The sequence below is a fragment of the Streptomyces sp. NPDC091292 genome (assembly GCF_044757265.1).
GTDB lineage: Bacteria > Actinomycetota > Actinomycetes > Streptomycetales > Streptomycetaceae > Streptomyces.
In genome coordinates this window covers 601,319-825,240 of the sequence record NZ_JBIVUQ010000001.1, presented here as the reverse complement: position 1 = coordinate 825,240, position 223,922 = coordinate 601,319, and the positions used below count along the sequence as shown (strand labels likewise).

Annotated in this window: 219 protein-coding genes, 3 tRNA genes and 2 pseudogenes; 145 read left to right on the top strand and 79 right to left on the bottom strand. The window is 70.8% G+C overall.

Annotated elements, in window-relative coordinates:
• Positions 1-23 precede the first annotated feature (23 nt).
• From ACIQNU_RS03835 to ACIQNU_RS03810, 6 genes are all read right to left on the bottom strand, one after another.
• The gene (locus ACIQNU_RS03835; RefSeq protein WP_401360549.1) at positions 24-761 is read right to left on the bottom strand and encodes a Tellurium resistance; all 738 of its coding nucleotides are present in this window, start codon (positions 759-761) and stop codon (positions 24-26) included.
• A gap of 229 nt (positions 762-990) precedes the next feature.
• Positions 991-2,139, bottom strand: a complete 1,149-nt coding sequence (locus tag ACIQNU_RS03830; RefSeq protein ID WP_401360547.1) for a DUF475 domain-containing protein — start codon at positions 2,137-2,139, stop codon at positions 991-993.
• 163 nt (positions 2,140-2,302) lie between these two features.
• Positions 2,303-2,878, bottom strand: coding sequence for a TerD family protein (locus ACIQNU_RS03825; RefSeq protein WP_401360545.1), 576 nt, complete (start codon positions 2,876-2,878; stop codon positions 2,303-2,305).
• 155 nt (positions 2,879-3,033) lie between these two features.
• Positions 3,034-3,609 carry a TerD family protein gene (locus ACIQNU_RS03820; protein WP_401360543.1) on the bottom strand — a complete coding sequence of 192 codons (576 nt, stop codon included), beginning with the start codon at positions 3,607-3,609 and terminating at the stop codon, positions 3,034-3,036.
• A gap of 114 nt (positions 3,610-3,723) precedes the next feature.
• Positions 3,724-4,182, bottom strand: a complete 459-nt coding sequence (locus ACIQNU_RS03815; protein WP_401360542.1) for a peroxiredoxin — start codon at positions 4,180-4,182, stop codon at positions 3,724-3,726.
• A 273-nt stretch (positions 4,183-4,455) separates the two neighbouring features.
• Complete coding sequence (locus tag ACIQNU_RS03810; protein WP_401360540.1) at positions 4,456-4,893, bottom strand: DUF3052 domain-containing protein; 438 nt, start codon at positions 4,891-4,893, stop codon at positions 4,456-4,458.
• A 745-nt stretch (positions 4,894-5,638) separates the two neighbouring features.
• Here ACIQNU_RS03810 and aceE point away from each other — a divergent pair.
• Positions 5,639-8,371 carry a pyruvate dehydrogenase (acetyl-transferring), homodimeric type gene (aceE, locus tag ACIQNU_RS03805; protein ID WP_401360538.1) on the top strand — a complete coding sequence of 911 codons (2,733 nt, stop codon included), beginning with the start codon at positions 5,639-5,641 and terminating at the stop codon, positions 8,369-8,371.
• A gap of 183 nt (positions 8,372-8,554) precedes the next feature.
• Here the strand turns inward: aceE and ACIQNU_RS03800 are convergent, their stop codons facing one another.
• Both ACIQNU_RS03800 and ACIQNU_RS03795 read right to left on the bottom strand, forming a co-directional pair.
• A complete protein-coding gene (locus tag ACIQNU_RS03800) occupies positions 8,555-8,950 on the bottom strand; it encodes a peptidase inhibitor family I36 protein (protein WP_401360536.1) in 396 nt (131 codons plus the stop codon).
• Positions 8,951-9,197: 247 nt separating this feature from the next.
• Positions 9,198-10,814 (bottom strand): MFS transporter, encoded by a 1,617-nt coding sequence (locus ACIQNU_RS03795; RefSeq protein ID WP_401360534.1) that lies wholly within the window; start codon positions 10,812-10,814, stop codon positions 9,198-9,200.
• A 114-nt stretch (positions 10,815-10,928) separates the two neighbouring features.
• On the opposite strand from ACIQNU_RS03795, the gene ACIQNU_RS03790 reads away from it, so the two are divergent.
• The 7 genes from ACIQNU_RS03790 to ACIQNU_RS03760 all read left to right on the top strand — a co-directional run bounded on the left by ACIQNU_RS03790 (position 10,929) and on the right by ACIQNU_RS03760 (position 18,953).
• Positions 10,929-11,657: a TetR family transcriptional regulator gene (locus tag ACIQNU_RS03790; protein ID WP_401360532.1), complete on the top strand. Its 729-nt coding sequence runs from the start codon at positions 10,929-10,931 to the stop codon at positions 11,655-11,657.
• Positions 11,658-11,874: 217 nt separating this feature from the next.
• Positions 11,875-13,086, top strand: coding sequence for an alpha/beta hydrolase (locus ACIQNU_RS03785; RefSeq protein WP_401360530.1), 1,212 nt, complete (start codon positions 11,875-11,877; stop codon positions 13,084-13,086).
• 75 nt (positions 13,087-13,161) lie between these two features.
• Complete coding sequence (locus ACIQNU_RS03780; protein ID WP_401360528.1) at positions 13,162-14,055, top strand: DUF4429 domain-containing protein; 894 nt, start codon at positions 13,162-13,164, stop codon at positions 14,053-14,055.
• Between the two features lie 134 nt (positions 14,056-14,189).
• Positions 14,190-15,623 carry a sensor histidine kinase gene (locus tag ACIQNU_RS03775; protein WP_401360526.1) on the top strand — a complete coding sequence of 478 codons (1,434 nt, stop codon included), beginning with the start codon at positions 14,190-14,192 and terminating at the stop codon, positions 15,621-15,623.
• 47 nt (positions 15,624-15,670) lie between these two features.
• On the top strand, positions 15,671-16,348 hold the full coding sequence (locus tag ACIQNU_RS03770; RefSeq protein ID WP_401360524.1) for a response regulator: 678 nt from the start codon (positions 15,671-15,673) through the stop codon (positions 16,346-16,348).
• A 206-nt stretch (positions 16,349-16,554) separates the two neighbouring features.
• Complete coding sequence (locus ACIQNU_RS03765; protein WP_401362429.1) at positions 16,555-17,715, top strand: alpha/beta hydrolase; 1,161 nt, start codon at positions 16,555-16,557, stop codon at positions 17,713-17,715.
• Positions 17,712-18,953, top strand: a complete 1,242-nt coding sequence (locus ACIQNU_RS03760; protein WP_401360522.1) for an acyltransferase — start codon at positions 17,712-17,714, stop codon at positions 18,951-18,953. Before ACIQNU_RS03765 ends, ACIQNU_RS03760 begins: the two co-directional genes overlap by 4 nt.
• Before the next feature lie 24 nt (positions 18,954-18,977).
• Here ACIQNU_RS03760 and ACIQNU_RS03755 read toward each other — a convergent pair whose 3' ends face one another.
• On the bottom strand, positions 18,978-19,988 hold the full coding sequence (locus tag ACIQNU_RS03755) for an aldo/keto reductase (protein WP_401360520.1): 1,011 nt from the start codon (positions 19,986-19,988) through the stop codon (positions 18,978-18,980).
• Positions 19,985-20,551, bottom strand: a complete 567-nt coding sequence (locus ACIQNU_RS03750) for a MerR family transcriptional regulator (RefSeq protein WP_401360518.1) — start codon at positions 20,549-20,551, stop codon at positions 19,985-19,987. The genes ACIQNU_RS03755 and ACIQNU_RS03750 overlap by 4 nt, the downstream gene beginning before the upstream one ends.
• 97 nt (positions 20,552-20,648) lie before the next feature.
• Between ACIQNU_RS03750 and ACIQNU_RS03745 the strand changes: the two genes are divergently transcribed.
• The gene (locus tag ACIQNU_RS03745) at positions 20,649-21,140 is read left to right on the top strand and encodes a GNAT family N-acetyltransferase (protein ID WP_401360516.1); all 492 of its coding nucleotides are present in this window, start codon (positions 20,649-20,651) and stop codon (positions 21,138-21,140) included.
• Positions 21,141-21,303: 163 nt separating this feature from the next.
• Entirely contained in the window at positions 21,304-22,143 is an 840-nt protein-coding gene (locus ACIQNU_RS03740) for a serine hydrolase domain-containing protein (protein ID WP_401360514.1), read from the top strand.
• Positions 22,144-22,175: 32 nt separating this feature from the next.
• Here ACIQNU_RS03740 and ACIQNU_RS03735 read toward each other — a convergent pair whose 3' ends face one another.
• Complete coding sequence (locus ACIQNU_RS03735; RefSeq protein WP_401362427.1) at positions 22,176-22,892, bottom strand: pirin family protein; 717 nt, start codon at positions 22,890-22,892, stop codon at positions 22,176-22,178.
• A gap of 95 nt (positions 22,893-22,987) precedes the next feature.
• Here ACIQNU_RS03735 and ACIQNU_RS03730 point away from each other — a divergent pair, with 95 nt between their 5' ends.
• From ACIQNU_RS03730 to fabF, 5 genes are all read left to right on the top strand, one after another.
• Positions 22,988-24,193, top strand: a complete 1,206-nt coding sequence (locus tag ACIQNU_RS03730) for a PucR family transcriptional regulator (RefSeq protein WP_401360512.1) — start codon at positions 22,988-22,990, stop codon at positions 24,191-24,193.
• An 89-nt stretch (positions 24,194-24,282) separates the two neighbouring features.
• Positions 24,283-25,272 carry an ACP S-malonyltransferase gene (locus ACIQNU_RS03725; protein WP_401362424.1) on the top strand — a complete coding sequence of 330 codons (990 nt, stop codon included), beginning with the start codon at positions 24,283-24,285 and terminating at the stop codon, positions 25,270-25,272.
• Positions 25,273-25,288: 16 nt separating this feature from the next.
• Positions 25,289-26,290 carry a ketoacyl-ACP synthase III gene (locus tag ACIQNU_RS03720; protein ID WP_401360510.1) on the top strand — a complete coding sequence of 334 codons (1,002 nt, stop codon included), beginning with the start codon at positions 25,289-25,291 and terminating at the stop codon, positions 26,288-26,290.
• Between the two features lie 72 nt (positions 26,291-26,362).
• Positions 26,363-26,611, top strand: coding sequence for an acyl carrier protein (locus tag ACIQNU_RS03715; RefSeq protein WP_401360508.1), 249 nt, complete (start codon positions 26,363-26,365; stop codon positions 26,609-26,611).
• 75 nt (positions 26,612-26,686) lie between these two features.
• Complete coding sequence (fabF, locus tag ACIQNU_RS03710; protein WP_401360506.1) at positions 26,687-27,949, top strand: beta-ketoacyl-ACP synthase II; 1,263 nt, start codon at positions 26,687-26,689, stop codon at positions 27,947-27,949.
• Positions 27,950-28,132: 183 nt separating this feature from the next.
• On the opposite strand, the gene ACIQNU_RS03705 is transcribed toward fabF, so the two are convergent.
• On the bottom strand, positions 28,133-28,630 hold the full coding sequence (locus ACIQNU_RS03705; protein ID WP_401360504.1) for a DUF3145 domain-containing protein: 498 nt from the start codon (positions 28,628-28,630) through the stop codon (positions 28,133-28,135).
• A gap of 420 nt (positions 28,631-29,050) precedes the next feature.
• Between ACIQNU_RS03705 and ACIQNU_RS03700 the strand changes: the two genes are divergently transcribed.
• On the top strand, positions 29,051-29,962 hold the full coding sequence (locus ACIQNU_RS03700; RefSeq protein WP_401360503.1) for an SGNH/GDSL hydrolase family protein: 912 nt from the start codon (positions 29,051-29,053) through the stop codon (positions 29,960-29,962).
• 34 nt (positions 29,963-29,996) lie between these two features.
• Positions 29,997-30,980, top strand: coding sequence for an aldose epimerase family protein (locus tag ACIQNU_RS03695; RefSeq protein ID WP_401360502.1), 984 nt, complete (start codon positions 29,997-29,999; stop codon positions 30,978-30,980).
• Between the two features lie 33 nt (positions 30,981-31,013).
• On the opposite strand, the gene ACIQNU_RS03690 is transcribed toward ACIQNU_RS03695, so the two are convergent.
• Complete coding sequence (locus tag ACIQNU_RS03690) at positions 31,014-33,590, bottom strand: glycoside hydrolase family 3 protein (protein WP_401360501.1); 2,577 nt, start codon at positions 33,588-33,590, stop codon at positions 31,014-31,016.
• Positions 33,591-33,754: 164 nt separating this feature from the next.
• On the opposite strand from ACIQNU_RS03690, the gene ACIQNU_RS03685 reads away from it, so the two are divergent.
• Positions 33,755-34,351, top strand: coding sequence for a TetR/AcrR family transcriptional regulator (locus ACIQNU_RS03685; protein WP_401360500.1), 597 nt, complete (start codon positions 33,755-33,757; stop codon positions 34,349-34,351).
• Positions 34,352-34,467: 116 nt separating this feature from the next.
• Positions 34,468-35,769, top strand: coding sequence for a pyroglutamyl peptidase (locus ACIQNU_RS03680; protein WP_401360498.1), 1,302 nt, complete (start codon positions 34,468-34,470; stop codon positions 35,767-35,769).
• Here the strand turns inward: ACIQNU_RS03680 and ACIQNU_RS03675 are convergent.
• The 3 genes from ACIQNU_RS03675 to ACIQNU_RS03665 form a co-directional block, all read right to left on the bottom strand.
• On the bottom strand, positions 35,723-36,601 hold the full coding sequence (locus ACIQNU_RS03675; RefSeq protein ID WP_401360497.1) for an EI24 domain-containing protein: 879 nt from the start codon (positions 36,599-36,601) through the stop codon (positions 35,723-35,725). The two genes, ACIQNU_RS03680 and ACIQNU_RS03675, sit on opposite strands and share 47 nt — an antisense overlap.
• Before the next feature lie 61 nt (positions 36,602-36,662).
• Positions 36,663-37,088, bottom strand: coding sequence for an organic hydroperoxide resistance protein (locus ACIQNU_RS03670; protein ID WP_401360495.1), 426 nt, complete (start codon positions 37,086-37,088; stop codon positions 36,663-36,665).
• Between the two features lie 146 nt (positions 37,089-37,234).
• Positions 37,235-38,293: an NADP-dependent oxidoreductase gene (locus tag ACIQNU_RS03665; RefSeq protein WP_401360493.1), complete on the bottom strand. Its 1,059-nt coding sequence runs from the start codon at positions 38,291-38,293 to the stop codon at positions 37,235-37,237.
• Positions 38,294-38,399: 106 nt separating this feature from the next.
• On the opposite strand from ACIQNU_RS03665, the gene ACIQNU_RS03660 reads away from it, so the two are divergent.
• Positions 38,400-38,849, top strand: coding sequence for a MarR family winged helix-turn-helix transcriptional regulator (locus ACIQNU_RS03660; protein ID WP_401360491.1), 450 nt, complete (start codon positions 38,400-38,402; stop codon positions 38,847-38,849).
• 43 nt (positions 38,850-38,892) lie between these two features.
• Here the strand turns inward: ACIQNU_RS03660 and ACIQNU_RS03655 are convergent, their stop codons facing one another.
• Positions 38,893-39,666 carry a hypothetical protein gene (locus tag ACIQNU_RS03655; RefSeq protein ID WP_401360489.1) on the bottom strand — a complete coding sequence of 258 codons (774 nt, stop codon included), beginning with the start codon at positions 39,664-39,666 and terminating at the stop codon, positions 38,893-38,895.
• 146 nt (positions 39,667-39,812) lie between these two features.
• Complete coding sequence (locus tag ACIQNU_RS03650) at positions 39,813-41,201, bottom strand: pyridoxal phosphate-dependent aminotransferase (protein ID WP_401360487.1); 1,389 nt, start codon at positions 41,199-41,201, stop codon at positions 39,813-39,815.
• A gap of 225 nt (positions 41,202-41,426) precedes the next feature.
• On the opposite strand from ACIQNU_RS03650, the gene ACIQNU_RS03645 reads away from it, so the two are divergent.
• The 3 genes from ACIQNU_RS03645 (at position 41,427) to ACIQNU_RS03635 (ending at position 43,205) form a co-directional block, all read left to right on the top strand.
• Complete coding sequence (locus ACIQNU_RS03645; protein ID WP_401360485.1) at positions 41,427-42,257, top strand: hypothetical protein; 831 nt, start codon at positions 41,427-41,429, stop codon at positions 42,255-42,257.
• A gap of 67 nt (positions 42,258-42,324) precedes the next feature.
• On the top strand, positions 42,325-42,555 hold the full coding sequence (locus ACIQNU_RS03640) for a Trm112 family protein (RefSeq protein WP_401360483.1): 231 nt from the start codon (positions 42,325-42,327) through the stop codon (positions 42,553-42,555).
• A 47-nt stretch (positions 42,556-42,602) separates the two neighbouring features.
• A complete protein-coding gene (locus ACIQNU_RS03635; protein WP_401360481.1) occupies positions 42,603-43,205 on the top strand; it encodes a hypothetical protein in 603 nt (200 codons plus the stop codon).
• Here the strand turns inward: ACIQNU_RS03635 and ACIQNU_RS03630 are convergent.
• Complete coding sequence (locus ACIQNU_RS03630) at positions 43,202-44,107, bottom strand: RimK family alpha-L-glutamate ligase (RefSeq protein WP_401362421.1); 906 nt, start codon at positions 44,105-44,107, stop codon at positions 43,202-43,204. The genes ACIQNU_RS03635 and ACIQNU_RS03630 overlap by 4 nt on opposite strands.
• Before the next feature lie 180 nt (positions 44,108-44,287).
• Here ACIQNU_RS03630 and ACIQNU_RS03625 point away from each other — a divergent pair, with 180 nt between their 5' ends.
• The 7 genes from ACIQNU_RS03625 to ACIQNU_RS03595 all read left to right on the top strand — a co-directional run bounded on the left by ACIQNU_RS03625 (position 44,288) and on the right by ACIQNU_RS03595 (position 57,482).
• Positions 44,288-45,442: a MerR family transcriptional regulator gene (locus tag ACIQNU_RS03625; RefSeq protein WP_401360479.1), complete on the top strand. Its 1,155-nt coding sequence runs from the start codon at positions 44,288-44,290 to the stop codon at positions 45,440-45,442.
• Positions 45,443-45,536: 94 nt separating this feature from the next.
• On the top strand, positions 45,537-47,051 hold the full coding sequence (locus tag ACIQNU_RS03620) for an acyl-CoA synthetase (RefSeq protein ID WP_401360477.1): 1,515 nt from the start codon (positions 45,537-45,539) through the stop codon (positions 47,049-47,051).
• Positions 47,044-48,459, top strand: a complete 1,416-nt coding sequence (locus ACIQNU_RS03615; RefSeq protein ID WP_401360475.1) for a carboxyl transferase domain-containing protein — start codon at positions 47,044-47,046, stop codon at positions 48,457-48,459. Before ACIQNU_RS03620 ends, ACIQNU_RS03615 begins: the two co-directional genes overlap by 8 nt.
• Positions 48,460-48,918: 459 nt before the next feature.
• Complete coding sequence (locus ACIQNU_RS03610) at positions 48,919-49,248, top strand: CU044_2847 family protein (RefSeq protein WP_401360473.1); 330 nt, start codon at positions 48,919-48,921, stop codon at positions 49,246-49,248.
• Complete coding sequence (locus tag ACIQNU_RS03605) at positions 49,245-51,527, top strand: trypsin-like peptidase domain-containing protein (protein WP_401360471.1); 2,283 nt, start codon at positions 49,245-49,247, stop codon at positions 51,525-51,527. Before ACIQNU_RS03610 ends, ACIQNU_RS03605 begins: the two co-directional genes overlap by 4 nt.
• Before the next feature lie 77 nt (positions 51,528-51,604).
• Complete coding sequence (locus ACIQNU_RS03600) at positions 51,605-52,657, top strand: AAA family ATPase (RefSeq protein WP_401360469.1); 1,053 nt, start codon at positions 51,605-51,607, stop codon at positions 52,655-52,657.
• Complete coding sequence (locus tag ACIQNU_RS03595; RefSeq protein WP_401360467.1) at positions 52,647-57,482, top strand: SAV_2336 N-terminal domain-related protein; 4,836 nt, start codon at positions 52,647-52,649, stop codon at positions 57,480-57,482. Before ACIQNU_RS03600 ends, ACIQNU_RS03595 begins: the two co-directional genes overlap by 11 nt.
• A gap of 16 nt (positions 57,483-57,498) precedes the next feature.
• Here the strand turns inward: ACIQNU_RS03595 and ACIQNU_RS03590 are convergent, their stop codons facing one another.
• Positions 57,499-58,701 carry an MFS transporter gene (locus ACIQNU_RS03590; RefSeq protein WP_401362418.1) on the bottom strand — a complete coding sequence of 401 codons (1,203 nt, stop codon included), beginning with the start codon at positions 58,699-58,701 and terminating at the stop codon, positions 57,499-57,501.
• A 496-nt stretch (positions 58,702-59,197) separates the two neighbouring features.
• On the opposite strand from ACIQNU_RS03590, the gene ACIQNU_RS03585 reads away from it, so the two are divergent.
• The 3 genes from ACIQNU_RS03585 to ACIQNU_RS03575 all read left to right on the top strand — a co-directional run bounded on the left by ACIQNU_RS03585 (position 59,198) and on the right by ACIQNU_RS03575 (position 63,555).
• Positions 59,198-60,241, top strand: a complete 1,044-nt coding sequence (locus tag ACIQNU_RS03585) for a rod shape-determining protein (RefSeq protein ID WP_401360465.1) — start codon at positions 59,198-59,200, stop codon at positions 60,239-60,241.
• 52 nt (positions 60,242-60,293) lie between these two features.
• On the top strand, positions 60,294-61,766 hold the full coding sequence (locus ACIQNU_RS03580) for a GAF domain-containing protein (protein WP_401360463.1): 1,473 nt from the start codon (positions 60,294-60,296) through the stop codon (positions 61,764-61,766).
• Between the two features lie 148 nt (positions 61,767-61,914).
• Entirely contained in the window at positions 61,915-63,555 is a 1,641-nt protein-coding gene (locus tag ACIQNU_RS03575; RefSeq protein ID WP_401360461.1) for a GMC oxidoreductase, read from the top strand.
• Between the two features lie 97 nt (positions 63,556-63,652).
• Here the strand turns inward: ACIQNU_RS03575 and ACIQNU_RS03570 are convergent, their stop codons facing one another.
• From ACIQNU_RS03570 to ACIQNU_RS03550, 5 genes are all read right to left on the bottom strand, one after another.
• The gene (locus tag ACIQNU_RS03570) at positions 63,653-64,132 is read right to left on the bottom strand and encodes a carboxymuconolactone decarboxylase family protein (protein WP_401360459.1); all 480 of its coding nucleotides are present in this window, start codon (positions 64,130-64,132) and stop codon (positions 63,653-63,655) included.
• The gene (locus ACIQNU_RS03565; RefSeq protein ID WP_401360457.1) at positions 64,129-65,208 is read right to left on the bottom strand and encodes a dihydrodipicolinate reductase; all 1,080 of its coding nucleotides are present in this window, start codon (positions 65,206-65,208) and stop codon (positions 64,129-64,131) included. Before ACIQNU_RS03565 ends, ACIQNU_RS03570 begins: the two co-directional genes overlap by 4 nt.
• Positions 65,209-65,323: 115 nt before the next feature.
• Complete coding sequence (locus ACIQNU_RS03560; RefSeq protein ID WP_401360455.1) at positions 65,324-65,860, bottom strand: ML domain-containing protein; 537 nt, start codon at positions 65,858-65,860, stop codon at positions 65,324-65,326.
• Between the two features lie 163 nt (positions 65,861-66,023).
• Positions 66,024-67,712 (bottom strand): SWIM zinc finger domain-containing protein, encoded by a 1,689-nt coding sequence (locus tag ACIQNU_RS03555; RefSeq protein ID WP_401360453.1) that lies wholly within the window; start codon positions 67,710-67,712, stop codon positions 66,024-66,026.
• Positions 67,713-67,756: 44 nt separating this feature from the next.
• Complete coding sequence (locus ACIQNU_RS03550; RefSeq protein WP_401360451.1) at positions 67,757-68,362, bottom strand: hypothetical protein; 606 nt, start codon at positions 68,360-68,362, stop codon at positions 67,757-67,759.
• A gap of 301 nt (positions 68,363-68,663) precedes the next feature.
• Between ACIQNU_RS03550 and ACIQNU_RS03545 the strand changes: the two genes are divergently transcribed.
• From ACIQNU_RS03545 to ACIQNU_RS03520, 6 genes are all read left to right on the top strand, one after another.
• Entirely contained in the window at positions 68,664-68,918 is a 255-nt protein-coding gene (locus ACIQNU_RS03545; protein WP_401360449.1) for a hypothetical protein, read from the top strand.
• Positions 68,878-69,414, top strand: a complete 537-nt coding sequence (locus ACIQNU_RS03540) for a DUF6879 family protein (RefSeq protein ID WP_401360447.1) — start codon at positions 68,878-68,880, stop codon at positions 69,412-69,414. Before ACIQNU_RS03545 ends, ACIQNU_RS03540 begins: the two co-directional genes overlap by 41 nt.
• A 22-nt stretch (positions 69,415-69,436) precedes the next feature.
• On the top strand, positions 69,437-70,291 hold the full coding sequence (locus ACIQNU_RS03535) for a helix-turn-helix domain-containing protein (RefSeq protein ID WP_401362415.1): 855 nt from the start codon (positions 69,437-69,439) through the stop codon (positions 70,289-70,291).
• A 183-nt stretch (positions 70,292-70,474) separates the two neighbouring features.
• The gene (locus ACIQNU_RS03530) at positions 70,475-70,840 is read left to right on the top strand and encodes a hypothetical protein (protein WP_401360445.1); all 366 of its coding nucleotides are present in this window, start codon (positions 70,475-70,477) and stop codon (positions 70,838-70,840) included.
• Entirely contained in the window at positions 70,837-71,016 is a 180-nt protein-coding gene (locus tag ACIQNU_RS03525; RefSeq protein WP_401360443.1) for a hypothetical protein, read from the top strand. Before ACIQNU_RS03530 ends, ACIQNU_RS03525 begins: the two co-directional genes overlap by 4 nt.
• Positions 71,013-71,516 carry a hypothetical protein gene (locus tag ACIQNU_RS03520; protein ID WP_401360441.1) on the top strand — a complete coding sequence of 168 codons (504 nt, stop codon included), beginning with the start codon at positions 71,013-71,015 and terminating at the stop codon, positions 71,514-71,516. The genes ACIQNU_RS03525 and ACIQNU_RS03520 overlap by 4 nt, the downstream gene beginning before the upstream one ends.
• Before the next feature lie 475 nt (positions 71,517-71,991).
• On the opposite strand, the gene xerC is transcribed toward ACIQNU_RS03520, so the two are convergent.
• The gene (gene xerC, locus ACIQNU_RS03515) at positions 71,992-73,581 is read right to left on the bottom strand and encodes a tyrosine recombinase XerC (protein ID WP_401360439.1); all 1,590 of its coding nucleotides are present in this window, start codon (positions 73,579-73,581) and stop codon (positions 71,992-71,994) included.
• Positions 73,581-74,453 (bottom strand): helix-turn-helix domain-containing protein, encoded by an 873-nt coding sequence (locus ACIQNU_RS03510; protein ID WP_401360437.1) that lies wholly within the window; start codon positions 74,451-74,453, stop codon positions 73,581-73,583. Before ACIQNU_RS03510 ends, xerC begins: the two co-directional genes overlap by 1 nt.
• A 119-nt stretch (positions 74,454-74,572) precedes the next feature.
• On the opposite strand from ACIQNU_RS03510, the gene ACIQNU_RS03505 reads away from it, so the two are divergent.
• The 44 genes from ACIQNU_RS03505 to ACIQNU_RS03290 all read left to right on the top strand — a co-directional run bounded on the left by ACIQNU_RS03505 (position 74,573) and on the right by ACIQNU_RS03290 (position 106,526).
• A complete protein-coding gene (locus ACIQNU_RS03505) occupies positions 74,573-74,836 on the top strand; it encodes a hypothetical protein (protein ID WP_401360436.1) in 264 nt (87 codons plus the stop codon).
• A 151-nt stretch (positions 74,837-74,987) separates the two neighbouring features.
• The gene (locus tag ACIQNU_RS03500) at positions 74,988-75,551 is read left to right on the top strand and encodes a DUF6907 domain-containing protein (RefSeq protein WP_401362412.1); all 564 of its coding nucleotides are present in this window, start codon (positions 74,988-74,990) and stop codon (positions 75,549-75,551) included.
• The gene (locus tag ACIQNU_RS03495) at positions 75,548-76,258 is read left to right on the top strand and encodes a hypothetical protein (protein WP_401360434.1); all 711 of its coding nucleotides are present in this window, start codon (positions 75,548-75,550) and stop codon (positions 76,256-76,258) included. Before ACIQNU_RS03500 ends, ACIQNU_RS03495 begins: the two co-directional genes overlap by 4 nt.
• Positions 76,255-76,833 (top strand): hypothetical protein, encoded by a 579-nt coding sequence (locus ACIQNU_RS03490; protein WP_401360432.1) that lies wholly within the window; start codon positions 76,255-76,257, stop codon positions 76,831-76,833. Before ACIQNU_RS03495 ends, ACIQNU_RS03490 begins: the two co-directional genes overlap by 4 nt.
• Entirely contained in the window at positions 76,830-77,129 is a 300-nt protein-coding gene (locus ACIQNU_RS03485; RefSeq protein ID WP_401360430.1) for a hypothetical protein, read from the top strand. Before ACIQNU_RS03490 ends, ACIQNU_RS03485 begins: the two co-directional genes overlap by 4 nt.
• Positions 77,126-79,810, top strand: a complete 2,685-nt coding sequence (locus tag ACIQNU_RS03480; RefSeq protein WP_401360428.1) for a bifunctional DNA primase/polymerase — start codon at positions 77,126-77,128, stop codon at positions 79,808-79,810. Before ACIQNU_RS03485 ends, ACIQNU_RS03480 begins: the two co-directional genes overlap by 4 nt.
• A gap of 367 nt (positions 79,811-80,177) precedes the next feature.
• A complete protein-coding gene (locus ACIQNU_RS03475) occupies positions 80,178-81,800 on the top strand; it encodes a DEAD/DEAH box helicase (RefSeq protein ID WP_401360426.1) in 1,623 nt (540 codons plus the stop codon).
• A 55-nt stretch (positions 81,801-81,855) separates the two neighbouring features.
• Complete coding sequence (locus ACIQNU_RS03470) at positions 81,856-82,140, top strand: hypothetical protein (protein WP_401360424.1); 285 nt, start codon at positions 81,856-81,858, stop codon at positions 82,138-82,140.
• A gap of 73 nt (positions 82,141-82,213) precedes the next feature.
• Positions 82,214-82,438 (top strand): hypothetical protein, encoded by a 225-nt coding sequence (locus ACIQNU_RS03465; RefSeq protein WP_401360422.1) that lies wholly within the window; start codon positions 82,214-82,216, stop codon positions 82,436-82,438.
• The gene (locus ACIQNU_RS03460) at positions 82,435-82,950 is read left to right on the top strand and encodes a hypothetical protein (protein ID WP_401360420.1); all 516 of its coding nucleotides are present in this window, start codon (positions 82,435-82,437) and stop codon (positions 82,948-82,950) included. The genes ACIQNU_RS03465 and ACIQNU_RS03460 overlap by 4 nt, the downstream gene beginning before the upstream one ends.
• The gene (locus ACIQNU_RS03455) at positions 82,947-83,573 is read left to right on the top strand and encodes a hypothetical protein (RefSeq protein WP_401360418.1); all 627 of its coding nucleotides are present in this window, start codon (positions 82,947-82,949) and stop codon (positions 83,571-83,573) included. Before ACIQNU_RS03460 ends, ACIQNU_RS03455 begins: the two co-directional genes overlap by 4 nt.
• Positions 83,574-83,614: 41 nt before the next feature.
• Positions 83,615-83,854: a hypothetical protein gene (locus ACIQNU_RS03450; RefSeq protein WP_401360416.1), complete on the top strand. Its 240-nt coding sequence runs from the start codon at positions 83,615-83,617 to the stop codon at positions 83,852-83,854.
• Between the two features lie 98 nt (positions 83,855-83,952).
• Positions 83,953-84,369 (top strand): hypothetical protein, encoded by a 417-nt coding sequence (locus ACIQNU_RS03445; RefSeq protein WP_401360414.1) that lies wholly within the window; start codon positions 83,953-83,955, stop codon positions 84,367-84,369.
• Positions 84,366-84,641 carry a hypothetical protein gene (locus ACIQNU_RS03440; RefSeq protein WP_401360412.1) on the top strand — a complete coding sequence of 92 codons (276 nt, stop codon included), beginning with the start codon at positions 84,366-84,368 and terminating at the stop codon, positions 84,639-84,641. The genes ACIQNU_RS03445 and ACIQNU_RS03440 overlap by 4 nt, the downstream gene beginning before the upstream one ends.
• Complete coding sequence (locus ACIQNU_RS03435) at positions 84,638-84,991, top strand: hypothetical protein (RefSeq protein WP_401360410.1); 354 nt, start codon at positions 84,638-84,640, stop codon at positions 84,989-84,991. Before ACIQNU_RS03440 ends, ACIQNU_RS03435 begins: the two co-directional genes overlap by 4 nt.
• Before the next feature lie 6 nt (positions 84,992-84,997).
• On the top strand, positions 84,998-85,153 hold the full coding sequence (locus tag ACIQNU_RS03430; RefSeq protein WP_401360408.1) for a hypothetical protein: 156 nt from the start codon (positions 84,998-85,000) through the stop codon (positions 85,151-85,153).
• A 9-nt stretch (positions 85,154-85,162) separates the two neighbouring features.
• Positions 85,163-85,672 carry a hypothetical protein gene (locus ACIQNU_RS03425; protein ID WP_401360406.1) on the top strand — a complete coding sequence of 170 codons (510 nt, stop codon included), beginning with the start codon at positions 85,163-85,165 and terminating at the stop codon, positions 85,670-85,672.
• The gene (locus ACIQNU_RS03420) at positions 85,669-85,950 is read left to right on the top strand and encodes a hypothetical protein (protein WP_401360404.1); all 282 of its coding nucleotides are present in this window, start codon (positions 85,669-85,671) and stop codon (positions 85,948-85,950) included. The genes ACIQNU_RS03425 and ACIQNU_RS03420 overlap by 4 nt, the downstream gene beginning before the upstream one ends.
• 133 nt (positions 85,951-86,083) lie before the next feature.
• Entirely contained in the window at positions 86,084-86,464 is a 381-nt protein-coding gene (locus ACIQNU_RS03415) for a hypothetical protein (RefSeq protein ID WP_401360402.1), read from the top strand.
• A 21-nt stretch (positions 86,465-86,485) separates the two neighbouring features.
• Entirely contained in the window at positions 86,486-86,686 is a 201-nt protein-coding gene (locus ACIQNU_RS03410) for a hypothetical protein (RefSeq protein WP_401360400.1), read from the top strand.
• Between the two features lie 265 nt (positions 86,687-86,951).
• Positions 86,952-87,533 carry a hypothetical protein gene (locus ACIQNU_RS03405; protein WP_401360398.1) on the top strand — a complete coding sequence of 194 codons (582 nt, stop codon included), beginning with the start codon at positions 86,952-86,954 and terminating at the stop codon, positions 87,531-87,533.
• 14 nt (positions 87,534-87,547) lie between these two features.
• The gene (locus tag ACIQNU_RS03400) at positions 87,548-87,826 is read left to right on the top strand and encodes an HNH endonuclease (protein ID WP_401360396.1); all 279 of its coding nucleotides are present in this window, start codon (positions 87,548-87,550) and stop codon (positions 87,824-87,826) included.
• 670 nt (positions 87,827-88,496) lie between these two features.
• Positions 88,497-88,934: an AAA family ATPase gene (locus ACIQNU_RS03395; protein ID WP_401360394.1), complete on the top strand. Its 438-nt coding sequence runs from the start codon at positions 88,497-88,499 to the stop codon at positions 88,932-88,934.
• A gap of 251 nt (positions 88,935-89,185) precedes the next feature.
• Positions 89,186-89,461 carry a hypothetical protein gene (locus ACIQNU_RS03390; RefSeq protein WP_401360392.1) on the top strand — a complete coding sequence of 92 codons (276 nt, stop codon included), beginning with the start codon at positions 89,186-89,188 and terminating at the stop codon, positions 89,459-89,461.
• Positions 89,397-90,923: a terminase gene (locus ACIQNU_RS03385; protein WP_401360390.1), complete on the top strand. Its 1,527-nt coding sequence runs from the start codon at positions 89,397-89,399 to the stop codon at positions 90,921-90,923. Before ACIQNU_RS03390 ends, ACIQNU_RS03385 begins: the two co-directional genes overlap by 65 nt.
• Positions 90,920-91,099 (top strand): hypothetical protein, encoded by a 180-nt coding sequence (locus ACIQNU_RS03380; RefSeq protein WP_401360388.1) that lies wholly within the window; start codon positions 90,920-90,922, stop codon positions 91,097-91,099. Before ACIQNU_RS03385 ends, ACIQNU_RS03380 begins: the two co-directional genes overlap by 4 nt.
• Entirely contained in the window at positions 91,096-92,418 is a 1,323-nt protein-coding gene (locus tag ACIQNU_RS03375) for a phage portal protein (protein ID WP_401360386.1), read from the top strand. The genes ACIQNU_RS03380 and ACIQNU_RS03375 overlap by 4 nt, the downstream gene beginning before the upstream one ends.
• A complete protein-coding gene (locus ACIQNU_RS03370) occupies positions 92,405-93,169 on the top strand; it encodes an HK97 family phage prohead protease (protein ID WP_401360384.1) in 765 nt (254 codons plus the stop codon). The genes ACIQNU_RS03375 and ACIQNU_RS03370 overlap by 14 nt, the downstream gene beginning before the upstream one ends.
• Before the next feature lie 70 nt (positions 93,170-93,239).
• On the top strand, positions 93,240-94,487 hold the full coding sequence (locus ACIQNU_RS03365) for a phage major capsid protein (protein ID WP_401360382.1): 1,248 nt from the start codon (positions 93,240-93,242) through the stop codon (positions 94,485-94,487).
• A gap of 60 nt (positions 94,488-94,547) precedes the next feature.
• Complete coding sequence (locus ACIQNU_RS03360) at positions 94,548-95,012, top strand: hypothetical protein (protein ID WP_401360380.1); 465 nt, start codon at positions 94,548-94,550, stop codon at positions 95,010-95,012.
• A gap of 10 nt (positions 95,013-95,022) precedes the next feature.
• The gene (locus tag ACIQNU_RS03355) at positions 95,023-95,583 is read left to right on the top strand and encodes a head-tail connector protein (protein ID WP_401360378.1); all 561 of its coding nucleotides are present in this window, start codon (positions 95,023-95,025) and stop codon (positions 95,581-95,583) included.
• Positions 95,583-96,047, top strand: a complete 465-nt coding sequence (locus ACIQNU_RS03350) for a hypothetical protein (RefSeq protein ID WP_401360376.1) — start codon at positions 95,583-95,585, stop codon at positions 96,045-96,047. Before ACIQNU_RS03355 ends, ACIQNU_RS03350 begins: the two co-directional genes overlap by 1 nt.
• 26 nt (positions 96,048-96,073) lie before the next feature.
• Complete coding sequence (locus ACIQNU_RS03345; protein ID WP_401360374.1) at positions 96,074-96,286, top strand: hypothetical protein; 213 nt, start codon at positions 96,074-96,076, stop codon at positions 96,284-96,286.
• A 2-nt stretch (positions 96,287-96,288) separates the two neighbouring features.
• Positions 96,289-97,275, top strand: a complete 987-nt coding sequence (locus ACIQNU_RS03340; RefSeq protein WP_401360372.1) for a phage tail tube protein — start codon at positions 96,289-96,291, stop codon at positions 97,273-97,275.
• A gap of 9 nt (positions 97,276-97,284) precedes the next feature.
• The gene (locus ACIQNU_RS03335) at positions 97,285-97,800 is read left to right on the top strand and encodes a hypothetical protein (protein WP_401360370.1); all 516 of its coding nucleotides are present in this window, start codon (positions 97,285-97,287) and stop codon (positions 97,798-97,800) included.
• A 16-nt stretch (positions 97,801-97,816) separates the two neighbouring features.
• On the top strand, positions 97,817-98,305 hold the full coding sequence (locus ACIQNU_RS03330) for a hypothetical protein (RefSeq protein ID WP_401360368.1): 489 nt from the start codon (positions 97,817-97,819) through the stop codon (positions 98,303-98,305).
• Positions 98,302-98,451, top strand: coding sequence for a hypothetical protein (locus ACIQNU_RS03325; protein ID WP_401360366.1), 150 nt, complete (start codon positions 98,302-98,304; stop codon positions 98,449-98,451). Before ACIQNU_RS03330 ends, ACIQNU_RS03325 begins: the two co-directional genes overlap by 4 nt.
• An 18-nt stretch (positions 98,452-98,469) precedes the next feature.
• Positions 98,470-101,769 carry a hypothetical protein gene (locus ACIQNU_RS03320; protein ID WP_401360364.1) on the top strand — a complete coding sequence of 1,100 codons (3,300 nt, stop codon included), beginning with the start codon at positions 98,470-98,472 and terminating at the stop codon, positions 101,767-101,769.
• Positions 101,769-104,249, top strand: coding sequence for a hypothetical protein (locus tag ACIQNU_RS03315; protein WP_401360362.1), 2,481 nt, complete (start codon positions 101,769-101,771; stop codon positions 104,247-104,249). The genes ACIQNU_RS03320 and ACIQNU_RS03315 overlap by 1 nt, the downstream gene beginning before the upstream one ends.
• Before the next feature lie 13 nt (positions 104,250-104,262).
• Entirely contained in the window at positions 104,263-104,712 is a 450-nt protein-coding gene (locus ACIQNU_RS03310) for a hypothetical protein (RefSeq protein WP_401360360.1), read from the top strand.
• Entirely contained in the window at positions 104,709-105,206 is a 498-nt protein-coding gene (locus ACIQNU_RS03305; RefSeq protein ID WP_401360358.1) for a hypothetical protein, read from the top strand. The genes ACIQNU_RS03310 and ACIQNU_RS03305 overlap by 4 nt, the downstream gene beginning before the upstream one ends.
• A 59-nt stretch (positions 105,207-105,265) precedes the next feature.
• Entirely contained in the window at positions 105,266-106,018 is a 753-nt protein-coding gene (locus tag ACIQNU_RS03300; RefSeq protein ID WP_401360356.1) for an N-acetylmuramoyl-L-alanine amidase, read from the top strand.
• Between the two features lies 1 nt (position 106,019).
• On the top strand, positions 106,020-106,232 hold the full coding sequence (locus ACIQNU_RS03295) for a holin (protein WP_401360354.1): 213 nt from the start codon (positions 106,020-106,022) through the stop codon (positions 106,230-106,232).
• Positions 106,233-106,526 carry a hypothetical protein gene (locus tag ACIQNU_RS03290; RefSeq protein WP_401360352.1) on the top strand — a complete coding sequence of 98 codons (294 nt, stop codon included), beginning with the start codon at positions 106,233-106,235 and terminating at the stop codon, positions 106,524-106,526.
• A gap of 34 nt (positions 106,527-106,560) precedes the next feature.
• Here the strand turns inward: ACIQNU_RS03290 and ACIQNU_RS03285 are convergent, their stop codons facing one another.
• Positions 106,561-106,839 (bottom strand): RNA polymerase subunit sigma-70, encoded by a 279-nt coding sequence (locus ACIQNU_RS03285; RefSeq protein ID WP_401360350.1) that lies wholly within the window; start codon positions 106,837-106,839, stop codon positions 106,561-106,563.
• 305 nt (positions 106,840-107,144) lie between these two features.
• On the opposite strand from ACIQNU_RS03285, the gene ACIQNU_RS03280 reads away from it, so the two are divergent.
• Complete coding sequence (locus tag ACIQNU_RS03280) at positions 107,145-107,306, top strand: hypothetical protein (protein ID WP_401360348.1); 162 nt, start codon at positions 107,145-107,147, stop codon at positions 107,304-107,306.
• 76 nt (positions 107,307-107,382) lie between these two features.
• Positions 107,383-107,712 carry a divalent-cation tolerance protein CutA gene (gene cutA / locus ACIQNU_RS03275; RefSeq protein ID WP_401360346.1) on the top strand — a complete coding sequence of 110 codons (330 nt, stop codon included), beginning with the start codon at positions 107,383-107,385 and terminating at the stop codon, positions 107,710-107,712.
• Between the two features lie 3 nt (positions 107,713-107,715).
• Here the strand turns inward: cutA and ACIQNU_RS03270 are convergent, their stop codons facing one another.
• The gene (locus ACIQNU_RS03270; RefSeq protein ID WP_401360344.1) at positions 107,716-109,038 is read right to left on the bottom strand and encodes an XRE family transcriptional regulator; all 1,323 of its coding nucleotides are present in this window, start codon (positions 109,036-109,038) and stop codon (positions 107,716-107,718) included.
• 161 nt (positions 109,039-109,199) lie between these two features.
• Here ACIQNU_RS03270 and ACIQNU_RS03265 point away from each other — a divergent pair, with 161 nt between their 5' ends.
• The 5 genes from ACIQNU_RS03265 (at position 109,200) to ACIQNU_RS03245 (ending at position 111,070) form a co-directional block, all read left to right on the top strand.
• Positions 109,200-109,625, top strand: a complete 426-nt coding sequence (locus tag ACIQNU_RS03265; RefSeq protein WP_401360342.1) for a hypothetical protein — start codon at positions 109,200-109,202, stop codon at positions 109,623-109,625.
• Entirely contained in the window at positions 109,622-109,801 is a 180-nt protein-coding gene (locus tag ACIQNU_RS03260; protein WP_401360340.1) for a hypothetical protein, read from the top strand. Before ACIQNU_RS03265 ends, ACIQNU_RS03260 begins: the two co-directional genes overlap by 4 nt.
• On the top strand, positions 109,798-110,295 hold the full coding sequence (locus ACIQNU_RS03255) for a hypothetical protein (protein WP_401360338.1): 498 nt from the start codon (positions 109,798-109,800) through the stop codon (positions 110,293-110,295). The genes ACIQNU_RS03260 and ACIQNU_RS03255 overlap by 4 nt, the downstream gene beginning before the upstream one ends.
• A gap of 173 nt (positions 110,296-110,468) precedes the next feature.
• The gene (locus ACIQNU_RS03250) at positions 110,469-110,918 is read left to right on the top strand and encodes a glycine-rich domain-containing protein (RefSeq protein WP_401362409.1); all 450 of its coding nucleotides are present in this window, start codon (positions 110,469-110,471) and stop codon (positions 110,916-110,918) included.
• Between the two features lie 23 nt (positions 110,919-110,941).
• Positions 110,942-111,070, top strand: a complete 129-nt coding sequence (locus ACIQNU_RS03245) for a hypothetical protein (RefSeq protein WP_401360336.1) — start codon at positions 110,942-110,944, stop codon at positions 111,068-111,070.
• A 438-nt stretch (positions 111,071-111,508) separates the two neighbouring features.
• On the opposite strand, the gene ACIQNU_RS03240 is transcribed toward ACIQNU_RS03245, so the two are convergent.
• The 3 genes from ACIQNU_RS03240 to ACIQNU_RS03230 form a co-directional block, all read right to left on the bottom strand.
• Positions 111,509-111,582, bottom strand: a tRNA-Ile gene (locus ACIQNU_RS03240).
• Between the two features lie 167 nt (positions 111,583-111,749).
• A tRNA-Asn gene (locus tag ACIQNU_RS03235) sits at positions 111,750-111,822 on the bottom strand.
• A 5-nt stretch (positions 111,823-111,827) separates the two neighbouring features.
• Positions 111,828-111,900, bottom strand: a tRNA-Asn gene (locus ACIQNU_RS03230).
• A gap of 147 nt (positions 111,901-112,047) precedes the next feature.
• Between ACIQNU_RS03230 and ACIQNU_RS03225 the strand changes: the two genes are divergently transcribed.
• From ACIQNU_RS03225 to ACIQNU_RS03210, 4 genes are all read left to right on the top strand, one after another.
• On the top strand, positions 112,048-112,350 hold the full coding sequence (locus ACIQNU_RS03225; protein WP_401360334.1) for a YtxH domain-containing protein: 303 nt from the start codon (positions 112,048-112,050) through the stop codon (positions 112,348-112,350).
• Between the two features lie 73 nt (positions 112,351-112,423).
• Positions 112,424-113,884, top strand: a complete 1,461-nt coding sequence (locus tag ACIQNU_RS03220; RefSeq protein WP_401360332.1) for an FGGY family carbohydrate kinase — start codon at positions 112,424-112,426, stop codon at positions 113,882-113,884.
• A 191-nt stretch (positions 113,885-114,075) separates the two neighbouring features.
• Positions 114,076-115,812, top strand: coding sequence for an ABC transporter ATP-binding protein (locus ACIQNU_RS03215; protein ID WP_401360330.1), 1,737 nt, complete (start codon positions 114,076-114,078; stop codon positions 115,810-115,812).
• On the top strand, positions 115,812-117,740 hold the full coding sequence (locus ACIQNU_RS03210) for an ABC transporter ATP-binding protein (protein ID WP_401360328.1): 1,929 nt from the start codon (positions 115,812-115,814) through the stop codon (positions 117,738-117,740). The genes ACIQNU_RS03215 and ACIQNU_RS03210 overlap by 1 nt, the downstream gene beginning before the upstream one ends.
• A 76-nt stretch (positions 117,741-117,816) precedes the next feature.
• On the opposite strand, the gene ACIQNU_RS03205 is transcribed toward ACIQNU_RS03210, so the two are convergent.
• A complete protein-coding gene (locus tag ACIQNU_RS03205; RefSeq protein WP_401360326.1) occupies positions 117,817-119,112 on the bottom strand; it encodes an RNA polymerase sigma factor in 1,296 nt (431 codons plus the stop codon).
• Between the two features lie 171 nt (positions 119,113-119,283).
• Between ACIQNU_RS03205 and ACIQNU_RS03200 the strand changes: the two genes are divergently transcribed.
• On the top strand, positions 119,284-119,946 hold the full coding sequence (locus tag ACIQNU_RS03200) for a hypothetical protein (RefSeq protein WP_401360324.1): 663 nt from the start codon (positions 119,284-119,286) through the stop codon (positions 119,944-119,946).
• The gene (locus tag ACIQNU_RS03195) at positions 119,910-120,935 is read left to right on the top strand and encodes a nucleotidyl transferase AbiEii/AbiGii toxin family protein (RefSeq protein ID WP_401360322.1); all 1,026 of its coding nucleotides are present in this window, start codon (positions 119,910-119,912) and stop codon (positions 120,933-120,935) included. Before ACIQNU_RS03200 ends, ACIQNU_RS03195 begins: the two co-directional genes overlap by 37 nt.
• A gap of 32 nt (positions 120,936-120,967) precedes the next feature.
• On the opposite strand, the gene dnaG is transcribed toward ACIQNU_RS03195, so the two are convergent.
• The 4 genes from dnaG to ACIQNU_RS03175 form a co-directional block, all read right to left on the bottom strand.
• The gene (gene dnaG, locus ACIQNU_RS03190) at positions 120,968-122,872 is read right to left on the bottom strand and encodes a DNA primase (RefSeq protein WP_401360320.1); all 1,905 of its coding nucleotides are present in this window, start codon (positions 122,870-122,872) and stop codon (positions 120,968-120,970) included.
• A 101-nt stretch (positions 122,873-122,973) separates the two neighbouring features.
• Entirely contained in the window at positions 122,974-124,236 is a 1,263-nt protein-coding gene (locus ACIQNU_RS03185; RefSeq protein WP_401360319.1) for an NAD(P)/FAD-dependent oxidoreductase, read from the bottom strand.
• Between the two features lie 135 nt (positions 124,237-124,371).
• Positions 124,372-125,706, bottom strand: a complete 1,335-nt coding sequence (locus ACIQNU_RS03180) for a deoxyguanosinetriphosphate triphosphohydrolase (protein WP_401360317.1) — start codon at positions 125,704-125,706, stop codon at positions 124,372-124,374.
• Between the two features lie 202 nt (positions 125,707-125,908).
• Positions 125,909-126,784 carry a sirohydrochlorin chelatase gene (locus ACIQNU_RS03175; RefSeq protein ID WP_401360315.1) on the bottom strand — a complete coding sequence of 292 codons (876 nt, stop codon included), beginning with the start codon at positions 126,782-126,784 and terminating at the stop codon, positions 125,909-125,911.
• Between the two features lie 223 nt (positions 126,785-127,007).
• On the opposite strand from ACIQNU_RS03175, the gene ACIQNU_RS03170 reads away from it, so the two are divergent.
• Together ACIQNU_RS03170 and ACIQNU_RS03165 are read left to right on the top strand one after the other, a co-directional pair.
• A complete protein-coding gene (locus tag ACIQNU_RS03170; protein ID WP_401360313.1) occupies positions 127,008-127,763 on the top strand; it encodes a vancomycin high temperature exclusion protein in 756 nt (251 codons plus the stop codon).
• Between the two features lie 120 nt (positions 127,764-127,883).
• The gene (locus ACIQNU_RS03165; protein WP_401360312.1) at positions 127,884-130,034 is read left to right on the top strand and encodes a molybdopterin oxidoreductase family protein; all 2,151 of its coding nucleotides are present in this window, start codon (positions 127,884-127,886) and stop codon (positions 130,032-130,034) included.
• Here the strand turns inward: ACIQNU_RS03165 and ACIQNU_RS03160 are convergent.
• Positions 129,973-130,515 carry a gamma-glutamylcyclotransferase family protein gene (locus ACIQNU_RS03160; protein WP_401360310.1) on the bottom strand — a complete coding sequence of 181 codons (543 nt, stop codon included), beginning with the start codon at positions 130,513-130,515 and terminating at the stop codon, positions 129,973-129,975. The genes ACIQNU_RS03165 and ACIQNU_RS03160 overlap by 62 nt on opposite strands.
• A 205-nt stretch (positions 130,516-130,720) precedes the next feature.
• Here ACIQNU_RS03160 and ACIQNU_RS03155 point away from each other — a divergent pair, with 205 nt between their 5' ends.
• Positions 130,721-132,415: a M4 family metallopeptidase gene (locus tag ACIQNU_RS03155; RefSeq protein WP_401360308.1), complete on the top strand. Its 1,695-nt coding sequence runs from the start codon at positions 130,721-130,723 to the stop codon at positions 132,413-132,415.
• Positions 132,416-132,502: 87 nt separating this feature from the next.
• On the opposite strand, the gene ACIQNU_RS03150 is transcribed toward ACIQNU_RS03155, so the two are convergent.
• The gene (locus tag ACIQNU_RS03150) at positions 132,503-133,180 is read right to left on the bottom strand and encodes an NADPH-dependent FMN reductase (RefSeq protein ID WP_401360307.1); all 678 of its coding nucleotides are present in this window, start codon (positions 133,178-133,180) and stop codon (positions 132,503-132,505) included.
• A gap of 339 nt (positions 133,181-133,519) precedes the next feature.
• Between ACIQNU_RS03150 and ACIQNU_RS03145 the strand changes: the two genes are divergently transcribed.
• Both ACIQNU_RS03145 and ACIQNU_RS03140 read left to right on the top strand, forming a co-directional pair.
• Positions 133,520-134,035 (top strand): hypothetical protein, encoded by a 516-nt coding sequence (locus ACIQNU_RS03145; RefSeq protein ID WP_401360305.1) that lies wholly within the window; start codon positions 133,520-133,522, stop codon positions 134,033-134,035.
• A gap of 167 nt (positions 134,036-134,202) precedes the next feature.
• On the top strand, positions 134,203-134,889 hold the full coding sequence (locus ACIQNU_RS03140; RefSeq protein WP_401360303.1) for a class F sortase: 687 nt from the start codon (positions 134,203-134,205) through the stop codon (positions 134,887-134,889).
• A 16-nt stretch (positions 134,890-134,905) separates the two neighbouring features.
• Here ACIQNU_RS03140 and ACIQNU_RS03135 read toward each other — a convergent pair whose 3' ends face one another.
• Positions 134,906-135,535 (bottom strand): TetR/AcrR family transcriptional regulator, encoded by a 630-nt coding sequence (locus ACIQNU_RS03135; RefSeq protein WP_401360301.1) that lies wholly within the window; start codon positions 135,533-135,535, stop codon positions 134,906-134,908.
• A 69-nt stretch (positions 135,536-135,604) separates the two neighbouring features.
• Here ACIQNU_RS03135 and ACIQNU_RS03130 point away from each other — a divergent pair, with 69 nt between their 5' ends.
• On the top strand, positions 135,605-136,477 hold the full coding sequence (locus tag ACIQNU_RS03130; RefSeq protein ID WP_401360299.1) for a ketopantoate reductase family protein: 873 nt from the start codon (positions 135,605-135,607) through the stop codon (positions 136,475-136,477).
• Between the two features lie 142 nt (positions 136,478-136,619).
• Here the strand turns inward: ACIQNU_RS03130 and ACIQNU_RS03125 are convergent.
• Positions 136,620-136,886, bottom strand: a pseudogene (locus tag ACIQNU_RS03125) (Tn3 family transposase); the annotation flags it as partial.
• Positions 136,887-136,958: 72 nt separating this feature from the next.
• Entirely contained in the window at positions 136,959-137,741 is a 783-nt protein-coding gene (locus ACIQNU_RS03120; protein WP_401360297.1) for a sulfite exporter TauE/SafE family protein, read from the bottom strand.
• Positions 137,742-138,349: 608 nt separating this feature from the next.
• Here ACIQNU_RS03120 and ACIQNU_RS03115 point away from each other — a divergent pair.
• Genes ACIQNU_RS03115 through nirD form a run of 3 tightly spaced genes read left to right on the top strand, consistent with a single transcriptional unit; the run spans position 138,350 to position 142,484 of the window.
• Positions 138,350-139,540, top strand: a complete 1,191-nt coding sequence (locus tag ACIQNU_RS03115; RefSeq protein ID WP_401360296.1) for an NAD(P)/FAD-dependent oxidoreductase — start codon at positions 138,350-138,352, stop codon at positions 139,538-139,540.
• Positions 139,541-139,548: 8 nt separating this feature from the next.
• Positions 139,549-142,149: a nitrite reductase large subunit NirB gene (nirB, locus tag ACIQNU_RS03110; RefSeq protein WP_401360295.1), complete on the top strand. Its 2,601-nt coding sequence runs from the start codon at positions 139,549-139,551 to the stop codon at positions 142,147-142,149.
• Entirely contained in the window at positions 142,146-142,484 is a 339-nt protein-coding gene (nirD, locus tag ACIQNU_RS03105; RefSeq protein WP_401360293.1) for a nitrite reductase small subunit NirD, read from the top strand. The genes nirB and nirD overlap by 4 nt, the downstream gene beginning before the upstream one ends.
• On the opposite strand, the gene ACIQNU_RS03100 is transcribed toward nirD, so the two are convergent.
• A complete protein-coding gene (locus ACIQNU_RS03100) occupies positions 142,481-142,915 on the bottom strand; it encodes a hypothetical protein (RefSeq protein WP_401360292.1) in 435 nt (144 codons plus the stop codon). The two genes, nirD and ACIQNU_RS03100, sit on opposite strands and share 4 nt — an antisense overlap.
• 132 nt (positions 142,916-143,047) lie before the next feature.
• Between ACIQNU_RS03100 and ACIQNU_RS03095 the strand changes: the two genes are divergently transcribed.
• Positions 143,048-143,626 carry a hypothetical protein gene (locus tag ACIQNU_RS03095; protein ID WP_401360291.1) on the top strand — a complete coding sequence of 193 codons (579 nt, stop codon included), beginning with the start codon at positions 143,048-143,050 and terminating at the stop codon, positions 143,624-143,626.
• A 309-nt stretch (positions 143,627-143,935) separates the two neighbouring features.
• Here the strand turns inward: ACIQNU_RS03095 and ACIQNU_RS03090 are convergent, their stop codons facing one another.
• From ACIQNU_RS03090 to ACIQNU_RS03080, 3 genes are all read right to left on the bottom strand, one after another.
• On the bottom strand, positions 143,936-144,868 hold the full coding sequence (locus ACIQNU_RS03090) for an oxidoreductase (protein ID WP_401360289.1): 933 nt from the start codon (positions 144,866-144,868) through the stop codon (positions 143,936-143,938).
• A 217-nt stretch (positions 144,869-145,085) separates the two neighbouring features.
• A complete protein-coding gene (gene ppdK / locus ACIQNU_RS03085; protein WP_401360287.1) occupies positions 145,086-147,821 on the bottom strand; it encodes a pyruvate, phosphate dikinase in 2,736 nt (911 codons plus the stop codon).
• Positions 147,822-148,257: 436 nt separating this feature from the next.
• Positions 148,258-149,496 (bottom strand): ROK family protein, encoded by a 1,239-nt coding sequence (locus tag ACIQNU_RS03080; RefSeq protein WP_401360285.1) that lies wholly within the window; start codon positions 149,494-149,496, stop codon positions 148,258-148,260.
• Between the two features lie 170 nt (positions 149,497-149,666).
• Between ACIQNU_RS03080 and ACIQNU_RS03075 the strand changes: the two genes are divergently transcribed.
• Genes ACIQNU_RS03075 through ACIQNU_RS03065 form a run of 3 tightly spaced genes read left to right on the top strand, consistent with a single transcriptional unit; the run spans position 149,667 to position 153,608 of the window.
• The gene (locus ACIQNU_RS03075; RefSeq protein ID WP_401362406.1) at positions 149,667-151,175 is read left to right on the top strand and encodes an MGH1-like glycoside hydrolase domain-containing protein; all 1,509 of its coding nucleotides are present in this window, start codon (positions 149,667-149,669) and stop codon (positions 151,173-151,175) included.
• Positions 151,172-153,154 (top strand): glycogen debranching N-terminal domain-containing protein, encoded by a 1,983-nt coding sequence (locus ACIQNU_RS03070; protein WP_401360283.1) that lies wholly within the window; start codon positions 151,172-151,174, stop codon positions 153,152-153,154. Before ACIQNU_RS03075 ends, ACIQNU_RS03070 begins: the two co-directional genes overlap by 4 nt.
• A gap of 7 nt (positions 153,155-153,161) precedes the next feature.
• Positions 153,162-153,608 (top strand): VOC family protein, encoded by a 447-nt coding sequence (locus ACIQNU_RS03065; RefSeq protein WP_401360281.1) that lies wholly within the window; start codon positions 153,162-153,164, stop codon positions 153,606-153,608.
• Here ACIQNU_RS03065 and ACIQNU_RS03060 read toward each other — a convergent pair.
• Complete coding sequence (locus ACIQNU_RS03060) at positions 153,592-155,055, bottom strand: MFS transporter (RefSeq protein ID WP_401360279.1); 1,464 nt, start codon at positions 155,053-155,055, stop codon at positions 153,592-153,594. The genes ACIQNU_RS03065 and ACIQNU_RS03060 overlap by 17 nt on opposite strands.
• A 63-nt stretch (positions 155,056-155,118) precedes the next feature.
• Here ACIQNU_RS03060 and dusB point away from each other — a divergent pair, with 63 nt between their 5' ends.
• Both dusB and ACIQNU_RS03050 read left to right on the top strand, forming a co-directional pair.
• Positions 155,119-156,291, top strand: coding sequence for a tRNA dihydrouridine synthase DusB (gene dusB, locus ACIQNU_RS03055; RefSeq protein ID WP_401360277.1), 1,173 nt, complete (start codon positions 155,119-155,121; stop codon positions 156,289-156,291).
• A gap of 50 nt (positions 156,292-156,341) precedes the next feature.
• The gene (locus ACIQNU_RS03050; RefSeq protein WP_401360275.1) at positions 156,342-156,869 is read left to right on the top strand and encodes a hypothetical protein; all 528 of its coding nucleotides are present in this window, start codon (positions 156,342-156,344) and stop codon (positions 156,867-156,869) included.
• A 14-nt stretch (positions 156,870-156,883) separates the two neighbouring features.
• Here the strand turns inward: ACIQNU_RS03050 and ACIQNU_RS03045 are convergent, their stop codons facing one another.
• The 3 genes from ACIQNU_RS03045 to ACIQNU_RS03035 all read right to left on the bottom strand — a co-directional run bounded on the left by ACIQNU_RS03045 (position 156,884) and on the right by ACIQNU_RS03035 (position 159,183).
• Positions 156,884-157,249, bottom strand: coding sequence for a hypothetical protein (locus tag ACIQNU_RS03045; protein WP_401360273.1), 366 nt, complete (start codon positions 157,247-157,249; stop codon positions 156,884-156,886).
• Positions 157,250-157,290: 41 nt separating this feature from the next.
• Positions 157,291-158,307: a transcriptional regulator gene (locus ACIQNU_RS03040; RefSeq protein ID WP_401360271.1), complete on the bottom strand. Its 1,017-nt coding sequence runs from the start codon at positions 158,305-158,307 to the stop codon at positions 157,291-157,293.
• A 630-nt stretch (positions 158,308-158,937) separates the two neighbouring features.
• Positions 158,938-159,183, bottom strand: coding sequence for a hypothetical protein (locus tag ACIQNU_RS03035; RefSeq protein WP_401360269.1), 246 nt, complete (start codon positions 159,181-159,183; stop codon positions 158,938-158,940).
• A gap of 204 nt (positions 159,184-159,387) precedes the next feature.
• Here ACIQNU_RS03035 and ACIQNU_RS03030 point away from each other — a divergent pair, with 204 nt between their 5' ends.
• Positions 159,388-160,218, top strand: a complete 831-nt coding sequence (locus ACIQNU_RS03030) for an alpha/beta hydrolase (RefSeq protein WP_401360267.1) — start codon at positions 159,388-159,390, stop codon at positions 160,216-160,218.
• Here ACIQNU_RS03030 and ACIQNU_RS03025 read toward each other — a convergent pair.
• Complete coding sequence (locus ACIQNU_RS03025) at positions 160,215-160,886, bottom strand: TetR/AcrR family transcriptional regulator C-terminal domain-containing protein (protein WP_401360265.1); 672 nt, start codon at positions 160,884-160,886, stop codon at positions 160,215-160,217. The two genes, ACIQNU_RS03030 and ACIQNU_RS03025, sit on opposite strands and share 4 nt — an antisense overlap.
• A 72-nt stretch (positions 160,887-160,958) precedes the next feature.
• On the opposite strand from ACIQNU_RS03025, the gene ACIQNU_RS03020 reads away from it, so the two are divergent.
• Complete coding sequence (locus tag ACIQNU_RS03020) at positions 160,959-162,374, top strand: FAD-dependent oxidoreductase (protein ID WP_401360263.1); 1,416 nt, start codon at positions 160,959-160,961, stop codon at positions 162,372-162,374.
• Here the strand turns inward: ACIQNU_RS03020 and ACIQNU_RS03015 are convergent.
• Positions 162,359-163,279, bottom strand: coding sequence for a helix-turn-helix transcriptional regulator (locus tag ACIQNU_RS03015; protein ID WP_401360261.1), 921 nt, complete (start codon positions 163,277-163,279; stop codon positions 162,359-162,361). The genes ACIQNU_RS03020 and ACIQNU_RS03015 overlap by 16 nt on opposite strands.
• Before the next feature lie 218 nt (positions 163,280-163,497).
• On the opposite strand from ACIQNU_RS03015, the gene ACIQNU_RS03010 reads away from it, so the two are divergent.
• From ACIQNU_RS03010 to ACIQNU_RS03000, 3 genes are all read left to right on the top strand, one after another.
• Positions 163,498-164,856 (top strand): MFS transporter, encoded by a 1,359-nt coding sequence (locus ACIQNU_RS03010; protein ID WP_401362403.1) that lies wholly within the window; start codon positions 163,498-163,500, stop codon positions 164,854-164,856.
• Between the two features lie 110 nt (positions 164,857-164,966).
• On the top strand, positions 164,967-166,088 hold the full coding sequence (locus ACIQNU_RS03005; RefSeq protein WP_401360259.1) for a serine hydrolase domain-containing protein: 1,122 nt from the start codon (positions 164,967-164,969) through the stop codon (positions 166,086-166,088).
• Between the two features lie 72 nt (positions 166,089-166,160).
• Complete coding sequence (locus ACIQNU_RS03000; protein WP_401360256.1) at positions 166,161-166,367, top strand: hypothetical protein; 207 nt, start codon at positions 166,161-166,163, stop codon at positions 166,365-166,367.
• 42 nt (positions 166,368-166,409) lie between these two features.
• On the opposite strand, the gene ACIQNU_RS02995 is transcribed toward ACIQNU_RS03000, so the two are convergent.
• Together ACIQNU_RS02995 and ACIQNU_RS02990 are read right to left on the bottom strand one after the other, a co-directional pair.
• A complete protein-coding gene (locus ACIQNU_RS02995) occupies positions 166,410-167,453 on the bottom strand; it encodes a hypothetical protein (protein WP_401360254.1) in 1,044 nt (347 codons plus the stop codon).
• A complete protein-coding gene (locus ACIQNU_RS02990; protein WP_401360251.1) occupies positions 167,450-167,887 on the bottom strand; it encodes a GntR family transcriptional regulator in 438 nt (145 codons plus the stop codon). Before ACIQNU_RS02990 ends, ACIQNU_RS02995 begins: the two co-directional genes overlap by 4 nt.
• A 77-nt stretch (positions 167,888-167,964) precedes the next feature.
• On the opposite strand from ACIQNU_RS02990, the gene ACIQNU_RS02985 reads away from it, so the two are divergent.
• The 3 genes from ACIQNU_RS02985 to ACIQNU_RS02975 are packed head-to-tail and all read left to right on the top strand — an operon-like array spanning position 167,965 to position 169,933.
• Positions 167,965-168,714 carry an ABC transporter ATP-binding protein gene (locus tag ACIQNU_RS02985; protein WP_401360248.1) on the top strand — a complete coding sequence of 250 codons (750 nt, stop codon included), beginning with the start codon at positions 167,965-167,967 and terminating at the stop codon, positions 168,712-168,714.
• Complete coding sequence (locus tag ACIQNU_RS02980; RefSeq protein WP_401360246.1) at positions 168,711-169,514, top strand: ABC transporter permease; 804 nt, start codon at positions 168,711-168,713, stop codon at positions 169,512-169,514. Before ACIQNU_RS02985 ends, ACIQNU_RS02980 begins: the two co-directional genes overlap by 4 nt.
• Before the next feature lie 44 nt (positions 169,515-169,558).
• A complete protein-coding gene (locus ACIQNU_RS02975; RefSeq protein WP_401360243.1) occupies positions 169,559-169,933 on the top strand; it encodes a hypothetical protein in 375 nt (124 codons plus the stop codon).
• A 100-nt stretch (positions 169,934-170,033) separates the two neighbouring features.
• Here the strand turns inward: ACIQNU_RS02975 and ACIQNU_RS02970 are convergent, their stop codons facing one another.
• Entirely contained in the window at positions 170,034-171,416 is a 1,383-nt protein-coding gene (locus tag ACIQNU_RS02970; protein WP_401360240.1) for a glycine--tRNA ligase, read from the bottom strand.
• Between the two features lie 213 nt (positions 171,417-171,629).
• Here ACIQNU_RS02970 and ACIQNU_RS02965 point away from each other — a divergent pair, with 213 nt between their 5' ends.
• From ACIQNU_RS02965 to ACIQNU_RS02950, 4 genes are all read left to right on the top strand, one after another.
• Entirely contained in the window at positions 171,630-172,604 is a 975-nt protein-coding gene (locus tag ACIQNU_RS02965; RefSeq protein WP_401360238.1) for a metal ABC transporter substrate-binding protein, read from the top strand.
• Between the two features lie 79 nt (positions 172,605-172,683).
• Complete coding sequence (locus tag ACIQNU_RS02960) at positions 172,684-173,484, top strand: metal ABC transporter ATP-binding protein (protein WP_401360236.1); 801 nt, start codon at positions 172,684-172,686, stop codon at positions 173,482-173,484.
• A gap of 9 nt (positions 173,485-173,493) precedes the next feature.
• Complete coding sequence (locus tag ACIQNU_RS02955; protein ID WP_401360233.1) at positions 173,494-174,465, top strand: metal ABC transporter permease; 972 nt, start codon at positions 173,494-173,496, stop codon at positions 174,463-174,465.
• Between the two features lie 76 nt (positions 174,466-174,541).
• Complete coding sequence (locus tag ACIQNU_RS02950) at positions 174,542-174,967, top strand: transcriptional repressor (protein WP_401362400.1); 426 nt, start codon at positions 174,542-174,544, stop codon at positions 174,965-174,967.
• A gap of 94 nt (positions 174,968-175,061) precedes the next feature.
• Here the strand turns inward: ACIQNU_RS02950 and ACIQNU_RS02945 are convergent, their stop codons facing one another.
• From ACIQNU_RS02945 to ACIQNU_RS02930, 4 genes are all read right to left on the bottom strand, one after another.
• Positions 175,062-175,895 (bottom strand): isoprenyl transferase, encoded by an 834-nt coding sequence (locus ACIQNU_RS02945; RefSeq protein WP_401360231.1) that lies wholly within the window; start codon positions 175,893-175,895, stop codon positions 175,062-175,064.
• 53 nt (positions 175,896-175,948) lie between these two features.
• Positions 175,949-176,698: a DNA repair protein RecO gene (gene recO / locus ACIQNU_RS02940; RefSeq protein WP_401360228.1), complete on the bottom strand. Its 750-nt coding sequence runs from the start codon at positions 176,696-176,698 to the stop codon at positions 175,949-175,951.
• A gap of 96 nt (positions 176,699-176,794) precedes the next feature.
• The gene (locus ACIQNU_RS02935) at positions 176,795-177,229 is read right to left on the bottom strand and encodes an SUKH-4 family immunity protein (RefSeq protein ID WP_401360226.1); all 435 of its coding nucleotides are present in this window, start codon (positions 177,227-177,229) and stop codon (positions 176,795-176,797) included.
• Between the two features lie 67 nt (positions 177,230-177,296).
• On the bottom strand, positions 177,297-178,787 hold the full coding sequence (locus ACIQNU_RS02930) for an RHS repeat-associated core domain-containing protein (protein ID WP_401360224.1): 1,491 nt from the start codon (positions 178,785-178,787) through the stop codon (positions 177,297-177,299).
• Between the two features lie 121 nt (positions 178,788-178,908).
• Between ACIQNU_RS02930 and ACIQNU_RS02925 the strand changes: the two genes are divergently transcribed.
• Genes ACIQNU_RS02925 through ACIQNU_RS02915 form a run of 3 tightly spaced genes read left to right on the top strand, consistent with a single transcriptional unit; the run spans position 178,909 to position 180,179 of the window.
• On the top strand, positions 178,909-179,361 hold the full coding sequence (locus tag ACIQNU_RS02925; protein ID WP_401362397.1) for an SRPBCC domain-containing protein: 453 nt from the start codon (positions 178,909-178,911) through the stop codon (positions 179,359-179,361).
• Positions 179,358-179,708 carry an ArsR/SmtB family transcription factor gene (locus ACIQNU_RS02920; RefSeq protein WP_401360221.1) on the top strand — a complete coding sequence of 117 codons (351 nt, stop codon included), beginning with the start codon at positions 179,358-179,360 and terminating at the stop codon, positions 179,706-179,708. The genes ACIQNU_RS02925 and ACIQNU_RS02920 overlap by 4 nt, the downstream gene beginning before the upstream one ends.
• 27 nt (positions 179,709-179,735) lie before the next feature.
• Entirely contained in the window at positions 179,736-180,179 is a 444-nt protein-coding gene (locus tag ACIQNU_RS02915; RefSeq protein ID WP_401360218.1) for an SRPBCC domain-containing protein, read from the top strand.
• Here ACIQNU_RS02915 and ACIQNU_RS02910 read toward each other — a convergent pair.
• From ACIQNU_RS02910 to ACIQNU_RS02900, 3 genes are read right to left on the bottom strand one after another with little or no spacing between them, the layout of a single operon-like run.
• Complete coding sequence (locus ACIQNU_RS02910) at positions 180,176-180,661, bottom strand: hypothetical protein (RefSeq protein ID WP_401360215.1); 486 nt, start codon at positions 180,659-180,661, stop codon at positions 180,176-180,178. The genes ACIQNU_RS02915 and ACIQNU_RS02910 overlap by 4 nt on opposite strands.
• A gap of 20 nt (positions 180,662-180,681) precedes the next feature.
• On the bottom strand, positions 180,682-182,604 hold the full coding sequence (locus tag ACIQNU_RS02905) for a beta-galactosidase (protein WP_401360212.1): 1,923 nt from the start codon (positions 182,602-182,604) through the stop codon (positions 180,682-180,684).
• Positions 182,601-183,350, bottom strand: a complete 750-nt coding sequence (locus ACIQNU_RS02900; RefSeq protein WP_401362394.1) for a FadR/GntR family transcriptional regulator — start codon at positions 183,348-183,350, stop codon at positions 182,601-182,603. Before ACIQNU_RS02900 ends, ACIQNU_RS02905 begins: the two co-directional genes overlap by 4 nt.
• Positions 183,351-183,609: 259 nt before the next feature.
• Between ACIQNU_RS02900 and ACIQNU_RS02895 the strand changes: the two genes are divergently transcribed.
• Genes ACIQNU_RS02895 through ACIQNU_RS02875 form a run of 5 tightly spaced genes read left to right on the top strand, consistent with a single transcriptional unit; the run spans position 183,610 to position 190,220 of the window.
• Positions 183,610-185,244 (top strand): ABC transporter substrate-binding protein, encoded by a 1,635-nt coding sequence (locus tag ACIQNU_RS02895; protein ID WP_401360209.1) that lies wholly within the window; start codon positions 183,610-183,612, stop codon positions 185,242-185,244.
• Between the two features lie 5 nt (positions 185,245-185,249).
• Positions 185,250-186,212 (top strand): ABC transporter permease, encoded by a 963-nt coding sequence (locus ACIQNU_RS02890; RefSeq protein WP_401360206.1) that lies wholly within the window; start codon positions 185,250-185,252, stop codon positions 186,210-186,212.
• Positions 186,209-188,212 (top strand): dipeptide/oligopeptide/nickel ABC transporter permease/ATP-binding protein, encoded by a 2,004-nt coding sequence (locus ACIQNU_RS02885; RefSeq protein ID WP_401360203.1) that lies wholly within the window; start codon positions 186,209-186,211, stop codon positions 188,210-188,212. The genes ACIQNU_RS02890 and ACIQNU_RS02885 overlap by 4 nt, the downstream gene beginning before the upstream one ends.
• On the top strand, positions 188,209-189,288 hold the full coding sequence (locus tag ACIQNU_RS02880; RefSeq protein ID WP_401360201.1) for an oligopeptide/dipeptide ABC transporter ATP-binding protein: 1,080 nt from the start codon (positions 188,209-188,211) through the stop codon (positions 189,286-189,288). The genes ACIQNU_RS02885 and ACIQNU_RS02880 overlap by 4 nt, the downstream gene beginning before the upstream one ends.
• Positions 189,285-190,220 (top strand): dihydrodipicolinate synthase family protein, encoded by a 936-nt coding sequence (locus ACIQNU_RS02875; protein ID WP_401360198.1) that lies wholly within the window; start codon positions 189,285-189,287, stop codon positions 190,218-190,220. Before ACIQNU_RS02880 ends, ACIQNU_RS02875 begins: the two co-directional genes overlap by 4 nt.
• Before the next feature lie 48 nt (positions 190,221-190,268).
• Here the strand turns inward: ACIQNU_RS02875 and ACIQNU_RS02870 are convergent, their stop codons facing one another.
• From ACIQNU_RS02870 to ACIQNU_RS02850, 5 genes are all read right to left on the bottom strand, one after another.
• Positions 190,269-191,426: an exo-alpha-sialidase gene (locus ACIQNU_RS02870; RefSeq protein WP_401362392.1), complete on the bottom strand. Its 1,158-nt coding sequence runs from the start codon at positions 191,424-191,426 to the stop codon at positions 190,269-190,271.
• A gap of 225 nt (positions 191,427-191,651) precedes the next feature.
• On the bottom strand, positions 191,652-192,323 hold the full coding sequence (locus tag ACIQNU_RS02865) for a response regulator (protein WP_401360195.1): 672 nt from the start codon (positions 192,321-192,323) through the stop codon (positions 191,652-191,654).
• Positions 192,320-193,558: a sensor histidine kinase gene (locus tag ACIQNU_RS02860; RefSeq protein WP_401360192.1), complete on the bottom strand. Its 1,239-nt coding sequence runs from the start codon at positions 193,556-193,558 to the stop codon at positions 192,320-192,322. Before ACIQNU_RS02860 ends, ACIQNU_RS02865 begins: the two co-directional genes overlap by 4 nt.
• Before the next feature lie 2 nt (positions 193,559-193,560).
• The gene (locus tag ACIQNU_RS02855) at positions 193,561-195,639 is read right to left on the bottom strand and encodes an MMPL family transporter (RefSeq protein WP_401360189.1); all 2,079 of its coding nucleotides are present in this window, start codon (positions 195,637-195,639) and stop codon (positions 193,561-193,563) included.
• Between the two features lie 391 nt (positions 195,640-196,030).
• Positions 196,031-196,675: a TerB family tellurite resistance protein gene (locus tag ACIQNU_RS02850; protein WP_401360186.1), complete on the bottom strand. Its 645-nt coding sequence runs from the start codon at positions 196,673-196,675 to the stop codon at positions 196,031-196,033.
• 391 nt (positions 196,676-197,066) lie between these two features.
• Between ACIQNU_RS02850 and ACIQNU_RS02845 the strand changes: the two genes are divergently transcribed.
• The 6 genes and pseudogenes from ACIQNU_RS02845 to ACIQNU_RS02820 form a co-directional block, all read left to right on the top strand.
• The gene (locus ACIQNU_RS02845) at positions 197,067-197,999 is read left to right on the top strand and encodes an AraC family transcriptional regulator (RefSeq protein ID WP_401360183.1); all 933 of its coding nucleotides are present in this window, start codon (positions 197,067-197,069) and stop codon (positions 197,997-197,999) included.
• An 87-nt stretch (positions 198,000-198,086) separates the two neighbouring features.
• Positions 198,087-198,308, top strand: a complete 222-nt coding sequence (locus ACIQNU_RS02840) for a hypothetical protein (protein ID WP_401360180.1) — start codon at positions 198,087-198,089, stop codon at positions 198,306-198,308.
• 109 nt (positions 198,309-198,417) lie between these two features.
• On the top strand, positions 198,418-198,972 hold the full coding sequence (locus ACIQNU_RS02835; RefSeq protein WP_401360177.1) for a MauE/DoxX family redox-associated membrane protein: 555 nt from the start codon (positions 198,418-198,420) through the stop codon (positions 198,970-198,972).
• Between the two features lie 56 nt (positions 198,973-199,028).
• Positions 199,029-199,631 (top strand): hypothetical protein, encoded by a 603-nt coding sequence (locus tag ACIQNU_RS02830; protein WP_401360175.1) that lies wholly within the window; start codon positions 199,029-199,031, stop codon positions 199,629-199,631.
• A gap of 5 nt (positions 199,632-199,636) precedes the next feature.
• Positions 199,637-201,448, top strand: coding sequence for an ABC transporter ATP-binding protein (locus ACIQNU_RS02825; RefSeq protein WP_401360172.1), 1,812 nt, complete (start codon positions 199,637-199,639; stop codon positions 201,446-201,448).
• 8 nt (positions 201,449-201,456) lie between these two features.
• Positions 201,457-201,849: pseudogene (locus ACIQNU_RS02820) on the top strand (S26 family signal peptidase); the annotation flags it as partial.
• Between the two features lie 760 nt (positions 201,850-202,609).
• Here ACIQNU_RS02820 and leuA read toward each other — a convergent pair.
• A complete protein-coding gene (gene leuA, locus ACIQNU_RS02815; protein WP_401360170.1) occupies positions 202,610-204,388 on the bottom strand; it encodes a 2-isopropylmalate synthase in 1,779 nt (592 codons plus the stop codon).
• Positions 204,389-204,683: 295 nt separating this feature from the next.
• On the opposite strand from leuA, the gene ACIQNU_RS02810 reads away from it, so the two are divergent.
• The 4 genes from ACIQNU_RS02810 to ACIQNU_RS02795 all read left to right on the top strand — a co-directional run bounded on the left by ACIQNU_RS02810 (position 204,684) and on the right by ACIQNU_RS02795 (position 208,848).
• Positions 204,684-205,760, top strand: a complete 1,077-nt coding sequence (locus ACIQNU_RS02810; protein ID WP_401360168.1) for a M4 family metallopeptidase — start codon at positions 204,684-204,686, stop codon at positions 205,758-205,760.
• Between the two features lie 35 nt (positions 205,761-205,795).
• Complete coding sequence (locus ACIQNU_RS02805) at positions 205,796-206,062, top strand: protealysin inhibitor emfourin (protein ID WP_401360165.1); 267 nt, start codon at positions 205,796-205,798, stop codon at positions 206,060-206,062.
• A 171-nt stretch (positions 206,063-206,233) separates the two neighbouring features.
• Positions 206,234-207,583 carry a GH1 family beta-glucosidase gene (locus ACIQNU_RS02800; RefSeq protein ID WP_401360162.1) on the top strand — a complete coding sequence of 450 codons (1,350 nt, stop codon included), beginning with the start codon at positions 206,234-206,236 and terminating at the stop codon, positions 207,581-207,583.
• Positions 207,580-208,848: an MFS transporter gene (locus ACIQNU_RS02795; protein ID WP_401360160.1), complete on the top strand. Its 1,269-nt coding sequence runs from the start codon at positions 207,580-207,582 to the stop codon at positions 208,846-208,848. The genes ACIQNU_RS02800 and ACIQNU_RS02795 overlap by 4 nt, the downstream gene beginning before the upstream one ends.
• 17 nt (positions 208,849-208,865) lie before the next feature.
• Here the strand turns inward: ACIQNU_RS02795 and ACIQNU_RS02790 are convergent, their stop codons facing one another.
• Positions 208,866-209,624, bottom strand: a complete 759-nt coding sequence (locus ACIQNU_RS02790) for an SGNH/GDSL hydrolase family protein (protein ID WP_401360158.1) — start codon at positions 209,622-209,624, stop codon at positions 208,866-208,868.
• Between the two features lie 64 nt (positions 209,625-209,688).
• Here ACIQNU_RS02790 and ACIQNU_RS02785 point away from each other — a divergent pair, with 64 nt between their 5' ends.
• Positions 209,689-210,375: a TetR/AcrR family transcriptional regulator gene (locus ACIQNU_RS02785; RefSeq protein WP_401360156.1), complete on the top strand. Its 687-nt coding sequence runs from the start codon at positions 209,689-209,691 to the stop codon at positions 210,373-210,375.
• Here ACIQNU_RS02785 and ACIQNU_RS02780 read toward each other — a convergent pair.
• A complete protein-coding gene (locus ACIQNU_RS02780; RefSeq protein WP_401360154.1) occupies positions 210,326-211,195 on the bottom strand; it encodes a helix-turn-helix transcriptional regulator in 870 nt (289 codons plus the stop codon). The two genes, ACIQNU_RS02785 and ACIQNU_RS02780, sit on opposite strands and share 50 nt — an antisense overlap.
• 181 nt (positions 211,196-211,376) lie before the next feature.
• Between ACIQNU_RS02780 and ACIQNU_RS02775 the strand changes: the two genes are divergently transcribed.
• A complete protein-coding gene (locus tag ACIQNU_RS02775) occupies positions 211,377-212,234 on the top strand; it encodes an NAD-dependent epimerase/dehydratase family protein (RefSeq protein ID WP_401360152.1) in 858 nt (285 codons plus the stop codon).
• 1,256 nt (positions 212,235-213,490) lie between these two features.
• Here ACIQNU_RS02775 and era read toward each other — a convergent pair.
• Complete coding sequence (gene era / locus ACIQNU_RS02770) at positions 213,491-214,450, bottom strand: GTPase Era (protein WP_401360150.1); 960 nt, start codon at positions 214,448-214,450, stop codon at positions 213,491-213,493.
• A 163-nt stretch (positions 214,451-214,613) separates the two neighbouring features.
• On the opposite strand from era, the gene ACIQNU_RS02765 reads away from it, so the two are divergent.
• Positions 214,614-215,954 carry an ammonium transporter gene (locus ACIQNU_RS02765; protein WP_401360147.1) on the top strand — a complete coding sequence of 447 codons (1,341 nt, stop codon included), beginning with the start codon at positions 214,614-214,616 and terminating at the stop codon, positions 215,952-215,954.
• Positions 215,951-216,289: a P-II family nitrogen regulator gene (locus ACIQNU_RS02760; RefSeq protein ID WP_401360145.1), complete on the top strand. Its 339-nt coding sequence runs from the start codon at positions 215,951-215,953 to the stop codon at positions 216,287-216,289. The genes ACIQNU_RS02765 and ACIQNU_RS02760 overlap by 4 nt, the downstream gene beginning before the upstream one ends.
• On the opposite strand, the gene ACIQNU_RS02755 is transcribed toward ACIQNU_RS02760, so the two are convergent.
• The 8 genes from ACIQNU_RS02755 to ACIQNU_RS02720 form a co-directional block, all read right to left on the bottom strand.
• The gene (locus ACIQNU_RS02755) at positions 216,255-217,256 is read right to left on the bottom strand and encodes a WxL protein peptidoglycan domain-containing protein (RefSeq protein WP_401362389.1); all 1,002 of its coding nucleotides are present in this window, start codon (positions 217,254-217,256) and stop codon (positions 216,255-216,257) included. The two genes, ACIQNU_RS02760 and ACIQNU_RS02755, sit on opposite strands and share 35 nt — an antisense overlap.
• A 118-nt stretch (positions 217,257-217,374) precedes the next feature.
• Positions 217,375-218,706, bottom strand: a complete 1,332-nt coding sequence (locus ACIQNU_RS02750) for a beta-xylosidase (RefSeq protein ID WP_401360142.1) — start codon at positions 218,704-218,706, stop codon at positions 217,375-217,377.
• A gap of 205 nt (positions 218,707-218,911) precedes the next feature.
• Positions 218,912-219,388: a hypothetical protein gene (locus ACIQNU_RS02745; RefSeq protein ID WP_401360140.1), complete on the bottom strand. Its 477-nt coding sequence runs from the start codon at positions 219,386-219,388 to the stop codon at positions 218,912-218,914.
• A 557-nt stretch (positions 219,389-219,945) separates the two neighbouring features.
• Positions 219,946-220,296: a cytidine deaminase gene (locus tag ACIQNU_RS02740; protein WP_401360138.1), complete on the bottom strand. Its 351-nt coding sequence runs from the start codon at positions 220,294-220,296 to the stop codon at positions 219,946-219,948.
• A gap of 17 nt (positions 220,297-220,313) precedes the next feature.
• Complete coding sequence (locus tag ACIQNU_RS02735; protein WP_401362386.1) at positions 220,314-220,670, bottom strand: MmcQ/YjbR family DNA-binding protein; 357 nt, start codon at positions 220,668-220,670, stop codon at positions 220,314-220,316.
• 32 nt (positions 220,671-220,702) lie between these two features.
• Entirely contained in the window at positions 220,703-221,983 is a 1,281-nt protein-coding gene (locus ACIQNU_RS02730; protein WP_401360136.1) for a hemolysin family protein, read from the bottom strand.
• Between the two features lie 4 nt (positions 221,984-221,987).
• Positions 221,988-222,485 carry an rRNA maturation RNase YbeY gene (gene ybeY / locus ACIQNU_RS02725; protein WP_401360133.1) on the bottom strand — a complete coding sequence of 166 codons (498 nt, stop codon included), beginning with the start codon at positions 222,483-222,485 and terminating at the stop codon, positions 221,988-221,990.
• 12 nt (positions 222,486-222,497) lie between these two features.
• Positions 222,498-223,553: a PhoH family protein gene (locus tag ACIQNU_RS02720; RefSeq protein WP_401360130.1), complete on the bottom strand. Its 1,056-nt coding sequence runs from the start codon at positions 223,551-223,553 to the stop codon at positions 222,498-222,500.
• Between the last annotated feature and the right edge of the window lie 369 nt (positions 223,554-223,922).

The following is a 223,922-nucleotide window of genomic DNA, read 5'->3' as shown; positions in this document are numbered from 1 at the left end:
GCTGAAGGGTGCGCCGGCAGCGGTCAGCGGCCGGTCTTGGACTTGTAGCCGCGGCCCCACTGGAGGCCCCAGCCGTAGAGACGGTCGAGTTCGGACTGGAAGCCGTACACGAACTTCACTTCGCGGTGGACGATGAACTCGTCCTTGACGTTCTCGATGGTGATCACCGCGCAGGAGCGGGCCTGCGGGGCGCGTTCGTCGAGGCCGATCTCGATCCTCGGCCCGTTGCTCGGGTAGAGGGTCACATTCGCGTGGGTGCGGTCGAAGGCCGGCGTCTGGTCGTAGATGTAGACGAAGACGAGCAGGCGCTTGATCGACTCGCGGTGATCGAGGTTGACGTAGATCGTCTCGCCCGAGCCGGAGCCGAAGCGGTCGTCGCCACTGAGCTTGACGTACGGCGGGGCGTTGAGTTCGCCGAAGAAGCTGCCGAGCGGCTGCACCACGCCCTTGGTGCCGTCCGTCAGCTCATACATGCACCCCAGGTCGAGGTCCACATTGACCATGCTCTGGGTGTGTGCCTGCACCACATCGGGCTTGAACATCTTGAACGGGTTCTGCAGGAAGCTGCCGCGTTCGCCCCCGCCTATGTCGGTGGTACGCATCCGCCAGGACAGGTTGATGCGGAGATTGCCGGTGGCCGCGCCCTGTTTGGTGAGCGAGACCGTCGGATGCCGTTTGGTGAGTTCGATGGAGTTGGACGCCGCACTCCCCGATTCGAAGTCCGCCGACCGTCCGCGAAACAGACCGTCCCAGAAGGACATGCCGCCCCCCAATACCCAGGTGTTTCCTCATGAATGCCGCGGGGCGGCCATGAGGCCCGGTGCCTCCTGGCCGCCCCGCTCAGAGCGTTCCTCACTCCGGCCCCGGTCACACTCCGGAACCGGTCACGGTCGACCACGGACGCCGCCCCCGTATCAAGCGTCGTGATCAGGCGCCGTGATCAAGCGCCGTCATCAAGCCCAGTGATCGACCCCGGGCCGGGCCTCGGGATCAGACTCCGGACGAGACTTCCGCCTTCTCGCCCGAGGATTCAGCTTTTCCCTCGGCCGCCGCGAGCGCCTTGTTGCGTCGCACCGACGACCAGAACGACCAGGCGATGAGGACGACGCCGACAAGACCGGTGATGACCTCATGGATCTCGTACTGGATGGTCACCAGGAGGATCACGGCGAGGGCGCCGATCGCGTAGTGCGCGCCGTGCTCCAGGTAGACGTAGTCGTCGAGGGTGCCCTGGCGGACCAGATAGACCGTGAGCGACCGCACGTACATGGCGCCGATACCGAGGCCGAGCGCCATGAGCACGATGTCGTTGGTGACGGCGAAGGCGCCGATGACACCGTCGAAGGAGAAGGACGCGTCGAGGACTTCGAGGTAGAGGAACATGAAGAACGCGGCCTTGCCGGCGAGGACGACCGCGGATTGCTTCTTGCCCGTCCGCTTGGCCTCCTCCTCGGCCTCGTGTTCTCGCTCCTCGTCCTCTTCGAGTTTGCCTTCGAAGTATCCGGAGAGCCCGCCGACGATCAGATAGGTGATGAGACCCGCGATACCCGCGATGAGGACCGTCTCGGCCTTGTCGACATGTGTCCCGCCGTGCTGGTGCGCGTTGGCCGCGAACGTCATCGCGGAGATCATGAGCACGATCAGGGCGATGCAGACCGACAGCATGTCGACCTTGCCGAGCTTGGCCAGGGGCCGCTCGATCCAGCGCAGCCACTGGATGTCCCGGTCCTCGAAGATGAAGTCGAGGAAGATCATGAGCAGGAACATGCCACCGAAGGCGGCGATCGCCGGGTGGGCGTCGGTCACCAGCTCCTGATACCGGTCCTTGTCGGTCAGGGCGAGATTGACCGCGTCGATCGGGTTCAGTTTGGCGGTGACGGCGACGATGACGACGGGGAAGACCAGCCGCATACCGAAGACGGCGATCAAGATACCGATCGTGAGGAAGATCTTCTGCCAGAAGGCACTCATCTTCTTCAGGATTCCGGCGTTGACCACCGCGTTGTCGAAGGACAGCGAGATCTCAAGGATGGACAGGATCGCCACAATCCCGAACGCCGTCCACCCCCCGTAGAACACCGCTGCGACCAGGCCGAGCGCGGTGACCGCGAACGACCAGCCGAAGGTTTTCAGAATCACTGGCTACCCCATTGTTGTGTACGGGTCTCCCCCGCGCCGTACCCGGCCTTACTCTGCGTCTTCCCGGGGCCGACGACTCCTGCGGCGGTGACCGCGGGCCCCGGAACCCCCGGCCGACCTGATCAGGACCAGGTAGCCGTTTGGGGAACCCGGGGAGAGTCCTTTAGGAAACATTGACCCCGAAGTCTAGAGCGATGCCGCGGAGCCCCGAAGCGTACCCCTGCCCCACCGCACGGAACTTCCACTCACCCCCGTACCGATACAGCTCGCCGAAGATCATCGCGGTCTCCGTCGACGCGTCCTCGGAAAGGTCGTAGCGGGCGAGTTCCTGACCGTCGGCCTGGTTGACGACGCGAATGAACGCATTGCTGACCTGGCCGAACGTCTGTCCGCGGTTGTCCGCCTCATGAATGGAGACCGGGAACACGATCTTGTCGCAGCCGACGGGCACCTTCGAGAGGTCGACCAGGATCGACTCGTCGTCGCCGTCGCCCTCGCCGGTCAGATTGTCGCCGGTGTGCTCGACGGAGCCGTCGGGGCTCTTGAGGTTGTTGTAGAAGACGAACCATTCGTCGCCCATGACCCGGCCGGAGTTGCACAGCAGGGCACTGGCGTCCAGGTCGAAGTCGGCTCCGGTGGTGGAGCGCGCGTCCCAGCCGAGCCCGACCAACACCTGAGTGAGGTTCGGTGCGGCCTTGGAGAGGGAGACATTGCCTCCCTTGGCAAGCGTGACGCCCATGATCGTGTCCTCCCCGAGGTGATACTGCGTCGTCCCGGGGGCTACGAAACCAGCGGCACTGCCGCAGCCTCCGGACCCCCGGCCGGGGGCGGTGGTCCAGCGCGTCCGGCGCCGCACTCGGTGGGTGCGGCGCCGGACGGGGTCGTACGACCGGATCAGACGTTGACCCCGAAGTCCTGCGCGATACCGCGCAGACCCGAGGCATACCCCTGGCCGATGGCGCGGAACTTCCACTCCGCGCCATTGCGGTACAGCTCGCCGAAGACCATGGCGGTCTCCGTCGACGCGTCCTCGGAGAGGTCGTACCGCGCGATCTCCTGCTCGTTGGCCTGGTTCACGACGCGGATGAACGCGTTGCGCACCTGGCCGAAGGACTGCTGGCGGTTCTCGGCGTCGTAGATCGAGACCGGGAAGACGATCTTGTCGACCTCGGCGGGGACACCGACGAGACTGACCTTGATCTGCTCGTCGTCGCCCTCGCCCTCACCGGTGATGTTGTCGCCGGTGTGCTCGACCGAGCCGTCCGGGCTCTTCAGGTTGTTGAAGAAGACGAAGTTCTGGTCACTGGTGACCTTGCCCTCCGTGTTCGTCAGGATGGCGCTGGCGTCAAGGTCGAAGTCGGTACCGGTGGTGGTACGGACGTCCCACCCGAGACCGATCGTGACCGCGGTCAGGCCAGGTGCCTCCTTGGTCAGCGATACGTTGCCGCCCTTGCTGAGGCTGACTCCCACGAGTCCTCCCAATGGTGTCTAGGGGCGGGGAGCCCCCGTCGTGCGTTGGCATCGGATCAACGTCTGGATCCTAGTGACGGGTTCCCGGGGTCCGCAGTGGTTGACCCCGAAGAATCACAGGGAGTCGAGCGCCTTGACGTAGTCGTTCAGGTCACGCGCGTCCGGCAGACCGTTCACGACGGTCCAGCGGACGACGCCCTCCTTGTCGATGACGAAGGTGCCGCGGACCGCGCAGCCCTTGTCCTCGTCGAACACGCCGTACGCGCGCGAGGCGTCGCCGTGCGGCCAGAAGTCGGACAGCAGGGGGTACTCGAAGCCCTCCTGCTCGGCGAAGACCCGCAGCGTGAACGGGGAGTCGTTGGAGACGGCGAGCAGTTGCACGTCGTCGTTCACGAACTTCGGCAGCTCGTCGCGCAGGGCGCACAGCTCGCCCGTGCAGACACCCGTGAACGCGAACGGGTAGAAGAGCAGCACGACACTCTTCTCGCCTCGGAAGTCGGAGAGCCGCACGGTCTCGCCGTGCTGGTTCTTCAGCTCGAAGTCCGGGGCCTTGGTGCCGACCTCGATCGCCATGGTCACGCTTCCCTTCCAGGGGTCTGTTCAGGTGATGACCACCCTACGCAGCCCCACCGACATGCCCCGCGTGAGGGCCCACGCGCGCGGGAGCACTCCCGGGGCCGGCCCGTGCGCCGCCGGGACGCGGAATGCCCCTCCACGCGCGCGGGAGCACGCGGGAGACGCGCGTGGCAGCACGGACAGGCGCGCGGGAGGGGCACGAGCACGAGGCCCCCGCCGACAGGGAGTCGGCGGGGGCCTCGGGATTCTGCTCGGGCGGTGGGCTGCTGCTCAGCGCTTCTTGGCCGCCGCTTTCGGCGTGACCAGGCGGCTGCCGCTCCAGTCCTTGCCCGCACTGATGCTCTTGGTCTGGGACAGGCCCGCTGTCTGCGCGGCCTCATTGATGTCGCTCGGTTCGACGTAGCCGTCGCGGCCGGTCTTGGGCGTCATCAGCCAGACCGGGGACCCTTCGTCGATCAGCGCGATGGCGTCGACCAGCGCGTCCGTCAGATCGCCGTCGTCCTCGCGGAACCACAGCATCACCGCGTCTGCGACATCGTCGTAGTCCTCGTCGACGAGTTCGCTGCCGATGATCTCTTCAATGGCCTCGCGGAGTTCCTGATCGACGTCGTCGTCGTAGCCGATCTCCTGGACCACCTGCCTGGGCTGGAACCCCAGCCTCGCGGCAGGGTTCGTCCGCTCCTCCGCGTGGTCCGCGGTCGCGCTCACCGTTTGCCTCCTGATCGTGTTTCGGAAGATGTGTTCTGGCCTCACCCATGCGCGAAGCTTGGCCGTAGTCCACACGGGCGGGGCGGATCGCGCAAGTACCCGGCCGTCGAGACCGCCGAAACGGTGACGTTCCCGGCGCTCTCACCGCAACTCCACGCACGAAATCACGGCATTCAGTGACACACACCACGCCAGTCTGCCCCATTCGCCCGTTTCATGGTGCCCGGTCGGCCTGAGACCGGCTCGCGGTACGGGGTGTCGGGACTGACGATACGGGGCTTCGGGAGCGAACCGTACGGGGTTGCCGTGGCCGAACACAGCGGGTTGCCGTTGCGCCACCCCCTGTGCGGCCGTGGCCGAACACCGACGGTCACCCGGCCGCACGCGTACGGCCACACCCTTGGGCAACCCTTGGGCATGCCGCACGCGCACGGCTGCACCCTCACGGCGCCCGTCCCCGACCGTGCCCTCACGCACAGGGCACGCATCCCCGGCCGAGCCCTCGCACATACGGCCGCGGTCTCACCGGCGACCTCACGAATCCGGTTCACGGGATGGGCGTATCGTTGCGGTTTGGCCGCAGCCGCCCCAGCCTGCGGGACGAACGTCTCGGTTACCTCTGGGTACGGATGACGTTTCCCTCCCCGAGGTAGACGATGGGGACCGGTGCATGCCAGCAGGTGCACGCCCCGTACAGCGCCCCCAGGCACTGCCAGACAGTGCCCCCGGACAGTGAAGGAACAGCGTGGCTTCCGGATCCGATCGCAACCCGATCATCATTGGCGGCCTTCCCAGCCAGGTCCCGGACTTCGATCCCGAAGAGACTCAGGAATGGCTCGACTCGCTCGACGCCGCCATTGACGAGCGAGGTCGCGAGCGGGCCCGGTATCTGATGCTCCGGCTCATCGAGCGGGCCCGCGAGAAGCGCGTGGCCGTGCCCGAGATGCGCAGCACGGACTACGTCAACACCATCGCCACCAAGGACGAGCCGTTCTTCCCCGGCAACGAGGAGATCGAGCGCAAGATCCTCAACGCGACCCGCTGGAACGCCGCGGTGATGGTCTCGCGCGCGCAGCGCCCCGGTATCGGTGTCGGCGGGCACATCGCGACGTTCGCGTCCTCCGCCTCGCTGTACGACGTGGGTTTCAACCACTTCTTCCGAGGCAAGGACGACGGCAAGGGGGGCGACCAGATCTTCTTCCAGGGGCACGCCTCACCGGGCATCTACGCGCGCGCGTTCCTCCTCGACCGCCTCTCCGAGCAGCAGCTCGACGCGTTCCGCCAGGAGAAGTCGAAGGCTCCCTACGGTCTGTCCAGCTATCCGCATCCCCGGCTGATGCCGGACTTCTGGGAGTTCCCGACGGTCTCCATGGGCCTCGGCCCGCTGGGCGCGATCTTCCAGGCGCGGATGAACCGTTACATGCAGGCGCGCGAGATCGCCGACACGTCCGCGTCGCACGTGTGGGCCTTCCTGGGCGACGGCGAAATGGACGAGCCGGAGTCGCTCGGCCAGCTGTCCATCGCGGCGCGCGAGGGCCTGGACAACCTGACCTTCGTGGTCAACTGCAACCTGCAGCGGCTCGACGGCCCTGTGCGGGGCAACGGCAAGATCATTCAGGAGTTGGAGTCCCAGTTCCGTGGCGCGGGCTGGAACGTCATCAAGCTGGTCTGGGACCGCTCCTGGGACCCACTGCTGGCGCAGGACCGCGACGGCATCCTGGTCAACCGGCTGAACACGACCCCGGACGGTCAGTTCCAGACGTACGCGACGGAGACCGGCGCGTACATCCGGGAGCACTTCTTCGGGGACGACCACCGGCTGCGCGCGATGGTCGACGGCATGACCGACGACCAGATCCTGCATCTGGGGCGCGGCGGGCACGACCACAAGAAGATCTTCGCGGCGTTCTCGGCGGCCAAGGCGCACAAGGGCCAGCCGACGGTGATCCTGGCGCAGACCGTCAAGGGCTGGACGCTCGGTCCGAACTTCGAGGGCCGCAACGCGACCCATCAGATGAAGAAGCTGACCGTCAGCGACCTCAAGGGCTTCCGCGACCGCCTGCACCTCCCGATCACGGACCAGCAGCTCGAAAGCGGTCTGCCGCCGTACTACCACCCGGGCCGCGACTCGGAGGAGATCCAGTACATGCACGACCGGCGCACGTCGCTCGGCGGGTATGTGCCGACGCGTGTCGTCCGGTCGAAGCCGCTGGCCCTGCCCGACGAGAAGACGTACGCGAGTGTGAAGAAGGGCTCCGGGAACCAGTCGATCGCCACCACCATGGCGTTTGTGCGACTACTCAAGGACCTCATGCGGGACAAGGAGATCGGCAGGCGCTTCGTCCTGATCGCGCCCGACGAGTACCGCACCTTCGGCATGGACTCTTTCTTCCCGAGCGCGAAGATCTACAACCCGCTCGGCCAGCAGTACGAGTCCGTGGACCGTGAACTGCTGCTCGCCTACAAGGAGTCACCGACCGGGCAGATGCTGCACGACGGCATCTCCGAAGCGGGCTGCACGGCGTCGCTGATCGCCGCGGGTTCGGCGTACGCGACGCATGGCGAGCCGCTGATCCCGGTGTACGTCTTCTACTCGATGTTCGGTTTCCAGCGGACCGGCGATCAGTTCTGGCAGATGGCCGACCAGTTGGCGCGCGGTTTCGTCCTGGGCGCGACCGCCGGCCGCACGACGCTGACCGGTGAGGGTCTTCAGCACGCGGACGGCCACTCACATCTGCTGGCGTCGACCAACCCGGGTTGTGTGGCGTACGACCCTGCCTACGGCTACGAGATCGCGCACATCGTGCGGGATGGTCTGCGCCGGATGTACGGACCCGACAGCGAGGATGTCTTCTATTACCTCACCGTCTACAACGAGCCCATCCAGCACCCGGCGGAGCCGGCGGACGTCGACGTGGAAGGCATCCTGAAGGGTGTCCACCGGCTGAAGTCGGGCGAGCGGGGCGCCATTCCCGCGCAGATCCTCGCGTCCGGTGTGGCGGTGCCGTGGGCGGTCGAGGCGCAGCGGATCCTCGCCGACGAGTGGAACGTCAAGGCGGACGTCTGGTCGGCGACCTCGTGGAACGAGCTGCGCCGCGAGGCCGTCGAGGTGGAGCGGCACAATCTGCTGCACCCGGAGGAGGAGCAGCGCGTCCCGTATGTGACGCGGAAGCTCTCCGGCTCCGAGGGTCCGTTCGTGGCCGTCTCGGACTGGATGCGGTCGGTTCCCGATCAGATCGCGCGCTGGGTGCCGGGCACGTATCAGTCGCTCGGCGCCGATGGTTTCGGTTTCGCGGACACGCGGGGAGCGGCACGGCGCTTCTTCCACATCGACGCCCAGTCCATCGTGCTCGCTGTCCTGACCGAGCTGGCCAAGGAGGGCAAGATCGACCGCTCCGCCCTCAAGCAGGCCATCGACCGCTACCAGTTGCTGGACGTGACGGCGGCGGACCCGGGCGCCGCGGGGGGCGACGCGTAGGGGTTTGCGGCGGGTGGGTGTCCGCAGGTGTCCGGGTGGGTCGGTGCCCGCGCGGGCACCTGTCCGGTCGGCGGTACGGACGAGGGGTGGCGGGTGCTGGCCTGCCACCCCTCGTGTGGTGTTGGGGGGGTCCCCCTCCCCCCCTCCCACCCCGCCCCCACCCCCGCCCCCCTCAGTTCGTCGTCAGCGCTCCCAGATCTTGAAGGCCCGTACCCGGTACGGGGATTGCGGGGTCCAGGTGCCCTTGCCCGGGTAGGTCTCGAACTCCCCGGTCTCGGCGCACTCCACGGACTGATAGGTCGTCACGGGCCGGCCGAGCCGATTGGCGAGAGCCTGCGCGCTGCCCCCCTCCGGCAGCGCGACACAGCTGTCGATATCGACTCCGGCCAGCTCGTACGTGTGTCGGGCCCCCTTGAAGTCCGGCTTCGTCCAGAGGCACAACTCGCCCGGACCGCAGACGCCGAGTGTCGGCGGTGCCGCGGCTCCGGCGTGGGTCGGACTGACGGCTCCGGCGGGTGCGGGGCCGATGACGATCGCGGCCAGGGTGGCGGCGACGGTCATGGGAAGTGTGGTGCGCATGGGTTCAACCTCCGCGTCGTACTGATCACTTGTTGGCACTGTGGCCCGGTGCGCAGGGCGGACGGAAGGGCTCCGGGCACATGCCACCCGGATAGGCGAAAACCCCATCGGGTCGGCCCGATGGGGTTTCGCGGAGCTGCGTGCGGTAATGGAACGCGGGTTGTGCGCGCCGGGTTCAGGTGTCCGCCGCGGTCCAGATGTGCGTCGTGCTCCAGATGTGCACTGCGGTCCAGATATGCGCCACGGTCTAGATGTGTGCCGCGCCCGCCCCCGCCTCCGCGTTGGCACCGCGCTTGGTGAGCAGGGCGACGAGGATGGCGACGGCGGCGACAGTGGCGGCGACCAGGCAGGCGAGGCTCATGCCGGAGATGAACGTGTCGTGCGCGACCCCTGTGATCTTTTCGGCGATTCCGGCAGGGGTGCCCGGCGGTACGGGTGCCGCACCGACCCGGACGGCCTCGGATGCCTGGGCGAGTTCTTCCGGGGTGAGCGGCGGGAGCTTGGCGTCCGCCCAGTTGCCCGCGAGGTCGTTGTCCACCTTCGAGGCCATGACGGCACCGAGCACGGCGGTGCCGAGGCTGCCGCCGATCTGCATGGCGGCCTGCTGGAGACCGCCGGCGACACCGGACAGCTCCATCGGGGCGTTGCCGACGATGACCTCGGTGGCGCCGACCATGACGGGCGCGAGGCCGAGGCCCAGGAGGGCGAACCAGACCGACATGGTGAAGCTGCCGGTCCCGGCCTCCAGGGTCGACATGCCGTACATCGCGAGGGCGGTGACAGCCATGCCGCCGGCCAGAGGGACGCGCGGGCCGAGTTTGGTGATCAGCACGCCCGCGAGCGGGGAGCCGACGATCATCATGCCGGTCAGCGGCAGCAGATGGACACCGGCTTCGACCGGGCTCATGCCGTGGACGCGCTGAAGGTAGAAGGTGACGAAGAAGAGCCCGCCCATGAAGGCGATGGCCATCAGCACCATCAGGACGACACCGGCGGACAGCGGCACCGAGCGGAACAGGCCCAGCGGGATGAGCGGTTCGCGGACCTTCGTCTCCCAGAAGGCGAAGAACGCGAAGCACAGCACCGAGATGCCGATGAAGCTCCACGTCCAGCCGTCGCCCCAGCCCCATTCGGGGGCCTTGATGATCGCCCAGACCAGGCAGAACATCGCCGCCGACAGCAGGGCGATACCGAGGATGTCGAAGGACCTCGGGGCGTTCTCGGCGCGGTGGTCCTTGAGGATGACGAAACCGAGGACAAGAGCGATGACGCCGACCGGCACGTTGATGAAGAAGACGGACTGCCAGCTGACGTGCTGGACCAGCAGACCGCCCAGGATGGGACCGCCCGCCGTGGAGGCACCGATGACCATGCCCCAGATGCCGATGGCCATGTTGAGCTTCTCGGCGGGGAAGGTGGCCCGCAGCAGGCCGAGGGCGGCCGGCATGAGGAGCGCGCCGAACAGACCCTGGAGCACGCGGAAGACGATGACCAGGGCGATGCTGTCGGACAGTCCGATGGCACCCGATGCGGCGGCGAAGCCGACGATGCCGATGAGGAAGGTCTGGCGGTGGCCGAAGCGGTCACCGAGCTTGCCGGCCGTGATCAGGGCGACGGCGAGCGCGAGGAAGTAGCCGTTGGTGATCCACTGGACGTCGGCGAATGTCGCGCTGAGGTCTTTCTGGATGGCCGGGTTGGCGATGGCCACGATGGTGCCGTCGAGGGCGACCATCATCACGCCGATCGCGACGGAGAAGAGCGTCAGCCAAGGGTGGCCGCGCAGCCCCTTGGTGGGGGCCGGGGCGGGCGCGGCCGGCGCCTCGTCCGCCGGACCCGTCTTGTCGACGGTGGTCTGACTAGTCATACATTCGAGGCTAGTGACAGCCTCTGACAGTTGACAAACCATTTCACAAGTCGGTAACTGTCACGTTGCTCACAGGTCGTTTACGCTGCACAAGCGGCAGAAAAGAGGAAAAGTGTGACAACACCCCATCCGGGACTGCGGGAGCGCAAAAAACAGCTCACGCGCGACGCGCTGCTGAGGGCCGCGCTCGAACTGTTCACGGCCCAGGGGTACGACGAAACCACGGTCGACGAGATCGCTGATGCCGTCGGCGTCTCCCAGCGCACCTTCTTCCGGTACTTCACCACGAAGGAGGAGACCGTCTTCGCCGTCCAGGAGATGATCGAGCGCCACTTCCTCACCGAACTGCGCGAACGCCCTCCCCAGGAAAGCCCCTTGGAGGCCCTCAGAAGGGCCGTCCTGGACTCCTGGGACACCATCGACGAGGTCATCAAGGCGGCAGTCCCGGTGGAACTGCACATGCGCATCTACCAGATGATCGAGTCGACGCCGTCGCTTCTCGCCGTACATCTGCGCCGGTCGTGCGACATGGAGGAGCAGATCGCGCGGCTGATCGCCGAGCGCGAGGGGCTGGACGTGGACGCCGACCCCAGGCCCCGGGTGGCCGTGGCCGCGTTCACCGGTGTCATGCGCGTCACGGGCCGCCTGTGGGGCGCGGGAGAGGACACCAGTGTCGCGTCGATCCGGGCACTCACGACGACCTACCTCGATCAGGTGGGTCCCGCGCTCGCGGAGGACTGGCATACGGCGCGCGCCCGCTCGACGGAACACGCCGAAGCCCCGACGGAACCCAACGGTTCTTCCGCACTGCGCGCCCGTTCGAAGAACACGCGCGCGGAGTGAGGTTCGCCGCGCGCGGGGTGATGCCTTTTCTCGTGCGGAGTGCGGTTTCCCCGGCGCGCCCCCGGTCGCACTGCGACGGGCGGGACGCCAGAATGGTCGACGGAGTGTGACGAGACCTGACCAGGTACGCCCGCTTTGATGCAATTTCCCCGCCGGAAACGTGATCCGCATCACCCACTGCACGGAGGGGTCCGCGCTTCTCCTAGGGTGTCCCGCAGTGACTTCCTTCGACTCGACTCCCCCACTCAGCGTCTGGCGCGCCCTGCTGGCGCTGGCTGTCGTATTCGTGATGCTGGCGACCACCGGCTGGACGACACTGCACAACCAGCGCAACACCAGTTCCCCGCTGCGTACCGCTCTCGCCGCCTGGGAGCGGGGCCACATCAACGGCCACCGCCTCCCCGACCCGAGCGCGTCGCCGACCCGCCTCGCTCACTTCTTCGGCTCGCTCACACCTCACCAGCGCACCCGTCTCGCCACGCGCTATCCGCTCGTGGTCGGCAACATGAACGGCGCTCCGGTGAAGCTGCGCTACCGGGCCAACCACATCGCGCTCGACAGCGCGCGCAAGCTGGAACGCCGGCGCATGCACGACAGCAGACTCTCTCCCTCCGGGCAGCACGACGCGGGCAGACGCATGCACCGGTTCGAGGCCCTGATGCGGCCCGGCCGGCACATCCTCGCCTTCGACCCGACGGGCAGCGGACGCGTCGCCGAGGTCCTGGGTGACCTCAACCGCGCACAGCACGTGTCCGTCGTCGTACCGGGCATCGACACCGACCTGCTGACGTTCCAGCGCACCTACCGCAAGTACTCGGCGCCTCTGGGGATGGCACGCGCGCTGTACGACGCCGAGCGCTCCGCGAGCACCCGCGCGCGGGTGGCCGTTATCGCGTGGGCCGACTACACGGCCCCCAGTGGCCTCGGCGTGGAGGCGGCGACGGCCACGCGCGCGAAGGACGGCGCGGTCAGGCTGAACGCCCTGTTGCGGGCATTGCCGGGCACGTCCCGCGTCGCGCTGTACTGCCACAGTTACGGTTCGGTCCTGTGCGGGGTCGCCGCCCACAGCGTGCCGAGGCGGGTCAGCGACATCGCGGTGGCGGGCAGTCCCGGTATGCGGGCCGACTCCGTGTCCCAACTGCACACCGGCGCTCGGGTCTGGGCGACACGTGACGGCGACGACTGGATCGGGGACGTGCCGCATCTGGAGGTCGGCGGGATCGGGCACGGCGCGGATCCGGTGTCGTCCGCGTTCGGCGCGCGCGTGCTCTCCGCGCGCGGGGCGAAGGGGCACGCGGGCTACTTCGAGCCGGGGACGGAGAGTCTGACCAACTTCGCCGAAATCGGCATCGGTTCCTACCTCGGGGTGCGATGTGCCAGTGGGGATGACGGCTGCCGGAGTGGTTTGTCCGGCGGCACGACGGCCTGACGCGCGTAGAAGCGCAGGAAGTGCGGTCCGCCGCAGGAGGGGACGGGGGCGCGCGTGCCGCATACGATGAGCCGCATGGGTGACGTACTGGCCGGATTTCAAGCCGCCTGGGAGTTCGAGTCGGACTCCGTGCTCATCCGCTTCGAACGGGGGATTCGCACGCCCAAGCTGTTCCAGGCGCTCGGTGAGCGCCGGATCCCCCACGAGGCGGTCGCGGCGGTGACGCTGACTCCCGGGAAACGCGGGACCGTTGTACTGCACGCCGTGCCGAGGCCCGGCGCCGATCCGCTCATGGACGCGGCCGACGGGCAGCTCAAGGACGGATGCGATCCCTACCGGCTGGTTCTGCCGGCCGAGCGCGAGACGCTGGCGGAGTACTACGCCGACGAACTCCGGCCCCTGGTCACGCGGGACGGCGACGCCCCTGCCGACCGGTATCTCGTGGCCGCTCCCGAGGCGCCGCTGCACTTCAAGGCGTACGACGGGAAGGCGACGTTCGACGGCAAGTCGGTGTCCTACCGGTGGTTCTGGACGGGCGCCTCCTCGGCGAAGTGGAAGGCCGGCGACCAGACGTTCCCGGTCTCGGATCTCAGCGGCGTCGAGTGGCGCTCCCCCGAGCTGTTCGAGGGCCATCTGCGACTGCTGCGCCGTACCGGCTCCGGGGCGCAGGTCCCTCAGCCCCCGCAGGCGGACCAGGACCCGGCGGCCGTCGTGTTCGGCCTCGGCTACGGCCCGGTCCACGAGTCCCTGCCGTTCGCCGCGGCGGTCCTCGCCGCAGTGCGGTCATCGGGGCCGGCCACCGGGCCGGGCACGGCTCCCGCACTGCCGGCCGAGCGGACAGCGGCGGCGCGCCGTGACCCGGCGGACATCGCGGACCGTATACGGCACCTGGGCGAACTCCATCAGGCCGGCCTCGTCACGGACGCGGAGTTCACATCGAAGAAGGCGGAGCTGCTCGCGGAGCTGTGATCCGGCGCGGTGATCTGTGATCCGACGTGGAGCTGTGATCCGGCGAGGTGCGGGGTCATACCCCGGTATGACATGGGTTCCGGCTCCTCGGTATGACGCGGGACCGGGGCCGCATTGCCTACGCTGATCAGGCCATGAGCACTGCATCCACTCCCCCGGAGCCGCCGGGCCGCGAAAGCCGCCCGTCGCAGGACCCGCCGCGCCCGGCCGTTCGGCGGCGCGCCGGGGCTGTCGTGCAGGGCTGGATCCGGATGCCGTTCTGGCAGCGCGCCGGAGTCGCCGTGCGGGACTGGCTGCGGCTGGCCGGCGAGGTGCTGACCACGCCGTCCGGGTCGACCGAGGCGCTGATGTCCGGCGCGCCGCGGCGCTGGATGCGGTTGCTGCCCTATGTGGTCGCGCTGGGTTTCGTGACTGCCCTGATCCCTAGCACCACCCTCCTGCTGGCCAACGACTACGGCATCGACGGTGCCCTCGCCGGTGCGTTCGGCGTCGCTCAGGCCGCTCCGCTGCTGTTGGCGGTGAGCCGTCCGCTGCCCGCGTGGTGGATCGTGATCGTCGCCGATGTGCTGGGCGCCGTCGTCGTCGTGAACACGGGCGAACCCCGTCCGGCACCATGGACGCCCCCTGTCATCGTGGGGTACGTGGCCCTGTGCCTGACTCTTTCCCTACGGGAGAGACGGCGCACCCTGATCGGGATCTGGTTGGTCACCGTGGTCGCCGGTCTGACCCTCGCCGCGTTCAAGGCTCCGGGCACCCAGGACACGAGTGTCCTGATGATCGTGCTCAGTGGTGCGGTGCTGCTGCTTGGAACTCTGCTGCGGGAGCGCGGGGAGGCGCAGCGCAAGCTGGTCGAGCAGGAGACCATCAGCGAGGCGGAGCGCTCGCAGCGGACGCTTCTGGAGGAGCGGGCACGTATCGCGCGCGAGTTGCACGACATGGTGGCGCACCACATGTCGGTGATCTCCGTGCAGGCGGACTCCGCGCAGTACCGTCTGCAAGGGCTCGGCCCCGAGGTGGTCAGGGAGTTCGAGTCCATCGCGGCTGGTGCCCGGGAGTCCCTGGGCGAGATGCGGCGCCTGCTGTCGGTGCTGCGCAGTGAGAACGCCCAGGGTGAGCGGGCGCCGCAGCCCGGTCTGGACCGGCTGAAGCAATTGGCCGACGCGACCGTGCGCGCGGGGGTGCCGGTCGAGATGTCGGTCCCCGAGATCGCCCTCGTCCAGAAGTTGGCGAAGGTCTCCCCCGCCGTCGATCTGTCCGCCTACCGCATCGTGCAGGAGGCCCTGGCGAATGTCGTACGACACGCACCCGGGGCCCGCACGGAGGTACTGGTCTCGACGGACTGCGAACATGTGATGATCATCGTCGTGAACGCACCCGCGCCCCGGCGGGCCGCCCCACTGGAGAGCGGTGGCACGGGACACGGGCTGGTCGGAATGGCCGAGCGCGTACGGTTGATCGGCGGCACCCTCGACGTCGGGCCACTGCCCGACGGGGGTTTCCGGGTCGCGGCACGGCTGCCCGTCGTCGAACCGGGCGGCGCCGCCCCGCCCGACGGCCCTGAGACCTGACGCGCCGTGTCCGACACCCCGCTCTCCCTGAAGGAGTCCCGTCCCGTATGACCATCCGCGTGATCATCGTCGACGACCAGGCCATGGTCAGAGCGGGTTTCGCCGCGCTGCTCGCCGCGCAGAGCGACATCGACGTCGTCGGCGAGGCACCGAACGGCAAGGAGGGAGTCCAGGTCAGCCGCACCACACATCCCGACGTCGTTCTCATGGATGTGCGGATGCCGGAGATGGACGGCCTGGCCGCGGCCCGCGCGCTCCTGGACCCTCCTCCCGGTGTCGTCCACCGGCCCAAGGTGCTGATGCTCACCACCTTCGACGCGGACGACTATGTGTACGAGGCGCTGCGGGCCGGCGCGTCCGGGTTTCTGCTGAAGGACGCGCCGCCGACGGATCTGATCGCCGCGGTGCGCGTGGTGGCCGGCGGGGACGCGCTGCTCGCGCCCTCGGTGACGCGGCGGCTGATCGCGCAGTTCGCACGGCAGAAGCCGGCTCCGCGCCGGAACCGCGCACTCGACCTCAACGGCCTGACGCCGCGTGAGACCGAGGTACTGGAGCTGATAGCGCGAGGACTGTCCAACCAGGAGATCGCGGACCGGCTTGTACTGGCCGAGCAGACGGTCAAGACCCACATCGGCCGGGTCCTGTCCAAGCTGGGCCTGCGCGACCGCGCCCAGGCCGTGATCTTCGCGTATGAATCCGGGCTGGTCACACCCGGCGACCAGTAGCGGCACGGGCCCCTACCCCCTACTGCGGTATCACCAGCGAATACCCCGGTATCACCTCCGAGTTGGCACCGCGGTGTGACGTGTGACCAGGCATTTTCTCCTTACCTTTCCCCTCGTCAGGCCATCGGACGGAGGGGATCAGGGCCATGCGCCTCAACTCATGGGAGAAGTACCGAAGCTCACGGACCGCGCTGCCCAGCGGGTCCATGGGGCGGGGGCGGCGGACACTCGTCGCGGCGGCGCTCACCACGACAGTCGTGACGGGTACGGCGGGCTGGGCGGCGGGGACGGAACAGATTCCGGTCACGGGCCCGCCGCCGGGCACCGCGTCCTGGCGGGCCGACCACACGCTCGGTACCGCCCTGCCGGATCCCGCGACCGCCCGGCCCGCCCAAGTGGCCGCCTTCTTCGCCTCAATGAGCGCGACCGAGCTGCGAAAGCTGGTGAGGCGCCACCCCGGCGTCGTCGGCAACCTGGACGGCGCACCGATCACCGCGCGGTACGAGGCGAACGCGCTGGCGCTGGCCGCCGCACGTGACGAGGAGCGAGCCCGCGCGAAAGACCCGGAACTCACCTCGCAGGACCATGAGCTGGCCCGGTCGCTGATCACCCGGTACACCGAACTCCTGGTACCGGGGCGGCAGATCCTCGCCTTCGACCCCCGTGGACGCGGACAGATCGCCGAGGTCTTCGGGGACTTGGCCGGGGCCAAGCACGTCTCGGTCGTCGTCCCCGGCTCCGACATCGACCTCGGCTCCTTCGACCGCGCCGACAAGGGGTACGGCACGCCGGTCGGGATGGCGCGCTCGCTGCGGCAGACGGCCGGACCCGGCACCGCCGTGGTCGCCTGGGTCGGGTACACCACGCCGGTCGGCATCGGCCCCGACGTGGCGACGGGACGGCTGGCGGAGGCCGGCGCGCCACGCCTGGCCAGGTTCGTATCGGGCCTGACGGCCGCCGGCACACCGAAGCCCTCGGTGTTCTGCCACAGCTACGGCTCGGTGGTCTGCGGTCGCGCGGCCTCGCGGATGCCCGCGTCCGATCTGATCGTCCTCGCCTCGCCGGGTATGCGGGCGGACACGGTCGCAGATCTGCACACGCGCGCCAGGGTCTGGGCGGCGAAGGACGACAACGACTGGATCAGCAAGGTGCCGAACGTCGAGCTGTTCGGACTCGGCCACGGCCCCGATCCGACAGCCCCGGAATTCGGTGCCCGCCGGGTCCCCGCGAAGAACGCCACGGGCCACTCGGGGTACTTCGCTCCCGGCACGGACTCGCTGCGCGCCTTCGCCGACATAGCCACGGGCTCCGCAGAACGGCACGGCGCGGCCACCGGGACCGGGATCCGCGAGGGGGTGCTGTCATGACGGCCACCGACACCCTGCGCCGCGGGCTTCGCAAGGCGTCGGCCGCCGCCGACACCATCGACGCGAAGACGCCCGCCCATCGGGACCGTGCGATAGACGGCCTGCGGGCACTCGCCCTGCTCGCCGTGCCGACCGGGCACTGGCTGCTCGGCGGCTTCACCCTCGGCCCGGAGGGCGCCCTGCACAACGCTAGCCCGCTGTCGGCCTTCGGCTTCCTCGCGCCGGTCAGCTGGATCCTCCAGATGCTCGGTGTGTTCTTCCTGGTCGGCGGCTATGCCTCCGCACTGTCCTACCGCCGGTCGAGGAGCCGAGGGGAATCGACGGGGAGTTGGCTGCGCGGACGCGTGGCCCGGCTCGGACGGCCGGTGCTGGGAGTGACAGCGGTGTGGGCCGCTCTGATACCCGTGCTGTACGCGGCGGGAGTGCCCGGCACGACGCTGCGGACCGGATCGACACTGGTGATACAGCCGTTGTGGTTCGTGGGCGTGTACACGGTGATCACGGCGCTCACCCCGGTGTGCCTCCGCGCGGCGGAACGGCTGGGGGCATGGGCGGCGGCACCGCTCCTCGGGTCCGTGGCCGTGGTCGACCTGCTGCGGTACGGCCCCTGGGGCGACGCCATGCCGTCCTGGCTGAGCCTGCTGAATGTGCTGCCGGGGTGGATGTTCGCCTATCAGCTCGGGGTCTGCTGGTCGGAGCGGAAGCTGGGACGGCGGGGTGCGGCGCTGCTGCTCGGCGGAGGCGCGGTCCTGTTCGCGGCGCTGCTGCTGGTCTTCCACTACCCGGCGTCGATGGTCGGCGTCCCGGGTGAGGTGCGGACCAACTCGCACCCGCCGTCCCTGCTGGTGCTGGCACTGGCCTCCGTGCAGTGCGGCGCGGCGATCCTGCTGCGGGACCGCTTGGGACGGGTGCTGCGCCGCCCCGCCCTGTGGGCCCCTGTCGTGGTGATCAACCTGTCGGCGATGACGATCCTGTGCTGGCATCAGACGGCGATGCTGACGGCGGCGGTCCCGGCGTCGCTGGCCGGTTCGGTCCCCGGCCTGGTGGGCGCGCCGGACAGCTTCGGCTGGATAGCGGCGCGGCTGGCCTGGCTGCCGGTGTTCGCCGTGGTGCTGGTCGTCATAGGGCGGTGGGCCCGGGGTTTCGAGTCGCCGTGGACGAAGGCGACCGGGGCCGTGCGGGCGATGGCGGGGCTGCTGGCGGCCGGGTTCGCGGTCTTCGCACTGGGCCTGGCATGACCGGCCGGGGCCAGGGCGGGCGGACTACTCCCGGCCGGCGGAGGTGAAGCGCATGTCGGTGTACCGCTCGCCCGTGACCTGGTCGGCGATGCGGTTCAACCGGGCCAGTTCGTCGTCGGTGAGGACGATGCGGGTGGCGGCGGCGTTCTCCTCGACGCGGGTGCGCTTACGGGTACCGGGGATGGGGACGACGGGCAGTCCGTGGATCCGGGACTGCTGGTGGACCCAGGCGAGGGCGACCTGGCCGAGGGTCGCGTCATGGGCGGCGGCGACGGAGCGGACGGGCTCCAGGAGGGAGGCATTGGCGGCGGCGTTGTCGCCGGTGAAGCGGGGCTGCTGACGGCGGAAGTCGTCGGCGGAGAGTTCCTTGTCGGCGCTGACGAACGAGCCGGTGAGGAAGCCTCGGCCCAAGGGCGAGTAGGCGACGAGGGCGACACCGAGGTCGGCTGCGGCGGGTACGACGCCCTGTTCGATGTCCCGGCTGAACAGGGACCACTCGGACTGGACGGCGGCGATGGGGTGCACGGCGTGGGCGGCACGCAGTTCGGAGCCGGTGACCTCGCTGAGGCCGAGGTGCTTGACCTTGCCGGCCCGGACCAGCTCGGACATGACGCCGACGGTCTCCTCGATCGGGATGTCGAGGGCGCGGCGGTGCATGTAGTAGAGGTCGATGGTGTCGACGCCGAGGCGCTGGAGGCTGCCGTCGATGGAGGACCGGATGTAGTCCGGGTCGTTGTTGATGATCCGCCGGGTCGGGTCGGCCGGGTCGGTGGCGAGGGCGAACTTCGTGGCGAGCACGATCTCGTCGCGGTGCACCTTGACAAATGAAGAGAGAAAGCGTTCGTTCTCGCCGGCACCGTAGGCGTCGGCGGTGTCGTAGAGGGTGATGCCGAGGTCGAGGGCGCGGTCCAGGGTGGCGCGGGCCTCGTCGGTGTCGGTGGGTCCGTAGGCCCAGCTCATGCCCATGCAGCCGAGCCCCTGGACGCCGACCGCGGGGCCGTCGGAGCCGAGCTGGGCGGTGGTGATGCGGCTCATCGGGTAGCGGTCCTCTCGGTGGAGCTGTCGGCGTAGAACGTGATCTTGTGGTCGAGGACGGCGAGGGTGTCCTGAAGCTCCGCGATCCGGGTCAGGACGTCGCGGCGGGTGTCTTCGAGGAGGTCGCGGCGTTCGGCGAAGGTGTCTTCTCCGGCGCGTACGAGTTCCGCGTAGCGCACCATGTCGGCGACGGGCATGCCGGTGAGGCGCAGCTTGCCGACGAAGTCGAGCCAGTCGAGGTCACGGTTGGTGTAGCGGCGCTGGCCGGTGTGCGAGCGGTCGACATGAGGCATCAGCCCGATCCGCTCGTACCAACGCAGGGTGTGTGCGGTCAGACCCGTGAAGGCGACAACCTCGCTGATCGTGTACTGGTCCTGTCCCTGGGGGCGGGGGTGCGCGGCGGGTCCCGCGGCGCAGACGTCCTGCCCGGACCGCGCCTGCTCTGACCGCGCCTGTCCGGACCGGCTCGCTCCGGACCGGCTCGCTCCGGGCCGCGGTCGCGCCCCGGTCGTGGTGCCCGCCGGTGCGGCCTTGGTCTGTGTCACCGTTTCCATCACCGTCATGACCTCAACGCTAGAACCTTGGAGTGCACTCCAAGCAAGCGCAGCCAGGAGGAAAAACGGGGCGACGGGTGGAGGGGCGCTCGGTAGCGTGCGGATCATGACGGTTGTACGCCGGGCGACACCACGGGACGCGGACGAGTTGGTACGGCTGCGAAAGGTGATGCTGGACTCGATGGCGCCGAGTGACGATGTCGCATGGCAGGCGTTCGCGGCGGAGGATCTGAGGGTGCGGCTGGCAGGGCCGGGCGGGGACGGGGACCTGGGGGTGTTCGTCATCGATCATCCCGACCGGGAGGGCGCGCTGGCGGCGTGCGCCACGGGCACGGTCGAACGGCGGCTGGCCGGGCCGGGCAATCTCCGGGGCCTGACCGGACATGTGTTCAATGTGGCGACGGATCCGGGGATGCGGCGCCGGGGGTACTCGCGGGCCTGCATGACGGCGCTGCTGGCCTGGCTCCGGGAGCGGGGCGTGGGCAAGATCGACCTGCACGCGTCCGAGGAAGGGGAGCCGTTGTACGCGTCGCTGGGATTCGCGCGGACGCCGGCACCGGCGATGCGGCTGACGATCCGGCCGCCCGAACCGCGCTGACGGCCCTTCGGAGACCCCCACTCAGCGCCAACCCCGCGCCAACCCCGCGCTCTCCCCGGGCACACCCTCTCCCACACCCCACCGCGTACCGCACCCCGTACCCACCCCGTACCCGCTCCGGGCCCCGGGATCCGGCCGATGGGTGGACGTTAGGCTCGTCGGTATGCAGAGCCTGGCGTTGATCGAGAACTGGCCCGTGCCGGCAGCCGCGGCGGCCGTGGTCCGTGCGGACGGAACCGTCACCGGAACGCGGGGACCCACCTCGCACCGTTTCGAACTGGCCTCGGTGACGAAGCCGTTGGCGGCGTACGCGGCACTCGTGGCGTACGAGGAAGGCGCGATCGAGCTGGACGAGCCGGCCGGGCCGGAGGGATCGACGGTGCGGCACCTGCTGGCGCACACCAGCGGGCTGGCGTACGACGAGCACCGGGTGACCTCGGCACCCGGCACGCGTCGGCTGTACTCGAACGCCGGTTTCGAGGTGCTGGGTGATCATGTGGCGAAGGCGACGGACATCCCGTTCGGCGAGTATCTGCGGCAGGCGGTGCTGGAGCCGCTGGGGATGAACGCCACGGCGCTGGAGGGAGTCGGGTCGCCGGCGCGGGACGGGGTGTCGACGGTCGACGACCTGGTGAAGTTCGCCGCCGAGGTGCAGGCACCGCGGCTTCTCGACCCGCGGACGGTGGCGGAGGCGATGACGGTGCAGTACCCGGGGACGAAGGGGGTGCTGCCGGGGTACGGGCATCAGAACCCGAACGACTGGGGGCTCGGGTTCGAGATCAGGGACGCGAAGTCGCCGCACTGGACGGGGAGTGCGTCGTCGCCGAGGACGTTCGGGCACTTCGGTCAGGCGGGGACGTTCCTGTGGATCGATCCGGAGGCCCGGTGGGCGGACGGCCGGGGTGCGGGGGCCGCGTGTGTCGCGCTGACCGACCGGGTGTTCGGGCCGTGGGCGGTCGAGGTGTGGCCGCCGTTCACCGACGCGGTGCTCGCCGAACTGTGAGCCGGCAGGGCCATCAGTAAGGGCCGGCGGGGTCAGCGGGGACCCATCTCCCACAGGAGCAACTCCGCGGGGGTCCGTGCCACGGCCTCCAGCCCCTTCGCGTCGCTGATCCGCACGGCGTCACCGGGACGGAGGCTCACCGGCCCCAGGCCGACACCCCCGTCACGCCCGACACCCCCGTCTCCCCCGCTACTCCCGGCACCCCGAACATCGACCTCCCCCCGTACGACATGCGCGTACACATGGGCGGCGTCCGGTACGGCGGTGCGTTCGCCGGGGATCAGGCGTCGGACGTGGAGCATCGCGGTGGCCTCGGGCAGGGCGTAGGGGGTGGAGTCGGCGATGCCGTGGACGACCTCGTAGAAGGGTTCGCCGCCTGGCTCGTGGGGGGCCAGCCACATCTGGACGAAGACCAGCGGGTCGGGGCCTTCGTTGCGTTCGACGTGGCGGACGCCGCCGCCGGAGCTGAGGCGCTGGACATCGCCGGGGCGGACGACGGAGGCGTGGCCCGTGGAGTCGCGGTGGGTGAGTTCGCCCTCGACCACCCAGGTGACGATCTCGGTGTGGCTGTGCGGGTGTTCGTCGAAGCCGGTGCCGGGGGCGAGGCGCTCCTCGTTGCAGGCGATGACCGCGCCGAAGCGGAGGTTGTCGGGGTCGTAGTGGGGCCCGAAGGAGAAGGCGTGCAGGGATTCGATCCCGGCCGCCGGGTCGCCCCCCGGGTAGCGCTCGGCGGCGCGCCGTACATCCATCACGCCGTCCACGGTAGCCCCGCGCGGCAACTACGCGGCAACCACGGTGGACCCGCCGATACGCGCGCCCGTCCCGATAAGGCAGTCTTGTCCCCGTGCCCGAACCCGAAGTCGGCAAGACCGAGCCCTCAGCCCGCGACATCCACGCGCACGCCGCGACCCTGAAGCGGCTGGAGAAGTCGTCCGGCAGTCTCGCCGCGCAGGCCATCCAGCGGATGGACGAGACCCTGCCGTGGTACCGGGCGATGCCCCCGGAGAACCGCTCCTGGATCGGGCTGGTGGCGCAGGCCGGGATCGCGGCGTTCACCGAGTGGTTCCGGCACCCGGACGCGCCGCAGGCGATCTCCACGGATGTGTTCGGTACCGCGCCGCGCGAGCTGACCAGGGCGATCACGCTGCGGCAGACCGTGGAGATGGTGCGGACGACGATCGAGGTGATGGAGTCCGCCATCGAGGAGGTCGCGGCGCCGGGCGACGAGTCGGTGCTGCGCGAGGCGCTGCTGGTGTACGCGCGGGAGATCGCGTTCGCGACGGCGCAGGTGTACGCGCAGGCCGCCGAGGCGCGGGGCGCGTGGGACGCCCGGCTGGAATCGCTGGTCGTGAACGCGGTGCTGTCCGGGGAGGCCGACGAGGGTGCGGTGAGCAGGGCGGCGGCGCTGGGCTGGAGCGCGCCCGAGCATGTGTGCGTGGTGCTGGGCACGGCGCCCGACGGTGACAGTGAGCTGACCGTGGAGGCGATTCGCCGGGCGGCGCGGCACGCGAAGCTCCAGGTGCTGACCGGGGTGCTCGGGACCCGTCTCGTCGTCATCGCCGGAGGGAGCGACAATCCGCTGCAGGTGGCGAAGTCGCTGATCGGACCGTATGCGGCGGGGCCCGTGGTGGCGGGTCCGGTCGTGCCCGACCTGCTGGCCGCGACCCGGTCCGCGCAGGCGGCGGCAGCGGGGCTGAAGGCGTGCGGGGCGTGGCAGGACGCGCCGAGGCCCGTATTGGCGGACGATCTCCTGCCGGAGCGCGCGATCGCGTCGGACCCGTCGGCGCGCGAGCAGTTGGTGGAGGAGATCTACAGACCGCTCGAAGAGGCGGGGTCGGCTCTGCTGGAGACGCTCAGCGTGTATCTCGAACAGGCGAGCAGTCTCGAAGGTGCCGCGCGGATGCTGTTCGTGCACCCGAACACCGTGCGCTACCGGCTCCGACGTGTGACAGACGTCACCGGATGGTCACCCTCTGACGTAAGGTCCGCGTTCACCCTGCGGATCGCGCTGATTCTTGGGCGCTTGGCCGACGGAGATCCCCAGAGCTAGCGTTTTGTCGGGGACCTACAATTCCCCCCGCCGTTCTTCGTCCCTGTCCCCACGGGCGGCGTGTGCCGTCCACAAGAGAGAGTGTGAGTGTGCTCGTACTCGTCGCTCCTGGCCAAGGCGCCCAGACGCCCGGCTTCCTGACTCCCTGGCTCGATCTCCCCGGCGCGGCCGACCGGATCGCCGCCTGGTCGGACGCCATTGGGCTCGACCTCGCCCACTACGGCACGCACGCCGACGCGGACGAGATCCGTGACACCGCCGTGGCGCAGCCGCTGCTGGTCGCGGCCGGACTGCTGTCCGCCGCCGCGCTCACGGAACCCGCACCGGGCACCGACATCAACGGCACCCCGTCCGGCGCCGCCCCCCTGACCGCCCTCGGTATCGGCGCCGTAGCAGGTCACAGCGTCGGTGAGATCGCCGCCGCCGCCTTCGCCGGTGTCCTCGACGCACCGGCCGCGCTCCGGCTGGTGCGCACCCGGGGCCTGGCGATGGCGGAGGCCGCGGCCGTCACCGAGACCGGGATGGCGGCGCTGCTCGGTGGCGACCCCGAGACGGTCGTGCCGCATCTGGAGAAGCTGGGCCTGACCGCGGCGAACGTGAACGGCGCGGGTCAGATCGTGGCCGCGGGCACCGCCGACGAACTGGCGGCGCTGGCCGCCGACAAGCCGGAGGGCGTGCGCAGGGTGGTGCCGCTGAAGGTGGCCGGCGCGTTCCACACCCGGCACATGGGCCCGGCCGTGGACATCCTCGCCGACGCGGCCAGGAAGCTGGCCCCGGCGGATCCGTCGATCACGTATGTGTCCAACAAGGACGGGCAGACGGTCGACACCGGCGCCGAGGTGCTGGCGCGACTGGTCGGTCAGGTCGCCAATCCCGTCCGCTGGGACCTGTGCATGGAAACCTTCAAGGCGCTCGGCGTGACGGCGCTCGTCGAGGTGTGCCCGGGTGGGACGCTGACCGGTCTCGCCAAGCGCGCCCTGCCCGGCGTCCCGACGCTCGCGCTGAAGACCCCCGACGACCTCGACGCAGCTCGCGCGCTCCTCACCGAGCACGCAGGGCACGCCGGGCAGACGGCCTGAGAAGGAGCCCGAGAGCATGTCGAAGATCAAGCCCAGCAAGGGTGCGCCGTACGCGCGCATCCTCGGTGTCGGCGGTTACCGGCCGACCCGGGTCGTGCCGAACGAGGTGATCCTGGAGACGATCGACTCGTCCGACGAGTGGATCCGCTCGCGCTCCGGTATCGCGACCCGCCACTGGGCCAACGACCAGGAAACGGTCACCGCGATGTCCTTGGAGGCGTCGGGCAAGGCCATCGCGGACGCGGGCATCACCCCGCAGCAGATCGGCGCGGTCGTCGTGTCGACCGTGTCGCACTTCAAGCAGACCCCGGCGGTCGCGACCGAGATCGCGGACAAGATCGGTACGGCGAAGGCGGCGGCGTTCGACATCTCGGCGGGCTGCGCGGGCTTCGGTTACGGGCTGACGCTCGCGAAGGGCATGGTCGTCGAGGGCAGCGCGGAGTACGTGCTGGTCATCGGCGTGGAGCGGCTCAGCGATCTGACGGACCTGGAGGACCGGGCGACGGCCTTCCTGTTCGGCGACGGCGCCGGCGCGGTCGTCGTCGGTCCCGCGAAGGAGCCCGCGATCGGCCCGACCGTGTGGGGCTCCGAGGGCGACAAGTCGGAGACGATCAAGCAGACCGTTCCGTGGACGGACTACCGCGACGGCACCGTCGACAAGTTCCCTGCGATCACGCAGGAGGGCCAGGCGGTGTTCCGCTGGGCCGTGTTCGAGATGGCGAAGGTCGCCCAGCAGGCGCTGGACGCGGCCGGAATCACCGCGGACGACCTGGACGTCTTCATCCCGCACCAGGCGAACATGCGGATCATCGATTCGATGGTGAAGACACTGAAACTGCCGGAGCATGTGACGGTCGCCCGCGATGTGGAGACCACCGGCAACACCTCGGCCGCCTCGATTCCGCTCGCGATGGAGCGGCTTCTGGCGACCGGAGAGGCGAAGAGCGGCGACACCGCGCTCGTCATCGGTTTCGGGGCGGGTCTCGTGTACGCCGCCACGGTCGTTACCCTCCCCTAGGCATCCCGTCCGGATCATCAGGTCCGTACGGAGTCCGCCACACCCTCTGGATACATACGAAGGAGCGCCGACATGGCCGCCACTCAGGAAGAGATCGTCGAAGGTCTCGCCGAGATCGTGAACGAGATCGCCGGGATCCCCAACGAGGACGTCCAGCTGGACAAGTCCTTCACCGATGACCTGGACGTGGACTCGCTGTCCATGGTCGAGGTCGTCGTCGCCGCCGAAGAGCGCTTCGACGTCAAGATCCCCGACGACGACGTCAAGAACCTCAAGACGGTCGGCGACGCGACCGACTACATCCTCAAGCACCAGTCCTGATCCTCGGGCCTGAAGCCTGCCGCCACCCGGCGGTGGCGCCGCTCAATCCCCCGTAACCGTGGAGAAAGAATTCCTGTGAGCTCGACCAATCGCACCGTGGTCGTCACCGGTATCGGCGCAACCACACCGCTGGGTGGCGACGTAGCCTCGACCTGGGAGGGCCTGCTCGCGGGCCGGTCCGGGGTCCGGCTGCTGGAAGAGGAGTGGGCGGCGGACCTGCCGGTCCGTATCGCCGCCCGTGCCGCTGTCGATCCGGGTGAGATCATCCCGCGTCCGCAGGCCCGCAAGATGGACCGGTCGGCGCAGTTCGCGCTGATCGCGGCCAGGCAAGCGTGGCAGGACGCCGGTTTCACCGCCAAGGCCGGCGAGGACACCAGCGTGAACCCCGACCGGCTGGGCGCGGTCATCGCCTCCGGTATCGGTGGGGTGACGACCCTGCTCGACCAGTACGACGTACTGAAGGAGAAGGGCGTCCGCCGGGTGTCACCGCACACCGTGCCGATGCTGATGCCCAACTCCCCGGCGGCCAACGTCGGCATCGACCTGGGTGCCCGCGCCGGAGTGCACACGCCCGTCTCGGCGTGCGCGTCGGGTGCGGAGGCCATCGGCTATGCCATCGAGATGATCCGTACGGGCCGTGCGGACATCGTGATCGCGGGCGGTACGGAGGCGGCGATCCACCCGCTGCCGATCGCCGCGTTCGGCAACATGATGGCGATGTCCAAGAGCAACGACGACCCGCAGGGCGCCTCGCGCCCCTACGACGTGGACCGCAACGGCTTCGTGCTCGGTGAGGGCGCGGGCGTGATCATCCTGGAGTCGGAGGAGCACGCCAAGGCCCGGGGCGCCCGCGTCTATGTGGAGGCGGTCGGCCAGGGCATCTCCGCGGACAGCCACCACATCACGCAGCCCGAGCCGTCCGGCAACGGCATCGCGCACGCCCTGCAGAACCTGATGGACGCCACCGACCTGAAGCCCGCCGACATCGTGCACGTGAACGCGCACGCGACCTCGACCCCGCAGGGCGATGTCGCCGAGATCAAGGCGCTGCGCAAGGTGTTCGGCGACGACGTCGACCACATGGCGATCTCCGCCACGAAGTCGATGACGGGCCATCTGCTCGGCGGTGCCGGCGGTGTCGAGACCGTGGCGTCGGTGCTCGCGCTGTACCACCGGATCGCTCCCCCGACCATCAACATCGGCACCCTCGACCCTGAGGTCAACGCGGATGTCGTCCGCGGTGAACCCCGGGCGCTGCCCGAGGGCCGGATCGCCGCGCTGAACGACTCGTTCGGCTTCGGCGGCCACAATGTGGTGCTCGCCCTCCGGACGATCTGACCCGGACGGTCCAACTCCGGACGGTCCAACTCCGGACAGTCTGACTCCGGTCGGCCTGACCCCGGACAGTCTGACTCCGGGCGGTCCGAACCGCACACGGCACGCTCAGGGCCCTCGCCGCGAGGTGAGGGCCCTGTCGCCGTTTTGTCGACGGGCCGTCAGAAGGCCCCGCCAGAAAGCCCGTCAGACCACCTGGTGGAGCCACCGCACGGGCGCGCCCTCGCCCGCGTACCGGAAGGGCTCCAGTTCGTCGTCCCAGGGCTTGCCCAGGAGCTTGGCGAGTTCGCCCTCCAGGTCGGTCTCGCCGCGCTGCGAGCGGGCGAGCGCGGCGCGCAGCCGGTCCTCGGGGATCAGGATGTCCCCGTGGATACCGGTGACGGCGTGGAAGATGCCCAGGTCGGGCGTGGCGCTGTAGCGCTCGCCCTCGGCCGTGGCGCACGGTTCCGCGGTGACCTCGAAGCGCAGCATCTGCCAACCGCGCAGCGCGGAGGCCAGCTTGGACGCGGTGCCGACCTCGCCCTTCCAGGAGAACTCGGATCTCCAGGTGCCCGGCGCGGCGGGCTGCCTGATCCAGTCGAGGCTCACACGCGTACCGAGCACGCCCGCGACCGCCCACTCGACGTGCGGGCACAGCGCGCGCGGTGCGGAGTGCACGTACAGAACTCCACGTGTCGTCGTCACCGGGACCTCCAGTGTGGGACGAGGTGCGCCGCTGCCGACGGCCTCGCGCCCGTGCCGAGCCATTCCTCAAGAACCAAAGAAACCAAACAAGTCAAATAAATCAAAGTAAATGGGACAGATGTGACGTGATGTAATTTAGCGGAACCGAATCAGCGAGGTGACACCGGGTCGGCCGGCGGCCCTGTCTCTGCCGTGGCGGCAGTGACGGGCGCCACGGGGCCGAGGCTACCGTGCGGCGGCGCAAGGAGTGTGACGTACCGTCGGTCCCGATCCCCGGAAACATCGAGCATTCACTCTCGGGGCCGCCCCGGCTCCACCCGGTCGGGGGTGCCGGGGCGGCCATCGCGGACACCAGTGTTCGGCGCGACTCAACCCTGGGCGCCGTCAGGACGTCGTGCAGTACGACAGAGGGGAGCCGGTATGCGGAACGGCAGTCGCCGCTCAGTTACCGCTGTGGCCACGGTGACGGCTGTGGTGCTCGGGGTCGCTGGGCTCAGCGCGTGCGACGTGTTCGGCGGCGACTCCTCGGCCCCGGACGGCGGTACGAAGCGTGCGGCGACCGCGAAACCCGCACCGGCCTGGGACCGCAGCCCCGCATCGGTCGCGGCGGTCGGCGATTCGATCACCCGGGGCTTCGACGCGTGCACGGTCCTGTCGGACTGCCCCGAGGTGTCGTGGGCGACGGGCAGCGACGAATCCGTACAGAGCCTCGCGGTGCGGCTGCTCGGGAGGACGGGTGCCGCCGAGCGCAGTTGGAACTACGCGGTGACCGGCGCCCGGATGGCCGATCTGCCCGGTCAGATGCAGCAGGCGGCGGCCCACCGGCCCGGCCTGGTGACGGTGATGGCGGGGGCGAACGACGCGTGCCGGGCGTCGGCGCGCGCGATGACGCCGGTCGCCGAGTTCCGGGAGGACTTCGAGACGGCGCTGCGCGGGCTGCGCAAGGTGTCGCCGAAGTCGCAGGTGTACGTGTCGAGCGTGCCGGACCTCAAACGGCTCTGGTCCGAGGGGCGCACCAATCCGCTGGGCAAGCAGGTGTGGAAGCTGGGGATCTGCCCCTCGATGCTGGGCGACGCGGACGCCCTGGACGCCAAGGCGACGGCCCGCCGGGACAAGGTGCACGACCGGGTGGTGGCGTACAACAAGGTGCTCAGGGACGTATGTGCGAAGGACCGGCGGTGCCGGTACGACGGCGGCGCGGTGTTCGACTACCGCTTCGGCGGGGAGCAGTTGAGCCACTGGGACTGGTTCCATCCGAGCAAGGACGGGCAATCGCGCCTCGCGGACATCGCGTACCGCACAGTCACCGCGAAGAAGGCACCGGTCACCTAGGGCCCCGGCCACCCGGGACCGTAGGCTCGGGATCATGAGCAGTGAACTCTTCGGGACGCTTCCCGACGGCACGGACGTGCACCGCTGGACGCTGGAGCGCGGCGGGGTACGGGTGCGGGTGCTGACGTACGGCGGGACGGTGCAGTCGGTGGAGCTGCCGGCGGGCGACGGTACGCGGGTGGGTGTGGCGCTCGGGTTCGGCGCGCTCGACGGGTATCTGTCGCCCGCGGGGGCGTACGTGGGGTCGCTGGTGGGGCGGTACGCGAACCGGATCGCGGGCGCCCGTTTCCCGCTGGACGACTGGGTGTACGCGCTCGCCCGCAATGACGGCGACAACAGCGTGCACGGCGGTGAGTACGGCTTCGACCGGCGGGTGTGGGGTGCGGAGCCGGTGGCGCACGGGGTGCGGCTGTCGCGGGTGAGCCCGCACGGCGAGGAGGGTTTCCCCGGTCGGCTCGACGTCTCGGTGACGTACACGCTCGGCGCTGACGGGGCGCTGCGGATCGCGTACGAGGCGGTGACCGACGCGCCGACCGTGGTGAATCTGACGCAGCACTCGTACTGGAACCTGGCCGGGGTGGGTTCGGGGCCCGCGACCGGGCACGAGCTGCGGATCGCGGCTTCGCGGATGACGCCGACCGACGCGGGCAAGATCCCTACCGGGGTGCTCGCGCCGGTCGACGGGACCCGGTTCGACTTCCGGCAGGCGCGGAAGACCGGTGCCGGGTACGACCACAACTTCGTCCTGGACAAGGGGGTCACGCCCGGCCCCGAGCCGGTCGCGGAGCTGCGGGATCCGGCGTCGGGGCGGGCGGTGACGGTGGCGACGACCGAGCCGGGGCTCCAGGTCTACACCGGCGACCACTTCGACGGACACCCGTTCGGGCCCGGGGACGGGATCGCCCTGGAGACCCAGCACTTCCCGGACTCGCCGCACCACCCCGGCTTCCCGTCGACGGTGCTGCGGCCGGGCGAGGTGTACCGGTCGGAGACGGTGTACGGCTTCGTGACCGGGTGAGCCGGGGACCAGTTCCCCCCTCCTCCGCTCGGCTCAGATCTTCACCGCCCCCGCAAGCCTCCGGTCCATGACCGAGCGGCCCGCCTCGATCGCGTACACCCCCGTGGCCAGGGCCCAGGCGTCCGCCGCCTCGTCCCAGTACTCGAAGACACGGCGCGGTACCCGGACCACGGCTTCGGCGGTCTCGCCAGGACCCGCCTCGACGCCCGCGAAACCGGCGAGTCTGCGGGCCGGACGCTCCAGGACCGCGCCGGAGGCAGGGTCGCGCGGGTCCGGGACGTCCGGTGCCTCGGGGGCGGCGTAGACCTGGACGACCTCGCGGCCCGGCCGGTCACCGGAGTTGCGGACGGAGACCGTGACGGTGACGGTGGCGTTCGCGTCGTCGGGGCCCGTACCGCCGTCGACGGTGATCGACTCGTACGTCCAGTCGGTGTAGCCGAGCCCGTGGCCGAAGGGGTACGAGGGTGTCGCGCCGGTCTTCTCCCAGGCCGGGTAGCCGATGAACACGCCCTCGGAGTAAGGGAGTTCGCCGTCGGTGGGGGTGACCTGGGTGACCGGGGCGTCGGCCAGGGCGCCCCAGGTGGTGGGGAGGCGTCCGCCCGGTTCGGCCGCGCCGAGCAGGACGTCCGCGAGGGCCGCGCCGCCCTCCTGCCCGGGGAACCAGCCGAGCAGTACGGCGGCGACCTCGTCGCGCCACGGAAGTTCCACCGGGGAGCCGGAGTTGACGACCACGACGGTGTTCGGGTTGGCGGCGGCGACGGCCCGGACCAGGTCGTCCTGGCGGCCCGGGAGCGCGAGGTCCACGCGGTCGAAGCCTTCGGACTCGACGCGTTCGGTGGTGGCGACGACCACGACGGCGGTGTCCGCCGCGCGCGCCGCCTCGACCGCTTCGGCGATGAGTTCGTCGGCGTCGCGGCGCGGGCCGAGGTGCACGAGCGAGAAGATCACGCCGGGCAGCGGCGGGGTGAACCGCTGGTCGAGGGTGCAGCGCAGCGACACGTCGACGGGCTCGTCCGCCGTGAGCGCGACCTTGCCGCGCTCGGACGGGGACCCGAAGAACGCCTCGAACGGGTCGGACTCCTCGCCCATCCCCTGGTGGCCGTCGAACAGGACCCGGTCGCCGACGGTGAGCGTGAAGGCGCCGAGGCCACGGGTGCCGAAGGCATGCTCACCGCTCTCGCGCGGCGTGAAGGTGCCCTTGATCTCGATGCTGTGCAGGGTCTCGTACGTGGTGCCTTCGGGCAGGTCGTCGCCGAGCCACTGGAGGTGTCCGCTCGGCAGGGAGCGTTCGCCGATGAGGGTGCCGGACGCGTCGCGGCACAGGGCGCGCAGGGTGAACCCCTGGTCGGCAGGGGCGAGTTCGTCGCTCGGGTCGGCGCCGACGGCGTAGCTGAGGGCGCCGTCCGGGAGCGCGGCGGTGAGGCCGTCGAGCGGGGAGATCACATGGGCCGGGAAGACGGTCGCGGAGCCGCCGCCGAGCACCCGGGCGTCGCGGGCCGCCGCGCCGATGAGGGCGGTGCGGCCGGGGCGCGCGGGGTCGATCGGGAGGACACGGCGCCCGTCACTCGCGGGCTCGTTCCGTACCAGGACGAAGGAGCGGCGGGCGATCTCGCGGGCCAGGGCCTCGCCGTCGACGGGCGCGGGCGGCTCGGGGACGACCGGCGCGGCGCCGTCGAGGATGCCGACGCGGGCGGCGAGCAGCAGGACCCGGCGGACCGCGTCGTCCACGGCGGCCTCGGCGACCCTGCCCTCGCGAACGGCGTCGGCGAGCGGGTCGCCGTAGACCGTCCGGGGGCCGGGCATGGCCACGTCGAGGCCGCCCTCGATGGCGCCGGTGGTGGAGCGGGCGGCCAGCCAGTCGGAGACGTTGAAGCCGTCGAAGCCCCATTCGCCGCGCAACACGCCCTGGACGAGGGCGCGGTGCTCGGTCATCGTCGTGCCGTTGACCGAGTTGTACGCGGTCATGATGCCCCAGGGGCGGGCGCCGGCGACGATGGCCTCGAAGGGCGCGAGGTACAACTCCCGCAGGGCGCGGGCCGGGACGAGGTTGTTCACGGTGAAGCGTTCGGTCTCGGCGTCGTTCGCGACGAAGTGCTTCACGGTGGTACCGACGCCGCCGGACTGGACGCCCCGGACATAGCCGGAGCCGATGGCACCGGTGAGGTACGGGTCCTCGCTGTACGCCTCGAAGTGCCGGCCGCCGAGCGGGGAGCGGTGCAGGTTGACGGTGGGCGCGAGCAGGACATGGACGCCCTTGCGGCGGGCCTCCTGCGCGAGGAGGACACCGGCGCGCCGGGCCAGGTCCGGGTCCCAGGTGGCGGCGAGCGCGGTCGGTGAGGGCAGGGCGATCGACGGGTCGTCGGCGGTCCAGCGGACCCCTCGGACACCGATCGGACCGTCCGACATCACCAGGGACGCGAGGCCGATCTCGGGGAGCGCGGGCAGGGACCACATGTCCTGCCCGGCGAGCAGCCGGGCCTTGGCGTCCAGGTCCAGCGCGGCGAGCGCGGCCTCCACGACGGCCGCGCGGGCCTGATCGCCAGCGGTTCCGTGATCGCCAGCGGTGCCGTGGTCACCGGGGGTGCCCTGCGGGGTGGCCTCTACCGCCATCGCGGTACCTCCTCATCGAATCGCCGGCCTGGATGGCCGGCCCGGGTCGTCCGCCTGCATCGCTATCCTGCATCGCCTACCTGTAGATCGGTAGGTTTCGTTATCTTTACGTTACATACTGATGTCGTACGGTCCTCGGAGCGGAAGCGGAATGGGGTGCGGGAATGGCGGCCAGGGCCAGGAGTGAGGCGCGGCGGGCGGAGATTCTGCGGGCGACCCTCGAAGTGATCGCCGAGCGCGGATACCGGGGCGCGTCGCTGGGGGCGGTCGCCGAGCGCGTCGGGCTCACGCAGCAGGGACTGCTCCACTACTTCCCCACCAAGGAGGCGCTGCTCGTCGCGGTCCTGGAGGAGCGCGACCAGTGGGACTCCGTACCCGACTCGGCCTGGCGCCTCGATCTGCTCGCCACCCTCGCCGACTACAACGCGATGCGCCCCGGCATCGTGCAGACCTTCTCGGCGCTGCTCGGCGAGAGCGTCACCGAGGACCACCCGGCCCGCGCCTTCTTCACCCGGCGGTATGTGGCGGTGCGCGCGAACATGGCGCGGATGCTGCGCGCGGAGTACGGGGAGCGGCTGCCGAGCGGTCTCACACCGGAGCAGGCGGCGCCGCTCCTGGTCGCGGTGATGGACGGGCTCCAGTACCAGTGGCTGCTGGATCCGGAGACGGTGGACATGCCGACGGCGTTCCGGGCGTTCCTCACGCTGCTCGGCGACCAAGGCGACCAAGGCAACCGCGGAGACGATCTCGGGCCGCACTGACCGACGTACCGTCACATTCCGGGCAATCAGCCCCAGTTCCGAGCCCCGCGCACTCTGGCGGTGGTCCCCCGCGCCCCGCGATACTGCGGTCACCCCCCACGCACCGGAGGACCCACGTGACTTCGTCCGCACCGCTACGCGCCCTCCTCGCCGTCACCGGCGCGGCCCTACTCGTCGGACTGACCGGCACCCCGGCGGCGCCCACGACATCCACCGCGTCGGCGACCGCGACCGTCGAGGAGGCGCGGCTCGACCGGGCCGCGCCTCAGGAGATCCTGCGGCGCAGCGGATTCGACTCCGTGGCACCGGCGTTCGTACGGGAGCTGGGCACGGCGCGTTCGTACGCGGGTGCCGAGCGGGTCGTCGAGCGGCAGGGGGCGCGGCTGTGGGAGCGGGCGGTCGACCGGGCGCAGGGGCGCGGTCCCGCGGGCGGTGATCTGAGCCGGGACGACGACCGTCCCCTCTATTGGGCCCGGCTCGCGATGAGCCGTGAACTGCGCCAGTGGGAACCGGAGTTCGGGCTCACCGACGCGCGGCGGGAGCGGCTGCTCGACGCCCTTGAGACCACCTCGCGCGGACAGGACACCATCCGTTTCCCGAAGGCCAAGCAGCAGGCCAAGCAGCAGGCCAAGGGGCTGAAGCGGATTCTGGTGACCGGTTTCGACCCGTTCACGCTGGACCGGGACGTACGGATCAGCAATCCGTCGGGCGCTTCGGCGCTCGCGCTCGACGGCACCGTGATCCGTACGGCGCACGGACCGGCCCGGATCGAGACGGCCGTGTTCCCGGTGCGGTGGCAGGACTTCGCGGACGGTGAGGTCGAGCGGACGCTACGGCCGTACCTCGGGAAGGTCGCTCTGTTCACGACGATCAGCCAGGGGCGCGTCGGCCGGTTCGATGTGGAGCGGACGAACGGGGCCTGGCGCGGCGGCTTCGCGGACAACGAGAACGTGGAGCGCCGCGAGACCGTCCCCGTATCCGAACCGGCGACGCAGCCGCAGTGGACGACGACGACCCTCCCGTACGCGGAGATGGTGGCGGCGGCGACCGGGCCGTTCCCCGTGTACGACAACACGTCGGTGACCGAGATCCCGGCGGGCGGCACCACGCCGGTCGTGCGTCCTGACGGCCCGACCGAGGGGTCGACGGCGCGGGCCGGCGGGGGCGGCGACTATCTGTCGAACGAGATCGCCTACCGCGCGACGCTGCTCCGCGACCGCCTCGGCCTGCGGGACCGGCTGCCGGGCGGGCATCTGCACACCCCGGTCCTGGAGTTCGGCGCGGGCAACACGGATCCGGCGACGGGGGCGGTCACCGATCCCGGGTTCGTACGGAACCGGCTCGACATCATCGCTCAGGTACGGGCGATTCTCACTGCGGCGGCTGATGCGGGGATGTCAGGGCGGACGGGTTCGTGACGGCCGTACCCGCGGAGTCTCCCCCGCCGACCTGACCGTCCCCCCGGTCACCGGCACCATCGGAACCATCGGATGCGGCGTCGGCCCCGTCTTCGCCGAGCAGGTCGCGGGCCATCAGCGTCGCGCCCGCGACCGCGCCCGGCATCAGGAACACGGCGACGAACGGGACCAGGAACGCGAGGGCGAGCGGGGTGCCGAAGCCCCAGGCCAGGGACTTGCGGGCGCGCAACATAGTGAGGCGGCGGCGGAGTTCGACGGAGCGGCGCGCCAGGGCGACGGCGGTGAGTTCCTCGGTGAGGAAGAAGCCGGTGACGAGGAAGCCGATGGCGGGGACGACGGTCTGACCGAGCACCGGGACGAAGCCGAGCGCGAAGAGCAGGATGCCCCAGAGGGCGGCGCGGACGAGGATACGGAGGCTGTCGCGGGCCGAGATCCACAGGTCCCGCCAGAGCGGGAGCCCGGACTCGGGGGCGGTGCCGTCCGGGGAGACGTCACGGTCGACCTGCTCCGACAGGGCCTCGTAGAAGGGCTGGCCGACGAGGAGGGTGACGGCGGTGAAGGTGATCACCGCGAGCATGAGGGCGAGCGCGAAGAGGACGGCGGTGAGGAAGCCGCGGAACAGACCGCCCCAGGGGGACGACCAGTCGTCGGCGAACGGGGTCGCCCAGCCCACGAAGTCGGCGCCCCACAAGGCCAGGGCGACGAGCGCCGCACCGTACAGGACCAGGGTGATCAGACCGGGCACCAGCCCGAACCCGTAACTCCTGCCGTGCCCGGCGACCCAACGCTGGCCTTTCGCCAGGTACTTGAACCCCACCACCAGATCGCCCATGCGGCCACCCTATCCGGGCCGGTGGGCCGGAAAACCCCACCCACCGGCCCGCACGGCCGACTCAGGACACGGTCAGGGTCACCGTGATGTTGCCGCGGGTCGCCTTGGAGTACGGGCACATCTGGTGGGCCTGGTCCAGGAGGGCCCTGGCCGCCGGCTCCTCCAGGCGGGGGATCGTGGCCGAGATCTCCACGATGATGCCGAATCCGTCGTCGTTCTTGCCGATCCCCACCTTCGCGGTCACGGTCGACCCGGAGATGTCCGCCTTCGCCTTACGGGCGACCGCCGTGAGTGCGCCCTGGAAGCAGGCGCTGTACCCGGCGGCGAAGAGCTGCTCCGGGTTCGTACCGATGCCGCTGCCGCCCATTTCCTTGGGCGGGTTCACGGTGACGTCGATCTTGCCGTCGTCGGTGGCGACGCGGCCGTCACGGCCGTTCTCGGCGGTGGCGACGGCGGTGTAGAGCACTTCGGACTGCTGGATGGCCATGGCTGCGCATTCCTCCTGTGATCCGGTCGTCCTGTGATCCGGTGGTCCGCCGCGACTCGCGCCCACGTATCGCGAACGTCTTCATTTCGGAAAGACTTTATCGGATCGCGGAATTCAACCCCAGAGGTCATCCAGTACCAGTCGCGCTACTCGCCCTGGTCGCCGTCGAGCGCGACGATCATCTTCCCCGTGTTGTCGCCCCGCAGGACCCCGAGGAACGCCTCCAGGGTGTTCTCGATGCCCGGGACGACCGTCTCGCGGTACTTGAGCGCGCCCGATGCCACCCAGGCGCCGACCTCCTGGACGAACTGCGGCTGGAGGTCGAAGTGGTCACCGACGAGGAAGCCCTCGATCCGGCCGCGGGTCTGGATGAGGCGGGACAGATTGCTCGGCCCTGGCGCCGGCTCCGTGTTGTTGTAGACGGAGATCATCCCGCAGACGGCGATCCGGCCACGCAGGTTGAGCTGCCCGATCGCGGCCTCCAGGTGGTCACCGCCGACATTGTCGAAGTAGACGTCGACACCGTCGGGCGCCGCCGCCTTCAACTGTTCGAACACGGAACCGTTCTTGTAGTTGAACGCCGCGTCGAACCCGTACTCGTCGGTGAGCAGCTTCACCTTCTCGTCCGAGCCCGCCGAACCGATGACCCGCGCCGCACCCTTCAGCTTGGCGATCTGCCCGACCTGCCCGCCGACCGCGCCGGCCGCTCCGGACACGAAGACCGTCTCGCCCTCCTTGAACTCCGCGACGCGCAGCAGACCCGCGTACGCGGTCAGACCGGTCATGCCGAGGACGCCGAGGTAGGTGCTGAGCGGTGCGATGCCGGGGTCGACCTTGACCGCCGTCCTGGCGTCGACCAGGGCGTACTCGCGCCAGCCGAGGAAGTGCAGGACGTGGTCGCCCACCTGGACGCCCTCGTCGCCCGACGCCACGACGATGCCGACCGCGCCGCCGAGCATCGGCTCCCCCAGCTCGTACGGCGGGGCGTACGACTTCGCCGCGCTCATCCGGCCCCGCATGTAGGGGTCGACGGAGAGGTACAGATTCCTGACCAGGATCTGGCCGGGGCCCGGCTGCGGGACCTCGACCTCGCGGAGGTCGAAGTCGGACGGTACGGGCCAGCCGTGCGGGCGGCTGATCAGGTGCCAGGCCCGTGCGGTGGCCGGAATCTCGGGGGTTCGGGGGGTCTGAGGGGTGGCGGGCATGTGGGGGGCTTCCTCCGGATCGTACGTTCGCCTAATGCTTCACTATGTGAAACAACCATGCCCCTGAATATTTCATGATGTCAAGTAACGGAGTAGCCTGGTGGGCATGGCCACACGGACGTCACGGACAGACCCACTCACCCTTGAGGTGGTCGACCTCATCGGCACGGTGGTGGCGCGTTACTACGACGAGTACGAGCGGGCCGCCGCACGGCATGCGCTGACCGGGGTGCAGGCGCGGGTGCTGGGGTTGCTGTCGCTCGAACCGTTGCCGATGCGGCGGATCGCGCAGAAGTTGAAGTGCGAGCCGTCCAATATCACCGGGATCGTGGATCGGCTGGAGAGCCGGGGGCTGGTGGAGCGGCGGCCCGATCCGGGGGATCGGCGGGTGAAGCTCGCGGCGCCCACGGAGGAGGGGGCGCGGCTTGCCCGCGGGTTGCGCGAATCGCTCGACTTCGCTCGCGAGCCGCTTGCCGGGCTGTCGGCGGCGGAGAGGTTGGTGTTGCGGGATCTGTTGATACGGATGTTGGGGGCTGACGCCGAGCCGAGTACGTAAGACGGAACGCCTGCCCACAGCGGTGCTGGAGGCGAGGGACGTCTCAGGTACACCACCAAAGGAATCGGTCGCAGGTTTGGGTCGGTGTGGGGTCCGGTGCGGGTGGGGTGGGGTCCTGTGCCGGGGGTGGGGTGTCGTTCGTCGGGGGTGGGGTGGGGTCCGATGCCGTCGGTGGGGTCGCGCTGCCGGGGGGTGTGTCGGTGCCCGGTGACGCTGTACCTGACGGGGATTCCTTGTCCCCCTTGTCGTCCTTGTCGTCCTTCTTCTTGTCGTCCTTCTCCGACTTCGACGGGGACGCGGAGGAGGACGTACCGGGGGAAGCGGTCGGAGCGGTGGATGAGCCGTCGGCCGTTCCGTCCGCCTCCGTGCCGTCCTTCGCCGACGGGGTGATCTCGTCGTCGGATCCGCCGTCCGGCGCCGCGGCGGTGGGGAGTTGGAACGGTGCGTCGATGCCGAGTTCCGCGAGGCTCAGACCGCCGGCCGCGAGCACGATGCCTGTCGTGACGAGGATGAGCCGGCGGCGCTTACGGCGGTGAGCGGCCCTGCGACCGGCCCGTGACCTGCGCTGACGGCGTTCTCTGCGCGTAGCGTACGGCCCGTCGGAACCGTCCGGTTCATCGGAATCGGAATCGGAGTCCGCATCGGAATCGTCGAAGTCGTCCCCGCCGTCCGCCTCGTCCGGACCTCCCGGGTTCTCCAACTGGGCATCGCTGCGGGCGCGTCGGCCGCGTTCGGGGCGGGCGGTCGCCGGGGTTCCGCACCCAGGGCAGGCGAGGGCGCCGTTGAGGTGCCTGCGGCACGGGTGGCAGTAGTCCATGACGCTGGCAGGCTAGGCGCGACGCCGGTCACAGATAAACCCGGAGCTGTGAATGTTCTGTGCGGGACAGGCCGTTTCGGCGCGGCGCGCGTGCGACGGCGGACAATTGATCCCTTACGTCGCTCATGCGCGGCACGCGGCCCGGCTCACACCTGACGGACGAGCCGGTCCACGGCCGCCGTACCGGAGCTGTACGCCGCCGAGGCGCCGGAGTGGAATCCGGCGGTCAGACCGGGGGCGTACGCGGCTGCCGGGCGGGCGGTGGGTCCGTATCCGGAGCGCTCTCCGGGGCCGTATCCGGAGTGCGGTGCCGCCGCCGGCGCCGAGGCGTGATCCGCCACCGGGCCCGAGCCGTATCGCAGGTACGGTTCGGGCCCGGCGGCTTCCCTCCTGGGTCCGTGGAGCACCTGGCCCAGGCCGTTCACCAGGCGCAGGACATCCGGCTGGGGGCGCACCACGAGCCGCAGGAAGCGGCTGGAACTACCGATCTTGTTGCCGCATTCGCGGACCAGGATGCCGTGCTCGTCGAGGAGTTGGTCCCGTACGGCCACGCCGTCCGCGCCGACCGGGAGACGGACGAAGAGGAAGTTGCCCTGCGAGGGGTAGACGGTCAGGCCGGGCAGGGCGGACAGCGTGCGGGCCATCTCCAGGCGGTCGCGACGGACGATGTGCAGGCTCTCCAGATACTCGTGCGCGTGCTCACGGAGCATGAACACCACCGTCTCCGCGAAGGAGTTGAGGTTCCACTTGGGCAGCGCGGCCCGCACCTTCCCGGCGATCGCCGGGTTCGCGACGAGATAGCCGAAGCGGACACCGTGCAGCCCGAAGTTCTTGCCGAGGCTGCGCAGCACGATCACATTGGGCCGCAGAACGGCCTCGTCGGCGACGCTCGCGTCGGCCTCCGCGTCGGCGAACTCCAGGAACGACTCGTCCACCACGACCAGATCGAGATCGGTGAGCGAGTCGAGCAGGGCGAGGACGGCGCGCCGGGGCAGCAGCCCGCCGTCCGGGTTGTTGGGGTTGCAGATGACGGCGGTACGGGAGCCCCGGGCGCGGATGAAGGAGACGAACGCGTGCGGGTCGAGGGCGAACCCGTCGGCCTCGGGCAGCGGGAACATGTCGACGCGTTTACCGGTCTCCATCGGCTGGTCGGTCCACCGGCCGAAGGTCGGCACCGGCACGGCGAGCGAGTCGCGGACCAGCAAGTGGTCGATCCAGGTGATGAGTTCGGTGGAGCCATTGCCCATGGCGACGGTCTGCCGGTTCAGCCCGAGCACCGCGCAGAGTTCGGCGGTCACGGTGTCGGCGTCGCTCGGGTAGTACGTGAGGATCTCCCGCAGCCGCCCGGCCAGGGACTCGAACATGGCCGGTGTCGGGAAGTACGGGTTGCACGGAATGCAGAAGTCGATGGGGCCCCGGCCTCCGTCGCCCGCCCGCTCCAGCGCGAAGTACGAGGGGGTGTGCGCGCCGGTGGTGCGGAACAGCGCCGTGACGTTGCCGCCGCCGGCGCCGACGCCCGTGCCGTGACCTCCCATGGGCCCTGCCCTTCTTCCGTGTCTTCCGTGGGTGGGGCCCGCGTCGGGGTCCCGGGCCGCCCCTTCATACGGGCGAGGACGGGTCCGCGTTCAACGGGTCTCGCGCCGGGGACGGTTGGGCCGGCCCGTCCCGGCGGTCCCGGCGGTACCCTGCACGCGACATACGCGAAGGGGGCCGTACGGGCTCCTCCGTCCCGACGAACCCGTCCCTGCTGGAAGGTCACCTTGAACGGACACGAGCTGACCGCCTGGCGGTTCGACATCGGGCAGCAGGGGTGGTTGATCGTCGGCGGGGTCGCCGTCGTGGGGCTTTTGGGGTTGGTGTGGTTCCTGCGCCGAGCCGACAGCCATGGCAGCCACGACAGCCATGACAGGGCCCTGCTCGGGCCGATCGTGGGGGTCCTGGCGCTGACCGTCGTGGGGGTCGTGCTCGCGGGGCGGCTGGGGCTGCTGATTCCGGTGCTGGCGCTGCTCGCGGGGTGGCGGCGGGGGCTGCTCGTGCCGATCGCGTTCGTGGCGATGGCCGCCGCGGGGTTCGCGGGGGCGATGGCGGCGTCGGGTTCGCCCTCGCTGGGCGGGATCGCCTTCGGACCGGTGACCCAACTTCTCGTGGTGGTCGCGTTGTTCGCGGTGCTGCTGGTGGTGGGGCGGGGGGCGGCGCCCTGGGTGCGGGGGCGGAGAGCGGCCTCTTCCACCCGGGCGGACGGGGTGGCCTCGGACTCCGGACCATCGAACTCCGGACCATCGAGTACCCCGCCGGCCGAGGATCCCGTATCACCGAATGTCGGTCCCGTGCCCCCCAATCCCCTACCCCCTGGTCTCGTCGCCCCCGATCCCGTCACGCCCCACCCCGTACGCCCCGTTCCCCCCGAACCCGCCGCCCCGAAACCCGTCATCCCCGAACCCATCGCCTCCGGCCCCACCATCTCCGCCCGTGCCCCCGGGTCCACGCACCGCGTGCCCGCGCCGTCCGGGCTGCCGGAGGCCCCGCGCAAGCAGGCGTTCGGGCTCGGCTCGCTGCGGCGGTCGCGAGGGCGCGACGGGGACGGTCGATGACCGGCGGGCGCCGCCCCCCGTACCGACGTGGCCGACCCCCGTACCGGTGTGAAGGAGCTGACCCCGGGTGAACCCCGACGATCCGCTGCTGGACCTCCTCGTCTGCCCGCTCGACAAGGGACCGCTGCACCTGCTGGTGCCGGACGACCCGGTGACCGGAGAAGTGGCGCTGTACAACCCCCGGCTGCGGCGCCGGTACCCGGTCGTCGACGGCGTGCCGCAGTTACTGCCCTCCTCGGGGCTGCCGGTGACGGACGCGGAACACGAGCGGCTGATGCGGCGGATATCGCCCCCGTGAGGGACGGCTCGCGGTGGCGCGGGCACCCCGTACGCCACGATGGACCCATGCCCCGTCCCGCACCCGAACCGCCCCGCCGCCCCTTCACCCCGCTCGACTTCCAACTGGTGCTGCTGCGCCGCATGGCCGACCACAACCCGGATCTCGTGGAGAGCGCCCGGCACACCCTGGGCGTGTCCGTCGCCGACATGCGCGAGGCCAACCGCCGTTGGCAGGCGATGGTCCGCTCACCGCGCGCCCGTGGCTCCGCGTCCCGGTACCGGTCGGTCCTGGGGCCGCCCGAGTCGGCCGCCGCCCGCCGGATCGGGGACCTCGACTGCGAGGCGCTGCTGTGGCCCGTACCGCTCTGGCCCGATCTGCGGTTCGAGGTGCTGCTCGCGCCGAACGGTGCCGTGTGGAACGAGTGGCTGGTCCGCGCGCCCGGCGCCCCCGCGCCCGCGCCGCGCACGCTCGCCGATCTGACGCCGTGGTCGTGCACCGTGGACGAGGTGGCCCGCGCCTTCGCCCCGGCCCGCCCGCTGGAGGGCTCGGCGCCGACCCGCTGGGGCCTCGCCTTCACGGCCCCGGACGAGACGGGGGTACGGCGGCGGTGCGCGGCCGAGTTCACCTGGGGGCTGCTCCAGCGGACCGCGGTGGACGACAGACCCTAGGCGGCGGCGAGGATCGCCTCGGTCACGGTGGTCAGGGAGCCGGGGTGCAGGTCCAGGAAGAGGTTCGGCTCCACGAGTTCGAGTTCCATGACGTGCGGGGTGCCGTCGTCGCCGTCGACCAGGTCCACGCGCGCGTACAGCAGCTCGGGCGTACTCGGTATGCCGGGTACGGCGGCCAACGCGCTTGCCGCCACGGCGAGTTCCGCCTCCGTCGGTTCCCAGGCGCGGACGCCGGGGTGCGCGATCTTGCGCGCGTCGTAGGCGGTGCCGGGTGCCAGGACGGCGCCCTTGCGTACGGCGTGTCCGAGGCGTCCGCCGAAGTACAACAGGGCCCGCTCGCCGGTGGTGTCGATGCCCCGCATGTAGGGCTGCGCCATCGCGGTGAGCCCTTCGGCGTGCATCCGCTCGATCTGCCGCCGCGCGGTGGCCTCTTCGCCGGGTCCGTACCGTGCGGCGAACCGCGCCCCGGCCCCGGTGGTCGGCTTGATCACGTACTCGCCGCCGCCGACCGCCTCGGCGAGGTCGACGGGGGCGCCGGGCGGCAGATAGCGGGTCGGCACCACGGGGACGCCCCGGGCGGCGAGTTCGCCGAGGTAGCGCTTGTCGGTGTTCCAGCGGACGACGGGCGCCGGATTGGCGAGCCGGGTGAGCGCGCCGCACCGCTCGGCCCACGCCACGAACTCGGCCACGTGCAGCACGTAGTCCCAGGTGGAGCGGATCACCACGAGGTCGAACCCGGCCCAGTCGATCTCCGGATCGTCCCAGTACACGATCGCGCTGTCCGCACCCGCCGCGTCCAGGGAAGCCGCCAGGACCGGGAGATCCCGGTCCGCACTGATCTGCGGATGCGGTCGGCAGGTGACCAGAGCGATCCGGTCGTTCCGGTGGGGGGCGGGTGCCACGAGGACTCCTCGGGAGACGGGGTCGCGTACGGGGCGCAGGTTAACAACGGTCGCGCCCCCGAAACCATGCTTGACCTTGACCTTGACCTCTCCCTTGACCTTCACCTTCGGTGAACCCTCAGCATCGGTGGGACCGGGCACCCGCCCGGCCACGAGGAAGCACGGCACAGGAGGCACACGGTGGCGGGGACGGACGGCGCGCGGTGGCTGACGATCGGGGTGTTCGCGAAGGCGACCCGGCTGTCGCCGAAGGCACTGCGCCTCTACGACGACCTCGGCCTGCTGCGCCCCGCCCGCACCGACCCGGACTCCGGCTACCGCTATTACGCACCCGAGCAGGTGGAGCGGGCACGCCTGGTGGCGTGGCTGCGCCGCCTCGGGATGCCGCTGACCGGGATCCGCGAGGTGTGCGCGCTGGACGGTCCGGCGGCTGCGGACGCGGTACGGGCCTACTGGGCGCGCGTGGAGGCGGAGACCTCGGCCCGCCGTGACCTGGCGGCCTTCCTCGTGGACGAGTTGTCGAGAGAGGACACCGACATGACATCCCCCGTACGGGAACTTCGGTACGCGGCCCTGTCCGACCGGGGCCTGATCCGCGCGAGCAACCAGGACACGGCGTACGCGGGTGCCCGGGTACTCGCCGTCGCGGACGGCTTCGGCCCGGACGGGGCACCGGCGAGCGCGGCGGCGGTCGACGCGCTCAAGTCCCTGGACCCACCCATGGGAGCCGGGACCGGACCGCACGTCTGGCCGGCCGGGCACATCCTCGACGCCCTTCAGGACGCGGTCGACGCGGCGACCCGCGCGGTCCGCGAGGCCGCACCCGCCGCACCCGCCGCACCCGCCGCACCCGCCACGGACGCCACGGCGACCGGCACCGAGAGCGGCACGACCCTCACCGCCCTGCTGTGGGCCGACTCCCGCATGGCCCTCGTCCACATCGGCGACACCCGCGCCCATGTCCTGCGCGACGGAGAACTGTTCCGGATCACCGACGACCACACGCTCGTCCAGTCCCTCATCGACGAGGGCCGGCTGACCCCGGACGAGGCCGTTTCGCACCCGCAGCGCTCTCTGCTCCTCCGGGCCCTGAGCAGTGGCGCGACCAAGGCCGCCCCCGATCTGCGGCTGCACGAGGCCCGTCCCGGCGACCGTTACCTCCTCTGCTCGGACGGCCTGTCCACGGTCGTCCCACCGGACCGTCTGCGCACCCTCCTCACGACGGCCCCCGACCCGGACACGGCGGTCCGCTCCCTGATCGAGGCAGCACACGCGGCGGGCGCCCCGGACAATGTGAGCTGCGCGGTGGCGGACGTCGTGGCACCGGCTGGGTAAGGGCACCGGGTGCGCGCCGCGGGCAGGAATCGGAATCGGACCATGGGACATCTCCCCGAGCACCGGATGTCCCCCCGAGACAGGAGTACGACACGTGTCTTCTCTCTTTCCCGCCCTGGTCGGCGGCGCCGCGGACCCCGGGCGGCCCGCCCTGCGCTTCGGTGAACGGGCTCTCGACTACGGGGAGCTGCGCGCCGCCGCCGGGCGGGTGGCCGCGCGGCTGACCGCGAACGGGGCAGGTGGCCCGAGGCGGGTCGCCGCGAACGGGGCAGGTGGGCCGGGGCGGGTCGCCGTCTGGGCCACTCCCTCGCTGGAGACGGCGGTCGCCGTGGTCGGCGGGCTGCTCGCCGGAGTGCCCGTGGTGCCGTTGAACCCGAAGTCAGGGGGGAGCGAACTCGCGCACGTCGTGGCCGACAGCGCGCCGGACGGGATTCTGGTGGCGCCGGGGGTCGAACTGCCGGAGGCCCTGGCCGGGTTGGAGCGCCTGGACGTCGAGGTCACGGGTGCGGGTGGGGGTGCGAGTGGGACCGGCGACCCGTTCACCGAGCCCGCCGACGATTCGGCCCCCGCCTTCGTCGTCTACACCTCCGGCACCACCGGACCCCCCAAGGGCGCTGTCATCCCGCGCCGCGCGGTCGCCGCCACGCTCGACGCGGTCGCGGACGCCTGGGAGTGGACCGGGGACGACGTCCTCGTGCACGGGCTCCCGCTGTTCCATGTGCACGGGCTGATCCTCGGCATCCTGGGTCCGCTGCGGCGCGGTGGCTCCGTACGGCATCTGGGCCGGTTCGACACGGACGGCGTGGCGCGGGAGTTGACGTCGGGGGCGACGATGCTGTTCGGGGTGCCGACGATGTACCACCGCATCGCGGAGGCGCTGCCCCGCCATCCGACGCTGGTGAAGGCGCTGGCCGGGGCGCGGCTGCTGGTGTCGGGGTCGGCCGCGCTTCCGCTGCACGACCACGCGCTGATCACGACCGCGACCGGGCGCCGGGTCCTGGAGCGGTACGGCATGACGGAGACCCTGATGATCACGAGCGTGCGGGCGGACGGCGCGCCGGGGCCGGGGACGGTCGGCGTACCGCTGCCGGGTGTCGATCTGCGGCTGGTCGACGAGTCGGGCGCCGAGATCACCGAGCACGGCCCCGAGGCGGTCGGTGAGATCCAGGTGCGCGGCCCGAATCTGTTCACGGAGTATCTGAACCGGCCCGATGCGACGGCGGCGGCGTTCGACGGTGACTGGTTCCGGACCGGTGACATGGCGGTGCGCGATCCCGGCGGCTATGTCCGGATCGTGGGCCGCAAGGCGACCGACCTGATCAAGAGCGGCGGTTACAAGATCGGCGCCGGCGAGATCGAGAACACGCTCCTGGAGCACCCGGGCGTCCGTGAGGCGGCCGTGACCGGGGAGCCGGACGACGACCTCGGCGAACGGATCGTCGCCTGGGTGGTGCCCGCCGACCCCGAAGTACCGCCGACCCAGGAGGAGTTGGCGACCCATGTCGCCGACCGCCTCGCCCCGCACAAGCGGCCCCGGGTCGTCCACTATCTGGCGGCGCTGCCCCGCAACGACATGGGCAAGGTCATGAAGCGGGCGCTCGGTGACTGACCCGACCGACCCGCAGGGCGCCCCCCGCTCCAGGCCGCCGCACCGCGTCTCCGCCCGAGCCGCCATCGCCCTCGTCATCGACGGCGACCGGGACGCGTTCCGTGAATTCCGTGAACTGCCGGTGCCCGATCGCCCGTACACGCCCGACGGGCCCCTCTCCTGGGAGGGGTACGACGAGTCGCGCGCCCGTGCGGCGGCCCGTACCGGTGAGAGCGAGTCGGTGGTGTGCGGGACGGCGGTGCTCGGTGGGGTGCGGACGGTGCTGATCTCGTTCGAGTTCGGGTTCCTCGGCGGGTCGCTCGGGGAGCGGACCGGGGACCGGCTCGAAGCCGCGCACGTGTACGCCCGGGAGCGGCGGCTGCCGGTGGTGGCGCTGGTCGCGACGGGCGGCAGCCGGATGCAGGAAGGCATGCGGGCGCTGACCCAACTCCAGCGGGTGGCACGCGAGTCGGCGCTCACCCGGGCGGCCGGGCTGCCGCAGCTCACGGTGGTACGGGACCCGGTGACGGGCGGCGGCTGGGCGACACTCGGCGCGGGCGCGGACGTGATCCTCTCGCTGCCGTCGGCGCAGATCGGCTTCGCGGGCTCCCGGGTCCGGCCGCCGGACGCGGACCCGTCGGCGTACACGGCCGAGGCGCAGCTCGCGGCGGGCGCGATCGACGCGGTGGTCCCGGAGAGGGACCTCCGGGAAACGCTGACCGACTGGCTCGGACTCCTGACGGACGGCGCAAGCGACCTCCCCCACCCGCCCCCTCACCCGGCCCCTCCTCCGCACGCCCTCGGCCGGACGGATCTCCCCACCACCGGCTGGGACGCCGTCGTACGGGCCCGCGCCGCCGGGCGACCGCGCGCCGCCGCCTATCTCGACGCGTACTTCACGCGGCGGGTGACGGTGAGCGGGGACCGGGCGGGCGGGACGGACGACGGGATGCTGTGCGGGTTCGGTACGCACGACGGGCGGACGGTCGCGTTCGCGGCGCAGTGCGGTACGGCGACGCGGCCCGCCGGGTACCGGACGGCGGCGCGGCTGATCCGGCTCGCGGGGCGGCTGAACCTGCCGGTGCTGACGCTGGTGGACACGCCGGGCGCGGCCAATGACGCGGCGGCGGAACGCGACGGTGCGGGCGCCGCCATCGCGGGCCTGTTCGCGGCGGTGGCGGAGTGCCCGGTGCCGGTGACCACGCTGGTCATCGGCGAGGGCGGGTCGGGCGGCGCGCTGGCGCTCGCCGCGCCCGGCAACACCTGGGCGACGCCGGACAGTTACTTCTCGGTCATCGCACCCGAACCAGCGGCGGCGATCCTCAAACGCCCACCGGACGAGGTCCGCCGCACGGCAGACCAACTCCGTTTGCGCCCACAGGACTTGGTGGACCTGGGTGTAGTACGAGGCATCGTCCCGGGCCCTTGAAGGGCGAGGCGCTTGAGGGGGGCGGGGCGCTTGAGGGGGCGGGGCGTCCGAACAGAACACCCGAACACAGGCGCAGATGTTCCCTGGAACAGGTGATCGTCGCTCGGGAGATTGCATGCGGCACGCGTGAAGGACGATGCTTACGGTGCGCGAGCGACGGGATGCATACCGTCACCGCCCCCACTCCCCAGCACCTCATGTCCCAAGAGGTGCAAGGGAGTTGGTCCCACATCAAGGTCCCAAAAAGTCCCAAGGAGAACGCACCACCATGAACGTCATCACCAACATCCTCGCCGGCATCGTCCACTTCGTCGGCTGGCTGATCTGACGTCACCCGAACCAACGGCGGCGCCGCTCCCCCGGTCCCACGGGGAGGCGGCGCTGTCCCGTTGTCCGGTGGGCCGCCTGCACAAGTACCGTCCTGGACCATACGGTTGACTCCGGAGATACGGGGGATGCATGGACGAGTTGGTGGAGTTCAGGACCGATGACGGCGCGAGGATCGTGGTCGCGGCCCCGGACGACGGCTCGGGCTCGCGCCCGGTCTCACGCGACGACGGCCCGACCCGAGCGACCCGCACCTTCGAGGCGTCGCTCGCCGGAGCGCGGGCGGCGGCGGAGTCGGCGCTACGGGTCTTCCGCGACGGCGTACTGAAACCGGACTCCGTAGAGATCGAGTTCGGCGTCCGCATGACCGCCGAAACGGGGGCGGTCCTGGTGAAGGGCTCGGCGGAGGGCCACTTGCTGATCAAACTGACCTGGTCCCCGGAGACCACGGCAACATCATGACCCCCAAGGACACCCCCCACCCAGACACAGCCCCCAAAGCAACAGGCCCGCACACCGTCCCCGCCTCTGCGGGCAGCGGGGAGATCGATGGGGCCCGGGGGCCGATAGACGTGGGCGGAGGGCCGACCGACGCGGGCAGCGGGCCGACCGACTTGGACGGCGGGCCCATCGAGGCGGTCGGCGGGCCGACGGACACGGGCGGCGGGCCTATCGCCGCAGGCGGCACACCGACCGACACGGGGCGCGGGCTGACCGACTTGGACGGCAGACCGACCGATGCGGGCCGCAGGCCAACCGTCGGCGCCCTACCGCACGGGAATGGCGCCCCCGCCCCGAGCGGGGCACCCCGTGGGGCGGCAGCCCCGGGACACCCGCTGGGGGCCACAGCCCCCGCACACTCACTGGGAGCACCAGCCCCCGGACACCCCCCGGGGGCCCCAGCCCCCACACACCCGCTAGGGGCGCCAGCCCCAGGAAACCCGCCGGGGGCCCCAGCCCCCGGACATCCGGTCAGGCCCCACGCCCAGTGGCACGCTCGGGTCGACTGCGGGCCTGACGTCGGTGCCGGGTTTCTGGTGTCCCGGCGTGAGGTGCTGACCTGCGCGCATGTCGTACGGGGCGCCGAGGAGACCGGCGTCACCGTGACCTTTCCGCAGGCCGCCGGGCTCGGCCCGCTGACCGCGACCGTTGTCGCGCGGGGCGCCTGGGGCGGCGGCAGTACGGACCCCGGCGACCTGGCCGTCCTGGAGCTGGAACGTGACGTACCGCTGGCGCACGCCGAGTTCGCGCCGCCGGGCGACGGCTACGGCGATCCGCCCCGCAGACTCCTGGTCTACGGCTTCCCCGCCCGCTACGACGAGGGCACCCTCGCCGAGTACCGCACCACATCGGCCCAGCGCATCGCCGGGGAATGGGTCCAGTTGGAGGCGTGGAACGCCCACGGGCAGCCGCTCGCCCCGGGGTTCAGCGGCGCGGCGGCCGTCCTCGCCGACACCGGCCATGTCGTCGGCATGGTGTCCGCCGCCGCCGGTGACCGGGCCGTGCGCAACGGCCGGATGCTGCCAGCCGCCGTGATGGCCCGCTCCTGGTCCCGGCTCGGCGAACTCATCCCCACCCACGGCTTCGACCGCGCCGACAAGGAGTCCCTGCGCCGACTGGTCGCGGCGGCCGAGTCCGGGGGCGTCGCCTGCACCGCCGACCAGTTGTTCAGCGAGTCGGTCGACCCGGTCAGCGGACCGCCGCTCCCGCCGGAGGGGTTCCCCTCGCTGTGGGCCGCCGCCTGGTACCTGTTCTGGGAGGTGGACGACGCCCAGGCCCCGGCCCGTTTCGCCACCCGGCTCGCGGACTTCGTGGACGACACGGCGACCCGCCACGCCCTGCAACACTGGCCCGCCCGCGCCGCTCACCTCACACCGCCCACCCCCGCCCCCGCCGCCCCTCCTCCGACCCCTCCCTCTCCTCCCTCACCCCCCACCTCCTGGTCCCCGATCGTCGTAGAACTCGAACGCAGCGGCGCCGGCCGCGGCCACCTCCTGGTCGAAGTGTCCGCGTACCGCGACGGGCAGCGACGCGTCATCGGCAACCGCAGCCTGCCCAAGGCGCAGGTCCGCGGGTACGTGGCCCAGCGCGTGGACGAGGCGTTCCACGAACTCCCGCACGGCGCCCAGGTGTTGATCGCGTTCGTGCTGCCCCGCGAACTGCTCAGCCAGCCCGTGGAGCAGTGGCCCCGCGGCGCGGACGACCCCAGCCCGATCGGCTGCCTGTACCCGCTGGTCGTGATGGACCGGGACCGGCGCCGCAAGGGCGGGCTGCAACACGGGCTGCTGCGCAAGTGGGAGTCGCTGGACGGGCGCCCGGCCGCCGATCTGTACCGGGTGGAGTGCGGCAGCAGCGAGGACCAGGGCCGGCTGACCGTACGACTGTGGGAGGACGGTCAGATGATGGGGTTCACGGCGCCCCCGAAGTCGGCCCGGATGAAACGGCTGTTCTCGGCCGGGCTGAACGGTTCGGTGCCGGTGATGCTGTGGCCCCGTACCGGCTGCGGCGGCGACCACGACGACGGGGAGCCGTGCACCGGGGGCGCGTTCCTCGACGCGCTCGTGGACTACGTACAGCGGCTGCCGCCCGGTGAACTCCCTTTGCACATACGGGCGTTGCGCAAGGCCGTCTATCTGTCGCCCGAGCCGGACGAGCACTGGGCGCGGGACCTGACCCTGCTGTGGGAGGACCCCCGGTGCTTCCCGGAGACCCCGGGCCACGCCCGCTCACCGGTCGGCTGACCGCCGCCACACCCCCCGAATCCGATCCGAATCCGACCCGAATCCGACCCGAATCCGACCAAGGAGAAGCGGAACCCATGTCCCAGTGGCCCGTCTACACCGGCACCAGCGAGCCGCACGACGGTATCGACCGGCTGCCCGAGCCGCCGCCCTGGCGCGCCTTCAACGGCGGGCCCGCGCTGGAGACCCCGGCCGAGGACAGCGACGAGGCGGCGACGTCCCCGGACCGCGCGCACCGGGCCCGCACCTACCGGGCGACCGGGCAGAGCGTCGACCTGGTCAACGCCGCGCTGTATCTGCGCCGCCCGCTCCTGGTGACCGGCCCGCCGGGCAGCGGCAAGTCGTCCCTCGCCTACGCGGTCGCCCGCGAGCTGCGGCTCGGCCCGGTCCTGCGCTGGAACATCACCAGCCGCTCGACGCTGCACGACGGCCTGTACCAGTACGACCCGCTGTCCCGGCTGTACGCGGCCAGGGACGCGGCGGCCCACCCCACGAACCCATCGAACCCGCCGGACCCGTCGAACCCGCCCCGGGACCCGGCGGCGAACCTCCAGGACCACCTCCGTCTCGGCCCCCTCGGCACCGCCCTGCTCCCCTACCGGCGCCCCCGCGTCCTGCTCATCGACGAGATCGACAAGAGCGACCTCGACCTGCCGAACGACCTCCTGAACGTCCTGGAGGAAGGGCAGTACGAGATCCCCGAACTCGTCCGCGCCGCACGGCACACCGCCGAGGCCGAGGTCATGGTGGACGGCACGGACGACCGGGTGGCGGTGGCGCGGGGGCGGGTGCGCTGCCGGGCGTTCCCCTTCGTCGTACTGACGAGCAACGGGGAGCGGGAGTTCCCGCCCGCGTTCCTGCGCCGCTGTGTGTCGCTGCGGCTGCGCCGCCCCGGGGACGCGCACCTCGAAGAGATCGTCCGCGCGCATCTGGGCGAGCCCGACGGCTACGCCCGCTCGCTGATCGGCCGCTTCCTCAACCGGGGTTCGGGCGGTGAACTCGCCACCGACCAGCTCCTGAACGCGATCTACCTCACCGGCGCGGCGGGCCTCGCCGGCGCGTCCCGCGACGATCTGGCGGAACATCTGATGCCGTACCTGAGCCACGGCCCGGACGACGATGCCCTCTAGCGCCCCGGACACCCCGGATACCCCGGATACCCCGGACACCCCAGGCACTCCGGCGGGCAGCGCCCACCTGGCCGACCTCCTCGCCCGCGCGGGCGACGGAACCCGGCCGGGCGCCACCGAGCTGGCCGAACTCCTCTGGCTGGCCCGGCACCTCCAGGCCGCCCCCGAGGACGCGCCCCCGCCGCCCGTACCGGAACCCGATCCGACCACCCCGCTCACCCCACCACCGCCCACACCCTCCGACACCGCGCCCCCACCACACCCCCCGGCCCTCACCTCACCGCCTCCCCCCGCGCTTCCCCGCGACGAGGACCGCGTACCGCTCCATCTCCCGGCCCCGCCATCCGGTGGCACGGACGACGATGGTGCAACCGGAACCGTCTCGCGGGCGTCGCTGCTGGCGCCCGCGCCGCCGATGCTGACGCGCCCGCTGGCCCTGCAACGGGCCCTGCGCCCGCTGGCGCGCCGCGTGCCGTCGCCCCTCGGCCGGGAGCTGGACGAGGAGGCCACCGCGCACCGCATCGCGCTCCTCGGCGCCGGGCCAGAGTGGTGGCTGCCGGTGCTCCGCCCCACCCGCGAACGCTGGCTGCGCCTGCACCTGGTGTACGACGCCGGGCCGACGATGCCTGTCTGGCGCCCACTCGTCCGCGAACTGCACACCACGCTGGCCCAGTCGGGCGCTTTCCGCACGGTCGAGCTGTACCGTGCCGACGCCGACGGCACCGTACGCGGACCGCTCGGCGCGGCAGCGCCCGTCCTCGCCGACGGCCGTACGGTCACCCTGCTGATCAGCGACTGCATGGGTCCCCAGTGGTGGGCCGGACCGGGCGCCGACCGCTGGTACCGCACCCTGCGCCGATGGGTGGCCCGGATGCCGGTCGCCGTACTCCAGCCGCTGCCCGAGCGCCTGTGGCGCGGTACCGCGCTGCCGACCGAGGCGGGGCTGCTGACCGCGCCGGGGCCCGCGGCGCCGTCCGCCGCGCTGACGTTCACGCCGTACGATCCGGTGCCGGACGTTCCGATGCCGGACGGGACCCCGGCGGTCGGAGCCGACGGCGGAACCCCTCCGCTCCTCCCGCTCCCCGTCCTGGAACCGTCCCCCGTCTGGCTGGCCCACTGGTCCGCGCTCGTCGCCGACCCCGGGGGCGCCCGACTGCCGGGCGCGGTGGCCTGGTTGCCGCGCGGCCCGGTGCCGTTCATGGCGGACGATCCGACCCGCGAGGACGTGACCGCGCTGTCGGCCACCGAGCTGGTGGGCCGGTTCCGCGCGACGGCCTCGCCCGAGGCGTTCCGCCTTGCCGGGCATCTCGCCCTGGGGCAGCCCCGGTTGCCGGTGATGCGGCTGGTGCACGCGGCGATCGAGCCACGGCCGCGCCCGCAGCACCTGGCCGAGGTGATCCTCAGCGGCATGCTCACCAGCGAGGCCCCGCACGGCTCGTACGCCTTCCGGCCCGGGGTGCGCGATCTGCTGCTGCGCTCGCTGCCGCGTACCACCCGGGACCGTACGGCGGCGCTGCTCACGGAGGTCGGTGCGCTGATCGACGCACGGGCGGGTTCGGCGGCGGGCGACTTCCGCGCGGAGGCGCCCGCCGTGGGCGGAACACCGGGGAGGCTGACGGGGGCGCCTGTCGCGACGGTGCGTGCGGAGAGCGTCCGGGAGATGGCGGGTACGGGGACGGGGGTGGGTACGGGTATGGAGGCGCCGACGCCGGCTCCGGGGGAACTGATCGGCGGGCGGTACCGGTTGCTGAGGCGGCTGCGGCCAAGCGGAAGCCTGTGGCTGGGGCGGGACATGGAGGCGGAAGCGGACGACGTGGACCGGACGGTCGTGGTGCGGTTGCACTCGCGGTTCTGGCCGGGGCGGATCGAGAGGTTCCGGCAGGCGGCGACCGCGCTCACGGGCCTACGGCACCCGAACGTCGTCACCGTCCTCGACCACGGCATCCAAGGCGATGTGCCATACGTCGTGATGGAACATGTGGACGGAATCCCCCTCAACGCCCTTGCGGCGCCCAGCGGTTACCACATCCCCCCTCGCCTTCTCGTCTCGGTGGCGAGTGGCCTCGCGCGGGCCGTCGAAACCGTTCACGCGCGCGGCGTCACGCACGGCAGCATCGGCATGACCCGCTTGATCCTGCTGCCCGACGGTACGGTCAAACTCACGCACTTCGACCTGGGGCGTACGACCGGTGCGGCGGGGCGGGCCGACGACGAACGCGCGCTCGGAAAACTGCTGATGAACCTGATGTCGGGCTCCGCGAGAACGGACCCCTCCGTAGGTGCCTCCCAGCTCTCCGAGCTGCCACCCGGACTGGGTGAACCTTTGATCCGTGCCATCGCCGCCGCGCACGACGGCGACCCCGAGGGTCTGACCCGCCTCCAGGACCCCGCGCTGGCCCGTCTCGCCGAGGAGTCGCCCAACCTGTGGTACTCGCTCCTCGGCCCGGTACGGGTGTGGCGGTCGGGGCCAGACCCGGTGCCCGCGATCCTGGACCGCCACACGGCCACCGAACTCCGCCCCCTCCTCTGCCAGTTGCTGCTACGCCACGGCACCCCGGTCACTCGGGGCGAACTCCTCGACGGCATCTGGGGCATCCGGCGCTCCGCGCGCGCCGAGGCCGAACTCGGCCGCCTTGCGTCCCAGCTCCGTACGGCCCTCGGCCCCGGCACCCTGGCCACGCTCCCCGACGGGTACGCGCTACACACCAGTACCGACGAGGTGGACGTGTTCGCCTGTGACGCTTTGGTGGCGCGGACGAAGGAGGCGCGGGAGCGGGGGGAACTGGCGGAGGCCCGCGAACTCGTCGGTTCCGCGCTGGATCTGTGGCGGGGCGAGCCCCTGGACGGCGTACCGGGCCCGGCCGCTCAGTCCGCCCGCACCCGACTCCGCCAACTACGCCTCTGGCTCCTGCGCACCCGGGCCGAACTCGACCTGAACCTCGGCAGGTTGGAGGAGGCCGCATCCGACCTCGCCGACCTCCTGGTCGACCACCCGTCCCGCGAGGACTTCTGGCGCCTACGCATGCTCGCCCTCCAACGCCTCGGCCGAATCTCCGAAGCGCTGGACGCCTACGAGGAGTTCCAGTCACTCGACGGCCCCCCGGCCCCAGCCATCGAAGAACTGCACCGAGCCCTACTGGAAGCAGCCGAGGACCCTCAACCCGCTGTGGGCAGTCGTCCCGCTGGGCGGGACGGGTGGGCACAGCCCCAAGTACCGGGCACCCCGGATGTAAACCCCAGCGAAAGCCCCGCCCCCCGAACCAGAGCCTCCGTAGTCTTCGAATTCGCCGACGAGGAGCCCGAATTCACCCTCGGCGAAGAGGCCGCGGCGGCCCTCGCCCACGCCCTGGGCCGACTCGTCACCCGCCTAATAGAGGAAAGCGGCGTCGACCCGAACGCCATAGAACGCATCGCCCGCCTCTCCGGCTTCGCCCTCTTCACCGAGGTCGACACCGACGTACTCCCCCTCCTCAGAACCGTACTGACGCGCCTCACCGACCTCCTCGAAGAGGAGAATCTGCCCCGGCTACGGGTCACCTTCTGGCACACCGTCCGCCTCGCCGACTCCAACCTGCCGGGCTACCGCACCCTCCAGAGCCGCCTCGAATCCGCCCTGGCCGGCGCACTGGTCGGCATCTCTCGCCCCTTCTACGAACAACTCATGGCATCGGACGACGACACCGCAGCCGCCGCCGAATTCCAGCCCCTGTACCGGGAGCCGGACGACCCCGAACCCACCTGCTGGTACGCCCTGCTCGGCCACGACAGGCCGAGCCCGCCGAACGCGCCCTACATGTTCGCCGAGGTCCACCTCCCCCTCCGAGCGGGCGGCCCCCAAGCCTTCACCTGTTACGCCAAACTGGACTGGCGTTACGACGACCCGGAGTCCCACGACTCGCTCTACGAGCCGTTGGAACTACCCCCACTCCTGATCCACCGCCTGCGCAGGGAAGCCCTCGACGTCACCCGCCGCCTCCCCTCCGAGCGGGTCACCGAGGCACAGGGCAGGCTCCGCGACCGGCTGTTGCGCCTGGCCCCGGCGGGGGTCTCGCTCCGGGGACGCACCAGCCTGACCCCGGGGGTCACCACCCCCACGCGCCCCCGGACGCCGAACAGCCGGATCTGGGAAGCGCTGACCGCCGTCGACTCGCTGATCCTCGGTTTCGACGGCCCCGTGACCCGGCTCTACTCGCGCGACCAGGCCAGGGAGGCGGCGCGGGAACTCGCCGCGCTCCTCGTGGAGTACCGCGACCCGTCCGACGCGCTGGACGGCGTACCGCTGCTTGATCCGGGCATCGAGGGGTCGGAGTCGTCCGTGCATCCGCTGGACGTGCTGCGCCGGTTCGCGCGGCACGCGTCGGCGGACGACCTGCGGCGCCGCCTTGACGCGATCGAGGTGCGGGCCACCCGCGCCACCCGTCCCCCCGCGCACCTCCGTGAACTGCTGTCGGCCCTGAACGGTCAGGGCATCGCGGTCGCCGTGGTCGGGGACACCTCGCGAGAGGCTATGAACCAGGTGCTGAACCACCGCGAGACGGGCCGGTCCCTGCGCACCGGCGGAATCCACGGACGCGCCGACGACCTGGGGCTACTGATGCCCCACCCCGACTGTCTGCGTCGCGCCCTGAACCGGCTCGAAACCCGGCCGGAGCGCTGTCTGATGGTCGCCGGATCGGTCGCCGAGGCCACCGCCGCCCGCTCGATCGGCCTCCCGTTCATCGGTCTGGCCCGGTTGGCGGCCGATCGGCAGCGGCTCGCCACGGCCGGTGCCCTGGACACGGTCAGCTCCCTGGCCCCGCTGGTGGAGGCGGCGAGCGCGTACTGAGCGGCAAGGGTGGGCTCTACGCCTCCGGCCTCCGCGCGTCATACCGAGCGAACCGCCGCCACACCAACCCCAGTACCGCCACCGCCACCACACACGCGACCCCGCCCCCCGTGACCGCCACCGTCGGACTCGCCAGGTCGCCGACCGAACCGGCGAGGAAGTCCCCCAGCCGGGGACCGCCCGCGACGACCACGATGAACACGCCCTGCAAGCGGCCCCGCATCTCGTCCGGGGTCGCCGCCTGGAGCATCGTTGAGCGGAACACCATCGAGATGGTGTCGGCGCATCCGGCGAGCGCGAGGAACAGCAGCCCCAGCCAGAGGTTCCGGGTCAGTCCGAAGACGGCGACGGCCGCGCCCCAGGACGCGACGGCGAGCAGGATGGCGAGCCCGTGCCGGCGTATCCGGCCGAGCCAGCCCGAGAACACGCCGCCGAGCAGCGCGCCGACGGCGGGCGCGGCGACCAGCAGCCCGGTCGTCTTCGCGTCGCCGCCGTACCAGAGGACGGCGACCGCCGGGAAGAGCGCCCGGGGGTGGGCGAGCACCATGGCGCACATGTCGGTGAAGAACGTCATCCGGATGTTCGGCCGGGTCGCCAGGAACCGCAGCCCGTCCAGGACGGAGGCCCGCTTGCCGCGCTCGGCGGCGCCGTCGGGCTTCATCGACGGCAGCCGCCACATCGCGTAGAGCGCGGCGGTGAAGGCGACGGCGTCGATGGTGTAGGTGACCTGGTAGCCCCAGAGTCCGACGACGAGGCCGCCGAGCATGGGCCCGACCATCGCGCCGGACGTGGTGGTGATGGAGGAGAGGGCGTTCGCGGCGGGGAGGTGTTCGGGCGCCAGGAGGCGGGGGATCATCGAGGACCTGGCGGGCATGTTGAGGGCCCCGCACACGGCTTGCAGCGCCACGATCCCGTACAGGAACGGCACATGGTGGAACCCGGCGATCGCCGCCACGGCCAGCGCGACGGACAGGGCGCAGGACCCGGTCGCCGAGTACAGGCCCAGCTTGCGGCGGTCGACGGTGTCCGCGACGGCGCCCCCGTACAGGCCGAAGACGACGAGCGGTACCAGCGAGAACAGGCCGACCAGGCCGACCGAGAAGCTGGACCCCGTGATGTCGTACACCTGGAGCGAGACCGCGAGCGCGGTCATCGCCTGTCCGGTCCAGGAGATGGTGTTGCCGATCCACAGCCGCCGGTAGTCCGGGGAGATCCGCAGCGGGGTGAGGTCGGCGAGGACACGGCGCCGGGCCGGGCCGGGAGGGGAGCCGGTGGCGGCGTCGGCGTCGGTTTCGGGAGTGGCAGCGGTGGCGGTGTCGGGGGCGGCGCCGGATATCGGACCGCCGTCGTCCGACCCGCCCTTCTCTTCGTCTTCGGGGGTCGTACTGGTCACAGGGGATGCTAACAACGCCCTCCCGGACGCCCGGCCAACGCCCTCCCGGACGCCCGGCCAACGCCCTCCCGGACGCCCGGCCAACGCCCTTCCGGACGCCCGGCCAACGCCCTTCCGGACGCCCGGCCCGGGTCGTCGGCCCCCTCCCCTTCAGTCCCCCTCGCCCCGAACATCACCCGCCCGAACACCACCCGCCCGGCCGCACGCGGCCCCCCGCCCGGCGCATCCCACAGTGCGGCGGCACCCCGCCCCCCGCACGATCGGAGTCAGGGCCCGCCGACCGGGGGCCCCGCACGATCCGTGCTCTCGGGAGGTTCCGCCCATGACCAGCAACGCCAGCCTGGAGCAGTTGCGCCGGTGCCATCTCGCGGTGGACCTGGGGGCCGCGAGAACCCGCGTGTTCGTGAAGGGCGCGGGTCTCGTCGTGGACCAGCCGAGCGCCGCCGCCGTGAACACCCGTACCGGCGCGCTGATCGCGGTCGGCGAGTTCGCCGAGCGAATGACGGGCCGGACGCCCGCGTACATCCGGGTGGTGCGTCCCGTGCAGGGCGGCTCGGTGGTGCACATCGACATGGCGCAGCGGATGCTGCGGCATCTGCTCGGCGAGAAGCTGCGCCGCGCCCTGCGCCGCAAGCCCTGGCTGCGGGCCGCCGCCTGCACCCCGCACGACGCGGACCCACTGGCGCAGCGCGCCGCCGTCGAGACGATGGTGGGGCTCGGGGCGCGCCGCGTGGAGCTGGTGGACACGCTGATCGCGGCGGCCGTCGGCTGCGGACTGCCCGTGGAACGGCCCGAGGCGACGATGATCCTGATGTGCGGTGCGGCGACCACGCAGGTCGCGGTCCTGTCGCTCGGTTCGATCGTGACGGCGCAGCGCATCCCGGTGGGCGGTGAGGCGATCGACCACGCGATCGTCCAGCACCTGCGCCACCACCACGAGCTGATGCTCCCCTCCCAGTCGGTACGCCCGCTCCAGGTCGCCCTGTCCGGCAACGGCCTGACCGAGCACGGCCCGACGTCCACCGAGATCCACGGCCGCGATGTCGCCACCGGGCTCGCGCGGTCGGTCCGGGTGGACACGGCGGCGGTGCGCGACGCGATCCACACCCCGCTGACGGCGGTGCTCGACGGCATCGGCAAGGTGCTGCGCGACTGCCCGCCCGATCTGGTGGCGGACCTCGCCGACCGGGGCATCATGATGGTCGGCGGCAGCGCGCTGCTCCCGGGCCTGGACGAGATGCTGCGGGAGGCGACCGGGATGCCGGTGGCCATCGCGGAGCGGCCCGACGTGTGCGCGATCCTCGGCATCGGCTCCATGCTGGAGGGCAAGGTCCAGCCGATGGTCCTCAACCCGATGGCCGTCTGACCACCCCGGACTCCCGGACTCCCCCGCACCGCGCCGGCCATCCGCCACCCTGATGGAGCACCTGCCGCTGCTCCTGGAGGCCGTACTCGGGGTCGGTACGGATCTGGATCCACGGGTCACGCTTCAGCGTCTGGTCGACAGCGCGGCGGAGCTGACGGGCGCGCGGTACGCGGCGCTGAGCGTGACGGGCCCGGCGGACGGCACCCACGACACCCACGGCACCCGACACGCCCCGTACACGACGGGCACCCCGGCGGGTCCGTCCGGCACGCGCCTCGACGTATCGGTCCTGGACGTACCGGTCCACGTAGAGCACGAGGTCTGCGGCGCGCTCCGTCTGGAGCGGCACGGCGCCCCCTTCACCGCCGACGACGAGTATCTGGTGCGGGTGCTCGCCGCGCAGGCCGGGATCGCGATCGGCAACGCCCGGCTGTACGCGGAGGCCCGGCGCCGGGAGCGCTGGATCGAGGGCGCGGCGGCCGTGACGACGGCGCTGCTCACGGAGGTGGCGGCGGCGGACGCGCTGGTGACGGTCGCGGAGCAGGCCCGGGACCTCGCGGACGCGTCGGCGGGCGTGATCCTCCAGCGGACCCATGAGGGCGGGATGGAGATCGTCGCCGCGTCCACCCGGGGCGAGCCAGTCGAGTCGGGCAGGCCGGGCGACCCTGGCGATCTGGGCGACCTGGTCGGCACGACGATCGCGCCGGGCAGCGCGGTGCTGACCCAACTCCTCGGCGGCGAGCCGGTCTTCATCGACGACTCGGCGACGGATCCCCGGATGACGACCCGCGTGCGGTCCCGGTTCGGCCCGAGCATGATGCTGCCGCTCCAGTCCGGCGGGCGGCTGATCGGCACGCTGGCGCTGCCGCGCGGCCCCGGCGGACCCCCGTACACCCGGGCGGAGCGGCTGCTCGCCGTCCAGTTCGCGTCGCAGGCCGCCGCGGCCCTCGTCCTCGCGGACGCCCAGCAGCGCCGGGAGCGGCTCGCGGTCTTCGACGACCGGGACCGGATCGCCCGTGACCTGCACGATCTTGTCGTACAGCGGCTGTTCGCGACGGGGATGATGCTGGAGTCGACCCGGCGCAGGGCGGTCGGGGCGGGCGAGGTGGGGTGGGAGGTGCCGGCCGCGCTCGGCCGTGCGGTGGACGAGCTGGAGGCGACGATCCAGGAGGTCCGTACGGCGATCTTCGCGCTGCGGCAGCCGCCGGCGGACGCCCCGACGTCCGTACGCGGGAGGGTGCTGCGGGAAACGGCGGGCGCCGCGGCGGTCCTCGGCTTCGCGCCGTCCGTCCACTTCACGGGCCCGGTCGACGCCCGGCTCGTGGACCCGGTCGCCGGGCATCTCCTGGCGGCGCTGCGGCGCGCCCTGGCCACCGTGTCCCGCCGCCCCGGCACGACGGGCGTCGCGGTGACGGTCGATGTGACGGCGCGGCTGCCGGACGGGCGGGCGGGGGTCCGGCTGACGGTACGGGACGACAACACAGCGACGGAGACGGCGACGGAGACGTGGCAGTCCCCTCTCTGAACCACGGTCCGACCGCCCCGGGCCCCCGCACCGGCCGTACCGAACCCCGCCCCGCCCCGCCACCCAAGTTACCTTCAGGTATGTAGTGACTTGTCCAGCAAGTAACAGTAGAACATGTTCCCATTCCGTCGAGAGTGAGGAACCTCGCATGAGCACAGATTCCGTGCACGGAACAGGACATCAGGGAGTTTCCCGTAGACGCTTCATCACAGGAACAGGTTCCATTCTTGGAGCCGTCGCGCTGGCCGGACACGCGGGTGCGGGACAGGCGGTGGCCGCCGTGCGGGCCCCGATCGGTGACGGGGCCCGGGTCCCGGCGCTGGTGATCGGCACCGGGTACGGCGGGTCCGTCGCCGCGCTGCGGCTCGCACAGGCGGGCGTGGACGTCCATATGGTCGAGATGGGCATGGCGTGGGACACGCCGGGTCCTGACGGCAAGATCTTCGCCAACACGACGACGCCGGACTACCGGTCGTTCTGGCTGCGCACCCGGACCAAGCAGCCCCTCAGCAATTTCCTCGGCTTCCCCATCGACAAGGACGTCCCCCGGTACACGGGCATCCTGGACGCCGAGGACTTCAGCGGCATCACGGTCTACCAGGGCCGGGGAGTCGGCGGCGGTTCGCTGGTGAACGGCGGTATGGCCGTCACGCCGAAGCGCGAGAACTTCGGCGCCATCCTCCCGTCGGTGAACGCCGACGAGATGTACGGCACCTACTACCCGCGCGCCAACGCCGCGCTCGGCGTCAACGTGATCGACCCGAACTGGTTCGAGACCGCCGAGTGCTACCAGTACGCGCGGGTCGGCCGTAAGCACGCGGGCCGCTCCGGCTTCCCGTTCGTCTTCGTGCCCGACGTCTACGACTGGGAGTACATGAAGAAGGAGGCGGCCGGCACCGTCCCCAAGTCGGCGCTCGCGGGCGAGATCCTCTACGGCAACAACTACGGCAAGAAGTCGCTGCCGAAGACGTATCTCGCGGAGGCCGCCGCGACCGGCCGGGTCACCGTATCGGCGCAGCACAAGGTCACCTCGGTCTCCCCCGCTGCGGGCGGCGGCTACACGGTCCTCATCGACGTGATCAACACCAACGGGGACACCACGGCCACCAAGTCCGTCACGGCGGACCGGGTGTTCTTCGCGGCGGGCAGCGTCGGCACCAGCAAGCTCCTGGTGAAGCTGAAGGCGAGCGGCGCGCTGCCGGGTCTGAACGGTGAGATCGGCAAGGGCTGGGGCGACAACGGCAACGTCATGTGCGGCCGGGCCAACCACCTGTGGGACCCGACGGGAGCGCTCCAGTCGTCCATCCCGACCGCCGGTATCGACAACTGGGCGGCGGGCGGCGCCTTCGCGGAGGTCGCGCCGCTGCCCACCGGCATCGAGACGTTCGCGTCGTTCTACCTGTCCATCACCAAGAACCCGAACCGCGCCGAGTTCACCTGGAACCCGGCCACCGGCAAGGTCGACCTGAACTGGCAGACCGCCTGGAAGCAGCCGGGCATCAACGCCGCGAAGTCGATCTTCGACAAGATCAACGCGAAGGAGGGGACGATCTACCGCACCGATCTCTTCGGCGTCTACAAGATCTGGGGCGACCACCTCACGTACCACCCGCTGGGCGGCGCGATCCTGAACAAGGCGACCGACAACTACGGCCGTCTGCACGGCCATCCGGGGCTCTACGTGATCGACGGCGCGCTGATCCCGGGCAACACCAGCGTCAATCCGTTCGTCACCATCACGGCGCTCGCCGAACGCAACATCGAGAAGATCATCGCCACCGACCTGTGACCCCGTACGCGTACCGTCACCAGGGACCGTGACGACGGCCTGGGGCCGACCGGACGCACCGACGACCGGCCCCGGACCAGATTCCGTGCCGCCCGGCTCAGCCGGTGGGCAGCACGCACTGCGCGTCGAGGCCCAGCACATGATTGAGCCGCCCGAACGCCAGCCACGACCCGATGCTCATGCTCAGCTCCACGATCTCGGCCTGGCTGTACTGCGCGGACATCCGCGCCCAGAACTCCTCGTCAAGCCCGTGGTGGTCCAGCGCGTACCGCTCGGCGTACTCGGCGGCCAGCCGCGTCCGCTCGTCGAAGGACTCGGCGGTACGCCACTCCTCGACCGCGTCGGCGAACTCCTCCTCGACCTTCTCGCCGTCCCGGTCGGTACGCCAGTCGAGGCAGAACAGACACCCGTTGATCTGCGCGATCCGCAGCCGCGCGGCTTCGAACTCCCGTAGCCCCAGGGTCGTATGGGCGTAGACGGCGAGGGAGAAGTTCGCGGCGGCCGTTCCGATCCCGGGGACCATGTCGCCCCACACGTACTCGATCGGATGTTTGCCCTCGGGGATGTCGATGTTCATGGCTGTCTCCTTCCGAGCCGGCCCACTGCGGGGCGCAGCGGGATGTCGAGCGCGTCGTACAGCCCGGGTTCCGCGTCCACCAGCCAGTCGACGGCGTTGACCAGGCGGCCCACGGCGGTGGCGTTGCCGCCCGCCGACCGGTTCTCGCCCTCGTCGGCCGCCTCGACGGTGACCTCGATCCGCGGCCGGCCCTCGATGATCACCCGGTGCGCGCCCGAACCGTCGGGCGGCGACGGCCAGTCGGGCGCGCACGACGGATGGATACGGGTGATGTGCTCGATGACGATCCGGGGCTCGCCGCCGACGATGCCCTGCACCTCGAAGCGGACGGCGCCCTGCGTTCCGGCGTCGAAGTCGCCCATGGTCCGGGTGGTCACGGTGGTTTCCAGAGGGCGCCGGGCCAGGGTCTCGCGAATGTCGTCGAGTTCGACGCCCAGCGCCCGCGCCATCAACCGGATCTGCCCGCCCCACACCATGGTCGGCACGGTGGAGATCAGCATCGGCGCTTCGTAGTCCATGGGCTGGCCCATGCCGATGAGATAGCGGACGGCGTCGGGCTGTTCGTAGGTGGAGTAGTCGAAGATCTCCTGACAGCGGATGGCATCGATCGTGCTGCCGAGTCCGCTGATCAGCAGCGGCAGGACGTCGTTGCCCCAGCCCGGGTCGACTCCGGAGACGAACAGCGAGCCACCGCCGTCCGCGATGGCCGCGAGGACGGGGTCGCGCAGTTCGGGCGGGGCGCTGCGGTGGTCGTACAGCGCGTAGAGCGCGGGGGTGACGACGACGGCTCCGGTACGGATCGCCCGGACGATGTCGGCGAGGGCGTCGTCAGGGCGGATGTCGCCGGACGCGGCGTAGACGACGGCGCGGGGGTGGGTGGCGAGTACGGCCTCGATGTCGTCGGTGGCCGCGACACCCACCACCGCGCCGAGCCCGCCCAACTCCCCGGCGTCCCGCCCGACCTTCTTCGGATCATGCACGAGAACACCCGTGAGCTTCAGCCCCGGGTGAGCCTCCACGGCACGGATGGCCGCGCGCCCGACGTTCCCGGTACCCCAGACAACCGTGGAAATCATGCGCCGGAGCGTAACCTGACGGACCATCAGTTCCTAGCCCCATGACGGAACGGAATGCGGAAGGGCCCGCCCCGCACGTATGGGGGCGAGCCCTTCTTGGGCGTACGGGGGCAGGTCAGGTCCTGCGGAGATCCATGTGGACCTTCGCACAGGCGAGGTCCGCGTCGTCGTCGTTGTACGCCTGCACGCTGATCCGGAAGTCACCCTTAAGGAGGTCGCTGGCGGAATCGAGGTAGAAGAGGGGCAACGAGACCTTCCCCGGCTCGATGGGCACCCGCACGGGCGCGTTGTGCGACTTGAGTTCTTCGGCGAGGTCGAGCGTCTTGCGGAGGAGGGTAATGAGCCCGAGCTTCACGGTGACCTGGACCTGGGCACCCTCGCGGACTTCCTCCAGAAGGGTCCCGTGCGCCGTGATGACCAGGGGCTTGCCCTTCTCCAGCGGCTTCGGCTCCGCGGTGATGCTGTCGGTCCGCAGAATGTAGGTGTCGTCCGAGCAGTCCTCGACCGGCCAGCTCTCCGCCACGGCCGCCGCCCGTGAGGCGTGCGCCGCCCCGGTGGGGGTGGTCGCCTGCGCCGCCCCGCTGAACGAGGCCGCGAGCAGCAGACTCAGCACACCCGCTGCCCCCGCACCGAACCGTCGTGAAACCTGCATGTGATGTTCCCTCCGCCGCGATCGAACCAGACGCCCAAGACACTGCCCCGGCACCCCGCAAGCCGGAACGGGCCATTCGGGCGACAGACCGCCGATTTCCTCAGCTCCCTCGCACCCCCACCGGTCGCCCCACCGGTCCGCCCCATCGGTCCGCCCCAGGGATTCACAGCCCGTGCCGGTCGAGAACGTCCATCAGCTTCCGCCTGCGCCGCAACTCCAGTCGCAGTCCCTGGAGATAGGAGGTGAACTCCGCTTCGGTCCCCAGCGCACGGTGACAGTCGCGCATGTCGAGCAGCAGCCGCGCCACACGCTCGTAGACACGGTCCCCGGTCGGCTCCTTCAGCGGCTCGATCATCCTCAGATACACCGCGAGCGCGTCGGACGGGCGCGTCTCGCGTGAGAGGTCCGCCAGTTGCCGCCACTGCCGGCCGTCGGCACGGCCGTCGGCCTCCCCCCAGACGGCGTCCAGGTCGCCGTCATCGAGCAGCGCGTCGATCAGCACGGGCCCGCGGTGCCCGGCGCCACGCTCCTGGCAGGCGTCGTCCCGCAGAGCCACGAGCGCCGCCTCGCGCTCGGCCTCCCAGCAGTCGGCGGCCCGCGCAGCCGCACGCAGCGCCTGATATCCGACGAGGGACCGCTCGACCCGGAACCGGCCCCGGCGAACCGCGACCACGTCAGTCAGACGTCCCGCCCGCGCGTAGCGGTCGCACACATGCTCGACCAGACGGCCGTCGACGTGCGCCTCGGACGCGCTGTCCCGCAGCCCGCGCTCGGCCCACGCGAGCGCCTCCTCAGCGCGGCCCGCCGATTCGAGTGCGTCCGCGATCCGCAGATGCGTGGCGCCGGACGGGTCCAGATCCTTCGCGTACAGGGCGACCAACGCGTCCACATCACCCTCCGCCTTGACCAGGCGCTCCATCAGGTACCGCTCCGCCCAGCCGCGTGGGTTGCGCAGCCGCGCCTCGGCCGCGAGCTGCCGCATCCGGGCCAGCCCGGCGGGCCCGAGGACTTCTGCGTAGTCGAGCGGATCGAGGTCCACCGCGTCGTTCCCGTCGCCGAGCACCTGCCCGACCAGCCACTCGGCCAGCCGCTCCGGATCCGGGCGGGCGACACGGCAGGCCGCCAGATGGGCCTCGGCCACGGCGACGACCGCGCTCCCGACCACACCGTCGGAGTCGTCGATCTCGCCGTACGCGTCGCCGAGCGCCCGGATCGCCTCCTCGGCCAGGTCGACGGCCCGCACCCCGAAACCTCCGGAGGCCAGGGCACGCAACGCGCCCGCCGCCTCCTCGACCTGCCGGGCGTATCCGGGCGCCTCCGCGTACTCGATGCACCCGTACCGGGCGAAGGGCCGCGGATCGATCAACGCCAGGACGCGGTCCCGTACCGCGCCCTCGTCCGAGCGGGCGGCGGCGGCCCGCAGCTCCAGACGGCGGCGCAGCCCCCGGTCCTCGCCGATCTGTTCCCTTACCAGCGCGAGGAGTTCGTCACGGGACAGCGCCTTGAGCCAGGTCTCCAGACCGGAAGCCCGCGCCCGAGCCGCCTTGCGCTGCCGGGGAACCGCCTCCGCCTGCCGCAGCACGGTCAGCCCCACCGCCACGCAGTGCTTGCAGAAGTTGCCTTCTTGTCCGTACGGGCAGGAGCACCACCCGGACGTCTCGCTACGGGAGTTCCCGCCGAGGGTGAGTTCCACCTCGTAGACGTCCGTACCGTGCACCGTGGCGGTGACCGACCGGTCCCCCACCTCCAGTCCGCTCACCGCGTCCAGATACCCCAGCGCCCTCTCGAAGGACCGGGCCCCCGCCAGCGACCGAAGATCGTCCTCACCGAATCCCACCGCTTTCCGTGCCACACCGATATTCAACCGCCGACCCGGAGGCGGCCGGTAGGGCGTGGTCAGGAGTAGGGGCTCCACCGGCCGAGGCGGGCCAGCAGGCTCCGGGCCGCGTCCTCGTCCAGCCCGAGGGCCGCCGCGGCCTCCTCGGCCGTCGCGTCCCCCCGTACCTCGCGGGCCGCCCAGTATCCGACCTCCACGGCGGCGACCTCCAGGCGGCGGACCGCCCGTACGGCGGCGAGGGGTGACGACTTCGTCAGCTTCTCGATCTCTCGGCTCAGCTCCTCCAGGAGCGCGGTGACCGGCTCGGGCAACGGCAGGGCCGCCGCCGCCACGCCTTCGGTGTGATCGTCCCAGTCGATCGTGCACTTCTCAGCCAGCCGCGCACCCGCGTCGGCCAGGTCCTCATCGCCGATCTCGTCCCAGTCCAGCGGATACTCCGTGCCGGTCCAGCCACAGGAGCAGACCCCGCGTAACGAGGCCGCCCGCACGCTGTTGAACTGACCGTCGTAGACGCTCCAGTGCGAGACCGATTGAATGTTGCCGCTCGATCCGGCGTCGAAGTAGACGGGCCGGGGCACGGTTCCGTCCTCGGCGAGAACACCGACGGCGCCTTCGTGCGAAGCCCCGAACTCCTCCGTCTTCCACGTCTCCCGCTCACCCTCCATGGCACCCCTTCCCGCCCTCTGCTCGCCGGCCCCCTGGATCGAGGGCCTCGAACAAGACGATGCCGCACCACGGACGACCACAGGGCCGAAAACCCCGAACGAGGCACGGCCTCGGTACGACTGGTGCGGCTGACGCTTGGTGGTGCGGCTGGCGCCTTGGGTGATCTGCGCAACGCTCGCCCTGCAAGGCCCTTCACTGTGGCCGAATCCGGACACTCTGCGTAGCTTTTCCTTGACACTGTGCTTCCGATGACGTGATGGTCTGCAAGAAGTCGCAACCCACTTCATCGCGGAGGTTGACATGGCTCTACGGTTCTTTGGCAAGGACCCCCAGACCGACGGCGACGAATGCCCCACAGTCTGGGTAGACGAAGACACAGCCGACATGCTGTTCCAGGGATGGAAGGCCGACGCCGCCACCGAGGCCGAGTGCCTGACGGTCGGACACATTCCGGACACCGAGGCCGTGATCAGGATTCCGGCACGCATGGTGCCGCTCGTGAGGAAGGCGTGCGATGCCGCAGAACGCGCAGAACAGAGTGCCAAGCTTCGCTGAGCAGTTGGCAGACTGCCACCGAACCGCCGTCCACCTGGAAATGCGTGACACCTACGGAATCGCCTCCGAGGCGGCCGAGTTCGCAGCGTGGAGGCAAGGCGACGACAGCAGCCGACACGATCGGAATGGTCGCCGCAAGGAATGGCTCGACACGGTCCGCGAGGCAGTCGCGCGCGGCGTGACGATCCGTCGGGCCCGCATCGTGTCGGAACCCGTCAGCGAGTACATCCGCTTCGAGCACGCGGGAACGCTGCTGAATATCCAGGCTGGAGAAGAGGTTCGCTGGTTGCCCCGGCGCCGCGCCAGCGACATCGCACTGCCGGGCAACGACTTCTGGCTGTTCGACGACCAGGTTGTCCGCTTCAACCACTTCTCCGGCGACGGTGCGTCGGGCGGTCCGGAAGTCGCCGACGACCCGGCCACGGTCAAACTGTGCGCCGACGCGTTCGAGACGGTGTGGGAGCGCGGGGTACCGCACGGCGAGTACGAGATCTGAGGCACCGCAGGATCAACGACCGCTGATGTCATCCCCCTCGTCCAGCGTCCAGGCCGCGCGCAAGGCGCTCGCTCAACGCCTCCGCGAGATACGCCTGGACGCCGGGCTGACCGCCCGTGAAGTGTCGGCCCGTTGCCGGTGGCACCCGGCGAAGACTTCCCGCCTGGAGTCGGCCAAGGCCACCCCGAGCGACGCCGATATCCGCGCCTGGTGTGCCGCCTGCGAGGCGACCGGCCTGATCGCCGACCTGATCGCCGCGTCCCGCTCAGCAGACTCCATGTACACCGAGTGGCGCCGCCTCCAACGCACTGGCCTGCGCCGGTTGCAGGAGTCGCGCGTGCCGCTGTACGAGCGCACCCGCCTCTTTCGCACCTACTCCTCACACGTCATGCCCGGCCTGCTGCAGACGCCGGAATACGCCACCGCGCTGCTGTCCGCCATCACAGAGTTCCGCCAGACGCCCAACGATGTCGTTGACGCGGTCGAGGCCCGCATGGCGCGGTCGAAGAGCGTGATCCGGGAGGGCAATCACCGGTTCGTCATGCTCGTTGAAGAGTCAGTTCTGCGCTCGCAGATCGGCGAGCCGGATGTGATGGCCGGCCAGCTCGGCTATCTGCTGTCGGCGATGGCGCTGCCCGCTGTGTCTCTGGGAGTCATTCCGTTCGCGGCGAGGTCGCGCACGATGTGGACCCTGGAAGCGTTCACCATGTTCGACGATCAGCGGGTCCATGTCGAACTCCTCTCGGCGCAGGTGACAGTGGTTGAACCGACGGAGGTTGAGCTGTACGTGCGGGCACACGCGCAACTCAAGGACATGGCGGTCTACGGAGAGCGGGCACGTGCCCTGATCCGCGCTGCCCTCGACTTCATCGAGTGAATACGCGCAACTTTCCGCAACTTCCTCGCGCCTTGTTCCGCCCCGCTCCTAGCTTCGAAGCAGCGGCGAAGCCCTCTGCCTGCTCACACACGCCGCACCCGACCGGGCAGGTCACTCCTGCGGAGGCTGCGGATGACAACGACAACTACGGGCTCAGCGCCGGTCCCGCCGGATGCCACGCCCTTGCTGACCGACCGCCTGACCGCGTGGGTACGGAACCAACCCCCATGCGAGCGGATGGCCATGGCCGCGCTCATCGAAGAGGACGAACTCCTGGCCCGCGAAGCTGTCCGCCGGCTCCTGGTCACCGAACACGACGACGGCGCGCTCTCGTGCGACTGGCTGCGCTTCGAGGCCCGCTACACCCGCGCCCCGGGCCTGACCCCGGCCGACAAGGCGTTCCTCGAACTGATCCTGGCGGTCCGGTTCCCCCGTAACGTCACCTTCTGGCGCACCGAGTCGCTGGGCGACCGCCGCCTCGTCATCGTGCTCCGCGCCCTCGCGAAGCTGGCCGGATCCGACACGATCGTGGTGGGTACGAGGCTATGACCAGGAGCCTATTCGCTCTCACCGAGAACGGCGACACGGTGATGTACCCGGACGCCGCCCTCGCCTACGAGGCCCTCATCACGCACACCATCACCTGCGCCCAGTGCAACACCGACCAGAGGAAGTGCGAGCCGGGTACCGCACTGCGCCGCGCGTTGCGGGAGACCCGCCGGTGACCGCCCCCGGCGAGGATCAGGACCTGGCCGACGTCCAGTTCTTCGAGATCCCGCACATGCGCCAACTCACCACCGAACAGAACGAGGGCACCACCTGCGTATGGTGCGCCGAACCCCTCGCCCCCGGCACAGGAGTCGCCCTCTGCACAGGCTCCACATGGGCACCGCACTCCTGCCGCCCCTGCTACCCGATCCGCGCCGCGATCGTCAGCACGTACCGCGACCTCTACACCCACTGGACCACCTGCCGGCAATGCGAAACCGCCGCCCTCCTCGGGGACCGCCTCTGCGCCGAGGCCAGGCACGGACAGACGGCACTCCTACGGGCCCGCACCGCCGCCGACAAAGGCCGACCGGTCTGCTTCTCCTGCCACAACCCCATCACCGAGCAAGAGTTGGCGGCCGGCACCTTCGCACCCCTCGTCTGGACGGGACCCAGCGCGTCACACAGAGGCTTCATCCACACCGGAGCCTGCATGTGGAACGAGAGCCCCTGGTGAAGCCTTCCCGCTCGCGCCCGAAGGCGGCGCACGCGACCAAGTGTTCCCCGGAGGGTGATCGTCAGCCTTCGGACCGGCAGAGGCTGACAGGGGGCCGACAGAGGGCCCGCAGATGATCTCCGGCGTGTCGTTACACGCCCCCCGCCGCCGGGCATACACACTGGCGTCCCAGGTCGAAACGTTCCTGCATAGGGAACGCAAGGTGGGGCGGGTGGGACTCGAACCCACGGCCGACGGATTATGAGTCTCCGGGTACCTCGATACGCCCCGTTTCGGGCTATGACGTCGAATGCCGGACCATCCCGGAAAGTGCTGGTCACGGTGACAGCGGGCGCCGATGCTCGCCCCTGTTCATAACGTCTCGTGCCGTCGAATGTCGGCGCGTTCCGGAGCGTTCGGGCCAGCAGCGGGCCAGCAAGAAGGGCCCCCGACCCGCAGGTCAGAAGCCCTCTCAACACCACGCACAGACTACCGCTCAACCCTCCGCCGGGACAGCCTGGTCGCGCGGCTTCCGTGCCCTCGGCACCAGGGCCGCCGCCTTCTCCGCGATCTCCAGGTCAACCTCCTTGAGGAGGCTGGTGTACGTGTCCGACGCCAGTTTGATCGTGGAGTGCCGCAGCGTCTCCTTGATGGCATGAAGATCGCCGCCGCCCGCGTGGATCAGCGTGGCCGCGCAGTGCCGCAGATCCCGGAGGTTGATCGGTGGCAGGTCCCCGCGCAGGCAGATCCGGCGGAACTCGTCGCTGACCTTCTCCGGATGCAGCCACGCCCCGTCGACATCCGTGAACACCTTCCCGGTGTCCACCCAGTCCGTGACCTTCTTCCCCTTCTTCCGCTCGGCAGCCGCGTACCGGTTCCACTCCTCGCGCTCCGCGGCCTGCCGCACCTTGTGCTCCCGCAGGACGGCCACGTTGACCGTGTCGAGGCCGATCGTCGCCGCCGACCCGTCGGTCTTCGGGTCGTCCTCGATCGGCGTCCAGCCGTCCACCACGATCTCCTTGGCGATGGTGATGGCCTGCGCGTCGAGGTCGACGTTCACCCAGTCCTGCCCGACACCCTCACCTCGGCGCAGCCCACGGAACGCGATCAGATGGAAGAAGGCGTACAGCCTGCTCTCCTCGGCCACGTCGAGGAACGCGCCGATCTGGAACGGCGTCCACACCATGACCGCGCTCGGTTTCTCGCCCGTCGCCCTCCAGTGCGCCACGTGCTGGTCGGCCCACAGCACCGCCTTGGGTCGCTTGCCCGAGGCGAGTTCAACGTAGGCGGCAGGGTTGAACGTGATGAGCTGCCGCTTGATCGCCGCATTGAGCGCGGTGCGCAGGGTGGCGCGGATCCGCTGCTTCGTCGCCGGACCGGTGACGTCCCGGTAGGGCGGCATCGCGGCCAGCTTCTCCCGCTCGACCGCGAGACGGGCGGACTCTGCGGCCGGCGGCCGGGAGTTCTTGCCCCACTTCGCGCGCGCTTCCTGCTCGCGCCGGGCCTGGTTCTCCGCACGGACGATCTCGTTTTTCTCGTCGATGCCGTCGAAGAACTCCTGTGCGTGACCGACGTTGAAGCGGTCGAGGCGGTAGTGGCCGACGCCGGGCTTCAGGTGTACCCGTATGTGGGACTGGTAGCCGTTCGTCGTGGTCTTCTTCGTCTTCTTCGCCCGCGCGTCGACGAAGGTGTCGAGCCATTCCCCCACGGTCGTCGCTCCGTCGAGCGGGACGCCGACACCGATTCGGCGGGACACCTCGGCGGCCTCGGGGATGTCGAGGCGGTCCCGCATCACGTTCTGGAGCAGGTCGCCGACGCGGCGGGCGGCGTCCTCGTCGTCGCCGGGTAGGTCGAGGATCGCCTGCAACTTGGTGAGGTCGGCCTGCGCGTCCGTGACCTTGGAGTAGCCGGTACGGCGGAATGGCCGGCGCTTCCCGTCGGCGTCGAGCGGGAGTTCCTGGCGGAGCTGTACGGCTCCGTGATTCTTCTTGACGAGCTGCGGGCAGGTCTTGCCCAGCAGTTTCCCGTCCGGGCCGCGGCACTCACACCGCTTACTGATGCCGCCAGCGCGGCGAGATGAGGCCATTACCCTTTCTCCTTACGTCGGCTGCGCCGACCTCTTACACTTTCCTCCTCTGAAGCGTTCAGAATTTCTAGATGATGCACAGCGATGGTCGGCTCTAGATAACCGGCATCTCGGATCTCTTGCAGGATATCGTGTGCGACCTCACGATGATCCTCGGCGATATTGCGCTCGTTTTCGATCTGATCTTTCCACTTCGCCGCCTCCGCGTACGCGACAGCCGCCTCTTCCCATCTGGCCCTAGATACCGCCTGCTGCTCCATAAACCCGTGCAGTTGCTCCCGAGTCAGTGGCCCTCCCTCTGCCGCCGCACGATGGCGAGCTGCAGTTAGATTCGCCATCGCGACATCGTAGTCCTGCTTCGCCCTGCTGTATTCAGCTTCCGCTGGTTCGATCGGCATGCCGGATTCCAAAGCCATCCGCTGCAGGTCAAGCATTCCTTGGTGAGCGTCAGCCATGGCGTTAATCTCGGAGAATAGTTCACCATACAAGGATTTGGGTGAAGCGCCATAACTCCGTTCCTCCCGCCCTCGTTCTTCCCCCATGAAGGATGTTCCGGAAACCCATGTTGCCGCCCTATATGGATCGGTAGTCACGCCGGGAAGAACCTCTACCTCATGCATGTAACCGATAGGGCAGATGAGGGAAACCGGCGGCACGTCCAGCACATGAGCAAACATGAGAACTTCGGCCACGCTGACCGAGGCCCGCCTCCCATTCTCGAAGTTCGCAATGACAGAGCGCTGGATTGACAGGCCAGCAGCGGTACAAGCATCCGCAAGTTGCTGCGCGCTCATCCCTCGCGCCTCACGGTGGCGCCGCAATTCGCGAGCCACCACCCCGGCCAATCGTTCCGACCACTCCCGTTGTGACATGACGTCACAGTACGACACCGCTTGACACCCGGCAAGACAACATGGAGGCTGTGAGGTGGGAGCCCAGTGGCGAGGCACACTGGGACTCAAGAGCACAGTTCACTACGGAGTGGCAGTACATGACACGAGACGAACTACTCGCGCTGCCCGCCAGCGTCGACATCGTCACCGCAGGCCGGGCCTTCGGTATCGGACGCACCACCGCATACGCGCTTGCTCGGGCCGGTGAGTTTCCGTGCCACACGATCCGAGCGGGACGCGCCTACCGCGCCGTTACCGCCGACCTTCTCCGGGTCTTGCGAATCACCCCGGAGAACAGCGACGGCGCCGGGGTTGCAGCCCCGACGCCGTCTGACGAGAACACCTCTCACCACCAGGACTAACCAGCAAGACGGCGGCACCCGGGGTCTAGCCACCCCATCAGTGCCGCCGCCGGAAAGAGACGTCTCAGTGACCACGGTACAACCCATGACGGCAACGGCGCCGTCGACTCCGACCGTCCAGCGCCCCCACTCGTTGCCGGGCTTGTCCATCGTGACTGCCCTCGTCAACGGCGCACCGATCCCCACCCTCTGCCCCACCCGGTTCTGCAAGCAGGACCACGCGGGCGATGACGCGACCGGCCACGTGGTGGACATCGACCACACCGGCGCGCACATCGACCTGATGGTCCCGGACTTCTTCACCGGCAAGGACCAGCTCCTCGCCTTCGCGTTCCTCGGCCAGGACCTGCACTCCGAGGACCCGAAGATGCGGGAGCCCCACCTCCGTGTCGACGACGGCGGCAGCGAGACGGCCTACCTGTCCCTCGACCAGGCCGACGAGTTCGCGGACCGGCTGGAAGCGTTCGCCGTGAAGATCCGCGCCGAGGTTCGTACCGGACGTGGACTCCCGCCCGCCCAGGCCGCCGCGTCCCGCGCGTGCTGGGAGCGCCGCGAGGGCTACGACCCGATCGACGGCCAGGCCATGCACGGCGAAGAAGACCCCGAGTCGTTCGACTTCCTCCCCTGCACCCTGCTGCGCGGCCACGACGGTGACCACCGCGACTGCCTCAGCAACACCTGGCCGCAGCCCGCCGAGATGGCGGTGACGGCATGAGCGCCGAGATCACCATCAGCCAGTCCCCGTTCGACGCGATCCGCCGCGTCCGTGCGGACGGCTCTGAGTACTGGCCCGCCCGCGCCATGCAGCCCCTCATGGGCTACAGCCAGTGGAGCAAGCTGAAGACCCCACTCACCCGCGCCATGGCCACCGCCAGGAACCAGGGCCTGGACGTGGCCGCGCACTTTTCCCGATCGGGCAAAGTTGCTGGTCAGAGCGGTCCAGTGCCCGAGGACTTCGAGCTGAGTCGCACGGCCGCCTACCTGTTGGCGATGAACGGTGACCCGAACAAGCCGGAGGTCGCCGCCGCACAGATGTACTTCGCGGCGAAGACCCGCGAAGCGGAGCTGACCGCCCAGGAGGCCGCACGTCCGAAGACCGGTGCGGAACTGGTGCTCCAGATGGCGCAGGAACTCGTCGCCCAGGAGCAGCGGCTCGCCACCGTCGAAGCGTCGCAGGCCGCCATCGCCGCGAAGCTCGCCGCGATCGAGGGGCACCACGACGAGTTCACCGCCCTCGGCTACGCCAAGCTCCACGACCGCCCCACCGGCCGTCCGTACCTGTCTCAGGTCGGCAAGCGCGCCACGGCGATCATGCGCGAGCAGGGCTCCGAGCCGCATCAGCGGCAGGACGCCACCTTCGGCGTCGTGAACGTCTACCCGGTCACCGTGCTGGAGCGCGCGTTCGCGGAGGTGACCCGGTGACGATCACCGATCCGAACGCGCCCGCCGTCACCCCCGGCGGTCAGCTCGCTGCCGACACGGCCCGCAGGCACGGCATGCAGTCCGACTGCCCCGACGGCGTCGCCTGGTGCGTCGGGGAGCCGGGCAACCACGCCGGGGACGACGACCACCGGCACGAGAGCCGCGAGTACAACCTGACGGGCGCCTACCTCCAGGACCCCGGCCACCACGGCATCGCCGCCTTCCAGATCGCCGCGTGGGGTGACGCCAGCAACCCGACCCTCGTCTTCCAGGGCACCGGACTGTGGCCGGACCTCACCCTGAAGCAGGGCCGCGAGTTGCAGGCCGACGCGGTGACCTGGCTGGTCGGCGTCACGGCCACCATCCGCCGGTACGCCATCGCACTGGAACCCTCGACCACGCCGTTCACGGAGACCGAGACGGAGCAGGAGTCCCACGCCGCATTCAGCGTCGCCCTCGCCGCCCTGGACGTCGCGCTGGAGAAGTCCCCGGACCCGGCCCGCATGCTGGCCGCGATGCGCGCCGTACTGGACCTCGCCGCAGATGAGTACGCGCAGGCGGAGCGCCCGTCGTGACCGTCGAGACGACGACCGTGACGGCCGGGGGTGCGGCTGCTGGCCGTGCCCCCGGCCGCCCGGCCCGGCCCCCGCTCGCGGACCTCATCACCAGCGTCCTATTCGTCGACTTCGGTGAAGGCCGCGAGAACCGCGACACCGGCCACATCACCTACACCCGGCCGCCCCGCGCCCGCTACGAGTGCCTGCTCTGCCTCACCGCAGAGGGCCCCGTGTACGGGGCCGCCGCCGTCATCGCGTTCACCGCCTCCATCAAGACCGACCACACATCCCGCTGCGCTGGGGAGCACCGTTGAACGACGCACAGCCCACCACCCTCCGGGCTTCCGCTCGCGAGCTGCACGACGCCGGCCTGTGCGTCCTCCCCATCAAGGCCGACGGCAGCAAGGTTGCCGACGTCCGTAGCTGGACCCCGTACAAGGTGAACCGTTCCACCCCCGCCGAACACGACCAGTGGTTCGGCGGGGGCCGCCCCCAGGGCATCGCCGTCGTCTACGGCGCCGTATCCGGCAACATCGAGATGATCGAGTTCGAGGGCCACGCCATCCGTGACGGCCTCCTCGACGAGGTCACCGAGATCATGACCGCCTCCGGTCTCGGCGCGGAATGGCAGGCCATCCTCACCGGCTGGGCAACCGAGTCACCCTCCGGCGGGCGCCATTACCGTGCCCGCGTCGACGGCGCCCCGGTCGCTGGCAACACGAAGCTGGCCAGCCGCCTCGCCCGGGATGACGAGTACACCCCGGAGGAACGGCAGAAGCTCGCCGAGAAACCCAACGCGAAGATCGTCCGCGTCCAGATCGAGACGCGCGGCGAAGGCGGGTACGGCCTCGTCGAACCGTCAGGCGGCACGGTCCACAGCACCGGCCTGCCCTACGTCCGGATCGCCGGGGGTCCAGCCACCATCCCCGCCGTCGACGCCGACGCGATGGCCGCGATACACGACGTCTGCCACATGGTCGACAGCCTGCCGAAACCCGAGTCCCCCAAGACGGTGCCGCGCGACCTGCCACCGCTGCCGAACGGAGGGCTGCGGCCCGGGGAGGACTACGACGCCCGCACCGACTGGGCCGACATCCTCCAGCCGGAAGGGTGGACGTTCGTCTACCAGCACGGCAGCACCCGCTACTGGCGGCGCCCCGGCAAGGACCGGGGGGTGTCCGCGACGACCGGCCACGCCTCCGACAAGGACCGGCTGTACGTCTTCACCACCGGGACCGAGTTCCAGTCGGAGACGCCGTACAGCAAGTTCGCCGCCTACACCCTCATCCACCACGGCGGCACGGAGAACGGGAAGTTCAAGCTGGCCGCCGCCGAACTCCGGCGCAGCGGTTTCGGCTCGGAACCTCCGCGCGAACGGCTGCGGATCGTGCCCCCGCAGTCCGGTCCCTTCAGCGACGGGTCGTCCGCCCTCGACCCGGACTCCGTCCCCGGTCCCGACGGCGACGGCGGCCAGGGCGCCGGGCCCGACCTCCGCATCGTCCGCAACAAGCCCGAACTGGACATCACCAACGAGGCCGACGCCATCGACGGACTCCTCGACCTCATGGGCAACGACCTCCTGCCCGACCTGTACAAGCGCGCCGGCGGACCCTGCTGGGTCCACCAGGACGACAACGGCAACCCCCTCATGCAGCAGCTCGGCACCGACAACCTCCGCGCGTACCTGGCCGACCAGGTCACCTCGTACCAGGTAGTCCCCGACCCGGTCACGGAAGGCACCAAGGAAGTCCGCGAACTCCTGATGCCGAAGACCTGCGGCACCATCCTCGGCCGCAAGGACTGGCCCCTGCCGCCTCTGCGGGGAATCGTCACGTCACCGGTGATCCGGCCGGACGGGACGCTGCTCCAGGCCCCCGGGTACGACCCGCCGACCGGGCTGTACCTTCAGCCGCGCGTCGCTCTGCGCCGCCTGCGTCCACAGGTCACCGACGACGCTGTGGACAAGGCGCGCACCATCGTCCTCGATCAGATGCTCGCCGACTTCCCGTGGGCACAGCCCTCTGACCGGGCCCACTTCCTCGGCGCGCTCCTGACACCGGTCCTCCGCCCGTACTTCTTCGGCCCGACGCCGATGTTCATGATCACGGCGACGGCCCCGAGCAGCGGCAAGAGCCTCCTCAAGGACATCCTCAAGTACGCCTACGGCATCGCGGAGACGGCCTGGCCGGAGAACGACACCGAGCTGCGCAAAAGCATCACGACGCAGCTCTATACCACCGGACAGCCGGTCGTCGTCCTCGACAACCTGCCCAACGGGTACGTCGTCAAGAGCCCCGTCCTGTCATCCCTGCTCACCGCTGAACACTGGGGCGACCGGGTCCTCGGGTCGACCGCATCCGTCACCATGCCCAACGACCGGCTGTGGATCCTCACAGGCAACGGACTCCGCACCGGCGGCGACAACGGCCGACGCGCGATGTGGGTCCGCCTGGACCCCAACTGCCCCGACCCCGACCAGCGCGACGGCTTCCGCGTCGGCGACCTGCGCCCCTGGCTCCGCGCCAACGCCTCCACCGTCGTCGCCGCACTCGTCACCATGGTCCGCGCCTGGCTCGCCGCCGGGGCCTCCACCGTCCGCGTCCGCAAGGGCGACTACTCGGAGTGGGCCAGCATGCTCGCCGGCCTCCTCAAGTACCTCGGCGTCGAGGGCTGGATGGCCGACCGCGGCGACGCGATGGACCAGGACGACGAACTCCTGGAGTGGACAGCGTTCCTCACCGCATGGCGCGCCAAGCACGGCGACACCGACCTGACTACGGGCGCCGTACTCGCCTCCGTCGCCGAGTTCGTACCCCGGCACCCGAAGACAGGGGAACTCCCCACCGCGAACGCCCTGGGCAAGTGGCTCAAGGCCCGCGCGGGCCGCTACTTCGGCACGCACAAGGCCGTGAAGGTCTGGGATTCCCACCGCTGCCAGAACACCTGGCGCGTCGAGGTCCACCAGGACCAGGGGATGGGACGGAACGAGCCGTGACCGCGAACAGGGCCGATGCAGGGAGTCGGGGGCTTTCGCAGGGAGTGCGGCAGGGAGTCCGCCGACTCCCTGCATCCCGCCTGACCTGCACGGAGGCAGGGATGCAGGGAGTTGCAGGGGATAACCCTGCTCCCCCTACTACGCACGCGTCACCCGCACATCACGCAACGCGCAAATGCGCATGCCGCAACGCGATCCTTCCCGGCTTCCTCACTGCGTGGGCTTTAGAGGACTCCCTGCAACTCCCTGCATCCCTGCAAAACGCCAGGTCATCGGGTGTCAGTGGCTCGCCCCCACTCCCTGCACCACTCCCTGCAACTCCCTGCACTCCCTGCAAACCCGCAGCACTCACGAACTGAGGTGACCCATGCCTGACGTACCCGAGACCTTTCGGCCCCGCCCGTACCAGACCGAGGCCATCCAGGCGCTCACCGCCGGATGGGCCGGACCGAACAACCGGCTCGCCGTCGTCCTGCCCACCGGCGCAGGCAAGACCGTCGTGTTCTGCAACCTGATCCGGCAGCACCTCGAACGCCTCAACGGGCGCCGCGCCCTGGTCATCGCCCACCGCGAGGAACTGATCGAGCAGGCCGCGGCTAAGCTCCGCGCCGTCGATCCCGCCCTGCGTGTCGGCATCGTCAAGGCCGGCCGCGACGAACACCACGACGTCGACGTCATCGTGGCCAGCATCCAGACCCTCGCCGTCGACCGGCGCCGTGAAGCGATCCGCGACATCGGCATGGTCATCGTCGACGAATGCCACCACGCAGCCGCCCCGACGTACATGACGGTGCTTGAGCACTTCGGCGCGTGGCGTGGCGTCCCCGTCGCAGGGTTCACCGCCACGATGACCCGCACCGACGGCGGCCTCGCCGAGGTGTGGCAGGACGTCGTCCACACCCTCGACATCCTCGACATGATCAGCGACGGGTACCTGTGCGACGTCCGCGGGAAGCGCGTCACGATCGACACCCTCGACCTCGACCAGGTGAAGACCCGCAACGGCGACCTCCAGGAAGGCCAGTTGGGGCAGGCCCTCGACGATTCCGGCGCCATCCAGGTCATCGCCGACGCGTACCGCGAGCACGCCCCCGACAGGCCCGGTGTCGCGTTCACCCCGACCGTTGCCACCGCCCATTCCATGGCCGACGCCCTCAACGCCAAGGGCGTCAAGGCCGCCGCCGTGTGGGGCGACATGCCCCGCGAAGACCGCTCGGCCACCCTCAAGAAGTACGAGGCCGGAGACCTCCAGGTCCTGACGAACTGCATGGTCCTTACGGAAGGCTTCGACGCCCCGTGGACGAGCTGCGTCGTCATCGCCCGCCCCACCAAGTCCCCGGGCCTGTACGTGCAGATGGCCGGCCGTGGCCTGCGCCCCAGCCCTGGGAAGAGGGACGCGCTGATCCTCGACGTGGCGGGCGCCTCCACCCGTCACAAGCTCGCCTCGATGGTCGACCTCACCGAGCGCAAGGTCGGCATACCCGAGGAGGACGAGACGCTGGCGGAGGCCGTCGCACGGGAGGAAGAGACCGAGCGCGTCCGCTCGATCGCCTCGCGTATCGAGTGGGAAGAGATCAACCTGTTCGGCGAGTCCGCCTTTCGGTGGCTGCGCACCACCGCGGGCACCTGGTTCATCCCGCTCGGCGGGGACTCGTTCATGTACCTCGCCCGCGATCCGGGCGCCCGCACGTACCGAGTCCGCCGGTGGACGCAGGCCACCGGTGTGCAGGTACCGGGCGGTGACCGCCCGCAGCCCCTCGGTGAGGCGATGGCATGGGCGGAACGCCAGGCCCGCCAGATCGCGCCGGGCCTGGTGTCCCGTGCGGCGTCCTGGCGCAACGGCCCGCCGTCCGGGAAGCAGTTGGCGTTCTGCCGCTACCAGAGCATCCCGGTCCCGGCCGGGAGCACCAAGGGCGACGTGTCCGACCTACAGGCCGCACACAAGGTGTCCCTCATCCTCGCCGCGCTGCATATCTCCGCCGCAGCGTGACGGCCGGCGGCACCGTCGACACCGACCTGCTCTACCCCAACCCCAAGGAGAACCAATGAAGATCACCACCGGCTCCGTCATCACCATGACCCCCGTCGCTCCCGGCTGGGTCGTCATCTTCGACCAGGGCGGCGAGGTCGGAGAGGTCACCTGCCCGGTCATCGGCTGGGCAACGGTCGTCAACGCCCACCTGAACGACGGCACCGTCCACACCGAGATCAAGCCCGCGTTCCTCTGGGGCGACATGGTGTGGACCGAGCACGACCTGCGCGAGCACGCCCCCGAGATCACCCGGGTCGAGATCCGCCCGGGGGCCGTCCTCTCGGCCGTGACCGACTGACCCGCAACCAAGCGGCCGGGCCCGCGCAAATCGGGCCCGGCCTCCAACCAGCACACCACAGAAAGGACTTCCGATGTCTGACCGCGACGTGATCCTGCTCGCCCACGGCATCCTGTTCGGCACGCTCTACACCACCGCCGCACGGATGGCCCTCGACGCCGTCATGGACCGACGGGCCAACCGGCGCCTCGACGCCGACTCCCGCACCCGAATCCGCGACATCGGCGCCGACCGCTACCTGTCCAGCCTCGGCCTCTACCAGCTCCAGCACGGCACCGAGCGGCGGTACGGCCGGTGAACGGGCCCCGCACGCAGGGAACCCCCGCCGGGCGCTGTACCGGCGAGGGGACCCCCGCGACGCAGCCAGCGAGCGCGGATAGTGATCCGTCCACCGTAGACGGCGCCACCGACAACACCCTGCGCGCCCAACTCCGCACGGTCCTCGCTCGGTTCATCGACCCCGACGACGACACCATGCCCGCCCTGTCCACCGACGGCCGGGGCTTCACCTGGGTCGCCACCGACACCGTCCTCGACGACCTGACGCGGACCGTCGCCCAGCTTCAGCGGGAGCGCGACGGGTTGGAGCGCATGTACTACGACGCGATGCGCGACCTGGGCAATGCCATCGACCGCCTCGACGCCGTCCGCGCACGCGCACTCCGCCCCGCCGCCATCCGTGCGGCAGCCGCAGCCCTCGGCGAGCAGACACTCAACCTCCTCGGCCGGGACCTCGGCACCCTGCACGTCGAAGCCATCGCCGAAGCGACGGTCCGCGCCGCCCTCGCCCCGCCGAAGGAGACCCCGTGAACGCTTGCGAGACGTGCGGCGACGATGCGGGCGGCCGGTACCTGTGCCACCGGCACACGGTGACCCTCGCCGAGCGGCTGGCCGACCTGCCCACCCTGTACAACGAGGTCGCCGAGTGCCTGGTACCCCGCCGCTCCGGCTGGGGCGAAATCGTCGCCACACGGGGCGCGGCCGGCCCCCGCTCCCCGATCGACGAGGACATCCTCGACACGATCAACTGGGGCCGCGCCGCCGAGGTCATGCGGCTGTGGCGGACCGACGTGCAGCGGGAGCGCTGGCCGCACCACGCGCCGCCACCACCGCCGGCAGACCTCGCTGCGGACTGCCGCTGGCTGGCCATGGAACTGGACTGGATCGCCGCCCACTACCCAGGGAGCGGGGACATGGCGCAGGAGGTGCGGGACCTGGAGGCGCAGGCCCGGACGATCGTCGGCGACCCCGCGCCCCGGGCGCAGCGGCTCGGGACATGCGTCGCCGTGACCGCCGAGGGAGTGGTGTGCGGGGCCGTCATTTCCCGGCTGCCGGGGCAGACCCGGCTCGCGTGCCGGTGGTGCGGCTACGTGTACGCGACCGCGCGGGACTGGGCGCGGCTTCAGCACTTCCAGCCGGTTGGGTCGTCGTGAATCCGTTGCATCCAACCCCCCTGTTGGATACGGTAGTTGTGATGGACCCGAAGCCCTGGCGAGACCGGATCCGCGATGAAGAAGAGCTGTTGGCGCAGCTCAACCAAGCCGCATCCGAAGCCGCCTCCCGACGAGCCCAAGCCCTGCGTGATGGCGTAGCGGAACTGGGCACCGTCGCCGACGTCGCCCGCGACCTCGGACGAAGCTGGCAGGCCATCGACCAGGCCATCAAACGGGACGACCGCAAGAAGGCGGCCAAGCCGCCCACCACAACCGAATAGACAACGAGGGCCGGACAGCAGCTCCCAGGCGTTGGCGCGCCCGGGGCGATCGCACCGCCCGACCCTCCACCGAACACCTGACACAACCAGGAGTCGGCATGACCGATCATTCCGCGCGCCCTTCCACGGCCGCAACTTCCCGCTGCGCCGTTCCTCTCAATGGCACCGCGGCCGTCGCCGCACGCGACGCCCTCGCTACCCCGCTGTACGACCCGGCGACCGACGGACCCCATTGGATTCCGCCCGTCGACATCGCCCTGGCCAGCGCCCGCGAAGCCCTGGCCCGCTACGAGGGCCACAACATCCACAGCCACGGGCAGATGGTCACCGCCGCGACCGGACTCGACTCCGCCCTGCGCAGCCTCGTCGGCGCACTCGACGCCGAGGCCGCACAGCCCCCGGGCGCACCCGACGACGCCGAGGACGCCAGGCAGTTCACCGCCCGGCACTTCCCCACCGTGACCGAGTTCCTCGCCGCCCCGTCCGCCGCCGTCACCGGCGGTGAGACCCGGTGACCCGCGATCACGCGGCCGAGGCCCGCGATCTGCGCGCTCTCCTCACCGCCGTCCTCGACGCGATCACCCTCCCGCGCGCGGACCCCGACTACGAGCAGCGGCTCGTCGACCGCGCGGACCTTGCCGCCGTTACCGGCGGCGCCGCACTCGACGGCGCTCTCGCCGACATCGGCTGGCACGCGGACTACCTCGCGGGCCGCCTAGACGCCGAGAACGCCCGCCGCACCCGCATCCGCGCCGCCGCTGCTGCCGAGCGGGGTGAGGGCCAGTGAGCACGCCACCCGCCGTCGGCAAGGCCCTCTCCGTCAAGGTCGACCAAGAGCTGTATGACGACCTCGCCGCGATGCTCCGGGCCGGTATGACGCTCACCGAGGCGGTACGACACGCCCTCTCGATCGTCGCCGGCACCTACCGCAACGTGTGGGCCACCAACCGCTACCCCGAGGGCGTGATGCCGGTCATCACGGACTGCGGCATCGCACCGTATGACACGTATGACGCAGGTCAGCCCACCCCGGCGCCATCCGCCGCGCGACCCGGTATGACCCCGCCGCGCCCCGTGCCCCGTCGCCGTCATACCGGCGCCCCGGAGCGTCATACCCGCGTCGGACAGCAGGAGTAGACCGGCGTGCCCGCGTCATACGCGGTGCTCTTCTTCGGCGTCTGCGCCGCGCTCGGCCTCACCGGCCTATGGCTCATCGGCCCCCGCACCGTGCCACCCGTCACCGGCACCTGCGCCCTCATACTCACCCTCGCAGCGCTCAGCGTCGCGATCCTCCGCTAGGACCCATCCGTGCAGTACGTCACCGTCGGCGGCGTTACCGTCGGCATCTGCATCCTCATCACCGCTCTCGTGCGCTGGTGGCCCGGCCTCAAGGCCCTCAAGAAGGACCCGCTCGGCCACGCCGGGCGCCTGCTGCCCTTCCTCATCGCATGGGCCTACGGAGTCCTCGCCATCCTCACCGTCGGCGGCCTCATCGGCTGGGCCGCCGACACCGCACTGTGGATCTCATCCTGGCTCGGCGACGCCGCACTCGTATGGGGCGTCGGCGGCCAGGCCGGACAACACGCCCCCGAACCCGCGTTCGTACCCCTCACCCAGACCGGCGGCGCCATCGTCCTCATCCTCACCGCCGCCCTCATCGCCGCGGCGAAGAAGTCGAAGTACGGCCACGACATCACGACAGGCGCCTGGTGCGGCATCTGCCTCGGCACGAGCGCGGGCATCGCCGGATTCGCCGCCGTACCCCTCGCACTCGCCGTCAACTGGCTCGGCGACACCGTGTACGGGGCGATCGGATGACGGAGAAGGAGCCGAGCCGCGCGGCCGGCGCCTGCGTCCTGGCGATCCTCGCCGGGGTCGCGGTCACCGCAATGTTCGCCGCCTCACCCGCGGCCGGAGTCCTCACCCTGTGGACGGTCGGCACGATCACCCTCTGGCGATCCGTGAGGCGTACAGCCAACCCCGCTCCCCCACCGCCCCCCGAGAGGGGCTGCGACACGAAACCGCAGTTCACCGTCGTGGAAGACCGGCCCGGCCACTGCACCATCCACTGGCAGAAGGAAGCGAACGACGCATGATCAACCGCCTGTTGGCCGCCCTCGGGCACGAACAGCCCTCGCTCTACTACTGCGCATCCTGCGGCGGCTGGTACCCCATCGCCCACTTCTGCGAATAGCCACCGAACCCCATCACCAGGCGGGAGGATGAGCCATGCCAGCACGCAGGACCCCGCCACGCGAACCAAGCCTGTTCGCCGCAATCAAGTGGCTCATCCTCGCCGCCTGCGCCGCCCTGATGCTCCTCGGCGGCATCAACGTCGTCTACCGGCTCCTGGTCGGCCCCTCCGACACTCCGGCACCAGTTCCCACGGCCACGGCCACGGCCACCGAGACCGTCACCGCTCCACACGAGACGGACATCCCTGGCGACGCCACTGACCACGGGCCGGACTCCGTGCCCACCCCAGCCGTCTGCACCGACGCCGACGCGCGCGGCGACATCCCGAGGGACCGCTGGACGCCCTGCGGCCAACTCCTCGGGTACTTCGACGACTGGGCAACACCGCCACCCGACAGCCCGGTCTTCCCGTAGCCCCTGAGCCACAATGGCGTCATGGAGTCGCACACCATCCGCCCCGGCCACCTCACCGCCCACCAGACCGCGCACCTGCTCGGCATCACCCTCGGCGCCGTCCGCCTCCTCGTCCACCGCGGCCAGCTCACCCACTCCGGCGGCACACCCCGCCAGCCCCGGTACGCCGTCGCCGACGTCGCCGCCCTCGACGCGAAACGACGCACACGCACCGCCGCTTGACGCGCAGGTTAGAGCGGTGTAACGATCTCCGTGTACAACTGTGCCCGGAAACAGGCACCACAGGCTGCCGGGACCAGGCCGGAACCAGGGAACTGGATCCCTCCACCCACAGAGGTGGTTGTGGCCCCCGGAGATACACGACAGCGCCCCCGGTCACTCCACACGCCGGGGGTGCTGCCGTGTCACAGGAGCATCACTCCACGTACACGATCTCTCCACACCGCGCATGATGCACCCTCAACACCCGCACGTCCTTGGGGGGACCATGCGCACACGAACCGGCGCAGCAACAGCAACCACCGCCGCTCTACTGGCACTCGCCGCCTGTTCCTCCGGCGGCACCCCGGACGCCAAGCCGTCCGCGTCGGCACCCTCCGCGAAGACGACTTCCAGCGCCCCCGAGCCGACCCCGGCCCAGGACCAGCCGAGAGCCTTCGGCAAGGCCCTCACGTGGACCGCCGACGACGGCGTAAGGATGTCGATCACCGTCATGGGGTACGAGCAGGACGTCGCCAAGAACTCCATCACAGCCGACGAGGAGTTCGACACCAACGGCTACGTCTGGGCAGCCGTCGACATCAAGGCATGCCTCAAGAAGGGCAAAAGCGGTGTCACCCGCTACCCCTGGGCCCTCGCCTACAAGGACGGCACCCGCATCGAACCGAGCGGCGTCACGTATGGCGACTTCCCGAAGCCCGAGTACCCCTACGAGGCAAAGCTGAAGCCAGGCGAGTGCGTGCGCGGCAAAACCGTGTTCCCCGTCCCCGGCAACGACCGCCCCGAACGGGTCCTCTACACCCCCGAAGCTCTTCCCGACGGCGCGGAATGGGCCGTGCCCAAGTCGTAGCGGAGGTGGCGCCCGTGGCCGGCAACCCGCGCAACGGGCGCCCCTACCGCCGGTTGGTCGCGGTCCAGAAGGCGTTGGGCCTGCCGTGCTGGATCTGCGGCCACAACATCCCCACACAGGTCGACGGCCGCCGCCACCCGCTCGCGTTCACCCTCGACCACCTCATCCCGCTCTCCCTCGGCGGCAGCCTCCTCGACCCCGCCAACGCCCGCAGCGCACACCGGCGATGCAACTCGGCCCGAGGCAACCGCAGCTCAGCCTCGCGCCCTCATCGGAGATCTCGGGAGTGGTGACCTCACGATGCCTGGCGCCACCGGAGGTCTTGCCCAGCCCCGTATTTGCACTCCATGAGCGTTCCCGAACGCGTCCTGCCGAGAGCCCCAGCATCGCCACACCAGGCCCCTGGCTTCACACCACCCCGATCAGCACCGCCTGAAGTGGGGCCGACGCCCTCGGTTCCGGATGCTGCACTGTCATCCTCCACAGCCGCATCGGCACCACAGCCGTCCACCGGGTCTGCCAGATCAAATGTGACTTTCCAGCCGGGCAAACTGAGCTGGCCCTCGGTCAACTCCACACCACAGACAAGCCAGTCGTCGTACTGCTGATCGGTTTGAGAACGGAACTTGAGCAGAACGGAATCAGGGCCAGAGACCGCAACGTATTCCCCTGGTGCCTCGGTGCCCTCTTCCAACGCGTTCAGCGCGTCGCGCCACAGGTCCCCCTCAAGGCTCGACAGTCGAAAGGAAGGCGTCGGCGAACCGGACGCAGCAGAGGTCGATGCTGACGAGGCATCGAGCGGCGTCGCGGTAGGCCCCGAGCCAGGCCCTGCCGTAAGCGCAGCAGCGAAAGAACCACCGACGACGGCTAAGCCAAGCACCACCTTCGCGAGGGTCCACCACCGTTTCTGCCCGTCCCGAGCATCCTTCAAGCTCCCCTCCCCAGGTCGAGCCGGAGGTCATCATGCTCCACGTCATCACCGGCCCGCCAGCCGCCGGCAAGTCCAGTTGGATCGACGCGCACGCCAGGCCGACGGACATCGTCATCGACCTCGACCGCATCACCCTCGCCCTCACCGGACCTGGCGCCCCCAACTGGAACCAGCACCAGGTCGCCGTGCGCGTCGCGCAGCGTGCCCGCTACGCCGCCATCGACGAGGCGACCCAGCACCTGGACGCGGTCGACGTGTACCTGATCCACACCATGCCCAGCCCCAAGGCCATGGCCAAGTACAAGCGCCTCAAGGCGCGCATCGTGGTGGTCGATCCGGGTCGTGACATCGTCATGCAGCGCATCGCAGCGATGCGGTCGAAGGACATGGAGCGGGTGGCGAGCCGCTGGTACAACGCGCGACGCCGCCTGCCCCGCCCCGTGATGCCGCAGTCGTCGCGGGACTGGTGACACCGGGCCACGCGGAGGCGTGCGGCCGTGGGCACGGTGCGTGTCCGGTGGCGGACGCGGTGCCGACCGGAGCCGTGTCCGGCGGGGAGGGCGGGTCGAAAGTTCAGCGGAGTACCGGGCGACCCAAACGCCCTTCTCGCCCGATTTTTTGCGCGGCCATTTTTCAAGATCTATCCGGCTGGAGCGACCTCCAGCGATTTAGTGGCCGTCACCGTGCGTGATGTGACGCTCTGTCATTATCGGGGGTGATCATGGGCGTTGCCGAGCAGATCGCTTCCGAGCTTGATGATCTCCACGCCGGTGAGACGTCGCCCGGTATGGCGGCCGTCGCCCTCGATCTCGCGAAGGCCATCGACAGCGTGGACGCCCCCACCGCGAAAGCGGTCGCGGCGCGGGAGTTGCGCTCGATCATGACCGACCTGCGCAGGCTCGCCCCTGTCGAATTGAAGGGGGACGCGGTCGATGACATTGCTGAGCAGCGAAAAAAGCGCCGCGACGCCGCCCGCGACCAGGCCGCCGGAGGCTGACGACGGCCGCGTGTACGGCTGGCAGGCGCCCCCGATCCAGACCGCGCCCCCGGCCGTGACCAGCGCGGGTCAGGAGGCCATCGACCTTGCTGCCCGCGCGGGGCTGACCCTGGATCCGTGGCAGCAGCACATCCTGCGCGTCGGCATGGGTGAGAAGCCGGACGGCAGTTGGGCCTCGTTCGAAGTCGCCTTCAACGTCCCGCGCCAGAACGGCAAGGGCGGGATCATCGAGGCCCGCGAGCTGTGGGGCTTGTTCATCGGTGGTGAGGAGCTGATCCTTCACAGCGCGCATGAGTTCAAGACGGCGAAGAACGCGTTCCGCCGGATCGAACGCCTGATTCGCCAGACACCTGACCTGCATAAAAGGGTGAAGACGTACCGGCAGACTGTCGGCGAGGAGGGCATCGAGCTGTACACCGGGCAGCTCCTGCGCTTCATCGCCCGTTCCAAGGGCTCCGGCCGTGGCTTCACCGGGCACTGCAACATGATGGACGAGGACATGATCCTCGGCGACAACGAGATGGACGCGCTGCTGCCCACCATGGCGGCCGTCGCCGACCCGCAGATCTGGTACGCGGGCAGCGCCGGCATCGGCTCCCCGTCCGTCCAGCTCGGCCGTCTGCGCCGCCGCGCGCTCGCCGCGATCGAGCTGGGGGCGCCGGACCCGTCGCTGGCCTACATGGAGTGGTCGGCGGACGTGCATGTGGACGAGTGCCCGGCTGACTGCACCGCGCACGACGACCCTGCCTCGGACGAGGCGGTGCTGAAGTCCAACCCGGGTGTCGGCTACCGGCTGACGCTGGAGAAGGTGGCGCGCGAGCGGGCGACGCTCAGCGCCGCCGGGTACGCCCGTGAGCGGCTGGGGGTCGGCGACTATCCGTCGGATGTGGCGGACACCTGGCAAGTCGTCGGAGAGGAGGCGTGGCGGGCCCTGGGGACTGCGGAGTCGCGTCCCGAGGGTGCGCTGTCGTTTGCGGTCGATGTGACCCCTGAGCGGTCGCATGCCGCGATCTGCGTGGCGAGTCCCTGGAGGGGCGGCACGCATGTCGAGGTCATCGCTCACGAGCCGGGAACGGGCTGGGTGTTGGACCGTGCGGAGCGGCTGCATGCGAAATGGTCGCCGCGGTGCTGGGTGGTGGATGCGGGCGGGCCGGCCGGTTCGCTCATCGCCGACCTGGCGGAGCGGCTGGGTGTCGAGGTGGTGCAGCCGAAGGCGCGTGAAGTCGCGGCAGCATGCGGCCAGTTCTTCGACGCGGTCGCCGACCAGAGCCTGAGCCACCTGGACCAGGCGCCGCTTGCGGCGGCTCTGGCGGGGGCGCAGCAGCGTCCGCTGGGGGATGCGTGGGCGTGGGCCCGGCGGATCGTGTCGGTGGACATCAGCCCGCTGGTGGGCGTGACGCTCGCCAAATGGGGGCTGAGCGCGGAAGTCGAACAGCCCAAGAGGGGACCGAACCTGTGGTGACGGTGAAGACGGTCGCGCTGTACGTGCTGGAGATCCTGTCCCTGGGGTGCGTCGTGCTCGGGGTGTGGTGCGTCTACCCGCCCGCCGGCCTGATCCTCGGCGGCGCCGTCGGCGTACTGGGATCTGAGGCGGCGCTGTCCGAGCGGCGCGGCGGCGGGAAGGCGGCGGGCGGATGAGGGGCGGCTTGTTCGGTCTGTTCCAGCGGCGCGGGGTGGAGGATCCGGCGGTGCCGCTGACGTCCGGGACGCTGCTGGACTGGTTCGGCGGGGCCCGCTCGGACGCCGGTGTCCCGGTGTCGGAGAAGACCGCGCTGCACATGCCGGCGGTGTGGCGGTCGGTCGCGGTGATCGCGGGGGTGTCGGCGGCGCTGCCGCTGCACACCTACAAGACCGGCACGAAGACGCGGACGGACTCAGCGCTGCTGGCGGATCCGCATCCGGAGCTGACGCCGCTGGAGCTGTGGCGTCTGGCGTTCGTGCACCGGGTGCTGTGGGGCAACGCCTACGTGCAGAAGGTGCGCTCACCCTCGGGGCAGATCAAGGAGCTGTGGCCGATCCGCCCGGAGCGGGTCGACGTCAAGCGGGTACGCCCCAGGCCGGAACTCCCGGCCGGGAAGAAGTTCTTCGTGACGGACGACTGGGGCACGCTGCACGCGTTCACATCGCGTGAGGTGATGCACCTGCCGGGGCTGGGCTACGACGGCCTCAAGGGCATGTCCCCGGTCACCGCGGCGGCGCAGGGCATCGGGCTGGCGCAGGCGGCGGAGAAGGGCGCGGCGAAGCTGTTCGGCCGGGGCAATCTGATGGGCGGCATCCTGACGACGGAGCAGGAGTTGGACGAGGGCCAGGCCCTCGCTCTGAAACGGCGCTGGGGCGCGATGGTCGGCGGGATCGACAACGCCGGGGAAGTCGCGGTCCTCGATGCCGGGGCCTCGTTCGCGCCGGTGACGATGCCTTTCAAGGACTCCCAGTTCCTGGAGTCCCGGGAGTTCCAGATCACCGAGATCGCCCGCATGTTCGGCGTGCCGCTGTTCCTGCTGATGGAGACCGCGAAGTCCACGTCGTGGGGTACGGGCCTGGAGCAGCAGGCGCAGGGCTGGGTGACGTTCGACCTGGGCCCGACGTGGCTGGCGCCCACCGAACAGCGCATCACCAAGGAGCTGCTGCCGCCCGGAGAGTACGCGCACTACGCGCTCCAGGGCCTGCTTCGCGGCGACAGTACGTCGAGGGCGGTGTTCTACCGGGCGATGCGCGACACCGGCGTCATGTCCGCCAACGACATCAGGAGCCTTGAGGAACTGCCGCCGATCCCGGGGCCCGAGGGCGACACCTACTTGCAGCCGACCTACATGGCCCCGCTCGGGTCGAATCCGCTGGCCAACGACGGCGGGGCCATCCCCGCCCGCGCGGCCTCACTGATGGCCGAGGCGCACCGCCTCCTGGCCCTCCACGCCGACCTGGGAGGCGACGATGCCCGCGACGATGACCGGAGCTGAAGAGCGCCGCCGCCTGCCCCTGGCCACAGCCGGAGTCGCGATCCGCGCGGATGATGCCGGCGCGGCCCGCTTCGGCGGGTACGCCGCGGTGTTCAACACCCGCACCGCGATCGGCAACCCGCTGCGCTGGGGCTTCTACGAGGAGATCGCCAGCGGCGCGTTCACGAAGACGCTGACCGAGGGCGATGCGCGGATGCTCATCGACCACGATTCGTACTACGTGGTGTCCCGCGTCTCGGCCGGGTCGCTGACGCTGGCCGAGGACGCGACGGGTCTCGCCGTCGACTCCGCGCTGGACGGTGAGCTGTCGTATGTGCGGGACCTGACGGCGAACCTCCGCAACAAGAACATCACGGGGATGAGCTTCGGGTTCTTCGTCATCAAGGACGAGTGGAACCAGGAGCAGATCGACGTCGACGGTGCCGACCCGGTGTCCGTCGACGTGCGGATCATCCGCGAGGTGCGCCTCATCGAGGTGTCCGCGGTGACGTTCCCCGCCTACACCGAGACCGAGGCCGAGCTGAAGGCCGTCGCCACGGCGCTCGACCACCGCGGCGACCGCGCCGCGATCGAGGCACGGGCCCGGTTCCGGCCCGAGCTGCTGGACCTTGTGCACGTCGGCCGCGAGCCGGGTGGGACCACTCGCGGCGTGCAGAACCCCGCTGAGCCGGACGTGTCCACTCAGTCCAGGGGCCTGCCCCTCGATCTGCGCATGAGAGCGCTCGCCGCCCGCTACGGGCTGCCGCGCTGACCCACCCATCCCCCTTTCAGCTCCCGCACCCGTGGGGGCTGTCCGGCGTGCCGTGAAAGGACACAGCGCCATGCCCACACTTCTTGAGCGGGCCCTCGACAAGCGGGCCCGTACCTGGTCGCAGATGCAGGAGATCCAGTCCCGCGCCGAGGCCGAGAGCCGCAGCGAACTGACCGCCGAGGAGCGGCAGGCGTGGGACGCGGCCGAGGCCGACCTGACCGCGACGTCGCAGGACATCGAGCGCCTGGAGCGCGCGGCCCGCATGGACACCGTGCAGCGTGACCAGATCGCCGTCACCGACCGGGGCACCGGCGAGAGTGCCGAGGACCGGCAGGCCGCGCAGGACGCCGCCTACCGGGACGCGTTCGAGGCGTACACCCGGTACGGCATGAGCCGCCTGGACGCCGGGCAGCGCGAACTCCTCATGTCCAACCAGACGGAGATCCGCGCCGGCGCCACCAGCCCGGGGACGGCGGGCGGGTACTTCATCCCGACGGACACCCTCGCCCGGATCACCGAGACGATGAAGGCATACGGCGGCATCCTCGGCTCGGCCAGCGTCATCACCACCGCGTCGGGCAACCCGGTCAACTGGCCCACCAACGACGACACCAGCAACATCGGCGCGATCCTCGCCGAGAACACGCAGGTCACCGAGCAGGACGTGACCCTGGGGCAGAAGACCCTCGGCGCCTACACCTACACCTCCAAGCTCGTGCGGCTGTCCCTGCAACTGATCCAGGACGACGCGTTCGGTGTCGAAGGGTGGCTGACGCGCAAGCTCGGCGAGCGCATCGGCCGCGCGGTCGCCGCGCACCTCGCGACCGGCAGCGGCTCCGGGCAGCCGGAGGGCCTGTTCACCAACGCCACCGCGGGCAAGACCGGCGCGGCCGGCCAGGTCACCTCCGTCATCTACGACGACCTGGTCGACGTGCAGCACTCCATCGACCCGGCATACCGTGCGAGTGCACGGTGGGTCATGTCGGATGCGGCGCTCAAGGTGATCCGCAAGCTGAAGGACACCCAGGGCCGTCCGCTGTGGGAGCCGTCGGTGCAGGCCGGGGTGCCGTCCAGCCTGATGGGCGCGCCGGTGCTCATCGACAACGGCGTGCCGGTCCCGGCCGCGAGCGCCAAGAGCATCGGGTACGGCGACATCGGCGCGGCCTATGTCGTGCGGCAGGTCGCGGGCGGTCAGATGATGCGCCTGGAGGAGCGGTACGCCGACTACCTCCAGGTCGGATTCCTCGGCTTCCTGCGCCTGGACGCCAAGCCCGACGACAGCAGTGCGTTCCGCGTCTACGCCCACCCGGCGACCTGACCCCTGCCCGCGACGGCCCCGGCCATCCGCCGGGGCCGCCCTGATGGAAGGAGGCGCGGGATGCCGCGTATCCGGATCTTGCAGTCCGTCGCGGGGCTCGACTTCTCGTGGGTGCCCGGCGACATCGTCGAGGTCAACGACGCGGCGGCCGAGGCATGGGCGGACGGCGACCGCGCCGAACTCGCCCCCGACGACGCACCCGTCACCGTCCCCGCCACGCCCGGCCAAGAGGACACCGAACAGGGCTCTTCCGAGGGCCCGTTCGACCCGGCGGCGGCCAGGGCCGACGACGTCCTCACCTACCTCGCCACCGCCGACGAGGCGGAGGCCCTGCGCGTCCTGGACGCCGAGGCTGCCGGCAAGGGGCGCGTCACGATCACCAAGCAGCGCGACGACATCCTCGCCGCCGCCCGCGAACGCGCCGCCCAGGACCCGGCCGACGACCCGCCGCAGGCGGAGAACGCCGCCGAGGCAGCACGCGGCGGCGGCCGGGGGCCCGTGCCCGAGACCCGTACCGACTGGTGAGGAGGCGGGCATGGCGCTCCTGACCCTCACGGAGGCGAAGGCGCAACTCGACATCGACAGCACCGCGCACGACGGCGAGTTGCAGGTGTACATCGACGCGCTCACGGCGGTCATCGAGGGCATCACCGGCCCCGTCGAAACCCGGCAGGTCACCGAGACCGTCACCGGCAGCGGGCCCGCCCTGTGCCTGAGTCACCTGCCCGTGGTGTCGCTGATCTCCCTGACCCCGGTCCTCACCGGCGGCACCGCCGTCAACGTGGCCGGGCTGTACGTCGACGGGCCCTCCGGGGTGGTGCAGCGCCGCGACGGCGGCCGGTTCCACGGAGGCCCCTGGGAAGCGGTGTATACCGCAGGGCGCGGCGCCACGATCCCACCCACCATCAACCTGGCGGCCCGGATCCTGCTTCAGCATCTGTGGCGCACCCAGTACGGGGCGTCGAGGGCCGGTGCCGGCGTCGGAGGAGGCGACGACTACTCCGTCACCGAGCCGGTGCCCGGCTTCGGCTACGCCGTGCCCAACCGGGTTCTCGAACTGCTCCAGCCGTACAAGTCGCCGCCGGCGGTGGCGTGATGGCGACCTCCCGAGTCCCGGCCGCGATGGATGCGCTGCTGGCGATCCTCCGCGCCGCGCCTGCCCTGGCCGGGGTGCGGATCGTGGACGGCCCGGAGGCGGTCAACGCCACCGACCGGCAGCGCATCCACATCGGGTGGCAGCCGGGCGCCGACCAGGCCATCGAGCTGGAGCAGGAGTTCGCGTCGGCGGGTGCCCGCCGACGCGACGAGATGTTCTCGATCGGCTGCTACGCCGAGGCCCGCGCGGGCGACACGGACATGGCTGTCCAGCGCGCCCGGGTGTTCGCGCTGGTGGCCGCAGTCGAAACCGCACTGCGGGCGACGGACGACGAGCCGGAGGCCCCGACTCTGCGCGGCACTGTCCTGTGGTCCTCGCTGACGGCGGGCAACGTCACGCAGCTCCAGGCCGAAGGCGCCCAGGCCGGGTGCGCGTTCACGATCACGTGCCGCGCCCGAATCTGATCCACCCACGATGTAGGGAGTTACCGATGGCGCGTGTGCGCTACGTGGGCCCGGAGCCGGTCACCGTGCCGGAGCTGGGCGAGCGAGTGATTCAGCCCGACGAGGTCGTGCAGGTTCCCGACGACCGGTTCGAGGGCTACGTCTGCCAGCCGCAGACGTGGCAGTCCGTCGAGGAGCCGAAGGACGACGTGCCGGCCCCGAAGAAGACCGCGGCGCGAGCGTCGCAGAAGGAGAGCTGATCATGGCGATCGGTTCGGGCCTCGGTGCCCAGCTCGGGATCGCACCCGAGGTCACCTATGGGACCTACGTCGCGCCGACGCGCTTCATCGAGTTCACGAAGGAGTCGATGCAGCTCAAGAAGACCACCGCACAGTCGGCGGGGATCGCGCCGGGCCGTCTGCTGCCGCTGTCGTCGCGGCGCGTGGTGACCCAGAGGCAGGGCAGCGGCAGCCTCGACATGGAGGTCACCAGCAAGGCCATGGGCGTGCTGCTCCAGTCGCTGATGGGCACCTCGGTGACACCGGTGCAGCAGGCGACGACGACGGCCTATCTCCAGACACACACCCTCGCGGACACCGCGGGCAAGAGCCTCACTGTCCAGAAGGGCGTGCCGCTCACCACTGGCACGGTGACGCGCAAGAACTTCCTCGGCTGCAAGATCATCAGCGCTGAGTTCTCGTGCGAGGTCGGTGGGATGCTGACCGCGACGTTCGAGATCGACAGCAAGGACTGCGAGGAAACCTCCGTCCTGGCCGTCGCGTCGTACCCGGACATGGCGCCGTTCCACTTCGGGCAGATGAGCCTGAAGACCGGCCCGTTTGCTACGGAGATCGCGCGGGACGGCATCCGCAAGGTGTCGGTCAAGGTGGAGCGGCCCCAGGCCACGGAACGCTTCTACGCCGGGCAGGCCGGGCTGAAGAAAGAGCCCATCTCGAACGACCAGGTGAAGATCACCGGGTCGATCGAGGCGGACTACGTCGACACGATCCTCGACGACCTCCACACCACCGACGCGGCGACCTCCTTCGTGTGGGACTTCACGGGGCCGCTCATCGCGGCGACGCACTACGAGCGGTTCACCCTCAAGCTGCCCGCGATCCGCGTGGACGAGGCACCCCCCACGGTCGACGGCTTCGACGTCATCAAGCCGCAGATCAGCTTCACGGGCCTGTACGACGGGACGAACCAGCCCGTCATCGAGTACATGTCCACCGACGCCACCCTCTGAGGAGGCGCCATGCGCAGTGTCCGTATCACGGGCACCGGCCAGCTCCTGGAGCTACAGCGCCAGCTCCGACGGGCGGGGCGGGAGAACATCCGGGCGAGCATGCAGCGCCGTATCCGGCGGGCCGCCGAGCCGCTGCGCGATGACCTCCAGGACGCGATCCGTGGCCTGGACATCCGCAGCCGGGGACGCGGCACCGGCAAGCGGGGCGGCCCCTCGCCAACTACGCGTCCGCTGCGGGCGACGATCGCAGCGGCCATCCGGATCAGTGTCCGTACCAGCGCAGGGAGCGCCGGTGCCCGCGTGTGGGTCGACCGGTCCCTGCTGCCCCGGGACATCGCCGACAGCGGCCTGTTGAAGCAGATCAACGAGGGCCGCGTCCGGCACCCGGTGTTCGCCAACAGGAGCCGGTGGGCGCAGCAGAATGCGACCCCCCTGTGGTGGGACAACACCGTCCGCCGTGGCCTGCCGCGTATGGAGCGCGAAGTCACGCGCGTGCTCGACGACATCCAGCGCCGTATTGGCTGAGAGAACAGGCACAACGATGATCCTTCGCTACACCCCGCAGTCCGGCGCCGCCATCATGTGGGACCTGGACCAGGTCCGGTTCCTCACCTCGGAGGCCGAGACGATCGAGCGGACCACCGATATGGAGTGGTCGGACGTGATCAGCCGGGGCACCCTCCTGTTCCGGAAGTCACCGACCGCCAGGCGGGCCGTGACCTGGGTCCTCCTCAAGCGGACCGAACCCACTCTGCGCTACAGCGCGTTCGATCCGGCAATCGACGAGATCAGCGTCAAGCTGTCCGGCGCCGACCTGGCCGAGCTGCGCGCCGAGGCGGATGCGCAGCTCGCCGCTGGCAAGGCCACGCCGGAGGAGGTCGCCGAGGGCCTGGCGGAGCTGGAGGAGCTGACCGATCCCGTGGAACTGGCCCGGCTGCGGGAGCAGGAGGCCGCGGGCCCAAAAGCCCCCGAGCAGGCGCCCGTCCTCGACCTGGCGAGCGAGCCGGAGGGCTCGGCCCTGACAGCGTGACCCATCGGCGGGCCGCGTGGCGGTGGGCGTTCGTCGACCGCTTCCGCCTCTCGCTCGCCGACTACGACGCCCTGACCATCGACCAGTTCGAGTCGGGCATCGCCTACATCGAGCAGACCATCGCGGCATCCGCCCAACCACCGTAGAGGGGGGCGTGATCCGCCGTGGCCGAGCGCCGCCTCGTCTTCCGCCTGATCGGCCGGGACGACCTCTCCGACCCGCTGCGCCGCGCCGGCGACGGCGCCGACAACATGGCCCGTCGGGTGACCCGGGCCGCCGACGACTCGGACGCGGCGGTCAACCGGTTCACGCGCGACGCGAACGGCCGCCTGCACGACACCAGGGGCCGTTTCATCGCGACCGGTGACGCCGCGCGGCGCATGGCCGACGACGTCGACACGAGTGCCCGCCGCAGCAGCGGCATCCTCGGCCGTCTGCGCGGCATCGTCGGCGACGTCGGCGACCGGGCCCGCACCAGCATGTCGTCGCTCGGGACGACAGCCAGCTCGGGCCTGACGGGGAGCCTGTACGCGGTGGGCGGTGCGGCGGCGCTGAGTGTGCTGCCCGCGCTGGGGGCGCTGCTGCCCATGTTGCTCGGCGTCGCCGGCGGCGCCGTCGTCGCGAAGATGGCGTTCGCCGGGGTCGGTGAGGCCGTCGCCCTGGCGGGTGACGACCAGGAGAAGTACGCCGAGACGCTGGCCAAGATGTCGGCGCCTCAGCGGGAGTTCACCAAGGCCCTGGTCTCGGCGAAGAAGGAGTTCGGCGGGATCGCGAAGGAGGTCCAGGCGGCGGCGCTGCCGGGCTTCACGGAGGCGGTGGAGGCTGCCGGGCCCGTCATCCGTGACATGCGGGGCTGGCTCAAGGGCATGGCCGCCGGGATGGGCGAGGCCGCTCGCGGCGCGGGCCGCCTGATGAACGACGGAGGGTTCCGCAAGGATCTCGCCGCGAACTTGAAGCTCGGCACGAAGTTCGTCCGCGACATGACGGGCGCCCTCGGCCCGTTCACGCGGGCGTGGTTCGACTTCGGCGCCGCGTCCAAGCCGACACTCACGGCGTTCTCGGAGGGCATCTCCGGACTGCTGAGCAAGGGACTGCCGGGGCTCTTCCAGGGCCTGAAGAGCGGCATCTCGGGCAGCGGGCAGATGTTCACCGGCCTGTTCAATTTTCTGAACGAATTCCTCGCCGCGCTGGGGGAGTTCTCGGGCAAGGTCGCGGACGCGGCCGGGCCCAGCCTTCGTGAAATGTTCGAGAGTCTGGGTGACGTCGCGTCCCATGCGATGCGCTTGGTCGGCGACGCGATCCGTTTCGCGAAACCCCTGTTCGGCGAGGCGGGCGCCGCCGCACGGATCATGGCGACCGCATTCGAGGTCGTGGCGACGGTGGGCCGGGATGTCGCAGGCGCGCTCATCTCCGCCGTCTGGCCGTCGTTCCGCAAGGCCGAGGACGCCAAGGGCCCACTCCAGCGACTGTCCGGCTGGTTCAAGGAGAACCGCGGCGCCGTCCTCGAATTCGGGCGAGCCGCGAGCAACGGGATCCTGCTCATGTCCGAGGCCGCGATCCGCAATCTTCCGAACGTCATCAAGGGATTCCGGCTGATGACCACCGGGATCCTGACCGCGCTGGACGGGATCGTGTCCGGTGCCGCGATGACGTTCGGGTGGATCCCCGGCATCGGCGGGAAGCTGAAGGCCGCGAACCGGGAGTTCGACAAGTTCAAGGACGGGTTCATCACCGGCCTCCATGACGCGGAGGCGTCGAGTAGGCACTTCGCGGACACGGCCGGTCCCCGGCTGTCGCGCCACCGGCTCCAGATGAACATCGACAACTGGAACCAGCAGGCCGACGCGGCCAAGGCGAAGCTGAAGACCGTCCCGCCGGAGAAGCAGGCGAAGCTCCGCGCGGAGATCTCCGACCTTCAGAAGAAGGTCAGGGACGCGCGCGGTGAACTGGCCTCCGTCAAGGACAAGGACGTCAGCTTGTTCGCCCGTGACAAGGCGTCGAAGGTGGCCCGGGACATCAGGGCCGCGATCGACAGGATCCGCAGCAAGAGCGTCACCCTGACGACGGTCCGCCACACCATCAACGTCGAGGCGACGGCGGCGCGGAACGCGAAGAACTACCGCGCGCAGGGCGGGCCGGCGCCGAAGTTCGCCGGCGGCGGCATGCCGGGCGGACTGCTCAACGGCCCTGGCACCGGCACGTCGGACAGCATCCCGATGTGGTGGGCGTCCACCGGGGAGTACGTGGTCAACGCCCGGTCGACCGCGAAGTACGGGCCGCTGATTGAGGCGATCAACTCCGACAGCCTCGGCGGCGGCAACAGCACTGCCGGGCTGGACGTCGGCAAGGGCCTGGTCAAGGGCATGGGCGACTCGACCAGCGGTGTTGAGACGGCGGCACGTCTCATGGCGGCCGGGGTGACTGCGGGTATCCGCGCGGAACTGGAGATCGCATCGCCGTCGAAGAAGACGGCCGCTCTGGCGAAGGACATCGGTGCGGGTCTGATCAAGGGCCTGACTGGCTCCCGCGACAAGATCAAGGCGACGGCGGCGGATCTCGCGAAGGACATCCGTACCGCGTTCAGCGGGCGCAAGGAGTCCGGCCTCATCCGGATGGTGACCAGGGAGACGGCGAAGCTCCAGGACCTGGCCAGCAAACGCGACAAGATCGCGGCGACCATCGCACGGGCCAAGGAGTTCGCGGAGACGACCCGCGTCGGGGCGAAGAAGTCGGCTGCCCTGGGGACGATGTTCGAGTCTGAGGAGCAGGTGACGGCCGCCGGGATCCAGCAGAAGCTGGCGGCCAAGCTCGCGAAGATGAAGACCTTCACGTCCTACGTGAAGACCCTCGCCAGCCGGGGCCTCAACAAGACCATGCTCCGCGAGATTCTGGAGATGGGCCCGGAGGAGGGCTACGCCTACGCCTCCGCCCTCGTCGGTGCGAACTCGAAGATCTTCAAGGAGATCAACAGCACCCAATACAAGGTCAACGCGCAGGCGGAAAGCCTCGGCAAGATCGGCGCGGACCGGCTGTACGACTCCGGCAAGAACGCCGGCAAGGGCTTCCTCAAGGGCCTCGACTCCCAGCAGGACGCCATCGAAAAGCAGATGGTGAAGATCGCCAAGGGCATGGAGAAGGCCATCAAGAAGGCCCTCGGCATCAAGAGCCCCAGCACGGTGATGGCGCAGCTCGGCCAGTACTCCACCGAGGGCCTGGCCGTCGGCCTCACCGGCGGGATGCCCGTCCTCGACCGCGCGCTCGGCGCCGTCACCGACCGCGTCGCCGCAACGCGCCCAGTCCTGGGACGGCCCGCCGCGCCGGGTGCGAGCGGCGGACAGCCGGTACGGATCGACATCCACGTGAGCGGGTCGTCCGACCCGGTCGCCGTCGCGCGGGAACTGCGCCGACAACTCGTGCAGCTCAAGCGCACCTACGGCGTCAATGTGGATCTGGGGGTGGCGTAGTGCCTCTGCTCGTGGAGATGGGCTGGGGCGGTCTGATCCAGGCCCCCAGCGCCATCACCTGGACGGACATCACCCAGCGCACCGACGTTGCCGGGCAGAGGGTCACGATCACCCGGGGCGCGTCCGATGAACTGTCGGACACGCAGCCGGGGACAGCGACTCTCCGGCTCGACAACCAGGACGGGGCCCTGACACCGGGCAACAGCGCCAGCCCGTTCTATCCGTTCGTGCGGCGCAACGCGCCGATCCGCATCAGCGTGGCGGTGATCCCGCAGCGCACCGGATCCGCCCCGTACCCGCTGGGCATGTTGGGCGACGACTTCGACGACAACCGCATCGACACGACCCTGTGGCCCAACAACTACGGCGGCGCCACCGAGACCGGCGGCCGGGCCCGCATCCCGCTCATCCCCGGCACCACGGCCGCCTACCAGTCCGCCCGCCAATGGACCCTGGCCGGCACTCAACTCACCGGCAAGCTCGTCACGGTCCCGGCCGCAGGCGGCTCCTCGGCCGCCGTGTCCTCGATGTGGGTCAACTCCACGACCAGCGGGACGCGGGTGGGCTGGCGGTACAACGCGATCACCGGCGTCATCAGCGCGGAAACCCAGGTCGGATTCTTCGACGGAACCGCCGTCGGCTTCACGTACTCCGCGAGCGATCACGCGTGGCTGCGGGTGCGGGAGCAGGGCGGCACCCTCTACTGGGAAAGCAGCGGCGACGGGTTCGGCTGGACCCTGCGACGCACCCTGGCCACCCCGGCCTGGGTCACGTCCCAGACCGTCGCGGTCGAACTGACCGGACAGCGCACCGGCGGCGTGGCCGACTACGTCGAATGGGACCTTCTCGGCGCCACGATCCGCCCCCGCTTCTGGGGTGTCGTCAACGAATGGCCCGTGCAGTGGGACGGCCTGTACTCCACGGTGACGCTCTCGTGCACCGACCTGTTCAAACGCCTCGGCCGTCTGCCCGCGCTCCGCTCGTGCCTGGCCGAGGAAATCCTCACCCAGGACGCACCCGGCGTGTACGACCTCCTCTCGGCCTGCTTCCCCCTCGCCGAGGACGCCGGTGCAACAGCGGCCGGCGACATCTCCGGCCGCGGCTGCCCCGCCCTCACCCTCACCCAGGCCGCCAGCGGCGGCACCCTGGAGTTCGGCGCCGAGGGCCTGGCCGCCACCGGCGAGACCGCACTCGCGCTCACGCCCGCCTCCGCGACTGCGGGGAAGTACCTGGCGGCCGACCTCGGGCCGGGCTTCCAGTCCGACAACGAGGTGACGGCGGATCACAGCCTGCTGCATCCGATGGTGTCGGTGTGGTTCAAGACGACCACGAACGGCCGTGTGATCTGCGGGTTGTTCGAGAGCAACCTCGATCACCAGCTCGTGTTCGCCCTCAACGCCTCCGGGGTGCTGACGGTGGAGCACGCCGAGGTCGGCAGCCCGCTGACCGTCACCACCACCGCCAGCGGCAACCTCGCCAACGGGGCCTGGCACCACCTGCTGTACGACGGATCCGCGAAAACCGTCTGGGTCGACGGCGTGCAGGCCGGCGGCACCCTCGCCGTTGTCTCCATGATCAGCCTGCGGAACCTGCACGTCGGCGGCTACCGGGGCACGCGCCTGTGGTCGGGGCAGATCGCCTACGTCACCATCACCCACGCCAACGGGCCCGCCGCCGCCTACCTCGCGCCGCTTCACAACACGGCCGGGACCACGGCGTTCGCCGGGGAGAGCGCCGACCTGCGGATCAAGCGGCTCGCCCGCTACGCCGGGATCCCCTCCGTCACCGTGTGGGGCACCACCCACGACCCGGTCGCCGGGCAGGGGACCGGCGGTACGGGCGCGCTCGCGCGGATGCGGGAGATCGAAACCACCGAGTCCGGGCGCCTGTTCGCGGAGCGGGACTGGTACGGGCTCGCCTACCAGTCCCGGGACATCCGCTACAACCCGTCCCCGGTGAGCGAGGTGTTCACGATCGACTACGCCGACCTCGACACCGGGTCGGTGCAGCTCGCCGATGACGACCAGAAGCTGTGCAACGCGATCGACGCGACACGGCCGGGCGGCGCAACACAGCGCGTCACCGACGCGGCCAGCATCACCGCAAACGGGCCGTATGAGAAGACGCTCGACATCCTCAAGACCAACGACAACTCGGTTCTGGACGCGGCGCACTGGCTGGTCAGCAGATACGCCGATCCGCAGCCCGAGCTACGCGAGGTGCCCGTGGAGGCGGCCACCCTCGGCTACTACCTCGACATCCTCGACGCCGACATCGGCTCGTACTTCTCCGTCTACAACATGCCGCCACAGGCGTCCGCGTCGTCGATGCGGGTCACCGTCGAGGGCTACGAGGAGCGCATCTCCGACACCGAGCACTGGATCCAGTTCCGCACCAGCGCATCGGCGACCGACTCCGTGTGGGTCCTCGACGACGCCGTGTACGGCGTGCTCGGCACCACCACCCGCCTCGCCTACTGAAAGGGGCCCCGTCGTGCCGATCGCTGTCGTGCGCGCCGAGACGTACTACCTGCCGCCCCGGCCGCTGCCGCCCAACGCCTGGACCGGGGTGCCCGGTGCCGAGCTGGTGTACCACTGGATCGAGTACCGCATGGGACGGCGCGTGCCCCTCCCGGACGGCACACTCACTGATGTCCCCCCGGTGTACGCCCGCATCAACCAGAACCGGTGGCTCGCGGACTGCGTGTGCGGGTCGGCCGCGATCGTCAGCCCCGTCGACCCGCGGTGGGGCTGTACGGAGTGCGGCTACGGCTGGGTCGCCATGGTCGTACCCACCGCCGAGGAGATCACCACGATCGAGCGGGAACTTCTGCTCATCCCGCAGCCGCACCTGCGGAACTGGTGGAACCCCGGCGATCCGAACGACCCGACCCGGCCCGTGCCGCCCGTACCCGACCCCGGACCGATGAGCGAGCCGACATGACATTCGCACCCCGCACCTGGGCCGTCGGCGAAGTCGTCCCGGCCGCGACCATGAACACGGAGATCCGCGACCAGTTCAACAGCATGTTCGCCGCCTGGACCCCGTACACCCCCGTGTGGACGTCCAGCGGCACGGCGCCCGCGATGGGCAACGGCACATTGTCCGGCCGCTACATGAAGATCGGGCGGACGGTGCTGTGCCACATCAACTGGATCAGCGGATCGACCACGACCTACGGCACCGGGAACTACTCCTTCTCCCTGCCCGTCCAGTCGGCCGCCGCCGGCGCGTCGTACATCGGCAACGCGCACTTCCTCCAGACCGACCGGTGGGTCGGACAGAACGTCATCTCCAACAACGCCACCACCACGGCGCCGTTCCTGCCCGCCTCCGCGACCAACCCGCGTACCGACTGGATGACGCCGACCCGCCCCGAAACCCTCGCGGCCGGAGCCCAGTTGCGCATGACATTCGTGTACGAGTCCGCCACCTGACCACACCACCCACCCCGCCCCGGAGCCGCCCGGCCCGGGGCTCATGTCTGGAGGCCGGTATGGCTGATCCACTGTCCGCCGCTCGTTTCCTGGCCGCGCTGAAGGCCGAGGGCGTCACCGTCGCCGAAGTCGGGAACTGGCGCACCCACAACCGCAACAGCCGGGGCAAGTGGGGCCCGGTGCACGGGGTGATGATCCACCACACCGTCACCAAGGGGACCGCGGCCACGGTCGACATCTGCCGCAAGGGGTACGCCTCGTTGCCCGGCCCGCTGTGTCACGGCGTTATCGCCAAGGACGGCCGTGTCCACCTCGTCGGGTACGGGCGGGCGAACCACGCGGGCCTGGGTGACGACGACGTCCTGCGCGCCGTCATCGCCGAAACTGTGCTCCCCAAGGACAACGAGGCCAACACCGACGGCAACGCCCGCTTCTACGGCTTCGAGTGCGAGAACTTGGGCGACGGCAAAGACGCCTGGCCCGCCGCGCAGGTCGAGGCGATCGTCCGCGTGTCGGCCGCGCTGTGCCGGGCGCACGGCTGGAACAAGGGCGGCGAGAACGCGATTTCGGTGATCGGCCACCTGGAATGGCAGCCGGGGAAGATCGACCCCAAGGGGCCCGGCATCACGATGCCCGATGTCCGGAAGCGGACCGCCGAGCGGCTGAAGCACGCCGCGTCCTGGTCGCCCACCACCGCGCCGAAGCCGCCCACCCCGAAGCCGCCCGCGCCCAAGCCGAAGCCGCCCACAGACACGGAGCGGATCGCCGCTCTGGAAAAGCGCGTCACCGCGCTGGAGAAGAAGGGAGCCTGACATGGCTGCTGTAGAGAAGAAGGTCACCGCGGCGACGGCTGCGACGTTCGTCGGAAGTACGGCGCTGCTCGCTGGCCTCCAGGCGGTGCAGGACCACGCCGAACTCGTGTCGTGGATGCCGTCCGCCCTCGCCCCGTTCGCCCTCGCTGTGGTCCCGACGGCGATCACGTTCGTGTCCGGCTGGGCGGCGCGGCACAGTCCTCGGGGGGTGTAGGTGGTGACCCCGCAGGAGTCCACGCAGGTCGCCGTCGAACTGGAGCGACTGCGGGGCACAGTGGCAACGGGGTTCGCGGAGGTGAAGGGCTCCCTTGCTGTCCTCGTTGAGCGGTCCGACCGCCAAGAGCAGGACATGAAGCAGCTCCGGGAGGACACAGAGAAGGACGTCGGCGAAGTGGTGCAGCGGGTCGCGGCGCTGGAGCGCGCCCGGTGGCCGCTCCCGTCGATCGCCGCGCTCACCGGCGTCGCCGCGCTCGTCGTCGCCGTGTACCCGCAGATCACCGGAAGATGAACCCCCGCCCCGTCGCCTTCGGGCGGCGGGGGCCCTACTTCTTGGTGGTGCGGCTGACGCCCTTGGTGATCTGCGAGACGCGCGGCTGTGAGACTCCGAGGGCGGCGGCCGTTTCGGCGAGGCTCATCGTCTCGCGCATGGTGGTCACAGCGTCTTGTCGGACGGCGCGGAGTTCGGCTTGGAGGTCGGGGACCGCGTCGAGGACGGTGCCGGTGGCGCGGGCGCGGTCGGTGGGGTCGGGGATGGCGGCGAGGGTGGCGATGACGGCGCGGATGGCGGCGGTCGCGTCGGGGGTGTCTGGGGCATCGGTCATGGATTTAAGGGTACCCCTTGACGTTGATTTAGGGGTACCCCTAAACTGGTAGTACACCGAGAGAGGGGAGGGGAGAAAATGACTCAGACTGTGACCACCATCATCGGACTGACTCTCAGCGCCATCGGCGCCGCAGGGTCCGTTGCGTGCGCGTGGTACGCCCGCGAAGCTGTAAAGCGTCGCGGACGCCACCGCCGATGATGGCGGCCGGAGGGGGCGAGAACTAGTCGCCCCCTCCGGGGTCACAGTCTCTCAGACCGCAGCACCACCCACCAGGAAGAACCCAGACAGGAAGGAGACCCACCGTGCACCCGATCATCAGGTACGGCGACGTCATCGCCGTCGCAGGCGGAGGAATCATCCTCGCCGCCGTACAGCCCGCCTGGGGCTGGTGGATCGCGTGGGGCGTCATGGCGGCGACCGTCGTCGCGTCCCACGTCTACCGGTACCGACTCGCCCGACACTGACACGCCGGCACCCCGGCCCCGCTCTCCCCGCGGAGAGCGGGGCCGCTTCGTTGTGGCCCGGGATAGGGTCGCAGGCATGGCTGACTTCGTGCAGGTGTCGACAGCGACGGAGACCCGCGAGCAGGCGGTCGAGCTGGCCCGGTCCGTGGTGTCCGGGCGTCTCGCAGCCGGAGCACAGATCATCGGGCCCGTGACTTCTGCCTTCTGGCACGAGGGCGAGTTCGGTACCGGTGAGGAGTGGCAACTTCTGATGAAGACCTCAGATGCCGGGTACGGCGCGCTGGAGGCGCACCTTCTGGAACATCACCCGTGGACCAATCCCGAGGTCGTCGCGGTGCCCATCGTGGCCGGGTCGGCAACGTGTCTGCGATGGATCGAGACCAACGTGGCGCCACCAGCTAGCTGATCGTCAGCGGGCCCGCGCCTTCTCCATGACGTCCGCGACCGCTGGCAACGCCTCGTGCGCACCGAGCCGCGCAAGGACAGGTGCAAGACGCTGCCGGGGCCGGACGGACGCCACCCCGGCGGCAAGGTCCAGGGCACGGCTCGCGACGACAGCCGCCTGCTCGATCTCCCCTGCGGTTGCGTATGCCTCGGCGAGCCACGACAGATACAGGCTCTTGTCCCGGGCGTGAGCGTCGTCGTAGCGGGCAAGCGCCGATGTCAGGGCAGGCACGGCGCGCAGCGGGCGCCCCAGCTCCGTCCAGCACCGGCCCGTCATGATGCCCAGCTCGGTGGCGTCGACCCAAGCGACCCAGTCGGGCTGCGGCGAATCGACCTGAGTCAGTGCCACGCCCGCTACTTCCAGGGCACGCTCCGCCTCAGCGGTGACACCAGCGACCGCGTAGGCCCACTCCAAACGCTCGTACAGCAGCGCACGGACACCAGGAGCGGCGCCGGGGCCGGCGGTCGCGCACGAGCGGGCGGCGATCTCTATCCCTGCCTGGCGATCACCGGCCACAGCCTGGTAGGCCAGGAACGCGAGGGCGTTGCCGGCAAGGGCGGCGTCTCCGGCCTCGGTCGCTGCGGCGTAGCTCTCCTCGTACAGGCCCGTCGCGTCCCGGTGCCGGCCGCCGTCGAACGCGGCCCAGCCCGCCTGTTGAGCCTGCTCGGCGAGCACGGACAGCAGGGCCCGCCCTGTGGCTTCGCTGTAGACGGAGTCCCGGAGCGCGACTTTCGTCGCCTGGTACTCGCCGAGGTAGACCCGGTAGGTGTCGCCGCCGCCGAGGACGTCATCGAGGCGCCGCAGCCGCGCGGTGCGCTCTCCCAGTCTGTCGGGGGTGTCGCTGCCGATCCGTCTGCCCAAGGCTGCGCGAGAGAGGTCGGGTAGTGCGGCTGCGAGCCCGATCCCGGCTGACGCCTTCACGAGGTCCCTGCGCCGCACGTCGTCTTCTCCTTCGTCCGGGGTGGCGGTGCGGGCAGGTGTCTCCCAGTCCCGTGGGGCAAGTCCGACCAGATGCCCGGGGATCCGCAGCGAGTCCGCGATCTGGCCGATCTTCTCGAAGGTGGTCACGCTGCCGATACCGCGGGCCAGTTGACCGACGCGTTCTGGTTTGATGCCGCACTCGGCCGCGATCGATGAGTAGCTGGTCCCGGCCTCGCTGCGTGCGAGGAGGAACACCTGGCCGAAGTCGTGGCGCGTGATTGCGTCCCGCATGTCCGCGCGGTTCAGGAGCCAGCGGGGCAGCGCGGTAGGCGGTGTGTATCCGGTCATGGAGTCCCCGTCGTGCACTGCTGACAGTGTGTCCAGATGGGCTGCCGTTCAGCGTACCCACCATGGGGATACCCGCGGAGGGGAAGTCAACAGCTTTCAGCGGCGGGACGGTTGGCGGGTTCTGACCCCGGCGACCGCGCGAACGGCCCCGGGGCATGGCCGACTTCAAGGGAGCCGACATGCCGCACGGTACAACCGCTCTGGACCCACCCGAAATGGTGCCCCCGGCAGAGGCACCCCTACTGACCGACCAACTCGCCGCGTGGGTACAGGACCAGCCGTCCTGCGAGCGGATCGCTGTGGCCGCGCTCATCGAGGAGGACGAACTCCTGGCACGCGACTCGGTCCGACGCCTCCTGGTCACCGAGCACGACGACGGTACGGTCTCGTGTAACTGGCTGGCGTTCGAGGCCCGTTACACCCGCGCCCCGGGGCTGACCCCGGCGGACAAGGCGTTCCTCGCTCTGATCACCGCGATCCGGTTTCCCCGCAACGTCTCGCTGGGGAACCTCGAACCGCTGGACACTCGGCGCCTGTGCATCGTGCTGCGCGGCATGGCCAAGCTCGCCGGGTCCGACACGGTCGCCATCGGGACACGGGTATGACCAAGAGCCTGTTCGCCCTGACCGAGGACGGCGACACGGTGATGTACCCGGACGCCGCCGTCGCCTACGCGGCTCTGATCGAGCACACGATCACCTGCGCCCAGTGCAACACGGACCAGCGGAAGTGCGAGCCGGGTACGGCTCTGCGCCGGGCGTTGCGGGAGACCCGCCGGTGACCGCCGCCGAGGACCTGGCCGACCTCCAGTTCTTCGAGATCCCGGACACGCGCCTGCTCACCGAGGAGCAGAACGAGGGCGGCGCCTGTGTGTGGTGCGCCGATCCCCTCGCGCCCGGCGCGGGAGTCGACGTCGGCCCCGGCTTCGCCTGGCATCCGCGCTCCTGCCGTACCTGCTTCCCGATCCGGGCCGCGGTCGTCAGTACGTACCGGGACCTCTACGCCCACTGGACCACCTGCGAGCCGTGCGAGACCGCCGCCCTCCTCGGGGACCGCCTGTGCCCGCAGGCCCTGTCGGGACAGGCGGCACTCCTGCGCGCCCGCATCGCCGCCGACAAGGGCCGACCCGTCTGCTTCTCCTGTCACGAACCCATCACCGAGCAGGAGCTGACGGCCGGCGTGTTCGCCCCCCTCGTCTGGGAAGGGCTCAGCGCGCCCCACAGGGGCTTCATCCACACCGGGGCCTGCATGTGGAACGACAGGGCACCGGGATGACCTGCGCCCGCTGCTCGACCCCCGTTGATCACCCGCCCGGCCGGTGAATCCGGCAAAGAACCCCGGCCAGGCGGGCCCATCTCCAACCACAACAATCGAAGGAGATTGCCGTGAGCGTACCTCCGAGCCCGTACCCGGACCCTCCGGGAAACCCGATCCCCGCGATAGCCCGGATGCTCATCCCCGACGAGCGGTTCGCCAGTTGCCGCAGCACCGTCATGGACGCCAACCCCGACATGGACGGGGAGATGGCCGGCCGGATCGTCGAGGAAGCGCTGAAGTTCGTCACGGCCTGCGCGAAGAACCCAGGCATGGGGCTTGCCCCGTCGCGGATCGTCGACGAGGGCTGGCACGCCCTGATCCTGCACACCGCGATGTACGCCGATCTGTGCGCGTCCCTCGGCACTTTCGTGCACCACTACCCGGGATACGACCCGACGAACTACGATCCGCCGATCCTCGACCGCACCCGCCAGAAGATCACAGAGCTTGGGTACGTGGCGGACCCGGAGCTGTGGGGCCCACCGTCCGACGAAACCCTCGCATCCGTGGCGGCGAAGTGCCAGCACGCCCCGGAGTGCACGATCGTCATCATCCCGAAGCCGAAACCGAAAGTCCTCTAGCCTCACCTGTGAAGGGAGGCCGTATGTCCGAGTGGACTGACCCGCGGTACGCGGACCTGGTCGCGGCGTGGAAACGCACGCAGCAACCGGACTCCCGCAACCCGCAGGAGCCCAAGCCCGCGCGGGGCTTCATCGTCCCGCGCGAGACGTAACCTGCATGGCTGCATGGCGGCCCCGGCTGGAATCCCGGCCGGGGCTGTTCCATGCACGCCTACTTCGGGCAGTCGGCAGGCTCGCCGGGGACGCCGAGGTGACGCACGTCTGTCGGCGCGACGCCCGGACGGGTGGCGCTGTAGGAGATAACGCGGCCACAGTTGCAGGTGGCGATGATCACGACAAGGTGCCTTTCTCGTTGGGGTTGGTACACCCCTTAGGCCGCCAGACGAGGCACGAACAGCAGCCCGCTGTAGGGCAGTTCGAAGTGTCGCCACGGCGCGCAGACGAAGGCGGGGCCAGAGAGCGTGATCGTCAACCTCTCGGGCCAGCAGGGGGCCAGCAAATGATCTCCGGCGTGTCGTTACCCACCCCTCGCGACGGGGCATAGACACTGGCGTCCCAGGTCGAAACGTTCCTGCATAGGGAACGCGAGGTGGGGCGGGTGGGACTCGAACCCACGGCCGACGGATTATGAGTCCGCTGCTCTAACCGGCTGAGCTACCGCCCCTTTACGGCGCGTCGCGTACATATGTACGCGCCGTCTGCCGCAGCATAGCCGCTCATACGATCTCCTGCTTCGGATGGTCGACTTCGCGTGACCATGAGGACTTCCGGCCTGTCCGCATGGTTCCCTCGGACATGAAAAAGGACCCCCACGGGGGTCCCTCTCGGCTGCTCCCCCGACTGGACTCGAACCAGTAACCTGCCGGTTAACAGCCGGCTGCTCTGCCAATTGAGCTACGGAGGATCGAGCTCCCCCGACTGGACTCGAACCAGTAACCTGCCGGTTAACAGCCGGCTGCTCTGCCAATTGAGCTACGGAGGATTGCCTCGGTTGCATCGAACGTACCTACCTGGGTATTCGCCAGGGGGCGCACGCTCGCTGCGACACATACATTAGCGCAAGCAGGGGGGTGCTCCGCCAATCGGTACTCCGCGCGATCCACGCCGACGCTAGGGAAGGGTGGCCGTCATGCGCTACCGGCTCACATTCGCCGCAGGACTCGTCATCGGTTATGTCCTGGGGACCCGCGCCGGGCGGGAGCGGTACGAGCAGCTGAAGAAGTCCGTGCGGGAGTTCGCGCAGAACCCGGCGGTGCGCAACGCCGCCGAGACCGCCGCGCAGCAGAGCCGCGAGGTGGCCGGCAAGGCGCTGCACACCGTGACGGACCGGGTCGGCGATCATGTCCCGGACTCGGTGGCCGCCCGGGTCCGCTCCGTGCGCGAGCGCAGCCGCAACGGCGGCGAGGACGAGTGGGGCAGCACCAACACTTAGGTCCCACGGGTCACCTGGGTCCCACAGTCGCCCGGTGCGCCCCCGGCCCCCCGCGTACGGCAAGATTTGGAGTATGGGGATAGTCGCCGGGTTGGACAGTTCGCCCGATTTCACTCGTATCGTCGTCTGTGACGCGGACTCGGGTGCCGTGCTGCGGCAGGGGTACGCGCCGCATCCGGTCGAGGCCGGGGACGGGGCGCGGCCGTCGGACGTCGATCCGCAGGCGTGGCTGCTGAGCCTCGGGGAGGCCGCCGGGGGCGGGCTGCTCGAAGGGGTACGGGCCATCGGCGTGTCCGCGCAGCAGAACGCGCTGGTCCCGCTCGACGCCCAGGGCAACACCGTGCGCCCGGCGCTCGTCGGCAACGACCGGCGGGCCCAGGTCGCCGCCGCCGATCTGATCGACGGGCTCGGCGGCCGGGAGGCGTGGGCGCAGGCCGTGGGGTGTGTGCCGCAGGCCGCGCAGCCCGTCACGAAGCTGCGGTGGCTCGCGCAGAACGAGCCGGAGTCCGCCCAGCGCATCGCTCTGATCCTCCAGGCCCACGACTGGCTGGTGTGGCAGCTCCTCGGCAGGCCGCTGCGGCGGACCACCGACCGGGGCGGCGCGTCCGGCACCGGCTACTGGTCGGCGGCCTCCGGCGCCTACCGGCCCGACCTGGTGGAGCTGGCGCTCGGCCGGCAGGCCGCCCTGCCCGAGGTCCTCGGCCCCGCCGAGCCCGCCGGGACCACGCCCGAGGGGCTGCTGATCTCGGCCGGTACCGGCGAGACGATGGCCGCCGCGCTCGGCCTCGGTATCGGGCTGGGCGACGCGGTGGTGTCGCTCGGCGCCTCCGGTTCCGTGATGGCCGTGCACCACGAGGCGCTGGCCGACCCGACCGGCATGATCACCTCGCTCGCCGACGCGACCGGGCTGCATCTGCCGGTCGTGCACACGCTCAACGCGGTCCGCACCCTGCGCGGCGCCGCCGAGCTGCTCGGGGCGCCCGATCTGGAGGCCCTGTCCGACCTCGCGATGAAGTCGACGCCCGGCGCGCACGGCCTGGTCCTGCTCCCCTATCTGGAGGGCGAGCGGACACCGAATCTGCCGCACACCGCGGGCACCCTCGCGGGGCTGCGGCGCGAGGCGATGAAGCCGGAGCATCTGGCGCGCGCCGCGTTCGAGGGCATGCTGTGCGGGCTCGCCGACGCCCTCGACGTGCTGCGCGGGCGCGGTGTCGACGTACGCCGGGTGTTCCTGCTCGGTGCCGCCGCCGAGCTGCCCGCCGTGCAGACGACGGCCCCGGCGCTGCTCGGCGCGCAGGTCGTCGTACCGCAGCCCGCGGACTACGCGGCGCTCGGCGCGGCCCGGCAGGCGGCGTGGGCGCTCGGCGCGTCCCAGGGCACCCTCGACCCGCGGACCCCGCCGCAGTGGCAGAGCGCGGCCGTGCAGGTCTTCGAGCCCGGCGAGGAACTGCCCGTGGGGAAGGCCGTACGGCAGCAGTTCACCACCGTTCGGGAGCAAACCCATCCGGGTGCCTTCGGCGGCGCGGCTTCCTGAGGGCGGGCGGGGCGACGGGGAGCCGTACAGGGCGGGGCGATCATCGCGTCGGGCACCCCGTACAGGGGTGTTCTTGGCCCGCTCTTGGATTAATCGGTGAGGTAACGCAACCCAAGTGTCGGACGATAGGGGGTGATGGCACTGATCTCCCTCACCGACACGATCGCCTTCACCGACGCGAAAGACCGAGCGTGCTCATACGACTCCTTCGGACCTACCTGGATCCGTACAAGAAACCCATCGCCCTACTGGTGCTGCTCCAGCTTCTCCAGACCAGCGCCACGCTCTATCTGCCCACCCTGAACGCCGACATCATCGATCACGGTGTCGTGAAGGGGGACTCCGGCTACATCCTGTCCTTCGGCGCCCTCATGATCGGCATCACCGTCGTGCAGGTGTTCTGCAACATCGGCGCCGTGTACTACGGCGCCCGGACCGCGTCCGCCCTGGGGCGCGATGTGCGGGCCGCCGTGTTCGACCGGGTGCAGTCGTTCTCGGCGCGCGAGGTCGGGCACTTCGGTGCGCCTTCGCTGATCACCCGGACCACGAACGACGTGCAGCAGGTGCAGATGCTGACGCTGATGTCGTTCACGCTGCTCGTGTCGGCTCCGATCATGTGCATCGGCGGCATCGTCCTGGCGCTCGGCCAGGACGTCCCGCTGTCCGCCGTACTGCTCGCCGTGGTGCCCGTGCTCGGGGTCAGCGTGACCCTGATCGTGCGCCGGCTGAGGCCGCTGTTCCGCTCGATGCAGGTCCGCCTGGACACGGTGAACCGGGTGCTGCGCGAGCAGATCACCGGCAACCGGGTGATCCGCGCCTTCGTCCGCGACGACTACGAGAAGGACCGCTTCCGCGGCGCCAACGAACAGCTCACCGACGTGTCCCTCGGCACCGGCCGTCTGCTCGCGCTGATGTTCCCCATCGTGATGACCGTCGTGAACGTGTCGTCGGTCGCCGTGGTCTGGTTCGGCGCCCACCGCATCGACAGCGGCGGCATGCAGATCGGCGCGCTGACCGCGTTCCTCGCCTATCTGATGCAGATCGTGATGTCCGTGATGATGGCCACCTTCATGTTCATGATGGTGCCGCGCGCGGAGGTGTGCGCCGAACGCATCCAGGAGGTCCTGGACACCGACAGCAGCGTCGTCCCGCCGTCGGAGCCGGTGCGGCAACTGCGCGGGCACGGGCATCTGGAGCTGCGGGAGACCGGCTTCCGCTATCCGGGCGCCGAGGAGCCCGTGCTGCGCGGCATCGACCTGGTGGCCCGGCCCGGCGAGACGACCGCCGTCATCGGCTCGACGGGCAGCGGCAAGTCGACGCTGCTCGGACTCGTACCGCGGCTGTTCGACGCCACGGACGGGGCCGTCCTGGTGAACGGTGTCGACGTCCGCACCATCGACCCGAAGGTGCTCGCGAAGACCGTGGGCCTGGTCCCGCAGAAGCCGTACCTCTTCGCGGGGACCGTCGCGACGAACCTGCGGTACGGCAATCCGGACGCCACCGACGACCAGTTGTGGCGGGCCCTTGATGTCGCGCAGGCCAGGGACTTCGTGGAGACGAGTCTGGAGGGCGGTCTGCACGCGCCGATCGCGCAGGGCGGCACGAATGTGTCCGGCGGTCAGCGCCAGCGGCTCGCCATCGCGCGGACCCTGGTGCAGCGCCCGGAGATCTACCTCTTCGACGACTCCTTCTCGGCCCTCGACTACGCCACGGACGCGGCGCTGCGGGCCGCGCTACTCGCCGAGACCGCCGAGGCGACCGTCGTGATCGTCGCCCAGCGGGTCTCCACGATCCGCGAGGCCGACCGGATCGTGGTCCTCGACGAGGGCCGCGTCGTCGGAGCGGGACGCCATCACGAGCTGATGGAGACCAATGAGACCTACCGGGAGATCGTGCTCTCCCAGCTGACGGAAGCGGAGGCCGCCTGATGGCGGGGCCGGCGGGAAGAATGATGGCCGGGGGCGGCCCGGACCAGCGCTCGATGGACTTCAAGGGGTCGGGCAAGCGCCTGATCGGACAGTTCAGGCCGGAGCGCTCGACGATGTACGGCATGCTCGCGTGCGGGGTGCTGAGCGTGGCGATGTCGGTGGTGGGCCCGAAGATCCTGGGCCGGGCGACCGACCTGGTCTTCGCGGGCATCGTGGGCCGGCAGCTGCCGGCCGGCGAGAACAAGGCGGAGGCGATCCGGCGGCTGCGGGACAGCGGCCAGGGCGGTATGGCGGACCTGCTGTCCGGGATCGACTTCACCCCCGGTCAGGGCATCGACTTCGACGCGGTCGGCTCGGTACTCGGAATCGCGCTGATCGCGTTCCTGGGCGCCGGGCTGCTGATGATGGTGTCGACCCGGCTGTCGAACCGGGCGATCAACAAGACCGTGTACCGGATGCGCGGCGAGGTCCAGGCGAAGCTGTCGCGGCTCCCGCTGTCGTACTTCGACAAGCGGCAGCGCGGAGAGGTCCTCAGCCGCGCCACCAACGACCTCGACAACCTCGGCCAGACGCTCCAGCAGACGATGGGCCAGCTCATCAACTCGCTGCTGACGATCGTCGGCGTCCTGGCGATGATGTTCTGGATCTCGCCGCTGCTCGCGCTGGTCGCGCTGGTGACGGTGCCGCTGTCGTTCCTGATCGCGACCCGCGTCGGCAAGCGGTCGCAGCCGCAGTTCGTGCAGCAGTGGCGGATGACCGGCAAGCTCAACGCGCACGTCGAGGAGATGTACACCGGCCACACCCTGGTGAAGGTGTTCGGCCGGCAGGACGAGTCCGCGAAGGCGTTCGCCGAGCAGAACGACGCGCTGTACGAGGCCGGGTTCAAGGCGCAGTTCAACAGCGGGATCATGCAGCCGCTGATGTTCTTCGTGTCCAACCTGAACTATGTCCTGGTGGCCGTCGTCGGCGGTCTGCGGGTGGCGTCGGGCACGCTGTCGATCGGCGACGTCCAGGCGTTCATCCAGTACTCGCGGCAGTTCTCGATGCCGCTCACCCAGGTCGCTTCGATGGCGAACCTCATCCAGTCCGGTGTCGCGTCCGCCGAGCGGATCTTCGAACTCCTCGACGCGCCCGAGCAGGAGGCGGACCCGGTCCCCGGCGCCCGGCCCACCGAGCTGACCGGCAAGGTCGCCCTGGAGCATGTGTCGTTCCGCTACGAGGAGGACAAGCCGCTCATCGAGGACCTGTCACTGACCGTCGAGCCGGGCCACACCGTCGCGATCGTCGGCCCGACCGGCGCCGGCAAGACGACCCTGGTGAACCTGCTCATGCGGTTCTACGAGGTGACCGGTGGCCGGATCACTCTGGACGGCGTCGACGTGGCCACGATGACCCGGGACGACCTGCGGTCCGGGATCGGCATGGTCCTCCAGGACACCTGGCTGTTCGGCGGCACGATCGCGGAGAACATCGCGTACGGCGCCTCGAAGCACGTCACCCGGGAGCAGATCGAGGAGGCGGCGCGCGCCGCGCACGCGGACCGGTTCATCCGGACGCTGCCCGACGGGTACGACACCGTGATCGACGACGAGGGCGGCGGTGTCAGCGCGGGTGAGAAGCAGCTCATCACCATCGCTCGGGCGTTCCTGTCCGACCCCGTGATCCTGGTGCTCGACGAGGCGACCAGTTCGGTGGACACCCGTACCGAGGTGCTCATCCAGAAGGCGATGGCGCGGCTCGCGCATGGGCGTACGTCGTTCGTGATCGCGCATCGGCTCTCCACGATTCGGGATGCCGACACGATTCTCGTGATGGAGGACGGGGCGATCGTGGAACAGGGCACGCATGATGAGCTGTTGCTTGCCGAGGGTGCGTATGCGCGGTTGTATTCGGCGCAGTTCGCGCAGGCTGTGGCTGAGGTGGACTGAAGGGTTGCCCGGCGTCGGGGTTCCGCTGTGCCCACCCGTTCCGCCCCAGCGGAACAACTGCCCACAGCGAAACCGGTCAGTCGAGGTAACCCCGTAGCTGGTCGGCGAAGGCGTGGTCCCGGAGTTTGTTGAGGGTTTTGGATTCGATCTGGCGGATGCGTTCGCGTGTCACGCCGAAGATGCGGCCGATCTCTTCGAGCGTCCGGGGCCTGCCGTCGGCCAGTCCGTAGCGGAGTTGGACGACCTTGCGTTCGCGTTCGCCGAGGGTCGACAGGACGGCTTCCAGGTGTTCGCGCAGCAGCAGGAACGCGGCCGACTCGACGGGTGAGGCGGCGTCGCCGTCCTCGATGAGGTCGCCGAGCGCGACGTCGTCCTCCTCGCCGACGGGCGCGTGCAGGGACACCGGTTCCTGAGCCAGGCGCAGGACTTCGCCGACGCGTTCGGGTGTCAGGTCGAGATGCGCGGCGACCTCTTCGGGTGTGGGTTCGTAGCCGCGTTCCTGGAGCATGCGGCGCTGGACGCGGACGACACGGTTGATGAGTTCGACGACATGGACCGGGACGCGGATGGTGCGGGCCTGGTCGGCGAGGGCGCGCGACATGGCCTGCCGGATCCACCAGGTGGCGTAGGTCGAGAACTTGTACCCGCGTGCGTAGTCGAACTTCTCGACGGCCCTGATCAGGCCGAGGTTGCCCTCCTGGACGAGGTCGAGCATGGTCAGTCCGCGGCCGACGTAACGTTTCGCGACGGAGACGACCAGGCGCAGATTCGCCTCGATGAGGCGGCGCTTGGCCATGCGGCCCATGACGACGAGCCGGTCGAGATCGAGGGCGAGCCTGGAGTCCGGGTCCTGCGTGGAGCGCAGCTTCTCCTCCGCAAAGAGGCCCGCTTCGACGCGGCGGGCGAGTTCGACCTCTTCGGCGGCGGTGAGCAGGGAGATCCGCCCGATCTCGCGGAGGTACTGGCGGAACAGGTCGGAGGACGGGCCACCGGCCTCGGCGCGGGAGCGGGCCCTGCGCAGGGCGAGGGACTCCGGTTCGAGGTCGGTGTCGAAGTCCGGGCCGGGTGCGGGTTCACGGCCGGTCCCGGTCCCGGTCCCGGTCGGCGGTTCGGCCTCGGGATGGAGTGGGGCGCGGCTCTGCGCGGGCACCGCCGCGAGGACGTCGGGCTCCAGATCGGTGAGGGTCTGGAGCTGGGTCTGGGTCTGCACGGGGGCGACCTCCAGGGTGATCGCTGCTGAGGCGTGCGACAGCGTGAGGACGGGACCGGCGGCAGCGGCCTCGCCGCTGTCCGTCCCGTACGCGATGAGCGGAATCGCGGGAATCTCAAGCCCGTCATGAACAGGCCGGCCGCGCTCCGAGGACTCAGGCACCGCCCCCAGTGTGGGGTACGACACATCCCCGCCACGAGGGGCGTGCGGCGACTTTCTGCGTCCGGTCCGTAACCGGACGATTACCCTCGCGCGAAGCCCGCATGTCTTCCCCCGCAGCCGCCGGGGAAAACCCGCGTGCCCCGGCGACCGGGCCTCTGCGACGATCGTCCGATGTCCAACGCCCCACCACAGCCTCGGGTGTACGAGACCCATGTGACCGTGTCCTGCCCGGACTCCGCCGCGTACGCGCGCCTGGAGTCGTGGGCGGCCCGCGCCGGGCTCAAGGTCACGCACATCGTCCTCGCGCGGGGCCGTACGGTGTCGCAGCCGATGCTGACGCTGCGCGACGCGGTGTCGTACGAGGACGCGCGGGCGGGGGCGCGGGCGTTGCTCGCGCGGCTGGCGGCGGACGGTTTCGTACCGGTGCGGGTGAAGGTCGAGTCGGCGCCGTGGGCACCGGAGGTCCCGCGCCGGCCGACTGACGCGGACGGCTACTTCGAGCACCACGTGAAGCTGCTGCTCGACGCGGAGTTCGACCGGGGTGCGCTGACCTCGGTGGCGGTGGCGCACGGCGCGCATCTGTCGTGGAACGCGCGGCGGCCACGGGACGGGGGCCGCCACGAGCGGTTCGTCACGCAGCGCTGCCACGCGGTCGACGCCGGACGGGCGGAACGCGCCCTGGACGCCCTGCTGGACGCGCTTGCCGGACACGAAGTGATGTCCGTGGAGCGGGAGTTCGTGCTGTACGACAGTGACCTGTCGCTGGACGACGGGTGGATCGGTGAGGGGGTCGGAGCATGCGCCACGGCGCGGGTGACGGAGAGCGTCCGGTGACCGGGGGGTGGGCGAGGCTCGGCTGGACCAGCACGCGGGTGCCGGACGAGCCGCTGGACGAGGCCACGCGCCGGAGCCTGGACCTGCCGCGCACCCTGCGGCCCTCGCCCGGCGAAGGCGTGGTGCGGCGGCCGGTGTTCGATCCGGCGCTGAAGCAGTACGCCAACGCCTACCGGGCGGCCGACCCGGTGTTCCCCGACCCGGAGCGCGACGCGGCCTGGCACGCGGCGCGGCGCACCGCCCTGGACCTGGTCCTCGCGGCCGTGGCCGACTCCGCGTGGGTGGAGTCGCTGGTGCTGCGCGGCAGTGTGCTGCTGTCCGCGTGGTACGGGGACGCGGCGCGGGAGCCGGGTGACCTGGACTTCGTGGTGGTACCGGCGCGTTGGAAGATCGGGGACGAGCGGACCGGGCGGATGCTCGACGGGATCACGGAAGCGGCGGAGCGGGTCGCGGCGGAGCGCGGCGGCGAGGTCCGGCTGTCGGCGCGGGGCGCGGTGTCCGAGGACATCTGGACGTACGAGCGGGTGCCGGGGCGCCGGTTGCTGATCCCTTGGTCGGCGCCGGGGCTGCCGGGCGGCGACGTGCAGCTGGACTTCGTGTTCAACGAGAAGCTGCCCGTCGAACCGCAGCCGGCCGAGGTGGCGCCGGGCACGGTGGTGTGGGCGGCGACACCGGAACTGTCGCTGGCGTGGAAGATCCTGTGGCTCGTCTCCGACATGCACGGGCAGGGCAAGGACCTCTACGACGCGGTCCTGCTCGCCGAACACCACCCGCTGCGCCACAGCCTGCTGCACGAGGTCTTCCGGCTGACCGACGAGTGGCCGCACCCGGACCGCGACGAGATCCGCGCCTCGGACGTCGAGGAGGCGCTGCGGTACGTGGAGTGGCACCACTTCGCGACGGAGTACCCGCGCTTCGCCGGTGAGGAAAGGGACTTCGTGGGGCGGCTCGTGCGGGCGCTGCGGCCGACCTTCGAGGAAGCCCCGTAAGCAGGTGGTGCGTTGATGGGAAGGCCGCTCGGTCAGAGGGCGTCGGCGCCGCGCTCGCGCAACGCCTGGCCGTACTGCTGGAGGACCCACAACTCGTTCTGCACGGCGGCCAGATGGGCCGGGTCGCCCTGGCTGCCGGCGCGGGCGAGCGCCCCTTGGACGTCGTGCACGCGGCGCTCGACGGCGCGGCGGCGGACGGTGACGAGCTGCTCGCCCGCGTACACCTCGTCCACGGTGCGGCGCATGATGGCCTCGACGGCCAGCTCGGTGACCATGGAGCGGACCACGTCGTCCGGGGCGGCGTCGCGGACGCGGACCAGATACTCCTGCGCGTCCTGAACGCCGTACTCCACCCCGCCCGCCTCGATGATCGCCTCGCGCACGGCCGCGTACGGCGGGGCGGTGAACTCGTCCACGCCGTACGCGTCGAAGGCCGGTGCGACCAGTTCGGGGCGCTGGAGGGCGAGTTTGAGGAGTTCGCGCTCGGTGGCGAACACCGGGTTGCGGAGGGTGAGTGAGGGGCCTGGTGCGGTGCTGCGCGGTGTCATGTCGTGCTGCGGCATACGGGCCTCGGGCGGTCTCGCGGGACCCTTGCCGCCGCGGTCGCGGGCCCAGCGCGCCTGCTGTGCGATCCGCTTGACGACGAACTGGGTGTCGAGGATGCCGAGCATCCCGGCGAGCTGCACGGCGACCTCGTGCTGCGAGGCGCTGTTCTTGATCCGGGCGACGACCGGCGCGGCCTCGTCCAGTGCGGCGGCGCGGCCCGCCGGGGTCTCCAGGTCGTAACGGTTGACGATCTGGCGTAGCGCGAACTCGAAGAGCGGGGTGCGGGGTTCGACCAGGTCGGCGACCGCTTCGTCGCCCTTGGCGAGGCGCAGCTCGCACGGGTCCATGCCGTCGGGCGCGATGGCGATGTAGGTCTCGGCGGCGAACTTTTGATCGTCCTCGAAGGCGCGCAGGGCGGCCTTCTGGCCCGCCGCGTCCCCGTCGAAGGTGAAGATCACGCGCGCGGAGCCGTTGTCCATGAGGAGGCGGCGGAGGATCTTGATGTGGTCGCCGCCGAACGCGGTGCCGCAGGTCGCGATGGCGGTGGTGACCCCGGCGAGATGGCAGGCCATCACATCGGTGTAGCCCTCGACGACGACCGCGCGGCTGGTCTTGGCGATCTCCTTCTTGGCGAGGTCCACGCCGTACAGCACCTGGGACTTCTTGTAGATCGCCGTCTCGGGGGTGTTGAGGTACTTCGGGCCGTTGTCGTCGTCACGCAGCTTGCGCGCCCCGAACCCGACCACTTCACCGGAGATGTCGCGAATCGGCCACATGAGGCGGCCACGGAAGCGGTCGATGGGGCCCCGGCGGCCTTCCTGGGCGATCCCGGACAGCAGCAGTTCCTTGTCGCTGAAGCCCTTGCCGCGCAGATAGCGGGTGAGGTGGTCCCAGCCCGCCGGGCTGTAGCCGACGCCGAAGTGCGCGGCGGCGGCCTGGTCGAAGCCGCGCTCCGCGAGGAACGTCCGGCCGATCTCGGCCTCGGGGCTCACGTCGAGCTGCTCCACGTAGAACTGTGCGGCGATCTTGTGGGCCTCGACCAGGCGGATGCGCTCGCCCCGCTGGTGGCTCGGGTTGTACCCGCCCTCCTCGTACCGCAGGGTGATGCCCGCCGTGGCCGCCAGGCGCTCGACCGCCTCCGAGAAGGAGAGATGGTCGATCTTCATCACGAAGGTGAGGGTGTCGCCGCCCTCCTGGCAGCCGAAGCAGTGGAAGAGACCCTTGCTCGGGCTGACCTGGAAGGACGGTGACTTCTCGTCGTGGAAGGGGCACAGGCCCTTCAGATTGCCGCCGCCGGCGTTGCGCAGCTGGAGGTACTCGGAGACGACGGCGTCGATCGGGACCGCGTCCCGTACCGCCTTCACGTCCTCGTCATTGATCCTGCCTGCCACGCGGAGAGTCTACGGCGACGCACCGACACTCCTGTGCCGCCCCGGACCCCACCCGTACCGGACGGGCGCCGTCCGGGGACCGGCCGCGCGGCGGACGGAGGTCAGACGGGCAGCGAGGACAGCGGGACCGCCGGGTCCGATAGCGCGTCCGTGTCGACCCGCGCGCGGGTCCTGATCAGCTCCTGGATCGGGTCGGTGACGTCCCACACGTTCACGTTCATCCCGGCGAGCACCCGCCCGTCCTTCAGCCAGAACGCGATGAACTCCCGCTTCCCCACGTCCCCCCGGATCACCACCTGGTCGTACGAGCCCGGGGGCGCCCAGCCCGAGTACTCCAGACCGACGTCGTACTGGTCCGAGAAGAAGTACGGCACCCGGTCGTACGTGACGTCCTTGCCGAGCATGGCGCGGGCCGCGGCCGGGCCGCCGTTGAGCGCGTTGGCCCAGTGTTCGACGCGCAGCCGGGTGCCGAACAGCGGGTGGTCGACCGAGGCGACGTCGCCTGCGGCGTAGATGTCCGGGTCGGAGGTGCGCAGCGAGGCGTCGACGGCGATCCCGCCGCCCTGCGCCCGGTCGGCCATGGCGAGCCCGGCGGCCTCGGCGAGCCCGGTGCGGGGCGCGGCGCCGATCGCGGCGAGCACGTCGTGCGCGGGGTGCTCCTCGCCGTCGTCGGTGCGGGCGGCGAGGACCATGCCGTCCTGCCCGGTGATCTCGGTGAGCCGGGCGCCGAAGTGGAAGCGCACGCCGTGCTCGCCGTGCAGCTCGGTGAAGAGCTGGCCCAGTTCGGGGCCGAGCACGCCGTGCAGCGGCGTCGGCTCGGGCTCCACGACGGTGACCTCGGCGCCGTACTCGCGGGCCGCGGCGGCGACCTCCAGGCCGATCCAGCCGGCGCCCGCGATGACGAGGTGGCCGTTGTCGCGGCCGAGCGTGGCGAGGACGCCCCGCAGGCGCTCCGCGTGCGCGAGGCGCCGCAGGTGGTGCACGCCCGCCAGATGGGTGCCGGGGATGTCGAGGCGGCGCGGTTCGGCACCGGTGGCGAGCAGCAGCTTGTCGTAGTGCACGACGGTGCTGTCGCCGAGGCTGACGGTCTTCGCGGCGCGGTCGATGCCGACGACGGTCTGGCCCAGGTGCAGCTCGATGTCGGCCTGTGCGTACCAGGCGGGTTCATGGACGAAGACGCTGTCGCGCTCCTCCTTGCGCAGCAGATAGCCCTTGGACAGGGGTGGGCGCTCGTACGGGTGCTCACGCTCGTCGCCGATGAGGATCACCCGCCCTGTGAAGCCCTCGGAGCGGAGGGTTTCGGCCGCCTTGGCGCCCGCGAGCCCTCCCCCGATGATGACGAACGTCTGATCCGCGTCGACCACTTGATGCCTCCTCATAACCATGCCGCCACATGTGAGCGTCCCGCACGGAGCGTGATGCGGGAAGAGGGAGTGGCCCGATCAGGCCAGTCCTCGTCACACCCCGTGGCCGTCGGGCCGTCTTTCCGTACCTGTGTGTCAGGGTCTGCGTGCGGTGAGCCGGGTGTGCAGGGCGCGGGCCGCCGCGTCGGTGAGCGAGGCGATCTGGTCCACGATCACGCGCCCCCGGGCCCGGTCGTCGGGGGCCGTGTCGAACAGAGCGCGGAACTGCGGGTCCAGCCCTTCGGGCGCGCGCCGGGTGAGCGCGTCGGCGAGTTCCGCGACGACGATGCGCTGGTCGGCGCGGATACGTTCCTGTTCGGCCCGCTGCATGACGTACCGGTCGGCGACCGCCTTGAGGACCGCGCATTCGAGGCGGGCCTCGCGCGGGACGACGAGCTGCGCCGCGTACCGGGTGAGGCGGCCGGGCGGCGTCCCCGCGCGCGTGGCGTTCTCGGCGGCGAGACAGAAGCGGCCGATGAGCTGGCTCGTCGCGTCCTTGAGCCGCGCCTGGGCGACCGCCGAACCGTCGTACCCGTGCGGCCACCACTCCTGTTCGAGGAGCCGGTCGAGCGCCGCCGCCAGCTCCTCGGGGTCGGTGTCGTCCGCCACGTACCGGCCGATCGCGACGGCGAACACGTCCCGGCGCTCGGGCTCCGCGTGCAGCATGTTCGGGTCGATGTGCCCGGCGTGCAGCCCGTCCTCCAGGTCGTGCACGGAGTACGCGACGTCGTCCGCCCAGTCCATGACCTGGGCCTCGAAGCAGATCCGGTCCGCGGGCGCGCCCGCGCGGATCCAGTCGAAGACCGGCCGGTCGTCCTCGTAGACGCCGAACTTGCGTGAGGCGGGGTCGGTGGGGTGGCCGCCGCGCGGCCACGGGTACTTGGTGGCGGCGTCCAGGGCCGCCCGGGTGAGATTGAGGCCGACGCTCACGAGTTCGCCGCCGTCGTCCGCCGCCGTGGTCGGGGTCAGCGTGTGCGGGCGCACGAACCTCTTGGGTTCGATCCGGGTGAGCAGCCGCAGCGACTGGGCGTTGCCCTCGAAGCCGCCCCAGTCCGCCGCGACCTCGTTCAGCGCCTGCTCGCCGTTGTGCCCGAAGGGCGGGTGCCCCAGATCGTGCGACAGGCAGGCCGTCTCCACGAGGTCCGGGTCGCAGCCGAGCGCCGCGCCCAGTTCGCGGCCGACCTGGGCACACTCCAGCGAGTGCGTCAGGCGCGTGCGCGCGCTGGCGTCCCACGCCTGGCTGCGGGTGCCCGGCGTCACGACCTGCGTCTTGCCCGCCAGGCGCCGCAGCGCGGACGAGTGCAGCACCCGCGCCCGATCCCGCTGAAACGCCGTACGCCCCGGCCGCTTGTCGGGTTCAACGGCCCACCGCTCCACATCACCGGCCACATAGGGCTCACTGCCGGACGGGTCGTACGCACTGCCTTCCATGGCCCCGACAGTAGACGGGGATGCGGACATTAGGTACGAGGGGGTCGACACGGGGTGCATCCTGGGACGCCCATCAGGGGCGCGGGGAACTGCGCGACAAGCCACGACGGACTCGCAGCCGAACACCCGACAGAACACCCCCCCTCAGGGGCGCGGGGAACTGCGCAACAAACCACGACGCACCCGCAGCCAAACGACCCGCTCAGGCGGGAGCCAACGCGCCCCGGGAAACAAAATCCGCAGACGCCAAAACCTGGTCGTACCGATGCAACACCAACCGGGCGACACCAGCGTGGGCGCCCAGCGGCGCGGCCACAACCCACGGCGCCGCATCGGCGCACTCCGAGGCAAAACGTCCCGGCGCCGTGAAATACGAGGCGACGGCAACCCGGTACCGCCCCCGCGAGGCCAGCACCCGCACCGCCCCAGCCACCCCGGGCGCCACCGACGCGTAGGCGGGAACCACAGGCACCCCGACCCGCTCCGCGAGAAGATCCGCCGTACGCCGCGTATCGGCGGCCGACTCCGGATCACGGGACCCCGCGGCGGCCAGCACAACCCCGCTGCCACGCCGCTGCGCATCGCTGAGACGCGGATTCCACCCTGCTTCGACGAGCCGCGTGAACAGCGTCTCGACAAGCAGCGGATGCGGCCCGAGCGGCGCGGCGATCCGCGCGTCGACGTGCGGCGCGGCGGCGGTCGCGGCGGGCAGGTCCTGCTTGACGTGGTATCCGCGGCCCAGCAGCAGCGGTACGAGCACCGCGCGGCCGGGAGGCAGCGCGGCGAGGGTGTCGGGCAGCAGCGGCGCGCTCCGCTCGATGTGGCCGAGGTGGACGGAGAGCCCCGGGCGCAGTTCGCGGACCCGCTCGGCGAGGGTCTGGACGGTGGCGAGGGCCCGGGGGTCGCGGCTGCCGTGCGCCGCGAGGACGAGCGCGGGCGGGGCGGCGCGGCGCCTGCCGTCGAGTGCGACAAGGCTGAGCTGGCTGCCGAGCTGGCTGGTGATCGCGTTCATGAGCTGCGCCGTCGTGTCGAGGTGCGGGTGGGCGGACTCGCCGCGAGGAGGGTTCGACACCGTCATGCACCGATTTTGCCGGGGCGAGATTGCGGCCCGGTTGCGCGACGATGACGGCCTTTTGCCTCCCGGCTCACCGGCCGGGGCGGGGCCGTGTCAGGTCGGTTGTCGGTGGGGTGGATTACTGTGGGTGACGATTGAGGGGAACGGGACGTGACCGGCCGTGACCGGGGCGGACCCGTGAGGGCCGGTCGGACAGGGATCGCAGGGATCGGGGTTGGGGGGACGAATGGGACGTGTTCGGGGTGCGGTGGGGCGTGCGGGTGCGGCGGTGGGGGCGTGGCTCGGCAGGGTGCGACCGCCGAGATGGCGCCCGCGGTGGCCCCGGTGGCCCCGGTCGCGGCGCGGGCAGCGGTACGCGGTGCAGGCGCTGATGGTGCTGTGCGTGCTCGCACTCACGCCGTCGACCTGGACATTCCTGGCCGCCGACAGCCGGCTGCGGTCCACGGCGGACGTGCCGCGCACCGAGGTCGCGATCGTGTTCGGCGCCGGGCTGTGGCAGGGCGAGCCGTCGCCGTATCTGGCCCGCCGCCTCGACGCGGCGGCGGAGCTGTACCGCACGGGCAGGATCGAGGTCGTCCTGGTGACCGGCGACAACAGCCGGAAGGAGTACGACGAGCCGGACGCCATGCGGACCTATCTGACCCGGCACGGAGTCCCGGACCGGCGGATCGTCAGTGACTACGCGGGCTTCGACTCCTGGGACTCGTGCGTGCGGGCGCGGAAGATATTCGGCGTCGACCGGGCGGTCCTGATCAGTCAGGGCTTCCACATACGCCGGGCGGTCTCGCTGTGCCGCGCGGCGGGCATGACGGCGTACGGGGTCGGGGTCCAGGACCGGCACGACGGCACCTGGTACTACGGCGCGACGCGTGAGCTGTTCGCGGCGGGCAAGGCGGCGCTGGAGGCCACCTTCCGTCCGGACCCGGTCTTCCTGGGGCCGAAGGAGCCGGGTGTGGAGCGGGCGCTGGCGTCGGCTCGGTGAGCCGCACCGCCGTGCGGCGAGCCGGCCTCACAGTGGGCGGGCGGCGGCGCTGAGCGGGGCGAACCGGTCGCGTAACCGGGGCCGCCGGGTGGCGTAACAGGCCGGGCGGACGCTGACCGCATGCACACGACCGTGACGACCGTGACGCCGACGCACTGCCCGTACTGCGCCCTGCAGTGCGGGATGAACCTCTCCGTGAGCGCGGCCGGCGGCGGGGGCGGTGGCGTCGCTGTGCTGGAGCGGGAGGGGTTCCCGGTGAACCGGGGCGCGCTGTGCGGCAAGGGGCGGAGCGCGCCGGAGCTGCTCGCGCCGGGTCTGCGGCTGACCGGGCCGCTGGTGCGGGACCCCGGGTCCGGCCAACTGGCGCCGGCGGGCTGGGACGAGGCGCTGGACCGGGTCGCGGCGGGGCTGGCGGGCACGCGCGCGCAGTACGGCGCGGACGCCTGCGGGGTGTTCGGCGGGGGCGGGCTGACGAATGAGAAGGCGTACGCCCTGGGGAAGTTCGCGAGGGTGGTGCTGGGGACGTCGCAGATCGACTACAACGGCCGGTTCTGCATGGCGTCGGCGGCGGCCGGGCAGCAGCGGGCGTTCGGGCTGGACCGGGGGCTGCCGTTCCCGTTGGCGGACGTGGCGCGGACGGGGTGTGTGCTGCTCGTCGGGTCGAACCTCGCCGAGACGATGCCGCCCGCGCTGCGGTATCTGACGGAGCTGCGGGCGAACGGCGGGCGGCTGATCGTGGTCGACCCGCGCCGCACCCGCACCGCCGAGCAGGCGGATCTGCATCTGGCGCCCCGGCCGGGTACGGATCTGGCGCTGGCGCTCGGGCTGCTGCATCTGGTGGTCGCCCAGGGGCGTACGGACGAGGAGTTCATCAGGGAGCGGACGAGCGGATGGGAGGAGACACGGGCGGCGGCGATGGCGCACTGGCCGGAGCAGGTGGAGCGGATCACAGGCGTGCCGGTGCCGGAGTTGCGCGAGGCGGTGGCGATGTTCTGCGGGGCCGGGTCCTCGATGGTGCTCACGGCGCGCGGTCCCGAGCAGCACGCGAAGGGCACGGACACGGTGAGCGCGTGGATCAACCTGTGCCTGGCCACCGGACGGGCGGGCAGGCCGCTCTCCGGGTACGGCTGTCTGACCGGGCAGGGCAACGGGCAGGGCGGGCGGGAACACGGGCAGAAGGCGGACCAGTTGCCGGGGTACCGAAAGCTGACGGATCCGGCGGCGCGGCGCCATGTCGGGCGGGTGTGGGGCGTCGACCCGGACGCGCTGCCGGGGCCGGGGCGCAGCGCGTACGAACTCCTCGACGCGCTGGGGAGCGAGGTGAAGGCGCTGCTCCTGATGGGGTCGAACCCGGTGGTGTCCGCGCCGCGCGCCGCGCATGTGGAGCGGCGGCTGCGGTCGCTGGACTTCCTGGCCGTCGCCGATGTCGTGCTCTCGGAGACGGCGGCGCTCGCGGACGTGGTGCTGCCGGTCACGCAGTGGGCCGAGGAGACGGGGACGGTGACGAATCTGGAGGGCCGGGTCCTGCTGCGGCGGCGGGCGGTGGATCCGCCGGCGGGGGTGCGGAGCGATCTGGAGGTACTGGCCGGGCTCGCCGGGCGGCTGGGTGTGGACCGGGGGTTCCCGGTGGAGCCGGAGGAGGTGTTCGAGGAGTTGCGGAGGGCGTCGGCGGGCGGCCCGGCGGACTATGCGGGCATCACGTACGGGCGGCTTGCGGAGGGCGAGGGAGAGGGGTTGTTCTGGCCGTGCCCCTCGGCATCCGGTGAGGACGGGCAGGGCGGTGGGCATCCGGGCACGCCCCGGCTGTTCCTGGAACGGTTCGGGACGGAGGACGGGCGGGCCCGTTTCGTGGCGGTGGGGCACCGGCCCGCCGCCGAGGAGCCGGACGCCGAGTTCCCGGTGCTGCTCACCACGGGCCGGGTGCTCGCGCAGTACCAGTCGGGGGCGCAGACGCGGCGCGTCGGGTCGCTGAACGAGGCGGCGCCGGGACCCTTCGTCCAACTGCACCCCCGGCTCGCGGCGCGGGTGCCGGTGGCGGACGGGGAGCCGGTCGCCGTGGTGTCGCGGCGCGGGCGGGCGGTGGCGCCGGCCCGGATCAGTACGGACATCAGGGCGGACACGGTGTTCATGCCGTTCCACTGGCCGGGCGAGGGCCGGGCGAACACGCTGACGAACCCGGCGCTGGATCCGACGTCACGGATGCCGGAGTTCAAGGTGTGCGCGGTCCGTCTGGAACCTGTGGAGCCTGGGGCGCCGGTGGAGCCCCCGTAGCCCGGGGAGCCCCTGTGGCCCGGGGAGCCTGTGCGGCCTCCGCCGTCCGCCAGTCGCCGCTCGTGATGAGGGTGCCGGTCGCCAGGAGGCGGGCCTCGACGTGGGGCGCGGCGAGATAGACCCAGGCGCGGACGGTGGTGCCGTCGGCGCGGTGGACGGCGCGGACGACTCGCTCGTAGAGGTTGCCCGGGTCGCCGGGCGTGGTGAACTCCTCCAGGCGGTCGAGGGCGGCGAGGACGCGGGCGTAGGCGGCGGGGCGGGCGGTGATCAGCTCGCCGTGGATGGTGCGGGTGTCGGGGGTCTCGACGGCGTACGGGTAGCCGGGGCCCTCGTAGAGGACGGCGCCGACGAGCCGTCCTGGCTCCTCGGCGGAGGTGCTGCCGCGCAGGTAGGGGTCGTGGTAGGTGCCGCCGGGGCGGAGGGTGCCGTAGACGAAGAAGGGCAGGGCGGGGCCCGGTACGGGGCGCTCTGTCGTGGTCATTCCGGTGCTTCCGTTCCCTTGCGCTGTGCGGGGCTCGGCGGCCCCGGTCCGATTGTCGCGCGCCGCCGCTCCCGCGCCGAGGCGGCCGGAGGCGCTATGGACACGACATGTCATGAACCCGTAAATCTGATGGGGCGTCGGCTCGCCCGGCGCGCACCACCCGTTCCGCCGTCCCGCACTCCCGCCCCCACCGCGAAGGAGTCCGATGAGACCGATATCGAGCACACGGAAGCCGCACAGACCCCAAAGAACAGCGCGGAGAACAGTGCGGAGAGCGTCGCGCCTCACCGTCGCCGGTACGGCCGCCGCTGTCGCCGCCCTCCTCGCCACCGCGCTCGCCCCGCAGGCCACGGCGGCCGACCGGCCGCTGCCGGGCAGGGACACCGCCGTACGCGACGCCGCCGCCGCACTCGCCGAGCACGCGGCGCGGCTCGACCTCACCGCCGCGCAGGGCACGTCCGTACGGGACGTGATCGTGGACGCGGACGGCAGCCGGCATGTGCGCTACGACCGCACCTACCGCCATCTGCCCGTCCTGGGCGGCGACTTCGTCGTCCATCTCGCCCCGGACGGCAGCTACCGGGGCGCCGACCGTGCCGTGCGCGGGGATCTCGCCGTACCGTCCGTGAAGCCCGTGGTGTCCGCGCCGGGTGCGGCCGAGCGGGGCGCGGACGCGCTGCGCGCGGCGAACCGGGGCGAACGGCTCCGCAAGATCACGGCGAAGCCGCAACTGCTCGTGGACGCGCTGCACGGCGCCCCGAAACTCGCCTGGCGCACCCAGGCCGCGGCCCAGGACCCGCAGGGCAACCCGGTGGCGCGCACGGTGCTCACGGACGCCCGCACCGGCGAGCAGATCGACGCGTGGGACACGCTGGAGCACGTGTCGGGGGACGGCCGTTCGCTGTACGGGGGCACGGTCCCGCTGGAGACGACGCTCTCCGGGTCCACGTACCAACTGAAGGACCCGACGCGCGGGAACACGTACACCGGGGACGCGCAGAACAAGACCGATCTGTGCTTCCTCGGGATCTGCTTCAGCCGGGCGCCCGCCGTGCTGTTCACGGACGCCGACAACCACTGGGGCGACGGCACGACCGCGGACCGGGCGTCGGCGGCGGTCGACGCGCAGTACGGCACGGACACCACCTGGGACTACTACAAGAACGTGCACGGGCGCACCGGGATCGCGGGCGACGGGAAGGGCTCGTACAACCGGGTGCACTACGGGAACAACTACAACAACGCGTTCTGGGACGACAGTTGCTTCTGCATGACGTACGGGGACGGTGACGGGACGACCTTCGGGCCGCTGGTCGCGCTCGATGTCGCGGGGCACGAGATGTCGCACGGTGTGACGTCGAAGACGGCGGCGCTCACGTACTCGGGTGAGTCCGGCGGGCTGAACGAGGCGACCTCGGACATCTTCGGGACGCTGGTCGAGTTCTACGCGAACAACCCGTCCGACCCCGGCGACTACCTCATCGGCGAGGAGATCGTGCGGTCCGGGTTCGGGAAGGCGGCGCTGCGGTTCATGGACCAGCCGTCGAAGGACACGAAGTCGGCGGACTGCTGGAGCTCCGGGGTCGGCAGTCTGGATGTGCACTACTCGTCCGGGGTCGCCAACCACTTCGCGTATCTGCTCGCCGAGGGCAGCGGTCCGAAGACGATCGGCGGGGTGCAGCACAACGGGACGACGTGCAACGGCGCGACGCTGAGCGGCATCGGCAAGGACAAGCTCGGCGCCGTCTGGTACCGCGCGCTGACGGTGTACATGACGTCGTCCACGAACTACGCGGCTGCCCGCACGGCGACGCTGAACGCGGCGCGGGATCTGTACGGGGCAGGGAGTGCCGAGTACGCGGCCGTGGCGGCGGCGTGGTCGGCGGTGTCGGTGAACTGACCGGCACGGACACGCATGCGCGCGGGGACCGGCCGTCCCACCCAGGAGCACGCGGGGGACGGCCGGTCCCACAGGTTCCGGCCCGGGTCAGGTGCCGTACGGGTGGCAGGCCTTCGCCTCGCGCAGGGCGTGGCCCCACCAGGTCAGTTGGTCGAGCATCGCCTTGGCCGCCGCGGTGGGGACGGCCGGGTCGCGGTGGTTGCCCTCGTCGTCGAAGTGGCTGCCGGCGTGGTGGAAGGAGACGGTGTCCCGGACGGTCACCGCGTGAAGCTCGGCGAAGACCTGCCGCAGATGTTCGACCGCGCGGAGCCCACCGGAGACACCGCCGTACGAGACGAAGCCGACCGGTTTGGCCTGCCACTCGGTGAAGTGCCAGTCGATGAGGTTCTTCAGGGACGCCGGGAAGGAGTGGTTGTACTCGGGGGTCAGGACGACGAACGCGTCGGCGGCCGACAGCTTCGGGGTCACCTTGGCCAGCTCCGCCACCACCTCGGGCGACGGGGAACCGGACAGGGCGGTCGGCAGGTCGGCGCCCGCCACGTCCACGACATCGGGCAGCAGGTCGGGGTGCGCCTCGACCTGGGCGAGGAGCCAGTCCGCGACGACCGGGCCGAATCGGCCCTCGCGGTTGCTGCCGATGACGACGGCGAGGCGGAGGGGCCGGGTCCGTACGGGGACGGGATCGGGGACGGGATCAGGGGCTGGATCAGAGGTTGGGCCGGGGGCCGCATCGGGGGCTGGGATCACAGCGGTGTGTGAGGTCATGCGGAACAGCGTGTTACCTCAAGCAAGCTTGAGGTCAAGCCGCGACGAGGTGTACCGGCGTACCGGTGTTGTACCGGGCGTTCCCCCACCCGGCCCCCGGGTCACCCGTTCACAGCCCCGGCCGCCCGCCGCACCGCTTCTTTTCGGCCACACGGCGGTGACCTGCTGGAATGGCCGGGGCCATGCCCGTACGACCAGCCGTTCGGCCGCATGACGGAGGCGTTCTGAGGGTGCATCAGGAGGCGTACGGCGCCGAGTGGGCCTTACCTCGGTAGTGCAAGGGCGTGACCGACGCAGCGGCGGGGTGCCGCGGGTCGCGCTCCCTCGGAGGAGCACCACATGCGCTTTGCCCGTCCGCTGACCGGTCCCGCGCTCGCCGTCGCCGCGGTGGCCCTGGCGACCGCGCCCGCCGTCGCCGGGGACGCGCTCGATGTCGAGGTGTTCCCGTCGAGTGCGGTACCCGGCACCGTCGCGACGGTGAACTCGCGTGCCTGCGGTTCCGGTGGCTCGGCGACGGGTGACGCGAGTGCGGTGGGTTCCGGCCAGTTCACGATGGCGCCGACCACGCTGGGCGAGACCGCGATCGGGCAGTTCAAGGTGCCGGCCTCCGCGCAGCCGGGGACGTACGAGATCTCCGTGAAGTGCGCCGACGGCAAGCGGGCGGCGGGCGATCTGATGGTGACGCTGGCCGCCGCACCGGGGCAGCAGTATCCGAAGGGGCATGTGAACTCCGGGGTCGGGGGCGCGCTGGGGCCCGACCCCGTTCAGACCGCGGCGGGTGTGGCGGCTCTTGCCGTCGCCGCCGCGGGCGGTACCTGGCTCCTGCATCGCCGGGCGAGAGGCGACGGGGCCTGACGGACAACCTCCGCTGTCCATCGGTACCGCCCACCCCTCCCCCTCCGCGGTCGCAGCCCCTCGTGGCCGCGGAGGGGGCAGCGGGACACCGGGCAAGCACATCCATCGGCCGGCCAGTCAGCCGGTCGGTCAATCAGTCAGTCAGTCAGTCGGTCAGTCGGTCAGTCATGGGAAACCAGGGTTTTCAGGGGGAGAAGGTGCGCAGAACGGGTCACCGCCGGGCGAGCCGGCGGGCCGGGAACACCGCGATAGCGAGCGTCACCGTGGTGGCGCTGTGCACGGGGGTGTGGCTCCTGCGGAACGGTTCGGGGAGCCACGCACCGCCGCAGCCGTCGGCGGCACAGGCGTCGGCCACCGCCACCGTCCCCCGGTACGGGGACCCCGGCGCCGCGCCGCTCGCACCCTCGCCGCCGACCCGTGTTCGCATCCCGTCGATCCGGGTGAACGCCCCCCTGACCGGGCTCGGGCTCACCCCGCAGGGCAGCCTCGACGTGCCGCCGCCGGAGAAGAAGAACCTCGCGGGCTGGTACGAGGCCGGGACGACGCCCGGTGAGAGGGGTACGGCGATCGTGGCGGGCCACGTCGACAACGCGGAGGGCCCCGCCGTCTTCTACAGTCTCGGTTCCCTGGTCCGGGGGCGGACGGTGGAGGTGGACCGGCGGGACGGTTCGGTGGCCGTCTTCACGGTCGACGCGGTGGAGGTCTACGACAGCCGGAACTTCCCGGACACCAAGGTCTACGGCCCGTCGTCGCGCCCGGAACTCAGGGTGATCACCTGCGGAGGCGCGTACTCCAAGAAGACGGGCTACCAGGGCAACGTCGTGGTCTTCGCCCACCTGACCGACTCCCACTGACCGACGCCCCGAGTTGTCAGGTCCCCGTCGGTGGTGCGCTCATCGCTGCCGTCAGGAACGTGATCGCCCAGTGCCGGGCTGCCTCGCCCGCCACCGGGGACAGGCAGGCCGGGGAGCGCTGCTGGGAGACCTCGACGCGGTCCACTGCCGTCACGGCGAGGATCCCCCGCATCCGGAACCGCAGTTCCTCAGGGGAAAGGCCGGGCAGTGCGCGCGCGAAGGCTGCCAGGTAGCGCTCACGGACCGTGTCCTCGGCCGGACCGGTCCAGCTGCGCACCTCCTCGGCCGGGTCGCTGAGGATCGTCACGATCAGCCGGGACGTCCGGGCGCCGCCCTCGTCACCGGCCGGCATCTCGTCGAACAGCGGCCCCGCGAATGCCTCCACCAGTTCGGTGACCGCGGGATCCGGGGTCCTGGCGAGCAGTCGGTCGAGCCCGGCGCACTGCGCGGCGTTGATGGGCTCGATCACGCGGCGGGCGACCGCGGCCAGGAGTTCCGCCTTCGAGCCGAAGTGGTACCCGACGGCGGCCAGGTTCGCTCCCGCGAGGTCGGTGATCGCGCGGACCGAGGTGCCGCGGTAACCGCGCTCGGCGAAGAGGTGTTCGGCCGCGGCGAGGATCTGGGTGCGGGTGTCAGGTGGCGCCATGCCTGCGTACACTACAGACGTTTGATTGAAACGAACGTATGACTGAGCGCACGTACGAAAAGGGTTGTCATGAAACTGCTCGTGTACGGCGCCGGGGTTCTCGGCAGCCTGTTCGCCGCCCGCCTGCATGAGGCCGGGCACGACGTCTCGCTCCTCGCCCGGGGCGAGCGGCTGGCCGCCCTGCGCCGGCACGGTGTGCAGCTCGCCGAGGAGGACAGCCCGGTCGTCAGACGGGTACCGGTGCCGTTGGTCGAGCACCCGGCCGGCGGGTACGACCTGATCGCGGTCTTCGTCCGCACCCATCAGGTGGACGCGGTGCTGGAGTCACTCGCTGGTCTCGAAGGCGACGTGCTGTTCCTGCTCAACTGGGCGGCCGGCGCGGAGCCGTTGGGCGCGGTGATCGGCCCCGAGCGGGTGCTGCTCGGCTTCGGCACAGCCGGCGGCACGATGGACGGCGACGTGGTCCGCTACCGCGCGACCAACTTCATGACCCGCCGCGTTGCGACGCCGATCGGCGAACCCGACGGCCGGACCACCCCGCGGCTGGAACGGATCGTGGAGGCGTTCCGGACCACCGGGATCAACGCCAAGGCCGAGCCGAGGATGGATGCCTGGCTCAAGACGCACGCCGCGTTCGAGGTCCCGCTCGGGCAGGCGGTGCACACGGCGGGCGGCCCGGTAGCGCTGGCCAACGATCCGGACGCGGTCCGCGGCATGCTCCGCCTCATGCGGCAGAACCTGGCCGCCATGCCGACGCCGCCGGTCCCTCGCGGGTTCGCTGCGTTGCGGACCCTGCCGGAAGGACTGCTCGTGGCCACGCTGCGGCGCTTCCTGCGAAGCCCGACGGCCGTACACAGCGGACTCAGCGACGCCTCACCCGCGGCGGTGGCCGAACTCGCGCGGCTGGCCGAACAGATCCGCGCCTCTACGCAAGTCCGGTAGGCGACAGGCGGCTGCGCCTCCCTCGGCCGGATCACACGTGAGTGCTGCTCCGGTCCATTCCGGGCACTCCTCGGCCGCCGGCCCCGCCCACTGCACCCGCGTCCCGCCCGGCGCCCTCACCCGCCGACCGGCCCGACCGGCGTTACGCGTCGTCGGCGGCGTCCGGATCGCGCAGCGGGCGCAGAGCCCCGGGCAGCTCGGGGAGTTGGCAGGAGTACCGGCCGAGCATGGTGATGTGATGGCGGGCGAACGGGGAGAGGCGGGCCATGTCCTCGTCGCGGACGCCGAACCCGTCCTCGCGCAGCCGCGTGACGGCGGCGTCCATGTACCGCGTGTTGAAGAGGACGAGGGCGTTGAGGACCAGGGCCTTGAGGACCAGGCCGAGGGCGCCGATCTGGTCCTCATCACCCCAGGTCAAAGCGCCAATACCGCCGAGAAGGCTTAGCGCACGATCTGACATGGATGGGGGGGTGGGCCGAAGTCAGGCGAACCACTGTTCGTAGGCAAGGTTGGTGACCAGGGCCAGGACCACCGTCAGGAGGACCGCCCGGACGAATCCCGTGCCCTTCTTCAGGGCCGTGCGGGCGCCCAGGGTCGCGCCGCCGAGGTTGAAGACGGCCAGGATCGCCGCCAGTTGCCACAGGACCGTGCCCTGCCAGGCGAACATCGCCAGCGCCCCCGCGTTGGTGCAGCAGTTGACGATCTTCGCGGTCGCCGACGCCGTGACCAGGTCGAGGTGGAGTACGGCGGTGAGCGCCAGGACCAGGAACGTTCCGGTACCGGGCCCGATCAGCCCGTCGTAGAAGCCGATACCGACCCCCGCGATCCCGATCGCCGCGAACACCCGGCGCCGGGTCACCGGGCCCGTCACCGGCGCCGCACCGAAGTTCGGCCGCAGGATCACGAAGGCGGCGACGCCCAGCAGGACGACCATGATGACGGGCCGCAACACCTCACTGCTCATCCCGGCCGCGAAGAACGCACCCCCCATCGACCCGGCGAGCGCCGCCAACCCGATCCGTACGGCGGTCCCCACCTCCACCGGCGCCTTCCGCGCGTACGTCACGGCGGCCCCGGTCGTCCCGACGATCGCCACGGCCTTGTTGGTACCGAGCGCATAGGCGGCGGGCGTACTCCCCGGCAACCCCAGCAACATCGCGGGCAACAAAATGAGCCCCCCACCCCCCACCACGGCATCCACCCACCCGGCGGCGAACGCAGCGAGACACAACAAGAACACCGTGGTCAGAGATATGTCAGGCACACGCCCGACCCTAAACACACCCCAAACCCCGAGGGGACCCACCCCTCGCATCCCACGGCCGGCCAAACCCGCACCCCTCCAACCCCACGGCCCTCCAACCGCACCGCCCCTCCACAGCCACGCCCTCCAGCCCCACACCCCGCCAAACCCACCGCCCCCCCCACGGCCATGCCCCTACAAACCCACGGCCCCTCCATGGCCACACCCCTCCAAACCCACCGACCCTCCCCAACCCACCGCCCCTCCACAGCCACACCCCTCCAAACCCACATCGCCTCCAACCCCACCACCCTCCACGGCCACACCCCCGCCAACCCCACCGCCTTCCAAACCCACCGCCCTCCAAACCAACCGCCCCCTCCAAACCCACCGCCCTCCAATCCCGCCGCAGCGGCGCCCAACCACCCCCCACCGCTCCGGCGGTGCCAAGCCCTCCTCGGACCCGCGCAGCGCTCAAGCCCGGCGCAGCGGAGAAGCCCCGCGCAGCGGAAATGCCCCGCGCAGCGGAACCCCCTCACACCCCCGGAGGGAGTCCGCTGAGCGCAGCGTTCCCCCCAGGAAACCCCCCAGATCCGACCGGGTAACACCTCCGCCGCACGCTGCGATACATGCCCTCTTCCGCTCAGGTGCCACGGGCAACCGTCATCGGCGCCGGACTCGCAGGTGTCCGGTTCATCCGGCGGCTGGCCGAGCTGGACCCCGGTACCGCCGACCGCACGGTCCTCGTGGGCGACGAACCCCACGCCCCGTACAACCGCGTCCTGCTCACCGACGTACTCGCCGGGCGCTACGCCCCCCACGTCATCACGCTCCCCCGCCCCCACGGCACCCACCTCCGCACCCGCGCGATCCGGATCGACCGGGCCGCCCGTACCGTGCACTGCGCCGACGGCACCTCGCTCCCGTACCGCACCCTCGTCCTCGCGACCGGCGCGCACCCCGTCCGCCCACCCCTGCGCGGCCACACCTTCCGGACGATGGACGACTGTCTCGCGCTGTCGGCGGCCGTGCGCCCGGGTACCCGTGTCCTGGTCGTCGGCGGCGGGCCGCTCGGCGTCTCGGCGGCCCGCGCCCTCGCCGCCCGTGGCGCCCGCGTCGTACTCGCGGAGCGGGAAGACCGGCTGATGAAGAGTCACCTCGACGCCACGGCAGCCGAGTTCGTACGGCAGCATCTGCACCGGACGGGTGTCGACGTACGGACCTCCTGGTGTCCGCCCCAACCCCGCACCGCCCCACCCGGCACCGACCTCACCGTCCTCGCCTGCGGCGCACGCCCCCGTACCGGGCTCGCCCGCGCCGCCGGTCTCACCGTCCGCTCCGGCATCGTCGTCGACGACGAACTGCGCACCTCCGACCCGCACATCCGGGCGATCGGCGACTGCGCCGAACACGCGGGCCGGGTCTACGGCCACGCCGCCCCCGCACTCGAACAGGCCGACGCCCTCGCCGCGTCGCTCACCGCGCCGCCCCACAGCGAGCCGGCCCGCTACCACGGCACCCGCGCCCTCACCCGCCTCACCCTCGACGGCACCGGACCAGCCGACCCCTTCGACCTCGCCGCCTTCGGCTCCGGCGACACCCTTCCCGGCGACGACGTCGTCCAGCTCACCGACGCCACCCGGCGCACGTACCGGAAGGTCGTCGTCCGGGGTGAGCGGCTGGTGGGCGGGGTGCTCGTCGGGGCGCTCGGCAGCGTCGGCGCGCTGGCCCGCGCCTGGGCCGACGGCGAACCCCTCACGGCGGCCGGCACCGGCGGCGGCCCCCCGCTCCACCTGCTCACCCCCGACGGAGGCCGCTGACCATGACCATGACCACGACTCCCCACACCGCGCCCACGGACATCCCCACCCTCGTACTGGTCGGTCACGGCATGGTCGGGCAGCGTTTCCTCGAAGCGCTCGCCGACCACGGGCTCACCGCGACGCACCGCGTCGTCGTCCTCGGCGAGGAGCCCCGCCCCGCCTACGACCGCGTGGCCCTCACCTCGTACTTCTCCGGCCGCACCCCCGACGAACTCACCCTGGTGGAGCCGGAGTTCATGGACCGGCACGGTATCGAGCAGCACCTCGGCGACCCCGTCGACGCGATCGACCGCGAGGCGCGGAAGGTGACCACGCGCTCCGGTGCGGTCTTCGCGTACGACACCCTCGTCCTCGCGACCGGCTCGTACCCCTTCGTCCCGCCCGTCCCCGGCAAGGACGCGACCGGCTGTTTCGTGTACCGCACGATCGAGGACCTGCTGGCGATCGAGGCGTACGCGGCCGGGGGCGCCACGACCGGTGCGGTGGTCGGGGGCGGGCTGCTCGGTCTGGAGGCGGCGGGCGCGCTGAAGGGGCTCGGACTCGCCGCGCACATCGTGGAGTTCGCGCCGCGCCTGATGCCGGTCCAGGTGGACGACGGCGGCGGCGCGGCGCTGCTGCGCACGCTCACCGGCATGGGTCTGACCGTGCACACGGGCACCGGTACCGAGGAGATCGTGACCGGCGACGACGGCGCGGTGACCGGGATGCGGCTGTCGGACGGCGGCGAACTCGCCGCCGATCTGGTGGTGTTCTCGGCGGGCGTGCGCCCCCGGGACGCGCTGGCCCGCGCCTGCGGACTGCCGGTCGGCGCGCGCGGCGGCATCGTGGTGGACGAGCGGTGCCGTACGGCCGACCCGCGCGTGTACGCGATCGGCGAGTGCGCGCAGGCCGTGGACGGGCGGGTGTACGGGCTGGTGGCGCCGGGGTACGAGATGGCGCGGACGGCCGCCGACGATCTGGCATCAGGTGGGAGGGGCGGGTCCGGGTTCACGGGCGCGGACGTCTCCACCAAGCTGAAACTCCTCGGTGTGGACGTCGCCTCCTTCGGCGACGCGCACGGCGCGGCCGACGGCTGCCTCGACGTGGTCTACGCGGACTCGCGCTCCGGCACGTACAAGAAGCTCGTCGTCGGCGCGGACGGGACGCTGCTCGGCGGGGTGCTGGTCGGGGACGCGGAGGCGTACGACACGCTGCGCCCGCTGACGGGTTCGGTGCCGCCGGTCGCGCCGGAGCTGCTGGTGCTCCCCGCGAACGCGGGCGCGGGCGCCCCGGTCACGCTCGGCCCGGCCGCGCTGCCGGACTCGGCGGTGGTCTGCTCCTGCCACCACGTGACGAAGGGCACGATCCGCGCCGCCGTCACCGAGCACGCGTGCACGACGGCGGCGGAGGTGCGGAAGTGCACCAAGGCCGGTTCGGGGTGCGGGAGTTGCGTCAAGGTGGTCGGGCAGCTCGTCACGGCGGAGCTGGAGGCGGGCGGCGTCACCGTCGACAAGGGCCTGTGCGGCTGCTTCGCGGGGACCCGGCAGGAGCTGTACGAGACGGTCCTCGCGCTGCGGATCACCTCCTACCGCGACCTGCTGGACGGGTACGGGCGGGAGGAGGCGCGCGGCGGCGACGGGTGCGAGGTGTGCAAGCCGGCCGTCGCGTCGATCCTGGCGTCGCTCGCCCCGACGATCGGCGCGGACGGCCATGTCCTGGACGGCGAACAGGCCGCGCTCCAGGACACCAACGACCACTTCCTCGCCAACATCCAGCGCAACGGCTCCTATTCGGTCGTGCCACGGATCCCCGGCGGCGAGATCACCCCGGAGAAGCTGATCACCATCGGCGAGGTGGCCCGCGACTTCGGCCTCTACACGAAGATCACCGGCGGCCAGCGCATCGACCTGTTTGGCGCCCGCGTGGATCAACTGCCGCTGATCTGGGCCCGGTTGGTCGACGCGGGCTTCGAGTCGGGGCACGCGTACGGGAAGGCGCTGCGGACCGTGAAGTCGTGCGTGGGGCAGACGTGGTGCCGGTACGGGGTGCAGGACTCGGTACGGATGGCGATCGATCTGGAGCTGCGGTACCGGGGGCTGCGGGCGCCGCACAAGCTCAAGTCGGCGGTCTCCGGCTGCCAGCGGGAGTGCGCGGAGGCCCGCTCGAAGGACTTCGGCGTCATCGCGACGGCGCACGGCTGGAACCTGTACGTCGGCGGCAACGGCGGCGCGACCCCGCGCCACGCGGATCTGCTCGCGCAGGACCTCTCGGACGCCGAACTGGTCCGGCTCGTCGACCGGTTCCTCATGTTCTACATCCGCACCGCGGACCGGCTGGAGCGCACGGCGGCCTGGCTGGAGCGGATCGAGGGCGGCCTCGACCATGTGCGGGACGTGGTGGTGCGGGACTCGCTCGGGATCTGCGGTGAGCTGGAGGCGCTGATGGCGGACCACGTCGCCCACTATCGCGACGAGTGGGGGGCGACGCTGCGGGATCCGGAACGCCTCGCCCGGTTCGTGTCGTTCGTGAACGCGCCGGGGGTGCCGGACCCGACGGTCCGTTTCGTCCCGGAACGGGACCAGACGAAGCCGGATCTGCCGCTGCTCGCGATCGGGGTACGGGGATGAGCGTGCAGCTTCTGGTGGACGGGGCGTGGATCACGGTCTGCGAACCGGGGGCGCTGCTGCCGGGGCGGGGTGTCGCGGTCCTCCTCCCCGACGGGGAGCAGGCGGCGGTGTTCCGGACCCGGGCGGGCACGGTCCACGCGATCGACAACAGGGACCCCTTCACGGGCGCCCGGGTCCTGTCCCGGGGCCTGCTCGGCTCCACGTCCGGCCACCCGTACGTGGCGTCCCCGCTACTGAAACAGCGCTTCGACCTGGCAACGGGGAAGTGCCTGGACGAGGAGGACGTATCGGTGGCGACCTATCCGACCCGAGTCGGCACGCACGCCGCCGACTAGCCCGCATCCTCCTCGCAGATCCCCCGGGCCTTCGCCAGGTTCTTCTTCACCTCGGAGCCGAACTTGAAGGTTCTGGCGTGCTCCAACTGGGCGTCGCGGACCGCGTCCGCGAGGGGCTGGTACGCCGGGTCGCCCGCGGCGGCAGCCGCCGAGTGGGCGCCCGCCGCACCGAAACGGTTGAGGGCGATGTCGCCGTCGGGCCCCTCCGCCGCGTACTTCGACTCGTCGAACCGCTCCAGCGCCCCGCACGCCGCGCTCGCGTCGGCCGCGGCATCGCTCTGCCCGCCGCCGTCACCGCTCAGCGCCCAGGCCGCGCCGACGCCGCCGGCGCCCACCACGAGCCCGATCAGGAGCGCGATCACCAGCGGGCCGGTGCGGCGGCGTGGCGGGGGCGGCGGGACGGGGGCCGGGTACGGCTCATGTGGCTGCATGGGACGGAAGGGTAGCGGGGTGATCATCCGACGAACGACCTCGTCAGCGATACGTCAAACCTGACGCCCGGCGAATCAGCACCGCGTCAACGGCCCTCGTCGCCATACGACCACCGCCCTACGGTGCCACCCATGGACCCCGAATCGGCCGACCGCTCCACCACTGCGGACGTCGTGGACCGGCACCTCGTGGACCGGCAGTGGACCGGCGACCTGCGCGCCGCCGTCTTCTGCGCGCTGGCGCTGCTCTGCCTGGTCACCCTGATCGACTGCGCGAACCGCACGTTCACCCCGCCGCGCGCCGCCCTGTGGACCGGTCTCGCGCTGCTGCTCTACGGGGTCCTGCATCCGCCGAAGGTGACGGCGGGCCACGGCCGGCTCTCCGTACGCGGTCTCTGGCGCACCCACAGCGTCACGACCGACCTGCTGATCTCGGTACGCCGTGCCGAAGGGATCGCGCCCCGGCTTATCCTGCGGGACGCGCTCGGCAACCAGGTCACCGTCGACCCCACCGTCCTGACCACCAACCCCCCTGCTCTGGCACGAGGTGGAGACCGGCGCCCACGCGGCCCGCGCGGCCGGCCTGCTGCACACCGGCACGGCCGAGATCGACGCACTCGCCGACCACGTCGACAAGGACACGGCCCGCGCGGTCTTCGAGGCGTCGGGACTCACCTGAGGCCATTCACCCAGCTCGCCACCCTAGGATGAGCCCCGTCACTGAGAGTCGTTCTTGTGGGGGGGGCTATGCGTACTGCCGTGCGTACGGCGGGAGTTGTCGGTGTGTTGTGCCTCGCCTTCGTGACGGGCTGCTCACCGTCCTCGGACTCGAAGACCAAGGTTCCGAAGCCCCCGGCGACGGCTTCTGTCGAGGAAGGCGCTGTGATCGAGGAGGGAAAACCGGCGACGACGACCCCGAGCTTCGCTCCGTAGGCCGGGCCTTCGATGGGGGCGGACGCGGCGTCTTTTCCGCATCGTCCTGGTACGGGGACGGGACGTCCGGACTCGCATGGAGCCGGCCTACCGCTTCAAAGACTCGTACGTCACCCCCGTCAGCTTCTCCGACGCTCGCCACAAGCGGGCCGCCGTCACGCCGTCGAGGGTTCCCTTGGTGCGCCAGGACGGGGCCGGTGGGCCGCGCCAGCCGGCGAAGCGGGGGCCGATGAAGGTGTCCGGGGTGACGCCGGGGGCCGTGGCCGCGTACAGGGTGGGCAGCGCGCCTGCCTCCGGTGACTGCGCGGCGATGCGGTTGCCCCACTCCACGACGCGTTCGGCGGCCCTGCGGCCCTCCATGCGGACGCCCGCCGTCTGGAGGTTGGTGCGGGCGTAGCCGGGGTGGGCCGCCGCCGCGACGACGTCGGATCCGGCGGCGGCGAGGCGGCGGGCGAGTTCGTGGGTGAAGAGCAGGTTGGCGTTCTTGGAGCGGGCGTAGGCGATCCAGCGGCGGTAGTGGTGCTCGCTGTTGAGGTCGGAGAGGTCGACTTTCGACAGGACGTGCATCCCGCTGGAGACGGTGATCACGCGGGCGCGGGGCGTGCCGAGGAGTTCCGGGAGCAGGAGTCCGGTGAGCGCGAAGTGGCCGAGGTGGTTGACGCCGAACTGGGTCTCGAAGCCGTCGGCCGTACGTCGGTGCGGCAGCGCCATCACGCCGGCGTTGTTGATCAGCAGGTCGAGCCGGTCGTGCGAGTTCGCGAAGGTGGCGGCGAACCGGCGTATGGATTCGAGTGAGCCGAGGTCGAGCGGGGCGAAGCGGGTGTCGGCGCCGGGGACCTCGGCGGCGATGCGGTCGTGGGCGGCCCGGCCGCGCTGCTCGCTGCGGCAGGCGAGGAGGACCCGGGCGCCGCGCCGGGCCAGCTCGCGGGCGGTGATGTAGCCGATGCCGCTGTTGGCGCCGGTGACGACGGCGGTGCGTCCGCTCTGGTCGGGGATGTCGCGCGCGGTCCAGCCGTTCATGACGGTGCTCCCTCGCGAGGCGATGGTTGCTGACCCGTTCTCTACCCGTTCTATCGCTCCCCGCCCGTGGTCGCGCGCCAAAAGCCCCGGCACAGACGAAGGGCGGCACCCCCGCACAAGGGTGCCGCCCTCCGCTCACGCACCGGGACCGCCGCCGCGTCGGTGAGGGTCGGGGTGACCGACGGCGGTCCCGGAGTCGCCACGGCAGCCGGTACGGCTACCGGTGGTCGCTGCCGTTCGCGCTGGACGCCGCCCGCCCCGCCTCCAGGCGGGCCACCGGGATCCGGAACGGTGAGCAGGACACGTAGTCCAGGCCGACCTCGTGGAAGAAGTGGACGGACTCGGGGTCGCCGCCGTGCTCGCCGCAGACGCCGAGTTTGAGATCGGGCCGGGTGGCGCGCCCCGCCCGCGCGGCATCCCGTACGAGAGCGCCGACGCCGTCCCTGTCGATGGTCTCGAACGGCGAGACCCCGAAGATGCCCTTCTCCAGGTAGGCCGTGAAGAAGCTGGCCTCCACGTCGTCGCGCGAGAAGCCCCACACGGTCTGTGTGAGGTCGTTGGTGCCGAACGAGAAGAACTCGGCGGCCTCCGCGATCTGCCCGGCGGTCAGTGCGGCGCGCGGCAGCTCGATCATGGTGCCGAGCGCCAGCTTCAGATCGATGCCGGTACGCCCCTGGACCTCGCCGATGACCTGTTCGGCCTCGTCGCGGACGATCTCCAGCTCCTGGACGGTGCCGACGAGCGGGATCATGATCTCGGCGCGCGGGTCGCCCTTGGCGTTCTTGCGTTCCGCGACGGCTTCGGCGATGGCCCGTACCTGCATGGCGAACAGGCCGGGGATGACGAGCCCGAGGCGGACGCCGCGCAGGCCGAGCATGGGGTTCTGCTCGTGCAGGCGGTGGACGGCCTGGAGGAGGCGCAGGTCGTTCTCGTTGTGGTCCTTGCGGGATTCGGCGAGCGCGACGCGTACGGAGAGTTCGGTGATGTCGGGCAGGAACTCGTGCAGCGGCGGGTCGAGGAGGCGCACGGTGACGGGCAGGCCGTCCATCGCCTCGAACAGCTCCACGAAGTCCCGCTTCTGGAGCGGCATCAGGTCGCCGAGCGCCTTCTCGCGCTCCTCCTCGGTGTCGGCGAGGATCAGCTTCTCGACCAGTTCGCGCCGCTCCCCGAGGAACATGTGCTCGGTACGGCAGAGGCCGATGCCCTGGGCGCCGAAGCGGCGGGCGCGCAGCGCGTCCTCGGCGTTGTCGGCGTTGGCGCGGACCCGCAGCCGGCGGACCCGGTCGGCGTACGCCATGATCCGGTGGACGGCGCCCACGAGTTCGTCGGCGTCGTCGGCGCCCGCGTGCATCCGGCCCTCGAAGTACTCCACGACCGGCGACGGCACGACGGGCACCTCACCGACGTAGACCTTGCCGGTGGAGCCGTCGATGGAGACGACGTCGCCCTCCTCCACGACCACGCCGCCAGGGGCGGTGAGGCGCCGCCGCTTGGTGTCGACCTCCAGCTCCTCGGCGCCGCACACACACGTCTTGCCCATGCCCCGGGCGACGACGGCGGCGTGCGAGGTCTTGCCGCCGCGTGAGGTGAGGATGCCTTCGGCGGCGATCATGCCGTCGAGGTCGTCGGGGTTGGTCTCGCGGCGGATCAGGATGACCTTCTCGCCGGAGCGGGACCACTTGATCGCGGTGTACGAGTCGAAGACGGCCTTTCCGACGGCGGCGCCGGGCGATGCGGCGATCCCGCGCCCGATCCGCTCCGCCCCTTTCCCGCCGCCGGCGTACTCGTCGTCGAAGCGGGGGAACATCAGCTGCGCGAGCTGGGCGCCCGTGACCCGCTGCAGCGCCTCGGCCTCGTTGATGAGCCCCTGGTCGACCAGTTGCGTGGCGATCCGGAAGGCGGCGCCCGCGGTGCGTTTGCCGACGCGGGTCTGGAGCATCCACAACTGGCCGCGCTCGATGGTGAACTCGATGTCGCAGAGATCCTTGTAGTGCGTCTCCAGGGTCTCCATGATCTGCATGAGCTGGTCGTACGACGTCTTGTCGATCCGTTCCAGGTCGGCGAGCGGCACGGTGTTGCGGATGCCCGCGACGACGTCCTCGCCCTGGGCGTTCTGGAGGTAGTCGCCGTAGACGCCCTGCTGGCCGCTGGCCGGGTCACGGGTGAAGGCGACGCCGGTTCCTGAGTCGGGGCCGAGGTTGCCGAAGACCATGGAGCAGATGTTGACGGCGGTGCCGAGGTCGTGCGGGATGCGTTCCTGGCGGCGGTAGAGCTTGGCGCGGTCGGTGTTCCAGGAGTCGAAGACCGCGTGGATGGCGAGGTCCATCTGCTCGCGCGGGTCCTGCGGGAAGTCGCGTCCGGCCTCGGCCTTGACGATCTTCTTGAAGTGGGTGACGAGCTTCTTGAGGTCGGCGGCGTCGAGGTCGGTGTCGACGGTGACCTTCTTGGCGGCCTTGGCCTTGTCGAGGGCGTCCTCGAACCGTTCGCCGTCGACGCCGAGGACGGTCTTGCCGAACATCTGGATGAGCCGCCGGTAGGAGTCCCAGGCGAACCGCTCGTCGCCGGCCTGCTGGGCGAGCCCCACGACGGACGTGTCGGAGAGTCCGATGTTGAGGACGGTGTCCATCATGCCGGGCATGGAGAACTTGGCGCCGGAGCGGACCGAGACGAGCAGCGGGTCGTCGGCCTGGCCGAGCTTCTTGCCCATCTTCTCTTCCAGGGCGCCCAGATGAGCGGAGACCTCGTCACGGAGTGCCACGGGCTCATGGCCGCTGTCGAGATAGACCTTGCAGGCTTCTGTCGTGATGGTGAAGCCAGGGGGAACGGGCAGACCGAGATTGGTCATCTCGGCGAGGTTCGCGCCCTTCCCGCCGAGCAGATCCTTGAGGTCTTTGTTTCCCTCGGTGAAGTCGTAAACGAACTTCGCTACATGGGGATCATTGGTTTCCGACACGGGTCTCGACTCCTCGACGGGTCGGTGGCTGCCCTGACGGCGAGGAACATACCCAGATCGAAGGCGCCTGGGTACGTCCACTTGTGCGTCATACGGCCGTAACCACTCGTCCGCCAGCAGATCGAAAGTCACCCTCGGACGGTCCAAGGGGGCTCACTGCGTTCACTTCCTGAACGATTCAACACTTACCCTTAACACGACCCGCTCAAATGAGCTACTTATGGCCCACTTGATTTCGGGGCGTGAACGGCCAAGCAATGGCACTCAGTGCCATCCCTTGGGGAAGTGCAAGAGCGGTCCATTCGCTCATCTGAGCGTACGCCCGATCAGAGGTGGCGAGAATCACGCCGTTTCGACCGGCCGGATTCCAGTATCCGGACGATCATGCGGCGGATCGCATACGAACCGTAATCGTATGACTGCACACAGTGATATGTCAGACGCCGAGCGCGCCGAGCCGTTCCTCGACGCGCTCCGGCGCGTACAGCTCCTCCACCACCAGCGCACCCGCCCCGACCAGGCCCGCCCGCTCGCCGAGCCGGGCCGTGACGACCTCCAGATGGGCCGTGGAGCGCGGTAGCGCGCGCTGGTAGAGCAGTTCGCGGACGCCGGTGAGGAAGGGCGTTCCGGCCAGATCTCCGGCGATCATCAGAACGCCCGGATTCAGCAGCGTCACGACGGTCGCCAGGACCTCGCCGACCTGCCGCCCCGCGTCCCGCGCCAGCCGCACCGCCTCCGGGTGCCCGGCCGCGAGCAGCGCCCGTACGTCCGACCCCGAGGAGGCCGGGACGCCCGCGTCCGTCAGCCGCCGGGCGAGCGCCCGCCCGCTGGCCACCGCCGCCAGACACCCGTACGAGCCGCAGCCGCACCGCGCGTCCGCGCCGTCCGGCACCCGGATATGGCCGATGTCCCCGGCGCCGCCGTCGATGCCCCGGTAGATCGCGCCGTCCACCACGACACCGGCGCCTATGCCGGTGGACACCTTGACCAGCACGAAGGCCGCGCAGTGGGGGAAGGCGGTGCGCTGTTCGCCGTACGCGATGAGGTTGGCGTCGTTGTCGACGAGGACCGGGACCGGGGGGCGGCTGCGCCCGGGTTCCGTACCGTCGTGCTCCGGTTCCGTGCGGGTGTGCTCCCGGAACGCGCGCCGCAGCCGTCCCCTTATGTCGTAGCCGTCCCAGCCCGGCATGATCGGCGGCTGGACGACCCGGCCCGTGGCACTGTCCACCGGACCCGGCACCGCGAGCCCTATGCCGCACACCAGGTCGGGCGCGCACTCGGCCTTCGCCAGCAACTCGGCGAACCAGCGCCCGAGTTCGTCGAGGACCGCCTCCGGGCCCGCGTCCACCCGCAGCGGCCCCTTGTGCTCGGCGAGCAGGGTGCCGTCAAGGGTGAGGACGGCGGCGCGGGCGTGGCGGGTCTCCAGGTCGGCCGCGAGGACGACGGCATGGGAGGTGTCGAACTCCAGGCGGATCGAGGGGCGCCCGCCGAGCGGCGAGTCCACCGGGCCCGCCGCGCCCTCGCGCAGCCAGCCCGCCCGGAACAGCCGGTCGAGCCGCTGGCCGACCGTGGCCCGGGAGAGCCCGGTGGCGTGCTGGAGCGCCCCGCGCGTGGTGGCGCGCCCGCTGCGCACCAGGTGGAGCAGGTCCCCGGCGCTCGCCTGGTTCCCGGCCATCGTTACCCCCTTGCGTTGTCCAATCCCACGTTACATATTGAGTTTTGCGTGTTAAATAGACGTAACTCTACGATGCCATCTACAGAACTGACGGGTCGGCAGGGCGCGTACCGCGCTGTCCCGCACCGCCCCGGCACCTCTGGGACCCGGAGGAGACCTGCGTGTACCGCATGACCCGGCTGCCGCTTTCCCCGGCGCCCGTCGCCCGGAACTCCACGCTCCATGACCGCGCCGCGCGGGTGCTCCACCGCAACTGGACCGGCACGTCGACCGTGCCGTCCCGGGGCCTGTACCCGCACCAGTGGTCGTGGGACTCCGCGTTCATCGCGATCGGGCTGCGCCATGTGTCGCCGCTGCGCGCCCAGCTCGAACTGGAGACGCTGCTGCGCGCGCAGTGGGCAGACGGCCGTGTCCCGCACATCGTCTTCAACCCCTCCGTCCCGCTCGACGCCTACTTTCCCAGCCCCGACTTCTGGCGCTCGGCCACCGCGGGCCGCGCGGCGGGTGCTCCGCGCACCGTACAGACCTCGGGCATCGTGCAGCCTCCCGTGCACGCGCTCGCGGCGTGGCTGGTGCACTGCGCCGACCCCGGACTGTCCCGCGCCCGCTCCTTCCTCGCCAGGATCCATCCCCACCTCGCCTCCTGGCACCGCTATCTGCTGCACCGCAGGGACGCGGGCGGCGGCGGGCTCGCCTCGGTCGTGCACCCATGGGAGCAGGGCATGGACAACAGCCCCTGCTGGGACACCCCGCTGGCCCGCGTCGAACCCGCCGCGCCCGACACCTTCCGCCGCGCCGACCTGGACCACGGCACCGCCGACGACCGGCCGACCGACCTGGACTACGGCCGCTATGTCCGCCTGGCCACCGACTACCGCGACCGGCGCTACGCGGACGGGCCCGCCGTGTTCCGCGCCTTCGCCGTCGAGGACCCCGCGTTCAACGCGCTGCTGATCGCCTCGGAGCACGCGCTCGCCCGGATCGCCGCCGAACTGGGCGCGGGTGGCGGCGCCCGGCACAGCAGGGCGCAGCGGCTCACGGACGCACTGGTGGAGCGGTTGTGGGACCCGGAGCGCGAGCTGTTCCTCTGCCGCGATCTGGGCACCGGCACGCTGGTGCCCGAGCGGAGCGTCGCGGGCCTGGTCCCGCTGATCCTGCCGGCGCTCCCCCGGCAGATCGCCGACGCCCTGGTCCGTACGGCGCGCGGCCCGCACTTCGGGCTCGGCGGCGCGGCCCGTCTCGTACCCAGCTACGACCTGGAGGGCCACGCCTTCGACCCGCAGCGGTACTGGCGGGGCCCGGCCTGGTTCAACACCAACTGGCTCCTGGAGCGGGGCCTTCGGCTGCACGGCGAGCAGTCCGGCGCCGACCGGCTGCGCGCGGCGCTGCTCACGACGGCCGACGCCTCCGGCTTCGCCGAGTACGTGCATCCGTACACCGGTGAGGCGTGCGGGGCACGGGACTTCGGCTGGACGGCGGCGCTGGCGCTGGATCTGCTGCACGGCGCACCCGGCGGGCCGACGGTCGCTTCGGGCGCCGCATCGGACGGCACAACGGACGCCGACACAACGGACGACGACACAACTGGCGACGCGCCGGGCGATGTCCCGGAGCGCGAGGGCACGGGTCACGGGGGCGTCAGGGCCTCCGGAGGCCGAGGAGGAGGGGATCGGCGATGACCGACCGACATCACCTGCTCGTAAGCGGCGGCACGTTCGCGGCCGTCAGCGAGAGCGGGGACATCAACGGCGTACGCGGTGGTACGTCACCGGGCGGACTGTTCGTCCGGGACGCCCGGCATCTCAGCCGCTGGCAACTGACCGTGGACGGCGCGGTCCCGGACGTCCTGACGCCCGTCGGGCCCGGGGACACCGCGCGCTGTGTCCTCGTACCGCGCGGCGGCCGTCAGGAGCCGCCCTCGTGCACGGTCTTCCGTGAGCAGGCCGTCACGGACAGCGGTTTCGTGGAGAGCCTGCGGGTGGTGAGCAACCGGCCGGTGCCGACGACCGTACGGGTCGGGGTGACCGTGGACGCCGACTTCACGGACCCGTTCGAACTGCGCTCCGACCACCGCACGTATCTGAAGACCGGCGCCGTCCGCCACCGGGAGATCCTCGAAGACGGCGTGGAGTTCAGCTACCGGCGCGGCGAGTGGCGCTCGCTGACCACCGTGACGTGCGACCCGGCGCCGGACGCGGTCGAGGAGACCGGTACGGGGGCGCGGCGGCTGGTGTGGGCGGTGGAGCTGGCCGCGCACGGCACGGCCGAGCTGATCCTGCGCGCCACGGCGCGTCCGCACGGGGCGCCCGGGGAGCCGGTCCCACCGAAGTCCCCGACCGCAGCCGCCGCCGAACTCGCCTCACTTCAGGGCGAGTTGGCGGACGCCTTCTTCGCTTCGGATGCCGGTGCGACGGTACGGACCGGGGATGCGTGGCCGGAGCTGGCGGACGCGTGCGCCCGTGGCCTCGCGGACCTCGCGGTGCTGCGGGTCCCGGCGGCGGGCCCGGACGGCGAGGAGCTGCGCGTCCCGGCGGCCGGCATCCCCTGGTTCCCGACCCTCCTCGGCCGGGACGCCCTGCTCACCTCCCTCTTCGCCCTCCCGCACGTGCCGGCCCTGGCCGCCGCGACCCTCCCGGCGCTCGCCGCGACGCAGGCCACCGAGACGGGCCGGGACACGGTCGCCCAGCCCGGCAAGATCGTCCACGAGGTGCGGCACGGGGAGCTGGCGCACTTCGGGCAGATCCCGTTCGGCCGGTACTACGGCTCGGTCGACGCGACCCCGCTGTTCCTGGTGCTGCTCGGCGCGTACACGGAGACCACCGGGGACACGGCGCTCGCCCGCCGCCTGGAGCCGCACGCGCGGGCGGCCGTGAGCTGGATGCTGGACCACGGCGGCCTGACCTCGCGCGGCTATCTGGTGTACCGCGCGGACGGGCGCGGCCTGGCCAACCAGAACTGGAAGGACTCCCCCGGCGCGATCTGCTCCGCCGACGGCACGAAGGCCGCGGGCCCGGTGACGGCGGCGGGCGCGCAGGGGTACGCGTACGACGCGCTGCGCCGCACCGCGCAGGTCGCGCGGACCGTGTGGGACGACGCGGTGTACGCGGATCTGCTGACGCAGGCCGCCACCGATCTGCGGGACCGGTTCCAACGGGACTTCTGGATGGACGACCACGCGTTCCCGGCCCTGGCGCTGGACGGCGAGGGGCGCCACGTGGACGCACTCGCCTCGGACGCCGGCCACCTGCTGTGGTCGGGCCTGCTGGACAAGGAGTACGGGGAGGTGGTGGGCCGGCGCCTCCTTGAACCGGACTTCTTCTCCGGCTGGGGCGTGCGCACCCTGGCCGCGGGCCAGCCCGCCTACCACCCGCTCTCCTACCACCGCGGCTCCGTCTGGCCCCACGACAACGCCCTCATCGCCCTCGGCCTCGCCCGCTACGGCCTCCACGACGAGGCCCGAACGGTGGCCCACGCCCTGATCGACGCGGCGGCGGCCGACGGCAACCGCCTCCCGGAGGCCCTGGCGGGCTACGCCCGCGAGTCGTACCCGACCCCGGTCCCGTACCCGCACGCCTGCGAAAGGGAGTCCCGCTCGGCGGCGACGCCTTTGGCTCTGCTGACGGCGGTGGAGGGCGGTTCGCAGCCGCCCTCGGCATAGTGGAGGTATGAACGCGGACAGCAGGGGCAGGGGCCCACTGGCCGGGGCGCGGGTGGCGACCAGGCTCCCGGCCGGGGATCTGGAGCGGGCCCGGCGTTTCTACTCCGGGACGCTGGGGCTCGATCCCGTCGACGAGCGGCCGGGCGGGTTGCTGTACCGGTGCGGGGGCTCGGATTTCGTGCTGTTCCAGTCGACCGGTTCTTCGCCCGGGACCTTCACCCAGATGGCGATGGAGGTCGACGACATCGAGAGCGTCGTAGCGGAACTCAAGCGGCGCGGGGTGGTGTTCGAGGACGTCGACGTGCCCGGGTTGCGGACGCGGGACGGCATCGCCGAGGTCGAAGGGAACTATCCGAGCAAGGGTGCCAGGGGCGAGCGCGGCGCCTGGTTCCACGACAGTGAGGGGAATCTGCTGGGCATCGGCGAACCCATCCCCGTCACCCCTGCGAGCTGACCTCCGCCGTTTTCTGCGGCGGCACGTCCTCCGCTTGCAGCAGCTTCGCCGTCCGGTCCGCCGTACGCCGCGCCCACGCCCCGCTCGTCAGCACGCCGATCACCAGGACCAGCAGGCCGCAGACCGTGAGAATCCAGTACGCGGGGCGGCTCGCGGCCACGAAGTCCGTGCGGTACGAGGTCGCCGTCACGCCCGATGCCAGGACCGCGCCGATGACGGCGACGCCCAGCGTGGAGCCGATCTGGCGGCTGGTCGATGCCACGGCCGAGGCGACTCCGGCCTGGTCGCGGGGCATGCCGGAGACGGCGGTGTTGGTGATCGGGGCGTTGACGAAGCCGAAGCCGAGGCCGAAGAGCACGTACCCGATGAACAGGGTCACGTCCGATGTCTCCGCGCCGAAGGCGGCGAACATCACCCCGCTCGCCGTCATGGCGACCCCGGCGATCAGCAGCGGAAGGCGGGGTCCGCGATTGCCGAGGAGACGTCCGGACAGGGGCGCGCAGACGAAGGTCATCGCCGCCATCGGCAGCATCCACACCCCCGCGTGCGCCGCCGACATGCCCCGTACCTCCTGGAGGTACAGGGTGTTCAGGAACAGGAACCCGCCCAGCGCGGCGAAGGCGCTCACCGCGATCACGGTCGCCCCGCTGAACGGCGCGCTGCGGAAGAACCGCAGGTCGATGAGGGGTTCCGCGCGCCGGGGCTCGTAGTAGAGCAGCCCGGCGAACGAGAGCAGCGCCAGGGCGCCGAAGGTGAGGATCTTCGGCGAGCCGATGCCGGAGCCGGGGGCCTCGATGATCGCGTACGTCAGGGAGCCGAGCAGGGCGATCACCAGGATCTGGGCGACCCAGTCGGGGCGGCGCGGCTTCGGGGCGCGGGACTCCGGCACGTACCGGATGGTCAGGAGCAGGGCGGCGATGCCCACCGGGAGGTTGATCCAGAAGATCGCGCGCCAGCTCACCGCGTCGACCAGGAAGCCGCCGATCAGCGGGCCCGCCGCCATGGAGATGCCGACGACGGCGCCCCAGGCGCCAATGGCGCGGGCCCGCTCGCGCGGGTCCGTGAAGGTGTTCGTGATGATCGACATCGCGACCGGATTGAGCATCGAGCCGCCGACCGCCTGCACCATGCGGAACGCGACCAGCAGTTCCAGGTTCGGCGCGAGGGAGCAGAGCAGGGAGCCGACCGTGAACAGGACCAGGCCGATCTTGAAGACGCGGCGTCTGCCGATCCGGTCGGCCGTGGAGCCGGCCAGCATCAGCAGCGAGGCCAGCACCAGTGTGTACGCGTCGATCGTCCACTGGAGTCCGGCCACGCTGGCGTTCAGCTCACGCTGGATGGAGGGCAGGGCGACATTCAGCACGGTGGTGTCGAGGCTGACGATCAGCAGACTCATGCAGCAGATCCCCAGCACGAGCATCCGGCGTCGGTGGCTCAGCTCGGACATCTACATATAGTACGCCTAACTAACAACATTGGCCTGTCGGCCGTCGTGGGTCAGAATGGGTGAATGCCCTCGTCCTCCACGGCGGTAGCCACAGCCGCCGCCCTCGCCCCCGGCTCCCTGACCATCGGCCCGCACACCGTGCAGCCGCCGGTGGTCCTCGCCCCCATGGCCGGGATCACGAACGCGCCCTTCCGCACCCTGTGCCGTGAGTTCAGCGGCGGCAAGGGGCTGTTCGTCAGCGAGATGATCACGACGCGCGCGCTGGTCGAGCGCAATGAGAAGACCATGCAGCTGATCCACTTCGACGCGAGCGAGACTCCGCGCTCGATCCAGTTGTACGGGGTGGACCCCGCGACGGTCGGCAAGGCGGTCCGGATGATCGCCGAGGAAGGGCTCGCGGACCACATCGACCTGAATTTCGGGTGCCCGGTGCCGAAGGTGACCCGTAAGGGCGGGGGCTCTGCGCTGCCGTACAAGAGGCCGCTGCTCCGGGCGATCGTGCGGGAGGCGGTGACCGGGGCGGGGGATCTGCCGGTCACGATGAAGATGCGCAAGGGCATCGACGACGACCACCTCACGTACCTGGACGCCGGGCGGATCGCGGTCGAGGAGGGCGTCACGGCGATCGCGCTGCACGGACGCACGGCCGCGCAGCACTACGGCGGTACGGCGGACTGGGACGCCATCGCCCGGCTGAAGGAGCATGTGCCGGAGATCCCGGTCCTCGGCAACGGCGACATCTGGTCGGCCGGCGACGCGCTGCGGATGGTGCGGGAGACCGGGTGCGACGGGGTGGTCGTGGGGCGCGGGTGCCTCGGGCGGCCGTGGCTGTTCGGTGATCTGGTGGCGGCGTTCAGCGGTACGGGGACGGTGGCGGCGCCGACTCTCCGCGAGGTGGCCGGGGTGATGGTGCGGCACGCGACGCTGCTCGGGGAGTGGATCGGGGACGAGGCGCGGGGCGTCATCGATTTCCGTAAGCATGTGGCCTGGTACCTGAAGGGGTTCTCGGTCGGCTCGGACATGCGGAAGCGGCTCGCCGTGACGTCGTCACTCGCCGACCTGGAGGCCGGCCTCCACGAACTCGACCTGACCCAGCCCTGGCCGACCGACGCGGACGGCCCCCGGGGCCGCACGTCCGGCAAGAACCGGGTGGTCCTGCCGGACGGCTGGCTGAAGGACCCGAACGACTGCGCGGGGTTGACGGAGGACGCGGAAGTGGACACGTCGGGCGGCTGACGGAATTTATTTCTCGGCAGGCGGGGAAAGGGCTCTGCCAAGATGCCGTCATGGGGAACACACGTGCTTGGCCCGTGTTGCGGACCACGGATCTGGCTGAGGCGCTGACGCTCGCGGAGAAGTTGCTCTCGGTCGCACTCTGGTATCGAGCGGACGGCTGCTACTTGGACGCCTGGGCGCGCGATGAAGATGAGCTGCGGCGTCTGACGGAAGCTCATCCCGGAGCGCGGGTCGGGTGGGATGGCCAGGCGGACGGCGAATTCCCTGTGGCTGTGAGCCTGAGCGTGCCGGACTTTGCGCAGGCAGGTGGCGCTTTGCGAACGTGGGCGGACATCACGAGGTGTTATGTCCTGTGGCACGACCTGAAGTGGCCGGCCGTTCCTGAGCTGGGGCTGGACGTGGAGTACAAATACGCCGAGTTGCAAATCGCCAGCAACAGCCACGACATCTACTGCAACGAGTGGACTGCTGAGCACACTGTCTTCATTCACGCTCGACCCGGCCATGACGAGCGGGCGGCTTGGCTGGCGGCGCGGGCCGGGGCGCGAGTTGTCGGGCCACCCGAGTTCGGTTGGTAGCCGATCCGCCACCGCTACGGCCGGCCGACTCCTTCGATGGTCTCGAAGATGTCGGCATTCGTCTGCCGCTGCCATTCGGGCAGCTCCGACCAGTCGGCGACGTAGCTCGGCTTGGGCGAGGCGAAGTGCTTATGGATTTGGGCGATCCAACAGAGCGCGACGAACCGCCCTTTCTGCTCCCGGCCAAGCTTCGCCGTATTGCCGTCGCTGACCCGAATGAATTCCTGAACCTGAGAACACACCGCCGCGGCTGCCGCCCGCTCCCAATCGGGGGTTTCGCCCCAGGGGGTCACGTATCCGGGCTTGGGCTCACCGGGGTAGTGCTTGTGCACTCCGGCGATCCAGGCTTCACGGAAGATACGGCCGTTTTCGTTGAGCAAGGGAATTCCCCGATCGTTGCTTGACACAGTGGGCGAACGGGTCAGGCGGCCTGGAGGACACGCGTCCTCTCATTGAAGTCGGCGACGAGAGGGTGCCCGCCGAAGGGGATCATCCGCCGCTGCACATCCCGCACGGCCTCGACAGCGCGCGAGGACTTGACTTGTCGTGCCAGATCCAGCGTCCGAACGCCGGCGGTGTGCGCCGCTTCGAGGTCTCGGCGCTGGAGATGCGATACGGCGAGGGCCGCTTGTGACATGGCCCCGCGACGGGCTCGCTTCTGTGCTCGCGCGTGCTGGATCGACTGCCGGGCGTGCTCTGCCGCATGCTCCGCCTGCCCCACATCCCGGAAGGCGTTCGCGTGTTCGCCGTGGAGATACGCGGGATCGATGAACTTCGCCCACACGGGCTCGGCGGCGTAGTCGACACGCGCAGCGGCCTTCTCGGAGGCGCTGACAGCCTTGGCGGTTCCGGCCTTGTCCCCCATGACCGCGAGCGCTCGCGCTTCCAGCGCCCACAAGTCGGCAAGGCACGCGGACGAGTCGGCCTTCGCGAGCCCGTGCCGCCCCGCCTGCGCGAGCCGTTGCCCCTCATGCGGTTCGCCGGTAAGCGTGGCCTGGTCGGCCATTCCCGCGAGTACGTGGGCGCCCAGGGCGGCGTCATGCGATTCCTGCGCGAGCCGTAGCGCCTGGATCAAATACCGCTGCGCGGTCGCATGGTCCCCGTCGTCAAAGGCCATCCAGCCGAGCAGGTAGGTCTGTTCGGCGGCGGCGGCGCTGAGGGCTCGGCGGACGCGTTCGGTGTAGGTGCGGCGGAGCAGGGGGTAGACGTGTTCGTTCATGTACCTGGTGAGCAGCAGCCGGCCCGAACCGCCGCCTTGCATCACATCGGTGTCCTGGAACGCCGCGAACATGTTCCGCACGGACGTGACGTCTTCCAGCCTGACACGTGGGCCAGGCGCAGTTTCTTGATCAAGCGTGGCCAACAGCCAGTCCCGCGACGGGCCGACACCCGCGGCGGCGACAAAGGGCGCCGCCGCGAGGAAATCCCTGCGATCCATGTCCGCTCTCTCCCGGCTCGGTCACTGCCTCGACGGTCCCTGACCAAGGTGAGGTGTACGTCAGCGACCGGTCAAGGTCGGGTTGTTCGCCAAGTCCTAAGTCGTACGTGGTGATCCGTCGCCCGAAGTGACCGGAGAACACGTCAGCGATCAGGCCGGGAAGCGGGTGCCGGGGCTCCTGCCCGCTCAGCCAACGCCGTACGGCTGTGGCATCAGGGCAGATGTGCTGCTGACCCTGACGCACCGCTCGGGCGTGGACCCTCCTTGCGAGTTCGCCCCGGCTCATGAGCGAACTGGCGAGGATCTCCGTCAACAAGTGGTTCGTTTCTTTCACAGTTACGCCCGCCCTTCCAACGACAGACGATGTGCCACGCTTTGCCACCCTCCGGGACGCTACCCACAGAGTTCCCTTGCCAGTTGGCTTGTATAGCAAATCACCGGAGCGAAGGGGTGGCGGATGAATCGGCGTAACACGAAGGAGCAGGCAGCCCGACCTGTCGAGAAGGCCGACGCGGACACCGACGCGCGACAGTTGGAGTACACGACCTACGCGCCAAAGGAACAGACATGCCCCTCATGCCTCAACCCCATCAACAGCCTTGAGAGTTGCCGTCGGGGCCTGGTTGCCAGTCACGGCTCCTCTCCGGTCGTGGCGTACTGGCACTTGGCTTGCGTCGCTGCGAAGGAGACGGCGCGATGACCCGGACTCAGCAGCGCATGCGTCAATGCACCGCCACAGCAGACGTCCCCCTCGTCGCCCTGCTCTTCGCCATCCTCGCCGGCCAAGGACGCGTACTCGGCCGCGAACTCGACCACGCGCCCACCCATTTCCGCTGCGAACTCGAACACCGCCACCTCGGCGAACACGCCGACCACGCATGGGACTGGGACCACAAGCCGGGCCACGCCTTATGGGCGCGCTGGAACACCCACGGAACCATGCGGTTCGATTCCTTGCACTGGTGCGAGGCCGAGGGTGGGCCGGACGGGGACGCATGCACGCTCTATCAGGACCACGTCCGAGAGCACTCGTGGCACTTCTCCCACGAAGGTCCTTGAGGAACCTCCTAGGCTCGCGGCATGCCAAAAACTGACAGCGTGACGCTTCGGACACTGGACGGTCTGCACCTGGCCGGCACGCTCGTGAGCCCGGATTCGCCGACCTCCCGCGGCGTCGTACTCGTTCACGGCGGTGGTGTCACCCGTGAGGAGGGTGGGTTCTTCACGCGCTTGGCCGCGGGACTGGCTGATGACGGTGTGGCGTCTCTCCGCTTCGACATGCGAGGCCATGGCGAGAGTGAGGGCCGGCAAGAAGAGCTGACGCTCTCGACGGTCCTCAATGACATTCGTGTCGGCATCGCGTATCTGCGGAACGCCACGACCGCTCAGGAAATTACGCTGCTGGGCGCCAGCTTCGGGGGCGGCATCTGCGCGTACTACGCCGCCAAGCGTTCGGCTGATCTTTCGCGGCTAGTGCTGTTCAATCCCCAGTTGGACTACAAACGGCGCACCATCGACACCCGCTCCTATTGGGTTGACGATTCGATCAGCGAGGAAGCGGCACAGCAGCTCACCGAACATGGGTTCATCCAGTTCACACCGACACTGCGGCATGGACGGCCGCTACTCAACGAGGTGTTCTGGCTGCACCCGCACCAGGTGCTCGGCGAGGTACGGGCCCCGACGCTTATCGTGCATGGCACCGAAGACACTTTTGTGCCCATCAACTCGTCACGGTCCGCCGCACAGCTTTTCCGCGCCCCCTGCGAACTCATCGAGATCGAAGGATCACAGCACGGATTTGCCGTGCACGACGATCCAAAATATCTGAACCCACAGAGCCAGGAATGGCAGTCGTTCGTGATTCGCACCGTAACGGAGTGGCTGACCCTGAACCTTTCGCGAGATTAGGCTAGGCCGTCCGAGGCGAGGTCAACCCCGTACCGCCCCCCAACCCCCGCGATCACCACCTCCAACCCCTCCCCGAAATGCCGGTCGTAATCGGTGAAGATCTCGGTGCCCGCAGCCGCCGACAGTGGGTAGTCGGTCAGCATCCTTGCGCGTTCGCCCAAGTCATAGCCCTCGCGCCGCTCGCCCGGCAGTGGCTGTACGCCCTGTTCCTCCGTGACGTAACCCAGCGTGTAGAGGTACGTCGTCGTGAGCGCGCGGGCCGCCTGGGCGAGGGTGAAACCGGTCTCCGTGAAGAGGCGCAGGTTGTCCTCCATCTGCTCGGCGTGCTCGATGCCTGTGAAGCGTGAGCCGCTGAAGACCTTCGCGCCGTCCCGGTAGCCGAGGAGCGCGTCCCGCAGACCGTGGTTGGACTTGCGCAGGCGCTCCTGCCAGTTGTCGGCGGCATCGAGGGGCGTCGCGGCGACCATCCGGCGGTACATCTCCGTCGCCATTTCGTCCAGCAGCGCCTGTTTGTTCTTGAAGTGCCAGTACAGGGCCGGAGCTTTGACGCCCAGTTCGTCGCCGATGGCGCTCAGCGTCAGGCGGTCCAAGCCCACCTCGTTCAGAAGGTTCAGGGCGGTGTCCGCCACCCGTTTGCGGTCGAGCGGCACCCGTCGTCGCGTGGTCACGCTTGACAGCTTAACGCCATTAAGGACATGGTCGAGAGCGACGGAACTTAATGACGTTAAGGAGAACCTCGGATGATCGACGTACTCGTCGTCGGCGCCGGGCCCTGCGGCCTCGCCCTCGGCATCGACCTCGCCCGGCGCGGCGTGGACGCCCTCGTCGCCGAACGGGCCGGCACCCTCTTCCCCGGCTCGCGCGGCAAAGGCCTCCAGCCCCGCACCCTGGAGGTCTTCGACGACCTCGGCGTCCTCGACGCGATCCGTGCGGCCGGGGGCGCCTACCCGGTCGGCATGGTCTGGCGGGACGGGCGGCGTGCGGGCGAGCACCGGATGTTCGAACCGGCCGAGGCGAGCGAGGACTCGCCGTACGCCGAACCGCTGATGGTGCCGCAATGGCGCACCCAGGAGATCCTTCACGCACGGCTGACGGAGTTGGGCGGGCGCGTCGCCTTCGGGCGGGAGGTGATCGGCCTCAGCCAGGACCCGGACGGTGTGACCGTGCGCTTCGCGGACGGACCCGACGTAAGGGCCAAGTACGTGGTCGCCGCCGACGGAGGCCGCTCCACCCTGCGCCGCACCCTCGGCATCGGCATGACCGGCGAGACGGTCGACCCGAGCCCCACCCTCGTCGCCGACGTCCGCCTCACCGGCCTCGACCGCGACAACTGGCACCTCTTCCCGCCGGACCCGACCGGAGACGGCGACGGAACCGTCGGCTTCCTGGCCATCTGCCCGCTCGCCGGCACCGAGGACTTCCAGGTCGTGGCGCGCTTCCCCGAGGGCACCGCCGTGGACCTCTCCCTCGACGGCGTACGCAAGGTCGTCGCCGCCCGCTCCCACCTCGCCCCCGACGACGTGACCGAGGTGCGCTGGGCCTCGGACTTCCGGCCGCGCGCGGCCCTGGCGGACCGGTTCCGCGACGGCCGGGTCTTCCTCGCCGGAGACGCGGCGCACGTCCACTCACCGGCCGGCGGCCAGGGCCTCAACACCGGCGTGCAGGACGCGTACAACCTGGGCTGGAAGCTCGGAGCGGTGCTGCACGGTGCCGCACCCGTGTCCCTCCTCGCTACCTATGAGGAGGAACGGCGCCCCATCGCCGCCGACGTGCTCGGCCTGTCCACGAGCGTCCACCGGGGCGAGACCCGCCGCGGCGACGCGACCCGCCAACTCGGCCTGGGCTACCGGGATTCCTCCCTCAGCGAGGAGACCCGTACGGCGAACCCCGGCCCGGTGCGGGCGGGCGACCGCGCCCCCGACGGGACCGTGGCAGGGGTACGGCTGTTCGAGGCGTTCCGGGGGCCGCACTGGACCCTGCTGGACGTGACCACGGGCACGGCTCCCGAGATCTACGGCACCGGAGTCTTCCTCATCCGCCCCGACGGTTACGTAGGTTGGGCGGGCGCCACATCGGACGGGATGGCGGAGTACGCGGCACGCGTCGGCGCCAAGGAGCCCCGCCCGGTCTCCCACCCGCCCTACGACACCCCCTGAAGCGTCAGCTCATACAGCTTCTCCAAGCCCCGGCGCGACTCCTCGTCGGCAGGTACGTACGTCACCATGCGCGGCCCCGTCGACGGGCCCAGCCACAGGTCCGTGTGGTCGAGGTTGAGCAGCCCGACCTGCGCGTTGAGGAACTGTTTGCGCTTGCCCCGGTTGTCCACGACCTCGTGGCGTTCCCAGATCTCGCAGAACTCCGGTGACGCCGTCTGGAGTCGCTTGAGGAGGACCTTCCAGGCCGGTTCGGCGAGGTGCTGCGCCATCGAGGCGCGGAACTTCGCCGCCATGAGCCGCGCGGTCTCCTCCAGCAGCGGGATCGAGGCCCGCCACTGCTCATTGGTGAAGATCATCAGCATGCAGTTGCGGTCCTCGGGAGGCACCGAGTCCAGGTCGCAGAGCAGCCGCCCGTAGGTGCGGTTGTACGCGAGGATGTCGTACCGGCTGTTCTGGATGCACGCGGGGATCGGTTCCAGTTGCTCCAGCATGGTGCGCAGCGCGGGCGTGATCGAGGGGCACGGGGTGCGGGGCGCCGGGTCGACGGCCGCCGCCAGGTTGAACAGATGCGTCCGCTCGCTGGTGTCGAGCAGCAGGGTGCGGGCGACGGCGTCGAGGACCTGTGCCGAGACCTGGATGTCCCTGGCCTGCTCCAACCACGTGTACCAGGTGACGCCCACGGCCGACAGATGCGCGACCTCCTCGCGGCGCAGCCCCGGCGTACGGCGCCTGCGTCCGCGCTCCAGGCCGACCTGCTCGGGGCTGATCCGCTCGCGCCTGCTGCGCAGGAACGCGGCGAGTTCATGGCGGCGGATCTCCGCGCGCGGGTCGTACACGTCCTGCGGAAGCGACTCCCCCGTCAAGGTCACCGCAGCCACAGGCACCAAGTTCTGTTTCGGGGTCATGACTCCAGCGTGCCCCACCGCCGAGCCTGTTTCCAGGTACTTCTTCTACCAGGATAAACACACTCTGGTACCAGGCTCCGACCAGGACAACCCTGGTCGTCGTGAGTGAAACCGGAACTCTCCCGAACCAGCAGAACCAGCCGAACCAGCAGAGCACCCGACCCCGTACCGCCACGGGGACCGGCGCACCGGACTCCCCCGGCCTCGGCGGCCTCGGCCTGTTCACCGTGCTGCTCGGCGCGGCTCTCCCCCTGATCGACTTCTTCATCGTCAACGTCGCCCTGCCCACCATCGGCCGCGACCTCGCCGCAGGACAGGCGCTCCTCGAACTGGTCGTCGCCGGGTACGGCGTCTCGTACGCCGTGCTGCTCGTCCTCGGTGGGCGGCTCGGTGACATGTTCGGGCGGCGCAGACTCTTCATCGCCGGTATGGCCGCCTTCGGGATCACCTCGCTCGCGTGCGGTCTGGCGCCCGACGCGTGGTCGCTCGTGGGCGCCCGGGTCGCGCAGGGCGCCGCCGCCGCGCTGATGCTGCCGCAGGTGCTCGCCACCATCCAGGCCGCGACCCACGGCCCCCGCCGGGCCCGCGCGATGGGTCTGTACGGGGCGACCGCCGGGCTTTCCATGGTCGCCGGGCAGATACTCGGCGGGGTCCTGGTGGCCGCCGACATCGCGGGCACCGGCTGGCGCGCCGTCTTCCTCGTGAACGTACCCGTCGTCCTCGCCGGTCTGCTGCTGGCCGTCCGCGCGGTGCCGGAGACCCGGTCCCAGCGGCCCGCGCCCGTCGACGTACCGGGCACGCTGCTCCTCGCCACGGCGCTGCTCACGCTGCTCGCGCCGCTGACCGAGGGGCGGGCCGCCGGGTGGCCGGTGTGGACGTGGGTGGCGCTGGCCGTGTTCCCGTTCGCGGCGTGGGCGTTCTACCGCGTCGAGCGGCGCGCGGACCGCCAGGGCCGTACGCCGCTGGTGCCGCCGAGCCTGTTCCGGCTGCTGTCGCTGCGGCGCGGTCTGGTGATGATCGTGCCGTTCTCGATCGGCTTCAGCGGCTTCATGTTCGTGATCGCTGTGGCCCTCCAGGAGGGCGCGGGGCTCGGTCCGGTGCCCGCCGGCCTGGCGCTGGTGCCGATGGCGGTCGTCTTCTTCGCGACCTCGCTGGCCGGTCCGCGTCTGATCGCCCGGTACGGGACGCGGGTGGTGACCGCGGGTGGCGTCATCCAGGGCGTCGGTGTGGCGCTCCTCGCGCTCGCCACCTGGCGGGACTGGCCCGACCTCGGGATCCTGTCGCTGATGCCGGGCGCCGCGATCGCCGGGATGGGCCAGGCGCTGCAACTCCCCGTCCTGTTCCGGATCATCCTCTCCGAGGTGCCGTCCGACCGGGCGGGCGTGGGCAGCGGCGTCATGATCACGACCCAGCAGTCCGCCCTCGCGCTCGGCGTCGCCACGCTCGGTTCGCTGTTCCTCGGCCTGACACCGGGGCTCGGGATGCGGGACGCGCTCGTCGTGACGCTGCTTGTGCAGTTGGGCGGGGTGGCGCTGACGGCGCTGCTGAGTCTGCGGCTGCCGAGGCAGATCGCCTGAGGTCCTCGGCGAAGGGGCGCGACGGTACCGATGAGTCGGGGGCCGCTCCCGGGTCTGTACTGCGAGGGTGCGCCACAGGGGCGGCCCCCGCCCGAAGGGACCACACCACGATGGCCGACCTCCAGAAGGACCTTCAGCGGACTGTCGACGAGTTGGTGGAGTCCGGCGCGGAGCGCGGTGTCCAGGTCGCCGTCCACCGGGACGGTTCGCTGATCGCCGAGGCCGTCGCCGGTCTCGCCGATCCGGCGACCGGACGCGAGGTCACCCCGTCGACGCCGTTCTACAACTACTCGATCGGCAAGGGCGTCGCGTCCACGGTGGTCCATGTCCTGGTCGAACAGGGGCTGTTGGACTACGGCACGCGGGTCGCCGATGTCTGGCCGGAGTTCGCGGCGCACGGCAAGGAGGGTGTGACGGTACGGCATGTCCTGACGCACACGGCGGGCGTACCGGCCATTCCGCTCGACACGACCGTCGACAACCTCTGCGACTGGGAGCACATGTGCCGGGTGATCGCCGACGCCGAGTTGTGGTGGAAGCCGGGGACGAGGACGGGCTATCACGCGTACACCTTCGGTTATCTCGTCGGCGAGGTGGTCCGCCGGGTCACCGGGCGGGGCATCTCCCAAGTGCTGCGGGACGAGGTGGCGGGGCCGCTGGGCGTCGCCGACGAGCTGTACTTCGGGATGCCGCTGCCCGAGCAGGCCCGTCTCGCCCGCCTGGAGGACGCGCCGTCCGATTTCGACATGTCCCAACTTCCGCCGGAATCGCCGATGTTGAAGGCGGGCCCGGTGTCGACCTTCCCGACCGCCGCACTCGGCAACCGCGCCGACGTGCTCGCCGCCGACATCCCGGCGGGCGGCAAGATCACGGCCCGCGCCCTGGCCCGGATGTACGCGGCGCTGCTCGGTGAGGTGGACGGGGTCCGGCTGGTGTCTCCCGAGCGGCTGCGCGAGGTGACGTCCCTGGTGGTGCGCGCCGACGACGAGATCTTCGGCAACCCGGCCTCCTGGGGCCTCGGTTACTCCCTCGGCGCACTCGACGGCCGCCCGGGACCCCGCGCCGACGGCACCACGGTCTTCGGCTTCGGCGGGGCGGGCGGCAGCTTCGGATGCGGCGACACGGGGACCGGCACGGCGTGGGCGATCACCAAAAACCGCCTCACTCCGGACTTCTCGTCGGCCACGCTCGTAGGCGAGTTGGTCACGCGCCATACGAAGTCCACCTGTTGATGTTGAGGTTGCTGCACACTTCTGGCGGGCGACTGTCGGGGAACTCCGGCGCGGGCCTCGCGAGGAGGAGCCATGCTTCAGACCAACACGAGCAAGGTGAGCCGCTGGGACCAGCACGGCCGCGAACACACCGTCCGCGTCCGCCGCACGGGTGTCCAGCGAACGATCAAGTGCGATACGTGCGGCTGGCAGAAGAGCACGCAGTTCCTGCCGTGGCTGAAGGCGGAGGAGCACCTGGCGGAGGAACATCAGGCGACGGTGGATCCGACCGAATCGTGACCCCGTAAACCCGTGACCCCGTAAACCCCTGACGCCGTCAACTCACAGAGCCGTGAACGCCAGTACCACGACCGTCACCCCGCCCACCGCCACCCACGTCACCCAGTGCCCCAGATTCATCGTCCAACTCGCGCCGCCCGCCCGCTGGTGGACGAAGACCGACGGGTCCGTGCGGTTGGCGTAGACGAAGCCGCCCAGGTGCCAGTGGCGGTCGTCGTCGCGCTGGACCAGCGGGGACGCCGGGATCGGGTCCTCGTCGGGGAGGGGCGGGAGGCGGTGGCCTGCCTGGCCCACCTTCGCCTCCAGGGTCAGCCAGATCAGCGCGGCCACGATCAGGGGTGCGTAGGCGAGAGGCGCTGTCCAGCGGGAGGGCGTCCAGAGGTCCCAGTCGCGTAGCGCCAGCAGGAGCAGGGTCACGGTGGTGCAGGCCGCCGTCGCGGCGAGGGCGGCGACCGTGCGGCGGAGGTACACGCGGTAGCGCCGCGCCGAAGCCGCCGGACGCGCGGCGTCCAGTTCCGGGCGGGCCCGGGTCACGACCGCCGCCGTGAGCGGCACCAGAAGTACCACCGCCAGTTGGGCGAAGACCGGCGCGAAGGCAGTCGTGAACGGCGCCCGCAGGTCCCCGTACCGCACCGCCCCCACCACCGCCGTCGCCACCGTCACCGCCGCCGCGGGCGCGAGCCACCACCACGGCAGCCGTACGCGGTCGGTCCGCAGCGAGGTGTCCGCGGTGACTCCCTGCCGGGTGCCCTCGTACCAGCTCCCCCGCTCCTTGGCCGTACGGATACGGGCGTGGGCCGCGCCGTACGCCACCGCGTCGGCGGCCACCAGCGCGAGCGGCACGGCGGTGGTCCACCACTCGGGGCGGTCGGGGGCGAGTACCGCGCCGACGGCGGCGACGGCGCCCAGGGCGAGGACCGCGCGCGCGTACCACCGGCGCTGCCCGGTCACCGCCGGGTCGCGCTCGCGGGCGGGCGGCACCCGGACGCCGAAGGGCAGCGCGGGGCGGGCCAGGACGGGCAGGGCGCAGGCCACCGAGGTCACCAGGGCGACGAGCAGGACGCGGGCCACGGGCAGCAGGGTCACTCCGACGCTCCTCGCGGTGCGGTGTCCGGTGAGGCTGGGGGTGGGGCTGGGGCTGGGGCGAACGAGTCGAGTACGTCGGCCACGCGGCCCCGCACCTCCTGCGGCTGCATCCCCTGCGCGGTCGCCTCGGCGAGCAGCGTGAGCAACCTGCTCTGCCAGCCGTCCGGGAAGCCCGCGTCGGGCGGACCGGAGTGCGGGTCGCGGCGGACGGCGGCGCCGCTCTTGCGGTTGACCCGGATCAGACCCTCGTGGCGCAGCAGGTCGTACGCCTTGTTCACCGTGTGGAAGTTGATGGCGAGGTCCGCCGCGAGCTGCCGCGTCGAGGGCAGGGCGGCACCGGCCGCCAGGTCGCCCGCGGCGATCGCTTCCACGATCCGGTCCCGGATCTGCTGGTAGATCGGCACCTCGCTGTCGAGGTCGAGGGTCAGTTGCACGCCCTGAACTATAGCTGTTATACAAGTCGTAGAACAGATGGCCAACCGCCGACAGCCACAGTCGAGAGGAGGCGCCCGTGCCCCGGCCCCCGATCCGTATCGAGGCCCACCGCCTCACCAAGCGCTTCGGCACCGTCGAAGCCGTCACCGACCTGACCTTCACCGCCGCCCCGGGCACGGTGACCGGCTTCCTGGGCCCGAACGGCGCGGGCAAGACCACCACCCTGCGGATGCTCCTCGGCCTGGTCCGCCCGACCTCCGGCACCGCCACGATCGGCGGCCTGCGGTACGCGGAGCTGCCCGACCCGCCCGGCACGGTCGGCGCGCTGCTCGACAGCGCGCACCTCCACCCGGCCCGCACCGGCCGCGACCACCTGCGGGTGTACGGCGCGATGGCGGGTTGCGACGGGCGGCGGATCGAGGAGCTGATCGCGATGCTGGATCTCGGGCCGTTCGTGGACCGGCCGGCCCGTGGCTACTCGACGGGGATGCGGCGCCGCGTCGGTCTCGCCACCGCGCTGCTCCCCGACCCACCGGTCCTGGTCCTGGACGAACCCGGCAACGGCCTGGACCCGCGCGGCATCGCCTGGCTCCGCACCCTGCTGCGCTCCCTAGCCGCCGAGGGCCGCACGGTCCTGGTCTCCAGCCATGTGCTCGGCGAGACACAGCAGTTGGTGGACGACGTCGTCATCATCGACTCCGGCCGGCTGGTCGCGCAGGGCCCGGTCGCCGAGCTGACCCGGGACGGCACCGACCTGGAACAGCTCTTCCTGCACGCCACCGGCGGGCACACCACAGGCGGGCACAGGGAAAGGGGGCACATATGAGAACCGTCGAGTTGCGCCGGCTCGTCCGCGCCGAGTCCCTGCGGCTGCTGACGACCGCGCTGTGGAAGTGGGCGCTGCTCGCCGCGCTGGTCTGCGGCGGCGGCCTGACCGCCCTCACGGCGTTCACCGGCCCGGAGAACTTCGACCCGCCGCTGCCCGCCCTCGGCACCGACGAGGGCCTGCGCACGGTACTCGGCCTGCCCGCGCTGACCGTGATGGTCCCGGCGCTGTTCGGCGCGACGGCGATGACATCCGAGTACCGGCACTCCACGATCACGTCGACGTTCCTGTTCGCACCGCGCCGGCACACCGTTCTCACCGCGAAACTGCTCGTGCACGCGGCGGCCGGCGTGGTGTACGGGCTGGTCGTGGCCGCATCGGCGGCGGTCGGGCTGTACGCGGCCCTGGCTGTACGCGGAGTCGACGCCGACGCCTGGACGGTCGCCGGGCTGCTGCTCCGCGTGGTCGTCGCGATGGCCGTGTACACGCTCATAGGCGTCGGCGTCGGCGCGCTGATCCGCAACCAGACCACGACCCTGATCGCGCTCGGCCTCTACCTCTACTCGATCGAGTACGGGCTCGCGCTGATCCCCGGTGTGGGGCGCGTGTACCCGTACCTCCCCGGTGGCGCGACCGCCGCGCTCACCGACTTCACCCTGATCCGCGAGGCCGCAGCCGACGCCTCCCTCACGATGGCGGCGCCCCTGTCCCCGCTGTCCGGCGCGGCGGTCCTGGCGGCGTACGCCCTCGCGGCAGCCGCCCTCGCCGTCGCCCTGCCCCTGCGCCGCGACGTGACCTGACCCGATAACCCGGATGTGACGCCTGCTGAAAGGACGGTCCCACCATGGCCCGTATCGACATCACCCCCGACGGCATCGAGGTCCGCGTCGAAGGACGGCCGCGGCTGCTCGGCCGGTGGCGCCCGCTGGTCGTCCCGCGCGCGCACCTGCGCGCCGTGTACGCGGACGAGCGCGCCGGCGGGTCCTTCCCCGGGCTGCGCTGGGGTGTCTCCTCCTATGTCCCGGGCGTCCTCGCGCTCGGCTCGTTCCGCTCCGGCGGCCGACTGTCGTTCTGGGACGTCCGGGACCCGGCCCACGTGATCGTCGTGGAGCTGGCGGACGAGAAGTACGCACGGCTGGTCGTGGAGGTGGACGACCCGGCGGCGACCGTCGCCGCGATCACGGCACTCATCGGCGACGGGGACCGCCGCACCGCCTGACACGGCCCCTGAACCCCGCGTACGCGAAAGGCCCCGGTTCCGCACCACGGAACCGGGGCCGATGTCGTACGGCCAGTCGTACGCGCGTACGACTAAATGATCAGGCGCCGATCAGCCGGGACGCGAGGTAGCCCTCGATCTGGTCCAGGGAGACCCGCTCCTGCTTCATCGAGTCCCGCTCGCGGACGGTGACCGCGTTGTCGTCGAGGGTGTCGAAGTCGACGGTCACGCAGAACGGCGTACCGATCTCGTCCTGGCGGCGGTAGCGGCGGCCGATGGCGCCCGCGTCGTCGAAGTCGATGTTCCAGTGCTGGCGCAGCGCGGTCGCCAGGCCCTTGGCCTTGGGCGACAGCTCGGGGTTGCGGGACAGCGGCAGGACGGCGACCTTGACGGGCGCGATGCGCGGGTCGAGGCGCAGCACCGTGCGCTTCTCCATCTTGCCCTTGGCGTTGGGCGCCTCGTCCTCGACGTACGCGTCGAGCAGGAAGGCGAGCATGGTGCGGCCGACACCGGCGGCGGGCTCGATGACGTACGGGGTCCAGCGCTCGCCCGCCTCCTGGTCGAAGTAGGAGAGGTCCTGGCCCGACGCCTTGGAGTGCGCGGAGAGGTCGTAGTCCGTGCGGTTGGCGACGCCTTCCAGCTCACCCCACTCGCTGCCGCCGAAGCGGAAGCGGTACTCGATGTCGGCGGTGCGCTTGGAGTAGTGGGAGAGCTTCTCCTGCGGGTGCTCGAACCAGCGCATGTTCTCCTCGCGCAGACCGAGGCCGGTGTACCAGTTCCAGCGCTGCTCCATCCAGTACTCCTGCCACTTCTCGTCCTCGCCCGGCTTGACGAAGAACTCCATCTCCATCTGCTCGAACTCGCGGGTGCGGAAGATGAAGTTGCCGGGCGTGATCTCGTTGCGGAAGGACTTGCCCATCTGGGCGATGCCGAACGGCGGCTTGCGGCGCGAAGTCTGCTGCACCTGGGCGAAGTTGGTGAAGATGCCCTGCGCCGTCTCGGGCCGCAGATACGCGACGGAGCCGCTGTCCTGGGTGGGGCCGAGGTGCGTGGCGAGCAGGCCCGAGAACTGCTTCGGCTCGGTGAACTGGCCCTTGTTGCCGCAGTGGGGGCAGTTGACGTCGGCGAGGCCGTTCGCGGGGAGGTGGCCGTGCTTGGCCTCGTACGACTCCTCCAGGTGGTCCGCGCGGAACCGCTTGTGGCAGGAAGTGCACTCGGTGAGCGGGTCGGTGAAGGTGGCGACGTGGCCCGAGGCCTCCCAGACCTCGGTGGCCAGGATCACCGACGAGTCGATACCGACGACGTCCTCGCGGGACGTGACCATGTAGCGCCACCACTGGCGCTTGATGTTCTCCTTCAGCTCGACGCCGAGCGGCCCGTAGTCCCAGGCGGCGCGCTGGCCGCCGTAGATCTCGCTGCACGGGTAGACGAAGCCACGGCGCTTGCTCAGGCTGACGATGGTGTCGATCTTGTCGGCGGCCACGGTGCTCTCTTCATTACGACGACGACGAAGCGAATGCTTCAGAGCGGAATGCTTCAGGTTACCGGCGCCGGAGGGGCCCGGATCAAATCGGTTGGCCAACCGGTTGGCCAACCGATTGGTCAACCGACGGGCCCGTCGGCGGGAGGGCCGTCATCAGAGTGTGATCCGGCCGTTTATTGACAATCGTTTCCAGTTTTGTTGAAAATGGGAACCATGAACGTACGACGACGCCTCATATCCGGCACCGCGCTCGCGGCGGCCACCGCCCTGGGCCTCGGGGCCCTCTCCGCCTGCTCCACGTCGGACACCGGCGACGGCAAGAACGGCGCGAACGGCGGGAAGCTCGACGTCGTGGCGTCGTTCTACCCCCTGGAGTTCCTCGCCAAGGAGATCGGCGGGGGCCATGTCGCCGTCACGAGCCTGACCGAGCCCGGCCAGGAGCCGCACGACCTGGAGATCAGCGCGCGGCAGACCGCCCAGCTCCAGGAGGCGGACGTCCTCCTCTACCTCAAGGGCCTCCAGCCCGCCGTGGACGACGCGGTCCAGCAGTCCGGCGTCAAGAACAAGGTCGACGCGGCCTCGCTCACGACGCTGGAGAAGCACGGCGACGAGGTCGGCGGGCACGCGGAGGAGCACGACGACCACGGCCACTCCGCCGAGGGCGCCGGCACCGACCCCCACATCTGGCTGGACCCGGTGAAGTACGGCGAGGTCGCCCAGGGCGTCGGCAAGTCCCTGGAGAAGGCCGACCCGGACCACGCGACGGAGTACCGCAAGAACACGAATGCGCTGGTCAAGCGGCTCGACGGCCTGAACACGCAGTTCAAGGACGGCCTGAAGGACACCACGTCGAAGGTCTTCATCACCACGCACGCCGCCTTCGGCTACCTCGCCGAGCGCTACGGCCTCACCGAGGAGGCCATCAGCGGTCTCGACCCCGAGAGTGAGCCGAGCGCCGCCCGGGTCAAGGACCTCCAGAAGATGGCGAAGGCGGACGGCGTGACCACCGTCTTCTACGAGACGCTCGTCTCCGACAAGACCGCGAAGACCCTGGCGAACGACGCCAAGTTGAAGACTGATGTACTCGACCCGCTCGAAGGCATCACCGACAAGTCCAAGGGCAGCGACTACTTCCAGGTCATGGAATCCAACCTGGCGGCGCTGCGGACGGCACTCGGCGCGAAGTAGCCGGAACACGGAAACGCCGGAACACGGGAACGCCGGAGTACGGGAACGCCGGAGCACGGGAACAAGGAGGGCGCGAGCCATGGGCGACAACACCGGGGAGCCGGGCATAGCGGAGCGCGACGAGCCCGTCGTGGCCCTGCGCAAGGTCACGGCGGAGCTGGGCGCGCGCCCCGTGCTGCGCGGGATCGACCTCACCGTGCACCGCGGTGAGGTCGTCGCCCTGCTCGGCGCGAACGGCTCCGGCAAGTCGACCGCGATCCGCACGATCATCGGCCAGGTCCCGGTCACCGGCGGCACGATCGAGCTGTTCGGCACCCCGCGCCCCCGCTTCCGCGACTGGTCCCGCGTCGGCTACGTACCGCAGCGCACCACCGCGGCCGGCGGTGTGCCCGCGACGGTCACCGAGGTCGTGTCCTCCGGACGGCTGTCCCGCGCCCGCTTCGGCGTCCTGCGCAAGGCGGACCGCGAGGCCGTACGGCGCGCCCTGGACCTGGTCGGTCTGGCGGACCGCGCCAAGGACTCCGTGAACGCCCTCTCCGGCGGCCAGCACCAGCGCGTCCTGATCGCCCGCGCGCTCGCCTCCGTACCCGAGCTGCTGATCATGGACGAGCCGATGGCGGGCGTCGACCTGGCGAGTCAGGAAGTCCTCGCGGCGACCCTGCGCGAGCAGGTCGCGTCCGGCGCCTCCGTCCTGCTCGTACTCCACGAACTCGGCCCCCTGGAGCCGCTGATCGACCGCGCGGTGGTGCTGCGCGACGGCTGCGTCCTGCACGACGGCCCACCACCGCACGCCGTCGGTCAGCACGCCCTCCCCGGCCACGACCACGTCCACCCGCACACCGCCGACGCGCAGCCGGTCCGTACCGGCCTGCTGAGCTGAGGACCCGCCATGGAGATCCTGAACTACGCCTTCATGCAGCGGGCCCTGCTCGCCGCCGTCCTCGTCGGCATCACCGCGCCCGCCGTCGGCATCTACCTCGTCCAGCGCCGCCAGGCCCTGATGGGCGACGGCATCGGCCATGTCGCGATGACCGGCGTCGGCCTCGGCTTCCTGCTCTCCGCCAACCCGGTGTGGATGGCGACGGCCGTCGCGGTGCTCGGCGCCGTGATCATGGAGCTGATCCGCTGGTACGGCAGGACGCGCGGCGACATCGCGCTGGCGATGCTGTTCTACGGCGGTATGGCGGGCGGCGTGATGTTCATCAACCTCGCGCCTGGCGGCTCGAACGCGAACCTCAGCTCGTACCTCTTCGGCTCGCTTTCGACGGTGTCCGAGGAGGACGTCCTCGCGATCTGCCTGCTCGCGGCCTTCGTCGTCGCCGTCACGCTGGGTCTGCGGCGGCAACTGTTCGCCGTCAGCCAGGACGAGGAGTTCGCGCGGGTCACCGGGCTGCCGGTGCGCGCCCTGAACCTGCTGACCGCGGTGACCGCCGCCGTGACCGTCACCGTCGCGATGCGGGTCGTCGGGCTGCTCCTGGTGAGCGCGCTGATGGTGGTGCCGGTGGCGGCGGCGCAGCAGCTCAGCCGCAGTTTCGCGGCGACCTTCGCGATCGCGGTGGCGATCGGTGTCGCGGTGACGCTGGGCGGCACGGTCACCTCGTACTACCAGGACGTGCCGCCCGGCGCGACGATCGTGCTGCTGACCATCGCGGTGTTCATCGCGCTGACGCTGCTTGCCACGCCGGTGGCGCGGCGCCGGGCGAGAGCGCTGGCGGCGGCCGAGGCGGCGGGGGGCGGTGGCGGGGGCGGCGCAGCCGCCGATCCGACGGAGTGCGCGATTCCGGGTACGGGGTCCGGCACCGCGCCCGGCCTTGGTCGGATCGAAGTCGACGATTCCGTGGTGCCGACGTCCCGCGGCTGAGCGGGTGGGGGGCGACGTACGACACTCCGACTACCCGGGCCTGGCACAATGGCCGGGCAGGAGACATGAGGAGGCCATCGTGACAGCCCCGGTTCGAGGCAGGTCGACCCGCCAGCGCGCGGCCGTGGCGGCGGCGCTCGACGACGTGGATGAGTTCCGCAGCGCTCAGGAGCTGCACGACATGCTCAAGCACAAGGGCGACTCGGTGGGCCTGACCACGGTCTACCGCACGCTCCAGTCCCTCGCCGACGCCGGCGAGGTCGACGTCCTGCGCACCTCCGACGGCGAGGCGGTCTACCGCCGCTGCTCCACCGGCGAACACCACCACCACCTGGTCTGCCGGCTCTGCGGCAAGGCCGTCGAGGTCGAGGGCCCGGCGGTCGAGAAGTGGGCGGAGGCCATCGCGGCGGACCACGGTTTCGTGAACGTGGCGCACACGGTGGAGATCTTCGGGACGTGTGCGGAGTGTGCGGGGGCGGGGGCCGCGGAGGCGGCGCGTTAGCGGACTCTTGAGGAGGACTCTTGAGAGGGACAGGGGCCCGTGCCATGCGGCACGGGCCCCTGTCGCTCTGTACGGGCGCTGTACGGGTGACGGATCAGCCCGCGTCCCCGGGGCTCGGTTCCTGCTGCTCGTTGGGGATGGCGCCGCCGAAGCGGCGGTCGCGCGAGGCGTATTCGAGGCAGGCGCGCCAGAGGTCACGGCGGTCGAAGTCGGGCCAGAGCACGTCCTGGAAGACCATCTCGGCGTAACTGCTCTGCCAGTTCAGGAAGTTGGAGGTGCGCATCTCGCCGCTGGGCCGCAGGAACAGGTCGACGTCCGGCATGTCCGGGTAGTACAGGTACTTGGCGAAGGTCTTCTCGTTCACCTTGTCCGGGTCGAGCTTTCCGGCGGCGACATCGCGGGCCAGGGCCTGGGCGGCGTCGGCGATTTCGGCCCGGCCGCCGTAGTTGACGCAGAAGTACAGCGTCAGGGCGTCGTTGTCCTTGGTCTGCTCCTGGGCGACCTGAAGCTCCTGGATGACGGACTTCCACAGCTTGGGCATCCGGCCGACCCAGCGGATACGGATACCCATCTCGTCCATCTCGTCGCGGCGGCGGCGGATGACGTCACGGTTGAAGTTCATGAGGAAGCGGACCTCGTCGGGCGAGCGCTTCCAGTTCTCGGTGGAGAAGGCGTACAGGGAGATGTTCTTGACGCCCATCTCCAGGCACCCCTTGACGACGTCGAGCACGACGGCCTCGCCGACCGTGTGCCCTTCGGTACGGGGAAGGCCGCGCTCCTTCGCCCACCGCCCGTTGCCGTCCATGACGACGGCGACGTGCTGCGGGACCAGTTCGCCGGGAATCTTCGGCGGTCGGGCGCCCGAGGGGTGCGGGTCGGGCGTCTTGTACTCGGGGCGGGACCGTCCGAGGATTCCGCGTCGTGCCATGGTGAACAGCTCTCCTAAGCTCTGCTCTGACGTCTTGGTTCTCTAGCTCATCTTCAGCTTTTCTCCACGTACCGCAGGGAGCGCAGGCCGCGCTCCAGATGCCAGTGCAGATATGCCGACACCAGCCCGCTGCCTTCACGGACGTACCGCGGTTCGCACGCGTCGGCCGTGACCCAGTCCCCTGTCAGCAGGGCCCCGAGCAGTTCGAGGGCCCCTGGTGAGGGTACGACGCTGCCGGGCACCCGGCAGTCACCGCAGACACAACCGCCCGCGGCGACCGAGAAGAAACGGTTGGGTCCGGGCATTCCGCACTTGGCGCAGTCGCCGAAGCTGGGGGCGTAGCCGTTGACGGCCAGGGAGCGGAGCAGGAAGGCATCGAGTACGAGATGGGGTTCGTGCTCACCTCGGGCAAGGGTACGAAGCCCGCCGACCAGCAGCAAGTACTGCTGCACGGCGGGCTCCCCTTCATGATCGGTGAACCGCTCGGCGGTCTCCAGCATGGCGGTGCCGGCGGTGTAGCGGGCGTAGTCGGTGACGATGTCGCCACCGTAGGGAGCGATGGTCTCGCTCTGCGTGCACAGGGGCAGCCCGCGCCCGATCAGCTCGCTCCCGCGCGCGAAGAACTGCACGTCGACGTGGGAGAAGGGTTCGAGCCGGGCCCCGAACTTGGACTTGGTCCGCCGCACCCCGCGCGCCACGGCACGCACCCGCCCGTGCCCACGGGTCAGCAGCGTGATGATGCGATCGGCCTCACCCAACTTCTGAGTCCGCAGCACGACACCGTCGTCCCGGAACAGGCTCATGGGGTCATTGTCGCGTATGGCGGGGGGGTGCTGGGACGGAGTGGGGGGCCAATGACCGGCAGCCAACATCCTCTGACGTCTGGACAGGGTACGGCACTAGATGTAGTCGCCCATCGAGACCTCTGCCTCGAAATCGCTCCAGAATGTGCCGTCGTCAGCCGCGGGAGGGTCGATTGCATGGACAATCTTTTCGACCTCCAAGGCCGCAAGCGCCCACTCCTCAGGTTCCGCATCCTCCGCAGCAAACGGGTAGCGCGCCGTCAGAGATTGCACGCACCTATTGAACTGACTGATGGATGAGTTAGCGAAAACCAAGTCACTTGGACCGGGGCCAGCGAGCACTTTCCCTGTGCGCTGCTGAACGTACACCCGAACATCCTCGCCCAGATGCCAGAATTCCAACAGCACTTCCCCGCCACTGTCAATAATCACCTCAATCACATCTCGGGCCACATACCCAAAGAACTCCCGAGGAACCTCGATCGACGCCTCCCCGCCCGATGACCTCACTTCAGTGAGTTCATATTTCATTCCATGTCCCCAATTCTCAACATCGACACTCGCCTTACCTCTCGACCCAGCTACGGGCCCACTCGTTCTAGCGATTGAACAGTTTATTGACTGCGTCGGCAAGGTCGCTCGTGGCCTTCCTCTGCACCGCTTTGTCCGAACTCCAATCAAACGACCAGCTAATATTCCCTATGCCTGCATCGCTCAATTTCTTGGCACAATTATGCGAACCGTTACAAGGTTGCCGTTCGGAGTAGACTGCCACAATCCTATCCCCTGCGGCATCAAGAAGCTTCTCCTCGGCGTGCGGCCCTCCACCCGATCGCGCGACAATGACCGTCCCGTCCTTGAGCAACGCTGACGCATAATTTCCGTTTTTATCCTTTGCAATCAGACGCTGCAACTGAACAGCTTGACTTAGATGCCCCTCCCCATACTTCACCTTTCCCGTCAACGTGATTCCGCGTCCAGCGATCTGAGCCGCCTTCGCGGCATCCTCGCCCTTGTCGAGTGCCTTCGCCAGTGCCTTGAGCTTCCCTAGGGGCAGAAACCCGGCCATCAACCAGCCACACGAAGACAACTCATGCTCACTGACGCACTTTTTTCCATCCTCAATCGGGGACAGAGCAACGACAGCATTCTTCCATGCCTGCGCATTTTCTTTTACGCCACAGCGAACGTCCCAGAAACCACAGTCAGTCTTCCAAAGCTGATTCCATCCGCACCGGACATCCCAGAACCCGCACCCACCGGATTCATCGCTCTGCTGTACATAACCATCGCTGCCGGCCGGAGCGGTACCCGTTCCGCTTCCAGTTGATCCGCCGCCCGAAATGCCGCCGCAACTCGCTGAAAGGTTGCCCGTATAGCAGTTGTCGCTGCCAGGGAGTGTGTTCGTCGGGGGGTCGTGTGGGCCCTGGTCCGCCGGCATTTGGAGACCCGTGGGGTCGCTCGACGTGACCGGGGTGTTGTTGGCGTAGCTGTAGCCGTTCAGGGACTGGTGTTGGTCCAGCGTCAGGATCGGGTCCACGCTGATGAACTGGCCGATTCCCGGGTCGTATTCTCGGGCGCCCACGTGGGTCAGGCCCGTGGTCGCGTCTACCGGCTTGCCCAGGAAGGACTTGTCGTCCGGCCAGGTCGTGGGCTTTGTGCCCCTCGGGGCGCCGAACGGTGTCGTGTACCGCTTCGTGATCGCGTACGTCGTGGCGTCGAGTACGAGGCTCGACGTGCCGTGGTGGTCCGCCGCCAGGAAGGCGAGCTTCGTGCCGGTCGTACCCACCGTCGCCGTACGAACCGCGACGGTCTGGCCGTTGGCCACGTAGTAGCGCGTGCCGGACAGTGTCTTCGTCGTGCCCTTGGTGGTGAGGCGGACCTCCTGACCGCCGAGATACAGGATCGTGTCGCCGTCGCCCTTGGCCCGCCGGATCAGCAGCTCACCATTGGCGTCGTACAGATAGTCCGTCGTCGCCGTGGCCTCCGTCGTGGAGGCCAACTTGCCCTCGCTGTTCCATTTCAGGGTCTGAGCGGCCTTCACGCCCGGCCGCGTCGTCGTGTTTCCCGTGGCGCTGACCAACAGCACCTTCCCGCCCCCACCAGCCATTCGCAACCAAAAGTTGCACGACAGGTCCCGGTCGATTAACGTGAGGTGCAACCGAACATTGCGTATCGCGTAGGAAAGGTCAGGGAGACGGGTGACGCGTATGGAGTACGGGAGTATCGAGCGGGAGATTCATGTCGAGGCATCGCCCAATGTCGTCTTCGAGGTGGTCAGTCGGCCCGAGCACATCGCCGAGTGGTGGGCCGATGAGGCTCAGGTCGAGGCGGTGCCCGGTGCCGTCGGGGAGCTTGTCTGGGGGGAACGGGCCAACGTCCAGCCCATCCACGTCGTGAAGGCCGAGCCGCCCCATCTGTTCTCGTTCCGCTGGGGCTACCCCGACGGCAAGGTGGACGACTCCGCGCAGTCGCTCCTCATCACCTTCGAACTCACCCCTTCGGGCACCGGCACCAGAATCCGGCTCACCGAGACCGGGTTCCGCGAGATGGGCTGGGAGGCGGCGAAGCTGGAGGAGTACTACGGCGAGCACATCGTCGGCTGGGACACCTTCATTCCCCGGCTCGGCGCCTACATCGCACGGCTGGTGTCGAACCCGTGACCACCGCCGTGGACGACGACCTGTGGTCGGCGGTCGGGGATCCGACCCGTCGGCGGATGCTCGATCTGCTGCTGGCGGACGGCCACGGCACGGCCACCAGCCTCAGCGAGCACCTGCCCGTGACGCGGCAGGCCATCGCGAAACACCTCGGCGTGCTCGACCGCGTCGGCCTCGTGTACGCGACGCCCGCAGGGCGTGAGCGGAGATACCGGGTGGACGAGGCGCAACTCGCTCGCGCGGTCGCCCAGTTGTCCTCCGTGGGCGCGGCCTGGGACGCCAGGCTCCAGCGCATCAAGCGCATCGCCGAAGCCATCCAGCAACGTGACACACAGCAACCCCACACCTAGACCCCACACACGAAAGAAGGGTCGATCATGGTCGACATTCTGCACAGGGTCGGCATCGCCGCACCCGTCGCCGACGTCTACACCGCCCTGACCACCCCCGACGGCCTCGCCGGCTGGTGGACCACCGACACCCACGGCGAAGGCGACCGCGTCGGCGGTGTCCTCGCCTTCCGGTTCGGGGCCGGCGGGTTCGACATGAAGGTCCTCGAACTGGCCCCGGACAAGCGCGTGGTGTGGGAGGTGGTCGACGGGCCCGAGGAGTGGATCGGCACCCATGTGTACTGGGACCTCGCTCAGGCCGACGACTACACCGTCGTCCTGTTCAAACACCAGGGCTGGAAGGAGCCGGTGGAGTTCATGCACCACTGCAGCACCAAGTGGGCCCTCTTCCTGATGAGTCTCAAGTCCCTCATCGAAACGGGCAAGGGCGCCCCGGACCCCCACGACACCAAAATCGACAACTGGAACTAACGCTCCAAGCCCAACCACCCGCACCAGGGCGGGAGCCGGGCCACCTCCGGCGCCACGGCTTCCGCCGACTCGGCGAAGGCGTGGGCCAGGTCCGTCAGCATCGTCAGCAACCGGTCCCCGGGAAGGGATTCCACGGCCGGATCGGGGACCCATGACGTGCGGGAGGCGCACGCGATCTCGATGTCGGTTCCGGCCGGCGAGAACGTCAGCGTACGTTCCACACCCTGACTGGCGAGGTCCACCTCGAACGGCTCGCCCCGGCCCAGGTGGTCCAGCAGTTCGGGCAGGTGCTCCAGCAGTACGGAGGTGTCGTACCGGATGTCGAAGACCCACGCGTCGTCCCCGAACCCCCCGATCCGGAACCGGCAGTCGGTCTGCTCCAGCAGATCGCACACGCTCATCACCAGCAGCCAGTACTCGTCACCGTCCTCCAGAGCGACCGGTGCGAAACCCCATCCGGTACGCCGGCTCGGCGGCGTCATCGACAAATGGAACACCCCCCTCACCCCTCCGTCCGCAGGATCTCCACTCCCCCGGTCTCAGCATCCACCCCCTCCGGTGACAGCGGCAGCACCACATGAATCCTCGTGCCGTCCGCCGTCACCCGGGTCCTCGCCTGGGTGCCCGGGGCGAGGTTCGGGAGAGTGGGGCGTACGCCCGTTTCGGCGCGGACCCGGTCCATCAGGGATCGCATGTCCGGTGCGGGCAGGTCCGTACCCACGTACCACGCCGTTCCCCGCCCGTACGCATGCCGGGTCACCGCCGGACCGCCTCCGGAGCCCAGGCGCCGCACCACCTCCGCGCCCTCCACGCGGATGATCTCCTCCCAGCGGCCGTCCGCGCGCGGGGCAAACTCCTCCACCGTCAGGCCGAGCAGTGTGCGGAAGGGGGCCGGGTAGCCCCCGAGGTGGACCCGGTCGTGTTCGTCGGTGATGCCTGAGAAGTACGACATCAGGACCGTGCCGCCGCCGTCCACGTAACGACGGATCCGCGCCGCCGTCTCCTCGCTCACCGCGTACAGGTTCGGGATCAACAGCAGCTTGTAGGCGGTGAAGTCCGACCCCACCGAGACCACGTCGCACGCCACCGACGCCTCGTACAGGGGTCGGTGGTGGGCCAGCGCCGCGTCCAGCATCGTCACCTTCGCGCTCGGGTGCGCGTCCAGTTCCAAGGCCCACCAACTGCGCCAGTCCAGGAGGAGGGCCGCGTCCGCCCGGAGCGGGACAGAGCCGAGCAGATCATCGGCCGCCCCCAACTCCGCCCCCAGTTCGGCCACTTCACGGAAGATCCGGGTGTCCCTGCCGCCGTGCGGCACCATCGCCGAGTGGTACTTCTCGGCGCCGCCGCGCGACTGGCGCCACTGGAAGAACAGGGCCGCGTCCGCGCCGTGCGCCACCGCCTGCCAGGTGTCGAGGCGCATCCGGCCGGGCGGCTTACGGCCGTTCACCGCACGCCAGTTGACCGCCGAGGGTGCCTGTTCGAGCAGCAGCCAGGGGCGGCCGTCCTTGAGGCCGCGCATCACGTCGTACGAGAAGGCCGTCCGGTGGAAGGAGTCCGGGTCGTGCGGGTCCGGGTACGAGTCGTACGACACGATGTCCATCGACCCGGCCCATTTGAAGAGGTCGAGCGCCTTCGCCACCGGGACGAAGTTCGTCGTCACCGGCACCTCCGGGGTCATGCGGCCCAGGATTTCCCTCTCGGCCTGGTAGCAGGCGAGGAGTTCGTCCGAGGAGAAGTCCGCGTAGTCGAGTTGCTGGGTCGGGTTGCGGAAGGACGGTGCCGTGCGCGGGGTGCGGATCTCGTCGAAGGAGGCGTACCGCTGGGACCAGAAGTCCGTCGACCAGGCGTCGTTGAGGGCGTCGATCGTGCCGTACCGGGCGCGCAGCCAGGTGCGGAACGCCTCCGTGGACACCCCGCAGTGGCAGTGCCGCGAGAGGTGGCAGCCGTACTCGTTGCCGATGTGCCAGAGGGCGAGCGCCGGGTGGTGCCCGTACCGGTCGGCCAGTTCGGTGACGAGGCGGACCGCCTGGCCCCGGAACACCGGGCTCGACGGGCACCAGTGCTGGCGTGAGCCGGGGTGCAGCCGGGTGCCGTCCTCCATCACCGGCAGGATCTCGGGGTGCAGCCGGCTCAGCCAGGGCGGCGGGGACGCCGTCATCGTGGCCAGCGACACCGCGACGCCCGCCTCCGCGAGCCGGTCCATGTGCGGGTCCAGCCACGTGAAGTCGTAGGCGCCCGGGGCCGGTTCGGAGCGGGCCCAGCCGAAGATGCCGAGCGTGACGAGGTCGACGCCGGCCTCCCGCATCAGCTTCATGTCCTCGACGTGGACATCGGTGCCCCACTGCTCCGGGTTGTAGTCGCCTCCGTAGCCGATGCCGCGCAGCCGCGACCGGAGCCCCGCCAGCCGGTCGTTCCCACCGTTCATCCGACGCCCCTCATCGCCCGGCCCGCCCGTGATTCGATCCCCCGGAAGTGGTCCGCCATCGCGCGCTCCGCCTGCTCGACGTCGCGGGCGCGCAGCGCGGTGAGGATGTCGCGGTGGCGGCGGACGGTGAGGGCGGGCTTGGGGTCCTCCGTCCAGCCGCGCACTCCGGCGACCCGCCAGAAGACGTTCCAGAACGCGGCGAGCAGTTGCGGTACGAGGGCGTTGCCGAGGGACTGGTACAGCAACTCGTGGAAGGCGCGGTCGAGTTCGGGGAAGGGCTCGCCCGTACGGCCCGCCTGCTCCATCCGTACGACGATGCCTTCCAGCTCGTCCAGTTCGGCGTCCGTGACGGTGGTGGCGACCCGCCGTATCAGGCCCGCCTCCAAAACCTCCCTGACCTGGAGGATCTCCAGGAGCGCCCGGGTGTCGTCGGCCTCCTGGGCGAGGGCGCGGAAGGTGAGGCCGTCGACCAGGGGAGTGAGGGAGACCTCGCCGACATAGGTGCCGTGGCCGTGCCGGATCTCCACGATGTCCAGGGCCTGGAGCGCCTTGAGGGCTTCGCGCACCGAGTTGCGGCTGACGCCGAGGCTGTCCATGAGGTCGGTCTCGGTGGGCAGCGGCGTGCCCGGTCTGAGCCCCTGGTCGAGGATCAACTGCATGACCTCGCGCTGAATTTGGCTGCTCACCCGCCGCTCGCGCGCGGGCCGCCCCCGGGAGTTCTTCGGCTCCTCAGACATGCGCCACATGGTACGCGCGGCGGACATCCAACGTCCCACCTCCGACAGAACTTTCCCCTCCGGCTCACCCGTGCCCCGCGCACCCCCCGATCGGCGGGCCGCACACCAACCCCCCACACGTGATTGCTGCGCACCCCCTTGACCACCCCTGCACGCGCTTCTATGGTCACCGCGACGTAGGACGTCCCATCTCCTGTATGGAGGCCCTGATGGCGGCTCTGATCGCGGCTCTGATCGCGGCACCGATGGAGACACCGATGGAGGCACTGTGCGCAATGTGACCGACGGACCGGCACTGCACCGCCGGTCCTTTCTCCAGTACTCCGGTGCGATCGGCGCCGCGGCCGTCATCACCTCGACGCTCTCCGCGTGTTCGTCCGGGCCGAAGTCGACCAACGAGACGGACGGCGACGGCAAGGGCGCCCTGGACTCCCTGACCGCCGTCATCGGCTATGGGAACGACGGCAGTTGGGACCCCACGCAGACCGCTTCGGCGTTCGCGGTCGCCGCCAACCACCACATCTACGAGGGCCTGCTCGACACCGACCCGATCACCCGCGTGCCCTATGCCGCGCTCGGCACCGAGATACCCAAGGACCTCAACTCCACCTCGTGGAAGTTCACGCTGCGCGAGGGCGCCAAGTTCCACGACGGGCAGCCGGTCACGGCGGACGACGTCGTGTTCGTCTTCGACCGGATCCTCGACCCGGACACCCAGACCCTCGCCAAGGGCTTCTTCGAGAGCTGGCTGCGCGAGGTCAGGAAGATCGACGGCAAGACCGTGGAGCTGGTTCTGAAGTTCCCCTTCCCGGACGGTGCCTCCCGGCTCACGCTCGCGAAGATCATGCCGAAGCACGTGTTCTCCAAGCCGGGCGCATGGGAGGACGCCATCAAGGGCAAGGCGATCGGCTCGGGCCCCTACCGGCAGACCGCGCACCAGCCGAAGACCAACACGACCTTCGAGGCGTTCGCCGACTACAACGGCCCGCGCAGGCCGAACTTCAAGAAAATGAACTGGTTCACCATCGTGGACGCCGCTCCCCGCGTCGCGAAGATATCCGGCGCCAGTGCGGACGCGCAGATAGCCGACAACATTCCGTACGCCAATATCGAGCAGTTGAAGAAGGGCGGGCTGACCGTCGAGGGCGGGGCCGGGATGAACAATCTGTTCCTCCTTTTCAACACCGCGCACGACCCGTTCGGCGATGTCCGGGTGCGGCAGGCGCTGCATTACGCCATCGACACGGACAAGATGATCGAGGCCGCGCTGAAGGGCCACGGCAAGGCGTCGACGTCCTTCCTGGACGAGGGGAACCCGTCGTACCGGCCCGCGAAGACCGTCTACGGCTATGACCCGGACAAGGCGAAGGCGCTGCTCAAGGAGGCCGGTGTCTCGGGCCTGAAGGTCAGCCTGATGTCCGTCAACGTCTCCTGGATCGTGGACTGCCTGCCCACCATCAAGGCGTCGTGGGACGCGATCGGCGTGGAGACCACCCTTGAGCCGCAGGAGACCACCGCCGTCTTCACCAAGCTCGACCAGAAGAAGGACTTCCAGATCGTCGCCGCGGCCTCCAACCCGAACCAGCTCGGGATCGACGCGGACCTGATCATGCACTACAACTACGGGCCGCAGAACCTGTGGATGGGTTATGCGCGCTGGGCCGGGAACTCCGAGGCCAAGCGGCTCTTCACACTCATGGACCAGGCGACCCGGGAGCCGGACCCGGCGAAGAAGAAGGCGATGGTCCAGGACTACATCGACCTCGTCGCGGAACAGGCCGTGCTGTACCCCGTGGTGCACAACGAACTCATGACGGCATGGAATCCCAAGAGAATCACCGGTATCCGGGCGCAGCCCTATCCCGGCATCAATGTCCTCCAGGCCAAGCCGGCCGCCGGCTGACATTCATGGGATCCATTCTCCGTATCCTGATCCGCCGCATCGCACTCCTCGTACCGCTGATGCTCGGCATCGTGCTGTTCGTCTTCCTCGTGATGCGGTTCTCGGACAGCGATCCGGCGTCCGCGTTCTTCCAGGGCGCCAATCCGACACCCGAGCAACTGCACCAGTTCCGCGAGGAGAACGGGCTGCTCGACCCGCTGCCCGTCCGGTACGTCCACTTCATCGGGGACCTGCTCCAAGGCGACCTCGGCATCAGCGTGCTGACCCGGGCGCCCGTGACCGAGCAGGTCACCACCGCGCTGCCGCTCACCCTGCAACTCACCTTCCTCGGCCTCGGGATCGCCGTGGTGCTCGCCCTCGTCCTCGGGGTCACCGCCGCCATCTACCGTGACCGGCTGCCCGACCAGCTCATCCGCGTGGTGTCGCTGACGGGCGTCGCGGCGCCCGGGTTCTGGCTGGCGCTGCTGATGATCCAGTACCTGGCCGTCGACCGGGGCTGGTTCCCGACCGGCGGATACATCAACCCCGGTGACTCGCTGAGCGGTTGGCTCAAGACGATGACGCTGCCCGCGTTCGCGCTGTCGCTGCCGGTCGCCGCGCAGCTCACCCGGATCGTACGGACCGCCGTGGTCGAGGAGCTGGACAAGGACTACGTCCGTACCGCGATCGGCAGCGGGCTGCCGCCGGTCGTCGTGGTCGGGCGCAATGTGCTGCGCAACGCCCTCGTCAATCCGCTGACCGTGCTCGGGCTGCGCGTCGGCTATCTGCTCGGCGGGGCCGTCGTCATCGAGACGATCTTCTCGCTGCCCGGTATGGGCAAGCTGATGATCGAGGCGGTGAAGAACGGCGATCCGGCGGTCGTGCAGGGCGTCGTCCTCACGACCGCCGTCGGGTTCGTCGTCGTCAACCTCGTCATCGACATCCTGTATCTGCTGGTCAATCCACGTCTGAGGGGGGCCGCCGGATGAGCCGCCCGACACTGTCCCGCAAGCAGCTCACCGAGCGGCTTTCCCGGCCGGGGATCAAGCTTCGCGGTCCGCGCCGACTGCCCGTACTCTCCCGTATCGCCGTCGTGTTCCTCGCGATCGTCGTCCTGATGGCCGTGTTCGCGCCGCTGCTCGCCCCGCACGACCCCTTCGACCAGGCGACCCTGGTCGACGGCTCCGGGCATCCGTCCGCCGAGCACTGGATGGGTCAGGACAGCCTCGGCCGCGACATCCTCAGCCGGCTGATGTACGGGGCGCGCTGGTCGCTCGCGATCGGGCTCGGCGCGACCGGGCTGGCGCTCGTCGTCGGCGCGCTGCTCGGCGCGATCGCCGCGACCTCGCGCAAGGCCGTCGACGAGACCCTGATGCGCTGCCTCGACGTGGTGATGGCGTTCCCCGGGATCGCGCTCGCCGCCGTCCTCGTCGCCGTGTTCGGCGGCGGGATCACCGTCCTGATCTGCGCCATCGCGTTCCTGTTCACCCCGCCCATCGCACGCGTGGTGCGGGCCAATGTGATGGACCAGTACGGCGAGGACTACGTCACCGCCGAACGCGTCATCGGCGCCCGCACCCCGCACATCGTCATCAAGCACGTCGCCGTGAACTGCGCGGCGCCCGTCCTGGTGTTCTGCACGGTGCAGGTCGCCGAGGCGATCGTCTTCGAGGCGTCGCTGTCGTTCATCGGCGCGGGGGTGCGGCCCCCGGACCCGTCGTGGGGCAGCGTCATCGCGGACGGCAAGAACATGGTCCTGACCGGGGGTTGGTGGGCGACCGTCTTCCCGGGGCTGCTGATGCTGATCACCGTCCTCGCGCTGAACATCCTCTCCGAGGGGGTCTCCGACGCGTGGGCCGCGCCCGCCGCCCGTGACGTACCGACCGACAAGGCGCGTAAGGAGGACCGGTGGGAGGCCGCCGCGCCGGGTGCCGGAACCGTCGACGAGCTGCCGGGGCTGACGCAGGCGGCGGCGCGGCTGCGGGAGCGGGCCCGTCCGCTGCCGCAGGGGCCGCCGGTGCTCGCCGTCGAAGGGCTCGCGATCGGGTTCGACGCGCGGCACGGCGGGGTCGACATCGTGGACGGCATCAGCTTCGACGTACGGCCCGGTGAAGTCCTGGGCCTGGTCGGTGAGTCGGGCTGCGGGAAGTCGCTGACCGCGCTGACCGTGATGGGGCTGGAGCCGAAGGGCGCGCGGGTCCGGGGCACGGTCACCTTCGACGGGCGGCAGCTCGTGGGCCTTCCGATGCGGGTCCGGCGGCGGCTCCTCGGCCACGACATGGCGATGATCTACCAGGACGCCCTGTCGTCGCTGAATCCGGCGATGACGATCCGCGCCCAGCTCAAGCAGGTCGTACGGCGCGGCGGCAAGCGCACACCGGAAGAACTCCTCGGTCTGGTCGGGCTCGATCCCGAACGCACCCTGCGGAGCTATCCGCACGAGCTGTCCGGCGGGCAGCGGCAGCGCGTCCTCATCGCGATGGCGCTGTCCCGCTCCCCGAAGCTGATCGTCGCCGACGAGCCGACGACCGCGCTCGACGTGACCGTGCAGGCCCAGATCATCGAGCTGCTGCTGAGGCTGCGCGAGGAGCTGGGGTTCGCGCTGATCCTCGTCTCGCACGATCTGGCACTGGTCGCCGACGTCACCGACCGGGTGGTCGTGATGTACGGCGGTCAGATCGTGGAGACCGGGGTCACCGCGGACCTGGTCGAGGCGCCCGCGCACCACTACACGCGCGGCCTTCTCGGGTCCGTGCTTTCCCTGGAGTCGGCGGCCGAGCGGATGGTGCAGATACGGGGTGTCGTCCCGTCGCCCGCCGACTTCCCCGCCGGGTGCCGGTTCGCGGACCGGTGCCCGATGGCGAGCGAGGTGTGCCGGGATACGGCGCCTGGTCTCGCCGGGGACGGCCGGCGGCACTCCGCCGCCTGCCACCATCCGGCGGTCGCCCTGCGCGCGCCCGCCCCGAGGGGAAGCGAGGCCGTCACGTGAACAGCCAGCCACAGGAGGGGACTTCGGCCGAACCGCTGGTCTCCCTCGCGGGCGCGCACGTCGTCCACAAGGCGCGCTCCGGCGGCCTGTTCGGGCGGGACCGGGTGTACGCGCTGACCGGCGCCGATCTCGACATCGCGCCCGGTGAGACGGTGGGCGTCGTCGGGGAGTCGGGCTGCGGCAAGTCGACGCTCGCGAAGGTCCTCGTCGGGGTGCAGCGGCCGACGGCGGGCACCGTGTCCTTCCAGGGCCGCGACCTGTGGACGATGAGCCCCGCAGAGCGCAGGACCGCGATCGGCGCCGGTACCGGCATGATCTTCCAGGACCCGTCGACCGCGCTGAACCGGCGGCTCAGCATCCGCCAGATCCTGCGGGACCCGCTCGATGTGCACCGCCGCGGCACGCCCGCCGAACGTGAGCAGCGGGTACGGGAGTTGATGGGTCTGGTCGGGCTGCCGAAGGTGCTCGCGGACGGGCTGCCCGGTCAGCTGTCGGGCGGGCAGCGGCAGCGCGTCGCCATCGCGCGGGCGCTCGCCCTCGACCCCGGTCTGGTGGTCGCGGACGAGCCGACGAGCGCCCTCGACGTGTCGGTGCGCGCCCAGATCCTCAATCTGCTGCTCGACCTCAAGGAACGGCTCGGGCTCGCGCTGGTGTTCGTGTCGCACGACATCCAGACCGTACGGCGGATGAGTGACCGGGTCGTCACCATGTATCTGGGGCGGATCGTCGAGGAGTCGCCGGCCGGTGAGATCACCGACCGGGCGCGGCACCCGTACACCCGGGCGCTGTTCTCGGCGACGCCCGGACTGCTCGATCCGATCGATCCGATTCCGCTGGTGGGGCCGGTGCCGTCGGCGACGCGTCCGCCGAGCGGGTGCCCGTTCCGTACCCGGTGCTGGAAGGCCGACGAGGTGTGCGCGGCCGACATGCCGGAGTTCGTGTCGTCGGGGGCGGGGCGGCGGTTCCGGTGTCATCATCCGGTGGCGGACGACCAGACCACGCGTGACCTCGTCCTCGACGTCCGCGCCCACCCGACCACCCTGGTTCCCGGCAGTCGATCTACGGAGCGTCCATGACCTTGCCTGCCCCGCTGAACGGTGTCGTTCCGCCCGTCTGTACGCCTCTGACACCGGACGGCGAGGTGGACACCGGGTCGCTGGTGCGGCTCGTCGACCATCTGATCGGGGGCGGGGTCGACGGGCTGTTCGTGCTCGGGTCGACCTCCGAAGTGGCATATCTGGCCGACCGGAACCGCAGAACCGTCGTGGACACCGTCGTGGGGCACGTCGGCGGGCAGGTGCCGGTGCTCGCCGGGGTCATCGACACGACGACGCCCCGCGTGCTCGACCACGCGGCGGTGGTCGTCGGCGCGGGCGCGGACGCCGTCGTCGCGACCGCCCCCTTCTACACCCGCACCCATCCGGCTGAAATCGCCCGGCACTTCCGGCTGCTCGCCGAGCGGGCGGGGGCCCCGGTGTTCGCGTACGACCTGCCGGCGTCGGTGCACTCCAAGCTGGGCACCGAGCTGGTCCTGGAGCTGGCGGGTGCGGGGGTGCTGGCGGGCCTGAAGGACTCCAGCGGCGACGAGGGCGGCTTCCGGCGGGTGGTCCTGGGGGTCAGGGCGCAGTCCTCCCTCGACTCCTTCAGCGTCCTCACCGGCTCCGAGCAGACCGTCGACTCGGCGCTCGCGATGGGCGCCCACGGTGTCGTCCCGGGGCTCGGGAACGTCGATCCGGACGGGTACGCGCGTCTGTACGCGGCCTGCGCGGCGGGCGACTGGGAGCGGGCGCGGGGTGAGCAGGAGCGGCTGTGCGCCCTGTTCGGGATGGTCGGGGTCGGTGATCCGGCGCGGATGGGCGGGAGTTCGTCGGGGCTCGGCGCGTTCAAGGCGGCGCTGCATCTGCGCGGCGTGATCGACTGCCCGGCCACCGCCTTCCCGCAGATCCCGCTCTCCCTCGATGAAGTGGAGCGGGTCGGCAAGTACTTGGCGGCGGCCGGGCTGTTGTAGGGCCCCTTGCTGCACGGCCTTGTTTCACGCCCTAGCTACGTGGCCCTGTCAGGACCCGGTGAGGGTGCTGAGCGGGATGCGCCGGAACTCGATCTTCTCGTACGTGCCGGTGGCGCCGGTCTCGTACAGCAGGCCGACGGTTTTGCGGTCCGGCTGGACGAGGTCGGAGTAGGCGGCGGGCTGCTGGGACAGGGTCGTCGCCTTGGTGAAGGTCGCCCCGGAGTCGGTGCTGCTCCAGATCGCCATGGCGCGGCGGGCGGTGGGCACGGAAGGGCCGGAGAACAGCAGCGGGGCGCGGCGGCCTTCGAGTTGGAGGACGCTGCCCTGGACGACGGGGACCTCGTCGAGGGTGTGCTGCACCTGGTAGGGGCGGTCGAGGGTGCGGGCGCCGTCGCTGGAGTAGGAGTCGAGCCGGTTGCCGGGGCTGCTGCCGTTCTGGTCGCGGGAGCTGAAGTAGAGGCGGCCGTCGGGGAGTTGGGCGGCGGTGGACTCGTTGGCGTTGATCACGCCCTCGTAGTCGGCGTCGATGAAGCCGAGTTTCCAGGTGGTGCCGCCGTTGTCGCTGTAGAGGGCGTGCGCGCCGTAGTACTTGGCCTCCTGGCCGGTGTCCGGGGAGCCTGCGGGCGGGGCGGTGGAGTGGTTGGCGGGCACGACGAGGCGGCCCTTGTGCGGGCCGTGGGTCAGCGCGACGGCGTGCCCGGGTCCGGTCGCGTACCACCGCCAGTCGGGGAGCTTGGCCGTGGCGGTGATCTCCCGTGCGGCGGAGAAGCTGCGGCCGTCGTCGCGGCTGGTCTGCACGAAGACGCGGCGGCCCTGTGCGGGCGTGACCTGACCGCGCATGATCTGCGCCTCGGTCACGTCACCGCTGTTGTACGTGGTGAGCAGCACGATCCGGCCGGTGCGCGGGTCGACCACGGGCGCCGGGTTGCCCTGTGTGTCGTGGCCCGCGTCGACCACGACCCCGAGCGGGCCCCAGGTGCAGCCGCCGTCCGTGGAGCGTCTGCGGACGACATCGATGTTGCCGGTGTCCCCGGCCCCGCCGACCCGCCCCTCGGCGAAGGCGACGAGGGTGCCGACGCCGGTCTTGACGACGGCGGGGATGCGGTAGCTGGCATACCCGCCCTGTCCGGAGGTGAACGGCACCGATGACGTGCAGCGGGGGCCGGAGTTGGCGGGCGGCCCCCCGGTCGGGGCGGAGGACGCCATACCCCCCAGCGCGAACAGGGCGAGCCCGGAGGCGGCCAGCGAGACGAGTACGGGACGCTTGCGGTTCACGGTGCTCCTCTGGAAGCGGCAAACATGGGTCGTCGGACGTAGGATGTCCGGTTTCAGTGAAGGTAGTGCGCCGACAGGGGCAGGGCAATACCCGTGCGGGGCATGGGATTTGGGGTTCCGGCCGGAAGTCGGGGGTGTCAGGGGCGTCGGGGCCCGTCAGTGGATTCCCGGGGTCACCAACCCTGATTCGTACGCCGCTATGACCAGTTGGGCCCTGTCCCGGGCGCCGAGTTTCCCCATGATGCGGCTCACGTGGGTCTTCGCCGTCAGAGGGCTCAGGCCCAGGGTCTCCGCTATCTCGGTGTTCGTCAGGCCCCGGGCGACCAGGGAGAGGACCTGGCGTTCGCGGTCCGACAGGCCGTCGGGGCCGCCGCCGTGCGGCAAGGGGCGGGGGTCGGGGGCGCGCAGGGCGCGGGCGATCAGGCGGGCCGTCGGACCCGGGGAGAGGAGCGCGTCGCCGGCGGCGACCACCCGGATGGCGGCCAGGAGTTCGGCGGGACGGGTGTCCTTCACGAGGAACCCGGAGGCGCCCGCGCGGAGGGCCTCCACGATGTGCTCGTCGGTGTCGTAGGTGGTCAGCACCAGGACCCGCACGCCCGCCAGGTCCTCGTCGGCCGCGATCAGCCGGGTCGCCTCGATCCCGTCGAGGTCGGGCATCCGGACGTCCATCACGATCAGGTCGGCGCGCGCCGAGCGGGCCAGCTCCACCGCCTCCCGGCCGGTGCCCGCCTGGCCGACCACCTCCATGTCGTCCGCTGATTCGACCAGCATCGCGAACGCGGCCCGTACCAGCGTCTGATCGTCGGCGAGCAGCACCCGGATCGTCATGGCGCCCCCTCCCCCCTCTCCGTGCCGTGTGTCGTCAGCGGCAGGTCGGCCGTCACCGCGAACCCTCCGCCGGGCCCCGGCCCGGCCTCCAGCGAACCCCCCACGCTGCGGGCCCGCTCCCGCATCCCCGCCAGCCCGAACCCCTGCCCGCTTCCCAGTCCGCTTCCCCGCCCCTCGCCCTGCCCGTTCCCGGAGAGCGGCGGCCCCGGTCCGTCATCCGTCACACTCACCCGCAGCGCGTGCCCGTCGGACCGTATCCCGACGCTGACACCGACCCCGGGGCCGGCATGCCGTACCGCGTTCGTCAGGGCCTCCTGCACGATCCGGTACGCCGCGGCGCCGACCGCGGGCGGGGTGCCGTCGCCCCGTACGGACAGGGTGACTTCGGCGCCCGCCGTGCGCGCCGCATCGACCAGGTCCGGCAGCCCGTCGAGCCCCGGCAGCGGGCCGCGCGGCTCCTCCGGGCCGTCCGCGCGCAGGACTTGGAGGGTGGCGCGCAGCTCGCCGCGCGCCGTACGGCAGGTCTCCGCGATGTCGTCCAGCGCCGCCGCGACGGCCTTCCGGTCCAGTTGACCGGGCGAAGCGGACAGCACGTGCGCGGCCACCGACGTCTGCACGCCGATCAGCGTGATGGTGTGCGCAAGCAGGTCGTGCAGGTCCCGCGCGATCCGCAGCCGCTCTTCGGCGACGCGCCGCCGCGCCTCCTCCTCACGGGTCCGCTCGGCCCGTTCGGCGCGCTCGACGACCGAGACGAGGTGCTGCCGGTGCACCCGGACGAACGCGCCGAGCACCAGCACCGCGACGGCCCAGCCGGAGGTCCGCAGCAGGTCGACCCCCCGGTGGGTGTCCACCATGAGCATCACGCTCGTGGCGACTCCGACGACGACGACGCCCGTCAGCAGGGTGCGCAGCGGACGGCCGGTGACGGCGACGGTGTAGAGGGCGAGGTACGAGGCCAGGGTGGGAGCCAGATGGTTGTTGTCGAGGATGTGGTACGGGACGACGCAGGCGAGCGTGGCCAGCAGTACGGTCATGGGCGCGCGGTGGCGCCACAGGAGCGAGGCGTGGGCCGCCAGGAGGAGGGTCCAGCCCAGGGCGTCCGGGCACCGGGCGGCCTCGCCGGACACGGCGATGGCCGTGGCGGCGAGGGCGACCAGGAGCACCAGGGTGGCGTTGTGGTGGATCGGGTCGTACCAGCGCGCGGAGCGCCTGCCCACCACCGTCACCGGATTCACGGTCACATCCTGCTGTACGGCCGTTCGGGCGCGGTAGGCGCGAGTACCGCCGGCGGCTTCGACAGCGGGCCCGGCCACCAGACCTTGCGGCCCAGCGCCACACTCGCGCTCGTCACCAGGTACGTGCGGACCAGGAAGGTGTCCAGGAGGACGCCGACCGCGATGACGAAGCCCAGCTCGACCAGCGGGACCAGCGGCATGTTGGTGAGGACCGCGAAGGTCGCCGCGAGCACGAGCCCCGCCGACGCGATGACACCGCCCGTCGTCCGCAGCGCGGTGAGCGCGGCGGCGGCCGGTTCGGCGCCCGCCAGGGACTCCTCGCGCATCCGGTGCATCAGGAAGATCCCGTAGTCCACGCCGAGCGCCACCAGGAACACGAACGACAGCAGCCCGAGCCCCGGATCCGTCCCGTGGAAGCCGAACAGCGGCCCGAAGGTGAGGCCCGCGATGCCGAGGGACGCGGCCCAGACCGCGACGACCGCCGCGACCAGCAGCAGCGGCGCGACCAGGCTGCGCAGCAGGGCGATCAGGATCAGCAGGACGGCGGCCAGGACGAGCGGGACGACGACGTTCCTGTCCCGGGCGTTGGTGTGCTCCAGGTCGATCTCCTGGGCGCTCGGACCGCCCACGTAGGAGTCGGGGAGCGCGGCCCTGAGGGCCTTGATGGTGGCGGTCTCGGCGGCCGACTGGGGCGCGGCCCGCGCGATGACGGAGATCTCGGTCCAGCCGCCGCCGCTGCGGCCCCGCTCGGCGGCCTCGACACCCCGGGTGCCCTCGATCGTGCCGAGCGCGTCGGCGGCCCGGCCGGTGGGCGTCATGACGGTGACGGGCTGGGTGCCGCGCTCCGGATAGGCGTCGGCGAGGGTACGCATCGCGGTGACCGACTCGGGGCGTTTCGTGAAGGAGTCCTCCTGCTTCAGATCGCCGGGCAGGTTGAACGCGCCGAGCGCGAGCGCCCCGAGCAGCACCGCGCCGCCCGCGAGGACGGTCAGCGGCCGGCGCCCCGCGGACCCGCCCATCGCGGCGAACAGCGACCTGCGCGCCTTGGGCGTACTGCCGAACGCGGGCACCAGCGGCCAGAACACGCGCCGCCCGAGCAGCACCAGGACGGCGGGCAGCAGCGTCAGCATCGCGGCCAGCGCGCACAGCACCCCGACCGTGCCGAGCGGCCCCATCCCCCGGCTGCTGTTGAGGTCGGCGGCGAGCAGACAGAGCAGTCCGGCGGCGACGGTCCCCGACGAGGCGAGCACGGCGGGCCCGCAGCCGCGCAGGGCGGCGGCCATCGCGTCGTACGGCCGCTCCACGCGCCGTAGCTCCTCGCGGTAGCGGGAGACGAGCAGCAGCGCGTAGTCGGTGCCCGCGCCGAAGACGAGGATCGTCATCACGCCCTGGCTCTGACCGCTGATCGTGGTGCCGAAGCCCTGGTTGAGCCCGTACGCGACGGACATCGCGAGGAAGTCGGCGACCCCGGCGACGACCAGCGGGACCAGCCACAGGAACGGGCTGCGGTAGATCAGGACGAGGAGGATCGCCACGACGGCGACGGTGGTGTAGAGCAGGGGTCCGTCGAGGGAGTTGTAGACCTCGCCCGCGTCGGTCGCCAGGGCGCCGGGCCCCCCGACCTCGACGCCCAGACCCCCGGTGTCGTGGGCGATGTCGCGGACCGCTCCGACGAAGGTGTCCCGTTTCGTCTCGTCCTGTCCCGGCGCGGTGCTGGCGACCGAGTACATGAGCGTGGTGCCGTCATCGGACGGGACACCCTCCGGGGTACCGGTCAGGTCCTGCGTACGGGAGATCTCGGCGAGTTGGCGGTCGGCGGTGGCCCGGTCGGCGGGGGTGAGTCCGCCGTCGCGGTGGTAGACGAGGACGAGGTCGGTGCTCTCGCCGCCGGGCAGCCGGTCCTGGATCTTCGCGGCCTGGGTGGAGTCCGCGCTCGCCGGGAGGTAGTCGATGGCGCGGTCGCGCTGCACATCGCCGAGCTTCCCGGCGAAGGGGCCGGCGACCGCCAGGACGGCGATCCACAGGGCCAGCATCACCCAGGGCACGGCTCTGCGCCGCGTACGTGTGTTCTCCGGCCCCATCGAGGGCCTCCCTCCCGAACGGCTGCGTCTGGTCGGCCGGTCGGACCGGCCGCTCTCCAGACTTCCGATGCGGCGGGGCGTCCTCTTCGGGCGTGAGGGCGAGTTGGGCGCTACTGCGCGGGGTGACGGACGGGCGGGATTACTCCCCGGGGAGTACGCGGCGGACACTTCGGCCGACATCTCAGCCGACACTTCAAAGGTGCTTGAAAGGCTCGCCAACCGGGGGGTGGGCGCGGTGAACTGGAGTACTCCCGCCACAGGGCGGTATCAGCAAGACCTGCATCAGCAAGACCTGCATCAGCAAGACCTCTGAGAGGGTTCCATGGGGGAAAACCTTTTCGGGCGCCCTGACCAGCGCCTCGACCAGTGTCTTGACCAGCGCCTTGACCTTTCAGAAAGGCGTGCGCGCCGTCGCGAGGAGCCGGGCCGTGTCGTCCGCGCAAAGTTGCAGCGCCGCCCCGACCGTCGTGAGCGCGTCCCGCTCGGCGGGGCTGTAGGGCCCGTCGGCGAGGGCGATCCGCGCGCCCTGGAGCAGGATCGCCTCGCGGCCCGCGGGCGCCAGATGCGGGGCCAGCGGCTCCAGCGCCTCGTGCAGTTCGATCGCGAGGGTCGCGCCGCACGGCCCGGTCTCGGTGACGAACCGCCCGGTGTCCGCGACCAGTGCTTTGATCAGACCGACGAGCTGGTCCTCGGTGCAGTCGTCGAGCCCGGCCGCCCGTACCGTCGCCACCGCGACCTCCCTGACCGGGCGGGATGACGTACCGCCGGCGACCAGGACGGCGAGCGCGACCGTGTGCACGGCGTCCCTGAGCATCGCCGAGAAGCGGGCGGTCGTCGGGTGGTCGAGGACCTCGGTGCCGAAGTGGCTCTGACAGGCCGCGCATTCGAGGACGGGGCCCACGTCACCCCGGGACAGCAGCGGAACACCGAGAAGGGTGAACCGGCGACGTCCCGTGCGCCGCAGGTAGTTGCGGTCGCCGCCGCACGCGGAGCAGAAGAACTCACCGTCGCTCACGGTGTGCCAAGCGGTGTGCATGCCGCAGACCAGCGGCTTTCGGCCGAATAGTCCTCGGTCTGCCCGCACCTGGCACCTCCGTGACACGCCCCGGCAACACTGCCGCGTTGACGTGATGTTAACCACAGCGGCGAGGCGCCGTCAGCACCTCCGACAGCAGTACGCCAGGACATGGCCAAATCATGGCCCTGCCACGCAACCGGCCGCCGCCCCCGGTTCGCGCCCCGCGCGCCCCCGGCACGCACCCGCCGCACTCCCCGCGTGCGGCCCCCACCCACCCCGCCGCCCCTTTTGTCCCCACAGCCGAAGGAGCTGAAGGAAGCTGAGCACTTTACCTACGGACAAAGTTCCACAAAAGCCACCAGAAACGGTTCTGTTCGAGGGCCGGGACATCGCACGCCTCCAAGAGGTCGTGAGCACCCACATCGCCCCGCACCGGCTGAGAGTGGTCCGGGGCGAGCCGGGATTCGGCCGGTACCGGTCCATCGGCGACGAGCGGGTCGCCCTGTATCTCCTCTGCTACGGCGCCGAGGTGGAGATCCGCCCCGTCGAAGTGGGCGAGTTCTATCTCGTCCATGTGCCGCTCGCGGGCCGCGCGGGGCTGCTCGTGGACGGCGAGCGGGTGTCCACGCCCTGCGATGTCGTCAGCCCAGGCCACCGCCTGGAGATCCACCGCTCGCACGACAGCGACATGGGCGTCCTGCGCTTCCCGCGCGCGGTCCTCGACGCCGCCGTGGAGTCCCGGGGCGTCCCCAGGGACGGGCGGGGCCCGGTCCGCTTCACCCCCGCCATCACGGCGGGCCGCCCCACGTCCCGGGCCTGGCTGCGCACCGTGCGCGCCTACGTCGACGCGGCGCGCAGCGGACTCCTCGCCGACTCACCCCTGGCGGCGGGCCACTTCGAGCAGCTTCTGCTGCACGGGCTGCTGGACAGCCAGCCGAGCAGCGTCAGCACCGCGCTCCGGGCGGCGGCGCGCTGCCCGGCGCTGCCGAGCGCGCTGCGCCGGGCGCTGGCGTACGGCGAGGAGCACGCCGGTGAGCCGGTGTCGATCGCCTGCATGGCGCTCGCGGCCCGGGTGAGCGTGCCGGCGCTGCGCGCGGCGTTCCGCGCCCATCTGGGGACGACCCCGATGGCGTATCTGCGCCGGATCCGCCTGGAGCGGGCGCACGAGGACCTGGTCGCCGTCGCCGAGGGCCGCGCCGACGGCACGGTCACGGATACCGCGCTGCGCTGGGGGTTTCCGCATCTGGGGCGCTTCGCCGAGTTCTACAAGGAGACGTACGGGGTCTCGCCCTCGCATACGGCGGGTCGGCGCGGCTATCCGGAAAAGACCGGAATCCACTGACGTAACGGATAGTTCGCCGCCCGCCGGATCTCTAGCGTTTCTGTCGTAGTCACCCGCAGACGAACACCGTGAAAGGAGAAACACCACATGAGCATGCTCACCGCACTCGGCGACAAGGTCCTGAGCCATGTCGCTCCGCGTCAGGCGGCGCACGCCGCCTCGTCCGGCGCCCAGGGCTGCTGGATCGAATCGAGGGTCTGCGACCCGCACTGCCCCTTCTGGTACTGGAAGGAGATCTTCTACTGGAGGTGCGACGACGGGTACCGCTACACCACCGAGACGGGCTGCACCGACGCGGACAACTGCTGATCCGAGGGCGCCCGTCCGCGGGTCCTGTCCCTCCGGTGACCTGACCTGACGAAGCGCCGCGCCCCGGTCGTAGCGGGGCGCGGCGCCTTCGTCCAGAGGTGAGACCTCCATGGACCATGTTCTCATTTCCTGCCGCGTATTCCTCGGCCTCGTCTTCGTCCTCTCCTTCACGGGAAAGGTGCGGGGCCGTGCGGCATATCGCGCATTCCGGGATTCGGTACGGGAATTGGCGCCCTGGCTGCCCGGCGGGGGCGCCGCGTTGACGGCAGCCGCGGTGACCGTACTGGCCGCCGAATCCGTGAGCGTGGTGCTGCTCGCGGTGCCGTCCACCGGGTCGGCGCTCGCCGGATTCCTCCTCGCCACCGGCCTGTTGGGCGCGTTCACGGTGGCGATCGCGGGGACGGTACGGCGCGGGGACCGGGTCGCGTGCCGCTGTTTCGGCGCCGCGTCGTCGGCGCCCGTGGGCGCCGCGCAGCTCGTCAGGAACGGGCTGCTGCTCGCGGGTGCGCTGACCGGGGTGTGCGCCGCGCTGACCGGCGGCGGACCGGGCGTACCGCTCGCGGGCGCGGCCGTCGCGCTCGTCTTCGGGGCCGCCGCGGCCGGTCTCGTCCTGCTGACCGACGACCTGTCCCAGTTGCTGAGACCACTCGGACACCACAGCTGAACGCAGCCGCACACCTGGGGCCGCCCAAGGCCCCGTACGCAGAAGGGGGTTGGACCATGCCGTACGTCATCGCGCTCACCGTGCTGTTCGGGGCGCTCTGTCTGTTCAACATCGTGCTCACCGTGGGGGTCGTGCGGCGCCTGCGGGAGATGCGGGAGTCGGGGGGTGCCGGGTCCGGGCTGCCGGGCGGGGCGCGCCGGGCGAACGGTCCGCCGGCTGTGATGCTGCCCGCGGGCGCCGAGGTGGGCGCGTTCGCCGCCGTCAGCACGGAGGGCGACCCGGTGGACGACGGCTTCCTCGCCGGCGCGTACACGATGGTCGGCGTCTTCGCGCACGGTTGCGCCCAGTGCGAGGAGCGGCTGCCGGAGTTCGTGTCGTTCGCGCGGGCCAGGGCGGCGGGCCGGGACCAGGTGCTCGCCGTCCTGGTGGGCACGCCCGAGGAGGTCGAGGGGAAGCGGGCCGCCGCGCAGGAGGTCGCGACCGTGGTGATCGAACGGCTCGACGGTCCGGTGTCGACGGCCCTGGGCGCCAAGGTGTATCCGGCGCTCGCGGTGGTCGGACCGGACAAGGTCGTCCGCGCGTCGGGCACCCGGATGGAGGATCTCTCGCTGTCGCCGTCGACCCCGTCGGCCGCCGCCCGGTCCGCGGCGGGTGTGTGACACCGATGCGGGGCATCCTGCGGGCGCTGGGGCTGACCTGGCGCGCCACCCGGGGCGGTACGTGTGCGATCGCCGCGCTGACCCTGCTCGGCGCGCTGATCCCCGTGGTGACCGCCTGGCTGACGAAGCTCCTGGTCGACGCGCTCGCCCGGGGCGGGGACGCCCAGCGGGACCGGGTGATCGCGCTGGGCGTGAGCCTGGCGGCGGCCGGGCTGCTCACCGGGTGTCTGCCGCACGCGCTGATGTACGCGACCAAGCAGTTCGAGCGGAGCGTGGGGCTGCTCGCGCAGCGGCAGCTCTACGAGGCCACCGGCCGGTTCACGGGCCTCGCCCGGTTCGAGGACCCGGCGTTCGTGGACCGGCTGCGGCTGGCGCAGCAGAGCGGCGGGGCCACGCCCGGTGTGGTGGTGACGATGGTGCTGTCCGTCGCACGGGCGGGCGTGATGGCCACCGGGTTCCTCGGGTCGCTGCTGCTGCTCGCGTGGTGGCTGCCGCCGGTCGTCGTGGTGTCCGTCGCGCCGGTCCTGGCGGTGGAGATGTGGCTGGCGAAGCGCCGCGCGGCCACGTCCTGGCGGATCGGCCCGACGGAACGCCGCGAGATCTTCTACCGCGAACTCCTGACGAACCTCCAAGCGGCCAAGGAAATACGGCTGTTCGATCTCGGCGGGCATCTGCGCGGGCGGATGACGGCCGAGAAGATCAAGGCGAACCGGGCGAACGCGGCCCTCGACCGGCGCGAGGTCTTCACCCAGACCCTGGCCGGTCTGACGACGGCCGGGTGCGCGGGCGTCGCCGTCGTCTGGTCGGTGCTGGCCGCGCTGAGCGGGCGGATCTCGCTGGGCGACGTGTCGCTGATGATCGCGTCGGTGGCGGGGGTGCAGGCGGCGGGCGCGGGCCTGATGCGGGACATCGCGAAATCGCACCACCAACTCCTCCTCTTCCGGCACTTCCTGTCCGTCGTGGACGCCGGTCCCGATCTGCCGGTCCCGTCGAAGCCTTCGCCGGTACGGGAGTTGGCGTCCGGGATCGAGTTCCGCGATGTCTGGTTCCGGTACGCGCCGGAGCATCCGTGGGCGCTGCGCGGGGTCAGCTTCCGGGTCGCCCGGGGCCGCACCCTGGGCCTCGTCGGCCGCAACGGCGCCGGCAAGAGCACCCTCGTGAAACTCCTCTGCCGGATGTACGACCCGGAGCGGGGCGCGGTCCTCTGGGACGGCGTCGACATCCGCGAGCTGGACCCGGCCGAGCTGCGGCGCCGGATCGGCGCGGTGTTCCAGGACTACATGGAGTACGACCTGAGCGCGTCGGAGAACATCGCGCTCGGCGACCTCCCGAACGCCACCGCCGACCGGGTCACGGAGGCGGCGCGACGCTCGGGCGCGGACGGATTCGTACGGGAACTCCCCTACGGCTACGACACCTTGCTGTCGCGGATCTTCTTCCAGGGCGACCACGAGGGCGATGCCTCGGGGGCGCGTGGGGTGACGCTGTCGGGCGGGCAGTGGCAGCGGCTGGCCATCGCGCGGGCGTATCTGCGGGGTGAGCAGGACCTGTTGATCCTGGACGAGCCGAGTTCCGGTCTGGACGCGGAGGCGGAGGCCCGCATCCACCGGGGACTGCGGGAGTTCCGGCGGGGCCGTACCAGCGTCCTCATCTCGCACCGGCTCGGTTCGCTGCGCGAGGCGGACGAACTGCTCGTCGTGGACGAGGGCCGGGTGGCGGAGCGGGGCACGCACGAGGAGCTGATGGCGCGGGGCGGGCTGTACGCGGGGATGTTCGCGGCGCAGGCGGAGGGCTATCAGGAGGTGGCTACGACGTGATCTGGCTGATGGCGGTGGCGCTCGCGCCGGCGGCGGGCGTGCTGACGCTGCGGTGGGTCCGCGGCACGTACCTTCTGGTGCAGGTGCACGGGCCGAGCATGATTCCGGCATACCGGCCGGGTGAGTGGGTGGTGACGCGGCGGGTGCCGGCGGGCGCGCTGCGGCGGGGGGATGTGGTGGTGGTGGAGATGGCGGGGGCGGGGGAGGTGGTCCGGGGGCACGGAGCATTGAGCCGACTGGCGATCAAGCGGATCGCCGCACTACCGGGCGACGCGATGCCCTCCGGGATACCGGGCCCCGGTCCCGTAGTCCCCGCCGGCCAACTGATCCTCCTGGGCGACAACGGCCCGAAGAGCCACGACTCCCGCCACGACGGCCCCTACCCCCTGACCCACATCCTGGGCCGAGCCACCCACAAACCACCGCCCCCACCCACCCCTAACAGCCCCCGCGCGCCTGGGAGAACCCCAGCACCACCCGCCCCCACCCAAACCACTTCCCGCCGCAACGACGACCCGCCCCGACGGCGAGAGCCCGGCGGAATCCCCGACCCACCCCCGCCCGGAGGGCACCCGCGACAGCGGATCAGAACCCGGCCGCAGAGCACCCCAGCCGGGAACCCGGCAGAACCCCCGCCCCGCCCCCGCCCGGAGGGCACCCGCGACAGCGGATCAGGACCCGGCCACAGCGCACCCCAGCCGAGGATCCGGCAGAACCCCCGCCCCGCCCCCGCCCGGAGGGCACCCGCGACAGCGGATCAGAACCCGACCCAACCCACAGCGCACCCCAGCCGGAGACCCGGCAAAACCCCGCCCCGCCCCCGCCCGGAGGGCACCCGCAGCGGATCAGGACCCGCCCCCACCCAAACCACTTCCCGCCGCAACGGCGACCCGCCCCGACGGCGAGAGTCCGGCGGAATTCCCCACCCGCCCCCGCCCGGAGGGCACCCGCGGCAGCGGATCAGAACCCGACCCAAGCCACAGCGCACCCCAGCCGGGAACCCGGCAGAACCCCCGCCCCGCCCCCGCCCGGAGGGCACCCGCGACAGCGGATCAGAACCCGACCCAACCCACAGCGCACCCCAGCCGGGAACCCGGCAGAACCCCCGCCCCGCCCCCGCCCGGAGGGCACCCGCACCCGCGGCAGCGGATCAGGAACCGCTCAACCCGCGGAGCGCCCCGCCCGGTTCACCGCCGAAACCACCGCCTTCAGGGACGCCCTCGTCGTGTTGGCGTCGATTCCGATGCCCCACAGGACCTTGTCCTCGATGGCGCACTCGATGTACGACGCGGCCTGCGCGGACGCGCCTTCGCTCATCGTGTGTTCCGTGTAGTCGAGGAGCCGTACGTCGATACCCACGGAGTGCAGCGCGTCGAAGAAGGCGGAGATCGGGCCGTTGCCCGAGCCGGTGAGCACCGTGTCGGTGCCGTCGACCGTGGCCTCGACCGTGAGGGTGTCGACGCCGTCCTTGTCGGTGGTGGTCTGCCCGGCCCGTACCTGGATCCGGCCCCACGGGTTGTCGGGGTTGGGAAGGTACTCGTCCTGGAAGACGCCCCAGATGTCCTTCGGCGTGACCTCGCCGCCCTCGGCGTCCGTCTTGGCCTGGATCAGCTTCGAGAACTCGATCTGCATCCGGCGCGGCAGATCCAGCTTGTGGTCGTTCTTCAGGACGTACGCGATGCCGCCCTTGCCGGACTGCGAGTTGACGCGGATCACGGCCTCGTAGGAGCGGCCCACGTCCTTGGGGTCGATGGGCAGGTACGGCACGGCCCATTCGATGTCGTCGACGGTCTTGCCTGCGGCTTCGGCGCGGGTCTCCATCGACTCGAAGCCCTTCTTGATGGCGTCCTGGTGGGAGCCGGAGAAGGCGGTGTAGACGAGGTCGCCCGCGTAGGGGTGGCGCGGGTGGACCTCCATCTGGTTGCAGTACTCGGCGGTGCGCCGGATCTCGTCGATGTCGGAGAAGTCGATCTGCGGGTCGACGCCCTGCGAGAACAGGTTCATGCCGAGGGTGACCAGGTCGACGTTCCCGGTGCGCTCGCCCTGTCCGAACAGGCAGCCCTCGATCCGGTCGGCGCCGGCCATCAGGGCGAGTTCAGCGGCGGCGACGGCCGTACCGCGGTCGTTGTGCGGGTGGACCGACAGGCAGACGAACTCGCGGCGGGAGAGGTTGCGGCTCATCCACTCGAAGCGGTCCGCGTGCGTCGACGGAGTCGAACGCTCCACGGTGGCGGGCAGGTTGAGGATGATCTCGCGCCCGGCCTCGGGCTGCCACACGTCCATGACGCCTTCGCAGACGTCCAGGGCGAAGTCCAGCTCGGTGTCGGTGAAGATCTCGGGGCTGTACTGGTATCCGAAGGTGGTGCGGGCGTCGAGCAGCTTCTCGGCGTACTCCATCACCAGCCGCGTACCGTCCACGGCGATCTGCTTGACCTGCTCGCGGGAGCCACGGAAGACGACCTCGCGCCAGACGGGCGCGGTCGCGTTGTACAGGTGGACCGTGGCGCGGTGGGCGCCCTTCAGGGAGGCGACGGTCCGCTCGATGAGTTCTTCGCGGGCCTGGGTCAGGACGGAGATCGTCACGTCATCGGGGATCGCGCCGTCCTCGATGATCGACCGTACGAAATCGAAGTCGGTGGCGCCGGAGGACGGGAAGCCGACCTCGATCTCCTTGTAGCCCATGCGGACCAGGAGGTCGAACATCTCGCGCTTGCGGACCGGGGACATCGGGTCGATCAGCGCCTGGTTGCCGTCGCGCAGGTCGGTCGACAGCCAGCGGGGGGCCTTGGTGATGCGCTGGTTCGGCCAGGTGCGGTCGGCGATGTCGACCTGCTCGTACCGGCCGTACTTGTGGATCGGCATCGCCGTGGGCCGCTGGAAGTGGGCGGCGGTGGTGACGGGCGTGGAACGGCCGATGGTGGAATCGGCGGGGTTCGACATGATGCGTGGGCTCCTCTGGGGTCCGCGGGGGACGGCCGACGGTCTAAGCGCACCACCGAACTCCGCGGGGAGGGGGTCGGCCTACGACTACAGGCCCTCGCCGCGGCAGCTAAGGAGAAGCAGCCCGAAACGCATGATGCTGAGCAGCCTAACCGAGCCGGGACGGACACGGGGGACCCGTCCCAGTATGCGGGACGCGCATCGGGTAACGGCCATCCCGTGATCTATCACTCCATTTCGCCAATCCTGGTCGCATCTAGTGACAGCGCGATGACCCAGTGCCACATTTCGCTGCATGACAGAGACACCCGAGACACTCTCCTCCCCCGTCTTCTGCACGATCGTGCCGCCGCACGTCCTGGACCGCCTGGCCCGGCACGGCGATCCCGCGCTCTCGGATCCCGCCCGCCGCACACTGGAGCGGGACGCCCTCGAACGCACCCGCCGCCGGCTGACCACGGTCACCGGCGCCCGGACCCTGGCCGCGCCGCAGGCGGGCGAGGGCCCGCACCGCACGATCTACGACGCCGGGCACGGTACGGCGCTGCCGGGGCGCAAGGTCAGGGCGGAGGCGGACGCGCCGGGCCGGGACGCGACCGTCAACCGGGCCTACGCGGGCCTGGGCGCGACCTTCGACACCTACCTCAAGGCGTTCACGCGCAACTCGATCGACGGCGCGGGCCTGCCACTGACCGCGACCGTGCACTACGACCAGGACTACAACAACGCCTTCTGGAACGGCGAGCAGATGGTGTTCGGCGACGGTGACGGCGAGATCTTCCTCGACTTCACGATCCCCGTCGACGTCATCGGCCACGAGCTGACGCACGGGGTCACGCAGTACACGGCGAACCTGGAGTACTACGGGCAGTCGGGCGCCCTGAACGAGTCGCTGTCGGACGTCTTCGGCTCCCTCATCAAGCAGCACGCGCTCGGGCAGAGCGCGGCCGACGCGGACTGGCTGATCGGCGAAGGACTCCTCGCACCGCGCGTCACGGGCAAGGCGCTGCGCTCGATGAAGGAGCCGGGCACGGCGTACGACGACGACGTCCTCGGCAAGGACCCGCAGCCCGCCACGATGGCCGACTACGTCCGCACGAACAGCGACAACGGCGGCGTGCACATCAACTCCGGTATCCCGAACCGGGCGTTCTACCTGGTCGCGACGGCGCTCGGCGGCAATGCGTGGGAGCGGGCCGGGCAGATCTGGTACGACGTGCTGACCGGCGGCGAGTTGGCGTCGGACGCGGATTTCGCGGCGTTCGCACGCTTGACGGTGGCGGCGGCGAAGGCGCGGTTCGGTGCCGGGGGTGAGGAGCAGGAGTCGGTCCTCAAGGCGTGGTCGCAGGTGGGGATCGCGACGGCGGGGTAGGGGGAGGGCACGGGACGGGGAGGACAGGAGGCGGTATGCGGATCGAAGTGCGGCGGACGGGCGGGTTCGCGGGGATCGAGCGGCGGGCGGAGCTGGACACGGCGGGCCGCCCCGACGCGGCGACGTGGACGTCACTGGCGGAACAGGCGCTCGCCGGAGGGCACGCGACGCCGCCGCTGGGCGTCCCGGACGGCTTCTCGTACCGCATCACGGCCGACGGCCGCACCCGCTACTGCACGGATCCCCATCTGACGGAATCCCAGCGGCAGTTGATCACCCGGGTGCTTAAGGAGGGCGCGTAACACCTAAGTAAGCGCCCGCAGGGCACATTGAGGGGCGCGGGGAACTGCGCACCCAGCCACCCTCAACCCGCAGGAACACTCCCACCCGCACCACCCCAACAAGGGGCGCGGGGAACTGCGCACCCCCCAAGACACTTCCGCAGCAGCCATGGCCGGATGGATGATCCGGCCATGACAGCCACCACACCTCCGCTCCCCTCCTTTCCCCCCGGCTTCCTCTGGGGCGTGGCCACCTCCGCTCAGCAGATCGAGGGTGCGGTCGATCAGGACGGCCGGGGCCGGTCCGTATGGGACGCGTTCACCGCCGAGCCGGGGCGGGTGAAGGACGGCACCACCTCCGCCACGGCCTGCGACCACTACCACCGGTACCGCGAGGACGTCGGCCTGATCCACGGTCTCGGCGTGGACGCGTACCGCTTCTCGATCTCCTGGCCGCGCGTGCTCCCGACCGGCTCGGGCGCCGTCAACCACCGGGGCCTGGACTTCTACGACCGGCTCGTGGACGAGCTGTGCGCCCAGGGCGTGCGCCCGGTCCCCACCCTCTTCCACTGGGACACGCCGCTCGCCCTGGAGGAGGCGGGCGGCTGGCTGAGCCGGGACACGGCTGAGCGTTTCGCGGAGTACGCGGCTGTCGTCGCCGCCCGTCTCGGCGACCGCGTCACGAAGTGGATCACGATCAACGAGCCCGCCGAGCACACCCTCCTCGGCCACGCGATCGGCGAGCACGCCCCCGGCCACCGGCTGATCTTCGGCGCGCTGCCCGCCGCTCACCACCAACTCCTCGGCCACGGGCTCGCGTTGAGGGCGCTGCGGGCGGCGGGGGCCGACGATGTCGGTATCGCGAACTCGCACGGCCCGACCTGGCCGGCGTCCGACGCCCAGGAGGACCGTGACGCCGCCGACTTCTACGACCTCCTCCTGAACCGCCTGTTCGCGGACCCGGTCCTCACCGGCCGCTACCCGGACGGCATCGCCGACCTGTTGCCCGGCGATGTCGCGGCCGATCTGGAGATCATCGCGGGCCCAGTCGACTGGTACGGCGTCAACTTCTACGCGCCCACGAAGGTCGGCGCCCCGGGCCCGGCGTCCACCGAGTACGGCGGACTCACCCTCCCCGCCGAACTCCCCTTCGCACCACGGCAGATCGAGGGGCGGCCGGTCACCGACTTCGGCTGGCCGGTGGTGCCGGAGAGCCTGACGGAGCTGCTGACGGCGTTCCGGGACCGGTACGGGGACCGGCTCCCGCCCGTCGTCATCACGGAGAACGGCTGCTCGTACGAGGGCCTGGACGATCAGGACCGTATCGCCTATCTGGACGGTCATCTGCGGGCGCTGCACGGCGCGTTGACGGCGGGTGTGGACGTGCGCGGGTACTTCGTGTGGTCGCTGATGGACAACTTCGAGTGGGCGGAGGGCTACACACAGCGGTTCGGCCTGGTCCACGTCGACTACGAGACCCAGGAGCGGACACCCAAGGCGTCGTACCACTGGCTGCGCGAGGCGCTGCGGACGCTCAGATGACGGCGGAGGAGCGGTTGACCCCTGCTGCGGCGCTCTCAGAGCCCGCCGAGCCCGCCGTGCCGGTCGGGCGCGGCTGGACCTCGGCGCTGTCGCTCGCCAACGGGGCGATCTGGGTGGGCTGGTACGGCCCGCTGCAGATCCTGCTCGCGCTCCAGGCGGAGCAGTTCGCCCCGGCCGGGATGTCGAAGGAGACGGTTCTCGCGTGGGTGACGGGTGCGGGCGCGGTGGTCTCGCTGCTCGCCAACCCGCTGTTCGGCGCGGTGTCGGACCGGACGACGTCACGGTTCGGGCGGCGTACGCCGTGGATCGTCGCCGGTGCGGCGGGCGGCGCCGCGTCGCTGCTGCTGCTCGGCGGGGCACGGTCCCTGGCCGCGATGGCGGTGGGCTGGTGCCTGGTGCAACTGACGCTGAACGCGGCGTTCGCGGCGGTGACGGCGGCCGTCCCCGACCGGGTGCCGCGCGGGCAGCGGGGTGTCGTGGGCGGTTGGCTCGGCGCCGCGCAGCTCCTCGGGGTGGTGGCAGGCACCGGTCTGGCGACGGTGGCGGGCGGGGTCGGCGCGGGGTATGCGGCGTGCGCGGTGTTCACGGTGGCGGGGGTGCTGCCGTACGTGGTGCGGTACCGGGATCCGCGGCCGGCCCCGGCCGACCGGGCGCCGTTCGCGTGGCGGGGCTTCGCCGCCGGGTTCTGGCTCAGTCCGCGCGCCTACCCGGATCTGGGGTGGGCCTGGCTGACCCGGTTCCTGATCAACCTCAGCAACGCCCTCGTCCTGCTCTACCTCCTCTACTACCTGCGCGACGGGCTGCACCACGCGGACCCGGACCAGGGCGTCCTCGTCCTGACGGCGGTGAACGGCGCGACGCTGCTGGCGACGGTCGTGGTGGGCGGTGTCTGGTCGGACCGCACCGGCCGGCGAAAGCCGTTCGTCCTCGGGTCGGGTCTGCTGATGGCGGTCGCGACCGCGATGCTGTCGGTCTGGCAGACCTGGCCGGGGGCGATCGTCGCGGCGGCGGTCCTGGGCGTCGGCTTCGGCGTGTTCACGTCGGTGGACTTCGCGCTGATGACGGATGTGCTGCCGAAGGCGGCGGACCGGGGCAAGGACCTCGGCATCGTCAACATCACCAACGCCCTCCCCCAGGTCGCCGCCCCGGCCCTCGCGGCCCCCCTGGTCACCCACCTCGGCGGCTACCGGGCCCTGTATCTGACGGCGGCGGCGATCGGCCTGGCGGGGGCGGTCCTGGTCACGAGGGTCAGGGGCGTGGACTGACGCCCGCGCCGGTCTTGTCAGGGGCGTGGACTGGCGCCGAGGCCCGTCGTCAGGGTGGCCAGGCCGGGCGCCAAGGTGTGGGACCAGGCGCGGTAGCCCGCCGGGGACGGGTGGAAGTGGTCGGCCGCCAGCCACATGCCCGGCGCCTTCGGGAGGGCGCCCGACCGCACATGCCGTACGGCCCGGCCTCGTCGCGCGACCACCCTCAACTGCCGGTCCAGCAAGCGCACGTACAGACTCAGCGGCCCCCGCACCCCGCGCGGCACCGTGTCGAAGTTGTCCACGCTCGGCAGCCCCGCGAACACGATCGGCACGTCCTCGCCGAGCCGCAGCCGGACGTCCCGTACCAGCAGGGCCGCCTCGCGCCGGAACGCCCGGGGTCCGCGCAGCCGCAGCACGTCGTTGACGCCCGCCGCGACCAGGACGAGGTCCGGGCGCCAGCGGGTCGCCGGGTCGGTCAGGCCGGGCAGCAGCCCGCTCCGTACGGCCGCCATCGTCGCGCCGGACCTTGCCGAGACCCGCCACGAGACCGTCCGTCCGGTCAGCGCGGCCAGCGCCTGAGCGACGCACCCCGCCAGTGCTTCCGCGTGCACGGAGGCGCCGACCCCCGCCGCCGTCGAGTCCCCGAGGATCGCCAGCCGCACCGGGGGACCTCCCGCCCCTGCTCCCGCTCCCGCCGCCGCTTCCGGTCCGCCCGCCACGCCGAAGTCGTCCCCGCCCGCCTCCGGCAGCCGCACGACCCGCCCCCGCAGCGCCCGCATCCCCCGTACACCCATGGGACCCACCCCACCCCTTCCCCATAACACCGTTATGTTCAATAACAGCGTTATGCTGCTGCCCGTGTCAACCCACCGCCCGGAACCCGACGACCTCCGCCGCCGGCTGCTCGACGCCGCTGCGCGGATCCTGACCGAGCAGGGACCGGCCGCCCTCAGCGCCCGCCGTCTGGTCAAGGAGGTCGGCGCGTCGACCATGGCCGTGTACACCCACTTCGGCTCGATGCCGGGCCTGGTACGGGAGTTGATGCGGGACGGATTCGCCCGGTTCCACGCGCTCGGCACGGCGGAGAGCGCCCGGCACCCCGCCGACCCCGTCGCCGAAGTGGCCGGCCTTTCCCGCGCCTACCAGGAGTTCGCCCGCGCCGAACCCGACGTCTACGCCGTGATGTTCGGCGGCTCGGCCCTCGCCGGCTTCACGCTCTCGGACGACGACCGCCGCATCGGCGCGTACGGCCTGCGCTCCCTGCGCGACGCGCTGCGCCGCTGCACCGCCGCCGGACGCTTCCGCCCCGATACGGACACCGACCTCCTGGTCCGCCAGCTCTTCAGCCAGCTCCACGGCCTCGCCCAACTCACCCGCGCGGGCTACATCATGGGCGACTACACCCCGGACCAGGTGCTCAGAGGAATGCTCCTCGACTTCGCGTCGGCGGCGGGTGACGAGCAGGCCGCGGCACGCGCGTCCGTCGCGACCGGCCTCAGGAGTGCGAGCCGTCCGGGCTCGGAGTCAGGTTCTGCAGACCGATGACCCTGAGGAGTTCCAGGCGTTCATGGGACTCCGTGCCGGGGCGGGCCGAGTGGACCAGCAGCGACTGGTTGTTGCCGTCCGTCAGCAGGATCTCGCAGTCGAGTTCCAGGAGGCCGACCAGCGGGTGCTGGAACCGTTTGGTCGCCGAGCGGCGTACGGCGACCTCGTGCGAGTCCCACAGCGCCTTGAACTCCTCGCTCGCCGCCAGGAGTTCGGCGACCAGTGCGGCCGGGGCCGGGTCGTCGGGGCGGGCCGCCGTCACCGCGCGCAGGCTCGCCACATGGGCCCGCGCGTGGACCGGCTGGTCCTCGGGCGGGAACAGGTCCCGGACCCCCGGGCACAGGAAGAACCGGCGCACCATGTTGCGGTCGGCGGGCGGCAGGGCGCTCAGGTCACCGGTCAGCGCGGCGGACATCCGGTTCTGCGCGAGGACGTCGCCGTAGTCGTTGAGGATCAGCGCGGGCGAGTCGTACAGCCGGTCGAGGATCAGCAGCAGACCGGGGCGTACGTGCGCGGACGCCGTGCCCGAGCGCGGGGGCTCCTCGCCCGCCAGATGGAACAGGTGGTCCCGCTCGTCCCCTGACAGCCGCAGCGCCCGCGCGAGGGCGCCCAGCATCTGCCGGGACGGGCGCGGTCCGCGCCGCTGTTCGAGCCGCGTGTAGTAGTCCACGGACATCCCGGCGAGCTGCGCCACCTCCTCCCGGCGCAGACCCGGCGTACGGCGCCGCGATCCGGCCTCCAGACCCACGTCGGACGGGTCGAGGCGGGCGCGGCCCCGGCGCAGGAAGTCGGCGAGCTGCGGTCGGTCGAGTCGGTCCACAAGGCCAAGGATCACCCCTCGCCGTACCCGTCACCAGAGCCCAGCCAGGGAGTACCGGTCCCCCGATACCCGCTACCCGGATCACCGGGTCTCTCCCGGGGCGGACGCGACGGGACCACGCTGGACACAGGTGCACATGCGGCACATCCGGCACACGCGACCACGACGGACGGGGAACGCCATGCTCACTCTCGTGACGGGAACGACAGGACAGGTCGGGCGCCGTCTCGTGCCCCGGCTGCTCGCCCGCGCGGCGGAGACGGGGGACCGGGTCCGGGTGCTCGTCCGCGACGCCGAGCGCGCCGCCCCCTTCGCGGCGCTCGGCGCCGAGGTGACGGTCGGTGATCTCCGGGACGAGACGGTCCTCGGCAAGGCACTCGCCGGGACGGACGCCGTGGTGAACGTCGCCGCCGCGTTCCGGGGCGTCCCGGACGAGGAGGCGTGGGCTGTCAACCGGGACGCCGCACTGGAGCTGGGTCGCGCCGCCGTCACGTCGGGGGTACGACGGTTCGTCCAGGTCAGCACCAATCTCGTCTACGGGACCGGGCGCGGCCGTCCGCTCACCGAGGACGATCCGGTGGTACCGGGCGGTCCGATGTGGGGCGCGTACCCCGAGTCGAAGGCGGAGGCGGAGCGCGGGCTACTGGCCCTGGACGGCCTCGACGTACGCATCGGCCGGCTCGCCTTCGTCTACGGCGACGGGGACCCGCACCTCGCCCAGTCCCTGCGCTGGGCGTCGGAGTGGCCGGCCGCGCAGCGGCTGCAACTCGTGCACCACGCGGATGTCGCCCAGGGCCTGACCCGGCTGCTGTACGCACCCGGGGCGACCGGCCGCATCTACAACATCGCGGACCACGCCCCCGTCACGGCGGTGGAGCTGCACCAGATCAACGGCGTCGAGGTCCCCGCAGGAATGAACGACCGGGAGACCCCCGACCCCTGGCACGGAATCGTGTCCATCGCACGGATCCGACACGAGCTGGGGTACCGGCCGCTGCTGCCGAGTGTGTGGTGCGCGGTGGATGGTGGGGTGCTGTAGGCATCGGCCGAGCCGCTGGACGATGGGCGCGTCACCGTCGTACGGCACGCCATCGCGCTCCCGAACTGGGCGGGCGCAGACGGCGATTCCGCCTGGCGAGCGGTTCGAGGGACCCATCCTGGACCGGGCCCATGGGCCGATGGGCCGCCGGGCCGAAGGGCCACCGCGCCGCCAAGCCGACGGGCCGCCGGGCCGCCGGGCCGCCAGGCCGCCAGGCCGCCAGGCCGCCAGGCCGCCAGGCCGCCAGGCCGCCGGGCCGCCAGGCCGATGGACCGCCAGGCCACCGCGCCGCCAGGCCACCGGGCCGAAGGGCCACCGGGCCGACGGGCCGACGGGCCGACGGGCCGACGGGCCGACGGGCCGACGGGCCACCGGGCCGACGGGCCACCGGGCCGACGGGCCGCCGGGCCGATGGACCGCCAGGCCACCGCGCCGCCAGGCCACCGGGCCGATGGGCCACCGGGCCGATGGACCGCCAGGCCGCCGGGCCGAAGGGCCACCGCGCCGCCAGGCCACCGGGCCGATGGGCCGCCGGGCCGATGGGCCGCCGGGCCGCCGGGCCGAAGGGCCGACGGGCCGAAGGGCCGACGGGCCGAAGGGCCGACGGGCCGAAGGGCCGCCGGGCCGAAGGGCCGACGGGCCGAAGGGCCGACGGGCCGACGGGCCGAAGGGCCGACGGGCCGACGGGCCGAAGGGCCGACGGGCCGAAGGGCCGACGGGCCGAAGGGCCGACGGGCCGACGGGCCACCGCGCCACCAGGCCACCAGGCCACCAGGCCGACGGGCCGCCAGGCCACCGCGCCACCAGGCCACCAGGCCGACGGGCCGCCAGGCCACCAGGCCGACGGGCCGACGGGCCGACGGGCAGCCATCGCCGTACGGCATGTCCCGTCGACGCGCACCGCTGTCGGACTTTCCGCGCCGCCGCGCCACGCCTGCTGTCGCGGCGCCGCTGATGTTGCTCGCGTGCGCAGCCGCCGTCACCCATGCCCTGGCCGTCGCCGGGCGGGCAGCGGGCAGCAGGCAGCAGGCAGCAGGCAGCAGGCAGCAGGCAGCAGCGGACTCTGAGCGTCGTCCTCGTCGTGATGAATTTCATGAACCGGGCGATGACGGCGTACGCCACCTCCCGCGCCCCCGTGTGCCTCCCGCGCCCCCGTGCCTCCCGCGCCCCCGCGCTCCCGCCTCTCTGGACGTTCGCGCAAGTTCCGGTGGCCGCCCGTTGAGGGCGGGCGGGTGGGATGGGACCAGGGCCGGAGGCTAGAAGCCGAGTTTCCGGAGCTGGCGGGGGTCCCGTTGCCAGTCCTTCGCGACCTTGACGTGGAGGTCCAGGAAGACCGGCGTACCGAGCAACGCCTCGATCTGCTGGCGGGACTTGATTCCGACCTCCTTCAACCGCTTGCCCTTGGGCCCGATCACGATGCCCTTCTGGCTGGGGCGCTCGATGTAGACGAAGGCGTGGATGTCCAGGAGCGGACGGTCGGCGGGGCGGTCCTCACGGGGCAGCATCTCTTCGACGACGACCGCGATCGAGTGCGGCAACTCGTCCCGTACACCCTCAAGCGCCGCCTCCCGGATCAGCTCCGCGACCATGACCTGCTCGGGCTCGTCCGTGAGGTCGCCCTCGGGGTAGAGCGCGGGCCCCTCCGGCAGCAGCGGTGCGATCAGGTCGGCGAGAAGGCCCACCTGCTGATCGCCGACCGCCGACACCGGCACGATCTCGGCCCACTCGAAGCCCAGCTCCTTGGCGAGCTGGTCGACCGCGATCAACTGCTCGGCGAGGGTCTTCGAGTCGACCAGGTCGGTCTTGGTGACGATCGCGATCTTGGGGGTCTTCCGGATCGCCGCCAACTCCTTGGCGATGAAACGGTCGCCCGGCCCCAGCTTCTCGTCCGCCGGCAGGCAGAATCCGATGACGTCGACCTCGGCCCAGGTGGTACGGACGATGTCGTTCAGCCGCTGCCCGAGCAGCGTGCGCGGCTTGTGCAGGCCGGGGGTGTCCACCAGGACGAGTTGGGCGTCCGGGCGGTGCACGATGCCGCGTACGGTGTGCCGGGTGGTCTGCGGCCGGTTCGAGGTGATCGCCACCTTCTGGCCGACCAGAGCATTCGTGAGGGTGGACTTGCCCGCGTTGGGGCGGCCCACGAAGCAGGCGAAGCCCGCCCGGTGGGTGACCTCGGACGGCTCGGATGACGGGGTACGAACGCTCATGGCGCCCATTGTCCCTGATCGACCGGCACCCACCGCACCGTGAGGTCCCCCCGGAAACCTCCCCGCAACACGAAACACCCCGGAAACACCCCCGTACACAATGTGAAACCCCCACCCAACAAGCTCTCCCCCGGCGCCCCCGCCCTCGTCGCCGTTCCGAGGAGAGACCTCCGTGACGCCCCTCCCCCTCGTACTCGCCGCCGCCTCCACCCCCACCACCCCCACCGCCGACACCGGCGACACCGCCTGGCTGCTCGCCGCCACCGCCCTCGTCCTCCTCATGACCCCGGGCCTCGCCCTCTTCTACGGCGGCATGGTCCGGACGAAGAGCGTCCTCAACATGCTCATGATGAGCTTCGTCTCGATCGCGCTCGTCACCGTCGTCTGGCTGCTCGCCGGCTACTCCCTCGCCTTCGGAGACGACACCTTCGCCGGGCTCATCGGCGGCTTCGACCACCTCGGCATGGCGGGCATCGGCCCGGACACCCTCACCGGCACGGTCCCCACCCTCCTCTTCACGACCTTCCAGCTCACCTTCGCGATCATCACGGCGGCCCTGATCAGCGGCGCGGTCGCGGACCGTACGAAATTCGCGGCCTGGCTCGTCTTCGTACCGGTGTGGACCCTCCTCGTATACGTTCCCGTGGCGCACTGGGTGTGGGGCCCGGACGGGTGGATCGCGAACGCGCTGGGCGCCCTCGACTTCGCGGGCGGCCTGGTCGTCGAGATCGCGTCGGGCGCGTCAGGGCTGGCGCTCGCGCTGGTGCTCGGCCCCCGCATCGGGTTCCGGAAGGACGCGATGCGCCCGCACAACCTGCCGCTGGTCGTGCTCGGCGCGGGCCTCCTCTGGTTCGGCTGGCTCGGCTTCAACGGCGGCTCGGCGCTCGGCGCCAACGGGCTCGCCGCCGCATCGCTCCTCAACACCCTGGTCGCCGGCTGCACCGGCCTGCTCGGCTGGCTCTTCGTGGAGCAGCGGCGCGACGGGCACCCCACCACCTTCGGCGCCGCGTCGGGCGCGGTCGCCGGACTCGTCGCGATCACCCCGGCGTGCGGCACGGTCGGCGTCGTCGGCGCGACGGTCGTGGGCCTCGCGGCGGGCGTGGTCTGCTCGTACGCGGTCGGCTGGAAGTTCCGTATCGGCTACGACGACTCGCTGGACGTCGTCGGCGTCCACTTCGTCGGCGGGGTCGTCGGCACCCTGCTCATCGGCCTGTTCGCGACCGCCGCGATGACCGGCGGCAAGGAGGGCCTGTTCTACGGGGGCGGGCTCGGCCAACTCGGCCGGCAGGCCGTAGCGGTGGTGGCGGTGGCCGCGTACACATTCCTCGTCACGTACGGGATCGGGAAGCTCATCGACCGGTTGATGGGGTTCCGGGCGTCGGAGGAGCAGGAGATGACGGGGCTCGACCAGACGGTGCACGCGGAGAGCGCCTACGATCACGGCGTGTTCGGCCACGGCGCCCCGGCCGCGGCCCCCACCCACTCCGCCGCCCCCCGGAAGGTCACGCCATGAAGCTCATCACCGCGATCGTCAAACCGTTCCGCCTCGACGAGGTGAAGACGGCTCTCCAGGAGCGCGGCATCCAGGGTCTGACGGTGACGGAGGCCAGCGGGTACGGGCGTCAGCGCGGGCACACCGAGGTGTACCGGGGCGCCGAGTACACGATCGACCTCGTGCCCAAGGTGCGGATCGAGGTCGTGGTCGAGGACGCGGACGCGGAGCCGGTGATCGAGGCGATCGTGGCCGCCGCCCACACCGGCAAGATCGGCGACGGCAAGGTGTGGGCGGTGCCCGTCGAGACGGTGGTCCGGGTCAGGACCGGCGAGCGCGGACCCGACGCGGTCTGAGCGCGGCCACCCATCGCTTTCCGGTACGGGTCCCCGGACCGCCGCGCAGCTTCAGGGCGGCCCCCGCGATCACGAGGGCCGCGAGGAACAGGGCGGCGAGCAGCCAGGGCAGGGCGAAGAAGGACGCGCTCGCGGACTCCCGGGTCTGCGGCGCGCTCGCCGTGAGGGTGACATCGCCCCAGTCCAACTGCGGGGCGCCGCGCCACGGTTCGCTGAGCCGGACCTCCTGCCCCGGCAGCAGTTCGGAGGGGATCTTCGTGAGCGCCCGGGACAGCAGTGTCCGCCCGAACAGGCCCTTCGCGGTCAGCTCCACACGGGGGTTGAGGGTGACATTGCCGGTGTTGCGCAGGGTGTACGAGATGGTGGCGATGCTGTCGCCGAAGCCGGGGACGAGGGGCTGCTCGTGCGCCACGCGGACCTTCTCGACGGCGAGCGCGGGCATCGTCGGACCGCCGACCGTCAGATAGATCCGGGCCCCCACGGCGCGCTGCACGCCGACTGCTACGGCTCCGTCGGCGGGGTCGACCCGTTCGTCGAGGGCGACCAGCGCGCCGGGGTGGTCGCCGGGCTCCGCGCCCTCGGGCACCCGCAGCGTGAACGGCACGGTGACCGCACCATGCGGCTTCACCGTGACCTTGTCGCGGGCGGGCCTGGCCCAGGCGCCGACGCCCCGCTGCTTCTCGTCCTTCGTACGGACCGCGAACCCGCCGTCGCGCGCGGTGTTGTAGGCGTCGGCCGCGTACAGCCGGAAGGTGAGCGGTTCGGCGGTCTTGTTGGTGACGGTGACCTTGTCGGTGAGGGTGCTTCCGGGGTCGGCCGAGAGATAGAAGTACGGGCGCTGGGCGAGCTGGGACGAGGCGGGGAACACGGACCAGCTGCCGTTGTCGGCGGCCCGCGCGGGGGCCGCGGGCAGCAGCACGGTGGCGGCGAGCAGGGCCGCGAGGAGCGTCAGCAGGGCGGCGTACATCTGATGCGTCTGGTGGTGCGACTTGTGGTGCGGCACGGGTGCGGACCCCCGGGATCGGGGCGGGCAGGGCGGGTGCGCGCCCGGCCCACCAGTGACTGAGCTGTGACTGAGGCGTGCCCTAGCTCAGGGTGAGGGTGAGGACGCCGGAGTACGCGCCGGGGGCGGTGAACGCCGGGACGTTCAGGGAGACCCGGGCGTCGACGGTGAACTCACCTCCGGTGATCGCGCCGTTGGGTGCGGAGGCGAGGGTCGCGCCCGCGCTGCCGACCGTGCCGGGCGAACCGGCGACACAGGTACTGGGACTGCCTTCCTTGGTCGTGCACACCGGGGTCCAACCCAGCTTCGACGCCGCGATCGTGGCGCCGCCCGGTCCCTTGAAGTCGGTGACCTTGCCGGTGAGGGACCAGCCCGCGGGTCCGCCGCGGAAGTCCTTCACGGTCACCGTGTTCAGGGAGCCGCGCGAGAAGCCGCCCTTGCCGAAGTCGACCGGCGCCATGGCGACGGTGTCCCCGGCCTGCGACATCGACAGGGTGCCCGCCTGCACGGAGGTGGTGAGCTTCTGGCTGTTCTCCGGCAGCGGTGTGTCGTCGATGACGACGTACGCGGCCGGACCGGCGCCCTTCTCGTCGCTCCAGGCGGCACCTTCGTACGCCACCACGCCGGTCGTCGCCTTGTCGTTGACGCCGAGACTGCCGGTGAAGGAACCCTGTGCGTCGGCGGTGACGGTCGTCCGGTCCGCGGTCTCGGTGGCCCCGGCGCGGCCCGCGAGGGTCACCGTGGCTCCGGCCGTGAACTTGCTGCCCCTGACCTCGACGAACGCGCCGGGCTTCCCGGAGGCCGCGTCGAGCGAGATGGCCCGGAGGTTGGTCTCGCCGCCGCCGGTCGCCGTGACCGTCTCGGAGACGGGGGCGGGCGGGTTGGTGACCGTGCAGGGAGTGTCCAGCTCCATGATGTAGCTGGTGTGGATGTTGTAGTCGCCGGGCGACAGATTGATCGCACCGGCCTTGGTGACGGTGAACGTGCCGGTCATGCTGAACGACGGGAAGGCGCCCTTGCCCGGCACGGGCGGGTTCTTCTTCGGCCCCGTGACGGTGACGTCACCGGTCTGCGCGCCGGTCAGGGCGACCTTGCCGGTCGGGGTCATGATGTCGGCCGGCAGGGCGAGGTCGACCGGGTTGCTCGCGGCCGGCTTGACCACCGTGTAGGTCACGGTGACGGTGTCGCCGACCTTGGGGGTGGCGTTGTCGACCGTGATCTCGGCGGTGGTGGTGCCGTCGATGGGCGGGATGCCCGCGATCGGCGGTGGTATGCAGTGCGTCGCGAAGTCGACCTGCTGGGAAGCTGTCGCCAGAGCGCTCGCCGGGGTGGCGAGCGTCCCTCCCCCGGCGACCGCGAGTGCGGCCACTCCCAACAGGGCCGCCCAGCGGCGTCTTCGGGTCGGTGAACCCATGGTGCCCCCTTCTGACTGCTGAAGAATGCGGCCATTGATGTGCGGGTCGTGTGAAAAGTCAATGCACGCGCCGGACATCGCCTGATGGCCCATCAGTTTCTGTCAAGATCCTTGCGGGGTAAGGACTTTGGGCAGCGCGACAACCGGTGCCGCCCCGGGACGGCACCGGCCAGTCACTCACTCACTTCTGGGGGTGCCCCGGACGTCAGCTGAAGACGAAGGGGCCCGGCGACTGAAGGCCGGTGGAGTTACAGGTCACCGAGACCCCGAAGATCACCATCGTCATGGAGCCGGGGTACGCGTTGAGTCTGTCTCCGGGTGCGACGGTGCCGGTCAGGGGCCCGACCGTGACACCGCCCCACGCGACCATCGCGGGGTTCTTCTTGCCGGTGAACGTCGTGGTGCCGCCGCCGGTCTTCGCGAGGGTGAGCGTGGCGTCCACGGTGTCCGGGTCGACGTCGATCGGGGTGGTGATCTCGGACGACGTCAGCTTGATGGTGGCCGTGGTGCCGCTCTGGGTGGCCGTGAGGGTGGCTTCGCCGCCGCCGTAGAAACCGCAGTTGTACTCCGCGGTCGCCGACCCGGGGGTCACGGCCGCCGCGGCCGGCGCCAACGCCAGGGCGGTGGCCGCCAGAACTCCGGCCCCGAGTGCCGCACCGAGGCCGATTCGCTTGTGATTCATCGTTCCCCTTCCCGAATTGGGATTGCCATGTAGCGGGGGTGGTCCGAACCGGTCCGACGCGCGGGGTGCGGCACGCGCCGCCGAACTGACGGTCCGTCAACTAAAGTGCGCTCCATTGACCCGCGAGCGCCCGGGGATTACAAGGGGCGGGGCCAGGGGTCTACCCTTTGGCCGAATCAAGCCGGTTGAGAAGCCAGCAACAGAGGACCAGCGACCCGGTCAGACCACCCCCAAGGCCCCACCCGACACAACGGCCCACCCCACAGAGCCGCCAGCAATACTTCTCCGCCGCAACGGCGCTCGGCCGACACGAGGCATCCCGGCGGTGCCAAGCCGACCGAATCCCCCGGGCCGCCCGCAGGGCAAGGCACCGCGCGGGCCGCCCGACTCAACGGCCCACCCACACAACCACCACCAATACTTCTCCGCCGCAACGGCGCTCAGCCGAAACGACGCACCCCGGCGGTGCCAAGCCAACCGAATCCCCCGGGCCGCCCGCAGGGCAAGGCACCGCGCGGGCCGCCCGCAGGGCCAAGCAGCCGGACCGGCGCCTAAGGTCAGATCAGGTCAGGCCAGCGCAGCACACCGTCCGGCGAAGCCACAAAGATGGGCGTCTCGGGCGTGCCCAGGTCCGAGACGGCCGCCCGATCCTCCGCGGGAAGCGACTTCGCGGCCGTCACCACCGCCGCCGCCTCCAGCGACGTCGCCCCGGAAGCCACCGCCATCGCCACCGCCGTACGCAGCGCGCTCAGCCGGAGCGAGTCCAGTGCGACGGTTCCGGCCACATATGTACGGCCCGTCTCGTCCCGTACGGCCGCCCCCTCGGGCACCCCGTTGCGGGCCCGTGCCGAACGGGCCAGGGTGACGATCTTGCGGTCCTCGGGGTCCAGCTCGCTCATCTCGGTCATGCGGCGAGCATACGAAGTCACGGCCGGTCCAGGCGCAGCCGGTCCGCGCGCGGCAGACCGGCCACCACCAAGTCGTACGAGTCCTCGACCAGCTCACGGACGAGCCGCGCAGGCAACTCCCCCACCGTCACGGTGTTCCAGTGCCGCTTGTTCATGTGCCACCCCGGCACGACGGCCCCGGGGTGCTCCCCGCGCAGCCGCACCGCGTCGTCCGGGTCGCACTTGAGGTTGACCGTCAGCGGCTCGCCGTCGAGCCGGGTCAGGGCGAACATCTTGCCCTGGACCTTGAACACCGACGTGTCGGGGCCGAACGGGAAGTCCTCGACGGCGGCGTTGAACGACAGACACAGCGCCCGCAGCCCCGCCGGGGTCACGTCACCGCTCACCTCACCGCTCACCCCGCGACTCACCCCGCAGCCCCCTTAGGCTCCACCAGCACCGTCACGATCTTGTTCCGGCGCCCGGCAGCGGATTCGGCGGTGAGCAGCAGTTCCCGCCCGTCCGGCAACCGCACATGCGCCGAGGCCCCGGCGATCGGCACCCGGCCGAGCGCCTTCGCGAGGAGTCCGCCGACGGTCTCCACGTCCTCGTCGTCGTACGCCTCAAGCCCGTACAGCTCGCCGAGGTCGCCGATGTCGAGGCGGGCCGTCACGCGGTACCGGCCGTCGCCGAGGTCCTCGACGGGCGGGAGTTCCCGGTCGTACTCGTCGGTGATCTCGCCGACGATCTCCTCCAGGATGTCCTCGATGGTGACGATGCCGGCGGTGCCGCCGTACTCGTCGATGACGACGGCGACGTGGTTGCGCTCCTGCTGCATCTCGCGCAGCAGATCACCGGCGTTCTTGGTGTCCGGTACGAAGGTGGCGGGGCGCATGGCCGTCGACACCAGCTCCGATTCGGCGTCCCGGCTGATGTGCGTCTTACGGGCCAGGTCCTTGAGGTACACGATCCCGACGATGTCGTCCTCGCTCTCGCCGGTCACCGGAATCCGCGAGAAGCCGGAGCGCAGCGCGAGGGTGAGGGCCTGCCGGATCGTCTTGTACCGCTCGATGACGACGAGGTCGGTACGCGGCACCATGACCTCGCGGACGAGGGTGTCGCCGAGTTCGAAGACGGAGTGCACCATGCGGCGCTCCTCGTCCTCGATGAGGGATTCCTTCTCGGCGAGGTCGACCATCGCGCGCAGCTCGGCCTCGGACGCGAACGGGCCGCGCCGGAACCCCTTGCCGGGGGTGAGGGCGTTGCCGATGAGGATGAGCAGCGGCGGGATCGGTCCCATCACCCGGGCGAGCGGCAGCAGTACGTACGCGGCGGCCGTGGCCGTGTTCAGCGGGTGCTGGCGGCCGATGGTGCGCGGGGAGACGCCGACGGCGACGTACGACACGAGGACCATGACGCCGATGGCGAGGAGCAGCGCCTCCCAGGTCTGGTCGAACTCCTTGAGGCAGGCGTACGTCACCAGGGCCGCCGCGGCCATTTCGCAGGCGACGCGGACCAGCAGGGCGACGTTGAGATAGCGGGTGGGGTCGGCGGCGACCTGGGCGAGCTTGGCGCTGCCGCGCCGGCCGCTGCGGACGGCTTCCTCGGCGCGGAAGCTGGACACCCGGGCGAGGCCCGCCTCCGCACAGGCGGCGAGCCACGCCACGACGACCAACAGGACGGCGCCGAGGATCAGTTGGACGCTCACGGCGCTACGAGACGGTGGGCGCCGGGGACGGGCCGGTGAGGCCCTTCTCCGCGCGCCAGCCGTCGACGATCGCCGACTGGAGGCCGAACATCTCGGCCTTCTCGTCGGGTTCCTCGTGGTCGTAGCCCAGGAGGTGCAGCACTCCGTGGACGGTGAGGAGGTGCAGTTCCTCGTCCATGGAGTGCTGCGTCTCGGCCTCACGGCCCTGCCGCTCGGCGACCTCGGGGCAGAGCACGATGTCGCCGAGGAGGCCCTGCGGGGGCTCGTCGTCGTCCTTCGTCGGCGGACGCAGTTCGTCCATCGGGAAGGACATCACGTCCGTGGGCCCCGGCAGGTCCATCCACTGGATGTGCAACTGCTCCATCGCCTCGGCGTCGACGACGATCACCGACAGTTCGGAGAGCGGGTGGATGCGCATGCGCGCGAGGGCGTAGCGCGCGATGTCGAGGATCGCCTGCTCGTCGACCTCGGTACCGGATTCGTTGTTGACGTCGATCGACATGACGGTGCTGGTCTACTTCCCTCTGCTGCCGTTGCGGCGGGAGCCGTTCTCCGTGCCGTTCTCGTGGTCGTACTTCTCGTAGGCGTCGACGATACGGCCGACCAGCTTGTGCCGTACGACATCCTGCGAGGTGAGCCGGGAGAAGTGGACGTCGGCGACGCCTTCGAGGATGTCCTGCACCTGGCGCAGACCGGACTTCGTGCCGTTCGGCAGGTCGACCTGGGTGACGTCGCCCGTGACCACGATCTTCGAGTCGAAGCCGAGGCGGGTGAGGAACATCTTCATCTGCTCGGGGTTCGTGTTCTGCGCCTCGTCGAGAATGATGAACGCGTCATTGAGACTGCGGCCACGCATGTACGCGAGGGGGGCGACCTCGATGGTGCCGGCCGCCATCAGCCGGGGGATCGAGTCCGGGTCGAGCATGTCGTGCAGCGCGTCGTACAGCGGGCGCAGGTACGGGTCGATCTTCTCGTAGAGCGTGCCCGGCAGGAAGCCCAGGCGCTCGCCCGCCTCGACCGCGGGGCGGGTGAGGATGATGCGGGTGACCTGCTTGGACTGGAGCGCCTGTACGGCCTTGGCCATGGCGAGGTACGTCTTGCCGGTGCCGGCGGGGCCGATGCCGAACACGATCGTGTGCTTGTCGATCGCGTCGACGTAGCGCTTCTGGTTCAGAGTCTTGGGGCGGATGGTGCGGCCACGGGAGGAGAGGATGTTCTGGGTGAGCACCTCGGCGGGTGTCTCCGCTCCGTCCCCCTCCCCGTTCTCACTGGCTCTGAGCATGGCGATCGATCGTTCCACGGCGTCCTCCGTCATCGGCTGCCCGGTGCGGAGCACCAGCATCATCTCGTCGAACAGGCGCTGGATGAGGGCGACCTCGTGGGCGTCGCCGACGGCGCTGATCTCATTGCCCCGGACGTGGATGTCGGCTGCCGGGAAAGCCGTTTCGATCACGCGCAGGAGGGCGTCACCGGAACCGAGAACGGTCACCATCGGGTGTTTGGCCGGGACGGTGAAGCGAGCGTGCGCCTGTCCCCTCGCGGGGTCGTGAGCTGTGGGTGTCTGCGTCATGGGCCGGCTCTGTGGCCTGCTCATCCTCCTCGATGCGGGGCCGCTGACCGCTGGGTTGACCTGTGCACTGCCCAGCGTACGACGCCCCACCGACACCGCCCCCACTTTTTTACCCCCACAGGGGCCTCCGGCCGGGGGCGAGGGTACGGGGCGGGGGGCGCTTTCCCAGCGGGGGGCCTCCGGCCGGGGCGGGGGCAGAGGGTGGGGGCGGGCTCCCGTCCGGGGGCGCTTCCCCTGCGGGAGGCCTCCGGCCGAGGCAGGGGCAAAGGATGGGGGCGACTCCCGCACCGGGGGGCGCTTCCCCTGCGGGAGGCCTCCGGCCGAGGCAGGGGCAAAGGATGGGGGCGGGCTCCCGTCCGGGGGCGCTTC

Excerpts from the sequence above, each read along its gene's own strand:
- ACIQNU_RS03250 (WP_401362409.1), top strand. The coding sequence starts at position 110,469 with ATGCTCATCCCCGACGAGCGGTTCGCCAGTTGCCGCAGCACCGTCATG.
- ACIQNU_RS03420 (WP_401360404.1), top strand. The coding sequence starts at position 85,669 with ATGACGGAGAAGGAGCCGAGCCGCGCGGCCGGCGCCTGCGTCCTGGCG.
- ACIQNU_RS03155 (WP_401360308.1), top strand. The coding sequence starts at position 130,721 with ATGAGACCGATATCGAGCACACGGAAGCCGCACAGACCCCAAAGAACA.
- ACIQNU_RS03715 (WP_401360508.1), top strand. The coding sequence starts at position 26,363 with ATGGCCGCCACTCAGGAAGAGATCGTCGAAGGTCTCGCCGAGATCGTG.
- ACIQNU_RS02965 (WP_401360238.1), top strand. The coding sequence starts at position 171,630 with ATGAACGTACGACGACGCCTCATATCCGGCACCGCGCTCGCGGCGGCC.
- ACIQNU_RS03545 (WP_401360449.1), top strand. The coding sequence starts at position 68,664 with ATGGCTCTACGGTTCTTTGGCAAGGACCCCCAGACCGACGGCGACGAA.
- ACIQNU_RS02900 (WP_401362394.1), bottom strand. The coding sequence starts at position 183,350 with ATGTGGCGCATGTCTGAGGAGCCGAAGAACTCCCGGGGGCGGCCCGCG.
- ACIQNU_RS03575 (WP_401360461.1), top strand. The coding sequence starts at position 61,915 with ATGAGCACAGATTCCGTGCACGGAACAGGACATCAGGGAGTTTCCCGT.
- dusB (WP_401360277.1), top strand. The coding sequence starts at position 155,119 with ATGCCCTCGTCCTCCACGGCGGTAGCCACAGCCGCCGCCCTCGCCCCC.
- ACIQNU_RS03175 (WP_401360315.1), bottom strand. The coding sequence starts at position 126,784 with ATGACGGTGTCGAACCCTCCTCGCGGCGAGTCCGCCCACCCGCACCTC.
- ACIQNU_RS02935 (WP_401360226.1), bottom strand. The coding sequence starts at position 177,229 with ATGAAATATGAACTCACTGAAGTGAGGTCATCGGGCGGGGAGGCGTCG.
- ACIQNU_RS03300 (WP_401360356.1), top strand. The coding sequence starts at position 105,266 with ATGGCTGATCCACTGTCCGCCGCTCGTTTCCTGGCCGCGCTGAAGGCC.
- ACIQNU_RS03330 (WP_401360368.1), top strand. The coding sequence starts at position 97,817 with ATGATCCTTCGCTACACCCCGCAGTCCGGCGCCGCCATCATGTGGGAC.
- ACIQNU_RS03735 (WP_401362427.1), bottom strand. The coding sequence starts at position 22,892 with ATGGATGTACGGCGCGCCGCCGAGCGCTACCCGGGGGGCGACCCGGCG.
- recO (WP_401360228.1), bottom strand. The coding sequence starts at position 176,698 with ATGAGCCTGTTCCGGGACGACGGTGTCGTGCTGCGGACTCAGAAGTTG.
- ACIQNU_RS03410 (WP_401360400.1), top strand. The coding sequence starts at position 86,486 with ATGGAGTCGCACACCATCCGCCCCGGCCACCTCACCGCCCACCAGACC.
- ACIQNU_RS02825 (WP_401360172.1), top strand. The coding sequence starts at position 199,637 with ATGCGGGGCATCCTGCGGGCGCTGGGGCTGACCTGGCGCGCCACCCGG.
- ACIQNU_RS03695 (WP_401360502.1), top strand. The coding sequence starts at position 29,997 with ATGAGCAGTGAACTCTTCGGGACGCTTCCCGACGGCACGGACGTGCAC.
- ACIQNU_RS03465 (WP_401360422.1), top strand. The coding sequence starts at position 82,214 with ATGTCTGACCGCGACGTGATCCTGCTCGCCCACGGCATCCTGTTCGGC.
- ACIQNU_RS03690 (WP_401360501.1), bottom strand. The coding sequence starts at position 33,590 with ATGGCGGTAGAGGCCACCCCGCAGGGCACCCCCGGTGACCACGGCACC.
- ACIQNU_RS03585 (WP_401360465.1), top strand. The coding sequence starts at position 59,198 with ATGACCAGCAACGCCAGCCTGGAGCAGTTGCGCCGGTGCCATCTCGCG.
- ACIQNU_RS02830 (WP_401360175.1), top strand. The coding sequence starts at position 199,029 with ATGCCGTACGTCATCGCGCTCACCGTGCTGTTCGGGGCGCTCTGTCTG.
- ACIQNU_RS03550 (WP_401360451.1), bottom strand. The coding sequence starts at position 68,362 with ATGGAGGGTGAGCGGGAGACGTGGAAGACGGAGGAGTTCGGGGCTTCG.
- ACIQNU_RS02745 (WP_401360140.1), bottom strand. The coding sequence starts at position 219,388 with ATGAATCACAAGCGAATCGGCCTCGGTGCGGCACTCGGGGCCGGAGTT.
- ACIQNU_RS02790 (WP_401360158.1), bottom strand. The coding sequence starts at position 209,624 with ATGGGTGTACGGGGGATGCGGGCGCTGCGGGGGCGGGTCGTGCGGCTG.
- ACIQNU_RS02910 (WP_401360215.1), bottom strand. The coding sequence starts at position 180,661 with ATGACGCCGCCGAGCCGGCGTACCGGATGGGGTTTCGCACCGGTCGCT.
- ACIQNU_RS03245 (WP_401360336.1), top strand. The coding sequence starts at position 110,942 with ATGTCCGAGTGGACTGACCCGCGGTACGCGGACCTGGTCGCGGCGTGG.
- ACIQNU_RS03825 (WP_401360545.1), bottom strand. The coding sequence starts at position 2,878 with ATGGGCGTCACGCTTGCCAAGGGAGGCAATGTCTCCCTCTCCAAGGCC.
- ACIQNU_RS03525 (WP_401360443.1), top strand. The coding sequence starts at position 70,837 with ATGACCAGGAGCCTATTCGCTCTCACCGAGAACGGCGACACGGTGATG.
- ACIQNU_RS03065 (WP_401360281.1), top strand. The coding sequence starts at position 153,162 with ATGAACGCGGACAGCAGGGGCAGGGGCCCACTGGCCGGGGCGCGGGTG.
- ACIQNU_RS03540 (WP_401360447.1), top strand. The coding sequence starts at position 68,878 with ATGCCGCAGAACGCGCAGAACAGAGTGCCAAGCTTCGCTGAGCAGTTG.
- ACIQNU_RS02955 (WP_401360233.1), top strand. The coding sequence starts at position 173,494 with ATGGAGATCCTGAACTACGCCTTCATGCAGCGGGCCCTGCTCGCCGCC.
- ACIQNU_RS03605 (WP_401360471.1), top strand. The coding sequence starts at position 49,245 with ATGACCCCCAAGGACACCCCCCACCCAGACACAGCCCCCAAAGCAACA.
- ACIQNU_RS03745 (WP_401360516.1), top strand. The coding sequence starts at position 20,649 with ATGACGGTTGTACGCCGGGCGACACCACGGGACGCGGACGAGTTGGTA.
- ACIQNU_RS02810 (WP_401360168.1), top strand. The coding sequence starts at position 204,684 with ATGACAGAGACACCCGAGACACTCTCCTCCCCCGTCTTCTGCACGATC.
- ACIQNU_RS03570 (WP_401360459.1), bottom strand. The coding sequence starts at position 64,132 with ATGAACATCGACATCCCCGAGGGCAAACATCCGATCGAGTACGTGTGG.
- ACIQNU_RS03770 (WP_401360524.1), top strand. The coding sequence starts at position 15,671 with ATGACCATCCGCGTGATCATCGTCGACGACCAGGCCATGGTCAGAGCG.
- ACIQNU_RS03220 (WP_401360332.1), top strand. The coding sequence starts at position 112,424 with ATGGGGATAGTCGCCGGGTTGGACAGTTCGCCCGATTTCACTCGTATC.
- ACIQNU_RS02775 (WP_401360152.1), top strand. The coding sequence starts at position 211,377 with ATGCTCACTCTCGTGACGGGAACGACAGGACAGGTCGGGCGCCGTCTC.
- ACIQNU_RS03180 (WP_401360317.1), bottom strand. The coding sequence starts at position 125,706 with ATGGAAGGCAGTGCGTACGACCCGTCCGGCAGTGAGCCCTATGTGGCC.
- ACIQNU_RS03260 (WP_401360340.1), top strand. The coding sequence starts at position 109,622 with ATGACCAAGAGCCTGTTCGCCCTGACCGAGGACGGCGACACGGTGATG.
- ACIQNU_RS02925 (WP_401362397.1), top strand. The coding sequence starts at position 178,909 with ATGGAGTACGGGAGTATCGAGCGGGAGATTCATGTCGAGGCATCGCCC.
- ACIQNU_RS02755 (WP_401362389.1), bottom strand. The coding sequence starts at position 217,256 with ATGTACGCCGCCCTGCTGACGCTCCTCGCGGCCCTGCTCGCCGCCACC.
- ACIQNU_RS03000 (WP_401360256.1), top strand. The coding sequence starts at position 166,161 with ATGCTTCAGACCAACACGAGCAAGGTGAGCCGCTGGGACCAGCACGGC.
- ACIQNU_RS03800 (WP_401360536.1), bottom strand. The coding sequence starts at position 8,950 with ATGCGCACCACACTTCCCATGACCGTCGCCGCCACCCTGGCCGCGATC.
- ACIQNU_RS02975 (WP_401360243.1), top strand. The coding sequence starts at position 169,559 with ATGGCCCGTATCGACATCACCCCCGACGGCATCGAGGTCCGCGTCGAA.
- ACIQNU_RS03595 (WP_401360467.1), top strand. The coding sequence starts at position 52,647 with ATGCCCTCTAGCGCCCCGGACACCCCGGATACCCCGGATACCCCGGAC.
- ACIQNU_RS03170 (WP_401360313.1), top strand. The coding sequence starts at position 127,008 with ATGGGACGTGTTCGGGGTGCGGTGGGGCGTGCGGGTGCGGCGGTGGGG.
- ACIQNU_RS03660 (WP_401360491.1), top strand. The coding sequence starts at position 38,400 with ATGGCCACACGGACGTCACGGACAGACCCACTCACCCTTGAGGTGGTC.
- ybeY (WP_401360133.1), bottom strand. The coding sequence starts at position 222,485 with ATGTCGATCGACGTCAACAACGAATCCGGTACCGAGGTCGACGAGCAG.
- ACIQNU_RS03265 (WP_401360342.1), top strand. The coding sequence starts at position 109,200 with ATGCCGCACGGTACAACCGCTCTGGACCCACCCGAAATGGTGCCCCCG.
- ACIQNU_RS03720 (WP_401360510.1), top strand. The coding sequence starts at position 25,289 with ATGTCGAAGATCAAGCCCAGCAAGGGTGCGCCGTACGCGCGCATCCTC.
- xerC (WP_401360439.1), bottom strand. The coding sequence starts at position 73,581 with ATGGCCTCATCTCGCCGCGCTGGCGGCATCAGTAAGCGGTGTGAGTGC.
- ACIQNU_RS03665 (WP_401360493.1), bottom strand. The coding sequence starts at position 38,293 with ATGCCCGCCACCCCTCAGACCCCCCGAACCCCCGAGATTCCGGCCACC.
- ACIQNU_RS03060 (WP_401360279.1), bottom strand. The coding sequence starts at position 155,055 with ATGTCCGAGCTGAGCCACCGACGCCGGATGCTCGTGCTGGGGATCTGC.
- ACIQNU_RS03095 (WP_401360291.1), top strand. The coding sequence starts at position 143,048 with ATGGACCCCGAATCGGCCGACCGCTCCACCACTGCGGACGTCGTGGAC.
- ACIQNU_RS03375 (WP_401360386.1), top strand. The coding sequence starts at position 91,096 with ATGAGGGGCGGCTTGTTCGGTCTGTTCCAGCGGCGCGGGGTGGAGGAT.
- ACIQNU_RS03775 (WP_401360526.1), top strand. The coding sequence starts at position 14,190 with ATGAGCACTGCATCCACTCCCCCGGAGCCGCCGGGCCGCGAAAGCCGC.
- ACIQNU_RS03210 (WP_401360328.1), top strand. The coding sequence starts at position 115,812 with ATGGCGGGGCCGGCGGGAAGAATGATGGCCGGGGGCGGCCCGGACCAG.
- ACIQNU_RS03650 (WP_401360487.1), bottom strand. The coding sequence starts at position 41,201 with ATGGGAGGTCACGGCACGGGCGTCGGCGCCGGCGGCGGCAACGTCACG.
- ACIQNU_RS03165 (WP_401360312.1), top strand. The coding sequence starts at position 127,884 with ATGCACACGACCGTGACGACCGTGACGCCGACGCACTGCCCGTACTGC.
- ACIQNU_RS03020 (WP_401360263.1), top strand. The coding sequence starts at position 160,959 with ATGATCGACGTACTCGTCGTCGGCGCCGGGCCCTGCGGCCTCGCCCTC.
- ACIQNU_RS02870 (WP_401362392.1), bottom strand. The coding sequence starts at position 191,426 with ATGGCGTCCTCCGCCCCGACCGGGGGGCCGCCCGCCAACTCCGGCCCC.
- ACIQNU_RS03685 (WP_401360500.1), top strand. The coding sequence starts at position 33,755 with ATGGCGGCCAGGGCCAGGAGTGAGGCGCGGCGGGCGGAGATTCTGCGG.
- ACIQNU_RS03835 (WP_401360549.1), bottom strand. The coding sequence starts at position 761 with ATGTCCTTCTGGGACGGTCTGTTTCGCGGACGGTCGGCGGACTTCGAA.
- nirB (WP_401360295.1), top strand. The coding sequence starts at position 139,549 with ATGACCACGACTCCCCACACCGCGCCCACGGACATCCCCACCCTCGTA.
- ACIQNU_RS03505 (WP_401360436.1), top strand. The coding sequence starts at position 74,573 with ATGACACGAGACGAACTACTCGCGCTGCCCGCCAGCGTCGACATCGTC.
- ACIQNU_RS03395 (WP_401360394.1), top strand. The coding sequence starts at position 88,497 with ATGCTCCACGTCATCACCGGCCCGCCAGCCGCCGGCAAGTCCAGTTGG.
- ACIQNU_RS03655 (WP_401360489.1), bottom strand. The coding sequence starts at position 39,666 with ATGGACTACTGCCACCCGTGCCGCAGGCACCTCAACGGCGCCCTCGCC.
- ACIQNU_RS03405 (WP_401360398.1), top strand. The coding sequence starts at position 86,952 with ATGCGCACACGAACCGGCGCAGCAACAGCAACCACCGCCGCTCTACTG.
- ACIQNU_RS03560 (WP_401360455.1), bottom strand. The coding sequence starts at position 65,860 with ATGCAGGTTTCACGACGGTTCGGTGCGGGGGCAGCGGGTGTGCTGAGT.
- ACIQNU_RS03285 (WP_401360350.1), bottom strand. The coding sequence starts at position 106,839 with ATGACCGATGCCCCAGACACCCCCGACGCGACCGCCGCCATCCGCGCC.
- ACIQNU_RS03445 (WP_401360414.1), top strand. The coding sequence starts at position 83,953 with ATGACCGATCATTCCGCGCGCCCTTCCACGGCCGCAACTTCCCGCTGC.
- ACIQNU_RS03360 (WP_401360380.1), top strand. The coding sequence starts at position 94,548 with ATGCCGCGTATCCGGATCTTGCAGTCCGTCGCGGGGCTCGACTTCTCG.
- ACIQNU_RS03135 (WP_401360301.1), bottom strand. The coding sequence starts at position 135,535 with ATGGCGCCACCTGACACCCGCACCCAGATCCTCGCCGCGGCCGAACAC.
- ACIQNU_RS03295 (WP_401360354.1), top strand. The coding sequence starts at position 106,020 with ATGGCTGCTGTAGAGAAGAAGGTCACCGCGGCGACGGCTGCGACGTTC.
- ACIQNU_RS03475 (WP_401360426.1), top strand. The coding sequence starts at position 80,178 with ATGCCTGACGTACCCGAGACCTTTCGGCCCCGCCCGTACCAGACCGAG.
- ACIQNU_RS03355 (WP_401360378.1), top strand. The coding sequence starts at position 95,023 with ATGGCGCTCCTGACCCTCACGGAGGCGAAGGCGCAACTCGACATCGAC.
- ACIQNU_RS03600 (WP_401360469.1), top strand. The coding sequence starts at position 51,605 with ATGTCCCAGTGGCCCGTCTACACCGGCACCAGCGAGCCGCACGACGGT.
- ACIQNU_RS02840 (WP_401360180.1), top strand. The coding sequence starts at position 198,087 with ATGAGCATGCTCACCGCACTCGGCGACAAGGTCCTGAGCCATGTCGCT.
- ACIQNU_RS03115 (WP_401360296.1), top strand. The coding sequence starts at position 138,350 with ATGCCCTCTTCCGCTCAGGTGCCACGGGCAACCGTCATCGGCGCCGGA.
- ACIQNU_RS02915 (WP_401360218.1), top strand. The coding sequence starts at position 179,736 with ATGGTCGACATTCTGCACAGGGTCGGCATCGCCGCACCCGTCGCCGAC.
- ACIQNU_RS03415 (WP_401360402.1), top strand. The coding sequence starts at position 86,084 with ATGCCAGCACGCAGGACCCCGCCACGCGAACCAAGCCTGTTCGCCGCA.
- ACIQNU_RS03030 (WP_401360267.1), top strand. The coding sequence starts at position 159,388 with ATGCCAAAAACTGACAGCGTGACGCTTCGGACACTGGACGGTCTGCAC.
- nirD (WP_401360293.1), top strand. The coding sequence starts at position 142,146 with ATGAGCGTGCAGCTTCTGGTGGACGGGGCGTGGATCACGGTCTGCGAA.
- ACIQNU_RS03090 (WP_401360289.1), bottom strand. The coding sequence starts at position 144,868 with ATGAACGGCTGGACCGCGCGCGACATCCCCGACCAGAGCGGACGCACC.
- ACIQNU_RS03670 (WP_401360495.1), bottom strand. The coding sequence starts at position 37,088 with ATGGCCATCCAGCAGTCCGAAGTGCTCTACACCGCCGTCGCCACCGCC.
- ACIQNU_RS03080 (WP_401360285.1), bottom strand. The coding sequence starts at position 149,496 with ATGGCCGGGAACCAGGCGAGCGCCGGGGACCTGCTCCACCTGGTGCGC.
- ACIQNU_RS02855 (WP_401360189.1), bottom strand. The coding sequence starts at position 195,639 with ATGGGGCCGGAGAACACACGTACGCGGCGCAGAGCCGTGCCCTGGGTG.
- ACIQNU_RS03495 (WP_401360434.1), top strand. The coding sequence starts at position 75,548 with ATGAGCGCCGAGATCACCATCAGCCAGTCCCCGTTCGACGCGATCCGC.
- ACIQNU_RS03350 (WP_401360376.1), top strand. The coding sequence starts at position 95,583 with ATGGCGACCTCCCGAGTCCCGGCCGCGATGGATGCGCTGCTGGCGATC.
- ACIQNU_RS03015 (WP_401360261.1), bottom strand. The coding sequence starts at position 163,279 with ATGACCCCGAAACAGAACTTGGTGCCTGTGGCTGCGGTGACCTTGACG.
- ACIQNU_RS03510 (WP_401360437.1), bottom strand. The coding sequence starts at position 74,453 with ATGTCACAACGGGAGTGGTCGGAACGATTGGCCGGGGTGGTGGCTCGC.
- ACIQNU_RS03795 (WP_401360534.1), bottom strand. The coding sequence starts at position 10,814 with ATGACTAGTCAGACCACCGTCGACAAGACGGGTCCGGCGGACGAGGCG.
- ACIQNU_RS03815 (WP_401360542.1), bottom strand. The coding sequence starts at position 4,182 with ATGGCGATCGAGGTCGGCACCAAGGCCCCGGACTTCGAGCTGAAGAAC.
- ACIQNU_RS02875 (WP_401360198.1), top strand. The coding sequence starts at position 189,285 with ATGACCTTGCCTGCCCCGCTGAACGGTGTCGTTCCGCCCGTCTGTACG.
- ACIQNU_RS03470 (WP_401360424.1), top strand. The coding sequence starts at position 81,856 with ATGAAGATCACCACCGGCTCCGTCATCACCATGACCCCCGTCGCTCCC.
- ACIQNU_RS03675 (WP_401360497.1), bottom strand. The coding sequence starts at position 36,601 with ATGGGCGATCTGGTGGTGGGGTTCAAGTACCTGGCGAAAGGCCAGCGT.
- ACIQNU_RS02960 (WP_401360236.1), top strand. The coding sequence starts at position 172,684 with ATGGGCGACAACACCGGGGAGCCGGGCATAGCGGAGCGCGACGAGCCC.
- ACIQNU_RS03200 (WP_401360324.1), top strand. The coding sequence starts at position 119,284 with ATGTCCAACGCCCCACCACAGCCTCGGGTGTACGAGACCCATGTGACC.
- ACIQNU_RS03740 (WP_401360514.1), top strand. The coding sequence starts at position 21,304 with ATGCAGAGCCTGGCGTTGATCGAGAACTGGCCCGTGCCGGCAGCCGCG.
- ACIQNU_RS03225 (WP_401360334.1), top strand. The coding sequence starts at position 112,048 with ATGCGCTACCGGCTCACATTCGCCGCAGGACTCGTCATCGGTTATGTC.
- ACIQNU_RS03345 (WP_401360374.1), top strand. The coding sequence starts at position 96,074 with ATGGCGCGTGTGCGCTACGTGGGCCCGGAGCCGGTCACCGTGCCGGAG.
- ACIQNU_RS03635 (WP_401360481.1), top strand. The coding sequence starts at position 42,603 with ATGCCCCGTCCCGCACCCGAACCGCCCCGCCGCCCCTTCACCCCGCTC.
- ACIQNU_RS03075 (WP_401362406.1), top strand. The coding sequence starts at position 149,667 with ATGACCCGGCTGCCGCTTTCCCCGGCGCCCGTCGCCCGGAACTCCACG.
- ACIQNU_RS02885 (WP_401360203.1), top strand. The coding sequence starts at position 186,209 with ATGAGCCGCCCGACACTGTCCCGCAAGCAGCTCACCGAGCGGCTTTCC.
- ACIQNU_RS03335 (WP_401360370.1), top strand. The coding sequence starts at position 97,285 with ATGCGCAGTGTCCGTATCACGGGCACCGGCCAGCTCCTGGAGCTACAG.
- ACIQNU_RS03070 (WP_401360283.1), top strand. The coding sequence starts at position 151,172 with ATGACCGACCGACATCACCTGCTCGTAAGCGGCGGCACGTTCGCGGCC.
- ACIQNU_RS03195 (WP_401360322.1), top strand. The coding sequence starts at position 119,910 with ATGCGCCACGGCGCGGGTGACGGAGAGCGTCCGGTGACCGGGGGGTGG.
- ACIQNU_RS03160 (WP_401360310.1), bottom strand. The coding sequence starts at position 130,515 with ATGACCACGACAGAGCGCCCCGTACCGGGCCCCGCCCTGCCCTTCTTC.
- ACIQNU_RS02850 (WP_401360186.1), bottom strand. The coding sequence starts at position 196,675 with ATGCACACCGCTTGGCACACCGTGAGCGACGGTGAGTTCTTCTGCTCC.
- ACIQNU_RS03750 (WP_401360518.1), bottom strand. The coding sequence starts at position 20,551 with ATGACGGTGATGGAAACGGTGACACAGACCAAGGCCGCACCGGCGGGC.
- ACIQNU_RS03365 (WP_401360382.1), top strand. The coding sequence starts at position 93,240 with ATGCCCACACTTCTTGAGCGGGCCCTCGACAAGCGGGCCCGTACCTGG.
- ACIQNU_RS03760 (WP_401360522.1), top strand. The coding sequence starts at position 17,712 with ATGACGGCCACCGACACCCTGCGCCGCGGGCTTCGCAAGGCGTCGGCC.
- ACIQNU_RS03580 (WP_401360463.1), top strand. The coding sequence starts at position 60,294 with ATGGAGCACCTGCCGCTGCTCCTGGAGGCCGTACTCGGGGTCGGTACG.
- ACIQNU_RS02905 (WP_401360212.1), bottom strand. The coding sequence starts at position 182,604 with ATGAACGGTGGGAACGACCGGCTGGCGGGGCTCCGGTCGCGGCTGCGC.
- ACIQNU_RS03370 (WP_401360384.1), top strand. The coding sequence starts at position 92,405 with ATGACCGGAGCTGAAGAGCGCCGCCGCCTGCCCCTGGCCACAGCCGGA.
- ACIQNU_RS03565 (WP_401360457.1), bottom strand. The coding sequence starts at position 65,208 with ATGATTTCCACGGTTGTCTGGGGTACCGGGAACGTCGGGCGCGCGGCC.
- ACIQNU_RS03450 (WP_401360416.1), top strand. The coding sequence starts at position 83,615 with ATGGACCCGAAGCCCTGGCGAGACCGGATCCGCGATGAAGAAGAGCTG.
- ACIQNU_RS03040 (WP_401360271.1), bottom strand. The coding sequence starts at position 158,307 with ATGGATCGCAGGGATTTCCTCGCGGCGGCGCCCTTTGTCGCCGCCGCG.
- leuA (WP_401360170.1), bottom strand. The coding sequence starts at position 204,388 with ATGTCGAACCCCGCCGATTCCACCATCGGCCGTTCCACGCCCGTCACC.
- ACIQNU_RS02740 (WP_401360138.1), bottom strand. The coding sequence starts at position 220,296 with ATGACCGAGATGAGCGAGCTGGACCCCGAGGACCGCAAGATCGTCACC.
- ACIQNU_RS02805 (WP_401360165.1), top strand. The coding sequence starts at position 205,796 with ATGCGGATCGAAGTGCGGCGGACGGGCGGGTTCGCGGGGATCGAGCGG.
- ACIQNU_RS03150 (WP_401360307.1), bottom strand. The coding sequence starts at position 133,180 with ATGACCTCACACACCGCTGTGATCCCAGCCCCCGATGCGGCCCCCGGC.
- ACIQNU_RS03145 (WP_401360305.1), top strand. The coding sequence starts at position 133,520 with ATGCGCTTTGCCCGTCCGCTGACCGGTCCCGCGCTCGCCGTCGCCGCG.
- ACIQNU_RS02945 (WP_401360231.1), bottom strand. The coding sequence starts at position 175,895 with ATGGCACGACGCGGAATCCTCGGACGGTCCCGCCCCGAGTACAAGACG.
- ACIQNU_RS02890 (WP_401360206.1), top strand. The coding sequence starts at position 185,250 with ATGGGATCCATTCTCCGTATCCTGATCCGCCGCATCGCACTCCTCGTA.
- ACIQNU_RS02980 (WP_401360246.1), top strand. The coding sequence starts at position 168,711 with ATGAGAACCGTCGAGTTGCGCCGGCTCGTCCGCGCCGAGTCCCTGCGG.
- ACIQNU_RS02720 (WP_401360130.1), bottom strand. The coding sequence starts at position 223,553 with ATGACGCAGACACCCACAGCTCACGACCCCGCGAGGGGACAGGCGCAC.
- ACIQNU_RS02835 (WP_401360177.1), top strand. The coding sequence starts at position 198,418 with ATGGACCATGTTCTCATTTCCTGCCGCGTATTCCTCGGCCTCGTCTTC.
- ACIQNU_RS03305 (WP_401360358.1), top strand. The coding sequence starts at position 104,709 with ATGACATTCGCACCCCGCACCTGGGCCGTCGGCGAAGTCGTCCCGGCC.
- ACIQNU_RS02865 (WP_401360195.1), bottom strand. The coding sequence starts at position 192,323 with ATGACGATCCGGGTGCTGCTCGCCGACGATCAGACGCTGGTACGGGCC.
- ACIQNU_RS02795 (WP_401360160.1), top strand. The coding sequence starts at position 207,580 with ATGACGGCGGAGGAGCGGTTGACCCCTGCTGCGGCGCTCTCAGAGCCC.
- ACIQNU_RS03780 (WP_401360528.1), top strand. The coding sequence starts at position 13,162 with ATGGGTGACGTACTGGCCGGATTTCAAGCCGCCTGGGAGTTCGAGTCG.
- ACIQNU_RS03130 (WP_401360299.1), top strand. The coding sequence starts at position 135,605 with ATGAAACTGCTCGTGTACGGCGCCGGGGTTCTCGGCAGCCTGTTCGCC.
- ACIQNU_RS03385 (WP_401360390.1), top strand. The coding sequence starts at position 89,397 with ATGACATTGCTGAGCAGCGAAAAAAGCGCCGCGACGCCGCCCGCGACC.
- era (WP_401360150.1), bottom strand. The coding sequence starts at position 214,450 with ATGGGCGCCATGAGCGTTCGTACCCCGTCATCCGAGCCGTCCGAGGTC.
- ACIQNU_RS03340 (WP_401360372.1), top strand. The coding sequence starts at position 96,289 with ATGGCGATCGGTTCGGGCCTCGGTGCCCAGCTCGGGATCGCACCCGAG.
- ACIQNU_RS02800 (WP_401360162.1), top strand. The coding sequence starts at position 206,234 with ATGACAGCCACCACACCTCCGCTCCCCTCCTTTCCCCCCGGCTTCCTC.
- ACIQNU_RS03390 (WP_401360392.1), top strand. The coding sequence starts at position 89,186 with ATGGGCGTTGCCGAGCAGATCGCTTCCGAGCTTGATGATCTCCACGCC.
- ACIQNU_RS02750 (WP_401360142.1), bottom strand. The coding sequence starts at position 218,706 with ATGGGTTCACCGACCCGAAGACGCCGCTGGGCGGCCCTGTTGGGAGTG.
- ACIQNU_RS02760 (WP_401360145.1), top strand. The coding sequence starts at position 215,951 with ATGAAGCTCATCACCGCGATCGTCAAACCGTTCCGCCTCGACGAGGTG.
- ACIQNU_RS03100 (WP_401360292.1), bottom strand. The coding sequence starts at position 142,915 with ATGCAGCCACATGAGCCGTACCCGGCCCCCGTCCCGCCGCCCCCGCCA.
- ACIQNU_RS03050 (WP_401360275.1), top strand. The coding sequence starts at position 156,342 with ATGGGGAACACACGTGCTTGGCCCGTGTTGCGGACCACGGATCTGGCT.
- ACIQNU_RS03755 (WP_401360520.1), bottom strand. The coding sequence starts at position 19,988 with ATGAGCCGCATCACCACCGCCCAGCTCGGCTCCGACGGCCCCGCGGTC.
- ACIQNU_RS03765 (WP_401362429.1), top strand. The coding sequence starts at position 16,555 with ATGGGGCGGGGGCGGCGGACACTCGTCGCGGCGGCGCTCACCACGACA.
- ACIQNU_RS03140 (WP_401360303.1), top strand. The coding sequence starts at position 134,203 with ATGGGAAACCAGGGTTTTCAGGGGGAGAAGGTGCGCAGAACGGGTCAC.
- ACIQNU_RS03700 (WP_401360503.1), top strand. The coding sequence starts at position 29,051 with ATGCGGAACGGCAGTCGCCGCTCAGTTACCGCTGTGGCCACGGTGACG.
- cutA (WP_401360346.1), top strand. The coding sequence starts at position 107,383 with ATGGCTGACTTCGTGCAGGTGTCGACAGCGACGGAGACCCGCGAGCAG.
- ACIQNU_RS03005 (WP_401360259.1), top strand. The coding sequence starts at position 164,967 with ATGGCCGACCTCCAGAAGGACCTTCAGCGGACTGTCGACGAGTTGGTG.
- ACIQNU_RS03610 (WP_401360473.1), top strand. The coding sequence starts at position 48,919 with ATGGACGAGTTGGTGGAGTTCAGGACCGATGACGGCGCGAGGATCGTG.